At 66.6% G+C, this 222,627-nt stretch carries 222 protein-coding genes, 5 tRNA genes, 1 pseudogene and 1 riboswitch (2 of these 229 cut by a window edge); of the genes and pseudogenes, 120 read left to right on the top strand and 108 right to left on the bottom strand.

Features of this window, described 5'->3' with window-relative positions:
• From BXA00_RS14980 to BXA00_RS14885, 21 genes are all read right to left on the bottom strand, one after another.
• Positions 1-1,425: the 5' portion of a hypothetical protein gene (locus BXA00_RS14980; protein ID WP_076519207.1), read on the bottom strand. It extends 498 nt beyond the left edge of the window; the window shows 1,425 of its 1,923 coding nt (coding positions 1-1,425); the start codon lies at positions 1,423-1,425; its stop codon lies beyond the left edge, outside the window.
• Positions 1,412-3,409 (bottom strand): hypothetical protein, encoded by a 1,998-nt coding sequence (locus tag BXA00_RS14975; RefSeq protein ID WP_076519206.1) that lies wholly within the window; start codon positions 3,407-3,409, stop codon positions 1,412-1,414. Before BXA00_RS14975 ends, BXA00_RS14980 begins: the two co-directional genes overlap by 14 nt.
• Positions 3,406-3,867 carry a hypothetical protein gene (locus BXA00_RS14970; protein WP_076519205.1) on the bottom strand — a complete coding sequence of 154 codons (462 nt, stop codon included), beginning with the start codon at positions 3,865-3,867 and terminating at the stop codon, positions 3,406-3,408. Before BXA00_RS14970 ends, BXA00_RS14975 begins: the two co-directional genes overlap by 4 nt.
• On the bottom strand, positions 3,867-4,313 hold the full coding sequence (locus BXA00_RS14965) for a GNAT family N-acetyltransferase (RefSeq protein ID WP_076519204.1): 447 nt from the start codon (positions 4,311-4,313) through the stop codon (positions 3,867-3,869). Before BXA00_RS14965 ends, BXA00_RS14970 begins: the two co-directional genes overlap by 1 nt.
• The gene (locus BXA00_RS14960) at positions 4,310-6,478 is read right to left on the bottom strand and encodes a hypothetical protein (RefSeq protein ID WP_076519203.1); all 2,169 of its coding nucleotides are present in this window, start codon (positions 6,476-6,478) and stop codon (positions 4,310-4,312) included. The genes BXA00_RS14965 and BXA00_RS14960 overlap by 4 nt, the downstream gene beginning before the upstream one ends.
• Positions 6,478-7,059: a hypothetical protein gene (locus BXA00_RS14955; protein WP_076519202.1), complete on the bottom strand. Its 582-nt coding sequence runs from the start codon at positions 7,057-7,059 to the stop codon at positions 6,478-6,480. The genes BXA00_RS14960 and BXA00_RS14955 overlap by 1 nt, the downstream gene beginning before the upstream one ends.
• 84 nt (positions 7,060-7,143) lie before the next feature.
• Complete coding sequence (locus BXA00_RS14950; RefSeq protein ID WP_076519201.1) at positions 7,144-7,602, bottom strand: hypothetical protein; 459 nt, start codon at positions 7,600-7,602, stop codon at positions 7,144-7,146.
• Between the two features lie 36 nt (positions 7,603-7,638).
• Positions 7,639-8,505: a phage capsid protein gene (locus BXA00_RS14945; RefSeq protein WP_076519200.1), complete on the bottom strand. Its 867-nt coding sequence runs from the start codon at positions 8,503-8,505 to the stop codon at positions 7,639-7,641.
• A gap of 201 nt (positions 8,506-8,706) precedes the next feature.
• Positions 8,707-9,609, bottom strand: coding sequence for a hypothetical protein (locus tag BXA00_RS14940; protein ID WP_076519199.1), 903 nt, complete (start codon positions 9,607-9,609; stop codon positions 8,707-8,709).
• Positions 9,610-9,612: 3 nt separating this feature from the next.
• On the bottom strand, positions 9,613-9,849 hold the full coding sequence (locus BXA00_RS14935) for a hypothetical protein (protein ID WP_076519198.1): 237 nt from the start codon (positions 9,847-9,849) through the stop codon (positions 9,613-9,615).
• The gene (locus BXA00_RS14930; protein ID WP_076519197.1) at positions 9,846-11,474 is read right to left on the bottom strand and encodes a portal protein; all 1,629 of its coding nucleotides are present in this window, start codon (positions 11,472-11,474) and stop codon (positions 9,846-9,848) included. The genes BXA00_RS14935 and BXA00_RS14930 overlap by 4 nt, the downstream gene beginning before the upstream one ends.
• 6 nt (positions 11,475-11,480) lie before the next feature.
• Positions 11,481-11,825, bottom strand: coding sequence for a hypothetical protein (locus BXA00_RS14925; protein WP_076519196.1), 345 nt, complete (start codon positions 11,823-11,825; stop codon positions 11,481-11,483).
• A 2-nt stretch (positions 11,826-11,827) separates the two neighbouring features.
• A complete protein-coding gene (locus tag BXA00_RS14920) occupies positions 11,828-12,139 on the bottom strand; it encodes a hypothetical protein (protein ID WP_076519195.1) in 312 nt (103 codons plus the stop codon).
• Between the two features lie 68 nt (positions 12,140-12,207).
• Positions 12,208-12,477 (bottom strand): hypothetical protein, encoded by a 270-nt coding sequence (locus tag BXA00_RS14915; protein ID WP_076519194.1) that lies wholly within the window; start codon positions 12,475-12,477, stop codon positions 12,208-12,210.
• Positions 12,474-12,845 (bottom strand): hypothetical protein, encoded by a 372-nt coding sequence (locus tag BXA00_RS14910; protein ID WP_076519193.1) that lies wholly within the window; start codon positions 12,843-12,845, stop codon positions 12,474-12,476. Before BXA00_RS14910 ends, BXA00_RS14915 begins: the two co-directional genes overlap by 4 nt.
• Positions 12,829-12,963 (bottom strand): hypothetical protein, encoded by a 135-nt coding sequence (locus BXA00_RS29400; protein WP_255376704.1) that lies wholly within the window; start codon positions 12,961-12,963, stop codon positions 12,829-12,831. The genes BXA00_RS14910 and BXA00_RS29400 overlap by 17 nt, the downstream gene beginning before the upstream one ends.
• Positions 12,960-13,583 (bottom strand): crossover junction endodeoxyribonuclease RuvC, encoded by a 624-nt coding sequence (locus BXA00_RS14905; protein WP_076519192.1) that lies wholly within the window; start codon positions 13,581-13,583, stop codon positions 12,960-12,962. Before BXA00_RS14905 ends, BXA00_RS29400 begins: the two co-directional genes overlap by 4 nt.
• A complete protein-coding gene (locus BXA00_RS14900) occupies positions 13,580-14,293 on the bottom strand; it encodes a hypothetical protein (protein ID WP_076519191.1) in 714 nt (237 codons plus the stop codon). The genes BXA00_RS14905 and BXA00_RS14900 overlap by 4 nt, the downstream gene beginning before the upstream one ends.
• A complete protein-coding gene (locus BXA00_RS14895) occupies positions 14,271-15,245 on the bottom strand; it encodes a YdaU family protein (protein WP_076519190.1) in 975 nt (324 codons plus the stop codon). The genes BXA00_RS14900 and BXA00_RS14895 overlap by 23 nt, the downstream gene beginning before the upstream one ends.
• A complete protein-coding gene (locus BXA00_RS14890) occupies positions 15,242-15,478 on the bottom strand; it encodes a hypothetical protein (protein ID WP_076521962.1) in 237 nt (78 codons plus the stop codon). Before BXA00_RS14890 ends, BXA00_RS14895 begins: the two co-directional genes overlap by 4 nt.
• A gap of 2 nt (positions 15,479-15,480) precedes the next feature.
• A complete protein-coding gene (locus tag BXA00_RS14885; RefSeq protein WP_076521961.1) occupies positions 15,481-15,759 on the bottom strand; it encodes a DNA-binding protein in 279 nt (92 codons plus the stop codon).
• 95 nt (positions 15,760-15,854) lie between these two features.
• Here BXA00_RS14885 and BXA00_RS28865 point away from each other — a divergent pair, with 95 nt between their 5' ends.
• Complete coding sequence (locus tag BXA00_RS28865) at positions 15,855-16,028, top strand: hypothetical protein (RefSeq protein ID WP_156902807.1); 174 nt, start codon at positions 15,855-15,857, stop codon at positions 16,026-16,028.
• A 5-nt stretch (positions 16,029-16,033) separates the two neighbouring features.
• Here BXA00_RS28865 and BXA00_RS14880 read toward each other — a convergent pair whose 3' ends face one another.
• Positions 16,034-16,240, bottom strand: a complete 207-nt coding sequence (locus BXA00_RS14880; RefSeq protein WP_076519189.1) for a hypothetical protein — start codon at positions 16,238-16,240, stop codon at positions 16,034-16,036.
• A 70-nt stretch (positions 16,241-16,310) separates the two neighbouring features.
• Here BXA00_RS14880 and BXA00_RS14875 point away from each other — a divergent pair, with 70 nt between their 5' ends.
• The 21 genes and pseudogenes from BXA00_RS14875 to BXA00_RS14785 all read left to right on the top strand — a co-directional run bounded on the left by BXA00_RS14875 (position 16,311) and on the right by BXA00_RS14785 (position 26,538).
• Positions 16,311-16,682: a helix-turn-helix transcriptional regulator gene (locus BXA00_RS14875; RefSeq protein WP_172805876.1), complete on the top strand. Its 372-nt coding sequence runs from the start codon at positions 16,311-16,313 to the stop codon at positions 16,680-16,682.
• 47 nt (positions 16,683-16,729) lie between these two features.
• Positions 16,730-17,092, top strand: coding sequence for a Rap1a/Tai family immunity protein (locus BXA00_RS28860; RefSeq protein ID WP_156902806.1), 363 nt, complete (start codon positions 16,730-16,732; stop codon positions 17,090-17,092).
• The gene (locus BXA00_RS14870; protein WP_076519187.1) at positions 17,089-17,379 is read left to right on the top strand and encodes a hypothetical protein; all 291 of its coding nucleotides are present in this window, start codon (positions 17,089-17,091) and stop codon (positions 17,377-17,379) included. The genes BXA00_RS28860 and BXA00_RS14870 overlap by 4 nt, the downstream gene beginning before the upstream one ends.
• Before the next feature lie 128 nt (positions 17,380-17,507).
• Positions 17,508-17,900 (top strand): hypothetical protein, encoded by a 393-nt coding sequence (locus tag BXA00_RS14865; protein WP_076519186.1) that lies wholly within the window; start codon positions 17,508-17,510, stop codon positions 17,898-17,900.
• A 1-nt stretch (position 17,901) separates the two neighbouring features.
• Entirely contained in the window at positions 17,902-18,291 is a 390-nt protein-coding gene (locus BXA00_RS14860; RefSeq protein ID WP_076519185.1) for a hypothetical protein, read from the top strand.
• Positions 18,288-18,614, top strand: coding sequence for a hypothetical protein (locus BXA00_RS14855; protein WP_076519184.1), 327 nt, complete (start codon positions 18,288-18,290; stop codon positions 18,612-18,614). The genes BXA00_RS14860 and BXA00_RS14855 overlap by 4 nt, the downstream gene beginning before the upstream one ends.
• Positions 18,611-18,787, top strand: a complete 177-nt coding sequence (locus tag BXA00_RS28855; protein WP_156902805.1) for a hypothetical protein — start codon at positions 18,611-18,613, stop codon at positions 18,785-18,787. The genes BXA00_RS14855 and BXA00_RS28855 overlap by 4 nt, the downstream gene beginning before the upstream one ends.
• Positions 18,788-18,799: 12 nt before the next feature.
• On the top strand, positions 18,800-19,978 hold the full coding sequence (locus BXA00_RS14850) for a hypothetical protein (protein ID WP_076519183.1): 1,179 nt from the start codon (positions 18,800-18,802) through the stop codon (positions 19,976-19,978).
• A 43-nt stretch (positions 19,979-20,021) separates the two neighbouring features.
• A pseudogene (gene bet, locus BXA00_RS29250) lies at positions 20,022-20,576 on the top strand (phage recombination protein Bet); the annotation flags it as partial.
• A gap of 305 nt (positions 20,577-20,881) precedes the next feature.
• Complete coding sequence (locus BXA00_RS14840; protein WP_076519181.1) at positions 20,882-21,553, top strand: lambda exonuclease family protein; 672 nt, start codon at positions 20,882-20,884, stop codon at positions 21,551-21,553.
• A 79-nt stretch (positions 21,554-21,632) separates the two neighbouring features.
• Entirely contained in the window at positions 21,633-22,157 is a 525-nt protein-coding gene (locus BXA00_RS14835) for a hypothetical protein (RefSeq protein WP_076519180.1), read from the top strand.
• 88 nt (positions 22,158-22,245) lie between these two features.
• Positions 22,246-22,740 carry a hypothetical protein gene (locus BXA00_RS14830; protein WP_076519179.1) on the top strand — a complete coding sequence of 165 codons (495 nt, stop codon included), beginning with the start codon at positions 22,246-22,248 and terminating at the stop codon, positions 22,738-22,740.
• Positions 22,741-22,742: 2 nt separating this feature from the next.
• Positions 22,743-23,204 (top strand): hypothetical protein, encoded by a 462-nt coding sequence (locus tag BXA00_RS14825; RefSeq protein WP_076519178.1) that lies wholly within the window; start codon positions 22,743-22,745, stop codon positions 23,202-23,204.
• 4 nt (positions 23,205-23,208) lie between these two features.
• Positions 23,209-24,105, top strand: a complete 897-nt coding sequence (locus BXA00_RS29245) for a hypothetical protein (RefSeq protein ID WP_231952097.1) — start codon at positions 23,209-23,211, stop codon at positions 24,103-24,105.
• A gap of 2 nt (positions 24,106-24,107) precedes the next feature.
• Positions 24,108-24,440 carry a DUF3307 domain-containing protein gene (locus BXA00_RS14815; RefSeq protein WP_076519177.1) on the top strand — a complete coding sequence of 111 codons (333 nt, stop codon included), beginning with the start codon at positions 24,108-24,110 and terminating at the stop codon, positions 24,438-24,440.
• On the top strand, positions 24,433-25,185 hold the full coding sequence (locus tag BXA00_RS14810; protein ID WP_156902804.1) for a hypothetical protein: 753 nt from the start codon (positions 24,433-24,435) through the stop codon (positions 25,183-25,185). Before BXA00_RS14815 ends, BXA00_RS14810 begins: the two co-directional genes overlap by 8 nt.
• On the top strand, positions 25,175-25,522 hold the full coding sequence (locus BXA00_RS14805) for a hypothetical protein (protein ID WP_076519175.1): 348 nt from the start codon (positions 25,175-25,177) through the stop codon (positions 25,520-25,522). The genes BXA00_RS14810 and BXA00_RS14805 overlap by 11 nt, the downstream gene beginning before the upstream one ends.
• A complete protein-coding gene (locus BXA00_RS14800) occupies positions 25,515-25,763 on the top strand; it encodes a hypothetical protein (protein WP_076519174.1) in 249 nt (82 codons plus the stop codon). Before BXA00_RS14805 ends, BXA00_RS14800 begins: the two co-directional genes overlap by 8 nt.
• The gene (locus BXA00_RS14795) at positions 25,750-26,019 is read left to right on the top strand and encodes a hypothetical protein (RefSeq protein WP_076519173.1); all 270 of its coding nucleotides are present in this window, start codon (positions 25,750-25,752) and stop codon (positions 26,017-26,019) included. Before BXA00_RS14800 ends, BXA00_RS14795 begins: the two co-directional genes overlap by 14 nt.
• A 91-nt stretch (positions 26,020-26,110) precedes the next feature.
• Complete coding sequence (locus BXA00_RS14790) at positions 26,111-26,305, top strand: hypothetical protein (RefSeq protein ID WP_156902803.1); 195 nt, start codon at positions 26,111-26,113, stop codon at positions 26,303-26,305.
• Positions 26,302-26,538, top strand: a complete 237-nt coding sequence (locus tag BXA00_RS14785) for an AlpA family transcriptional regulator (RefSeq protein ID WP_076519171.1) — start codon at positions 26,302-26,304, stop codon at positions 26,536-26,538. The genes BXA00_RS14790 and BXA00_RS14785 overlap by 4 nt, the downstream gene beginning before the upstream one ends.
• Before the next feature lie 204 nt (positions 26,539-26,742).
• Here BXA00_RS14785 and BXA00_RS14780 read toward each other — a convergent pair whose 3' ends face one another.
• A complete protein-coding gene (locus BXA00_RS14780) occupies positions 26,743-27,027 on the bottom strand; it encodes a HigA family addiction module antitoxin (protein ID WP_076519170.1) in 285 nt (94 codons plus the stop codon).
• Positions 27,028-27,037: 10 nt separating this feature from the next.
• Positions 27,038-27,316, bottom strand: coding sequence for a type II toxin-antitoxin system RelE/ParE family toxin (locus tag BXA00_RS14775; RefSeq protein WP_076519169.1), 279 nt, complete (start codon positions 27,314-27,316; stop codon positions 27,038-27,040).
• 233 nt (positions 27,317-27,549) lie between these two features.
• On the opposite strand from BXA00_RS14775, the gene BXA00_RS14770 reads away from it, so the two are divergent.
• The gene (locus tag BXA00_RS14770; RefSeq protein WP_076519168.1) at positions 27,550-28,215 is read left to right on the top strand and encodes an SOS response-associated peptidase; all 666 of its coding nucleotides are present in this window, start codon (positions 27,550-27,552) and stop codon (positions 28,213-28,215) included.
• A 9-nt stretch (positions 28,216-28,224) separates the two neighbouring features.
• Here the strand turns inward: BXA00_RS14770 and tssM are convergent, their stop codons facing one another.
• The 5 genes from tssM to tssH are packed head-to-tail and all read right to left on the bottom strand — an operon-like array spanning position 28,225 to position 38,222.
• Positions 28,225-31,890: a type VI secretion system membrane subunit TssM gene (gene tssM / locus BXA00_RS14765; protein WP_076519167.1), complete on the bottom strand. Its 3,666-nt coding sequence runs from the start codon at positions 31,888-31,890 to the stop codon at positions 28,225-28,227.
• Between the two features lie 25 nt (positions 31,891-31,915).
• On the bottom strand, positions 31,916-33,358 hold the full coding sequence (gene tssA, locus BXA00_RS14760) for a type VI secretion system protein TssA (RefSeq protein WP_197685546.1): 1,443 nt from the start codon (positions 33,356-33,358) through the stop codon (positions 31,916-31,918).
• Positions 33,355-34,044, bottom strand: coding sequence for a type VI secretion system-associated protein VasI (gene vasI, locus BXA00_RS14755; protein WP_197685545.1), 690 nt, complete (start codon positions 34,042-34,044; stop codon positions 33,355-33,357). The genes tssA and vasI overlap by 4 nt, the downstream gene beginning before the upstream one ends.
• Positions 34,041-35,612: a sigma 54-interacting transcriptional regulator gene (locus BXA00_RS14750; protein ID WP_076519164.1), complete on the bottom strand. Its 1,572-nt coding sequence runs from the start codon at positions 35,610-35,612 to the stop codon at positions 34,041-34,043. Before BXA00_RS14750 ends, vasI begins: the two co-directional genes overlap by 4 nt.
• Positions 35,613-35,615: 3 nt before the next feature.
• Complete coding sequence (gene tssH, locus BXA00_RS14745; protein ID WP_076519163.1) at positions 35,616-38,222, bottom strand: type VI secretion system ATPase TssH; 2,607 nt, start codon at positions 38,220-38,222, stop codon at positions 35,616-35,618.
• Positions 38,223-38,592: 370 nt separating this feature from the next.
• Here tssH and tssB point away from each other — a divergent pair, with 370 nt between their 5' ends.
• The 10 genes from tssB to BXA00_RS14695 all read left to right on the top strand — a co-directional run bounded on the left by tssB (position 38,593) and on the right by BXA00_RS14695 (position 49,071).
• Positions 38,593-39,099, top strand: a complete 507-nt coding sequence (gene tssB / locus BXA00_RS14740) for a type VI secretion system contractile sheath small subunit (protein ID WP_076519162.1) — start codon at positions 38,593-38,595, stop codon at positions 39,097-39,099.
• Positions 39,100-39,149: 50 nt separating this feature from the next.
• Positions 39,150-40,622 carry a type VI secretion system contractile sheath large subunit gene (gene tssC / locus BXA00_RS14735; protein WP_076519161.1) on the top strand — a complete coding sequence of 491 codons (1,473 nt, stop codon included), beginning with the start codon at positions 39,150-39,152 and terminating at the stop codon, positions 40,620-40,622.
• 6 nt (positions 40,623-40,628) lie between these two features.
• On the top strand, positions 40,629-41,057 hold the full coding sequence (gene tssE / locus BXA00_RS14730) for a type VI secretion system baseplate subunit TssE (protein ID WP_076519160.1): 429 nt from the start codon (positions 40,629-40,631) through the stop codon (positions 41,055-41,057).
• Positions 41,058-41,113: 56 nt separating this feature from the next.
• Complete coding sequence (gene tssF, locus BXA00_RS14725; protein WP_197685544.1) at positions 41,114-42,850, top strand: type VI secretion system baseplate subunit TssF; 1,737 nt, start codon at positions 41,114-41,116, stop codon at positions 42,848-42,850.
• Positions 42,814-43,833 (top strand): type VI secretion system baseplate subunit TssG, encoded by a 1,020-nt coding sequence (gene tssG, locus BXA00_RS14720; protein ID WP_076519158.1) that lies wholly within the window; start codon positions 42,814-42,816, stop codon positions 43,831-43,833. The genes tssF and tssG overlap by 37 nt, the downstream gene beginning before the upstream one ends.
• On the top strand, positions 43,830-45,194 hold the full coding sequence (tagH, locus tag BXA00_RS14715) for a type VI secretion system-associated FHA domain protein TagH (RefSeq protein WP_076519157.1): 1,365 nt from the start codon (positions 43,830-43,832) through the stop codon (positions 45,192-45,194). Before tssG ends, tagH begins: the two co-directional genes overlap by 4 nt.
• Entirely contained in the window at positions 45,191-46,201 is a 1,011-nt protein-coding gene (gene tssJ, locus BXA00_RS14710) for a type VI secretion system lipoprotein TssJ (protein ID WP_076519156.1), read from the top strand. Before tagH ends, tssJ begins: the two co-directional genes overlap by 4 nt.
• Positions 46,198-47,535, top strand: a complete 1,338-nt coding sequence (gene tssK, locus BXA00_RS14705; protein ID WP_076519155.1) for a type VI secretion system baseplate subunit TssK — start codon at positions 46,198-46,200, stop codon at positions 47,533-47,535. The genes tssJ and tssK overlap by 4 nt, the downstream gene beginning before the upstream one ends.
• Before the next feature lies 1 nt (position 47,536).
• Positions 47,537-48,364, top strand: a complete 828-nt coding sequence (gene icmH, locus BXA00_RS14700) for a type IVB secretion system protein IcmH/DotU (protein ID WP_083714259.1) — start codon at positions 47,537-47,539, stop codon at positions 48,362-48,364.
• A gap of 110 nt (positions 48,365-48,474) precedes the next feature.
• Complete coding sequence (locus BXA00_RS14695) at positions 48,475-49,071, top strand: PIN domain-containing protein (RefSeq protein WP_076521959.1); 597 nt, start codon at positions 48,475-48,477, stop codon at positions 49,069-49,071.
• Positions 49,072-49,143: 72 nt separating this feature from the next.
• On the opposite strand, the gene BXA00_RS14690 is transcribed toward BXA00_RS14695, so the two are convergent.
• From BXA00_RS14690 to rpsO, 6 genes are all read right to left on the bottom strand, one after another.
• Entirely contained in the window at positions 49,144-50,649 is a 1,506-nt protein-coding gene (locus BXA00_RS14690) for a tripartite tricarboxylate transporter permease (RefSeq protein ID WP_076519154.1), read from the bottom strand.
• Between the two features lie 9 nt (positions 50,650-50,658).
• On the bottom strand, positions 50,659-51,081 hold the full coding sequence (locus BXA00_RS14685; protein ID WP_076519153.1) for a tripartite tricarboxylate transporter TctB family protein: 423 nt from the start codon (positions 51,079-51,081) through the stop codon (positions 50,659-50,661).
• Between the two features lie 568 nt (positions 51,082-51,649).
• Complete coding sequence (locus BXA00_RS14680) at positions 51,650-52,867, bottom strand: threonine ammonia-lyase (RefSeq protein WP_076519152.1); 1,218 nt, start codon at positions 52,865-52,867, stop codon at positions 51,650-51,652.
• A 13-nt stretch (positions 52,868-52,880) separates the two neighbouring features.
• Positions 52,881-53,603, bottom strand: a complete 723-nt coding sequence (locus tag BXA00_RS14675; protein ID WP_076519151.1) for a hypothetical protein — start codon at positions 53,601-53,603, stop codon at positions 52,881-52,883.
• A 206-nt stretch (positions 53,604-53,809) separates the two neighbouring features.
• The gene (gene pnp / locus BXA00_RS14670; protein WP_076519150.1) at positions 53,810-55,972 is read right to left on the bottom strand and encodes a polyribonucleotide nucleotidyltransferase; all 2,163 of its coding nucleotides are present in this window, start codon (positions 55,970-55,972) and stop codon (positions 53,810-53,812) included.
• A 90-nt stretch (positions 55,973-56,062) separates the two neighbouring features.
• On the bottom strand, positions 56,063-56,332 hold the full coding sequence (gene rpsO / locus BXA00_RS14665; RefSeq protein ID WP_006223612.1) for a 30S ribosomal protein S15: 270 nt from the start codon (positions 56,330-56,332) through the stop codon (positions 56,063-56,065).
• A 315-nt stretch (positions 56,333-56,647) separates the two neighbouring features.
• On the opposite strand from rpsO, the gene BXA00_RS14660 reads away from it, so the two are divergent.
• On the top strand, positions 56,648-57,166 hold the full coding sequence (locus BXA00_RS14660; protein WP_076519149.1) for a hypothetical protein: 519 nt from the start codon (positions 56,648-56,650) through the stop codon (positions 57,164-57,166).
• Positions 57,167-57,313: 147 nt separating this feature from the next.
• Here the strand turns inward: BXA00_RS14660 and pssA are convergent, their stop codons facing one another.
• From pssA to BXA00_RS14640, 4 genes are all read right to left on the bottom strand, one after another.
• Positions 57,314-58,087 carry a CDP-diacylglycerol--serine O-phosphatidyltransferase gene (pssA, locus tag BXA00_RS14655; RefSeq protein WP_076519148.1) on the bottom strand — a complete coding sequence of 258 codons (774 nt, stop codon included), beginning with the start codon at positions 58,085-58,087 and terminating at the stop codon, positions 57,314-57,316.
• A gap of 188 nt (positions 58,088-58,275) precedes the next feature.
• Complete coding sequence (gene ilvC / locus BXA00_RS14650) at positions 58,276-59,292, bottom strand: ketol-acid reductoisomerase (RefSeq protein WP_076519147.1); 1,017 nt, start codon at positions 59,290-59,292, stop codon at positions 58,276-58,278.
• A gap of 74 nt (positions 59,293-59,366) precedes the next feature.
• Entirely contained in the window at positions 59,367-59,858 is a 492-nt protein-coding gene (gene ilvN, locus BXA00_RS14645; RefSeq protein WP_076519146.1) for an acetolactate synthase small subunit, read from the bottom strand.
• A gap of 13 nt (positions 59,859-59,871) precedes the next feature.
• Complete coding sequence (locus BXA00_RS14640) at positions 59,872-61,641, bottom strand: acetolactate synthase 3 catalytic subunit (protein ID WP_255376803.1); 1,770 nt, start codon at positions 61,639-61,641, stop codon at positions 59,872-59,874.
• A gap of 146 nt (positions 61,642-61,787) precedes the next feature.
• Between BXA00_RS14640 and BXA00_RS28850 the strand changes: the two genes are divergently transcribed.
• Together BXA00_RS28850 and BXA00_RS14635 are read left to right on the top strand one after the other, a co-directional pair.
• On the top strand, positions 61,788-61,988 hold the full coding sequence (locus BXA00_RS28850; RefSeq protein WP_156902802.1) for a hypothetical protein: 201 nt from the start codon (positions 61,788-61,790) through the stop codon (positions 61,986-61,988).
• Between the two features lie 69 nt (positions 61,989-62,057).
• Positions 62,058-64,283, top strand: a complete 2,226-nt coding sequence (locus BXA00_RS14635) for an FUSC family membrane protein (RefSeq protein ID WP_076519144.1) — start codon at positions 62,058-62,060, stop codon at positions 64,281-64,283.
• Between the two features lie 82 nt (positions 64,284-64,365).
• Here the strand turns inward: BXA00_RS14635 and yaaA are convergent, their stop codons facing one another.
• The 3 genes from yaaA to BXA00_RS14620 all read right to left on the bottom strand — a co-directional run bounded on the left by yaaA (position 64,366) and on the right by BXA00_RS14620 (position 67,270).
• The gene (gene yaaA, locus BXA00_RS14630) at positions 64,366-65,139 is read right to left on the bottom strand and encodes a peroxide stress protein YaaA (RefSeq protein ID WP_076519143.1); all 774 of its coding nucleotides are present in this window, start codon (positions 65,137-65,139) and stop codon (positions 64,366-64,368) included.
• Positions 65,140-65,154: 15 nt separating this feature from the next.
• On the bottom strand, positions 65,155-65,937 hold the full coding sequence (locus BXA00_RS14625; RefSeq protein WP_076519142.1) for a 3-hydroxybutyrate dehydrogenase: 783 nt from the start codon (positions 65,935-65,937) through the stop codon (positions 65,155-65,157).
• 115 nt (positions 65,938-66,052) lie between these two features.
• Complete coding sequence (locus BXA00_RS14620) at positions 66,053-67,270, bottom strand: cation:proton antiporter (RefSeq protein WP_076519141.1); 1,218 nt, start codon at positions 67,268-67,270, stop codon at positions 66,053-66,055.
• 244 nt (positions 67,271-67,514) lie between these two features.
• Here BXA00_RS14620 and BXA00_RS14615 point away from each other — a divergent pair.
• Positions 67,515-67,605, top strand: a tRNA-Ser gene (locus BXA00_RS14615).
• Positions 67,606-67,769: 164 nt separating this feature from the next.
• Here the strand turns inward: BXA00_RS14615 and BXA00_RS14610 are convergent.
• From BXA00_RS14610 to BXA00_RS14595, 4 genes are all read right to left on the bottom strand, one after another.
• On the bottom strand, positions 67,770-69,386 hold the full coding sequence (locus BXA00_RS14610; protein ID WP_304528798.1) for a methyl-accepting chemotaxis protein: 1,617 nt from the start codon (positions 69,384-69,386) through the stop codon (positions 67,770-67,772).
• Positions 69,387-69,736: 350 nt separating this feature from the next.
• Positions 69,737-70,354 carry a flavin reductase family protein gene (locus BXA00_RS14605; protein WP_076519139.1) on the bottom strand — a complete coding sequence of 206 codons (618 nt, stop codon included), beginning with the start codon at positions 70,352-70,354 and terminating at the stop codon, positions 69,737-69,739.
• Between the two features lie 3 nt (positions 70,355-70,357).
• Positions 70,358-71,320 carry a carbon-nitrogen hydrolase family protein gene (locus tag BXA00_RS14600; RefSeq protein WP_076519138.1) on the bottom strand — a complete coding sequence of 321 codons (963 nt, stop codon included), beginning with the start codon at positions 71,318-71,320 and terminating at the stop codon, positions 70,358-70,360.
• A 37-nt stretch (positions 71,321-71,357) separates the two neighbouring features.
• Positions 71,358-73,010: an MFS transporter gene (locus tag BXA00_RS14595; RefSeq protein WP_076519137.1), complete on the bottom strand. Its 1,653-nt coding sequence runs from the start codon at positions 73,008-73,010 to the stop codon at positions 71,358-71,360.
• 173 nt (positions 73,011-73,183) lie between these two features.
• Between BXA00_RS14595 and BXA00_RS14590 the strand changes: the two genes are divergently transcribed.
• A complete protein-coding gene (locus BXA00_RS14590) occupies positions 73,184-74,032 on the top strand; it encodes an IclR family transcriptional regulator (protein WP_076519136.1) in 849 nt (282 codons plus the stop codon).
• 53 nt (positions 74,033-74,085) lie between these two features.
• Here the strand turns inward: BXA00_RS14590 and BXA00_RS14585 are convergent, their stop codons facing one another.
• Together BXA00_RS14585 and BXA00_RS14580 are read right to left on the bottom strand one after the other, a co-directional pair.
• On the bottom strand, positions 74,086-75,066 hold the full coding sequence (locus BXA00_RS14585) for a tripartite tricarboxylate transporter substrate binding protein (protein ID WP_076519135.1): 981 nt from the start codon (positions 75,064-75,066) through the stop codon (positions 74,086-74,088).
• A 150-nt stretch (positions 75,067-75,216) separates the two neighbouring features.
• Entirely contained in the window at positions 75,217-76,344 is a 1,128-nt protein-coding gene (locus BXA00_RS14580) for a mandelate racemase/muconate lactonizing enzyme family protein (RefSeq protein WP_076519134.1), read from the bottom strand.
• Positions 76,345-76,503: 159 nt separating this feature from the next.
• On the opposite strand from BXA00_RS14580, the gene BXA00_RS14575 reads away from it, so the two are divergent.
• Positions 76,504-77,382 (top strand): LysR family transcriptional regulator, encoded by an 879-nt coding sequence (locus tag BXA00_RS14575; RefSeq protein WP_076519133.1) that lies wholly within the window; start codon positions 76,504-76,506, stop codon positions 77,380-77,382.
• Positions 77,383-77,402: 20 nt separating this feature from the next.
• Here the strand turns inward: BXA00_RS14575 and BXA00_RS14570 are convergent, their stop codons facing one another.
• Complete coding sequence (locus BXA00_RS14570; protein WP_076519132.1) at positions 77,403-78,593, bottom strand: amidohydrolase family protein; 1,191 nt, start codon at positions 78,591-78,593, stop codon at positions 77,403-77,405.
• Positions 78,593-78,790 (bottom strand): hypothetical protein, encoded by a 198-nt coding sequence (locus BXA00_RS14565; RefSeq protein ID WP_076519131.1) that lies wholly within the window; start codon positions 78,788-78,790, stop codon positions 78,593-78,595. The genes BXA00_RS14570 and BXA00_RS14565 overlap by 1 nt, the downstream gene beginning before the upstream one ends.
• 195 nt (positions 78,791-78,985) lie before the next feature.
• On the opposite strand from BXA00_RS14565, the gene BXA00_RS14560 reads away from it, so the two are divergent.
• Together BXA00_RS14560 and BXA00_RS14555 are read left to right on the top strand one after the other, a co-directional pair.
• Positions 78,986-79,498 (top strand): ASCH domain-containing protein, encoded by a 513-nt coding sequence (locus BXA00_RS14560; RefSeq protein ID WP_076519130.1) that lies wholly within the window; start codon positions 78,986-78,988, stop codon positions 79,496-79,498.
• A gap of 296 nt (positions 79,499-79,794) precedes the next feature.
• Positions 79,795-80,121: a virulence factor gene (locus tag BXA00_RS14555; protein WP_076519129.1), complete on the top strand. Its 327-nt coding sequence runs from the start codon at positions 79,795-79,797 to the stop codon at positions 80,119-80,121.
• 237 nt (positions 80,122-80,358) lie between these two features.
• Here the strand turns inward: BXA00_RS14555 and BXA00_RS14550 are convergent, their stop codons facing one another.
• From BXA00_RS14550 to BXA00_RS14535, 4 genes are all read right to left on the bottom strand, one after another.
• The gene (locus BXA00_RS14550; protein WP_083714258.1) at positions 80,359-80,607 is read right to left on the bottom strand and encodes a hypothetical protein; all 249 of its coding nucleotides are present in this window, start codon (positions 80,605-80,607) and stop codon (positions 80,359-80,361) included.
• Positions 80,608-80,840: 233 nt separating this feature from the next.
• On the bottom strand, positions 80,841-82,187 hold the full coding sequence (gene serS, locus BXA00_RS14545) for a serine--tRNA ligase (RefSeq protein WP_076519127.1): 1,347 nt from the start codon (positions 82,185-82,187) through the stop codon (positions 80,841-80,843).
• Between the two features lie 42 nt (positions 82,188-82,229).
• Complete coding sequence (locus BXA00_RS14540; RefSeq protein ID WP_076519126.1) at positions 82,230-83,570, bottom strand: replication-associated recombination protein A; 1,341 nt, start codon at positions 83,568-83,570, stop codon at positions 82,230-82,232.
• A gap of 152 nt (positions 83,571-83,722) precedes the next feature.
• On the bottom strand, positions 83,723-84,514 hold the full coding sequence (locus BXA00_RS14535) for a deaminated glutathione amidase (protein WP_083714257.1): 792 nt from the start codon (positions 84,512-84,514) through the stop codon (positions 83,723-83,725).
• Positions 84,515-84,690: 176 nt separating this feature from the next.
• Here BXA00_RS14535 and BXA00_RS14530 point away from each other — a divergent pair, with 176 nt between their 5' ends.
• The 9 genes from BXA00_RS14530 (at position 84,691) to BXA00_RS14490 (ending at position 94,440) form a co-directional block, all read left to right on the top strand.
• Entirely contained in the window at positions 84,691-85,959 is a 1,269-nt protein-coding gene (locus tag BXA00_RS14530; protein WP_076519125.1) for an amino acid deaminase, read from the top strand.
• Between the two features lie 113 nt (positions 85,960-86,072).
• Positions 86,073-87,632 (top strand): ABC transporter substrate-binding protein, encoded by a 1,560-nt coding sequence (locus BXA00_RS14525; protein ID WP_076519124.1) that lies wholly within the window; start codon positions 86,073-86,075, stop codon positions 87,630-87,632.
• 90 nt (positions 87,633-87,722) lie between these two features.
• Entirely contained in the window at positions 87,723-88,664 is a 942-nt protein-coding gene (locus BXA00_RS14520; RefSeq protein ID WP_076519123.1) for an ABC transporter permease, read from the top strand.
• Between the two features lies 1 nt (position 88,665).
• The gene (locus BXA00_RS14515; RefSeq protein ID WP_076519122.1) at positions 88,666-89,541 is read left to right on the top strand and encodes an ABC transporter permease; all 876 of its coding nucleotides are present in this window, start codon (positions 88,666-88,668) and stop codon (positions 89,539-89,541) included.
• 2 nt (positions 89,542-89,543) lie between these two features.
• On the top strand, positions 89,544-90,551 hold the full coding sequence (locus tag BXA00_RS14510; protein WP_076519121.1) for an ABC transporter ATP-binding protein: 1,008 nt from the start codon (positions 89,544-89,546) through the stop codon (positions 90,549-90,551).
• Positions 90,548-91,546 (top strand): ABC transporter ATP-binding protein, encoded by a 999-nt coding sequence (locus BXA00_RS14505; protein ID WP_076519120.1) that lies wholly within the window; start codon positions 90,548-90,550, stop codon positions 91,544-91,546. Before BXA00_RS14510 ends, BXA00_RS14505 begins: the two co-directional genes overlap by 4 nt.
• 29 nt (positions 91,547-91,575) lie before the next feature.
• A complete protein-coding gene (locus BXA00_RS14500; RefSeq protein WP_076519119.1) occupies positions 91,576-92,448 on the top strand; it encodes a MurR/RpiR family transcriptional regulator in 873 nt (290 codons plus the stop codon).
• A 13-nt stretch (positions 92,449-92,461) separates the two neighbouring features.
• Positions 92,462-93,931 carry an amidohydrolase family protein gene (locus BXA00_RS14495; RefSeq protein ID WP_076519118.1) on the top strand — a complete coding sequence of 490 codons (1,470 nt, stop codon included), beginning with the start codon at positions 92,462-92,464 and terminating at the stop codon, positions 93,929-93,931.
• 71 nt (positions 93,932-94,002) lie between these two features.
• Positions 94,003-94,440, top strand: a complete 438-nt coding sequence (locus BXA00_RS14490) for a RidA family protein (RefSeq protein WP_076519117.1) — start codon at positions 94,003-94,005, stop codon at positions 94,438-94,440.
• 33 nt (positions 94,441-94,473) lie between these two features.
• On the opposite strand, the gene lolA is transcribed toward BXA00_RS14490, so the two are convergent.
• Together lolA and BXA00_RS14480 are read right to left on the bottom strand one after the other, a co-directional pair.
• Positions 94,474-95,097: an outer membrane lipoprotein chaperone LolA gene (gene lolA / locus BXA00_RS14485; protein WP_076519116.1), complete on the bottom strand. Its 624-nt coding sequence runs from the start codon at positions 95,095-95,097 to the stop codon at positions 94,474-94,476.
• Positions 95,097-97,481, bottom strand: coding sequence for a DNA translocase FtsK (locus tag BXA00_RS14480; RefSeq protein ID WP_092582383.1), 2,385 nt, complete (start codon positions 97,479-97,481; stop codon positions 95,097-95,099). The genes lolA and BXA00_RS14480 overlap by 1 nt, the downstream gene beginning before the upstream one ends.
• Before the next feature lie 42 nt (positions 97,482-97,523).
• On the opposite strand from BXA00_RS14480, the gene trxB reads away from it, so the two are divergent.
• From trxB to BXA00_RS14455, 5 genes are read left to right on the top strand one after another with little or no spacing between them, the layout of a single operon-like run.
• The gene (gene trxB, locus BXA00_RS14475) at positions 97,524-98,483 is read left to right on the top strand and encodes a thioredoxin-disulfide reductase (RefSeq protein ID WP_076519114.1); all 960 of its coding nucleotides are present in this window, start codon (positions 97,524-97,526) and stop codon (positions 98,481-98,483) included.
• The gene (locus tag BXA00_RS14470; RefSeq protein WP_076519113.1) at positions 98,470-99,144 is read left to right on the top strand and encodes a Smr/MutS family protein; all 675 of its coding nucleotides are present in this window, start codon (positions 98,470-98,472) and stop codon (positions 99,142-99,144) included. The genes trxB and BXA00_RS14470 overlap by 14 nt, the downstream gene beginning before the upstream one ends.
• Positions 99,141-99,470: a multidrug efflux SMR transporter gene (locus BXA00_RS14465; RefSeq protein WP_056321352.1), complete on the top strand. Its 330-nt coding sequence runs from the start codon at positions 99,141-99,143 to the stop codon at positions 99,468-99,470. Before BXA00_RS14470 ends, BXA00_RS14465 begins: the two co-directional genes overlap by 4 nt.
• Positions 99,470-100,120, top strand: a complete 651-nt coding sequence (locus BXA00_RS14460) for a hypothetical protein (RefSeq protein ID WP_076519112.1) — start codon at positions 99,470-99,472, stop codon at positions 100,118-100,120. Before BXA00_RS14465 ends, BXA00_RS14460 begins: the two co-directional genes overlap by 1 nt.
• Before the next feature lie 7 nt (positions 100,121-100,127).
• Positions 100,128-101,261 carry a hypothetical protein gene (locus BXA00_RS14455; RefSeq protein ID WP_231952095.1) on the top strand — a complete coding sequence of 378 codons (1,134 nt, stop codon included), beginning with the start codon at positions 100,128-100,130 and terminating at the stop codon, positions 101,259-101,261.
• Here the strand turns inward: BXA00_RS14455 and BXA00_RS14450 are convergent.
• Both BXA00_RS14450 and BXA00_RS14445 read right to left on the bottom strand, forming a co-directional pair.
• Entirely contained in the window at positions 101,255-103,345 is a 2,091-nt protein-coding gene (locus BXA00_RS14450) for a sodium:solute symporter family protein (protein ID WP_076519110.1), read from the bottom strand. The genes BXA00_RS14455 and BXA00_RS14450 overlap by 7 nt on opposite strands.
• Entirely contained in the window at positions 103,345-103,623 is a 279-nt protein-coding gene (locus BXA00_RS14445; protein ID WP_076519109.1) for a DUF4212 domain-containing protein, read from the bottom strand. The genes BXA00_RS14450 and BXA00_RS14445 overlap by 1 nt, the downstream gene beginning before the upstream one ends.
• 774 nt (positions 103,624-104,397) lie before the next feature.
• On the opposite strand from BXA00_RS14445, the gene kdpF reads away from it, so the two are divergent.
• From kdpF to BXA00_RS14400, 9 genes are all read left to right on the top strand, one after another.
• Complete coding sequence (gene kdpF / locus BXA00_RS14440; RefSeq protein WP_076519108.1) at positions 104,398-104,487, top strand: K(+)-transporting ATPase subunit F; 90 nt, start codon at positions 104,398-104,400, stop codon at positions 104,485-104,487.
• Positions 104,487-106,265, top strand: a complete 1,779-nt coding sequence (kdpA, locus tag BXA00_RS14435) for a potassium-transporting ATPase subunit KdpA (RefSeq protein ID WP_076519107.1) — start codon at positions 104,487-104,489, stop codon at positions 106,263-106,265. Before kdpF ends, kdpA begins: the two co-directional genes overlap by 1 nt.
• Before the next feature lie 150 nt (positions 106,266-106,415).
• Positions 106,416-108,488 (top strand): potassium-transporting ATPase subunit KdpB, encoded by a 2,073-nt coding sequence (gene kdpB, locus BXA00_RS14430; protein WP_231952281.1) that lies wholly within the window; start codon positions 106,416-106,418, stop codon positions 108,486-108,488.
• A gap of 28 nt (positions 108,489-108,516) precedes the next feature.
• Positions 108,517-109,128 (top strand): potassium-transporting ATPase subunit KdpC, encoded by a 612-nt coding sequence (gene kdpC, locus BXA00_RS14425; RefSeq protein WP_076519105.1) that lies wholly within the window; start codon positions 108,517-108,519, stop codon positions 109,126-109,128.
• A 48-nt stretch (positions 109,129-109,176) separates the two neighbouring features.
• Positions 109,177-111,963 carry a sensor histidine kinase KdpD gene (locus tag BXA00_RS14420; RefSeq protein WP_076519104.1) on the top strand — a complete coding sequence of 929 codons (2,787 nt, stop codon included), beginning with the start codon at positions 109,177-109,179 and terminating at the stop codon, positions 111,961-111,963.
• A 22-nt stretch (positions 111,964-111,985) separates the two neighbouring features.
• On the top strand, positions 111,986-112,678 hold the full coding sequence (kdpE, locus tag BXA00_RS14415) for a two-component system response regulator KdpE (protein WP_076519103.1): 693 nt from the start codon (positions 111,986-111,988) through the stop codon (positions 112,676-112,678).
• A gap of 151 nt (positions 112,679-112,829) precedes the next feature.
• Positions 112,830-113,591, top strand: a complete 762-nt coding sequence (locus BXA00_RS14410; RefSeq protein WP_076519102.1) for a TorF family putative porin — start codon at positions 112,830-112,832, stop codon at positions 113,589-113,591.
• 139 nt (positions 113,592-113,730) lie between these two features.
• Positions 113,731-114,054, top strand: a complete 324-nt coding sequence (locus BXA00_RS14405) for a hypothetical protein (RefSeq protein WP_231952094.1) — start codon at positions 113,731-113,733, stop codon at positions 114,052-114,054.
• A 3-nt stretch (positions 114,055-114,057) separates the two neighbouring features.
• Positions 114,058-114,957, top strand: coding sequence for a 4-hydroxy-tetrahydrodipicolinate synthase (locus tag BXA00_RS14400; RefSeq protein ID WP_076519101.1), 900 nt, complete (start codon positions 114,058-114,060; stop codon positions 114,955-114,957).
• Here the strand turns inward: BXA00_RS14400 and BXA00_RS14395 are convergent.
• From BXA00_RS14395 to icd, 3 genes are all read right to left on the bottom strand, one after another.
• Positions 114,935-116,476, bottom strand: coding sequence for a methyl-accepting chemotaxis protein (locus tag BXA00_RS14395; RefSeq protein WP_076519100.1), 1,542 nt, complete (start codon positions 116,474-116,476; stop codon positions 114,935-114,937). The two genes, BXA00_RS14400 and BXA00_RS14395, sit on opposite strands and share 23 nt — an antisense overlap.
• Positions 116,477-116,693: 217 nt before the next feature.
• Complete coding sequence (locus tag BXA00_RS14390; RefSeq protein WP_076519099.1) at positions 116,694-117,953, bottom strand: O-antigen ligase; 1,260 nt, start codon at positions 117,951-117,953, stop codon at positions 116,694-116,696.
• Between the two features lie 159 nt (positions 117,954-118,112).
• Positions 118,113-119,369, bottom strand: coding sequence for an NADP-dependent isocitrate dehydrogenase (icd, locus tag BXA00_RS14385; RefSeq protein WP_076519098.1), 1,257 nt, complete (start codon positions 119,367-119,369; stop codon positions 118,113-118,115).
• A 204-nt stretch (positions 119,370-119,573) separates the two neighbouring features.
• On the opposite strand from icd, the gene BXA00_RS14380 reads away from it, so the two are divergent.
• A complete protein-coding gene (locus tag BXA00_RS14380; RefSeq protein ID WP_076519097.1) occupies positions 119,574-119,999 on the top strand; it encodes a DUF1841 family protein in 426 nt (141 codons plus the stop codon).
• Between the two features lie 70 nt (positions 120,000-120,069).
• Here the strand turns inward: BXA00_RS14380 and BXA00_RS14375 are convergent, their stop codons facing one another.
• Entirely contained in the window at positions 120,070-120,432 is a 363-nt protein-coding gene (locus BXA00_RS14375; protein ID WP_076519096.1) for a c-type cytochrome, read from the bottom strand.
• A gap of 12 nt (positions 120,433-120,444) precedes the next feature.
• A complete protein-coding gene (locus BXA00_RS14370) occupies positions 120,445-120,798 on the bottom strand; it encodes a cytochrome c (protein WP_076519095.1) in 354 nt (117 codons plus the stop codon).
• Between the two features lie 175 nt (positions 120,799-120,973).
• On the opposite strand from BXA00_RS14370, the gene BXA00_RS14365 reads away from it, so the two are divergent.
• Together BXA00_RS14365 and BXA00_RS14360 are read left to right on the top strand one after the other, a co-directional pair.
• Entirely contained in the window at positions 120,974-121,855 is an 882-nt protein-coding gene (locus tag BXA00_RS14365; protein ID WP_076519094.1) for a MoxR family ATPase, read from the top strand.
• Positions 121,856-121,880: 25 nt separating this feature from the next.
• Positions 121,881-123,053, top strand: coding sequence for a VWA domain-containing protein (locus BXA00_RS14360; RefSeq protein ID WP_076519093.1), 1,173 nt, complete (start codon positions 121,881-121,883; stop codon positions 123,051-123,053).
• A gap of 28 nt (positions 123,054-123,081) precedes the next feature.
• On the opposite strand, the gene BXA00_RS14355 is transcribed toward BXA00_RS14360, so the two are convergent.
• The 3 genes from BXA00_RS14355 to BXA00_RS14345 form a co-directional block, all read right to left on the bottom strand.
• Positions 123,082-123,639 (bottom strand): GNAT family N-acetyltransferase, encoded by a 558-nt coding sequence (locus tag BXA00_RS14355; RefSeq protein ID WP_076519092.1) that lies wholly within the window; start codon positions 123,637-123,639, stop codon positions 123,082-123,084.
• Between the two features lie 128 nt (positions 123,640-123,767).
• Positions 123,768-124,148 carry a hypothetical protein gene (locus tag BXA00_RS14350; protein WP_076519091.1) on the bottom strand — a complete coding sequence of 127 codons (381 nt, stop codon included), beginning with the start codon at positions 124,146-124,148 and terminating at the stop codon, positions 123,768-123,770.
• Between the two features lie 340 nt (positions 124,149-124,488).
• Entirely contained in the window at positions 124,489-125,088 is a 600-nt protein-coding gene (locus BXA00_RS14345) for a GNAT family N-acetyltransferase (protein ID WP_076519090.1), read from the bottom strand.
• 124 nt (positions 125,089-125,212) lie between these two features.
• Here BXA00_RS14345 and BXA00_RS14340 point away from each other — a divergent pair, with 124 nt between their 5' ends.
• Together BXA00_RS14340 and BXA00_RS14335 are read left to right on the top strand one after the other, a co-directional pair.
• Positions 125,213-127,969, top strand: a complete 2,757-nt coding sequence (locus tag BXA00_RS14340) for a pitrilysin family protein (protein ID WP_076519089.1) — start codon at positions 125,213-125,215, stop codon at positions 127,967-127,969.
• Positions 127,970-128,261: 292 nt separating this feature from the next.
• Positions 128,262-128,651, top strand: a complete 390-nt coding sequence (locus BXA00_RS14335; protein ID WP_076519088.1) for a DUF4148 domain-containing protein — start codon at positions 128,262-128,264, stop codon at positions 128,649-128,651.
• Between the two features lie 35 nt (positions 128,652-128,686).
• On the opposite strand, the gene BXA00_RS28845 is transcribed toward BXA00_RS14335, so the two are convergent.
• On the bottom strand, positions 128,687-129,064 hold the full coding sequence (locus BXA00_RS28845; protein ID WP_156902801.1) for a hypothetical protein: 378 nt from the start codon (positions 129,062-129,064) through the stop codon (positions 128,687-128,689).
• A 533-nt stretch (positions 129,065-129,597) separates the two neighbouring features.
• Here BXA00_RS28845 and BXA00_RS14325 point away from each other — a divergent pair.
• Positions 129,598-129,879 (top strand): DUF4148 domain-containing protein, encoded by a 282-nt coding sequence (locus BXA00_RS14325; protein ID WP_076519086.1) that lies wholly within the window; start codon positions 129,598-129,600, stop codon positions 129,877-129,879.
• A 111-nt stretch (positions 129,880-129,990) separates the two neighbouring features.
• Here the strand turns inward: BXA00_RS14325 and dnaJ are convergent, their stop codons facing one another.
• The 7 genes from dnaJ to hrcA all read right to left on the bottom strand — a co-directional run bounded on the left by dnaJ (position 129,991) and on the right by hrcA (position 136,747).
• Positions 129,991-131,118: a molecular chaperone DnaJ gene (dnaJ, locus tag BXA00_RS14320; RefSeq protein ID WP_076519085.1), complete on the bottom strand. Its 1,128-nt coding sequence runs from the start codon at positions 131,116-131,118 to the stop codon at positions 129,991-129,993.
• Positions 131,119-131,228: 110 nt separating this feature from the next.
• Complete coding sequence (gene dnaK / locus BXA00_RS14315; protein WP_076519084.1) at positions 131,229-133,154, bottom strand: molecular chaperone DnaK; 1,926 nt, start codon at positions 133,152-133,154, stop codon at positions 131,229-131,231.
• 84 nt (positions 133,155-133,238) lie between these two features.
• Entirely contained in the window at positions 133,239-133,643 is a 405-nt protein-coding gene (locus BXA00_RS14310) for a thioredoxin family protein (RefSeq protein WP_076519083.1), read from the bottom strand.
• Between the two features lie 14 nt (positions 133,644-133,657).
• A complete protein-coding gene (gene grpE, locus BXA00_RS14305) occupies positions 133,658-134,215 on the bottom strand; it encodes a nucleotide exchange factor GrpE (RefSeq protein ID WP_076519082.1) in 558 nt (185 codons plus the stop codon).
• Positions 134,216-134,355: 140 nt separating this feature from the next.
• Complete coding sequence (locus BXA00_RS14300) at positions 134,356-134,592, bottom strand: hypothetical protein (protein WP_076519081.1); 237 nt, start codon at positions 134,590-134,592, stop codon at positions 134,356-134,358.
• Positions 134,582-135,697: a ferrochelatase gene (gene hemH, locus BXA00_RS14295; RefSeq protein ID WP_076519080.1), complete on the bottom strand. Its 1,116-nt coding sequence runs from the start codon at positions 135,695-135,697 to the stop codon at positions 134,582-134,584. Before hemH ends, BXA00_RS14300 begins: the two co-directional genes overlap by 11 nt.
• Positions 135,698-135,742: 45 nt before the next feature.
• Complete coding sequence (hrcA, locus tag BXA00_RS14290) at positions 135,743-136,747, bottom strand: heat-inducible transcriptional repressor HrcA (RefSeq protein WP_076519079.1); 1,005 nt, start codon at positions 136,745-136,747, stop codon at positions 135,743-135,745.
• A gap of 142 nt (positions 136,748-136,889) precedes the next feature.
• Between hrcA and BXA00_RS14285 the strand changes: the two genes are divergently transcribed.
• On the top strand, positions 136,890-137,789 hold the full coding sequence (locus BXA00_RS14285) for an NAD kinase (RefSeq protein ID WP_076519078.1): 900 nt from the start codon (positions 136,890-136,892) through the stop codon (positions 137,787-137,789).
• A 12-nt stretch (positions 137,790-137,801) separates the two neighbouring features.
• Entirely contained in the window at positions 137,802-139,463 is a 1,662-nt protein-coding gene (gene recN / locus BXA00_RS14280; protein ID WP_076521956.1) for a DNA repair protein RecN, read from the top strand.
• 138 nt (positions 139,464-139,601) lie between these two features.
• On the opposite strand, the gene fur is transcribed toward recN, so the two are convergent.
• Positions 139,602-140,021: a ferric iron uptake transcriptional regulator gene (gene fur, locus BXA00_RS14275; RefSeq protein ID WP_056321269.1), complete on the bottom strand. Its 420-nt coding sequence runs from the start codon at positions 140,019-140,021 to the stop codon at positions 139,602-139,604.
• Positions 140,022-140,175: 154 nt separating this feature from the next.
• On the opposite strand from fur, the gene BXA00_RS14270 reads away from it, so the two are divergent.
• Positions 140,176-140,712, top strand: a complete 537-nt coding sequence (locus tag BXA00_RS14270; protein ID WP_076519077.1) for an outer membrane protein assembly factor BamE — start codon at positions 140,176-140,178, stop codon at positions 140,710-140,712.
• A 15-nt stretch (positions 140,713-140,727) separates the two neighbouring features.
• The gene (dapB, locus tag BXA00_RS14265; protein ID WP_076519076.1) at positions 140,728-141,519 is read left to right on the top strand and encodes a 4-hydroxy-tetrahydrodipicolinate reductase; all 792 of its coding nucleotides are present in this window, start codon (positions 140,728-140,730) and stop codon (positions 141,517-141,519) included.
• A gap of 57 nt (positions 141,520-141,576) precedes the next feature.
• Here dapB and murB read toward each other — a convergent pair whose 3' ends face one another.
• On the bottom strand, positions 141,577-142,635 hold the full coding sequence (murB, locus tag BXA00_RS14260) for a UDP-N-acetylmuramate dehydrogenase (protein WP_076519075.1): 1,059 nt from the start codon (positions 142,633-142,635) through the stop codon (positions 141,577-141,579).
• A 205-nt stretch (positions 142,636-142,840) separates the two neighbouring features.
• Here murB and BXA00_RS14255 point away from each other — a divergent pair.
• The 6 genes from BXA00_RS14255 to BXA00_RS14230 all read left to right on the top strand — a co-directional run bounded on the left by BXA00_RS14255 (position 142,841) and on the right by BXA00_RS14230 (position 144,614).
• A tRNA-Gly gene (locus tag BXA00_RS14255) sits at positions 142,841-142,916 on the top strand.
• 246 nt (positions 142,917-143,162) lie between these two features.
• Positions 143,163-143,238: transfer RNA gene (locus tag BXA00_RS14250), tRNA-Gly, on the top strand.
• A gap of 127 nt (positions 143,239-143,365) precedes the next feature.
• A tRNA-Gly gene (locus BXA00_RS14245) sits at positions 143,366-143,441 on the top strand.
• Positions 143,442-143,496: 55 nt separating this feature from the next.
• Positions 143,497-143,570: transfer RNA gene (locus tag BXA00_RS14240), tRNA-Cys, on the top strand.
• Between the two features lie 103 nt (positions 143,571-143,673).
• Positions 143,674-144,012: a hypothetical protein gene (locus tag BXA00_RS14235; RefSeq protein WP_076519074.1), complete on the top strand. Its 339-nt coding sequence runs from the start codon at positions 143,674-143,676 to the stop codon at positions 144,010-144,012.
• Between the two features lie 2 nt (positions 144,013-144,014).
• A complete protein-coding gene (locus BXA00_RS14230) occupies positions 144,015-144,614 on the top strand; it encodes a DUF2946 family protein (protein WP_076519073.1) in 600 nt (199 codons plus the stop codon).
• Positions 144,615-144,696: 82 nt separating this feature from the next.
• On the opposite strand, the gene BXA00_RS14225 is transcribed toward BXA00_RS14230, so the two are convergent.
• Positions 144,697-145,098, bottom strand: a complete 402-nt coding sequence (locus tag BXA00_RS14225) for a DoxX family protein (RefSeq protein ID WP_076519072.1) — start codon at positions 145,096-145,098, stop codon at positions 144,697-144,699.
• 131 nt (positions 145,099-145,229) lie between these two features.
• On the opposite strand from BXA00_RS14225, the gene BXA00_RS14220 reads away from it, so the two are divergent.
• From BXA00_RS14220 to BXA00_RS14200, 5 genes are read left to right on the top strand one after another with little or no spacing between them, the layout of a single operon-like run.
• Positions 145,230-146,162, top strand: a complete 933-nt coding sequence (locus tag BXA00_RS14220; RefSeq protein WP_076519071.1) for a LysR family transcriptional regulator — start codon at positions 145,230-145,232, stop codon at positions 146,160-146,162.
• 10 nt (positions 146,163-146,172) lie between these two features.
• A complete protein-coding gene (locus BXA00_RS14215) occupies positions 146,173-146,754 on the top strand; it encodes an NUDIX hydrolase (RefSeq protein ID WP_076519070.1) in 582 nt (193 codons plus the stop codon).
• Complete coding sequence (gene aat / locus BXA00_RS14210) at positions 146,751-147,521, top strand: leucyl/phenylalanyl-tRNA--protein transferase (protein ID WP_076519069.1); 771 nt, start codon at positions 146,751-146,753, stop codon at positions 147,519-147,521. Before BXA00_RS14215 ends, aat begins: the two co-directional genes overlap by 4 nt.
• A gap of 55 nt (positions 147,522-147,576) precedes the next feature.
• The gene (locus BXA00_RS14205) at positions 147,577-148,314 is read left to right on the top strand and encodes an arginyltransferase (RefSeq protein ID WP_076519068.1); all 738 of its coding nucleotides are present in this window, start codon (positions 147,577-147,579) and stop codon (positions 148,312-148,314) included.
• A gap of 59 nt (positions 148,315-148,373) precedes the next feature.
• Positions 148,374-149,417, top strand: a complete 1,044-nt coding sequence (locus tag BXA00_RS14200; protein ID WP_076519067.1) for a quinone-dependent dihydroorotate dehydrogenase — start codon at positions 148,374-148,376, stop codon at positions 149,415-149,417.
• A gap of 182 nt (positions 149,418-149,599) precedes the next feature.
• Here BXA00_RS14200 and phaP read toward each other — a convergent pair whose 3' ends face one another.
• On the bottom strand, positions 149,600-150,178 hold the full coding sequence (gene phaP / locus BXA00_RS14195; RefSeq protein ID WP_076519066.1) for a TIGR01841 family phasin: 579 nt from the start codon (positions 150,176-150,178) through the stop codon (positions 149,600-149,602).
• Positions 150,179-150,557: 379 nt separating this feature from the next.
• On the opposite strand from phaP, the gene BXA00_RS14190 reads away from it, so the two are divergent.
• The gene (locus BXA00_RS14190; RefSeq protein WP_076519065.1) at positions 150,558-151,535 is read left to right on the top strand and encodes a tripartite tricarboxylate transporter substrate binding protein BugD; all 978 of its coding nucleotides are present in this window, start codon (positions 150,558-150,560) and stop codon (positions 151,533-151,535) included.
• 102 nt (positions 151,536-151,637) lie between these two features.
• Here BXA00_RS14190 and BXA00_RS14185 read toward each other — a convergent pair whose 3' ends face one another.
• From BXA00_RS14185 to BXA00_RS14175, 3 genes are all read right to left on the bottom strand, one after another.
• The gene (locus tag BXA00_RS14185) at positions 151,638-152,501 is read right to left on the bottom strand and encodes an IclR family transcriptional regulator (protein ID WP_076521955.1); all 864 of its coding nucleotides are present in this window, start codon (positions 152,499-152,501) and stop codon (positions 151,638-151,640) included.
• A 150-nt stretch (positions 152,502-152,651) separates the two neighbouring features.
• Entirely contained in the window at positions 152,652-153,467 is an 816-nt protein-coding gene (locus BXA00_RS14180) for a molybdopterin-binding protein (protein WP_076519064.1), read from the bottom strand.
• Between the two features lie 33 nt (positions 153,468-153,500).
• On the bottom strand, positions 153,501-154,310 hold the full coding sequence (locus tag BXA00_RS14175) for an EI24 domain-containing protein (RefSeq protein WP_076519063.1): 810 nt from the start codon (positions 154,308-154,310) through the stop codon (positions 153,501-153,503).
• 63 nt (positions 154,311-154,373) lie between these two features.
• On the opposite strand from BXA00_RS14175, the gene BXA00_RS14170 reads away from it, so the two are divergent.
• Positions 154,374-154,757, top strand: coding sequence for a thioredoxin family protein (locus BXA00_RS14170; RefSeq protein WP_076519062.1), 384 nt, complete (start codon positions 154,374-154,376; stop codon positions 154,755-154,757).
• A gap of 81 nt (positions 154,758-154,838) precedes the next feature.
• Here BXA00_RS14170 and BXA00_RS14165 read toward each other — a convergent pair whose 3' ends face one another.
• From BXA00_RS14165 to BXA00_RS14155, 3 genes are all read right to left on the bottom strand, one after another.
• Complete coding sequence (locus BXA00_RS14165; protein ID WP_156902800.1) at positions 154,839-156,341, bottom strand: DEAD/DEAH box helicase; 1,503 nt, start codon at positions 156,339-156,341, stop codon at positions 154,839-154,841.
• Positions 156,342-156,722: 381 nt separating this feature from the next.
• Positions 156,723-157,058 (bottom strand): AzlD domain-containing protein, encoded by a 336-nt coding sequence (locus BXA00_RS14160; protein WP_076519060.1) that lies wholly within the window; start codon positions 157,056-157,058, stop codon positions 156,723-156,725.
• Positions 157,055-157,804 carry an AzlC family ABC transporter permease gene (locus BXA00_RS14155; RefSeq protein ID WP_076519059.1) on the bottom strand — a complete coding sequence of 250 codons (750 nt, stop codon included), beginning with the start codon at positions 157,802-157,804 and terminating at the stop codon, positions 157,055-157,057. Before BXA00_RS14155 ends, BXA00_RS14160 begins: the two co-directional genes overlap by 4 nt.
• A 234-nt stretch (positions 157,805-158,038) precedes the next feature.
• On the opposite strand from BXA00_RS14155, the gene BXA00_RS14150 reads away from it, so the two are divergent.
• The 4 genes from BXA00_RS14150 (at position 158,039) to BXA00_RS14135 (ending at position 160,846) form a co-directional block, all read left to right on the top strand.
• The gene (locus BXA00_RS14150) at positions 158,039-158,959 is read left to right on the top strand and encodes a branched-chain amino acid transaminase (protein WP_076519058.1); all 921 of its coding nucleotides are present in this window, start codon (positions 158,039-158,041) and stop codon (positions 158,957-158,959) included.
• A gap of 85 nt (positions 158,960-159,044) precedes the next feature.
• Entirely contained in the window at positions 159,045-159,266 is a 222-nt protein-coding gene (locus BXA00_RS14145) for a zinc-finger domain-containing protein (RefSeq protein WP_076519057.1), read from the top strand.
• A 39-nt stretch (positions 159,267-159,305) separates the two neighbouring features.
• The gene (locus BXA00_RS14140; protein WP_076519056.1) at positions 159,306-159,728 is read left to right on the top strand and encodes a nuclear transport factor 2 family protein; all 423 of its coding nucleotides are present in this window, start codon (positions 159,306-159,308) and stop codon (positions 159,726-159,728) included.
• Between the two features lie 17 nt (positions 159,729-159,745).
• A complete protein-coding gene (locus BXA00_RS14135; RefSeq protein WP_076519055.1) occupies positions 159,746-160,846 on the top strand; it encodes a YheT family hydrolase in 1,101 nt (366 codons plus the stop codon).
• A 6-nt stretch (positions 160,847-160,852) separates the two neighbouring features.
• Here the strand turns inward: BXA00_RS14135 and BXA00_RS14130 are convergent, their stop codons facing one another.
• The gene (locus BXA00_RS14130) at positions 160,853-162,376 is read right to left on the bottom strand and encodes a M48 family metalloprotease (RefSeq protein WP_076519054.1); all 1,524 of its coding nucleotides are present in this window, start codon (positions 162,374-162,376) and stop codon (positions 160,853-160,855) included.
• Positions 162,377-162,432: 56 nt separating this feature from the next.
• On the opposite strand from BXA00_RS14130, the gene galU reads away from it, so the two are divergent.
• Positions 162,433-163,284: a UTP--glucose-1-phosphate uridylyltransferase GalU gene (gene galU / locus BXA00_RS14125; protein WP_076521954.1), complete on the top strand. Its 852-nt coding sequence runs from the start codon at positions 162,433-162,435 to the stop codon at positions 163,282-163,284.
• A 53-nt stretch (positions 163,285-163,337) separates the two neighbouring features.
• Here the strand turns inward: galU and BXA00_RS14120 are convergent, their stop codons facing one another.
• The 5 genes from BXA00_RS14120 to BXA00_RS14100 form a co-directional block, all read right to left on the bottom strand.
• Positions 163,338-164,210: a cytochrome c oxidase assembly protein gene (locus BXA00_RS14120; RefSeq protein WP_092581944.1), complete on the bottom strand. Its 873-nt coding sequence runs from the start codon at positions 164,208-164,210 to the stop codon at positions 163,338-163,340.
• Between the two features lie 107 nt (positions 164,211-164,317).
• Complete coding sequence (locus tag BXA00_RS14115; protein WP_076519053.1) at positions 164,318-165,421, bottom strand: porin; 1,104 nt, start codon at positions 165,419-165,421, stop codon at positions 164,318-164,320.
• Between the two features lie 52 nt (positions 165,422-165,473).
• Positions 165,474-168,272, bottom strand: coding sequence for a magnesium-translocating P-type ATPase (mgtA, locus tag BXA00_RS14110; RefSeq protein WP_076519052.1), 2,799 nt, complete (start codon positions 168,270-168,272; stop codon positions 165,474-165,476).
• Positions 168,273-168,700: 428 nt separating this feature from the next.
• Positions 168,701-169,033, bottom strand: a complete 333-nt coding sequence (locus BXA00_RS14105; RefSeq protein WP_076519051.1) for a hypothetical protein — start codon at positions 169,031-169,033, stop codon at positions 168,701-168,703.
• 437 nt (positions 169,034-169,470) lie between these two features.
• On the bottom strand, positions 169,471-170,478 hold the full coding sequence (locus tag BXA00_RS14100; RefSeq protein WP_076519050.1) for a sodium:calcium antiporter: 1,008 nt from the start codon (positions 170,476-170,478) through the stop codon (positions 169,471-169,473).
• 63 nt (positions 170,479-170,541) lie between these two features.
• A riboswitch (yybP-ykoY riboswitch) is annotated at positions 170,542-170,719 on the bottom strand.
• 136 nt (positions 170,720-170,855) lie between these two features.
• Between BXA00_RS14100 and BXA00_RS14095 the strand changes: the two genes are divergently transcribed.
• Positions 170,856-172,199 (top strand): aminopeptidase P N-terminal domain-containing protein, encoded by a 1,344-nt coding sequence (locus BXA00_RS14095; RefSeq protein ID WP_076519049.1) that lies wholly within the window; start codon positions 170,856-170,858, stop codon positions 172,197-172,199.
• A gap of 69 nt (positions 172,200-172,268) precedes the next feature.
• Here the strand turns inward: BXA00_RS14095 and BXA00_RS14090 are convergent, their stop codons facing one another.
• Positions 172,269-172,733 carry a hypothetical protein gene (locus tag BXA00_RS14090; RefSeq protein WP_076521952.1) on the bottom strand — a complete coding sequence of 155 codons (465 nt, stop codon included), beginning with the start codon at positions 172,731-172,733 and terminating at the stop codon, positions 172,269-172,271.
• 68 nt (positions 172,734-172,801) lie between these two features.
• Between BXA00_RS14090 and BXA00_RS14085 the strand changes: the two genes are divergently transcribed.
• The 6 genes from BXA00_RS14085 to ruvA all read left to right on the top strand — a co-directional run bounded on the left by BXA00_RS14085 (position 172,802) and on the right by ruvA (position 178,314).
• Positions 172,802-173,971, top strand: a complete 1,170-nt coding sequence (locus BXA00_RS14085) for a UbiH/UbiF/VisC/COQ6 family ubiquinone biosynthesis hydroxylase (RefSeq protein ID WP_076519048.1) — start codon at positions 172,802-172,804, stop codon at positions 173,969-173,971.
• A gap of 153 nt (positions 173,972-174,124) precedes the next feature.
• Positions 174,125-175,150, top strand: a complete 1,026-nt coding sequence (dusB, locus tag BXA00_RS14080) for a tRNA dihydrouridine synthase DusB (RefSeq protein ID WP_076519047.1) — start codon at positions 174,125-174,127, stop codon at positions 175,148-175,150.
• Between the two features lie 36 nt (positions 175,151-175,186).
• Entirely contained in the window at positions 175,187-175,426 is a 240-nt protein-coding gene (locus tag BXA00_RS14075) for a helix-turn-helix domain-containing protein (protein WP_006217670.1), read from the top strand.
• A gap of 100 nt (positions 175,427-175,526) precedes the next feature.
• On the top strand, positions 175,527-177,116 hold the full coding sequence (gene purH / locus BXA00_RS14070) for a bifunctional phosphoribosylaminoimidazolecarboxamide formyltransferase/IMP cyclohydrolase (protein WP_076519046.1): 1,590 nt from the start codon (positions 175,527-175,529) through the stop codon (positions 177,114-177,116).
• Positions 177,116-177,664, top strand: coding sequence for a crossover junction endodeoxyribonuclease RuvC (gene ruvC / locus BXA00_RS14065; RefSeq protein WP_076519045.1), 549 nt, complete (start codon positions 177,116-177,118; stop codon positions 177,662-177,664). Before purH ends, ruvC begins: the two co-directional genes overlap by 1 nt.
• Positions 177,665-177,741: 77 nt before the next feature.
• Positions 177,742-178,314 (top strand): Holliday junction branch migration protein RuvA, encoded by a 573-nt coding sequence (gene ruvA, locus BXA00_RS14060; protein ID WP_076521951.1) that lies wholly within the window; start codon positions 177,742-177,744, stop codon positions 178,312-178,314.
• Positions 178,315-178,340: 26 nt separating this feature from the next.
• Here ruvA and BXA00_RS14055 read toward each other — a convergent pair whose 3' ends face one another.
• The 5 genes from BXA00_RS14055 to BXA00_RS14035 all read right to left on the bottom strand — a co-directional run bounded on the left by BXA00_RS14055 (position 178,341) and on the right by BXA00_RS14035 (position 183,958).
• The gene (locus tag BXA00_RS14055; RefSeq protein ID WP_076519044.1) at positions 178,341-179,261 is read right to left on the bottom strand and encodes a complex I NDUFA9 subunit family protein; all 921 of its coding nucleotides are present in this window, start codon (positions 179,259-179,261) and stop codon (positions 178,341-178,343) included.
• A 114-nt stretch (positions 179,262-179,375) separates the two neighbouring features.
• Positions 179,376-180,341: a threo-3-hydroxy-L-aspartate ammonia-lyase gene (locus tag BXA00_RS14050; protein ID WP_076519043.1), complete on the bottom strand. Its 966-nt coding sequence runs from the start codon at positions 180,339-180,341 to the stop codon at positions 179,376-179,378.
• Positions 180,342-180,515: 174 nt separating this feature from the next.
• Positions 180,516-181,589, bottom strand: coding sequence for a Holliday junction branch migration DNA helicase RuvB (gene ruvB / locus BXA00_RS14045; protein WP_076521950.1), 1,074 nt, complete (start codon positions 181,587-181,589; stop codon positions 180,516-180,518).
• 72 nt (positions 181,590-181,661) lie between these two features.
• Positions 181,662-183,257: an ATP-binding protein gene (locus tag BXA00_RS14040; RefSeq protein WP_076519042.1), complete on the bottom strand. Its 1,596-nt coding sequence runs from the start codon at positions 183,255-183,257 to the stop codon at positions 181,662-181,664.
• Positions 183,257-183,958, bottom strand: coding sequence for a response regulator (locus BXA00_RS14035; RefSeq protein WP_076521949.1), 702 nt, complete (start codon positions 183,956-183,958; stop codon positions 183,257-183,259). The genes BXA00_RS14040 and BXA00_RS14035 overlap by 1 nt, the downstream gene beginning before the upstream one ends.
• 229 nt (positions 183,959-184,187) lie before the next feature.
• On the opposite strand from BXA00_RS14035, the gene BXA00_RS14030 reads away from it, so the two are divergent.
• Together BXA00_RS14030 and recQ are read left to right on the top strand one after the other, a co-directional pair.
• Positions 184,188-185,522 carry a fimbrial protein gene (locus tag BXA00_RS14030; protein WP_076519041.1) on the top strand — a complete coding sequence of 445 codons (1,335 nt, stop codon included), beginning with the start codon at positions 184,188-184,190 and terminating at the stop codon, positions 185,520-185,522.
• Between the two features lie 91 nt (positions 185,523-185,613).
• Positions 185,614-187,443 carry a DNA helicase RecQ gene (gene recQ / locus BXA00_RS14025; protein WP_076519040.1) on the top strand — a complete coding sequence of 610 codons (1,830 nt, stop codon included), beginning with the start codon at positions 185,614-185,616 and terminating at the stop codon, positions 187,441-187,443.
• Positions 187,444-187,466: 23 nt separating this feature from the next.
• Here the strand turns inward: recQ and BXA00_RS14020 are convergent, their stop codons facing one another.
• Together BXA00_RS14020 and BXA00_RS14015 are read right to left on the bottom strand one after the other, a co-directional pair.
• The gene (locus tag BXA00_RS14020; protein ID WP_076519039.1) at positions 187,467-188,522 is read right to left on the bottom strand and encodes a cytochrome d ubiquinol oxidase subunit II; all 1,056 of its coding nucleotides are present in this window, start codon (positions 188,520-188,522) and stop codon (positions 187,467-187,469) included.
• Complete coding sequence (locus BXA00_RS14015; protein ID WP_076519038.1) at positions 188,519-189,862, bottom strand: cytochrome ubiquinol oxidase subunit I; 1,344 nt, start codon at positions 189,860-189,862, stop codon at positions 188,519-188,521. Before BXA00_RS14015 ends, BXA00_RS14020 begins: the two co-directional genes overlap by 4 nt.
• Positions 189,863-189,998: 136 nt before the next feature.
• Between BXA00_RS14015 and BXA00_RS14010 the strand changes: the two genes are divergently transcribed.
• The 4 genes from BXA00_RS14010 to minE all read left to right on the top strand — a co-directional run bounded on the left by BXA00_RS14010 (position 189,999) and on the right by minE (position 194,062).
• Entirely contained in the window at positions 189,999-191,765 is a 1,767-nt protein-coding gene (locus tag BXA00_RS14010; protein WP_076519037.1) for a glutamine--tRNA ligase/YqeY domain fusion protein, read from the top strand.
• 159 nt (positions 191,766-191,924) lie between these two features.
• Positions 191,925-192,833 carry a septum site-determining protein MinC gene (minC, locus tag BXA00_RS14005; RefSeq protein WP_076519036.1) on the top strand — a complete coding sequence of 303 codons (909 nt, stop codon included), beginning with the start codon at positions 191,925-191,927 and terminating at the stop codon, positions 192,831-192,833.
• A gap of 152 nt (positions 192,834-192,985) precedes the next feature.
• Positions 192,986-193,801, top strand: a complete 816-nt coding sequence (gene minD, locus BXA00_RS14000; RefSeq protein WP_056569518.1) for a septum site-determining protein MinD — start codon at positions 192,986-192,988, stop codon at positions 193,799-193,801.
• 3 nt (positions 193,802-193,804) lie between these two features.
• The gene (gene minE, locus BXA00_RS13995) at positions 193,805-194,062 is read left to right on the top strand and encodes a cell division topological specificity factor MinE (RefSeq protein WP_006217654.1); all 258 of its coding nucleotides are present in this window, start codon (positions 193,805-193,807) and stop codon (positions 194,060-194,062) included.
• 87 nt (positions 194,063-194,149) lie between these two features.
• Here minE and BXA00_RS13990 read toward each other — a convergent pair whose 3' ends face one another.
• The 4 genes from BXA00_RS13990 to BXA00_RS13975 form a co-directional block, all read right to left on the bottom strand.
• Positions 194,150-194,374: a glycine zipper 2TM domain-containing protein gene (locus BXA00_RS13990; protein WP_056321146.1), complete on the bottom strand. Its 225-nt coding sequence runs from the start codon at positions 194,372-194,374 to the stop codon at positions 194,150-194,152.
• A 192-nt stretch (positions 194,375-194,566) separates the two neighbouring features.
• Positions 194,567-195,100 carry an isochorismatase family protein gene (locus BXA00_RS13985; RefSeq protein ID WP_076519035.1) on the bottom strand — a complete coding sequence of 178 codons (534 nt, stop codon included), beginning with the start codon at positions 195,098-195,100 and terminating at the stop codon, positions 194,567-194,569.
• Between the two features lie 176 nt (positions 195,101-195,276).
• Positions 195,277-196,950: an energy-dependent translational throttle protein EttA gene (gene ettA, locus BXA00_RS13980; protein WP_076519034.1), complete on the bottom strand. Its 1,674-nt coding sequence runs from the start codon at positions 196,948-196,950 to the stop codon at positions 195,277-195,279.
• 92 nt (positions 196,951-197,042) lie between these two features.
• Positions 197,043-197,966 carry a DMT family transporter gene (locus BXA00_RS13975; RefSeq protein WP_076519033.1) on the bottom strand — a complete coding sequence of 308 codons (924 nt, stop codon included), beginning with the start codon at positions 197,964-197,966 and terminating at the stop codon, positions 197,043-197,045.
• 99 nt (positions 197,967-198,065) lie between these two features.
• Between BXA00_RS13975 and BXA00_RS13970 the strand changes: the two genes are divergently transcribed.
• The gene (locus BXA00_RS13970) at positions 198,066-198,857 is read left to right on the top strand and encodes a helix-turn-helix transcriptional regulator (protein ID WP_076519032.1); all 792 of its coding nucleotides are present in this window, start codon (positions 198,066-198,068) and stop codon (positions 198,855-198,857) included.
• 134 nt (positions 198,858-198,991) lie between these two features.
• Positions 198,992-199,513 carry a hypothetical protein gene (locus tag BXA00_RS13965; RefSeq protein WP_076519031.1) on the top strand — a complete coding sequence of 174 codons (522 nt, stop codon included), beginning with the start codon at positions 198,992-198,994 and terminating at the stop codon, positions 199,511-199,513.
• Between the two features lie 51 nt (positions 199,514-199,564).
• Here the strand turns inward: BXA00_RS13965 and BXA00_RS13960 are convergent, their stop codons facing one another.
• From BXA00_RS13960 to BXA00_RS13935, 6 genes are all read right to left on the bottom strand, one after another.
• Positions 199,565-200,560, bottom strand: coding sequence for an ABC transporter ATP-binding protein (locus BXA00_RS13960; protein WP_076519030.1), 996 nt, complete (start codon positions 200,558-200,560; stop codon positions 199,565-199,567).
• On the bottom strand, positions 200,557-201,543 hold the full coding sequence (locus BXA00_RS13955; RefSeq protein ID WP_076519029.1) for an ABC transporter ATP-binding protein: 987 nt from the start codon (positions 201,541-201,543) through the stop codon (positions 200,557-200,559). The genes BXA00_RS13960 and BXA00_RS13955 overlap by 4 nt, the downstream gene beginning before the upstream one ends.
• Before the next feature lie 122 nt (positions 201,544-201,665).
• Entirely contained in the window at positions 201,666-202,580 is a 915-nt protein-coding gene (locus BXA00_RS13950) for an ABC transporter permease (protein ID WP_076519028.1), read from the bottom strand.
• Positions 202,580-203,569: an ABC transporter permease gene (locus tag BXA00_RS13945; protein WP_076519027.1), complete on the bottom strand. Its 990-nt coding sequence runs from the start codon at positions 203,567-203,569 to the stop codon at positions 202,580-202,582. Before BXA00_RS13945 ends, BXA00_RS13950 begins: the two co-directional genes overlap by 1 nt.
• Positions 203,570-203,627: 58 nt before the next feature.
• A complete protein-coding gene (locus BXA00_RS13940; protein WP_076519026.1) occupies positions 203,628-205,199 on the bottom strand; it encodes an ABC transporter substrate-binding protein in 1,572 nt (523 codons plus the stop codon).
• A gap of 183 nt (positions 205,200-205,382) precedes the next feature.
• Positions 205,383-205,880, bottom strand: coding sequence for a MarR family winged helix-turn-helix transcriptional regulator (locus BXA00_RS13935; protein WP_076519025.1), 498 nt, complete (start codon positions 205,878-205,880; stop codon positions 205,383-205,385).
• A 367-nt stretch (positions 205,881-206,247) separates the two neighbouring features.
• On the opposite strand from BXA00_RS13935, the gene BXA00_RS13930 reads away from it, so the two are divergent.
• From BXA00_RS13930 to BXA00_RS13870, 13 genes are all read left to right on the top strand, one after another.
• Positions 206,248-208,494, top strand: coding sequence for an indolepyruvate ferredoxin oxidoreductase subunit alpha (locus tag BXA00_RS13930; protein WP_076519024.1), 2,247 nt, complete (start codon positions 206,248-206,250; stop codon positions 208,492-208,494).
• A 12-nt stretch (positions 208,495-208,506) separates the two neighbouring features.
• Positions 208,507-210,051: an indolepyruvate oxidoreductase subunit beta family protein gene (locus BXA00_RS13925; RefSeq protein WP_076519023.1), complete on the top strand. Its 1,545-nt coding sequence runs from the start codon at positions 208,507-208,509 to the stop codon at positions 210,049-210,051.
• Between the two features lie 27 nt (positions 210,052-210,078).
• A complete protein-coding gene (locus BXA00_RS13920; protein WP_076519022.1) occupies positions 210,079-211,056 on the top strand; it encodes a PDR/VanB family oxidoreductase in 978 nt (325 codons plus the stop codon).
• A 21-nt stretch (positions 211,057-211,077) separates the two neighbouring features.
• Positions 211,078-212,397 (top strand): aromatic ring-hydroxylating dioxygenase subunit alpha, encoded by a 1,320-nt coding sequence (locus tag BXA00_RS13915; protein ID WP_076519021.1) that lies wholly within the window; start codon positions 211,078-211,080, stop codon positions 212,395-212,397.
• Positions 212,394-212,885 (top strand): aromatic-ring-hydroxylating dioxygenase subunit beta, encoded by a 492-nt coding sequence (locus BXA00_RS13910; RefSeq protein WP_076519020.1) that lies wholly within the window; start codon positions 212,394-212,396, stop codon positions 212,883-212,885. Before BXA00_RS13915 ends, BXA00_RS13910 begins: the two co-directional genes overlap by 4 nt.
• A 9-nt stretch (positions 212,886-212,894) precedes the next feature.
• The gene (locus BXA00_RS13905) at positions 212,895-214,535 is read left to right on the top strand and encodes an AMP-binding protein (RefSeq protein ID WP_076519019.1); all 1,641 of its coding nucleotides are present in this window, start codon (positions 212,895-212,897) and stop codon (positions 214,533-214,535) included.
• On the top strand, positions 214,532-215,701 hold the full coding sequence (locus tag BXA00_RS13900; RefSeq protein ID WP_076519018.1) for a thiolase family protein: 1,170 nt from the start codon (positions 214,532-214,534) through the stop codon (positions 215,699-215,701). The genes BXA00_RS13905 and BXA00_RS13900 overlap by 4 nt, the downstream gene beginning before the upstream one ends.
• Positions 215,698-216,948 (top strand): SDR family NAD(P)-dependent oxidoreductase, encoded by a 1,251-nt coding sequence (locus BXA00_RS13895; protein ID WP_076519017.1) that lies wholly within the window; start codon positions 215,698-215,700, stop codon positions 216,946-216,948. The genes BXA00_RS13900 and BXA00_RS13895 overlap by 4 nt, the downstream gene beginning before the upstream one ends.
• A 52-nt stretch (positions 216,949-217,000) precedes the next feature.
• Positions 217,001-217,786: a cyclase family protein gene (locus tag BXA00_RS13890; protein WP_056568924.1), complete on the top strand. Its 786-nt coding sequence runs from the start codon at positions 217,001-217,003 to the stop codon at positions 217,784-217,786.
• Between the two features lie 37 nt (positions 217,787-217,823).
• On the top strand, positions 217,824-218,552 hold the full coding sequence (locus BXA00_RS13885; RefSeq protein ID WP_076519016.1) for an SDR family NAD(P)-dependent oxidoreductase: 729 nt from the start codon (positions 217,824-217,826) through the stop codon (positions 218,550-218,552).
• A 177-nt stretch (positions 218,553-218,729) separates the two neighbouring features.
• A complete protein-coding gene (locus tag BXA00_RS13880; protein ID WP_076519015.1) occupies positions 218,730-219,881 on the top strand; it encodes an ABC transporter substrate-binding protein in 1,152 nt (383 codons plus the stop codon).
• Between the two features lie 162 nt (positions 219,882-220,043).
• Complete coding sequence (locus BXA00_RS13875; RefSeq protein ID WP_076519014.1) at positions 220,044-221,084, top strand: branched-chain amino acid ABC transporter permease; 1,041 nt, start codon at positions 220,044-220,046, stop codon at positions 221,082-221,084.
• Positions 221,081-222,627 carry the 5' portion of an ATP-binding cassette domain-containing protein gene (locus tag BXA00_RS13870; RefSeq protein WP_076519013.1) on the top strand. It continues 247 nt past the right edge of the window, so 1,547 of the gene's 1,794 nt are visible here — the first part of the coding sequence; it begins with the start codon at positions 221,081-221,083; its stop codon lies off the right edge, out of view. Before BXA00_RS13875 ends, BXA00_RS13870 begins: the two co-directional genes overlap by 4 nt.

The following is a 222,627-nucleotide window of genomic DNA, read 5'->3' as shown; positions in this document are numbered from 1 at the left end:
CAGCGCTTGGCGCGCGGCCATGGCCTCGGCGTTGCTTTCGATCTGGGCTTCCAGCGCGGCGATGCGCGCGTCTGTCTCCTGCGCACGCGCGTCCAGTTCCTGCCGCGCGCGGTTCAGCGCCGCCCGCGCCCCGGTGCGCGGCTCATTGGCGCGGATCTGGTCAGCCAGGGCCCGCAGCTCCACATCGTCGCCCGCAGAGCGCCGCGCCTGGGCCAGCTCCTGGATCTCGGTGCGCAGCGCCCGGATGGCGCCCGGGTCGGCCAGTGCCTCGGCCTGCGGCAGCAGTTCCGCCCGCGCGGCCTCCGACCGGGACACCATCGTTTCCAGAGCGCGCGCGGCGTAGGCATCCTTCATCGGGAACTGGTCTGCCACGTAGACCGACAGGCCGTCGGCCATCTGCGACGAGGCGCGCATGACCGACATCATTGCGTCATTGGCGGCGCGCACGTCGCTGGCATCGCCCAGGTTCCAGGAATCGACCACCTCACGCACGCGCTGCACGCGCGCGGCGTCGACCAGCTCCTGCTGCATCGGGCCGCGCGGCGCTTCTGCGCCTTCTGCCGCCTGCGCCGCCACGGGTGCCGGCTGGCCTTCCCGGGCCGCCGCGCGCGTCCTGCCGCGCAGCGCCCAGGCGCCGAACGCCGCCGGCACCAGGGTGGAAACCGCCAGGCCCACCGGGTCAAACGGGTCATACTGGTCGGCCAGGTTGCTGTAGTCGGCGTTGTTCAGGATGTCGCGCGTCATCTGCTGCTGGGCGATGAACAGGCCCGGGCCGCCACCCGCGGCATAGCCCAGCGTGCCCGCCAGCGTCTTGCCTGCCACGGGAAGCGCGACACCCACGCCGGTGGTCACGCCGGTGACGGCGCCCACGCTCGCGCGGGTGGCAAGGTCGACACCCTGTCGACGCAGTTCGTCCGAAGCGGTCACGCCTTCATCCGCGCCGGTCAGCATCGCCCCGGTCAGCGGGTTTCCGGTGGCCACCGTGTAGCCGACCGCCTTGGTGATGGTCTTGGCAAAGCCGAACATCATCTGTTCGGCGGTGCTGGCGGTCTGCGGGTTCGGGCCGAGCCAGCGGCTCGCATCGCGCAAGGTGTCGCCAGTGTCGCTGCTGAAAGCCGTACCCTCGTCCAGCGCCTTGCGCGCCGCACCGGCCCCCTGCTCGCGCCAGATGCGCTGTTCTTCCGTCTCGGCAAACGGAAGAACGCCCGTGGTGCCCGTGGACGCCATGGCCGAGCCGAACGCACCCACAGTGTCGGACAGGAAGGCGCCGGCCTCTACGGCGCCGGCCGCCGCGCCGGTGAATGGCGCCTTCGCCATGCCCCAAAAGCTAAAGCCCCGCTCGGGGCCTGGCGCTATCGGCGCGAGCTGCGCGCGGTTGCGCAGCGCTTCGTTTATCTCGCCCTGGTAGGCATCATCGAGTGCCATTGCTCACCCTCACGATGACCGGCTGGCCGGCCTGATTCAGCACGACGCCCGTACCGGACGACACGGTGTAGCGGCCCTGGCCGGCGTGGCGCAGTACCGCGTTGGGCAGACCCTTGACGAATTCGTCCACGGGCACCGCCTTGCCTGCGACAAAGACATTGCCGTCCGGCGCCTGGTCGGTGAAGCTGTCCGGGGTCAGCGCCACCAGCCCGCGTTCGAACTGGCTTTCGGTCATGCCCAGGGGAAGCGGGATCTTGCCGCCGTTGAAGTCGACAATGCCGCCGGCCACGGTTTCGATGGCGCTGCGGATGCTTCGGCCCTCGCGGCGCACATCTGCATCAGCCCGGACGCGCACGGCCGAGTCGATCACGGCGTTCTCCATCTCCGGCGTGGCGAAGACGCCCCGGACCTCCGCAGCAATTTCCGAACGCCAGCGGCTCACGTCCGCCTCGGCAATGCGCTTGTCCTTGATGGCCTGCTCGCCGCGCAGCACCTGTTCCGAAACCAGTCCGCCATTCGGGCGCTGCTGGTCGCCCAGCGCGGCCGCCAGGGCCAGGGTGCGGTCCTTGCTGTCCAGTTGCGCAGCAATGGCAGACATCGTGCGCGTGCCTACCGCCTTGGACAGGGCCGCGATGCTGGTGGCGCGCTGGTCGGGCGGCAGCGCATTGAACACGCTGGCGACCTGCATTGCCTCGTCCGACGTGAACGGCGACACCGGGCGCCCAGCGACAACCTCGACCTGCTGGGCCTGCTGAAGCCGCTCCTGCACTCCCTGCGTGATCCCGGCGATGCCGCCGCTCATGTCCAGCGGCGCCAGCTCGGGCAGCACGTTCCGGTCGACCGCGGCGCGCAGCGGGTCCTCTTTGTACTCGCGCTGGGACGCCTCGTAGGACTTTTGCGCCTTGTCGTAGAACTCCTGGCGCGTGGGGGTCCAGCCGACGCGGTTGCCTTCGGCCAGCAGCCCGTCCAGCATCTCGCGTTGATCGGACAGCGGCTGCATGGCGAATGCCGTGCCGGCCGGGGCTTGTTCCAGGGCAGAGGCAAGCGCGGGCTCGTAGGGGGTTCCCCGGACCGCCTCAGCAGCATCTGCCGCAAACCCCGGATCAATCTTTTTCCCCTGCGTGGTCAATTGCTGCACCTGGGCGAAGATCCCAGCGGCCTGGCGCTCGCGCTTGGCGGCATTGATCTCCGCCCGCTGCGCCGCGGCCACCGCGCGCTGCTCGAGCGCCGCCTTGTACCCGGCCGTGGTGTTCAGCAGCACCGCGCGGCGCTGCGGATCAAGGTCGTTGAATTCGTCCGACGTCAGCCGGCGTTCCACTTCATTGAGCGCTGCGCCGTTGTTCCTGGCCCCGTTCACCAGCTCGAAAGCAACGGTGTTGGCCGAGTTTTCCTTGAAGCGCAGCACGTCCTTTTCGATCTGCGCGGGCGTCATCCCGGCTTGCGGGCCCATGGCGCGGACGGTCTGCTCATATTTGGCGTTCGCGCCCGCCCGGTCCCGTACGGCCTCGCGCTCAAGTTGGCCGCCCAGGGCCACCAGCTCGCCGCCGATGTCCTGCTGGTTGCGCCTCACCACCGCATCGCCCACCCGCCGCCCCAGCGAAGCCGTGGTTTCCGCCAGTTGGGCATCCACGACGGCGCGGTGCGATCCGCTGATCCCCTTCAGGCTCTGCTCCAACTGCTTGGGCGCCAGCTCCTGCCAGCGCGCCGACGCTTCGGCCGCCGGGACCGTACCGTCAGCAATGCCCCGCGTCAGCTCGTCTTCCAGGTTGTAGAGGCCGTTCTTGGCCTCGGCCATGGTGCGGATGGCCTTCACACGGTTCAGCTCGTTCTGGGTGTCGGCGATCTGGTTGCCGAGGCCGGTAAGTGCCTGCCCCGTTTGAACCGCCGCCTGCGCTTCAGCCGCGCCGAATGCCGCCGCCGGCGCGTTGATGGCCTGGCCGGGCTGGGCCACCACGTTGCCAAGATTTCCAGTGGGGATCTTCATTGGTTCTTCTTCCAGGCTGAATAGGTGCTGCCCGCCGTGCTAAGGAGGCTGCCGGTTGCCCCGCGCTGGCCCGCCGTCGCCATCGACGATCCAGTCCGGCGGGAGATGGCGGCCTGTGCTTCCAGCGCATCAGCGCGCCGGTTTCCGGTCAGGATCGTGTTGTAGGCGTCCGACTCGGTGTCGTTCTGGATCTGCTCATTGATCAGGACCGGGGTGCCGGATCCGATCGAAACGCCCGAGGCGGAATACGCGGCCCTCGCTTCCGACGCCTGCGCGCGCCCGATGCGCCGGATCTTCTCGGCCTGCTCCCGATATGCCTGCCGCGTCTGCGCAGCCTCAATCTCGTCCTGCTCGGCATTGAAGTTGGCGGCCTCCTGCTGCGACCGCCCTGCATCCATCTGCCCTTTCGCTTGCATCACACCGCCCACGGCGGCCAGTACCAAAGGTGCCCAAGCCATTACAGCCCCCAAGAATAGAGATTGCCCACGTTCGTACCGCCGAAGCGCTCATACAGCGCGCCGGTGCGGTCGGTGGTGATGTCGGTGGTGATCGCCATATTCTTGTAGCGGGCGCCGCGTTCGTCGGACCATTCCAGGAATTCAGCCACCAGTCGCGGCCCGGCCATCGAGCCGCGGTAAGCCGGCGCCACATAGACGCCGTATTCGAACGAGAACCGGTCGTCGCCGAAGTAGTCCTCGCCGATGCCGCCGGCCAGAAACCCCACCAGCTCGCCGCCGACCTCGACCGCCAGCATGCAACCGTTCTCCTGTTCGACTAGGCCGGCGAACAGCACCACCACCTTGTCCAGGTTGAAATTCAATTCCCGGAAGCGGGATTCGGCGTGCATGTCGCGCGCCAGCTCGGCCAGGCGCTCGACGTCCGCAAGGGTTGCGTGTCTGATCATGAGTTGGTCGTCCAGTGGCGCACGATGGCCAGTACGTGAAAAGGTAGGGGCTGCTCCTGGGTGATCTCGACTTCCATCTCACCTTCCTGCCATCCGGTTTCGGCGACGCCTTTCCATCCGGAGAAAGGCTCGGGCGGCTTGTCCAGGATGTTCGCGCCGAACTGGCGGAACTGGATTTCTTTGCCGTTGATGGTGGCGCCGATGGTGTTCAGCACCAGAACGTTTAGCTTGTGCGCGCGCATCTGGCTGTTCTGCGCGGTGCCCGTCTGGGTCTGCACCTCGGGGCGCAGCAGCTTCACGCGCGGGCGCACGCGCAGCCCCGCCTGGATGGAATTGGCGAGCCGCGGCAAGGTGATCTGCCCGGCCACGACAGGGATCATTCCCTGGGGGGAACCGTCCGCCAGCACATCCACCTGCTTCCCCTCCAGGTGGTCAAGGCCGCCCCAGACCTGCGCGCCGGAGGGGTTCGTGCCCACGATGCCGCTGTGCACCATGTAGGAAGGGTTCAGACGCTCGACGTAGCGCACCGTATTCCCGTCGATAACGCGGCGCACCACCACCAGCACCTCATCGGTGGATCCGGCCGGCGCGGCCGATATCGACTCGTAGAAGCCATCGGTATCGTGCGGCGTCCAGGCGATCACGCCCTCGTCCCGGTCGATGGTCATGGCTGCCAGCTTTCCATTGGCCAGCACGCACCACAGGACCGAGCCCGGCTCCTGCTGATAGGCCATCTCGACCACGCCGGATTCCGTGATGTGCTCGGCCAGCGTCGTCAGGTTCGGCGCGCTGTATGCGTCAGACGCTGCCTGGTAGCTCATGGCCCGAACCTTGCGCCCGGCGCGCTGCACAAACAGCAGCTCGTCGCCCACGCGCACCGGGCGCGGGTTGCTGCAGCCATACACCGTCTGGTCCTTGGCGTTCACGTTCGTCGGCGTCAGCGGCTTTTCCACGCCGCCGACCATCGTCCATTCGGTCCCGGGCGTCAGGGCTATCAGCGCGCGCACGGATGCCAGATGCTCGATACCGTTGCTCTCGCCGTCCAGTGCGTAGAAGAAGCCGTCGGCATCGTTGACGCCCTGGCTGAAATCGAAGTATTCGCCGCTCCGGCTGCCCCATACCCCATTCGGGTAGCGCGTCGTGCCGGCGGCGACTAGGCGCTGCTGGTTGATCGTGACCGCCGTCGGGTAGCCCTCATTGGCGCCCCAGACCGGGCCCTGCAGCGTCCAGGCGCTGGCCTCGGCCGCCGTGTCGGCATCCATGTCGGCCTTGACCACGCCTGTCGCCACGGTGGCGCTGGAAACGCCCGTGATCAGCACCAGCCCGCGGTTGATCCCCACGTACTTGCCGACGTCTTCGGCGCGCCAGCCGTCGGCGGTCAGCGTCAGGGTGATCGCCAGTCCAACGGTTCCCTTCACGCTGGGCGTGCACGTCGTTTGCGGCGAGTCCTCCAACACCCACTGGAGGGCGGGAAGGCTCGTGCTGGGAAACTGGGAAGTGATCTCGGCCGTCACGCTGGTGGACGATCCGAATGCGGTGATGATGGCAATGCCCGTTTCGTAGGTGATCCGGCGCCCGACGTCCGATGCCATGAACGCGGCGCTGCCAGCCGTGATGGTGCGGCCGGTGCCCACCGTGGCAGCGCTCAGCGTCAGGGCCGTATTGAACCGGGCGCCGGTCTCAGCGAACGGCAGGACGGTGAACGGCACCGCAGACAGCACCCAGCTATCGTCGGCCAGGCGGCGCAGCATCTGCATCGGGAACGCCGGGTGGGCGAAGAACATGGCATTGGGAGCCTGAGCCCAGCGCAAGTCGGCGACCTGCTCCGCCGTGTATGGTGTGCCGATCTCGTACGGCACGCCAGCGGAAAGAACCTGGCCGGCGCCCGCCTTGAATACCCGCATGACGCCGAATCCGAACTCCAGGTGATACGCCGTGTCGCGGTTCAGCACGAAGGGGATGAGCCGGCTGGGGTTCACCGAGGATGCGTTCGGCGCCACATACTCCGTTCCCGGGGCGCGCGCCGCGCCACCGTAAATGTCGACCACCATGTTGTCCATGGCCTCGGCACCGTTCTGGTACCGCGCGATATCGGTGCGGCCGCGCACCTTCGGCGAGATTTCGCCCGCCGTGAAATTGGTCTGGATGGAATCGAGACGGGGCATTACCACCTCCCGCCGAATCGTGCCTCGATCAGATCAGACCCGCCCAGCACCTCGGGAGGCTCGTCTTGTCCGTCAACGGCCTTGGCCATCTTCTCGGCCATCGCCGCTTCCTGGAAGCAGGTATCGCGCAGGGTCGTCGACGCGGTGACCGGGTAGGCCAGAACCGCCATCATCTTGAGCTCGGCGACGTCAACCAGGGCGTCGTCCCAGGTGCCTGGGTTGTCGTTCAGCCAGATATAGACCAGCGGCAACTGCGTGACGTTGGCCAGGATGCGCCGGCCTTCCTGTCGGAACGGGATCGGGCAATCCTTCTTCCCGACCTGCAGCGTGCGCAGCCAGTCGCTCGGCAACTGGAATTGATACTGGAAGTCGAAGGCTGGCGCCGCTTCCATCGGCGCCAGGATCACGCGCTTGGTAGCGCAATTCCACGGGTAGGCCCGCAGAAGCTTGTTGCGCACGGTCGGCCACAGATTGGCGCACTGCCCGGCCTGCGTGCTGGGTTCTTCGAAGCTGGCGATTGCCTTGCCGCCCAGGCGCAGCAGCGCGTTGGAGCAGATGGAAACGGGATTGGCTGACGACATTTTCGGGCACCTGAAACAAAAAACCGGGGGACGAGCCCCCGGCGAATTCCACCTGGATGCCAGGGGAGATGACCAACCGTGTGATCAGTCCGTGACGTAGGGGATCTCGAAGCGCATCTGCTGGTTGGCGGCCAGCACAGCGCCCTTGACCGTGGCGTAGACGTCCACTTCGGTCGCCGTCAGCGCGTCAGCAGCGGCGGCGATGAGGGCCCCGGTATCGGCGGCGATCTTCCCCGCTGCCGAGATATCCACGCCAACGGCGATGCCGTCAGCGTCGACGACCGCCTGGGTGACCGTATTGCGCGTGCCGATATCCACCGTGGAGCTGGCCGTGCCGGCACCACCCACGCTGATCACCGCGCCGGTCAGAAAGCGCGTGTTGGCGGGCACGCGGCCCAGGAAGATGGTGTCGTTGATCGCATACGCGGCATGCGTCGCCGGAAGCGTTGCGATCAGAATGCGCTGGCGGCCGTGGGATTCGGCGGGCAGCAACTTCTGACCCGCGACGATCTTGGCGCCCTGCACGCTGTTAACTTCTGCCATGGTGTTCTCCTGAAGTCTTGAAAGAGGTGTCGGGGCTTAGAAGGTGAATTCGATGGCCACGACGCCGATTTCCCAGACGCGGACAGCGCCGTGGGATGCGGCCATGGACACCTGCATCAGGTCCTTCTTGTCGGCGCGGCGGGATGCCTTGCCCTCGACAAAGCCGGTGCCGAAGTGCACAGCCGACTTGGCCCAGGCGGCGGTCGTCGCGGTGCTGCCGTTGATCTTGAGGCGCTCGTAGGGCTCCCACTTGAAGCCCATCCACTTGCCCGACACGTCGCCGTCCTGCAGCATCTTCACGGCCAGGAAGTCCGCGCTGGTCAGCGTGGTGTCCGAAAGGATGTCTTCCAGCATGTCGGCGTTGTAGGCGATGTGCAGCTCTTCGCCGTTGTGCTCGTCGGCCTCGTTCTTGCGGAACATCTTGCGGGCTGCGATCAGCTTGGCCTTGGTGAAGCCGGTGGCGCTGGCCGTGATGATCTGCGAGGAAGGCAGCGCGATCAGGGCGCCATCCTTGGTCTGCGAGTTGCCCAGCAGCGCGTCGAACGTGATGCTGTCCTTGCGGCGGTTGTGGGCGGCCTGCAGCGATTCGTTGTAGCTGCCGCTCAGCGGGTTGGCCAACAGCTTGGGCTCGTCGTTGCGGTCGACCGGCAGCGCCTGGTAGAAGTCACGCATGATGGCCACGCGGGTCGAATGCTCGGCTTCCGACCAGGTGGTGTCGCCATGGCGCACGGTGTTCTCGGGGGTGTCTTCCAGCGGCGCCAGTCGGTTGGCCGTGAAGGACTCGCCGGTGATCGAGCCGCGGTCGAAGACGTTGCCGGCAATGCGGCTGGTCTTCTGCTGGGATTGCAGCCGGATCGAGGTGTCCCACTGCTTGACGAATGCTTGGGTGATGGTGTTCGACATGGATTGCTCCGAAGGTGAATTGATCTGCTCTATTCGCCTTGCGGGGTGTCCGCGAACGGGCCCGGAGTTCGCCCACTGGTACCGGCTACCGCACCACTGGGAGGGCTATTTCCGGGTATCCGCGCGCCAGTGCGGGCCGGTGAATTGCCCGCAATGGTCGCGCTGGGGGGGTGTCGGAATCCCGACTTTTTGAGGGGTGTACTACGCGGCGGCTTCGGTGCCGTAGCGTCGGTCGTAGAACTTCTTGACCGTGGCGCTGACGCGCTCATGGTCCTTGTGCTTCGGATCGCGGTAGGCCTCGGACATTTCCATGGTGCGGATGTCGTCTTCCGTGACCGCCTTGAAGCTGGCCGCGCCAGGCGTGCTGTCTTCCTGGAACTCGGGACCCAGGGCCGCCATCAAGCGCAGGAAGGTCGGGTTGTTGCCCAGCTCGGCGTAAGCCTGGTCCATCGAGATTCCGGCTTTCTCAGCGGCCGCGGCGGTGGCGACGTGCGCCAGGCCGGCATTGCGCTTGAAGTCGGCGTCGGTGGTCCAGACCTGCTTGAGCGCCGTTTCAGCGGCTTCGGCGGTGGCTTCAGCGCCAGCGCCAGCCAGCAACGGGGCCATCTTGAAGTAGCTGGCCAGCGCGACGTCGATCTGCTTCTGGCTGTACCCGGCCTTGTGGGCTTCGCTCAAGAACTCCTGCATCTCCGCGTCGTCGGTGAAGTCGATGTCCTTGAAGTCATCGGGCGGCGTGATCGCGTAATCGGTGTGGGCCTTGGGCGGCGCATCGCCGCTGCCCAGTCGCTTTTCCAGGCTGCCATGGGCCTCGGCCAGCTTGCGGGCGGAAGCCTCGATATCCAGCGTGCCGTCTTCCTTCGTGACGCGGTATTTCTCGGGGATGAATTCGGTGGCCGCGGGTTCTTCAACGCCCTGCTTCAGCAGGTTCGTCGGTTGCGCTGCAGGTGCGGCTTCGGCCGGCGGGGTGGTGCTGGCGGGGGCTGCATCGCCGACGGGGGGCTGGTCATTGACGGCGGAGCCACCGGCCCCGGGATCGCCACCACCGCTGCCACCAGCGTCCGCGGCGCCCGCTTCGTTCATGAGGGGGAAGCGCTTTTTCCACATTGGTCACTCTCCTTGGTCGGCGTTCGGGTCCGGGACGCCGTTAGCCCGGTTGATCTGGTTCGTGATGTGCTCGACCACGCTGCGCATACCGTCGCGCTGGTAGGTCTTCAGGATGGCGTCGATGCCGCCCGTGGTGACGGCGGGCCGCGCGAATCGCTGGATCAGGTCTTCCAGGATGGCGGCACCGCGCCGGTCGTCTTCGAAGATCGCCTTGTAGAGGGCGGGGGTGATTTCGCTCATGCTGCCTCGGCCATGCGGGTTGCAGCAGCCTCGCCGGCCACCTGGGCAATCTGTTGCTGCTGGGCCTGCTGCTGCTCTGCGGCCTGCTGTTCGGCGCGGCGCTGGCGGATGGCCGCTACTTCCTCGGCGGTGTTGCCGATCTTGGCCGGAGCGCCGCGGCCTTCCACGATGACGCGCACGGCCTCGTCGGAATTGATGTTGTCCCAGACGGACGGGTCCTGCTTTGCCTCGGCTACGGCGGCGACCGATGCCAGGGTGCTTTCCGTCGCGCTCACCTCTTCCAGCTTCTGGCTCTTGGCCATGGGCGACATGTAGGTGATCGTGTAGGTGCGGCCACCCAGGGACTCGGGCGGCGTATCGAACAGGCCGGCGCGGAAGGCCAGGCCGAAGCAGCGCTGGATCAGCGGCTTGAGGTATTCGGCTTGCAGGCGGCCGTAGACGGGCCCCAGCAGTTGGCGAATGAGCTGCACGCGGACATGCACCTCGGTCGCGGTCATGGCGGGGCCGTCCTGCGGCTGCAGCTGGTCGGCCATCAGGAGCTTGCGGATTGCGGCGGTCAGCTCGGCGCGCTTCGTGAACGAGTAGCTGAAGTCCGAGCCGGATTTCAGTTCCTTCATCGAATCCACGCTGTTCGCCACGATGATCTTGCGCGGGCCGACCTTGACCGTGCGCGGGTTCAACACGCCGTCGTCCTCGGCGATCCACATGCCGGCCGTGGCCAGGTCGCCATTGATCAGCTCGGTTTGGCTCATCTGGTTGAGCGTTCTGATATCGGGCAGCGCGTCGAACATGGGGCCGACCGCGTAGACCGACTTCGGGATGACCGTCCAGCGCGGCGCCGCGAAGGGCTTTTCGTGGTAGCCGGATTCGCGCAGCACCGCCTTGTCGTCGCAGTCGACGTGCACGGACGCATAGGGCAGGTTCTTGGCGCGCTTGGCATTGACCACCGACACGCGGCGCGGGTAGATGGCGTGCACGATGTTGATCATCTCGTCGTACTTGCCCTCGATGTATAGCCGGCGCACCTTCTCGCTGGCCTTGGCCAGGCCGAATTCGCTCACGCACTGCTCGACGGTCAGCTGGTACGGGCGGTAGATCGTGTCGATTTCGCCGCCAGGCTTGGACGCCGCGCAGTAACAGCCGGAGATAGGCCATTGCTCGAAGCGCAGGCCTGTCACCGACCCGTCGTCGTCCTTCTGGTTGTCGATGAACAGGACGAACCAGCCGGCGCCCACGATGTCCAGCTGGGATTCGAAGGCGTCCGCGTCGAAGTTGCTGGCGTGAATGCTTTCCCACAGCCGCTCGGCCGACTCGTCCAGCCAGCGGCGTTCCTCGTCCGTCTCATCCCAGACCGTCATGCCGAACCAGCGCGAGTTCGCCGGGGTCATGCCGCTCTGGATGCCGGACGCCAGGATGCGGCCCGCGTCGGTGGACGTGGAATCGAACAGGCGGGCCCGCTTGCCCGCCACGCTCTGGATGTCCTCGGTGTCCCCGTTGAAACCCTGGGACCGGATCGGGAACGACAGGTCGAAGCATTCCCGCCAGATGTCTTCGTGCGGTGCGCGCAGGCCCTTGAGGGTGCCAAGACGGCGGATGATGTCGCACGCGAGCTGATCTTCTGCCACGGTGGGCTACTCCCCGAAGGTGCGTTTGCCGTATGCGAGGACGGATGACGTCTGCGCGTTGCCGCCGTTCCCGCCAGACGCCAGCAGGCTGCCGGCGCGTCGCTGCTTGGCACGCTCGGCGGTGGCGCGGTTGGCCAGGGCGGCCGCTTCCTGCTCGTCCTTCAGGCGCTGTTCCTCGGCCGAGGCCGTGCCGGCGCCTGCTGTGGACTCCACCGGCTCAGCGCCGCCCAGCATGTCGCCCACGTCGCTGGCGGTTGGCAGGCCGGCCTTGTTGAGCTGCTTGTCCACTTGCCGGCCGATGGGGTCGATCTTGTTGACGACCTTTGCGACCTTCTTGATGACCTTGCCCATGATCAGGCCTTGGGCAGCGGGATCACCCAGCCGTCGCGGGACAGCACGGGCGCGGTAATCGCGGCGGGGTCGATGTCGGCGGCGGGCGTCGTGGCGTACTCGGCGCGCGTCTTGGGCGCCTTGCCGCGCGGCGCGGCCTTGGGCTGCTCGTCGTTGGGTGCCGGCGAGGCAGCGGCGGGTTCGGCGGGCGCGGTGGCCGCGGCGGGGGTTTGATCGTCGCCGGGCTGCGTGGCGCCGGTGGCGCTGGAATCGTCGTCCTGCGTGGTCGTGGGCACTTCGCCCGGGGTTTGAATGTTGTGGGTGCGCTTGGACATGCTCGGCTCCGTCTTGGGGAAGATCGGAGCCGATTGTGGTTCTGCGCGCTGGTCGGAATCCCGACTTTTTAAGTTCTGGCCTCGGCCAAGCGGCTGGCAAAAGCCACCGGGCTACGCTCCGGCAGCGCTTCGCGGGGCTGCTGGGTGGCCTCGGTCCAGAACTTGATGATCGTCTCGCCGTCCTGGTGGCGGGGCTCGGCGCCCTGCATCCACCCCATCATCGTGCCCCTGGGGATCCGGGTGTAGGCGGCCACGTCGTGCAGCGTGTAGCCCTCGCTGCGCAGGGTCAGGAACACGCGGTTCCAGTCGATGGGCGGGGCGGGCGTGATGGGCGTCATGCGTCGACCTCCAGGCGGCGCCAGTTGTCCACCGTGCTGACGGCGTGCACCAGGGGCCGCTGGGCCTGGGCGGCACGGGCAGCCGCGGCGCGCAGCCACCGGTCCAGGCGGTATGGCTCGGCGTGCAGCGGCTTGCGCTCACGGCTGGGCGCGGGCACGCCCTCGGGCATGCTGGCGAAGCGCTGCAGGTATTCGATGCTCGCGCCGCGCTCGGGCAGCGGCCAGCCGGTGATGCGGTGGATGGCGGCCACGGCTTCGGCCTCGGTCGCGGCCTTCTTGGCGAAGCGGTAGCCCATGCGGCGCAGCTTCGTCGCGGCCTGAGTGCGCGCTTTGCTGGCCGCGATGATTTCGTCAGGAGTTCTGGGCATCGTCGTCTCCGTACTCTTCGGCTTCGCGCCGGTATGCCGCTGCCTTCGCCCAGATCGCCAGGAACGCGCACAGGGCGATGAAAGCCAGAACGGCCAGGGTGATCTGCCACCAGGTCATGCTGCACGCTCCTGTGCGACTGCCCAGTCCAGCACGGCGAGGGCGTCGGCGTCGTTGTCGGTTTCGGGACGGAAGCCACGGGCGCGGGCCTGGGCGACCATGGCGGCCTTGTCCGCCCCACCCTTCCCCGTCCAGTGGCGTTTTACCGTCTGGACGTTCGTTCCGACAAGCTCGATGTTGCGGCGATCGGCGGCCATTTCCACCAGCGCGCGGAAGGCGCCGTAGCAGTGGGCATCCCGGACGCCGGCGTGAAAGCTGACGTGTTCGTAGGCGATGCGCTGGACGTGGTGCAGATCCAGCACCTCGGCCAGCCAAGACTGGAAGCGCAGCCACCGTTGGCCGTCCGTCCACGACTTGCGCGGCGCAAAGCTCTGCGTGCCGTGCACGACCTTGCCGTCGCGCTTGCGCACCGCGTAGCCCGTCTTCGTGCCCAGGTCCAGCGCCAGGATGCAGACGTTGACCGACGCGGCGGGCGTCTCAGGGGCGAACAGGCCGGCCTGCGCCACGTCCAGCCCGAGGGGCGGCGAAACGTGCGCGCGCGCGACGGTGGGCGACAGAGCGGTGCCCGCGAACGGCTCGTAGGCTTCCAGGTCGGGCTGGGAAAGGATCGTGTCGTTCATGCGTCCCTCGAGTAGGTCGGTTCGGCGATGGCGGCCTGCGCCATGCGGATGATGGTGGGAGTGAAGGTTCCGCCCTTCTCGGCGCACTCGATGATTCGGTGCGCCCATGCGCGGTGGTCGGTGATTGGGCCGAGAAGTCCCTTGCCGGTTTTTTCCTTGATTTCGCGCAGGAAGCTCTGCGCCTCTTCGCGGGTAGCCACGGTGCCGCCCGGTGCGACCAGCGCGAGGCTGGGAGCTGGCACGGGTTCCCAGCGGCCTTGGGCCATGATGTCGCGTAGGGCGTACTCCCAGCGGGTCTTGATCGCTTGCCAGCCCTGGTTCAGCAGGTCGTGCTGACTGATCCGCATGGCTGCCCAGTAGACGGCCGGGTGGGTCCATGTGCCGGGCTCACCACGCGCTCGGGCGGACATCCCGGCCACGGCTTCGTGATACGCCGCTTCCGGGTTCAGCGTCGGGCGGCATAGGCCCAGGAACTCGGGCAGCGTGGGCGGGAAGGTGCGGCCGCGGCAGGATGCCAGCCCGCGCTGGATTTCCTCGGCGCTGTAGCCGGCGATTTCCTCGGCCCAGACCTCGGCAAGCCTGGCGGGCGCGATGCCGTCCCACTGCTGGGCGAACTTCAGGCCGTACAGCGCCTGCATGCGCTCGATGAGCCGGGCGGCCCATGCCACGGGCAAGACGCGCGCGGCGTCAGTCGTGTGTGCCAGTTGCATCGATGACTCCCATGTCGATTTCTCGGGGTTGGCGGTTGTCGGCTTGGCCGATCACGGCTTGCAGCTCGGCGTTCCAAGCGGCGCGGCGTTCGGTGGTGGTGGCCGGACGTTCGGATCGTTCCGGTACGCCTTGCGCAGCGCGTTCGCGTTGCGTCTCCAGGACCCGGGCGAGATACGGCCAGGTCATCGGGCTGGGCGCGGTCTTCGATGTGCGGGCGGCTTCCAAGCCGGCCATCGCTTCGTCGGCGGTCAGGCCTTTGTCGACCCAGGCACGCAGGACCGGGTTGCCGGGGTTGGCATCGGCGAGACCCTGGGCCCGCAGCAGCTTGGCCATGGCGCCGTAGGGCGTCGGGGTGGTCAGGTATTCGCCGGGTTCTGCCCCGGACCTGTCACGCGATCCTGGTGGAGATGATGGGGGCTCCCCCCCTATTGGTTCTTGGTTATTGGTTATTGGCTTATGGATAGCCGTTGCGTCACGCGTGACAGGTGGCGTGACAGGTGCGTGACCGGCCTTGCTTTCTACGCGTGACAGTTCTTCCTGTAACTCTGCCGTTGCCGTGTCCCAGGCCGGCGTGATTCCGTGACCGCGCAGGGCTTCGAACAGGTCGGCGCGGCGTTGCCGGTGGCGGCGCTGGCGCTCCTTTTCGTTCTCGCGTTTGGTGTCTCCGCCCTCGGTCTTGCCACGGCTGCGGCTCAGTTCTTCCTCGCAGCGGCGGTGCATCCAGCCGTCTTCTCCGGGGCTGAAATACTCGTCCAGGATCGTGTCGATCGCCTTCTTTTCGGCCGGGCTCGATGCTCGGGCGAGGCGGTACACCTGGCGCTTTTCGACGGGCAACGGCTGCTCGTGCAGGTAGTACAGGTCGATCAGCCGACGGTAGGCGCCGTCCTCAATCATCGTAAGGTGCGCCGTGTCCTTCAGGTAGTCCCCGATGTGGTGCGGGTAGTAATTCATGCGGCCGTCCTATAGGCAAACGGCTTGCGCACCAGCTCGTGAAAGAGGTGGCACGCTTGCGGGTCGTGGTCCAGCTCGGCGCGCGATTCAACGTGGCACACGCGCCGGATGTAGTCGGCGGCTTCGTCCGGATTGCGGGCGCTGCAGAAGGCCAGGAACTCAGGATTGCGGCACAGGCTCCCGGCCAGGCGGGCAATGCGGCCGCCCTTCGCTTGCGGGTTGGCGGCTCTCATCTTCAGGGCCGCCCGCATTCGCCCATGCCAGCGCGCACGCAGTAGCAGGCCGTGCCCACCTGCGCGCCATAGGCCAGGAAGTCCAGGTACTTGCGCGTCGTTATCACCATGGACAGGCATTCGATCGCGGCATCGATCTTGTCGATCGTCAGGCCCATCTGGCCCGATAGAAAGCGGCTCACCTGGGAGTCATCCCAGCCGAGACGGTCACGCACAGCTGCTCGCACGCTCGGATCGGTCAACGCCTGACGAAAGGCGCGCTCCATCGAGGGCTTTTGCATCTGGAATTGCACCGGTGCAGGCGCGTTCATGGTGAAACATCCTTGTTCAAAAAGAGCTGCGTGCTGATGCACGCGGGGCCGCGCAACATGGCGGCATGGAAAAACTGACCGAAACCGAAAAGCTGCTGCGGCACGCCGAGCAGATCGCCCGCCGAACCTTCACGGAGCCCAGCGAACAGGCCGTGCTTGATGTGTTCGAAGCCCTGCTTGCCGAGCGCGACCGCATGACGTGGGCGACCGATGGGCGCGAAGGCGCCACGGTGCATTGATGCCTTCATGCGGCTTCCTTGTTCGTGGGCAGCGGGTCGCCGAGCAGCGCGCCGGGCAGCAGCTTCCGGGCGATTGCAGCGACAACGCGGTCCTGCAGGCGCGGCGGCAGATCCTCCGGCCACTGGTAATAGGCTTGCGGCGTGATGCCCATTGCTTGGGCGGCGGCCGCGGTAGTGCCGCCAAGCAGTCGGGTAGCGTCAGTTTTCTTCATGGGCCAATTAAAGCATTCTTTATTTATCGGAGCAACCATGCTTTGTCCGAATGAAAGTACGCTTGCGCCCATGAAAAGCACGTACGGGTCTCGATTGGCCGAAGCGCTGCGCCTAGCCGGGCGTGAGCGCCAAGAACTCGCGGCCGCCATTTCGGTGAGCGTCCAGGCCATCGGCCAGGTGATCATGGGAAAGACGAAGGCGCTGACCGCCGAGAATTCGGAGCGCGCCGCGCGGTATCTGGGGGTGAACCCCTACTGGCTCGCCACGGGCGAAGAACAGCCATATATGGCGCCGTCAGCGGGATGGCCGTTCACCGCCGTAACCGTGGAACAATGGAACGCGCTCAGCGATTCCCAAAAGGGTCGCGTGGAAGGTTTCGCAGAAGGCGTTCTGAAAGAATCCATAGGTGTCAAAAGCCCTGGCGCCCCGCGCGCGGCTTAGGCCTGAATGGATAAAGCTGGTCTGGTCCTGTGAGGAACAAGAAGCAAATGGGTAAAAAATCGCTCGTAGCAGCTTTTGCACTCTCGACGGTGTTTTGTCATCTTGGCGCCGTGGCTTCCGACTTTGATAACGGAAATGTTTGGCTCGAAAGGTGCAAATCCAAAGACCCCACGCATACCCTTTCCTGCATGTCATTTGTCGCCGGCTTCAGCAATGGAGTTACCGCCCAGGCAATAGGGAGTCACGCACCGAAGATTTATTGCCAGCCGGAAGGAGTGACGTACGGGCAGTCTGCGGACATCTGGGTGAAGTACATGCAGGAGAACCCTTCTCAAAGACATTCTTTGGGCGGCGTGCTATTCATGCTTTCACATATCCAGGCATTCCCTTGTCCTGCAGGGAAAAAATGAGCCTCGCCGAACTCATCGCGCCCTATGTGGCGCTTCCGTCTGCCGCCTTCATTCTGTGGCTTGCCTTCGGCGACCTGTTTTCCGCCAGCAAACGAGCGCTGCTATTCGCCGAGTGGAAACGCGCGCCGGTCGCCCAATCGCTCATCCTGCTGGCCGGCCTATCGCTGGCCATGTTCTTCGTCTGGATTGGCACGCACGGTAGCGTCGGCAGCGGGCACTTCGGCTGGGTCTCAGCCGTCGGCCTGATCGCTGGGTTGGCAATCCCGAGAAAGCCCCGAAGGGCATAAACGCCAACTGCACCGCCCTCCCGGGCGGTTTTTTTTGCGCTTTTGATAAAGCATGCTTGTTTTCTAAAAGAAAGAATGCTTTAATTTCTCCCATGCACTCACCACCCGGTGAGCAAACGGGAGAAACCATGAACCGCACTCGAATCGAACGCCGCGCCGCGCGTATCGGCGCTGTCGGCCGGGCATACCTGCTGAGCGTGTCGAAGCTGCGCGCCGTTGTGCGCGACTACTCGCGGGACCGCATCGCGGGCTACCGCATCAATCCGGCGAACCGCCCCAGCGCTCAGGACAAGGTGTTCCAGGCGCGCAAGTTCTGGTTTGGCGACCAGTTCAGTGAGCCGGCCAGCCCTGCCGATCGTGCTGCGCTGCGCGTGGCGTGCGACATGGGCTCGGATTTCCTGGCCTTCCGTGCCAAGTGGATGCCCGGCTATTTCCTGCGCCTGCTGGCGAGCCGCCGCGCTCCGACCGTGCCGCGCGCTGGTGTCTTGGCTGCTGCCTACGAAAACGAAGGGCGGAACTGACATGGCCAACCTCGCCTACCCCACTCCCTGCGGCACGGCCGCGATCATCCCGCCGCTGACGGAGACGCAGCGCCGCACGGCTGCCCTGCGCGAAATGGACGCCGACCTGCACCGCGTGCTGATTCAGGACCTGATGGTGGTCCGCCAGCACGAAGCCGACCAGCGCGCTGCCGAGGCGCTGTATGCGGCGACGGAGGCCCGGCCGGCTGCCGAGCTGGCGTTTGCGATGGCCGTGGCTTCGTCGGTGCGCGGCGACGAGCTCGCCGTTGTCGGCGCGCACTTCCGCCAGTGGGCGCTGCTGGCCCAGGGCCATCTGGTTTCGGATCTGGTCGACCTGTGCGACGACGGCCAGCGCGTGACGTTTGCCCGCCGTGGCTGGAGCAAAGCATGACGACGAAACACACGCCCGGAAACTGGACCGTCGGCAAGACGGGCGGCGCCGTGGTGTCCGACCAGCCGTTGCCCAACTACAGCATCAACGGCGGGCACGACCATGTCGACTACTACGGCGGCCACTTGATCGCCGAAAGCATCTGGCGCGCAGAGGACGCCCGCCTGATCTCCGCCGCGCCCGACCTGGTGGAGGCGCTTGAGGCCGAGGAAGAATGGCGCGGCCGAGAAGCCGCCGGCGAGCTCGACCCCGAATGGGACTACGACACGATGGTGGCGGCCAAGCGCCGCGCCGCCATCGCCAAGGCCCGAGGTGCCCAATGATCCGCCGCCTCCTGCGCGACCGCGACGCCCGCCTGTCCGCGTTCATCGTCGCCGCCGTCCTGACCGCCCTGCTCTTCGGCTACGGCGACCGCCAGCAGCGCGACGAGCAGGCCCAAACCCTTACCGCCCAGGACGGCGGCCGCAAGACTGCGGTTGCCGCCCGCCAACCCTGAGAGACCACCACCATGACCACAGTTGCAGACGAAGTGCTGGACGCGCCCGCCGCGCTCGCCGAATTCAACCCCGTGCATAAGGGCCTGGCCGAGCTGCGCAAGGAACTGGCCGGCGTGCAGTTCGACGTCACTACCACGGCCGGCGACAAGGCAGCGCGCGCGGCGCGCTCGCGCTGCGTCACCATTCGCACGTCGGCAGACGCCGCCTACGAGGGCTGGAACAAGCCGATGCTGGCGAAGCAGCGCGAAATGCGCGCCATCCTGGCCAAGATCAAGGATGAGGTGAAGGCCATCGAAGAGCCGATCGACGCCCAGATCAAGGCGGAAGAGGCGCGCAAGGCCGAAATCAAGGCGGCGAAGGAAGCGGCCGAGCTGGCGCGTCAGCAGGCGATCCAGGAGCGCCTGGACCATATCCGCGCATTCGCCACCAGCGCGGCCGGCCTGCCGTCGGCGGAGATCGCCGCCATGCGCGACACGCTGGCCGAGTTTCCGTTGACCACCGAACTGTACGAACACCGCGCCGGCGAGGCCATGCAGTTGCACGCCGAAGTCGTCGCTAAGCTGGACCAGATGCACGGGGCCGCGCTGGCACAGGAACAGGAAGCCGCCCGCCTGGCCGCTGAGCGCGCCGAGCTCGAGCGCCAGCGCCAGGAGCAGGAAGCGGCTGCCGCCGCCGCCCGCAAGGCAGAAGACGAGCGCCTGGCGAAGGAGCGCGCGGAGCTGGAAGAGCAGCAGCGCCGCCTGCAGGCCGAGCGCGAGGCCGAGAACGCCCGCCAGGAAGCCGCGCGCGCCGAGCAGGCCCGCAAGGATGCCGAAGCAGCCGCGGCGCTCAAGAGCCAGCAGGATGAGGCGGCGGCCGCGCTGCGCGCCCAGCAGGAAGAAATCGACCGCCAGCGCCGCGAGTTCGAAGAGCAGCAGGCCGCCGCGCGCCGCGTTGAGCAGGAAAAGGCGGAAGCCGCGGCCCGCGAGCAGCAGGAAAAGCAAGCCGCCGCGCGCGCCGAAGCCGAGCGGGCCGAACGTGCGCGCCAGGAAGAAGCCGCGCGCCGCGAGCGCGAGAACTTCGAGAAGGATGGCCCGGGCGCCACCGCCATCGCCCATGCCGTCGCCGAGCATTTCGGCGTCGACGTGCAGGTCGCCGTCGCCTGGCTCACGGAATTCGACGCCGCGAGCGTCGAGCAGATCACCGAATAACCACCCCTATACGCCCGGCCGAGTCTCGGGCAAGGAGAACCACATGGCAGCCGCCCTTACCGTCAGCAACTTCACTTCCTCCCTGGCCACGAAACTCGCCGAGCGCTTCGGCATGGACGCCAACCCGGAAATCATCGACGTCCTCAAGAAGACCGCCTTCAAGGGCGACGTGTCCGACGCGCAGATGGGCGCGCTGCTGGTCGTCGCCAACCAGTACGGCCTGAATCCCTGGGTCAAGGAAATCTACGCATTCCCGGACAAGGGCAGCATCGTGCCGGTGGTGGGCGTCGACGGCTGGGCGCGCATCGTGAACGACCATCCGCAGTTCAACGGAGCCGAGTTCGATATCGCCGACGACGGCAGCAAGGTGACGTGCACGATCTACCGCAAGGACCGCGAGCACCCGACGCGCGTCACCGAGTATCTGGCCGAGTGCAAGCGCGAGACGCAGCCCTGGAAGTCGCACCCGCGCCGCATGCTGCGCCACAAGGCGTTCATGCAGTGCGGCCGCTTGGCCTTTGGCTTCACGGGCATCTACGACCGCGACGAGGCCGAAGCCATTGTCGAGAAGGACATGGGCGCCGCGCAGCAGGTGCCGCGCACGGCGCAGCAGTTCGCCGAGCAGGCCAAGCCGCAGCCGGCCGCCGAGGTGGACCGCGAACAGGTTGTGCGCGACTTGGAAATGATCGCGCGCAGTGACGACCCAGCGGAGAAGCGCATCGCCGACCTTGAGAGCGCCTGGAAGGGGTTGACCAAGGACGAGCGCGCCGCTGTGGGAGCCGCAGAGATCAAGCGCCTCAAAGCCCTGGCTGCCGCCGAAGACGCCACGCCGGCGCCGGTGCAGCAGGACGGCGCGGCAGCCACGCAAGCCACCGACGACAACCCCTTCGATGGAGTTGACGAATGAATGCGCCCGCCGAACAACGAACCGAGGAATGGCGTCAGGAGCGCGCCGGCAAGATCACGGCCAGCAACTTCGGCGCCGCGATCTCCATCACCCCCGGCGAGGGCGTCTACAAGACCGGACCGCGAAAGGGCCAGGTGAAGGTTCCTGAACCGACCCTGGAGCGCACCCGCCTGATGCGCACGCTGGCATTCGAGCGACTGGCCGGCATCCCTAAGCGCGAGGTCGGCGCGAAATCCCTTTCCTGGGGCCGTGACCTGGAAGATGCCGCCAAGGAGGCCTACATGGTCGACACCGGCGCGCTGGTTGAGGATAGCGGCTTCGTGCTGCACCCCGTGCACACGTTCATCGGTGCCAGCCCGGACGGCCTCATCGGCACGGACGGCGGCATCGAAATGAAGTGCCCGCACGACGAACAGGTGCATATCCAGACCTGGCTGGAGGGAATGCCGAAAGACCACGTTGCCCAGGTGCAGGGAAACATGCTCGTGACCGGCCGCCAGTGGTGGGACTTCATCAGCTACGACCCGCGCATGACCGAACCCTGGCGCCTGTACGTGCAGCGCATCCCGCGGGACGACGCCTACATCAAGACCCTCCTGACCGGGCTGCTGCAGTTCGAAGCCGAGCTGCGCGCGATGGTCGACACCCTGCGCCGCAAGGCCGCCTGATCTCCCCAGGGCGGCGCCTCACCAACGGAGGCATCCCCGGCGCCGCCCGCCTTATTTCCCCACCTGGAGCAACCCGAGCATGCAAACGAACTTCCAGCTTGACCGCCAGAGCGTGACCTTCACCAACATGCGCATCCGCGCGGAACTGCAGGACGAGAACCCCTTGCCGGACATCGACCTGTTCTTCCAGGCCCGCATGGGCAACGACTCGCTGGCGCTGCTGGCGCCCGACATGCGCTCGCTGCTCTACAAGAAGGGCGACCAGCAGACCACGGACGGATCGGAACCGGGCCTGACCGTGCTGCGCTTTCCCGAGCTGGGCCGCCAGCGCATCAAGAAGGAAATCATCGGCGCCGAGGTCACCGTGCACTACGGCGTCGGCGAGTCGAACGGCAAGTCCACCGACATCGTGATCGCCGAGGCCATCGTTGATCGCTTCTTCGTGGATCCGATGGAAGGCGGCACGATCATCCTGGGCTGGCGCGTGCGCGGCAAGCCGACGGGCGAAGAAAACGGCCGGCTGACCCTGATACTGGGCCGCGAAACCACGCTGACGGTGGTACCGCCCGAGGAAAAGCAGGGCTCGCTGGGCCTGGACCAATAACCCCTTTCGGCCGGCCCGGCGGCGGGACTCCCTCCCCCACCCCCCCCGCACCGCTGCCGGTGCCCGGCCACCTGATAACGAGAAGACCATGAGCAAACGCTACGGACGGAACCAGAAACGGCGCGCGCGGGAACGCATCGCGCAGCTGGAGTCCGCTTACGCCAGGGAACAACAGCTGCTCGCGCACATCCGCGGCGATCTACGGTCTGCCGAAGACGTGATCGACCATGCGCGGTCCGTGCTGGGGCACGACGTGGCGCTGCCTCCCGTCATGCGCGGCAATCATCCGCATCCGCTGGGCGGCGACTTTGTGATGGCAGTGCCCTGCCGCATCGACGAGCCGATGCCGCTGACGCTCGACATGAAGGTCATCCAGATGCGTCAGCTCCTGGCCGGCCTGGAATATCAGGACTACCGTCCCGCCCTGCACTTCTACGTGAAGCTTGATGACGGCCACGCGGCGTATGTGATCGACGAGCGCGACTTCGCACAGATGCACCGCGATGAACTCGCCGCCACATTGCACGGGCCTATCGCTAAAGCCCTTGCGCGTCTGCTCGCTGACCATCTGAAAGGCCGTTGACCATGACCCACGCCCGCAAGCCCCGCCGCAAGCAGTACCGTCCGCGCGCCGTCCGCGCGCCCATGCTCGTCGCCACCGACCTGGTGCTGCGCCCTCTTGAAGCCATCATCGACCAGATCAACCGCGACGGCACGGTCCACACCGACGCCAAGGGCATCCCGCAATTCCGCGCGGGCGACGGCAAGTGGTACGAGTCCGCCGGCGCAATCGAGGGCGTTATCTGGCATTTCGAAATGTGGTGCACCCGGCACGGCCGCGCGCTGCCCCTGGAGCCGCTGCGCGAGCTGCACATCGCCCTGAAGTACCTGGTGCCGATCCGCGCCGAGACGATGGCAGGCCTGGCCACCACCATGCCCGCCCTGCGCCGCGCCATGGCCACCGCTGACCCGGACGACCAAACCGACCTTCTTCTGCAAACCCAGATCCGCGCCGAGCTCGACGCCGCGCGCGCCACCGGAGCGTGAACAAATGACACAACAATGGAAGTTGGTCCCGGTTGAGCCGACGCCCGAGATGTGGGCTGCCGTCAACAAGCTGGATGACGAAATGGCCGCTGGTGCCTACGATGGCAAGGGCGCGTCCATCGAGCAAGTCTGGAACTGCTTGGTGGATGCCGCCCCTGGTGCGCCGGCTATTGATGGCTGGCTAGATATCGCCTCTGCGCCGAAGACAGGGCGCACGCTGCTGCTCGGGTACTGGAACTCGCACGGAAAGTGGCGCACGGTTCGCGGACAGTGGATGTCTGCTGAATACATCGGCCGGGAATGGGAAGACCCGGATGGGGTCGAGGCAGGGTGGTTTGAAACAGCCGTCGAAGCAGATGACGAGCCAAATTGCTGGCCGGTCAACCCTTCTCACTGGCAACCCATGCCGGTGCCTCCCTGCCTTACCTGCAATGACCAGGGCGCGGTCGGCAACGTCTTGAACGCCCAGCCGTGCCCGGATTGCCCCCCTCCCGCCAGCGCACAGGACGATGCGAAGGACGAGCAGGTAGCGTTTGAAGCGTGGGGGATGGCTGGCTGCGAAATGGTCGATGACCCGCAAAGCGGCCGGTTCGACATCGCACGCCATTGCGCGTGGGAAGCCTGGAAAGCCCGCGCTTCCGTTGCCGACCCCGCTGCTGGCGATGCGCTGCGCCGGACGGAAATGTATCGCCTTGAGCGCGACTACGAGCGCGCCAAGAACGAGCGCCTAATCGCGATTCTGGTTGGCATCCACAACCTGACGCTTCCGGCACCGGTTGAGGTGGACGGCAAGACCTACGTCTTCACGCCGCCGGAAGCCGTCGAGATCCTGCGCGGGCTGTCTGATCGAATCCGCGCAATACCCGGCGAGATTGCAGCCTCTCAGCAGCAGGAGGGGTAGACATGGCCGAAATGATCTTCCTGCTCGTCGTCGCCCACGCGCTCTGCGACTACCCGCTGCAAGGCGATTTCCTGGCCCGCGCCAAGGACCGCAACACCAAGCTTGGCAAGATGTTCTGGCCGCACGCCCTCTTCGCCCATTCCATGATCCATGGCGGCGCGGTCCTGCTGATTACCGGACTTCTGCCCCTGGCTATTGCCGAGGTCATCATTCACGCCGTCACCGACTGGCTGAAATGCGAAAAGCGGATTGGCCTGAACACTGATCAGGCAATCCACCTGCTCTGCAAAATCGTCTGGGCGGCTGTTGCTGCCTTTGGAGTTCTCCATGTCTAACAACACCCCAGCCCCGGCGCATGAAGCTGTGCGTAACGAAGCGATCGAAGAGTATTTCTGGAACAGGATGTGGCTAAAGACCCCGGACAACGTAAAACTTTTCGAGGCCGGATTCGACCACGCCTACGCCCTGCTGTCCAAGCTGCGCGCCCCTGTAGCCGATGAGCGGGACCGTAACGCCACTATCAGCGAAGTGGTTGGCCTGTGCAACCGCATCCCCGGCGCTACCACATGGAACGCCGCTGAGTTCATGTACGACGAAATGCACCGCCGCGCCGCGCTGGCAAGCGCCCCTGTAGCCGGGGAGGCGCAGCCGGTGGCGTGGTTCCGCAAGACCGATATCACCGAGTGGACGGACACCGAGCCGGAAACCGATGGCTGGACGCCGCTGTATGAGCATGCCGCGCCCCAGGCCAGCGAGGCGGTGCGCCAGCAGCGCGCCGGGGACGTGGTCGCTGTCTTGGTCTACAGGAGCAAGGGCAGATCTGGTGTACACGGCCAAACCATCGGCGCCGACGGCGCGGGAGAATTTGCCGTGCTTTATCGCGGCGACGAATTTGCAGCGCTCGTGAAGGCCAACGAGGAAATCCGCGCGCTGGAAGCCGCCGGCCATCGTCTTGACTTTGCCGAGATCATCCACGGCGAAGGATATTCCGGCCCGATGCTTCGGCAGGAGTACGTGACCCGCGCTGCCCTGTCCGCGCAACCGGGCGCGCAGAAGAACGGAGGCAGCGATGCAGAGTGACCGCGAATTGCTGGAGCTGGCGGCCCGCGCAGCACTTGGACGAACCAGCATCCCCGACCAGCACATGGAAATGGTTCGCAGAGGCTGGAATCCCTTGGAAGACGACGCAGCTGCCATCCGCCTTGCTGTTCGCCTGTACATGACAGTTCAGCGTAAGACAGACCGGGCCATAGCCCACGCTGAACACCCCATGTGCACCAGCACTATAGAAGTGCCATTCCTGGCCGAAGACCAGGGCGAGTTCATCGGCGTGCGGAGAGCGATTGTGCTGGCGGCTGCGGAAATTGGAGCTGCCCAGGCCCACCCCGACCACAAGGACGGAGGCCGACATGGCTGACATGAACCAGAAGATCGAGCGACTGAAGGGGAAACTGTCGCTCGCCGTAGACCTTTTGCGCCCATTCGCTGCCGAGCTTGCCGAGTGGGAGGGCCTTGGCTGTCCCGACGACTTCCGCCCCACCTGGGCCGATTTCTATAGCGGCGGCGAGGCCAAGTTCACCTACGGCGACCTGATGCGGGCCGCGGCTTTTGTGGCTGCAAATGACCACAAGGACGGAGGCGCAAATGGCCAGGATTGAACAGACTTTCCGCACGGCATACCGAGCTCCCACGCGCGGCCGCACGTATCTCAATCCCCGGTCGGCGGCGAAAGCAGAAGCCGCCGCGATGATCCAGGACAGATACCCGACCGAGCACGCGGAATATGAAGACGGCCATTGCTACCACCCCGGCTTTCACTGGAGCAGCGACGAGCGCCTAATGCGCGTCCACAAGCGGCTGGCAAGGTTCATCCTTCGCGCTTTGCGGCGCGCCACCGACAACAAGGAGCAGTAATGGCACACGCAGCCCAACACCAAGCACCGGCCGCGGCGCCGAAGGAGCAATGATGCGACGGGAGAAAGTAGAACTCCAGCGCGGGATGCCCGTGCTGACCACCACTGAAGTCGGCGAGCGGCTGGGCCTGAGGCCGTCCGTGGACTCGCTGCTGGCGTTGGGTATCCAGCCTGTCCAGCGCACGCTGCTGGGCGTCTATTGGGCGCTCAGCGACATGCCCGCCATCCGCAACGCGGTCGCCGCGCGCGTCCTGCAAATCCAACCTGACGAGGTATCACGGTCATGACCGAACGCGACCTGATCGACACCAACAAGATCGCCGAACTGCTCGGCGGCATGAACCCGGCGCACGTGCGCGACCGGGTTTGCGAGCGTGCGGACTTCCCGCGGCCGTTTAGAATCGGGGGCAGAAAGCTCTACGATCGGGCCGAAATCCTCGAATGGATTGAATCTCGCCGGCAGGCACCCGACGGGCGGCGCACGCCACCATTACGCCAAACTCCCTCGCAGCCCGCATAAACACTGGGGTTCAGGTGTCCGGTCTCGGGCACCAAATTACCGTCTAGATTGATCTAGCACAGTACTTCAAACCCGCACCAGTCAACGCTGTGCGGGTTTTTTGTTGTCTGGGGTAATCTCTGTTCGTCTACCATGACGGCGCGGCCCTGTATTCGCTGCATGGGGGCGGGGCATGAGCGCCCCCATCAGATCGGACGAAGCCAGTCAGGCCGCTCTTTTCGAAAGTGGAGCGATCTTTGGGCGCGGCTGCTGCTCTGCCTGCCACAAGTCCCAATGCGCCTGCATTCCCATCCAGAAATCAGGCGTCGTGCCCAACCAAGCGGAAAGGCGCAGCGCCATATTGGCCGTCACGTTCGCCTTTCCGTTCAGCAGGTTGGACAGCGTGACGCGATTGACCTCAAGCGCTTGCGCCGCCTCCGTTACGGTCACATCGTCGGGGATCCAGTCGCGCAGCACCTCGCCGGGGTGCGCCGGATTGTGCATCTTCATCGATGGCTCCTTAGTGATAGTCCTGGTAATCGACCAGTTCGGCGTCCTGCCCAATGAAAGTGAAGGTCAAGCGCCAATTGCCGTTGACCCACACCGACCAATGTCCGGCCAAGCCGCCGCTCAAGGGGTGAAGCTTCCAATTCGGCGCGGCCATATCCTGCGGCCCCTTTGCATGGGTCAATGCGGTAAGCAAGATCGTCAGCTTGTTGGCGTGGTGGGCCTGGATACCCGCCTTGCTGCCCGTCAGATAGAACGCCTCAAGACCCTTATGCCGGAAGCTCTTAATCATCGGCAAATTGTAGCCTAGGGGGCTACACCGCACAATCCGATACGGTCTGCCGTTCTCTGTGGTTGTACTGCCTTTCGCGCCCCCGTGCCGAAATCTGGCAGGGCCTGCGAAGCGCGACGCTTTATTCCGGTCTCCCTCCCCGCCCCTCCCCCAGCTAGACAAACCGCGCGCCGCCGCGGCAAGCTTGGACGTCCAGGAGGCGCCCCTCGCCTCCCGCCGTCCGGGAGCCGTGCATGTGTTCGCACTATCAGACGCTTAAGGATGCCGAGCTGCTGCTGAAGAAATTCGGCGCGCGCCGCAGGCCCGCCGCCATCGGCAAGTACGACATGTGGCCCAGATACGAAGGCGTGTTCCTGCGCCGCCCGCCCGAACACGACGCCGGCGACGACGCCGTGCCCGAGCGCGAAGCCGTCGCTGGCCGCTGGGGCCTGATCAGCGCCATGACTCGGCCGGACGGTCTGGACCGCGCCGGCAAGCTGTCCACCTTCAATGCCCGCGCCGAAACGGCCGCCGCCTCGTACACCTTCGGCAACGCCTGGCGCCGCGCGCAGCATTGCGTCATTCCGGCCGATGCGATCTTCGAACCGGATTGGCGCTCCGGCAAGGCCGTCCCCACCCGCTTCACCCGCGCCAACGGCGAGCCGCTGGGCATCGCGGGCCTGTGGGACCGGTACCGCGATGCCGCCGGACAATGGCGCGAGAGCTACACCATGCTGACCATCAACGCGGACAAGGATCCCCTGTTCAGCCAGTACCACCAGGCGGGCAAGGAAAAGCGCATGGTCGTCATCCTGCCCGAGGGCGCCTGGAGCGACTGGATGACGGCCACGGCGCAACAGAGCCGCGAGTTTCTGGTCCCGTTCCCGGCAGACAAGCTGATGGCCACGCCGATGCCGTGAACCCGACCGTCAGCGTCGAGGCGCGCCCTTGCCCGCCGCCACCCTGGCGTCCGCCTTCGCCTTGCCCGGCCATTCCGCCAGCAGCGTGCGCGGCAGCGCGAAGCCATCGAACAACGGCTGCGTGAAGGGATTGTTGGCCTTCTCCGCCGACACCCGGTAGCGCATCGCGCCATCGCTGGCCGCGAAACTCAGGTCCACGCTGGTGGCCGTGGCGCTGTCCAGGCGGGCCTGGCTGAGCAGGCGGAACATGGACCAGGCCCCCCGGTACACCAGGCTGCTGCTCGTGCCGCCGCCCACCAGGGTGATGCGGCTTTCGGTGTTGGCACCCAGGCTGTTGGGCCAGATCAGTCCGACGCTGTTGGCCGCGCCGTGGCTGTAGGAGATCAACTGGCCTTCCACGCTCAGCACGCTGCTGCGCCGCGTGGGCGCCAGGCCCAGGGGCTCCACGCTGAACTGCACGCCCAGCGCGCCGCGGCTGTTGAAGAACGCGTCGCGGATGCGGTCGGCGGCCTCCAATTGCTTCAGCACATCCATGCGCACCAGATACCCGCCGCGACGCTCGGAATACAGCGCCTCCAGATTGTCTTCAAGGAACAGCTTTAGATACTGGTCCTTGAACTGGGCCAGCCGCCCCTGCGGACCGAACATGACCGTGAAGTCTTCCAGCGAGGCGTCGACCCGGCTGGCGGGGTTGAACGGATAGCGGTTGGCGAGCCGTTCGTCGTAGTAACGGTAGACCTCGGTGTTCCAGCGGCGCTCCAGCTCTTTCAGCGCCTCGATCACGAGGACCTGCGACGACTCGTCGGCCAGCTTCTTCACTTGCCGGTTGAGCGGTTCGGGCATGCCGGCGGCGATGCGCTGCAGGTTGCCGATCGGGTCCGTGCCTTTCAGCGCAAAGCGGTCGAGCACCACGCTCAATGCAGCCTTGCCCGGATCGGGACTGTCCTGCACGCTCTTGACCACGTCATGGACGCGGGCGACGGCCGCCATGCTTTCGTCCAGATACGAAGGCTTGTTCTCGGTGGCGACCAGCACATCGGTCAACGGCGCAAAAGGACGCGCGATGGCGGCCACCTGCTGGGCCTTCGCGACGCCCGCGGGGGTCGGCGCGGGGCCATCCGCCTTGGCCGACGCAACGCGCACGTCCAGGGGCTGCAGGCTGGTGTTGTCGCGCACCGTCTCCACCAGCCGGCGCAATGGCGCGGCCGGACTGGTGACGCTGCCCAGCACGCTGACCGCCTGCGCAATATCGTCGAAGTCGGCAACCTCCAGCCGGTTCAGGCTGCGCTGCCAGGTGTCGACGTAGTCGCGGTTGTAGATGGCGCGCACCCGGACCGCCAGCGCCTGCTTATCGGCCTCGGAATAATCGATGCGGTCGCGCTCGCCCAGCGTCCATTGGTCGATCAGGGCCAGATCGGTGAAATCCTGGCTGCGCGGCTCGAAGTAGGTCCGATAACCCCGCGCCGTGAGCAAGGCATCGATGCGCGTATCGCGTTCGGCGTGGCCTGCGCCCCCGTACACGATGTCGAAGGCCGGACCGACTTCGTTGCGCAGGTCCAGCGGCGCCTGCAGCGCCTTGCCGGCCTGTTCGCGCATGCTCATGTACACGCGCTGCGGCATCGGCACCTGCCGCAGGCGCCGCTGGATCTCTTCCACCCGCTCGCGGTACATGGGCAGGTCGGCGCGCGCGTACTTCATGGCATAGGAAAGATGCCGCATCAGGCCGCCCTGCACCGCGCCGTCGCCCGGAAACGCCGCCTGCCATTGGCGGCTCATCCAGTCCTGCACGATGGGCGCGCGGCGGTTGTCGATGTCTTCGATCATCCGGTAGACGCGCAGCGCGGCCAGTTGCTCGTCGCTATCCGCGGGCGCCGCGTTCACGGCCTGCATCACGCCGCCAGCCAGTTCGGGCAGGAAGCGCCGGGACAGCAACTTCAGATAGGCCTCGTCCACCTTCGGGCCGATCTTGCGGCCCTGGTACAGCCCCAGGTCCGCCACGACCGGCCAGGCGTCGCGGTAATCCCCGAATACCGCGACCGCGCTGCTGATCTGGTCCAGCGGCGCCAGCAGATTGCGGCCCGTCGGATCGGAACGGCCGTCGATCTGGAAGGCGCTGAAGTCCCGGCTTCGTTCGAGCACGCGCGTGGCCATGTCGCGATTGATGCCGTAGTAGCGGTACCAGCCGCCGATCAGCACCAGGCTGCCCAACGCCGCCACGGCGAACCCCACCCGCAGGACGCGCCGCTTGTCGGCCAGCACCTTCAGGTTGTCGCCCGCCAGGCCGGCCTCGGGATAAATGATGCGCTGGAACACGCGCTGGGCGAAATAGACGACCGCCCGCCCGGCGGGCTGCGTGTCGGCCAGCGGCTCGCTCAGGCCATACGACTGCGACGCGGCGTTGATGAAGGCGTTGCAGAGCAATCCCTGCTGATAGACCGACGAGAAGTACACGCCGCGCGGCAGCGCGGGCGTGATGTAGCGGTCGCTACCCAGGACGTCGGCCAGAAAACCCAGCAGCACGGGGCGCATGCCGGCCAGCTGGCCCACCAGCGAGAACAGCGCCTCCCGCGTTTCCAGCGCGTTCGCGTCGCTCAGGGCGTCGAACACCCGCTCGTTCAGCCGGGCGATGAAGCCGTCGTAGCGGCCGGCCAGCTCCGCCAGCCAGGCGTCGTAGTTCTTTACCGAATCCAGGGTGAACGTGAAGCCGAAGATCTCTTCGCGCACCGAGCGCGGCAGCCGCGCGAAGAACGGCTCAAATCCGGCCAGCAGGTCGAACTTGCTGAGCACCACGTAAAGCGGCGGGCGCGTGCCCAAATGCCGGCTCAGTTCGCTCAGGCGCGTGCGCAGCAGGATGGCAAGCGCCTTGCGGTCGCTGGCCTTCTGGTTCAGCAGCGTCACCAGGTCCACCATCAGCACCACGCCATTGAGGGGCCGCCGGCTGCGATTGCGGCCCAGCCAGTCGATCAGGCCTTCCCACAGGCGCCCGTGCAGGCCGGCGGGCAAGGCTTTTCCGGATGGCGCGGGCGGCGCGGCCGACGCGTCCTCCGATGCCGCGGCAGGCTCGGCGGCGGCGGGCTCAGTCTGGCTGATCAGCTCGCCGGGCGGATCGATCAGCACGGCCTCGTCGCCCATCCACCAGTCGATGCTGTAGGCGAGGTCCGGATCCACGAACACGCGCCTGCTGCCCGCCTTGATCTCTCCGGTCAACGAAAAACTCTGGCTCGACCGGTTGATGAAGCTGGTCTTGCCCGAGTTCTGCTGGCCCAGGACCAGATACCACGGCAGTTCGTACAGGGCGTTGCGGCTCTTCAGGTTCGCGCGCAGCGCGGCCAGGCTCGAATCGAGCGCGCGTTCCTGCGCCTGCACGTACCGCAGGGCCGGATCTTCCTTGCGCTGCGCCGCGTGTTCGCGCTCCGCCTCCAGCCGCCGGTTGCGGCGACGCAAGGCAAAGAGCCACATGAGCAGCGGCGCCATCAGCACCCCCAACGTCGCGAGCAGGCGCGCCGGCATGTCGGCCAGCGGCCGGCTCGCGTTCCAGTTCAGCTCGGGGCCCTGCCACCAAATGCCGATCAACAGGAACAGAACGCCCAACAGCAACAGCACCGGCATTGCGCTCTTGAACTGGCGCAGCACGGGCAAGCCAAAGCGCTTGAGATAAGCCCAGATCCTAGACATCGTATTTCCTTCTAAAAATTCCGCTCTAGCGTTGATCTTCGGCGCCCTGCCGGTCCGCCAGGTGCTGCCCCAGGAGGCCGAACAGCTCGGGCTCCCACAGGCTGGCCGGCATGTCCCGCATGACCCGGTCCACGCCGGCATACAGGTCCTCTGCCAGCCACGTCAGCCCGCGCGCCGCAAGCATGTCCGCCGCGATCACGCGGGCATGCCCGCGCCACCGCGGGGTCGCGTCGTCGCCCTGCATCTCCTGCAGGCGGCGCAACACCACCTCCACGCCCTCGCTCTCCAGCTGTGCCGCCAGCTCCTCGCGCAAGGCCCGGAATTCCAGGGGCGCCTGCCGCCCTTGCCCATCCGCGTCCGCGCCGCTCAGCCATCCCCGCGTCTCGCTGTCGACGAACGGGCGGCCGTCGTTGAACTGCAGGTCGACCAGGATGGGGATGCGGCGCACGAAGCGTTCGGTCGCCAGGCGGATGGCCACCGCGACCTCCTTCATTTCGAGGCGCTGCGCGATGCTCGCCGCCAGAAAGCTGCCGCGGATCCAGTAAGGCGAGGCCACCACGCTTTTCTCCACCCGCTGGAGCAGCGCGGGATTGACGATGTTGGCCGACAGGGCTTCGCGATAGCCTTCGACGATGTCGGCGGGCACGGCCATCAACTCGGTGCGCATCTCCTTGCGCACCGGCGGCGCCGCATGCAGATGGGCCCACAGCGCAAAGCGCCGCAGCTGGTAGCCCGTGGGGTCGTACGCGTCCTGCTGGTTGATGAACTCGGCCACGCTCAGCAGCGAGCGCCGGCTTTCGCGTTCGTCTCCCAGCTTCAGGGCCTCGTCGGGCGCACTGAAAAACGCTTCGCTGATCGCCGGCCCGCCCCGCCGGTCCAGCGTGGCCGGCGGCGGCGCGGGCTCTGGATAGCGAAGCTGTTCCACACGGCGCGCGAACTGCGCCTCCAGCCGCGTCAGCATGGCGACTTCCAGCTTCGCCATGGGGGCTTGCGCCTGCAGCGCATCCAGCGCCTTGCGCGCCGCTTCCTGATGCTCGCGGGCATCGTCCTGCGCCTCCAGGCCGGCCAATGCCGCGCCCAGGCGCTCGACCTGCAACGCCACGAACTTGCGCTTGCCCAGGTAGCCGGTCGGGCCCGGCTTGGGGTGGCCTGTTTCCCAATATCCTTCCACCATGCAGGCCAGCACGCCCGCAGCCTCGGCCCAGCCGCGCCAGGAGCCCGCACGCAGGCGCGCCGCGATCAGATGCCCGGCAACGCGGAAGTGCTTGCATTGCGAAGACAGGTACTGGCGCGAGGCCTCATCGACATAGGCCCAATCCATGCGCGGCTCGTGCAGACCGCCCAGCTTGACCATCTCGTGGTCGATGCCTTGGAAGGTCTCGTCTTCTTCATCGAAATAGCCCGCCGGGTCGATCGCATCCAGCGGCGCGGCCAGTTTTTCCAGGTCCAGGGGTGGGTAATCGATCACCAATGACACGCCTCCCGCTGTTGCGCGATCAGGCCGTGCAGGCCGGTCGCATCGAACATCAGTCCATGGATGGCGGCATCGTCGCTTTCGAGCCGCAGCCGTCCGCCCGACGAGAACTGCCGCAGCAGATCGACGGCCACCAGTCCGCGTCCGGCGTCGATCACATTGCCCGGCTCCATCGCCTGCCAGGTCCGGGGGGCCGACAGGGGCCGGTCATCGATATACAGCCGGATGCGAATCTGGTTGCGCTCGGACGGCCGGGGCAGGAGCAATTGCAGCCGGGAGATGTTCGCAATGCAGCTGATCGCGAGAAACGCCGACTCGGCAGCGCCATCCAGCGCCGGCGCCGAGATCAGGACCCGGGTCTGCCCGGGCAGCGCGTCTTCGACGCTGGAGATCAGAAACGAAAAGTCCCCGGCCGCGCGCCCCGCTTCGTTCTGGCGGACCAGATCGGCAATCTGCGGAGTGGACGGCGGATGGCCGGGCCTTGCCGATGGGGCGGCAGCGGGTCCGGCGCCGCCGGGAATGGGCGACGCCGGCGTGCCCGCGGCGCGGTCGAAACACGCCAGCCGCTCCAGATCGGACACGATCGCGCGGCAATCGTCTTTCGCGGCGCCGGGCGCCGGGCCGGCCTGGCAGATCGCTGCAGCCAGCATCGAAACAAGGAATGCGCTAGAAAATTTCATGAGTGGGAGTCCTCGCGGTCCAGATTCCACGCCTGGCATCGGCGCGCGAGCGTGCGCTTCGGTATGCCCAGGCTTTGCGCGGCGCGGCTGCGCGAGCCTTCCAGCGCCTGCAGGCGCGCCGTGACGAGCATCCGCTCGAACGTATCGAGGGCGTGCGGCAGGTTGTCGGTTTGAAAGAGGCCGTGCAGGTTGCGGTCCAGGCCGTTGGCCGCGCCGCGCTCCGCGCCGCCATCCTGCAGTTGCCCCAGGATCTGGCGGCAGATCGAGACGCCGGGGCCCGCCCGCTCCGCGGCAACCAGCAGCAGGCTGCGCAGCTCACGCACGTTCCCCGGGAAAGCCTGGCCTTCCAGGTACGACAGCGCGTCGGGCGCCAGGCCCCCGACGCGGGTGCGCCGCTCGCGGTTGTGCTGCAGGATGATGTGCGCAGCCAGGGGCGCAATGTCATCCGGACGGTCGCGCAGCGCGGGCAGGTGCAGCGTCTGCTGCCGGATTCGGAAGTACAGGTCTTCGCGGAACCGGCCCGCCTGGATCAGTTGCGCCAGCGGCTGGTGGGTGGCGCAGATAAGGCGGAAATCCGATGGGAATTCGCGCGTGCCGCCAAGCGGCCGGTACTTTTTTTCGTTGAGCAGGCGCAGCAAGGCGGCCTGCAGCGCCATCGGCATGTCGCCGATCTCGTCCAGGAACAGCGTGCCCCCGTCCGCTTCGGCCACCAGGCCCGCGCGCGCCTGCGTCGCGCCCGTGTAGGCGCCGCGGACATTGCCGAAGAGTTCCGCCTCGATCAGGTCCTTCGGAATGGCGGCGCAATTCACCGGCACGAACTTGCCGCCGCGCGGCGACGCCTGATGGATGAGCCAGGCGACATGGTCCTTGCCGGTGCCGGTTTCCCCCGTCAGCAGCACCGCCAGCGCGGACTCCGCAAAGCGCAGGATGTCTTCCCGCACGCGCTTTGCGTCCGCGCTGACCCCGATGAATTCAGCCGCCAGCAGCCGGGCCGCTCGCAGGCTGCGGCGCTCTTCCTGCGGCTGACGCAGGCTGCGCTGGTAGCGCGCGCTTTCCGATGCGCTCATCTGGTCGTAGAGACGGGCGGACAGGGTTTCGTAGACCTGCAGGAGCATCTGCCACAACGGATCGTCGCGCCAGGCGGCGAGGCTGCGCGCGTCGCCGGCCACGGCGACCACGGACGCCACCTGCTGGCGGCTGTCGCGCTGCGGCCAGGTCAGCAGCGCATGGCGTGGCCCCAGGCATTCGGCCAGCCGCTCGAAGCCGGCGCCCACGTCCACCATGCCGGACAGGCGCTCGACGAAACACGGCTGGCCCGTCGTCAGGCTGTAGACCAGCGGATCGTCCAGGGCCTCCATGTCGATCGCGGCAAGCCGTTCAAGCTCGAATGGCGCACAGGCCAGGGGAAGCAGCTGGTCGCCCGCCGCGTCGCGGCTGTACACGCAGGCGGCGCGCAGGCCGGCCTGGCGCGTCGCGGCGGAAAGAAAGGCAAGCGCGAGCCCGTGCGGACTGTCGGCCAGAATCAGGTCCCGCGCAATTGCTGCCACTTCCAGCGCATCCATCGGCATGCCCTAGTCCACGCTCGCCGTGAACGCGCCGGACTGCCACTGCAGCCGCGCGTTGCCGAACGGCGCGCCGCTGGCCAGGCGCTGCAACACCGCCAGGGACAAGGGCGGCAGCAGCTCGCCGTCGATGCTGGCATCGAGCAGGCGGGCGCCGTTCTCGTGACGGCTGCAGCGGCGGCGCAGCTCGTCGCGCGCTTGCGTGTCGATGTCCAGCACGGCCTCGTATCGCGCGCGGAACTGCTGCTGCAGGCGCAGCAGCCGGCCGTCGACGATCTCGCCCAGCACGGTCTCGTCCAGATACCGGTACGGAATCAGTTGCATGCGGGCGAGCAGCGCGGGCTTGAAGAACGCCAGGAGGCGCTGCCGCAAGGCTTCCTCGGACAGATCCGCCAGCGCGCCATCCTGCTGGTCGAAGCCCAGGTTGGACGTCAGGAAGAACAGCACATTCCTGCAATCGATCTGCCGCCCTTCCCCGTCGGCCAGTTCGCCTTTGTCGAAGGCCTGATAAAAGATGTTCAACACTTCGGGATGGGCTTTCTCGACCTCGTCCAGCAGCACCACCGAATACGGCTGCTTGCGAATGGCCTCGGTCAACACGCCGCCTTCGCCATAGCCCACATAGCCGGGCGGCGCGCCGAGCAGGCGGGACACCGTGTGTTTTTCCTGGAACTCCGACATGTTGATGACGGTCAGGAAATTCTTGCCGCCGAACATCGCATCGGCCAGCGCGAGCGCCGTCTCGGTCTTGCCCACCCCGCTGGGTCCCACCAGCAGAAAGGCGCCCAGCGGCGTGCCCGGCCGGCGCAGGTCCGCCATCGCGGTGAGCAGGTGTTTGTGCACGCGCTCGATCGCAATATCCTGCCCCTTGACCCGCTCATGCAGCAGCGCGGGCAGGTGCGCCAGACGCTCCATCTGGCTACGGTTGATGGTTGTGGCCGGGATGCCGGTCCAGTCCGCGATCACCTGCGCGATCTGTTCCCGGCCCACGTCGGCGTGCAGCAAGGCGCCGTCGCGCTGCAGTTCCGACAATTGCGCGACCTTGGCCACAAGATCACCCTCGTCGCCATCGTCGCCCGCCGTTTCGCCTTCGCCTTCGCCTTCGCCGTCGCCTTGGCGGCTACGCAGCACCCGAATCTCGTCGACGAGCTGCTTCTGAAGAGTCCAGGACGCGCGCAGCGCCTCGGTCTGACGTTGCACATCCTGCGCTGCCGTCTGCAGGGCCGCCAGGCGCCCATTCTGGGCCTTTCGGCCCGCGCGCGCGTCGCGCTGCAATACAGCCGTCTCCGCTTCAATCTGGCGTTGCTGCTGATCCAGGCGCGCCAGCCGGCGGGGCGGCTCCGCCAACGCGGTGGCAACGCGCGCGCATGCCGTGTCCAGGACGTCGATCGCCTTGTCCGGCAACTGGCGCCCGGACAGATAACGAGCGGAAAGCGCCACGGCCGCTTGCACCGCGTCATCGCTGACGTCGACGCCGTGCGCCTGCTCGTAGGTCTGGCGCAGCCCGCGCAGGATGTGGACGGCGCTTTCCTGGCTGGGCTCGTCCAGCTTCACAAGCTGGAAGCGCCGCGCCAACGCGGGGTCTCTTTCAAAGTACTTCTTGTACTCCGACCACGTCGTCGCGGCGATGGTGCGCAGTTCGCCACGCGCGAGCGCGGGCTTGAGCAGATTGGCGGCATCGCCGCCGCCGGCCGCGTTGCCCGCGCCAATCAGGGTGTGCGCCTCGTCGATGAAAAGAATGATCGGCCGGCTGGATGCCTTGACCTCGTCGATGACCGCCTTCAGACGCTTTTCGAACTCGCCTTTGACGGAAGCGCCGGCCTGCAGGGCGCCCAGGTCCAGCACCCACACCGCCACCTGGCGCAGCGGCTCGGGCACACGCTCCTGGACGATGCGCAGCGCCAGCCCCTCGATGACCGCGCTCTTGCCGACGCCGGCATCGCCGACCACGATGGGATTGTTCTTGCGGCGGCGAGACAGGATATCGATCATGAGATCGATCTCCGCGTCCCGGCACAGCACCGGATCGATGCGGCCGTCGCGCGCCTGGGCCGTCAAGTCGTGGCCAAACCGGGCAAGCGCGCTGTCGTCGCCGGCGGCGGCCAGCGCCGGCGACCTGCCGGACGCCGCATCGGCGGGCGCCTCCGAGGAATCGGCCAGCAGCGTGCCGAAGTTCTTGCGCAGCGCTTCGCGGTTGACGTTCTCAAAGAGCGACGCCGCCGCCAGAGGCAGGTAGCGCCCCGGGTTGAGCAGCGCCGCCAGCAGCAGGCTGCCTCCCCGGATATCCGTCAGGCCCAGTTCCAGCGAACCGATCAGCCAGGCTTCCTGTAACAGCTCGATCAACAGCGGGGAGAAGGTCGGGTACTGGTCCGGATTGTCGGCCTGAAACGAAGTGCCGCCCGAGACGGCACGCCGAACGTCGTCGACGTCCAGACCCGCATGCCGCAACAGGAGCCTCACGTCGCCCAGCGGCTGGTCCAACAGCTTTGATACCACCAGGGGAACGGTCACCTCCGTACCGCGCTGGCTGATGCACAGACTGGCCGCTTCCTCCAGCGCCTGCCGGCACGCTGGATTCAAACGCTGAATAACTGCCGGTAAATCAATTCTGATCATGGATTGCACTCATCCGACGTCGTGAGGGTTTTTATTCTTGATATTCCCTGAACCGTCCGGTTAATAAAAACTTAATCCCGGCGGTTATAGGAACAACCCGAAATACGCGGCAAGAATATGCGATCAAACACAAGATAAACAAGCATTTATTTTTCGAATTTCTATTATTTTTGGCGCACTCCAATACCTTTAGGATCGCCCCAATTCGTATTTCCAAATCCTGCATTAATAAAGCCGATTTTCCGTCCGCAACCCAAAACTGAACGGCGTCCGGCAAGCCTCAAATAATCTCCAAAAACTTCCAAAACACCGCCCTGTTTATTCAGGGCAAACCCCGTTGTTGTTTCCGCGTTATTAACCAGGAATTCACATGGCAAAAAAATCGGCCTCGGTCGCCCCGCAAGAACGGATCAACATCAAGTACGTGCCAGCGACTGGCGATCAGCAAACTGAAATGGAATTGCCGCTGAAGCTGCTCGTCACCGGCGATTTCAAGGGACATGGGGAAGAGGCCGCGCTCGAAGAGCGTCCGCTGGTCCGCGTCGACAAGGACAACTTCGACGAGGTGATGGCGGGTGCGGGGCTGCAGGTCGCGATGCAGGTGCCTTCGCGCCTGGGCGAAGGGCAGGATGAGGACACGCTGAGCGTCGCCCTGCAATTCAAGGGAATCAAGGACTTCTCGCCGGACTCCATTGCCCGCCAGGTGCCGGAACTGAACAAACTGCTCGAACTGCGGGAAGCACTGGTGGCGCTCAAGGGACCACTGGGCAACGTACCCGCATTCCGCAAGCAATTGCAGGCCCTGCTCGCCGACGACAAGGCGCGCAGCGCATTGGCCAAGGAACTGGACCTGGTCCTGGATTCGGCGGCTTCCTGAGCCTCCGCCCCTTTTCACTCCCCGCCCCCTCGGTATAAAAGGACAAGCGCATGAAGGCCCAAGCCAGCGTTGCACCGGACATGAAACAAAGCCAAGGACTGCTCGAGCAGATCATGGCGCAAACCCGAATCGAACCCACCCATGAGGGTTACGCGGTCGCCGAACGCGGCGTCGCGGCATTCATCGGCGAAATTCTCAAGAGCGAAGAACGCGAGCAACAGGTCAACAAGCAGCTGGTCGACCAGATGATCGCCGAGATCGACCGCAAGATCGGCCACCAGATGGATGCGATTCTTCACCAGAAGCCGCTGCAGGAGCTCGAATCCGCGTGGCGCGGCCTGAAGCTCCTGGTCGACCGCACCGATTTCCGCGAGAACATCAAGATCGAAATCCTGCACGTCACGAAAGACGAATTGCTGGATGACTTCGAAAGCTGCGGCGACATCACGCGCAGCGGCCTTTACAAACACGTATACACGGCCGAATACGGGCAGTTCGGCGGCGAGCCGATAGCCGCCATCATGGGCAACTACACGTTCGGCCCGTCCGCGCCCGACATCAAGCTGCTCAGCTACGCGGCCTCGGTCGGCGCAATGTCCCACGCCCCGTTCCTGGCGGCGGCGGGCGCCGAATTCCTGAACCTCAAGAGTTTCCAGGACCTGCCGAACCTGAAAGAGGTCAAGGACATCTTCGAAGGCCCGCGCTTTGCCAAGTGGCGCGGCCTGCGCGAATCCGAAGACGCGCGCTACCTGGGTCTGACCATGCCGCGTTTCCTACTGCGCCAGCCCTACGATCCCCTCGAAAACCCGACCCGCAGCTTCGTGTACCGCGAAACGATCGACGGCGACCACGAGAATTATCTGTGGGGCAACACGTCGTACCTGCTTGCCAGCCGCATCACCGACAGCTTCGCCAAGTACCGCTGGTGCCCGAACATCATCGGCCCGCAGTCGGGCGGCGCCGTCGACGACCTGCCGGTGCACCTGTACGAATCGCTGGGCCAGTTGCAGGCCAAGATCCCCACCGAAGTGCTGGTGTCGGACCGCAAGGAATTCGAATTGTCCGAAGAGGGGTTCATTCCCCTGACCATGCGCAAGGACAGCGACAACGCCGCGTTCTTCTCGGCCAATTCGGTGCAAAAGCCCAAGCTCTTCCAGAAGACGCCCGAAGGCCAGGCCGCGCAGACCAACTACAAGCTGGGCACGCAACTGCCCTACATGTTCATCATCAACCGCCTCGCCCACTACATCAAAGTGCTGCAGCGCGAGCAGATCGGCAGCTGGAAAGAGCGCCAGGACCTGGAGCGCGAGCTCAACGGATGGCTCAAGCAGTACATCGCCGACCAGGAAAGCCCGTCCTCCGACGTGCGCAGCCGCCGCCCGCTGCGCGCCGCCAAAGTGCAGGTGCAGGATGTCGCGGGCAATCCGGGCTGGTACCAGGTGGCGCTGGCCGTGCGGCCGCATTTCAAGTACATGGGCGCCAACTTCGAGTTGTCGCTAGTGGGTCGCCTGGACAAGGAGTAAGGCGGCATGCCCAGGTCATCGGGACAGGGCAGCCTGTTCGAGCGGCTGGAGCCGGACGCGCCGCCGCGGCGCGTCCGGTCCCGCCAGGACGCCGCGGCGGCGCGCATTCGCGCCATCAAGCGGCATCTCGAACTCATCCTCAACAGCCGGCGAGGCTGCTCGATAAGTTCGCCTGGCCTGGGCCTGCTGGACTTCAACGACGCCGCGACCGGAAGCGCCGACCTGTTGCTGCGCATCAGCCAGGACATCCGCCAGTCCGTGGCCGAGTTCGAACCCCGCGTCCGGGTGCTGGCGGTGCATGCGCGCCCGGACGGCGCGCGACCGCTGGACCTGACCTTCCGCCTGGACTGCCTGGTGCCGCTGGCCAACGCCGAGGAACAGGTGGAGATCGACCTCATCATCCACCGCCCGGACCGATACGCGCGGATCGTATAGCCAACGCCCAAGGAGGCGCATAGAACATGCCGTTGCGGGGAAAATTCCGCGAAGAAATGGATTACCTGCGCCGGCTCGGCCGCGAGTTCGCGCGCGACAATCCACAGCTCTCCCAGTTCCTGGGCGACGAGGCGGCCGATCCCGACGTGGAGCGGCTGCTGGAAGGCTTCGCGTTCCTCACCGCCAAGTTGCGCCTGAAGATCGAGGACGACCTTCCCGAACTGACGCATTCGCTGCTGCAGCTCTTGTGGCCGAATTACCTGCGTCCGTTGCCCAGCGTGACCATCATGCGCTTCGATCCGATCGACCGCGCCATCACGACGCGGCAGGTGATCCCCAAGGGCACGCAGGTCCTGTCCCGGCCCGTCGAGGGCATGCGCTGCGAATTCCGCACCTGCTCGGACGTCACGATCTATCCGCTGCGGATCCAGGACGTCAGCGATGCGCACACGCGCGAAAAGTCCATCGTGCGCGTCGACCTGGCGCCCATGGCGGGCAATGCGCTGGACAGCTTCGACTGCGACCAGTTGGATTTCCACCTGAGCGGAGACGACACGACCGCCCTCACCCTGTACCTGTGGCTGTCGCGCTACCTGGGCGAGATACGGGTCGAGGTCGACGGGCAGACGCGTCGGCTGTCGCCGCGCCAGGTCAGCTTTCCCGGCTTCTCCGCCGATGAAGCATTGCTGCCGTATCCCAAGAACGTCTTCGACGGGTATCGGATTCTGCAGGAATACTTCATCTTTCCGCGCCGCTTCCAATTCTTCAGCCTGACGGGGCTGCGTTCGCTGTGGCCGGCGCAGAGCACCAGCGCCGTCCGGATCGAATTCCATTTCAATCGCCCCATGCCGGCCGACATACGGCTGCGCAACGGCGACCTGATGCTGTATTGCACGCCGGCCGTGAACCTGTTCGCGCATGACGCCGAGCCCATCAACCTGAACGGACGCCTTGCCGAACAGCGGATCGTGCCAGGCGGACAGCGGCCCGACGCCTACGAGATCTTCAGCATCGACGACGTGAGCGGCTGGCATCGCAAGACCGATGGGCAACGCGGAAAATTCCTGCGCACCTTTCATCCCTTCGAATCCCTGCAGCACGAGATCGAGCACGCGCAGGGCCGCTCGGCGCTCTACTACCGCACGCGGATCGAGAAGGCGCTGGCCTCGGACGGGGTGCTGCATCGCGTGTCGTTCATCCGCAGCGACGAGACCGACTACATCGACGAGGACGAGACGGTCTCCCTGGCGCTGACGTGCACCAACAAGGATCTTCCGCTAGCCCTGGGCGTAGGCGACATCTGCCTGCAAACCCAGACCACGCCCACGTTTGCGAGCTACAGCAACGTCACGCGCCCGACGCCTTCCTATCGCCCTGTGCTGGACGGGGAACTGCAATGGACGCTCATTTCCAACCTGTCGCTCAACTACCTGTCGCTGCTGTCCACGGAACCGCTCAAGGCGGTCCTGCGCGGCTACGACTTCGCCGCGCTGCACGACATCCAGCGCGCGCGCGCCACCCGCAAGCGGCTGGACGGAATCGAGGACGCCGTCACCACGCCCACCGACCTGCTGATGAAGGGCCTGCCGATCCGCGGGCTGAAAACCCGCATCAGGCTGGACCCGCAGGCCTTCCTGTGTGAAGGCGACCTGTATCTCTTTGGCACCGTACTCAGCCACTTTCTTGCCCTGTACGCGAGCATCAATTCCTTTCATCTGCTGGAAGCGACCAACACCGGCAACAACGAGCACTACGAATGGCCACTGCAGACCGGCAAACAACCGTTGATCTAGCCGACCATCTGCTGGCCGACGCGAAGAACTACGACTTCTTCCGCCTGCTCGAGCAACTGCACGGCTTGCACGACGACAATCTGGAGGCGCCCGAGAGCGCGGAACCGGAGCGTCAGCGCGTCCGCCTGAGCAGCTATGCTGGACTGGGCTTTCCCGCTTCGGACGTCTCGCTGGCCGAACGGATGCCCGCATCGGCCAGCAGCGACTACCGCGTGCAGGCGACGTTCTTCGGCCTGCACGGGCCGGATTCTCCCTTGCCCGGCCACTACCTGGACCGCCTGGCCTACGAATACGGCCAGGGCGTCGGCATACGGCCGGCATTCCTGGACTTCTTTCACCACCGGCTGCTGACGCTGCTGCATCACGCGTGGCGCAAATACCGGTACTACGTGCGATTCCGGCGCGAGGCGCAGGACCGGTTCTCGCGCTATGTCTTTGCCATGGTGGGGCTGGGCGACGTCGAGTTGCGTGGCGTGACGCCCATCGCCTGGAGCCGGTTGCTGAGCTATGCGGGCGCGATTGCGGGCCGCAGCCGTTCCGCGCAGGTCGTCGCGGGCATCATCGCGCACTGCTTTGATTTGAAGACAGTGCATATCCGCGAATTTGAACCCCGGTACATGCACATCACGCCGGGACAGCGGCTCGCGCTGGGCGAACGCAACGGGGTGCTGGGCGACACCTTTGTCATCGGCAGCCGCGTGCGCACGCGCTACAGCAAGTTCACCATCGTCATTCCCGACCTCGACCAGCGGCGCTTTCGCGAATTCCTGCCCAGCGGCGAGAACTTCGAGCGTCTGCGCAAGCTGATCGACTTCCTGTTGCGCGACCCCGCCGCCTATGACCTGGACCTGGGCCTGCGTCAGGAAGAAGTGCCGCCGTTCAACCTGGGGCGCGCCAGCGGCGCCCATCTGGGCTGGACGAGCTTTGTCGCGCACACGGTCGTGCGCCGGTCCTCCCACGTCAGAATAAAGGCGCGCCTATGACACCCGCCCCCTCCGAGTGCGGCATCGCGCTCGTCGTCGCCAATCCCCAGGCGCTGCAGCATGGCAGCACGCCCCGGCACCGGTTCGGCATCGCCGGCGGCACCATCGGCAGCCACGGCGCGAGCTGGACGCTGGTCGACAAGGCCGGCCGCGTGCAGCCGGTCCACTGCGAAATCCGCCACAGCGACGGCGCCTTCTGCGTGATCGACCGTTCGGGCCTAACCCATGTCAACGGCGCGCGCGATCCGTTGGGCGCACAGGTCGGCGCACGCCTGAGCGACGGCGACATCCTGCACATCGGCCCCTATCAGGTTGCCGTGCACCTGCACGATGCGCAGCACGCGCTGCCGGACGCGTCCCGCCACCTTGCGCAGTACGAGGTGAGCGAAATCCTCAACGACCAGGGCGGCGGCATGGACGATTTGCCACGGGACCGCTACGTATTCGAGCGGGAAGGCGGCGCGCCTGCGCAGGACGCCGTCTTCCGGGCCCTGGCTGCGCCGCACGATCCCCACGCCGACCTGGACCCGTTGCGCGCCCTGGATGCCGCGGAACAGGCGGCGTCGGCCGCGCCGATGTCGCCCGACGCCGCTGACGCACTCAAGCCGTACGCGGCCCATGTGCCCACCCAACCGGACCTGGCCTCCACCCGCTATGCCGCGGTCGCCGGCTCGCCCAAGACCCCTACTGGAGATTTCCGCATGCCGCAGTCACGCGAACATTATCTTTCCGACCCGGCCTGGACGGCCGCATCGCCCGAGGCGGCCGGCGATACGCCGCAGGCGGCCGCGGCGCTGCTGCAGGGCATGGGCATTGCGCTCGACGATCTGGATACCCCGGCCAGCCGGACCCTGCTGCTCGAAGCCGGGCAGGCGCTGGGCGCGGCCATACGCGGCATTGCCGCGCTGTACGGCGCCGGGGCGGACCCGGCGCCGCGCATGGCGATGAACGCGCTGACCCTGCAGCCCATCGAAGACAATCCACTGCGCCTTGGCCAGAGCTATCCGGACACCCTGCGCGCCATGTTCTCCAGCAAGCGCAGCGTCGTGCATCTGTCGCCCATGGCCGCGGTCGAAGAAAGCATGACGCAACTGAAGCTGCACCAGGCGTCGGTGGTCAAGGGCATCGAGTCCGGGCTGGAAGCCCTGCTGCACGCCTTCTCGCCCGAGCACCTGCTGCAGCGTTTTCGCCGCTATCGTCCCGACCAGCCGGCGCAGGGCGACGACGGCGATTGGGCGTGGCGCATGTATGCCCATTACTACGATGAACTCAGCTCGGCGCGCCAACGCGGGTTCGAAAAGCTTTTCTGGGAAATCTTTGCGCAGGCCTATGACCGCGCACTGCGCGCGGAGGCCCAATGAGGCGCCTGGTTCCCCTCGGGCTGGCGTGCAGCCTGCTGGCCGGGTGCGGCTCGGTGGGCGAGGTCCTGACCAAGACCGGGCAGATCCTGATGGACCCATCGATCCCGGTGGGCGCGCCCGACGATCAGCCCAGCCAGATCGGCCTGAGCCTGTTCGCCGCCGAAGACGTCAACCCCAACCCCGAAAGCGCCCCCGCGCCGCAGCCGATCGACTCGCCCGCGGCTGCCGCGCTCGCGCGCGACAGTGGCGAGGGCCCCTTCGAGGTCAATCTCAAATCAGGCAGCCGGCGCGAGCTGATCGCCGGCCTGCGCGGCCTGCTGGACGAGCTGGAAGACACCGCGCCCGCGTCGCAGCCGCTCAGCCGCGTCGATCGGGGATCGTCTCGCATCGCGCAGCCCAAGGCCGCCGCGGCCCCCGCGCCGCTGCCCGAGGCGCTCGCCGCGTCGCCTCACTACCTGCCCAACCGCCGGTTCGGCGCTGGCCCGGCGCTGGCGAACCAGGGCGTGACGCGCGCGCCGTTGCCGCTGGCGCTCGAGAGCGGGGACGAGGCCGATGCGGACGCGCAGGGCCTGGAGCGCGGTCTGGGCCAGTACAGCCAGGGCACGAGCCACGCATTCACGGAGCCGGCCGCGCCGGCGCGCAGCATGGCCACGCCCATCGCATTCAAAGTGCTGCAGCTCAAGGATGATTCGCTCCTGCTGAACGCGGACCCGCTGCTGCTGGCGCGGGACCTGAAGAAGGCGCTGGGCACCACGTTCGTGACCGAGGACGACTATGTCCTGCAGCCAGGACAGTTCAAGTACATCGATTTCGCGCGCATCCAGGAGGACACGCGCTACGTCGCCATCGTGGCCGACTTCCATGAACAGAATGGCGCCGTGTGGAAGCAGGCCTTCCGGATCGAGCCAAAAGGGCGCAAATACGCCCTGCTGCTGACCCTGCGCGGTACCCGCGTCGCCATTACCGACGAAAGCCGCCGCCCCTCGCCTTCGAGTCCCCAACCATGACATCACGCAATCCCGTTATCTGGAGCGAGGGGCTTTTCGTCAAGCCCCAGCATTTCCAGCAGCACGCCCGCGCCGCCGAGCATCACGTCAACCAGCGCGTGAACGGCGTCAGCGAGCACCTCTATGGCTTCAGCGAGCTGGAGCTCAACCAGGAGTACCTGAGCTTCGGCAAGATCGCGATCGTGCGCGCGCGCGGCGTCATGCCGGACGGGAGCGTGTTCGACATCCCCAACGATCAGCCGCCGCCCGTGCCCCTGCCCATCACCGACGCGTCGGCCGTCAACCAGACGGTGTACCTGACCCTGCCGCTGCGCTCCGACGGCGTGCTGGAGGTGCAATGGCCCGACACCTACGCCAATGCCCGCTACGTGACGCGCAGCGAAGAGGTCCGCGACACGCACAGCCAGGAAGGCGACTACGTGCCCATGAACCTGGCCGCGTTGAACCTGCAATTGGCGCTGGAGCGCGACGACCGCAGCGCGTTTACCGGCATTGCCCTGTGCCGCCTGCTGGACCGGCGGCCCGACGGCAGCCTGTTGCTGGACGAGACGTTCTATCCCACCGGCATTTCGCTGAACGCGATTCCTCCGCTCAAGCGCTATCTCGGGGAAATTGCCGGGCTGATGCGAGAGCGCGCGAAGAACATCGCCGAGCGCATCGGCTCGCCCGGCCAGGCTGGCGTGGCCGATGTGACCGATTTCAATCTGCTGCTGGTGCTCAACCGCCTGCACCCCTTGTTCCTGCACCTGTCCCGATTAAGGCGCGTCCACCCGGAACAGCTTTACATCGCGTTCAGCCAGGCCTGCGGCGAGCTGGTCACGTTTACCGACGAAGGCCGCCTGCCCCAGGAGTATCCGGCCTACCAGCACGACGACCCGCGCGCCTCGTTCCGCGTGCTCGAAGAGACGCTGCGCCGCGCGCTGAGCACCGTGCTGCAGCCCCGCGCCGTATCGCTGCCCATCGAGCGCCAGCAGTACGGCGTGCTGACCGCGGCGGTGCACGACCGGCGCCTGTATGCCGAGGCCGATTTCATCCTGGCCGTGCGTGCGCGCATGCCGCTGGACAAGCTGCGGCAGCAGTTCGTGCAGCAGGCGAAGGTGACATCGATGGAAAGGCTGGGCGAACTGGTCAGCCTGCAGCTTCCCGGCATCCCCCTCTTGCCCCTGCCCGTCGCGCCCCGGCATCTGCCCTTTCATGCCGGATTCACGTACTTCCAGTTCGACCGCAGCCACCCGAGCTGGCAGATGATGCGCGAGACCGCCGGCTTTGGTTTCCACATTGCGGGGGACTATCCAGAAATGGAATTGCAGTTCTGGGCAATCAGGAGCCAATGACATGAAACCCATCAAGAATGCCCATTCCGGTCCTGGCGGATTTTTGCGCACCAGTCCCGTCGCGGTGATCGACCAGAAAGGAATAATCGCGTTCGACACCATCGAGAATATAGACCGCGACGCCGATCTGGGATTCCAGCTTCGCGGACACGGCTACAACCCCCTGGTGGACGGGGCGCTGCCGTTATTCGGACTGGTCATCCGCCTGCGCAAGCTTGACGCCTACGAAGGCATCGAACAGTTATACGGCGCCGTGCGCGACCAGATTTCCGCACTGGACGAAGAAATCCGCCAGCACGGCTATGACAGCGCCACGCAGCTCGCCTATCGCTATGCGCTGTGCACCTTCATCGACGAGGCGGTCATGGGCACGCCGTGGGGCGCGCATTCGCGCTGGGCCGAGCGGTCGCTGCTCAGCGTGAATCACAACGAAACCTGGGGCGGGGAAAAGTTCTTCACGGTGCTTTCGCGCATGATGATGGACCCGGCCAAATACCGCGACGTGCTGGAATTCAAATACCTGTGCCTGTGCCTGGGATTCAAAGGCAAATACGGCATGCAACATAATCAGGTCGAAGCGCTCCAGTCGATTATTACCAAACTGCACCGGGAACTGCGGGCGATGCGGGGAGAAACGCCGGAGGCCCTGACCGACGCACAGGAAAACATCGTGTCCAGCCGTTATCGGGTGGGCCGGCTGTGGCCGTGGTGGACGCCATGGGTGGGCGCGCTGGCGCTGTTGGTGGTCGTCTATGCGGTTTTCGCGACCAGCCTGCACGGCACGAGCGAGCTGGTGCTGAAGGCGCTGGACGAAATACTCAAAAAGTGACGGCCGCGGCGGCAAGGCGCCGAAAAAAACACTATTCTTCTGCCTTGCCCTCAATTCAAGCCCGGCCCGGCCGCCCACGCGTCTTGCCCAAGCCGGTGACAGATCACATCTTGACCTCCCCCCCGTCCTCCCCGCCGTTCATCGTCCTGGACGCCTGCGTCCTCATGTCTGGAATCCTGCGCCGGCTGTTGCTGCGGCTGGCCGAGGCCGGGGTGTTCCAGCCGGTCTGGACCGAACGCATCGGCGAGGAATGGCGCCGCAATGCCTGCCGCATCTGGGACATCCCGCCGGAGGTGATGGCCGAATTCTGGGTCGACATGAATGCGCGGTTTCCGGGGGCCATGGAAACCGACACGCAGGTCTATGAGGCGTCGCTGCGCTACAGCGACCCCAAGGACTTCCATGTCATCGCGGCGGGACTGGCGCGGCGCGCCCGTTGCGGGCTGCCTCAGACGCCGACGGTGCAGGTCCTGACCTGGAACCTGAAGGATTTCAACCGGTCGGAGCTGCGCCGCCAGGGTTTGGACGTCTACAACCCGGACCGGATGCTGGTGCAGTGGTGGCACGCGGGGTCCGCGAACATGCAGGACGCCATCGCCATGATCCCGGCCGATTATGTGGCGCTGGGCCGCGAGCCCGAGCCCTTGACCGCCACCCTGCACCGCGAGCGCCTGTACGGCCTGAAGAACCTGGTGGCCCGGCAGTAAAAAAAGGGGCCTGGCCAGCTTGCGCCAAACCAGACCCGGAGCCAACCAATAGCCGGAAAGTCAGTCAGTCGGTCAGTCGACCTCGACGAAGGCTTCCTCGCGTTTCTTGCGCAGCGCGGGCAGCGCGACCAGGACCAGCAGAATGACGGCCAAGCCAAGCAGCGTGGCCGACAGCGGCCGCGTGACGAAGGTGGAGAATTCGCCGCGCGACAGCAGCAGCGCCCGGCGGAAGTTCTCTTCCATCATCGGACCCAGCACCAGGCCAAGCAGCAGCGGCGCGCCTTCGCAGCCCAGCTTGCTCCAGACGTAGCCCACGATGCCGAAGATGGCGAACATGAAGATGTCGAACGCGTTGTAGTTCAGTGAATACACGCCGATCGTGCAGAACACCAGGATCGCGGGGAACAGCATGCGGTAAGGCACGCGCAGCAGTTTCACCCAGATGCCGATCAGGGGCAGGTTCAGCACCACCAGCATCAGGTTGCCGATCCACATCGAGGCGATCAGGCCCCAGAAGAGCTCGGGGTGGCTGGACATGACCTGCGGCCCCGGCTGGATGTTGTGGATGGTCATCGCGCCCACCATCAGCGCCATCACCGCATTGCCCGGGATGCCCAGGGTCAGCAGCGGGATGAACGAGGTCTGCGCGCCCGCGTTGTTGGCGGACTCGGGACCCGCCAGCCCGGCGGGATGGCCCTTGCCGAAACGCTCCGGTTCCTTCGAGAGCTTCTTTTCCATCGTGTAGGACGCGAAGGCCGACAGCACCGACCCGCCGCCGGGCAGGATGCCCAGGGCCGAGCCCAGCGCGGTGCCGCGCACGATGGCCGGCGCGGCCTCGCGGAATTCCTGGCGGCTGGGATACAGCGACCCGACCTTGTCGGTGATCTCGACCCGGTTCTCCTTGAGCTCTAGATTGCTCATGATTTCCGACAGGCCGAACACGCCCATGGCCACGATGGCAAAGTCGATGCCGTCCTGCAGTTCCGGGATGCTGAAGTCATAGCGCGCGACGCCCGAGTTGACGTCGGTGCCCACCATGCCCAGCAAGAGGCCCAGCAGGATCATGCAGATGGCCTTGGGCAGCGAGCCCGAGGCCAACACCACGGCGCCGATCAGGCCCAGGGCCATCAGCGAGAAGTACTCGGCCGGGCCGAACGCGAACGCCACTTCGGCCAGCGGCGGCGCGAAGGCGGCGATCAGCACGGTGGCCACGCTGCCCGCAAAGAACGAACCGATGGCGGCCAGCGATAACGCGGCGCCGGCGCGGCCGTTGCGGGCCATCTGGTGCCCGTCCAGCACGGTCACCACCGCCGAGGTCTCGCCCGGCAGGTTCACCAGGATGGCCGTGGTCGAGCCGCCGTATTGGGTGCCGTAATAGATGCCGGCCAGCATGATGAGGCCCGCGGTGGGCGGCAGCACATAGGTGATGGGCAGCAGCATGGCGATGGTGGGCACCGGGCCCAGGCCCGGCAGGACGCCGACCAGCGTGCCCAGCAGGCAGCCGATGAAGGCGTAAGTCAGGTTTTCCGGCGTGAAAGCCACCGAAAACCCCAGCATCAGGTTCTGAAGCAGTTCCATGTCCGGTCCTTAATTGGTGAGCACGCTGGGCCACAGCGGAAAGATCAGTCCCAACCCGCGAATGAACGCAAGGTAGGAAAACGCCACGAGGAACAGGCCGTTGGCGACGGCGACCTTCCAGTTGAATTCGTGGCTGGCGACGCTGCTGATGACGACCAGCATGAAGACCGAGAGATACAGCCCCAGATAGCGCAGCGCAAAGCCATAGAGAAAGACCGAGCCGACCACCAGGAAGAGGATGCGGAAGTCGTAGCGGCTGACCGTGGTGGTCTCGGCACGCGGCGACAAGGCGCTCATCAGCACCGTCGCGCCCATCAGCGCCAGCACGATGCCCAGCCAGAACGGAAAGTAGCCCGGCCCCATGCGGGCGGCGCTGCCCATGGAGTACTGGGTAGCCTGCACGGCAAAGGCTCCCCCCAAAACAATGAACATCACACCGGACCAGAAATCCTGTCGGTTTTTTATCAAGCTGCTGTCTCCCTAAACTGCCGCGCGGGGCGGATCGATGCCTGCCAAGGCGCGTATTTCTCATCCAACGCAACCGCCCGGAAGCGGCGGCAACGTCATGAACGCCGGATGGTAAATCGTGGAACGACACAGTTCCTATCCGTACCAACCATGATTTTGTTGGGGATATTCCCGTGACCATGGACCGGACGCCCGGGGGGCGAATGGTGCTTGCGCAAGGGTGGTTTCACACCAGAACCGGCCGGGAGAGCGCGCGGATGCTACGGGTTTCGCAAATTCAGGAAAGTTCCCGGTTTCGCAAAAATAATTTTTACTGAAACATTAAGATGCATTTTCCCTTTCCACGGCCGCCTGCCCGAGCGGTCTTGCCAAGCGCAGGCATCGCGCGCGGACAAGCCGCAATGGGGATGTCGACGCGCAAAAAAATTCAGCCGGCAGGCGCATGATTGCGCATGCCGGCTGGCGGACAAGTTGACAGGCAGGTTAAAGCAATTTGAAAGCTTCATGCCGGCGCCCGGCGCCGGCGGACCGATCAATGATCGTGATTGCTGGCGGCAAAGCCCGCCGCATTCAGGATGTCGATCACTTCCTGGATGTGCTCGGGACCGCGCGTCTGGAGCACGAAGTCGACCTCGACATTGCGCACCGGCAAGGAGGTAAACGCGCGCTGGTGATGGACCTCGGTGATGTTGGCCTGGGCATCGGCGATGAGCTTGGTGGCATGGGCCAACGCCCCCGGCAGATCGCGCAGGTCGACGCGAATGCGGGCCAGGCGGCCGGCGCGCACCATGCCCCGCTCGATGAGTTCGCCCAGCATCAGCGGATCGATATTGCCGCCGGTCAGGACCAGCCCGATGCGCTTGCCCTTGTAGCGGTCGCTGCCTTCTTCCTGGGCGCGCAGCAGCGCCGCCAGGCCGGCGGCCCCCGCCCCTTCGACGACGGTCTTTTCGATTTCCAGCAGCACCACGATGGCGTGTTCGATGTCCGCCTCGCTGACCAGTTCGATGCGGTCGACCAGCCGCTGCACGATGGGCAGCGTCAGGTCGCCGGGCGACTTGACGGCGATGCCCTCGGCGATGGTGTACTGCCCGGGCGGCATGGTCGTCCCCTTGACCGCCGCGTACATGGCGGGAAAGCGCTCGGTCTGGACGCCGACGATCTCGATGCCGGGCTTGACCGCCTTGGCAGCCGTGGCGATGCCCGAAATCAGGCCGCCCCCGCCGATGGCGATGACGAGCGTGTCGAGCGCCGGCTGGTCTTCCAGCATTTCCAGCGCGACCGTTCCCTGCCCCGCGATCACGGCTTCGTCGTCGTAGGGATGGATCATGATGAGGCCGCGTTCGCGCGCCAGCTCGTAGCCGCGCGCCTTGGCGTCGTCAAAGGTGTCGCCCGCCAGGACGACTTCCGCACCGAACCGCCGCGTGTTGGCGACCTTGACGGTCGGCGTGAAGCGCGGCATCACGATCACGGCGGGCACGCCCATGCGCTGCGCATGATAGGCCACGCCCTGCGCGTGGTTGCCGGCCGACACGGCGATCACGCCCTTGGCGCGCTCCTCGTCCGAGAGCGTGAGCATGCGGTTCAGCGCGCCCCGTTCCTTGAAAGAGGCGGTGAACTGCAGATTCTCGAACTTCAGCCAGATTTCGGCACCGAAGATGTCGGACAGCGTGCGCGACAGGGTAAATGGGGTCTTCAGCACCTGGCCGCGCAGGTTGTCGCGGGCGGTCTGGATGGAGGCGATATCGATCACGATGGAAATCCTGTTAACGCACAGGCAGGAAGTTGAATAGCAAGAGGCCCTGGGCGTAGTTGATGCCGATGCGCCGGGAGTTTTCGCCCAGCAGGTTGGCGATCAGGTCCAGCCGGCCGATGATGGCGCCGAACTCGCGCTCGAAGCTGAGATTGGTGGCGTCCGGGGAAATTTCATTGGCGAGCAGCAGCAATTCGCCCTGGTTGTTGCGGCGCGTGGCCAGGAGCCAGGCCGCCGCCTCGACGTTCCGTGCGGCATTGTAGACCCGCTGGCCGTCCAGGGCGTCGGTGGCGTAGAGGCGCGTCTTGCCGTTGTGGGCGGCGATGATGGTGTCCGCCAGGCCGTAGATGAAGGCGCCGACCCGGTCGCCCGAATAGTTGGGATCCAGCGCCACCGCCAGGATCTGGATATCGCGCAGCCCGGCGAGGTCGCTGGGCGGGACGCGGACTTCGATGGAATGCTTGACGCGGTTGACCGCGGCGGCCAGGTCCGGCACGCCGGTCTTGCGCCATTCGCGCGGATTGCGCCGGTACAGCTTGTCGAGCAGCGCATACAGGCTGGCAAGGTTGTCGCGCACTTCCAGGGTGACGGTGCGGTTGAAGTCCGTCTGCGCAAACTGGTCGGCGGACATGTCTTCGCCCTTGGGGCCGCGCTGGCCCGCCGTGGGCGTCATGCACCCGGTCAGCAGCGCTGCCAGCAGCGCCGCCGTGGCTGCGGTTATCGGCCACGCCGTCATGCCTTGCTCATCCGAATGCCCCCTTTTCGATGATGCGTCGAGCGCGCGCCTGCGGCAAACGGGCGGCGCCTCTCTCGCGCAAGACTTTACCGTAAGCCAGGCGGACAGGGGAACCACGGCGCCGGGGACGCGCCCGCCTGGACGAGGGCAAAAAAAAACGGCGCCCGATCGTCGCGGCGCCGTTCTTCAATCAGGATGCTGCAGGCTTATTCGGCTTGCGGTTCCGATTGGGGGGCAGCTTCGGGAGCGGCAGCGGGCTGCTGCTGCTCGATGCCGCCGATCGCCTTGATGGACAGGCGCAGGCGGCCCTTGTCGTCGGCCTCGATGACCTTGACGCGGACTTGCTGGCCGACCTTCAGCACATCGTTGATGTTCGCGATGCGGTAGTTGGCGATTTCGGAGATGTGCAGCAGGCCGTCGCGGCCCGGCAGCACTTGCACGATGGCGCCGAAGTCCAGCAGGCGCAGGACCGAGCCTTCGTAGATCTGGCCCACTTCGACGTCGGCGGTCAGTTCGACGATGCGGCGTTGGGCTTCCTTGGCCTGCGTTTCGTCGACGCTGGCGATCACGATCGTGCCGTCGTCGGAGATGTCGATCTGCGTGCCGGTCTCTTCGGTCAGCGCGCGGATGGTGGCGCCGCCCTTGCCGATCACGTCACGGATCTTCTCGGGGTTGATCTTGATGGTCAGCATGCGCGGCGCGAAAGCCGACAGCTCGCCGCGCGAACCGTCCAGGGCTTCCTTCATCTTGCCGAGGATGTGCAGACGGCCTTCGCGGGCCTGGTCCAGCGCAACCTGCATGATTTCCTTGGTGATGCCCTGGATCTTGATGTCCATCTGCAGTGCGGTGACGCCGTTTTCGGTGCCCGCAACCTTGAAGTCCATGTCGCCCAGGTGATCTTCGTCGCCCAGGATGTCCGTCAGCACGGCGAACTTGCCGCCGTCCAGGATCAGGCCCATGGCCACGCCGGCCACGTGATCCTTGACCGGCACGCCGGCGTCCATCATGGCGAGCGAGCCGCCGCAGACCGAGGCCATCGACGAGGAGCCGTTGGATTCGGTGATTTCCGACACGAGGCGGATCGTGTACTGGAAGTCTTCGGGCGCCGGCAGCAGCGGCACCAGCGAGCGCTTGGCGAGGCGGCCGTGGCCGATTTCACGGCGCTTGGGCACACCGATGCGGCCCGTTTCGCCGGTGGCGAACGGAGGCATGTTGTAGTGCATCATGAAGCGGTCACGGTATTCGCCCATGAGCGCGTCGATGATCTGCTCGTCCTGCTTGGTGCCCAGCGTGGCCACGACCAGCGCCTGGGTTTCACCGCGGGTGAACAGGGCGCTGCCGTGCGCGCGGGGCAGCACGCCCAGGCGCACGCTGATCGGGCGCACCGTGCGGGTGTCGCGGCCGTCGATGCGCGGCTCGCCGTTCAGGATCTGGCCGCGGACGATGGCCGATTCCAGCGAGAACAGGATGTTGTCGACCGTGACGGCGTCCGGGGCGGATTCGCCCTTTTCGGCGGCAGCGGCGGCCAGCTTGGCCGACACGTCCGAGTAGACTTCGCGCAGCTTGGTGGTGCGAGCCTGCTTTTCGCGGATCTGGTAGGCGGCGTTCAGGCCTTCCTGGGCAGCGGCGGTGACCGCGGCGATCAGGGCCTCGTCCTTGGCGGGAGCTTGCCATTCCCAATCGGGCTTGCCAGCGTCCTTCACCAATTCGTGAATGGCGTTGATGACGGTCTGCATTTGCTGGTGGCCGTAGACCACGCCGCCCAGCATGACTTCTTCGGACAGCTGGTCAGCTTCCGATTCCACCATCAGCACGGCGTTTTCGGTACCGGCGACAACCAGGTTCAGCTTGGACGACTTCAGGTCCGAGGCGGTCGGGTTGATGGTGTACTGACCATCGATGTAACCCACGCGCGCGGCGCCGATCGGGCCGTTGAACGGGATGCCCGAGATGGCCAGCGCGGCGGAGGCGCCGATCATGGCGGGGATGTCGGGATCGATTTCAGGATTGACCGACAGCGTGTGCAGGACCACCTGGACTTCGTTGTAGAAGTCTTCGGGGAACAGCGGACGCAGGGGACGGTCGATCAGGCGCGAGGTCAGCGTTTCCTTTTCGGACGGCTTGCCTTCGCGCTTGAAGAACCCACCCGGGATGCGGCCGGCGGCGTAGGTCTTTTCGATGTAGTCGACGGTCAGCGGGAAGAACGTCTGGCCCGGCTTGGCCTTCTTGGAAGCCACGACAGTGGCCAGGACGACGGTGTCCTCGATCGACACCACCACGGCGCCGGAGGCCTGGCGAGCGATCTCGCCAGTTTCCAGGACGACCGTGTGCTGGCCGTACTGGAACGATTTAGTCACTTTATTGAACATGACGATTATTCCTTACAAATGAAAAACCGTGGCCGCTGCGACATGCGTCGCACCGACCACGGTTGCGTCATGGGGAGCCAGCCCCGTCGATCACTTGCGCAGACCGAGTTTTTCGATCAGTGCGCGGTACGAATCGGGATTGCGGCCCTTGAGATAGTCGAGCAGCTTGCGGCGACGGCTGACCATACGCAGCAGACCGCGGCGCGAGTGATGGTCCTTCATGTGTTCTTTGAAGTGACCAGTCAGTTCGTTGATACGGGCGGTGAGCAGAGCCACCTGGACTTCGGGGGAGCCGGTATCGCCTTGAGCGCGTTGGAATTGCGCAACGATATCGGATTTCTTGATGTCAGCTACAGACATTGATGACCTCTTCGGACATGCGACAGGGCCGAGGCGCCCTGACGTGGTTTGGAAAAAATTTGCGCGAGCCAGGCTTGAATTCGCTTTCTCACTGCTGCCGTTGGCGGGATCGGGCGGCGCCTGTACATGGGGCTGTGCGCCATGTTGAGGGCGTCTGCGCTATCCCCCTGCGGCTGGCGCAAAGGATCTTGCAGAATCAATACATTTGATAAAGCTCGATGATTATAGCCGATTCGCTAGAATTACCCCAGCAAGGACACCGGCCCCGGCCCAGGGCCAACCCCGGGGCCAGGCGCACCCGACAGGAGCATGGACATGACTAGCTTTTACCGAACGGCCCGCGTGGCCCTGGCGTCGATCTCTCTGGCCGGGCTGGCCGCCTGCGCAAACATGGCCCAGGTTCCGCCCGGCACGCCGCTCTCGCAGGTGCAGGCGCAATTCGGCGCGCCCAACTTCGAATGTCCGCAGGCGGGCGGCGGACGGCGGGTGATCTGGACGCAGCAACCGATGGGCCAATACGCCTGGGGCGCAAACGTCGCCCCGGACGGGCGCGTTGACCGCGTGCTGCCGCTTTTGACCGACGCGCACTTCAAGGTGCTGGAAACGGGCGATTGGGGGCCGGAACGGGTCCGATGCGAATTCGGGCCGCCGGCCCGCATCGACCTGGTGGGCCTGGGCGAAAAGCGCGAGGTCGTCTGGTCGTACCGCTATAAAGAAAACAGCGTGTGGAATTCGCTGATGTACGTGTACATGAGCCGCGACGGCAGCAAGGTGACGCACTTTCACCCCGGCCCCGATCCCATGTACGACGCCGACCGCTTCAACTGGTGGTAAACGCCGGCAGGCCCTGCGGCCTGCCCGGCCCGCCCGCCACGCAAACGAAAAACAATACGGAAATTGGCGGGTTTTGCTTTGGGCTTGCCCATCACCTCATCTGGCAATCAGGCAATCACGCAACGGCGCGACTACGCGATTACGCAATCAGGACGAGTGGCCCCGGCGCTCCTGCTGCAGGCGGCGCACCTTGTTCCAGCGCCATGCCCACGTGACCCAGCCCGACAGGCCATAGAGCACGAACAGGCCGAAGAGGACCACCGGAGGATCGCTGGACACGAACACGAACACCGCGACGACGAGCAGGATGCCCCAGAACGGCACGCTGCGGCCCAGCGCGAAGCTCTTGCCGCTGAAGAACGGCGCGTTCGACACCATGGTGATGCCCGCGTACATGGTGAGCGTAAAGGCCACCCAGGCCATCAGGCTGTCATGGATGGGCAACTTGTTGTCGACGGCCAGCCAGACGAAACCCGCCACCAGCGCCGCGGCGGCCGGGCTGGGCAGCCCCTGGAAGAATCGCTTGTCGACCACGGCGATATTGGTGTTGAAGCGCGCCAGGCGCAGCGCGGCGCCGGAGACGTAGACAAACGCCGCCAACCAGCCCCAGCGGCCCAGGTCGTTCAGGATCCATTCGTACATGACGAGCGCGGGCGCCACGCCAAAGGACGTCATGTCCGACAGCGAGTCGTATTGCTCGCCGAACGCGGACTGCGTATTGGTCAGGCGGGCCACCCGGCCGTCCATGCCATCCAGGACCATGGCAACGAAAATGGCGATGGCGGCGACTTCGAAGCGGTCGTTCATGGCCTGCACAACGGCATAGAACCCGGCGAACAAAGCGGCGGTGGTGAACGCGTTCGGGAGCAAGTAGATGCTCCGGTGGCGGTTCTCGGAATCGCGCATGGAAAAATTGGGCATGGTCTCAATAACTTACAACGGACTTTGAAAGGTTAACCTATCTGGCACGGCTTGCGGGACCGCAGCAAGCATCGTGCCTGCCCCAAATGGGGCCCTGCGACGCAAACGACCAAAAAAAACGGCATGCCCGTGCAGGCATGCCGCTTCGGTCCAGACCGGCGGGGCCGCGCCCCGCCCGCCCAGGCGGATCAGTTCTTGGACTTGTCCACCAGCTTGTTGGCGGCGATCCAGGGCATCATGGCGCGCAGCTTGCCACCCACCTGCTCGATCTGCGATTCCGCGTTGATGCGGCGGCGCGAGGTCAGCGTCGGGGCGCCGGCGGCGTTTTCCAGGATGAACTTCTTGGCGTATTCGCCGGTCTGGATGTCCGTCAGGCACTGGCGCATGGCCTTGCGGGTTTCTTCCGTGACGATCTTGGGGCCCGTTTCGTATTCGCCGAATTCGGCGTTGTTCGAAATCGAGTAGTTCATGTTGGCGATGCCGCCTTCATAGATCAGGTCGACGATCAGCTTCAGTTCGTGCAGGCACTCGAAGTAAGCCATTTCGGGCGCGTAGCCGGCTTCCACCAGCGTGTCGAAACCGGCCTTGATCAGTTCGACGGTACCGCCGCACAGCACGGCCTGTTCGCCGAACAGGTCGGTTTCGGTTTCTTCGCGGAAGTTGGTTTCGATGATGCCGGCACGGCCGCCGCCGTTGGCGCTGGCGTACGACAGGGCCACGTCGCGCGCGGCGCCCGACTTGTCCTGGTACACGGCCACCAGGTGGGGCACGCCGCCGCCCTGCTTGTACGTGTTGCGCACCGTGTGGCCCGGGGCCTTGGGGGCGATCATGATGACGTCGATGTCTTCACGCGGCACGACCTGGCCGTAGTGGACGTTGAAGCCGTGGGCGAACGCCAGGGCGGCGCCGGCCTTGATGTTGCCGTGGACTTCCTTGTTGTAGACCGAGGCGATGTTTTCGTCGGGCAGCAGCATCATGACGATGTCGGCCGACTTGACGGCGTCCGCGACTTCCTTGACTTCCAGGCCGGCGTTGGCGGCCTTGTTCCACGAGGCGCCGCCCTTGCGCAGGCCGACGACGACCTTCACGCCCGACTCATGCAGGTTCAGCGCGTGCGCGTGGCCTTGCGAGCCGTAGCCGATGATGGCGACGGTCTTGCCTTTGATGAGGGACAGATCGCAGTCTTTGTCGTAGAAAACTTTCATGGTGTGCTCCAGATTCCAGTATTTGGATATTCGTTTGATTCAGATGTAGGGGGTGGCCGCGCCTGGCAGGCCGGTCAAATCTTCAAGATCCGTTCACCGCGTCCGATGCCGGACACGCCGGTGCGCACGGTTTCAAGGATGGCACTGCGGTCCAGGGCCTCGAGGAAGGCCTGTACTTTTTCCTGCACCCCGGTCAATTCGATGGTGTAGGACTTGTCGGTGACGTCGATGATGCGGCCGCGGAAGATATCCGCCATGCGCTTCATTTCCTCGCGTTCCTTGCCCACGGCGCGCACCTTCACGAGCATCAGCTCGCGCTCGATGTGGGCGCCTTCGGTCAGGTCCACCACCTTCACGACATCGACCAGGCGGTTCAGGTGCTTGGTGATCTGTTCGATGACCTCGTCCGAACCGGTCGTGACGATGGTCATGCGCGACAGCGTGGGATCCTCGGTGGGCGCCACGGTCAGGGTTTCGATGTTGTAGCCCCGTGCCGAAAACAGGCCCACCACGCGCGACAGCGCGCCGGGTTCGTTTTCGAGGAGGACGGAAATCACGTGCTTCATTGTCGGAGCCTCCTTACAGGTCTTCAGAGCCGAGCAGCATTTCAGTCAGCCCACGGCCGGCCTTGACCATCGGCCACACGTTTTCGGTGCGGTCGGTGATGAAGTCCAGGAAGACCAGGCGCTCCTTGTGCTTGCCGAACGCTTCACGCAGCGCCGGCTCGACGTCGGCCGGACGCTCGATGCGCAGGCCCACGTGGCCGTAGGCTTCGGCGACCTTGACGAAGTCGGGCAGCGAATCCATGTACGACTCGGAATAGCGCGAGCCGTAGTCGATCTGCTGCCATTGGCGCACCATGCCCAGAAACCGGTTGTTCAGGCAGACGATCTTGGGCGTCAGGCGGTACTGGTGACAGGTCGACAGTTCCTGGATGTTCATCTGGATCGAGGCTTCGCCGGTGATGACGGCGACGTCCTTGCCCGGATTGGCCATCTGCACGCCCATGGCGTACGGCAGGCCCACCCCCATGGTGCCCAGGCCGCCGGAGTTGATCCAGCGGCGCGGCTTGTCGAACTTGTAGTACTGCGCGGCCCACATCTGGTGCTGGCCGACGTCGGAGGTGACGAAGGCGTCGCCGCCGGTCACTTCCCAGAGCTTTTCCACCACGTACTGCGGCTTGATGACTTCGTTCGAGTTGGCGAACTTCAGGCATTCCTTGCCGCGCCAGGTCTCGACCTGATCCCACCACTTGGCGATGGAGGCCGGCTTGTGCTCGGCGGCGGCGATCTCGAATTGCGCGCTGAGATCGGCCAGGACGTCCTTGACGTTGCCCACGATCGGGACATCCACGCGCACGCGCTTGGAAATCGACGAGGGATCGATGTCGATGTGGATGATCTTGCGGGCGTTCTGCGCGAAGTGCTTGGGGTTGCCGATCACGCGGTCATCGAAGCGGGCGCCGATGGCCAGCAGCACGTCGCAGTGCTGCATGGCCATGTTGGCCTCGTACGTGCCGTGCATGCCGGGCATGCCCAGGAACTGGCCGCTGCTGGCCGGGAAGCCGCCCAGGCCCATCAGGGTGCTGGTGCAGGGCGCGCCCAGCTGCGTCACGAGCTTGTTGAGCTCGGGCGCGGCATTCGACAGGATGACGCCGCCGCCGGTGTAGATCATGGGCCGCTCGGCGGCCAGCAGCATCTGCACGGCTTTCTTGATCTGCCCCTGGTGGCCCTTGTTGACGGGCGCGTAGGAACGCATCGAGATCTCGCCCTTGGGCGGCACGTACTTGCACTGCGCGACGGTGATGTCCTTGGGGATATCCACCAGCACCGGACCGGGACGGCCCGTGCGCGCGATGTAGAACGCGCGGCGCATGGTTTCGGCCAGGTCCTTGACGTCGCGCACCAGGAAGTTGTGCTTGACGCAGGGCCGCGTGATGCCGACGGTGTCGCATTCCTGGAAGGCGTCTTCGCCGATGGCCGCAGTGGGCACCTGCCCGCTGATGATGACCATCGGGATGGAGTCCATGTAGGCGGTGGCGATGCCGGTCACGGCATTGGTCACGCCCGGGCCGCTGGTCACGATGCAGACGCCGACCTTCTGCGACGAGCGCGAATAGGCATCGGCCGCGTGCACGGCAGCTTGCTCGTGACGAACCAGGATATGCTGGAATTTGTCTTGCTTGAAGATTGCGTCGTAGATGTAAAGCACCGCGCCGCCGGGGTAGCCGAAAACGTGTTCCACGCCTTCATCGGCCAGGCAGCGCACGACGATATCGGCGCCATTCATTTCCATGTTGTAGTTCCTTTCAAAACCGGCCCTGCAACCCTGACTGCTGCGCGCCCGGATACGGCGGCAACTGAACCCATACCGGTTACGACAACATATCCGGCGCTTAGCGGCTCACGGAGCCACGCCACCCGGACACCTTGCCGACCCGGCACACGCTCGACAGAACGCAGTGCAAACGCCCCTTGGGGACGCTGGAGGTCGAAATGGAAGCCTTGGCAACACACGCTTGTGGCGCGGCCAACGGCAAATATGACTTGCTGCAGGACGGCTGGGATGTGACCCTGGCCGTTCGCATCAACGCTCCGGTTTCGGATAGGCAGACCGAAGCAAGTGGAGCAATTTACCGCGTTGCGTCAACGGTGGCAAATCGGCTTTTGCCGACCGTTGCGCGGATGGTTCGGTAACCATCCGACCCCAAAACCCACGGCGGCCTCTCTATACTTGTTCCGTCGTCCAGAACCGAGCCGCCGCCCATGGATTTGCGCATTGCCAGCATTCGCCGCTTTCTCTATAGCCACTACTTCTTCGGAGGCGTGCGCCAGGGAGTCGGCATGCTGTTGCCCGTGCTGGTGCTGGGAGGCATATTCGGCAATTACACGACCGGCCTGGTCGCGACGTTCGGCGCGCAGTGCCTGGCCATCATCGACCAGCCGGGCGGCCCGCAGCGGCACCGCACCAACGAAATGCTGGGCGGCGCGGCGCTGGGCACCATCACGGTCATCATCACCGGGCTGGCGTCCACGCACCCCGTGCTGATCTGGCTGGCGGTCATCGTCCAGTGCTTCGTCTATTCGATGTTCACCGTCTTCGGCAAGCGCGGCGGCCTGATCGGCTTTGCCGGCCTGCTGCTGATGACGCTGACCATGCATTCGCCGCTGGAACCGCACCAGGTCCTGGCCCACGCCGCCGCCACGCTGGGCGGCGCGCTGTTCTACGTTGTGTTCAGCCTGGGATTCTCAAGGCTGTTCTGGCTGCGCGAAGAGCAGCAGGCCATGTCGGTGGCGCTCTTTGCGACCGCCGATTACGTGGCGGCGCGGGCGTCCTTCTACGATGAGACCTCCGACCTGGACGAAGCCTACCGCACGCTGATCCAACGCCAGTCCGTGATGACGGAGAAGCACCAGGCCGCGCGCGACATGGTGCTGCGCGCCCTGCCTCGCGGCAAGGGGCTGGGCGACCGCCAGCGCGTGATGATCTGGAACATGTTCGTGGACATGCTGCAGCTGCTGGACACGCTGGTCGCCACGCATACCGACTACGCGGCCCTGCGCCGCACGCTGGCCGGCAACGACTGCCTGATGTTCATGCGCGATGCGCTGGTGAAGATGTCGCTGGAGCTGAACCGTATCGCGCTGGACGTGTCGCGCGGCCGCAAGGTGCAGTACCGCAGCAGCGCCAAGGCCGAGCTGCGCGCCATCGAATACGAGATCGAACAGCTCAAGCAACAGGGCCTGGGCGAACGCGACCCGGAAATGCTGGCGCTCATCATCCAGGTGCTGCGGCGCCTGCGCAATTCGGCGCGCATCGTGGACCGGCTGGCCGACCACACCGCGGCGTCGCCCGACGCCAAGCCCACCGACGTGCTGCGCATCAACAAATCGCTGACGCGGTTCATTTCACGCCAGGAGTTCCGCTTCGGCCTCCTGACCAGCAACCTGAGGCTGGACTCGCCGCATTTCCGCTACGCGCTGCGGGTGACGGCGGCGGCAGCCATCGCCATGACGCTGGCCAGCCGCTGGCTGTCGCCCGCGTTCTCGGCGCACAACTACTGGATCATGCTGACCATCGTCATCATCATGAAGCCGGGGTTTGCGCTGACGCGCCAACGCAACGGCTGGCGGCTGATGGGAACGCTGATCGGCTGCATCGCCGCGCTGCTGCTCTTTAGCCTGACCGACGAGCCCAGCATCCTGTTCGCCGTCCTGCTGGGCGCGTGCATCATGGGCAACAGCCTGGTGCAGCTGAACTACATGGCCAGCGCGATCTTCAACACCCTGTTCGTGGTGCTGGTCTTTCACTTCGTGTCGCCGGGCACCGTATCCATGTCGGTGATCGGTGAACGCGCCATCGACACGCTGCTGGGCTGCGCGCTGGCGCTGGTCTGCAGCTACATCCTGCCGTGGTGGGAAGCGCGCTACCTCAAGCCGCTGGCCTCGGCCGCGACGCGCGCCAACCGCGAATACCTGCTGGCGGGGCTGCGCTATGTCGACGCGATGCAGGCGCACGGCGCGCCCATGGGCGCGGCCGCCGCCGAGACGCCCGCGGTGACGGACGCCGACCTCGCGTGGCGCCTGGCCCGCAAGAACGTGCACATCGCGTTCAGCAATTTCGCGGAAGCGTTCTACCGGATGATGAGCGAACCCAAGTCGCACCAGGTGGACGTGCCCGAGCTCAACAATCTGCTGATCCAGAACCATGTGCTGGCGTCGCAGATCACCGCGGCGATTCCGATCCTGGCGGCGCTGCCCGCCACGCCCGAGCCGATACGGCAGGCGCTGGACGGCATGGCGGTCCTGCTCGATGAAAACAGCCCGCGCGCGCCGCTGGACCTGCCCACGCAATTCGACACCTCGGGCGACCAGGCCGCGCTGGCCTATCCGCTCAAGCAGATGCTCAAGGCCGCGCACATGATCCGCCAGGAATTGCAGGCGCTGGCCGATCCGCTGCATGCGCCGCCGGTGGCTGCGGCGGCGTCCTAGGTTCCGCGCGTCGACCCGCGACGAAAAAAATTCCGGCCCGGGAATCCCGGGCCGGCATTGGATGAGTGCCTGACGACAGCAATCAATCCAGCTTGCGGCGGAACACCAGCTTGTCGTCCGACGAGGCCGACGCGTCGTACGCATAGCCTTCCAGGTCAAAGCCCTGCAAGCCTTCCGGCTTGGCGACCTTGTGCTGGATGGCGTAGCGGGCCATCAGGCCCCGCGCGCGCTTGGCATGGAAGCTGATGACCTTCCAGGCGCCGTTTTTCCAGTCCTGGAACACGCACTGCACCACCCGCGCCTTCAAGACCTTCTGGTCGACCGACTTGAAATACTCTTCGGACGCCAGGTTGATGATGACCGGCGACTTCTGGCCGGCCTGGCGCTCGTTCAGGTAGTCGGCGATGGTGCTGCCCCAGTACTCGTACAGGTTCTTGCCCTTGGGGTTTTCCAGGCGCGTGCCCATTTCGAGGCGGTAAGGCTGCATCAGGTCGAGCGGGCGCAGCACGCCGTAGAGACCACTGAGGATCGCGACGTGCTCTTGCGCCCAGTCGAGCTGCTTGGCCGACAGGGTGGCGGCGTCCAGGCCTTCGTAGACGTCGCCGTTGAAGGCCAGCACCGCCTGGCGCGAGTTGGCCTGCGTGAAGCTGCGCTTCCAGTGCGCGTAGCGCTGGACGTTCAGCTCGGACAGGGCCGGGCTCAGGCTCATGAGTGCCGAGATGTCCTCGGCGGTCTTGGTCTTCAGGACCTTGATCAGGCCGGCAGCCTGATCCACGAACAGCGGCTGGGTGTGCGTCTCGATGTGCAGCGGCGAGTCGTAGTCCAGCTTCTTGGCGGGGGAAAGCAACAACAGCATTCAGGGTTTCCTTGTTTAGCGCGCCGTCCAGCCGCCATCGACGGAGACGGTGGTGCCGGTGATTTGCGCGGCGGCGTCCGAGGCCAGGAACACGGCGGTGCCGCCCAGCTGTTCCGGCGTCACGAATTGCAGCGACGGCTGCTTTTCGCTGAGCAGGTCACGGGCGGCGGTTTCCTGGTCCACGCCGTTCTTTTCCGCCAGCGCGGTGATCTGCTTTTCCACGAGCGGCGTGCGGACCCAGCCCGGGCAGATGGCGTTGGCCGTGATGCCCTGCCCCGCGGTTTCCAGCGCGGTGACCTTGGTGAAGCCCACCACGCCGTGCTTGGCGGCCACGTAGGCCGACTTGCTGGCCGAGGCCACCAGGCCATGCGCCGATGCGATATTGATGATGCGGCCGGAGCCTTGCTTCTTCATGTGCGGCAAGGCGGCGGCGGTGCCGTGGAACACCGCGGACAGGTTCAGCGCCAGGATGGCGTCCCATTTCTCGGCCGGAAAGTCCTCGATCAGCGCGGTGTGCTGGATGCCGGCGTTGTTGACCAGGATGTCGATGCGGCCCAGTTGGCGGACGGTGCTTTCGACCAGTTCGCGCACGGCCGCGCCCTTGGACAGGTCCGCGCCGTCATAGATGACTTTTACGCCATGCTTGTCCGCCAGTTCCGCGCGCAGCTTTTCGATTTCAGCCGCATCGCCAAAACCGTTCAGGACGATGTCGGCGCCCTGCTGGGCAAATGCCGTGGCGATACCCAGGCCGATACCGCTGGTGGAACCGGTGACGAGCGCTACTTTTCCTTTGAGCATGAGCTTTCTCCTGTGAGCGGGCGCATAAATGGGGAAACGGAACGGGAAGCGAATGGGCTTCAAGTGTAGCCGCCCGGCAAGGCGGTCATCATGCCATGCCCTGGCCTGACGCGGCTCAACCGGCGGGGGGCTTGTCCGCGCCGGAGGACGGGCCGGCGTCCACGGCCGGGGCGGCGTCCGCCACGGGCAGGCCCGCCATGCCGCCGTACTTTTCCGGCACCCGTTCCAGCAGCTTGATCAGCACCGGGACGACGCCCATCGAGATGGCCACGATCACCGACAGCACGTCGCGCTGCTCCAGGTTGACCAGATGGTTGTCCCACGCTTCGTTGAAGATGGCAAAGCTGAACTCGCCGCCCTGCGCCAGCACCAGCGCGAACAGCAGCCGATGGTAGCGGGGCAAGCCCAGGAATCGCGCAAAGCCATAGAGGATGATGGCCTTGACCGCCAGCAGCGCCGCCACGCCGGCGCCGATGAACATCCAGTGATGCGCCACCACCTTGAGGTTGATCGACATGCCGATGGCCACGAAGAACAGCCCCAGCAGCAATCCCTTGAAGGGGTCGATCGCCTTTTCCAGATCGTGCCGGTAGCGCGACTCGGCCATCATCACGCCCACCAGGAACCCGCCCAGGCCGGCCGACAGGCCCGCATAGTCGAAGAGCTGCGCGGCGCCCACCACCATCAGCAGCGCCGCGGCGGTGAACAGCTCGTTCAATTCGGCCTTGGCCGCCCAGCCGAGCAGCCGCAGCCGGTAGGCCAGCGCCACGACCGCCACGGCCACCAGCGCCTCCTTGAAGGACGGGGCCGACGTCCCGTCCGACCCCAGCAGGCCCGCGGCCACCAGCATGGGGATGGCGGCCATGTCCTGGAACAGCAGCACCCCCAGCGCCGAGCGCCCGAGTGGCGTGCGGGTCAGTTGGCGTTCATCGAGCAGGCGCAGCGCCACCGCCGTGGACGACAGCGCCAGCGACAGGCCGCACAGCACCGCCGCCTGCCATTCCATGCCCGCCAGGTGCCGCAAGGCCGCGCCGAACACCAGCCCGAGCAGCAGGCCGCAAACCAGCATCTGCAGGGTGCCCAGGATGAAGACCTCGCTGCGCATCGCCCACAGGCGCTTGGGCGACAGTTCCAGCCCGATGATGAATAGCATCATCACGACGCCCCACTGCGACACGCCGATCATCGTGTCCACGTTCGTGACCAGCTTCAGGCACGAGGGCCCGACCAGCACGCCGGCCGCCAGATAGCCGGGAATGGCGCCCAGCCCGAGCATTTGGGTGATGGGCACGCACAGCACGGCCGCGAGCAGAAGGATGAGGATGAGGTCCATGGAGGGGCCGTTATGCGGAATGGGGAGAATTCTGTCCAAACTTCGGCCGGCCTGGAAGCCGGATGAAACCCGCTGTGTACGTTTTACCCCTGCTTGTTGGCTACCGCTTTACACAAACAAAAAAAATCATGTAGAATTGCGGGCTTCGCTGCTCCGACAACGAAGATCCTTCCGACCAGGGATCTCTTGTGAAAGACCCGTTATTAAAAACAACGGCGATTTCAACGTTACGGAATCCAGCCACGGAGAGGTGGCAGAGTGGTCGAATGTACCTGACTCGAAATCAGGCGTACGGTATCCCCGTACCGTGGGTTCGAATCCCACCCTCTCCGCCAGTATTCAAGAACGAAGCCCCTGAGAAATCAGGGGCTTTTTTCTTTGTCTTCGGATTGGTGCTGAACTTATTTGGACGAAACTGCGGGTACGAACCTGCGGGCACGAACCCGTCGGCGCTCAAATGCGGCGGGCCGGAATGCATCGGCCCGCCCCTTCATAAAACTCAATACGCAGCAAGCCGCAGCGAGGTGGGCGCGCCGGCCGCCCCCACAGCCCCAACCGTCTCCACCGCAATCGCCCCCTGCCCCGCCCCCGGCAGCCTGAACGCGCTGACCGCCCGCGTCAGTTCCGCCGATTGATCCTGCATCGAACCCGCCGCGGCGGCGGCTTCTTCCACCAGCGCCGCGTTCTGCTGCGTGACCTCGTCCATCTGCGAGACGGCGCGGTTGACCTGTTCGATGCCGTCGGCCTGTTCGGCCGAGGCGGCGGCGATCTCGCCCATGATGTCGGTCACACGCTGCACCGAACTGACGATTTCCTGCATGGTCGCGCCGGCGCGTTCGGCGCTGCCCGAACCCTGGCCGATCTTCTGGACGGTGTCTTCGATCAGGATCTTGATTTCCTTGGCCGCCTGCGCGCTGCGCTGTGCGAGCGTGCGCACCTCGGCCGCCACGACGGCGAAGCCCTTGCCCTGCTCGCCGGCCCGCGCGGCTTCCACGGCGGCGTTCAATGCCAGGATGTTGGTCTGGAACGCGATGCCGTCGATGACGGACACGATGTCGGAAATCTTCACCGAGCTGGCGGAAATGGCGTTCATGGTGCTCACGACCTCCGACACGGTGGCGCCGCCGCGCGAGGCGGTTTCGGAGGCCGCCGCGGCGAGCTGGTTGGCCTGCTTGGCGCTGTCGGCATTCTGCTTGACGGTGGACGACAACTGCTCCATGGAGGCGGCCGTTTCTTCCAGCGAGGCGGCTTGCTGCTCCGTGCGGGTGGACAGGTCGGTATTGCCGGCCGCGATCTCGCTGGAGGCGGACGCGATGCTGTCCACGCCCGTGCGGATCCGGGCGACGGTGCCCGCCAGATTGGCGTTCATGGTTTCCAGCGCCCGCAGCAACTGCCCGATTTCGTCGCGGGACGTCACGACGATGGTGCTGGTCAGGTCGTTGGCGGCCACGGTGCGCGCCACGCGCACGGCGTCGGACAGCGGACGGGTGATGCTGCGCGTCAGCAGCACGGCCAGCAGCAGGCCGCTCACGACGGCAATCGAACCGATGACGATCATCCAGAGGTTCGCGGCGCCGTACGAGGCTTCGATCTCCGTGGCCCGGGCGTCGATGTCGGCGCGCTGCAGATCAGACAGGCGCGTGATCTGGTCGAGGAACTGGCGCGTCGCCGGCAGGAATTCCTGCGTGAAGATCTTGTTGGCGGCGTCCACGTTGCCTTCCTGCTTGGCCTTGAAGATGCCGTCGCGGGTGCGCAGGTAGTCGCCGCGCGCCTTGCTTATGCCTTGCCACAGCGCCTTTTCCTCGTCGGTTTCGATCAGCGGCTCGATGCTTTTCTGCAAGGCCGACGAATTGCGGGTCGACGCCGCCGCTTCCTCGGCGAAAAAGCCCGCCAGGCTGGCGTCGGCGCTCTTGGCGATCGCGGTGGTGCGGGTGACGCCCGCCTGGATATTGCGCGCCCAGTCGTTGATCAGGCGTTCCTTGGTCAGGGAGCGCTGCGTCAGCGTTTCGACCGAGTCGTTGATGTTGGCCAGGCTGACCAGCCCGACGATGCTCATGACCATGATCATGGCCAGCAGGATCGCGAAACCACCCGCCAGGCGGGTTCCAAGCTTCATGTTTTTCATACTGCCTCCGGCGACTTCCAGGGCGAGTGTGAATGCGTGCTCGGGCGGATGCCTCGGCGGCGGGATTGCGCCGCCGCCAATTCAAGCCAGATGCTCGCAAGCCCCTGGTTATCCGCCCCCAATAAAGGTGTCCGTTGTGTCTGAGAAATGCCGTCGGGGAATTCGATTTCGAGGGTTCCCGCGACGGTCCAACGGATGCTAGCAGCCCGGATTTAGGGGACATCTGGCGAAGTGGGGACCTTATTGACGCAAGCTCTACGCATTGCGCCCGGCACGCCGGCAACGTTGTAAAAAAGCCGCTGCCGGCGGCAGAAAATGGCGGCCCGCAGGCCGCCGACCGCCTACGTCGGCGAGGTTGGCCGCGCGAGCTGGAACGTGTCCGTGCTGCGCGCATACCAGCCACCGCCGTGCATGCGGGCGATCAAACCCAGCGCCGGCGTGTCCACGTGGCCGCGTTCGGCGTCGCGCACGCAGGCGTCGTCCACGTGCGCGCCCAGCACCCGTCCGATGACGACGATCTGCCGCGGACCGGTCACGACCGTTGCCTGGCTGACACACTCCAGCGACACGGGACTGCCCTGGATGCGGGGCGGGCGCACGTGCGTGGCCGGCAGCGCCGTCAGGCCCGCCGCCGCCAACTCGTCGACGTCGGCCGGATAGTCGGCGCAGGTCTGGTTCATTTCGCGCACCAGCGACTCGGGCACGAGGTTCACCACGAATTCGCCGTTCTCGATGATGTTGGCGCCGGTGTCCTTGAAATCTCCGTCGGGATGGCGCATCAGGCCGATGGCGACGGTGGGCGGCTGGTGCCCCATCACGTTGAAGAAGCTGAACGGCGCCGCGTTGACGACGCCTTTGTCCGACAGCGTGGTGACCCAGGCGATCGGACGCGGCGTGACGGTCGAGGTGAGGATGTTGTAGACCGTCTGCGCCGGCAAGGCGCTGAAATCAAAATGCATCGATCAGGCCTCCTGCTGCGGCGCGGCGGCGCCGACCGCCGACACCGCGCGTTTTTCGCGGGTGTCGACCTGGAGCTGGAAGACGTCGGGGCGGGCATAGTGCCCGGCGACGTCGAAATCGTATTTGCCGCGCAGGATCTGGTGGGGGTCGATGTCGGCGTACAGGATGGTCTCGTCCGAGAAATCCGGGCCGGCCAGCACCTCGCCCAGCGGGCCGATGATGGCGCTGCCGCCGCGCATCAGCACCGTGTCCGGCGCGTCGCCCAGCGCGCATTCGAAGTCCTCGGGGTAGGCGCTGCGGCGCAGGTGCTGGCAGGCCGTCAGCACGTAGCAGCGGCCTTCCAGCGCGATGTGGCGCATGCTGGGCAGCCAGGTGTCGCGATCGTCGGCCGTGGGCGCGCAGTACAGCGCCACCCCCTGGCTGTACATGTACATGCGCAGCATGGGCATGTAGTTTTCCCAGCAGATGACGGCGCCGATCTTGCCGTAGGGCGTGTCGATGACGGGCAGGGTCGAGCCGTCGCCAAAGCCCCAGATCAGGCGTTCGCCGGCGGTGGGCATCAGCTTGCGGTGCTTGCCGGCCAGGCCTTCCTGGCCGTTGAAGTACAGCACGGTGCAATACAGCGTGCCGCCGTCGACCTCGATGCAGCCCATGACGACGACGCTGCCGGTGTCGGCCGCGGCCTGCGCCACCAGCGCGACCTCTTCGCCGTCCAGCCGGATGGCCTGCTGGTGGTAGCTGGCGAACGCGTCGCGGCCCTCAGGCTTGCGCATGCCGATGGGCGCGCCGAAGGAATTGCCCTTGGGATAGCCGCCCAGGAACGCCTCCGGGAACACCTGCACGCGGGCGCCCTGCTCGGCCGCCTGGCGGATCAGCGAAGCCGCCTTGCGGGCGCAGGCCACGCTGTCGGTGGGAATGGACGCCGCCTGGATGACGGCGGCCTTGAAGGTTTTTTGCTCGGACATGTGTCTGCTCGCTTGTCTCGGGATTCTGCTTTTTTCGTTAATGGGCCGGGTCTTCGTCGATGGCCTGGGCGCGCGTGTTGGGCAGCAGCAGGCTGCCGATGATGCCCACGATCACCATCACCGTCACCGGATACATCAGGCCGCCGAAGATATTGCCGCTGGCCTGCGCCAGGTACGTGGCGGTAAAGGGGACGATACCGCCAAATATGCCGGCGCCGATGTGATACGGAAACGACAGCGCGGTGTAGCGGATGCGCGCGGGGAACAATTCGACCAGATAGGACGCGACCGGTCCATACACCATGGCGACGACGGCGGTCATGAGCACCAGGATCAGGATGATGGTGGCGCGGTCGATGCGCGCGGGGTCCGCCTTGTCGGGGTAGCCCGCCGCGGCCAGCGCCTTGGCATAGCCGGCCCGGTCAAAGCCGTTGACGGTAACGCCGCCCACGCTCATCGCGATCTCCTGCCCCGGAATCGGCGCGGCGTATTCGAAGTTGATGCCCTTGCCGACCAGGAATTTCTTGGCCTGCACGCAGACCTTCTTGTGGTCGGCGTGGCTGCCGATCATGGCCGCCTGCAGCCCGAAGTCGCACGCGCCGCCACGGGTGTCGGCATGCACACGGACGGGCGTTGTCTGCATGGCCTGCGCCAGCGCCGGGTTGCCGGCGCTGAGCAGCACGTCGAACATGGCGTGGTAGCCCACGGCGCCGATGAACAGGCCCGCCATCATGATCCACTTGCGGCCGATCTTGTCGGACAGCCAGCCGAACAGCACGAAGGTCGGCGCGCCGATGATGAAGCCGATCAGGATCAGCGTGTAGACAGTGGTCTGGTCCAGCTGCGCGGCCTGCTGCAGGAAGATCATGACGTAGAACTGGCCGGTGAAGTAGGTCGCGCCCTGCCCGGCGGTGACGCCGATCAGCGCCAGCAGCACGAGGCGCAGGCTGGGCCATTGGCCGAACGTTTCCTTGACCGGGTTCTTGGACAGGCGGTTCTGCTGCTTCATGCGCGTGAAGACCGGCGACTCGTGCAGCTTGGCGCGCACGTAGATCGAAATGGCCAGCATGACGATGGACAGGATGAACGGCAGGCGCCATCCCCACTGGCGGAAGTCCTCGGCGCTCATCGACGCCTGCACGCACAGGATCACCACCAGCGACAGGATCAGGCCGGCCGACGAGGTGATCTGGATCCAGCCGGTCAACAGCCCCCGGCGCCTGGGCTCGCAGTGCTCGGCGACGTAGATCACGGCGCCGCCGTATTCGCCGCCCACGGCCAGGCCCTGCACCACGCGCAGCGTCAGCAGCAGAATCCACGACAGGTGGCCCGCCGACTGGTAGGTGGGCAGGCATCCGATCAGCACCGTGGCCCCGCCCATCATCACGACCGTGATGAGGAACGTGTATTTACGTCCCAGCTTGTCGCCCAGGTAGCCGAACATCACCGCGCCCAGCGGCCGGATGATGAAGCCCACCGCCAGCGCGCCCAGGGCGGCCAGCAGCGCGACCGTCGGGTTGTCCTGCGGGAAGAGAACCTGGCTCATGAAGACGGCCAGCGTTCCGTAGATGAAAAAGTCATACCACTCGAACAGCGTGCCCAGGGTCGAGGCGACCACGACCTGGCGTTCTTCCTTGCGGCTCAGCGTAGGCCCGGCGTCGAGCCTGGGCAGTGCGACATTTGCTTCCATGCTTGCTTTCCCCTGTCGTTTTAGATTGATACTGCTGTATGCATTAACTATTATCAAACTTAAAACGGGGCTGGAAAAAGCTAGGGGAAACCCGGCGCGGCGCGGGGGCGCGGCACGGCAAGGCCGGCAAAAGCCGCTGCTACACTGCCGCCACAAACACAGTGGAGGCAGCAATGGCAAGGCCCGCCGGCAAGGCTGAAAAGAATTCGGAACAGGCGCCGGCCACGGCGCGCAGGGGCATCCAATCGATCGAGGTGGGGTTCCGGATCCTGGACGTGATCCGCAAGGCCGGCCGCCCGCTGCCCCTGAAGGAAATCGCCGACGCCTGTGAACTGACGGTCCCCAACGTCCACTATTACCTCGTGAGTTTCCAGAAGGTGGGCGTGGTGCAGCAGCATGCCGACACCGGCCACTATGGCCTGGGGCCCTATGCCTTGCGGCTGGGGCTGGCGGCCCTGGAACAGTTCGACGTGTTCACGACGGCCCGGCCCATCATGGCCGAGGTGGCCGCGGCCACCGGGCATACCGTGTTCCTGGGGGTGTGGGGCAACAAGGGGCCGACCATCGTCTATCGCGTCGAAGGCAGCCGCAGCCGGCCCTTGCTGGAGTTGCGCGTGGGCACGGTGATGCCCCTGCTGTCGTCGGCGCTGGGCCGCAACTTCCTCGCGCACCTGCCGGATGCGCTGACCCGTGAATTGCTGGAACAGGAAATGGCCTCGTCGGTGCCGGAAAGCCACGGCGGCACGGCGGGCAACGCCTACACGATGGCGGACGTGCAGGCCATCCGCGACGAAGTGCGCAAGCACCACATCAGCCGCTGCCGCCACGCGCTGCTGCCTCACTTCACGTCGCTGTCAGCGCCCATCTTCGACATGCTCGGCGAAATGAAGGCGGCCATTACGCTGATGGGGCCGGTGGGCGCCGTGGACGACGACCTGGAGTCCGACACCGCGCGGCTGCTCAGCGAAAAGGCCCGCTCGATCTCGGCCACGGCGGGCTGGGTGGACCCGGAGGCCCGCTGAGGGAGGCGCGCTGAGGAAGGCCCGCTTTCCCGGTGCCAGACACCGGGAACGCATCACCCCTGCGCGACGATCTTCGCGTCCTGGATCGTCTTTGCGTACTTCTTCTGCTCGCTCTTCATGAAGTCGGCAAAGCGCTGCGCGCCCCCGCCGCCGTCTTCCGCGCCCACCTGCGCCAGCTTCTGCTGCACGTCGGCCATCGCCAGGACCTGGTCGATGTCGCGGCTCATGCGCTGGACCATGCCGGGGGGCATTCCGCCAGGGCCGACCATGCCGAACCAGATGCTGGCCTCGAAACCCGGATAGCCCTGCTCGGCCACCGTCGGCACGTTGGGGTGGCTCTTGGAGCGCTGCTGCAGCGTCTGCGCCAGGGCGACGACCTTGCCGGACTGGATCAGCGGCGTGGCGGTCGTCATGCCCTCGAAGCAGTACTGCACATGCCCGCCCAGCAGATCGTTCATCAGCGGCGCCGATCCCTTGTACGGCACGTGCAGCACGTCGATGCCCGCGCGCGCCTTGAAGATTTCCAGCGCAAGGTGCTGCGCCGATCCGCTGCCCGCGGAGCCGAACACGATCTTGCCGGGCTGCGCGCGGCAAAGCTGGACGAGTTCGGGCAGGGTCTTTGCCGGCTGGCCAGCGCCCCCGATCAGGATGGTGGGCGTCTTGCCGACCAGGGCGATCGGCGTGAAGTCCCTGTCCACCGAATACCCCAGATTGGGCTGCAGCCCCGGCGCGATGCCGTGGCTGTTCACGTGCGCCATCAGCAAGGTATTGCCGTCGTTGGGCTGGCGGGCGACCTGCTCGGCCGCGATGACGCCGGCCGCGCCCGCGCGGTTTTCCACGATGACGGGCAGGTTCCACAACACCCCCAGCTTCTGGCCCAGCAGCCGGGCCAGCACATCGGTGCCGCCGCCCGCGGGAAAGCCGACCACGATCTTCACCGGCCCGGCCGGCATGTCCTGCGCCCGCGCCGCCGCCGGCAGCACGAGCGCCGCCCCCAGCGCCGCGGCGCCGGTCATGAATTGCCTACGTTGCATTGTTGTCTCCTCGCGCGCCGGTCCAAGGGCCGGCATCGGGTTATGTGGACACTGCCTCCTTCGGATGCATCCGGCCGTCTGTCGCGGCCTGGATGCGGGACTGCTGCACGACACCTGCGGGCACGCGCGATGCGCGTGCCTTGCTCCCGGTCAGCGGGCGACGCGCGTCCACTTGCCGTAGCGGTCGACCATGCGCTCATCAAAGCCGAAGCCCAGGCCCGGTTCCTGGTGCAGGATCACGCGGCCCTGCTTGTGGGACAGCTGGCGGTCGACCAGCTTGCGGAAGTTCAGCACCTGGTCGTCCCAGAAGAATTCGACATAGCGCGCGTTGGGCGTGGCCGCGACCAGGGGCGCGTGCACGTCGTGGAACCAGTGCGGGCACACCACCACGCCGTAACTGGCCGCGGTGGCGGCGATGCGCTTCCATTCGGTGATGCCGCCGCAGACCGCGGCGTCCGTCTGCAGGATGCCGGCGGCGCCCTTGTCCAGCAGCTCCTTGTGATACCAGCGGCCGTAGCCGATCTCGGCGGTGGCGATGGGCAGGTGCGTTAGTCGCGCCAGCTTGGCGTGGCTGTCGATGTCGTCGGGGCCGAAGGGCTCTTCGATGAAATACGGTTCGTACTGTTCGAAGCGGCGGATGTATTGCATGGCCTGCGTCACGTCCTGCCAGGCGTTATTGCAGTCCATCATCAGTTCGACGTCCGGCCCCACGGCCTCGCGCGCGGCCTTCAGGCGCGCTTCTTCTTCGCGCGGCGTGAGGCGGCCGGTTTTCATCTTGACGGCGCCAAAGCCCTTTTCCACATAACTGGCCATTTCCTCGCCCAGGTGCTGCGGGGTCTTGCCATCGAGGTAATAGCCGCCGCTGGCATAGGCCGGCACGGATTCAAGCTCGACCGCGCCCAGGAACTTGTGCAGCGGCAAGCCCGCCGTCTTGGCGTTCAGGTCCCACAGTGCGATGTCCAGCGCGCTCAGCGCGCGCATCACCGTGCCCTGGCGGCCCTGCAGCAACGCCTCCTGGTACATGGCCTGCCACAGTCCTTCGACCGCGTGCGAGTCCTTGCCGAGCAGCACCGGGCCCAGCAGGCTCTGAACAGCCGCCTCGAAGATGGCGCCGCCGGCGCTGCCGACGTAGCAAAAGCCGATGCCCTCGACGCCGTCGGTCGAGCGCACCTTGACCAGGCCGTAGTGGCGCGTGGACACGGTGCGGTTGGAAAACGAGGTGACCTTATCCAGAGGCACCGCCGCGGCGCATACGTCTATGGATTCAATGATGGGCACGGGGGGCTCCTTGGTAGCAGTGAAGTCGACAGGGCCGACCGGCGCGCCGTGCGCTGCCTGATCGCCTGGACGTATTCTTCCCGCCGCCAAAGAAAACAACAATTATCTTCATGCATCTTTAGAATATGGAAAAAACATCTTTCAAGGAGACAGCCCGCCGTGGACTCGCGCTTTCTGCAAACGTATGTGCACGTGGTGGAGCTGGGTTCGATCGCCCAGGCGGCCAGGCACCAGGGACTGACGCCGGCCACCGTGCAGCAGCGGCTGCGCGCGCTGGAGGCGGACGTGGGCAGTGCGCTGATCGCGCGCTCGGGGCGCACGGTCAAGCCCACGCCGGCCGGCGTGCGCATCCTGGAACGCGCGCGGGCCATCCTGCGCGACGTGCGCGACCTGCGGTCCGCCGCCTCGGAGACCGATCTGCCGGCCGGCCCGTTGCGGCTAGGCGCCACGCCCACCGCGCTGACCGGCATCATGCCGCCCGTGCTGCGCACCTGGGCGGCGCGCCACCCGGGCATCGAAATTTATATCGAGCCCGCGCCGACCACGCTGCTCTACAGCAAGGTGCTGTCGGGCGAACTGGACGGCGCGCTGCTGGTGCATCCGCTGTTTGCCATTCCCAAGACCTGCGCCTGGCGCGATCTGCGGCACGAACCGCTGGTGCTCGTCACCCCGGTCGACATGAAGGTGGATGATCCGCTGGCCGTCATCGCGCGCGAACCCTACATCTGCTATGACCGCAGCGTGGTGGGCGGCAAGATGGCCGATGACTACCTGCGCGCGCGCAGCCTGCGGCCCCGGGTCCGGTTTGAACTGGACGGCATCGAATCCATTGCCAAGCTGGTGTCCGAGGGGCTGGGCGTGGCGTTGCTGCCCGATTGGGCCAGCACCGGCACGCCGCCGGCGCACGTAAAGCGCTGGCCGCTGCCCGCGCCCTGCCCGGTGCGCACGGTGGGCGCCATCTGGCTCCGGTCGGGGGTGCGGTCGGAATTGATGCGGGCGTTCGTGGAATTGGCCGAGTCGCAGCTCGGCCTGGGATGAGCGGGCAGGAAGCAGAACCGCTAGGCGATGGCGTCTTCGCCGTTGCGCGCCACGACCTTGCCGCCTGACACCACAAGGCGCCGGGGCGGGCGCTGCACCACGGCCTGCGCGATGCAGCCGGCATCGACCAGCACGAGGTCGGCGCGCGCGCCGGGCGCCAGGCCATAGTCCGCAAACCCGCAGGCGCGGGCGGCGGCGCCGGTCACGCAATCGAACGCCCATTCGATTTCATCGTCGCGGCGCAGGTCGTTGCGCAGGCCGATCAAGGCCGCGCGCTCCAGCATGTCGGGACTGCCATACGGTGTCCAGGTATCCCGGATGCCGTCATTGCCGCCGAAAATCGTCACCCCCGCCTCGCGGCAGGCGCGCACCGCCGGCACCGGCCGGGACGCCGGCGCGGTGGTCAGCAACGCCACATCCAGCAGCGCAAGCCGGCGCAGCAGGCCATCCAGCCGCCGGGCATCGACCCCGCCCAGGCAAAAGGCATGGCTGATGACGACCTTGCCCTTCATGTCCAACGCCTGGATGCGATCCAGAATCAATTCAAGGGTGAAGGCGCCCAGTTCGCCGGGCTCGTGCAGATGGATGTCCAGCGGCTTGCCGTGCCTGTCGGCCAGCCCGAAGAGGACGTCCAGGGATTTGACGGGATCGCGGTCGATGGCGCACGGGTCCAGCCCGCCGAGCCCATCGGCCCCTTCCGCGAGCGCCCTGTCCAGCAACTCCGCCGTGCCCGGGCGCGCCAACAGGCCGGACTGCGGAAAGGCCACGGTCTGGATCTCTACGCGGCCAGCCAGTTCCTGGCGCGTGGCATGCACGCCGTCCAGGTGTTTCAGGCCGGCCTCGGTGTCGATGTCGACGTGGGTGCGGATGCGGGTGGCGCCCGCCCGCAGGAAGGCCAGGGCCAGGGCGCGAGAATGGCTCGCGGCATCGTGGCCGGTGTCGGCACGCCACTTGCGCTCGTTGTCGATGCGGTCGGTGAGCGACGGTCCGACCTTGTTGACGTACCAGGCCGAGCCCCAGGTCGTCTTGTCCAGGTGGGTGTGCCCTTCGATGAAAGCCGGCAGCAGCAATGCGCCGCCGCCGTCTTCCCGCGGGACGGCAGAGTCGGCATCGAGTCCCGGGCCCACTTGCAGGATGCGGCCGCCGCGCACCAGAACGTCGACGGCCTCGCCTTGCGGGGTGCGGACGTTCGTCAGGAGCAGATCCGCCATCAGACTTGGGGCGGCTCGATCCAGAAGAAGCGTTCGCCTTGCCGGACCATGTCGGCCACGCCTTCGGCGCCGATGCGATAGTCGGTGCCCATGAGCGTGGCGCCGCCATCCTCATGAATATGGATGACGGCCAACGGGTCATTGGCCATGGTGTACCAGTAGTAACCGGGCTTGAGATCGTGCAGGTCAGTAGTCATGCGTCGAGTATACAAATAACGCCTCGCCGTTTTCAAAAAGACAACACTCCGAAGGCCGCATCCTGACAGTCAGGTCGTGACACGTCATACTCCTTCTGCAGAGCTTGATTAAACCTCTGGCAGATTGCAGGTGCCGGCCCCGGCCACAACAGCAAGAGGCGCGCAAGCGTTGATCGCGAGGGAAACAGCTAGCACATGAAACGGCAGTCACTTCAGTTTAGCGAACCGCTTAAAAAGGCCGTCCTGGATGGCGCCAAGGTGCAGAGCCGGCGCATCCTGAAGCCGCAGCCGTCCAAGTTCACCACGGTCTGGTATGCGGACGCCGCGGATTCGGGCAGGTGGGTAGCCATGGGCCCCTCGCCCGATAATCCTTCCGAATTGCGCAAGACCTCCAGCTGGGTGCGCTGCCCCTACGGAAAATCCGGGGAAACCATCATCCTCACCGATGAAGCTGGCACCCCGTTTGCCACCGCCGTCGTGGTGGGCGTGCGCATCCAGCGCCTGCAGCACCTGACCGAAGCCGACGCGCGTGCCGAAGGCACGCACGCCCTCTATCAGAGTTCGGCGCTATTGCCCGGCGTGCCGCTGCAGACCGCATTTGCCCTGATGTGGTGTGAGCGCTACGGAGCCCACGCCTGGGCCGCGAATCCGTGGGTATGGGTGGTCGAATATCGCCAATCCGTGCCCTACGAATCCGCGGACGCGTGACCCGCCGGGGCGCGGCCGCAACATGCGTTACCCGTGACGCTCCGCACATAGTGACGACATGTAACCCGGGCGCCCCGCTTCAGCACATTCCAGGCTATTTCAATCGACTTCAATACCGGATCCGCCAGAGCGGGCGCCCGCTGCCGCAGTGCAGCAACTGCTTGCATTTGAAATGGGGTGCGGTTGCGGATTGTCGCCATTGCGCCCGCGTTGCTTACGAATAGCTGGCGCAAACCGCCGAAAATAGCGTCAACGAATACTCAACTTTGCTGCGTCAGGCAGTAGGCAGGTGCAAGATGAAAAAATGGCTTATCGCAAGTGTGGGTGCCGCGGGTCTGCTGATCTCCAGCGTCGCCATGGCGCGCGTGGACGTCGGCATCTCCATCGGCATCCCGGGCGTCGTCTACCCGGCGCCCGTCTATGTCGCGCCGCAGCCGGTCTACGTGCCGCCGCCGCCCGTCTATTACCGGCCCGCGCCGGTCTACGTGGCGCCGCCCGTGGTTTATCCGGCGCCGGTGTATTACCGCGGCGGCCGCTATTATGACCGCGGGCATTATCACGGGCCCAAGCATGGTCACGGCCATTACCGCGGCCGCGGTCATGGACACGGACGCGACGACTGAACCCGCGCAATCCCGCACGAACAAAAAAAGGCCACTCGATGAGTGGCCTTATTTTCGTGGGGGCAATGTCCGGTGCCCCGGCGCTTGACCTGTCAGGCTGCGGGAGCCTGGACGGGTTTGACGGCCAGCGGAGCCGGTTGCTGCGGCACCTGCTTGACCTTGTCGTCGGCCCAGCGCGGTGATTCCTGAACGAGATCGATCCATCGACGGGGCGCACTCGACGCCCGCCACCAGCCATTATGCGGACGCATGAGCAAACTCCGGTTCACCGTTGAAACGCACACCATTGATACCCTGGAACAAGTGACGGCTTTCCTGTTCTGCTTCGTGCAAGTCTGCGAACGGCGCCTGTCCCGGCACGGTCCAGCATTTTTCCGGTGCGGTTCCGCCGATACGGCGCGTCCATATTTGCACGCGGTAGCCTTGCTCGTCTTCCTTGGCCACAGAGCATCTCACACGAAAATCTCCAATCATTCTTGAAGTCATGGACAACTCCTTGTTATATAAGTGAATGAAGCGTGTAGAACGCCGGTGTATTGTGCCGTAACTATCCGGCCCTTTTATGGCAAATACACAATTGCTCACATCAAAAATCAAGCACTCACGCGAGCAGAATAGCGTTCCAAAGCGACAGGATTATGTCGCAATGATAAAAAAAAACGGAGCCCGAAGGCTCCGTCTTTTTATCGGCCATATGGCCGATGGACACGGCGCGGTTATCAGGGTTTGAGCACCGTCAGACCGCCCATATAAGGCTGCAGCGCTTCGGGAATCAGCACGCTGCCGTCGGCCTGCTGGTGGTTTTCCAGCACGGCGACCAGCGCGCGGCCCACGGCCAATCCCGACCCGTTCAACGTGTGCACGTATTCCGGCTTGCCCTGCGCGTTGCGGAAACGGGCCTGCATGCGGCGGGCCTGGAAGGTTTCGCAATTGGAGACCGACGAGATTTCGCGCCACGTGTTCTGGGCCGGCAGCCACACTTCCAGGTCATAGGTCTTGGCGGAACCGAAACCCATGTCGCCCGTGCACAGCAGCACCACGCGGTAAGGCAGGTTCAGCAATTGCAGCACGCGCTCGGCGTGGCCGACCATTTCCTCGAGGGCCTCGTACGACTGGTCCGGCTGCGTGATCTGCACCATTTCGACCTTGTCGAATTGGTGCTGGCGGATCATGCCGCGCGTGTCGCGGCCGCCGCTGCCGGCTTCGGAGCGGAAGCACGGGGTGTGGGCCGTCAGCTTGAGCGGCAGGTCGGCGGCAGCCTGGATGGCGCCGCTGGCCACGCTGGTCAGCGTGATTTCGGACGTGGAGATCAGGTACTGGTCTTCGCGCACATACGGCTTGCCCTGGTCGTCGACCTTGGGATCGTCATCGCCGCCGCCCTTGGAGACCGCGAACATGTCGTCCTTGAACTTGGGGAGCTGGCCCGTGCCGAACAGCGTCGAGGCGTTGACGATATACGGGGTGTAGCACTCGGTATAGCCGTGCGTGCCGGTCTGCAGGTCCAGCATGAACTGGGCCAGCGCGCGGTGCAGCCGGGCGATGGGACCCCGCATGAACGAGAAGCGCGCGCCCGACAGCTTGGCAGCCATGTCGAAATCCAGGCCCAGCGGCTCGCCCAGCGCGACGTGATCGCGCGGCTCGAAGCCCAGCGCGGGCGGATTGCCGTCGGGACCGGCCTCGGCGGGCAGCCAGCGGCGGACCTCGACGTTGTCGTCCGCGGATTCGCCCAGCGGCACGCTGGCGTGCGGCAGGTTCGGCACCGACATGAGCAGGTCATTGAGGGGCTGCTGCAGGGCAGCCAGCTCTTCCTCGAGCTGCTTCAGGCGCTCGGGCACGGCCTGGGATTCCGCCATGACGGCGCTGGCGTCCTCGCCCTTGGCCTTCAATTGGCCGATCTGCTTGGCCAGCGCATTGCGGCGGGCTTGCAGGGATTCGGTCTCGGTCTGGACGGCCTTGCGGCGAGACTCCAGGTCGTTGAACCGTTCCGTGTCGAAGGCGACGCCGCGGGTCTTGAGGCGGTCCACGACGGTTTGCAGGTCTTTGCGCAGCAGTATCGGGTCTAGCATGGTGAGGTCGGTGAGGTTGCGAGAGGCGACGGGGCTTGCCCGTCACCGGTTCTTGGCACGTTCCTGCGCGTCCAGCTCGCGCAGGAATGCCAGCTTCTGCTGGATTTTAGCCTCCAGGCCGCGATCGGTCGGCCGATAGAAGGAAGGCTTGAGTCCATCCGGGAAATATTGCTCGCCCGCGGCGTAGCCGTGGGGCTCGTCGTGCGCGTAGCGATAGGCCTTGCCGTGGCCCAGTTGCTTCATCAATTTGGTCGGCGCGTTGCGCAGGTGGATGGGCACCGGCGCGCTGCCATGTTCGGCCGCGAATTTGCGGGCCTGGTTGTACGCGTTGTAGACGGCGTTGGATTTGGCCGCGCACGCCATGTAGACCACCGCCTGCGCCAGCGCGAGCTCGCCTTCGGGCGAGCCGAGGCGTTCGTAGATGTCGGCGCCGTTCACCGCCAGGTCGGTGGCGCGCGGGTCGGCCAGGCCGATGTCTTCCACCGCCATCCGCACCAGGCGGCGCGACAGGTATTTGGGATCGGCGCCGCCGTCGATCATGCGGCAGAACCAGTAGAGCGCGGCATCGGGGTTGGAGCCGCGCACCGATTTGTGCAGCGCGCTGATCTGGTCGTAGAAGGCGTCGCCGCCCTTGTCGAAGCGGCGCAGGTTCTGCGACAGCGAGATCTCCAGCCAGGCGGCGTCCACGGTGTCGCGGCCCGCGGCCTGCGCCGATTCGGCCACGACTTCCACCGCGCTGATCAGGCGGCGCGCATCGCCGTCGGCCCAGGCAGCAAGCTGCTCGCGGGCGTCGGGCTCGATGCGGATGGCCTCGCCGGCCTCCAGCCCTTCGTTGAGCGCCTGCACGGCGCGGTCGACGAGCAGCTGCAGTTCCTCGGCGGTCAGCGATTGCAGGACATAGACGCGCGCCCGCGACAACAACGCGGAGTTGACCTCGAACGACGGATTTTCGGTGGTGGCGCCGATGAACGTGAACAGGCCGCTTTCCACATAGGGCAGGAAGGCATCCTGCTGGGCCTTGTTGAAACGATGGACCTCGTCGACGAAGAGGATCGTGCGGCGGCCCTGCCCTTGCGCCACCTGCGCCACGGTCACGGCGTCGCGGATGTCCTTCACGCCGCCCAGCACGGCCGAAATGGCGATGAACTGCGCATCGAAGCCGTCGGCCATCAGGCGCGCGAGCGTGGTCTTGCCCACGCCGGGCGGCCCCCAGAAGATCATGGAGTGCGGACGGCCGGACTCGAAGGCGACGCGCAGGGGCTTGTCGGCGCCCAGCAGATGCGACTGGCCGACCACGTCGGACAGGGTGCGCGGGCGCAGGCGTTCGGCCAGGGGCACGTAGGGCCGATGCGCAGGATCGGCCGCGAAGAGATCGTTGCTCATTGGCAGCAGATGAAGGGAGACAGCAAGGATTTCAAGTCCGCATTACACCATGCCGGACGCCGGCGACCCTGCCGCCCGCCCCCACGGGAAGGCGCCGCGCGTCGCGCACCGTTCCCCCCGTGACCGCGCGGGGACGGCGGACTGGGGCGGACCTACGCCAATTCCGGCGGCGCGAAACGCCGGTTGGCCAGCACGGGCAACACCTTGCGGGCATGGGCCAGCCGCTCGGGGTCGATGTCGGCAAACACCAGGGCGGGCGCTTCGCCGGCCCGGGCCGTGACCACGCCCAGGGGGTCCACCACCATGCTGCAGCCGATGTTGCGTTCGCCGCATTCGCCGGTGGCCGCCACGTAGCAGGTGTTCTCCAGCGCACGCGCCGTGACCAGCACCTCCCAGTGCATTTCCTTGAGCGGGCCGCGCACCCAGGCGGCGGGCAGCACCAGCAGGTCCGCGCCGTCCAGCGCCAGCCGGCGGGCCAGCTCGGGAAAGCGCACGTCATAGCAGGTCATGAGACCCACGCGCAGCCCGGCGATGTCCAGCAGCGGCGGAATCTCGGTGCCGGGGGTGACGTTGGTGGATTCCTTCATGGTGAAGGCGTCGTACAGATGCAGCTTGCGGTACTGCGACAGGATCTGGCCGTCGCGGATCGTGACCAGCGTGTTCCACACGCGGCCGTCGCCCGCCGGGACGTGGACGCACATCATGGTCGCCAGGTCCGAGCCGCGGCTGGCCTCCACGAGGCGGGTGATGAACGGGCCATCCAGCGGCTGCGCCGCCTTCAGCACGATCTGCGGATCGGTGATGTCGCGGGCCAGGATGCCTTCGGGCAGGACCAGCAGGCCGGCGCCGCCGGCGCGAGCGCGTTCCATCAGGTCGACGCAGACCTGCGCATTCTCTTCCCAGACGCGGCTGACGGCGAACTGGCCCAGGGCGACTTTCAGCATGGCTTTTCCTTGGTTGGGGCACGGGCGCGCCTGGGCGGCGCGCGGCATGGACCTATTTTCCCATCGTCGGCGCGGCGCCGGCTACGGGAAACTCCTAGCTCCCGCTTGAAAATTTCTTTCACGATAATTAAAAAAATCATCTGACACGTAAATAATTTCCAAATCGGGCGACCGCCATGACCAACTCCTCCTCCCCCGCAGCGCTTCTGGATGTGAACGGCAAAGGCCTGGGCGCGTTTCCCGAGTCCTGTACCACCGCCGACGTGGCGGCGCTGAACTGGAATCTGCTGGCCGAGGACGTGAGCCTGCCCGTGGCCGTGCTGTACGAAACCCGCATGCGCCATAACCTGCAGTGGATGCAGCAGTTCATGGAGGCCTATCACGTCAGGCTGGCGCCCCACGGCAAGACGACGATGAGCCCGGCGCTCTTCAAGCGCCAGATCGACAACGGCGCGTGGGGCATCACCCTGGCGACCGCGCCGCAGGTCCTGGCGGCCTACCAGCACGGCGTGCGCCGGGTGCTGATGGCCAACCAGCTGGTGGGCCGCGCCAACATGGCCATCATCGCCCGCCTCCTGCAGGACCCGGCCTTCACGTTCTTCTGCATCGTGGATTCGGCCGTCAATGCCGCGCAGCTTGGCCGTTTTTTTGGCGAACAGGGGCTGGTGCTGCCGGTCCTGATCGAACTGGGCCCGGCGGGCGGGCGCACCGGCGTGCGCGACGAGGCGCAGTTGCAGGCGGTGGCCGACGAGATCGCCCGCTGGCCCGGCCTGGCGCTGGCCGGCATTGAAGTCTACGAGGGTGTGCTGCAGGAAGAAGGCGCCATCCGCGCGTTCCTGCGCCGCGCCACCGACGCGCTGCGCGGGCTGGCTGCGGCCGGCCGGCTGCGCAAGCACGGCCCGGCCCTGATCTCCGGCGCGGGCTCGGCGTGGTTCGACGTCGTGGCCGAGGAATTCTCGCAATTGGACATCGGCGGACCGCTGGAAGTGGTGCTGCGTCCGGGCTGCTACCTGTCGCACGACGTGGGCATCTACCGCACGGCGGCCGAACGCATCAACGCGCAGAACCCGGTGGCGCGCAAGATGGAGCCCGGCCTGCAACCCGCCCTGCAGGTCTGGGCCTACGTGCAGTCCCTGCCCGAACCGGGACGCGCCATCATCGCCCTGGGCAAGCGCGACGCCGCCTTCGACGCGGGCCTGCCCACGCCCGCCCTCGTGTACCGGCCCGGCCAGCCGCAGCCCGGTGCCGCGCCCGGCCACTGGAAGCTGTCCGCCATGATGGACCAGCACGCCTTCATGCAGATCGGCGAGTCCGACGACATCCAGGTGGGCGACATGATCGCCTTCGACATCTCCCATCCCTGCCTGACGTTCGACAAGTGGCGTCAGATCCTGCTGGTGGACGAGCAATACGGCGTCACCGGCGTGGCCGAAACCTTTTTCTAGTCCCCCTGCCCGCGGCACCGCGCCTGGCCCCAAGGGGACCCGCAGCACCAGGGCACCCGGCGCTCAACCCATACCACGCGACAACCTGTTTCTGACCCTCTGGAGAGAGAATCATGAACTTCCGACCCTCCCGGCGAGGCGGCGGGCTGAAAAGCCTGCTCGCGGCCGGCGCAATTGGCTTGACCGCTTTGTCGACCCCCGCCCTCTGTGCCACGCCGGTCAAGGGAGGCACGATCTCCGTCGCCACCATCGGCGAGCCGCCCACGCTGGATCCGATGACCAGCACCGCGGACCTGGTGGGCATCCTGACCCAGCACTTCTTCGAAACGCTGTACACCTTTGACGCCAAGTGGAACCTGACGCCGCTGCTGGCCGACAAGATGCCGGAAGTCAGCGCCGACGGACTGGTCTACACGATCCCGCTGCGCCAGGGCATCACGTTCCATGACGGCTCGAAGATGGATTCGTCGGACGTGCTGGCGTCGCTCAAGCGCTGGACCGAGACCGCCACGCGCGGCAAGATGGCCGCCAAGATCATCGCGAACATCGAAGCCCCGGACGCGAACACGATCCGCATCACGCTCAAGCAGCCCTATGCGCCGCTGACCGCGCTGCTGGCCATGAACAATAGCGCCGCGGTGGTCATGCCCAAGGGCAAGATCGCGCCAGCCCTGACCGAATTCATCGGCACCGGCCCCTATCAGCTCAAGGCCCGCGTGCCCGACCAGTACGTGCAGCTGGTGCGCTTTGACGGCTACAAGCAGCGCGAAGGCGAACCCGATGGCTACGGCGGCGCGCGCAAGCAATACCTGGACGAGATCCGCTTCGTGCCGGTCAGCAATGCCAACACCCGCGTGGAAAGCGCCGTGGCCGGCCAGTTCGATTACGTCGACTCGCTGCCCGTGGAGTCCCTGGCCAAGCTCAAGAACGGCCGCTCGGACCCCGTGATGCTCAAGCCCTTCGGCTGGCCCCGCCTGGTGCTCAACACCAAACAGGGCATCATGTCGAATCAGGCCGTGCGCCAGGCGGTGCAGCTTGCCCTGAACGAAGAGGACATGCTGTTCGCGGCCTTTGGCGACAAGAACTTCTACAAGCTCAATGGCGACCTGTATCCGGAAGGCTATCCGTGGGCGACGTCGCTGGGCGGCAAGGTCTACAACAAGGGCGACGCGGCGGCGGCCAAGAAACTGGTGGACGGCGCCAACGTGCAGGACCGCAAGATCCGCATCCTGACCAGCCAGCAGTACGAGTTCCACTACAAGATGGCGCTGGTCGCCGCCGAATACCTGAAGGCCGCGGGCTTCACGGTGGACATGCAGGTCGTGGACTGGGCCACGCTGACGCAGCGCCGCCAGGACCCGGCCGTGTGGGACATCTTCATCACGCACAGCCCCTTCCTGCCCGAGCCGGCGCTGATCGACTTCCCGTCCAAGGACGCGCCGGGCTGGTGGGACACGCCGCGCCGCAACCAGGTGCTGGACGCCTTCAACCAGGCCGGTTCGCAGGAAGAGCGCGTCAAGCGCTGGGCCGACGTGCAGCAGGCCGTGTATGACGAGGTGCCGTTTATCAAGGTCGGCGACTTCAATGCGCAGGCCGCGCGCTCGCCCGCGCTGCAAGGCACGCGGGCGGTGCCGTGGCCGTACTTCTGGAACGCCTGGAAGGCGCCCAAGTAAGCGCCGGCCCGGCGGGCGGCCCCTGCCGCCCGCCGCCGGCACCCGCACGCGATCCGTTCGCGCCCGCGCAATGACTTCTAGGACTCCACCGTGTTGCGTTATCTCTTGAACCGGCTGGTCGGCCTGGTGGCCGTGATGTTCATCGTCGCGACCATCGTGTTCGTGATCATCCGTCTCACGCCCGGCGACCCGGCCGCCGTGATGCTGGGGCCGCAGGCCAGCCAGCAGGACATCGCCGCGCTGCGCACGCAGCTCGGGCTGGACCAGCCCGTGGCGGTGCAGTATGTGTCCTGGCTAGGCAAGCTGCTGCAAGGCGACCTGGGCCAGTCCATCTTCATGAACAAGCCGGTGCTGTCGGCGCTGGCCGACCGCGCCGAGCCGACGATCCTGCTGACGCTGATGTCGCTGCTGATCGCCAGCGCCATCGCCCTGCCGGTGGGTATTCTGTCCGCGGTCAAGCGGGGCACCGCGCTGGACCAGTCGGTGCTGTCGTTCTCGATGTTCACGTCCAGCGTGCCCAGCTTCTGGCTGGGGCTGCTGCTGATGCAGGTGTTTTCGGTGAAGCTGGGCTGGCTGCCGGTGGCCGGGTATGGCGGGCCGGACGCCTCCCTGGCCACGCGCCTGTCGCACCTGATACTGCCCGCCGTGGTGCTGGGCCTGGTGAACTCGGCGCTGATCACCCGCTTCATCCGCGCCAGCATGCTGGATGTGCTGCGCGACGACTACGTGCGCACGGCGCGGGCCAAGGGGCTGCCCGAACGCCGCGTCATCCTGAAGCATGCGGTGCGCAACGCGCTGATCCCGATCCTGACGGTGCTGGGCCTGACCACGGCGCTGCTGATCAGCGGCGCGGTCGTGACCGAAACCGTGTTCGGCCTGCCCGGCGTGGGCAGCCTGGTGGTCTCTGCCGTGCTGCGCCGGGACTATCCCGTCATCCAGGGCGCGCTGCTCATCATTGCGGCGATCTACGTTTTGATCAATCTGTTCATCGACCTGCTGTACCTGGTGGTCGATCCCCGGGTGCGCTACTAGAATGGCTATCGCAACTTCCACTCATAACGGCGCCGGCGCCGACCGCTGGCAAGTCCTGCGCCTGCTCGTAGCGCGCAAGACAGTGCTGATCAGCCTGATCGTGATCGTCGTGCTCACGGTCGCCGCGCTGCTGGCGCCGTGGATCAGTCCGTACGATCCCTTCAAGCTGTCCATCATGAACCGGCTGAAGGCGCCCGGCGCCGCGCACTGGTTCGGCACCGACGACTTCGGGCGCGACGTGTTCAGCCGCGTGATCCACGGCGGCCGACTGTCGCTGATGGTGGGCTTTTCCGTCGTCATTCTGTCCAGCGTGCTGGGCATCGCGCTGGGGCTGGTCGCGGGGTTTTTCCGCACCGCCGACAAGTTCGTGTCGCGGCTGATCGACGCGATGATGGCGTTCCCCGACATCCTGCTGGCCATCTCGCTGGTGGCGGCGCTGGGACCGTCGCTGGTCAATGTGGTGATCGCGCTGGGCATCGTCTACACGCCGCGCCTGGCGCGCATCGTGCGGGCCTCGACGCTGGTGATCCGCGAACTGCCCTTCGTGGAGGCCGCCCGCGCGCTGGGGGTGCCCACCTGGCGCATCGTCACCGTGCACGTGCTGCGCAACCTGGTGTCGCCGATTCTGGTGCAGGGCACGTTCATCTTCGCCTACGCGATCCTGGCCGAGGCGGGCCTGTCGTTCCTGGGCGTGGGCGTGTCGCCCGACATCCCGACCTGGGGCACCATGATCAACGCCGGCCAGCAGTACATGGGCTCGGCGGACTGGATCATGATCTTTCCCGGCATCGCCATCGTGCTGTCCGTGCTGTCGCTGCAACTGGTGGGCGACGGCCTGCGCGACGTCCTCGATCCGCGCCTGCGCAAGGAGCTGTAAACATGACGGCAAGCACCCGAGACATCGTGCTGTCCGTGCAAGGGCTGAAGACCTGGTTCCACAGCCGCGACGGCATCGCCAAATCCGTGGACGGCGTCACCTTCGACCTGGCCCGCGGCGAAACCCTGGCCATCGTCGGCGAGTCCGGTTCGGGCAAGTCGGTGACCAGCCTGTCCATCATGGGCCTCTTGCCCAAGCCGGCCGGCCGCATCGAGGCGGGCCGGATCCTGTTCCGCGACCGCCAGGGCACGCAGCACGACCTGGCCCGCGCGACGCCCGCCACCTTGCAGCGGATCCGCGGGGCCGAGATCGCCATGATCTTCCAGGAGCCCATGACCAGCCTGAACCCGCTGTACACGGTGGGCGACCAGATCGCCGAGGCCGTGCTGCAGCACGAGGGCGGCTCGCGCGCCGCGGCGCTCAAGCGCGCCCGCGAGATGCTGGAGCGCGTGGAGATTCCCGCGGCCGACCGGCGCGTCAACGAATACCCACACCAGATGTCGGGCGGCATGCGCCAGCGCGTGATGATCGCGCTGGCGCTGGCCTGCAACCCGGCCGTGCTGATCGCCGACGAGCCCACCACGGCGCTGGACGTGACGGTGCAGGCGCAGATCCTGGACCTCTTGCGCCGCCTGCAGGCCGAGATGAACATGAGCATCCTGTTCATCACGCACAACCTGGGCGTGGTGGCCGAGATCGCGCATCGCGTGGCCGTCATGTACGCCGGCCGCGTGGTGGAAGACGCCGGGGTCTACGACCTCTTTGAAAAGCCCACGCATCCGTACACGCGCGGCCTGCTGTCCTGCCTGCCGACCGCCGCGCTGCTGGCCTCGGGCGAGCGCCTGCGCGCCATCCCCGGCAACGTGCCCAGCGTGCTGTCCCTGCCTGCGGGCTGTACCTTCGCGCCGCGCTGCCCGCTGGCCGCGGACGACTGCCGCGCCGCCGTGCCCGAACTGGTGACCGTGCAGGCCGAACACCGCGCGCGCTGCATCAAGGTGAATCCGATATGACGAGCAACCCGACTCCGCGCGCCGGCGATCCGCTGGTGCGCATCGAGGACCTGAAGGTCCACTTCCCCACCTCGCAGTCGCGCCACGCACCCGTGGTCCGGGCGGTGGACGGGGTGAGCTTCGAGGTGCCCCGCAACACCATCGTCGGCCTGGTCGGCGAATCCGGGTCCGGCAAGACCACGACCGGCCGCGCCTTGCTGCGCCTGTTCGCGCCCACCGCCGGCCGCATCGTGTTCGACGGGCACGACATCACGACCCTCAATGAAAAGCAGATGCTGCCGTGGCGCCGCCGCATGCAGATCGTGTTCCAGGACCCGTACGCCAGCCTCAACCCGCGCATGACGGTGGCCGAGATCCTGGGCGAGGCGCTGGACACCCACAAACTGGCGCGCGAGCGCCGCGCCGAGCGGATCGGCGAACTCCTGGAACGCGTCGGCCTGAACGCCGACCATCGTCGCCGCTATCCGCATGAATTTTCCGGCGGCCAACGCCAGCGCATCGGCATCGCGCGCGCCCTGGCGGTGGAACCGGATTTCATCGTGGCCGACGAGCCGGTGTCCGCGCTGGACGTCTCGGTGCAGGCGCAGGTGCTGAACCTGCTGCAGGACCTGCAGCGCGACCTGGGGCTGACCATGCTGTTCGTGGCCCACGACCTGGCGGTGGTGGACTACCTGTGCGACGACGTGGTGGTGATGTACCTGGGCCGCGTCATGGAGCGCGGCCCGACCCGCGAGGTCTATGCCCGCCCCCGCCACCCCTACACGCGCGCCCTGCTGTCCGCCGCGCCCGTGCCGGATCCGCGCGCCCCGCGTTCGCGTATCCTCCTGAAAGGCGACATCCCCAGCCCGGTGAACCCGCCTTCCGGCTGCGTGTTCCGCACGCGATGCCCGCACGCCATCGAGGCCTGCGCGGCCGCCGTGCCGCCGGCCGTGGGCGTGAGCGCGGACCATTTCGTGTCCTGCATCCGCCTCGACGATCCCGCGCTCGCGGCCTAGGCCCGCCCGATTTGATCCAGGAAACCCACATGAACATCATCCGCGACATCGTCTTCCAGATACGCAGTCGGCGGGACGCATTGAGCGTGACCGAACGCAAGGTGGCCGACGCCATCCTGGACGACATCATCTGGAGCGCCAGCGCCACCGTCGACCAGTTGGCGGCCAAGGCGGGCGTCAGCATCGCCACGATCTCGCGCTTCGCGCGCACGGTCGGCTGCGACGACACGCGCGACCTGAAAATGAAGCTGGCGCAGGCCAGCACGGTGGGCAGCCGCTTCCTGGATCCCAGCGCGCCGGCCGAGGAAAGCACGTTCTACGCGCGCATCTACGCCGACATCGAAAGCACGCTGCGCGCGCACCTGCCGACCTTCACCGAGCCGCTCTTCGAAGCGGCCGCGTCCATCGTGGATGGCGCGCGCATGATCTACGTCTTCGGCATGGGCGGCGCGTCGGCCGTCCTGGCGCAGGAAGTCCAGTCGCGCCTGGTGCGGCTGGGCTATCCCATCGCCGTGTACAGCGACGCCGTGCTGCTGCGCATGGTGGCGGCCACGCTGGACGAGCGCGATGCGGTGCTGGTGCTGTCGGCGTCGGGCCTCACGCCCGAAATCGTCGGCGCGGCGCGCATCGTCAAGCAATACAACGCGCGCATCGTCGCCATCACCGACGCGTCCTCGGAGCTGGCCGGGCTGGCCGACGTGGTGCTGCCGATCCGCACCGACGAGACCGACTTCATCTACAAGCCGTCCGCCTCGCGCTACGCGATGATGCTGGCCATCGATCTGCTGTCGACCGAACTGGCCATGCTGAACCAGGAAGAAAACCGCGAACGCCTGCGCCGCATCAAGCTGGCGCTGGACGAGCACCGCGGCGGCCCGAACCGCCTGCCGCTGGGCGATTGATCTGGAACCCAAGATGTACGACACCCTCATAGGCAACGTCCGGATCCTGGACGGCTCCGGCGGCCCGGAAATCCGCGCCAGCGTGGCGCTGGCCGACGGCCGCATTGCCGCCATCGGCGACCTGCCCGGCGCCCCGGCCCGCCAGATCGTCGACGGCACCGACCTGGCGCTGGCGCCCGGCTTCATCGACGTGCACACCCACGACGACACCAACGTCATCCGCACGCCGGACATGCTGCCCAAGCTGTCGCAGGGCGTGACGACCGTGGTGGTGGGCAATTGCGGCATCAGCGCGTCGCCCGTCACGCTGCGGGCCGACCCGCCGGACCCGATGAACCTGCTGGGCAAGCGGGAAGATTTCCAATACCCCACCTTTGCCGACTACACCCGCGCGATCGACGCCGCGCGCCCCGCGGTGAACGTGGCCGCGCTGGTGGGCCACACGGCCTTGCGCAACAACCACATGGACCGGCTGGACCGGTCCGCGACGCACGACGAAGTGATGGCGATGCGCGCCCAGTTGCGCGACGCCCTGGCGCACGGCGCGATCGGCCTGAGCACCGGCCTGGCGTATGCCTCGGCGTTCGACGCCGACACGGCCGAGGTCAAGCTGTTGGCCGAGACGCTGGACGAGTTCGGTGCGCTGTACACCACGCACCTGCGGTCGGAGTTCGCGGCCATCCTGGAGGCGATGCAGGAGGCGTTCGACATCGCGCTGCATGCCCGCGTGCCGGTGGTCGTGTCGCACCTGAAGTGCGCCGGCGCGGGCAACTGGGGCCGCACGAAGGAGGTGCTGTTCAAGCTGGAGAACGCGGGCCGCATGCAGCACGTGGGCTGCGACTGCTATCCCTATTCCGCCAGCTCGTCCACGCTGGACCTCAAGCAGGTCACGGACGAGTTCGACATCGACATCACCTGGTCCGAGCCGCATCCGGAACAGGCCCGCCGCAAGCTGGCGGCCATCGCGGCCGACTGGGGCGTCACGTTGCTTGAGGCGGCGCAACGCCTGCAGCCGGCGGGCGCCGTCTATCACAACATGCACGAGGACGACGTGCGCAGCGTGCTGTCGCACCGGCTCACGATGGTGGGCTCGGACGGCCTGCCGAACGACCCCATGCCGCATCCGCGCCTGTGGGGCGCCTTTCCCCGCGTGCTGGGCCATTACAGCCGCGACGTGGGACTGTTCCCGCTGGCGCAGGCGGTGCACAAGATGACGGGTCTGTCGGCCGCGCGCTTCGGCCTGGCCGAGCGCGGGCTGGTGCGCGAGGGTTACCACGCGGACCTGGTGCTGTTCAACCCAGACACCGTCATCGACCGCGCCACCTTTGCCGCGCCGGTGCAGACCGCCGCAGGCATCGAAGGCGTCTGGGTCAACGGCGTCCTGTCGTATCGCAAGGGCCAGGCCACCGGCGAGCGCGCCGGCCGCTGGCTGCCGCGCAATGGCGACCTGCGCGCGTCGTATCCCGAGTTACCGGCGGCCTAGCCACGGCCGCCATTGATTACCAGCGGCGTCGCCACGGCCGCCTTTGGACATCCCTACCAGGAGAACCTCCCATGAGCGCTACCCCCACCCCCGACAACAACGGCATCACCCGCTACGGCGTGGCAGGCGGCACCGGCCAGGGCGGCTCGCACATGCCCTTCGCCCGCGCCGTCGCGGCCGACGGCTGGCTGTACGTTTCCGGCCAGGTGCCGATGGACAACGGCGAAGTGATCGAAGGCGGGATCGTGGCGCAAAGCCACAAGGCCATCCAGCAGGTGCTCGCCATCCTGAAGGAAGCCGGCTACGGCCCCGAACACGTCGTGCGCTGCGGCGTCTGGCTGGACGACGCCCGCGACTTCGCGTCGTTCAACAAGGTCTTCAAGGAATACTTCGGCGAAAACCCGCCCGCGCGGGCGTGCGTGCAGTCGAGCCTGGTAGTGGATGCAAAGGTGGAAGTGGATTGTGTGGCGTATAAGGGCCCCCACGCCGCGCCCACTAACGTGGGCTAGCTGCCCCCCGAGGGGGCTGCCCCCACGCCGCCCCTACATCTTCACCACATCCACACCCTTGGGCGCGGTGAACTGGAATTCCTTGGCGGGCAATTGCGGATTGGCCTGGATGCCCGACAGGTCCACGCGGGTGGTCTGGCCGAATGAGTCCAGCAGTTCCACGCGCACGGGCAGGTTGTCTTTCATGCCGATGTCGACGCGGGAAAAGCCGGCGTCTGCCGTGCGCGGCTTGGCGCGCAGCCAGTCCACGCCGTCCTTGGCCGGCAGCGCGGAGACATCGAAGGATTGTTCGAGCGAGCCGGACCCAAAGAGGATCGCGGCCGGCGAGGTGCCGATGGCGGCGTCGACCTTGCGCTCGGTGACCTGGGCCAGGTCAGGGTCATACTGGAACACCTGGCGGCCGTCGGAGATGACCAGCTGTTCGTAGGGCTTTTGCACGGCCCACTTGAACTTGCCGGGACGCTGGAACGAAAACACCCCGGTCTGCGCGGGCTGCGTGCGGCCCTGGTTGTTCACGGTGTACTGCGAGAACGAACCGGTGGCCGACGTGACCGTGGACACGAAGGCGCGCAACTGTTCCTGCGCGCTGGCGGCAAGCGCCAGGGCCGGCGACAGGCCCAGCAGCGCGACGGCGGCCAGGCGGGTAAACGTCTTCATCATGCTTCCTCTCGGGCGGCGGCAGCGGCGGGAACGAGGATCTCGCGGTTGCCATTGGACTGCATCGCCGACACCATACCCGATTGCTCCATCTGCTCAAGTAACCGGGCCGCACGGTTGTAACCAATCCGCAGATGCCGCTGCACCAGCGAGATGGACGCGCGGCGGTGCTTGAGCACGACCTCGCAGGCCTGGTCGTACATGGGGTCCGATTCCGCATCGCCGCCGATGCCGGTGACGCTGCTGGCGCCCTCGGCCCCGTCGCCTTCCAGCCCGCCTTCGAGCAGGCCTTCCACGTAGTTCGGTTCGCCCTGCGCCTTCAGGCTTTCGACGACGCGGTGGACCTCGTCATCGCTGCAGAAGGCGCCGTGCACGCGCACCGGCAGGCCGGTGCCCGGCGGCATGTACAGCATGTCGCCCTGGCCCAGCAGGGTTTCCGCGCCCATCTGGTCAAGAATGGTGCGCGAGTCGATCTTGGACGACACCTGGAACGCGATGCGCGTCGGGATGTTGGCCTTGATCAGGCCGGTGATCACGTCCACGCTGGGACGCTGCGTGGCCAGAATGAGATGGATGCCGGCCGCGCGCGCCTTCTGGGCCAGGCGGGCGATGAGTTCTTCGATTTTCTTGCCGACCACCATCATCAGGTCGGCCAGCTCGTCGATGACGACCACGATGGTGGGCAGCGGCGCCAGGGGCTCGGGCTGGTCCGGAGTCAGCGAGAACGGATTGGGGATCGGCTCCTCGCGCTTGATGGCGTCGCGGATCTTGGTGTTGTAGCCCGCCAGGTTGCGCACGCCCATCTTGCTCATGAGGCGATAGCGCTTTTCCATTTCGCCGACGCACCAGTTCAGCGCGTTGGACGCCTGGCGCATGTCGGTGACGACGGGCGCCAGCAGATGCGGAATGCCTTCGTAGACGCTCATTTCGAGCATCTTCGGATCGATCAGGATCAGGCGCGTGTGCGAGGCGTCGGCCTTGTAGAGCAGCGACAGGATCATGGCGTTGATCCCGACGGACTTGCCCGAACCGGTGGTGCCCGCCACCAGCAGGTGAGGCATCTTGGCCAGGTCGGCGACCACCGGATTGCCGGCGATGTCCTTGCCCAGCGCCATGGTCACCACCGAATGGCTGGCATGGTAGGTCTGCGAGCCCAGGATTTCGGACAGACGCACCATCTGGCGGCGCGGATTGGGCAATTCCAGGCCCATCAGGTTCTTGCCCGGAATGGTTTCCACGACCCGGATGCTGACCAGGCTGAGCGCGCGCGCCAGGTCCTTGGCCAGGTTGACGATCTGGCTGCCCTTGACGCCGGTGGCCGGCTCGATTTCGTAGCGGGTGATGACCGGGCCGGCCTGCGCGGCCACCACGGTGACCGAAACGCCGAAGTCGGCGAGCTTCTTTTCGATCAGGCGCGAGGTGAACTCGATGGTCTCGGCCGAGACGGTTTCCTGGTTGTTCAGGGGCGGATCCAGCAGGCTGATGGCCGGCAGGTCGCCTTCGGCGCCAGGCGCGGGCGCGAAAAACAGCGACTGCTGCTTTTCCTTTTCGACGCGCTCGGACTTGGGCACCACGGTGATGGCCGGCTCGATGCGGACCGGCTGCTCGTGCACCAGCTTTTCCTGCTTGGCGACGACCTGCTCATTGCGCACGGTCTTGGCGACTTCGCCGACCTTGCGGTCCTGGCGGGCGGTATAGGAATTGCGCACCTTGCGGACCAGGCCTTCCAGCCAGGCCCCCACGCGCTCGGCGACCGCGAGCCAGGAGAACGAGAAAAACAGACTGAGTCCGATCGCGAGCATGACCAGGAACGCCAGCGTCGCGCCCGTGAAGCCGATGCTGTTGCCGATCAGGTCGGACAGCATCTGTCCGATGACCCCGCCCGCGCCGCTGGCGGTTTCGGATGCGCCGGGCAGATGGGTGCCGCGGCTGGCCAGCCGCAGGGCTTCCATGCCCAGCGATCCGACCATCAGCAGGAAAAAGCCGATGCCTTCTTCCCAGTGGACGCGCGGCAGCACTTCGGGCTGCTTGCTGTTGGCCACGCGCAACTGCGCCGCCAGACGGCGGTAGCCGGCGCGCACGCGGTGCAGCAGCAGGACGACCCACCACCAGGCCGAAAAACCGAACAAATAAAGGAGGATGTCCGCCAGATAGGCGCCCAGCCGGCCGCCCTGGTTGCGCACCACGTCGCCCGGCACCGAGTGCGACCAACCGGGGTCGGACGCGCTCCAGGTGGCGAGCACCAGGGTAAGCCAGGCCGCCAGGGCGGCAAACAGGATCCAGCGGGCTTCGCGCAGCAACGCGGAAATGCGCGTTTGCAGCGGCGAGGGTCCGTTGCGGGTGTTGCGCGAGGCGCGCGGAGAAGCAGTGGAGATACGCGGCATGCGGCTCATTATAATTGGGCGTTACCCTAAAGATACCCGCCCATGTCCACGCCTACGCACGCTAAAGTTTTGATACTCGGTTCCGGCCCCGCCGGTTACACGGCGGCCGTCTATGCGGCACGCGCCAATTTGAACCCTGTTCTTGTTACAGGTCTGGCCCAAGGCGGCCAGCTCATGACCACCACCGACGTCGACAACTGGCCGGCCGACGCGGACGGCGTGCAGGGTCCGGACCTGATGCAGCGCTTCCAGAAGCACGCCGAACGCTTCAACACGGAAATGCTGTTCGACCACATCGCCAAGGTCGACCTCTCCAAGCGCCCCTTCACCCTGACCGGCGACACCGGCAAGATCTACACCTGCGACGCGCTGATCATCGCGACGGGCGCCTCGGCCAAGTACCTGGGCCTGCCGTCCGAGCAGTCCTTCATGGGCCGCGGCGTGTCGGGCTGCGCCACCTGCGACGGCTTTTTCTACCGTAACCAGGACGTGGTGGTGGTCGGCGGCGGCAATACGGCCGTCGAGGAAGCCCTCTACCTGTCCAACATCTGCCGCAAGGTCACCCTGATCCACCGCCGCGACAAGTTCCGCGCCGAACCCATCCTGGTCGACAAGCTCATGAGCAAGGTCGAAAACGGCAACATGGAACTCAAGCTGTTCCACACGCTGGAAGAAGTGCTGGGCGACGACAGCGGCGTGACTGGCGTGCGTGTCCGTCACGTGGACACTGGCGCCACCGAAGACATGGCCGTCACGGGCGCGTTCATCGCCATCGGCCACCAGCCCAACACGGAAATCTTCCAGGGCCAGCTCGAGATGAAGGACGGCTACATCGTCACCAAGAGCGGCCTGTCCGGCATGGCCACCATGACCTCGGTGCCCGGCGTGTTCGCCGCCGGCGACGTGCAGGACCACGTCTACCGCCAGGCCATCACCAGCGCCGGCACCGGCTGCATGGCCGCCCTGGATGCTCAGCGGTGGTTGGAGAATGCGGGGCAGTAAGGTCGGCCTGGCCGACCTGAAACGCCTGAAGAAGGAACTGCAGGACGAGCGCGAGCGCGCCGCCCTCGCCCCGGCGCGGGCGGTGGTGGCTAAGGCCCCGAAGGAATCGCCCCCCGAGGACGATCTGGCGGCGTTCAAGCGCTCGATGAAGTCCGTCACGCCGATCCGTCACGCGGCTCGCGTCGCGCACAAGCCCGTCGCGGAGCCCGCGCCCGCCTTGCGCCGCGCCAATGCGCTGGGCGAAACGCCCAATCGGGCCGATGCGGGCGTGTCCGATGGCGGCGAGATCACGCACCTGCTGTCGGAAGGCGGCACGGCCTTCGTGCGCAGCGATGTCGCGCCCGACACCGCGCGCAACCTGCGCCGCGGCCAGTGGCGCGCGGGCGCGGAGCTGGACCTGCACGGGCTGCGGGTCGAACAGGCCCGCCATGCCCTGCTGTCGTTCCTGGACGAATGCCAGGAACATGGCATCCGCTGCGTGCGCATCGTGCACGGCAAGGGCTACAACTCCGAAGGCCTGGAGCCGGTGCTCAAGGACAAGGCGCGCACCTGGCTGGTCCAGAAAGCCGAGGTGATGGCGTTCTCCGAGGCGCCCGAACGCGAAGGCGGCGGCGGCGCCCTGCTGGTGCTGCTGCGGCAGTCCGAGGGACCGCGCAAATGAAGTGGCTGTACCTTGCCGTGGCGATCGTCGCCGAGATCTTCGCCACCAGCGCGCTCAAGGGCTCCGAGGGCTTCACGCGCCTCGTGCCCTCGGTGATCACCGTCTTCGGCTACCTCATCTCCTTCTATTTCCTGTCGCTGACGCTGCGCGAGATTCCCGTGGGCATTGCCTACGCCATCTGGTCCGGCGTCGGCATCGTGCTGATTTCCATCGTGGGCGCGGTGCTGTTCAAGCAGCACCTGGATACGCCCGCGCTCATCGGCATCGGCCTCATCATCGCCGGCGTGGTGGTGATGAACGTCTTCTCCAAGTCCGTTTCGCATTGATGGCGGGCGCGGCGATCCTCGCGCAGTGCCTGCGGGCGCCGGGCTTCCTGCGGCGTGTGCTGACGGCTTGCCTGTTCCTGGCCTGGCTGCTGGCGGGCAACGCCATGGCCCAGGAATTCGACCGCGCCGCCGAACTCAAACGCTATCGCGCCTGGCTGAGTGTCTTCACGCAGGACATGGACCGGCTGGCGGCCACCCGCGGCCCCCTGACCGACGCGCAACTGGACGCCCTGTTCGAGCGGTCCGTGGTGCCCGGTTCGCGCGGGGCGGGTTTCATCCGCGGGGCCTTCGCCCGCCAGACCGGCGACGGCGCGTATCGGTCGCACTACGGACCGCGTCCGGTCTTCATGGGCGTGCTAGAGAGCGGCATCCCCGCCGGCCAGGGCGGCCGCTATCCCGAAACGGACGACACGCTCGCCAGCACGGACCTGACCGTCTGGTACCTGCACGTGGACGTGGGCGACATGACCAACACCTACCTGCTGTCATCCGGCGAGTTCACCCCGTACCGGCTGCCGCCCGCGGGCACGTTCGAACGCAAGGCCTACCCCTTCCTGCTGATGGAGTCCCGCGAAGGGGCCCTGCGGCTGGGCGGCGTCAGCGCCGAGCTGTGGGGCCTGGTCACCTGGCTGCACAATGCCGCGCACTGATCCAGCCTTGCGCCTGCTTACCGCGGCCACGCTGGCCGCGCTGTCCGCGCTCCCGGGCCTGAGCTGGGCGCTGTGCGCGCCAATGGCCGCCGGCGACCGCCAGACGATCGTCGCGGATATCCGGCTGGACGACACGAACACCCTGCTGGGCCTGGACGGCTCCCGCATCCGGACCTGGCTGCCGCCGGTGCAGGTGGAGGTGCAGGAGCAGCCCGGGCCGCGCGCCACGCCCGTGATCTGGGCCGAAAGCGTGGACTGGTCCGTCTACGCCGCCGACCCCGGCGCCCGCATCGGCGTCACGGTGCTGCGCTTCGAGCGCGGCGCCGACGGCATCCGGCATCTTTGCGGCATCGCCCAATACAGTCCGCGTCGCGTGGACGAGGCGCGCGCCTCGCCCGGCACGGCCCTGCCGCCGCCGGACAACGAAACGCGCTTTCGTTATGACCCGTCCGGCCGGCTGACCGGCTACGAATTGCGCTCGCGCACCTGGGACGGCCGCGCAAATCCCGCCGTCCGCCAATGCCTGCGCTATGACGACAACGGCTGGCTGGCGCAACTGGCCGACGGCGACTGCAAGGGCACATCGCGGCCAGTGGCAAGCTATGTGCATGACGCGTCCGGCCGCCTCCTGCGCACCATCCGCCATGCGCCGGAAAACGGCGACGCGAGCGAGGTCATCGTCCATGACGCCACGGGCCAGCCCGTGCAGCGCTACCTGCGTCCGGTCCGCGAAGGCGCGGACGGAAAAGTCGTGACGTCCGCACTGCCGTACCGCGACGTGCAGACCGAACACCGGGTGCTGGTGTTGCCGGGACCGGCCTGGCAGCCCCCCGCCCTGGGGTCCTACCACTACAACTGGGCCATCGTGCAGCGGCGCCCCGGCGCCGACGTCTACGACGCCAGGCGCGATCCGTCCTCCGTGCTGGCCAGCGGCAACAGCGGCGACGGCGGGCGATTCGACATGAGCGCCGACGCACGCCAGCGCGTCTGGGCGGCCGCGGGCCGCCATCCGGGCCGGGTGCAGTGGCTCTGGGCCCCCGGCCAGGTGCTGACCCTGTTGCAGGCCATGCCCGACGCCGCCTGGGCCTCGTGCGCCGATCCGAGCAACCACGGTCCGGCCGCCTGCCCCGCCCCCTACTGACTCTTGGGAGGCGGGTTGCCCGGGCCCGGATTGCGCAGGTAGTCCACCAGCGCCAGCGTCGCCCGGTCGGGCGGCGGCGTCAGCAGCGACACCACCACGATCGTCAGGAACGCCACCGGCGCGCCGAAGACGCCCGCCGCGATGGGCTGGATGCCCCACCACAGGTCCACCGGCTGCGTGCGCGCAATGCCAAGCACCGATTCCCGCAGCCACGGATGCGTGTGCGTCATGTAGGCAAACGTCACCGCCAGGCCGGCCGCCATGCCCAGCGTGGCGCCCCACTTGTTGGCGCGCCGCCAGAAGACGCCCATGACCAGCGCCGGAAAGAACGACGAGGCCGCGAACGAGAATGCCGCCGAGACCATGAACAGGATGTCCGCGGGCTTGCGCGCCGCCACCCACGCCGCGCCGAAGGCCACCACCAGCAGCAGGATCTTGGACACCATCACCCGGCGCGCGGCCGACATGCGGGGCGAGACGACGCGATACCACATGTCGTGCGACAGGGAGTTGGACAGGGTCAGCAGCAGCCCGTCGGCCGTGGACAGCGCCGCGGCCAGCCCACCCGCCGCCACCAGCCCCGAAATCACATAGGGCAGGCCGCCGATCTCGGGCATGGCCAGCACCACCACGTCCGCCCCCATGCTGATCTCGCTGAGCTGCACGACGCCGTCGCGGTTGATGTCGGAGACGTCGAGCAGGTTCGTGTCGACCGCGCTCCAGGCATGCACCCAGTTCGGCAGGCTGAGGAAATTCGATCCCACGACCTGGGTGTAGATCTCGAATTTCACCAGCAGCGCCAGCGCGGGCGCCATGAAATACAGCAGCAGGATAAAGAGCAGCGACCAGCACACCGACTTGCGGGCCTCGATCACGGACGGCGTCGTATAGGACCGCATCAGGATGTGCGGCATGCCCGCGGTGCCCAGCATCAGGCACAGCACCATCGCCAGGAAATTGATGCGCGTGTTGCTGCGCTCTTGGGGATCCTCCGCCGGGAAAGGTTCGGCGTGCGGCGTGGGCGGCGCGGCGCGGGCCTCGAAGGTCGCCTTGGCCTGCGACCAGGTGACGCGCGCGTCCTCGATCGTGGGCGGGTAGGCGGCCAGCTCGCGCTCGGCCGACCGGATCTCGACCATGGGCGCGTCGCCGGCGTTCAACTGCGCCAGCCGGCTGCGCAGCTTGTCCTTTTCCAGCGTCCAGGAGTCGGGCAGCGCCTCCAGGCGGCGCGACATCTGATCGGCGCGCTCCTGCCAGATCCGGCGCACCTCGATCTCGGACGGGTCGTTGCGCAGGTAGACCTCTTTCTCGGTGACCTGCTGCAGCACCGCGCCGCCCGACAGTTGCGGCAGCGGCATGTTGGTGTGCTTGACCGACAGCCAGATCACCGGCACCAGATAGGCGATGACCAGGATGATGTACTGCCCGACCTGCGTCCAGGTGACCGCGCGCATGCCGCCCAGGAACGAGCAGACCAGCATGCCCCCCAGCGCCACGAAGATGCCCAGCTCGAAGGAAATGCCGGTCATGCGCGTGGTGATGATGCCCACGCCGTAGATCTGGGCGACCAGGTAGGTGAACGAACAAAGGATGGCGCAGGCGACCCCGGCCAGGCGCGGCAGGTTGCCGCCGTAGCGCGCGCCCATGAAATCGGGAAGGGTGTATTGGCCGAAGCGCCGCAGGTAGGGCGCCAGCAGCATGGCCACCAGCACGTAGCCGCCGGTCCAGCCCATGATGTAGGCCAGTCCGCCGTAGCCGGTCAGGTAGAGGGTGCCCGCAACCCCGATGAAGGACGCCACCGACATCCAGTCCGCGGCCGTGGCCATGCCGTTGTAGATGGCAGGCACCCGGCGCCCCGCCACGTAATACTCCACCTGGTCGGAGGTGCGGCAGACGATGCCGATGCCGGCGTACAGGCTGACGGTGACCAGCAGGAACACATATCCGATCCAATTGCGCGGCATGCCCAGGATCTCGGCCAGCGCCATCAGCAGGATCATCAGCGCGAAGCCCGCCGTGTACAGCACATAGATGCGCCGCAGGCGGATGCGGAACTGGTGCGGCGTGTCTCCGCTGAAAAACGGCATCAGCGCGGCTCCCCGGCTTCTTCGGCGCGCTCATCGGCGCGATTCATGACCCGGGCGTAGACGGCGATGATGATCAGGTAGGCCAGCGGGGCGCCATAGGCGGCCATCCAGAAGGCGAAGGGCCAGCCGATGAAATCGAAGCTCAGGCTGCGCGCAAGATAGGAAGGAACGAAGGTCAGCGCCGCCCAGGCGATAAGCAGCAGCAGGATCAGCCGCCGGTTGCGGCGCCAATAGGGCGTGACGGATGTCGGGGTTGGAGTCAGGCGCGTTTGCGGCATAGCTTGGATGAGCAGATCCCATCTGAATATCGCGAAACGCAGCGCTTGAAAAGCCCTGAATCGAGAAATGCCGGCTTTTTATGCGACAACGGCTGGCACTTCCTGGTGCCAGCCGTTGTGCGTTTGCTTTTTTTGAGTACTGCTTTACTTTTTTTATGTACCGGTGCCGCCGGTATTTGCCCATGCAGGGCTTTGTCTCCTCACCTGCATGGGAAGAGATTCTGCACCAGATGCGGGAATGTCACACTAGGGGAATGCCCTAAGACGGAGCATTCATTTACATATTCCCTGCACCATATAAGTGCAATTTCGGCCTCCCGTACTAAATATTGGGATTTTTCCCGGATTTTCCCCCGGCTTTCGGCCTAGATCTTGAGCGTTGCTCAGTTAGTGAGCATGCCCGATGGCGGCGCGCCACAAGCCGGTGCCGCGCCCGATGCCCGAATCCGGGCACGGCGCACCGCGCCGTCCGCGGGCCCTATTTATATCCTGTTTACACCCCGCCTCCGAAGCTATACCCCGTTTTTATCCCCCGCTCCGTAACCTGCCCGTGTCCTGATTGGCGACCGCTGACTGCTGGCCGCCGTCTGCTGACGGGTTACTTCGCCTGCCCGGCGCGCATCCACCCTTGCCGCGCAGGCTGTCATTCGAAGGGAGCACGCCTCCCGGGGAGAAAAACGTGGATCTCATCTATATCGCCCTCTTCGCCGCGATGGCCGGGCTGACCTGGGGGCTGCTGCGCTTCTGCGCCGCCTTGTCCACCGGAGCCCAGCCATGAATGGTCTCTATTGGTTGAGCGGCCTGACGGCCGCGTTCCTCTTTGTGTACCTGCTGGTCGCGCTGTTCAAACCGGAGAAATTCTGATGACTCCCGAATACCTCGGGCTGCTGGGCCTGTACCTTGCGGTCCTGCTTGCGATCGCGCCCCTGCTCGGGCGCTACATCCGCATCGCCATGGAAGATGGCCGCTCCCGCCTGACCGCCTGGGGCCGGCCGATCGAGCGCGGCATCTACCGGCTGGCGGGCGTCGATCCCCAGGCCGAAATGGGATGGAAGCGCTACGCCCTGGCCGTGCTGGCCTTCAATATCATCGGCGTCGCGGCCGTCTACGCGCTGCAGCGCCTGCAGGGTGTCCTGCCGCTGAATCCCGCCGCCATGGGCGCCGTGACGCCGGACTCCGCGCTGAACACGGCGATCAGCTTCGTCACCAACACCAACTGGCAGGGCTATGGCGGCGAGTCGACCATGAGCTACCTGACCCAGATGCTGGCGCTCACGGTGCAGAACTTCGTGTCGGCCGCGACCGGCATCACCGTGCTGTTCGCGCTGATCCGCGGGCTCGCCCGGCACTGTTCCGCCACGGTGGGCAACTTCTGGACCGACATGGTCCGCTGCACGCTCTACGTGCTGCTGCCGCTCTCGCTCGTGCTGGCGCTGGCGCTGGTCAGCCAGGGCGTGATCCAGAACGTCAGCCCGTACCAGGAGGTCCAGACGGTCGAAGCCGTGCGCTACGACGCGCCGCGCCTGGACGCGCAGGGCCAGCCGGTCCTGGATGCGGCCGGCAAAGCGGTCACCGACCCGGTCACGGCCAATACGCAACTGATCGCCATGGGACCGGTCGCGTCGCAGGAAGCGATCAAGATGCTGGGCACCAACGGCGGCGGCTTCTTCAACGCCAATTCGGCGCACCCGTTCGAAAATCCCACGCCCCTGTCCAACTTCCTGCAGATGCTGGCCATTCTGTCGATACCCGCCGCGCTGTGCTTTACGTTCGGCGAAATGGTGGGCAGCCGGCGCCAGGGGATCGCGGTCCTGGCGGCGATGACGGCGCTGTTCGTGGCATTCGCCCTGTCCACCGCGTGGTTCGAGCAGCAGGCCAATCCCATGGCCGTCCAGGCCGGCGTCACCACGCCCGGCGGCAACATGGAAGGCAAGGAAACCCGCTTCGGCATCGGCGCGACCTCGTTGTTTGCCACGATCACCACCGCGGCCTCCTGCGGCGCGGTGAACGGCATGCACGACTCGCTGACGGCGATGGGCGGGCTGTCCCCCATGCTGCTGATGCAGTTGGGCGAGGTGGTGTACGGCGGCGTCGGCTCGGGCCTGTACGGCATGCTGGCCTTTGCGATCCTGGGCGTCTTCATCGCCGGGTTGATGATCGGACGCACGCCGGAATACCTGGGCAAGAAGATCGAGGCCTTCGACATGAAGATGGTTTCCATCGTCATCCTGGCCACGCCGGTGCTGGTGCTGGGCGGGACGGCCCTGGCCGTCTCCCTGTCGGCCGGCCAGGCCGGCGTGCTGAACCCCGGCATCCACGGCTTCTCGGAAATCCTCTACGGGCTCTCGTCGGCGGCTAACAACAACGGCAGCGCCTTTGCCGGACTGTCGGCCAACACCCCGTTCTACAACGTGCTGCTGGGCATCGCGATGTGGTTCGGCCGGTTCGCCGTGATCGTGGCCGTGCTGGCCATGGCCGGCTCCCTGGCCGCCAAGCGCCGCTTGCCCGCCGGCCCCGGCAGCATGCCGACCACGGGCCCGCTTTTCGTGACGCTCCTGATCGGCGCCGTGCTGCTGGTCGGCGCGCTCACCTATGTGCCCGCGCTGGCCCTGGGCCCGGTCGCGGAACACCTGCAACCCTGATGCAACAGGCTAGGAAAGAACATGGCCAAGATTGAAATGCAAACTACCGGCACGGGCGGCGCCGCCGCCCAAAAGGTCCGGCCCGACACGGCCCGGCCTCACGCCGCCCGACCTGACGCGGCCCCGCCTAACGCGGCCCGTCCCTTCGGAATGTGGTCGCGGGCGCTGGTCGGGCCCGCCCTGGTCGACAGCCTGCGCAAGCTGTCGCCGGCCGCCCAGCTCAAGAACCCCGTGATGTTCGTGGTCTATGTGGGCAGCCTGCTCACCACCGTGCTGTGGATCATGGCGCTGCGCGGCCAGGCCGAGGCGCCCGCGGGATTCATCCTGGGCATCACCGTGTGGCTGTGGTTCACCGTGCTGTTCGCCAACTTCGCCGAAGCGCTGGCCGAAGGCCGCGGCAAACAGCAGGCGGCCACGCTGCGCGGCCTGCGCACCACCATCGACGCGCGCCTGCTCAAAGGCTTTCGCGACGCGGACGTGCATGACGCGGATCCCGCGCAATGGCGTGCGCAGGCCACCCGCCAGCCCTCGGGCCTGCTGCGCCGCGGCGACGTCGTGCTGGTCGAAGCCGGCGACACCGTGCCGGGCGATGGGCAGGTGATCGCGGGCGTGGCCTCGGTGGACGAAAGCGCCATCACCGGCGAATCGGCGCCCGTCATCCGCGAATCCGGTGGCGACTTCTCGTCCGTCACCGGCGGCACGCGGGTGCTGTCCGACTGGATCTTCGTGCGCATCGCGGCCGATCCCGGCGAAAGCTTCCTGGACCGCATGATCTCGATGGTCGAGGGCGCCAAGCGCCAGAAGACGCCCAACGAACTGGCGCTGACCATCCTGCTGGTGGGCCTGACGGTGGTGTTCCTGCTGGTCGTCGTCACCCTGATGCCGTTCTCGCTTTACGCGGTTTCCGCGGCGGGCGGCGGCGCCGTGGTCACCGTGACCGTGCTGGTGGCGCTGCTGGTCTGCCTGATCCCCACCACCATCGGCGGCCTCCTGTCGGCCATCGGCGTGGCCGGCATGAGCCGCATGATGAGCGCCAACGTGATCGCCACGTCCGGCCGCGCGGTCGAAGCCGCCGGCGACGTCGACGTGCTGCTGCTGGACAAGACCGGCACCATCACCTTCGGCAACCGACAGGCGTCGACCTTCCTGCCCGCGCCCGGCGTGTCGCCGCTGGAGCTTGCGCAGGCCGCACGCCTGGCCTCGCTGGCCGACGAGACGCCCGAAGGCCGCAGCATCGTGGCGCTGGCGGACAAGAGCATCCAGGCGCCCGCGCCGACCCTGACCGGCCTGGAATTCGTGCCGTTCACCGCGCAGTCCCGCATGAGCGGCGTCGACCACGGCGAGCGCAGGATCCGCAAAGGCGCGGTCGACGCGATCCAGGCCTGGCTCGCCGCGCAGGACGCCACGGTGCCCGACGAGGCGCTGCGCCTGGCCGAAGACGTGGCGCGACGCGGCAGCACGCCGCTCATGGTCAGCGACGGCAACCGCGCGCTGGGCGTGGTCGAGCTCAAGGACATCGTCAAGCCCGGCATCCAGTCGCGCTTTGCCGAACTGCGCCGCATGGGCATCAAGACCGTGATGATCACCGGCGACAACAAGCTGACCGCCGCGTCCATCGCGGCTGAAGCCGGCGTCGACGACTTCCTGGCCGAAGCCACGCCCGAGGCCAAGCTCAAGCTCATCCGCAACTACCAGGCGGAAGGCCGGCTGGTGGCGATGACGGGCGACGGCACCAACGACGCGCCCGCGCTGGCGCAGGCCGACGTGGCCGTCGCGATGAACTCGGGCACCCAGGCCGCCAAGGAAGCGGGCAACATGGTGGACCTGGACTCCAATCCCACGAAGCTCATCGAGATCGTCGAGATCGGCAAGCAGATGCTGATGACGCGCGGCGCGCTGACCACGTTCAGCGTGGCCAACGACGTGGCCAAGTACTTCGCCATCATCCCGGCCGCCTTCGCCACGGTCTACCCGCAGCTTGGCGTGCTCAACATCATGGGCCTGGCGACGCCGTCCTCGGCCATTCTGTCGGCCGTAATCTTCAACGCGCTCATCATCGTGGTGCTGATCCCGCTGGCGCTCAAGGGCGTGCGCTACCGCCCGCTGGGCGCATCGGTGCTGCTGCGCCGCAACCTCCTCATCTATGGCCTGGGCGGACTGCTCGTGCCCTTCGCCGGCATCAAGCTGGTCGACATGGTGCTGGCCGCGCTGGGCTGGGCGTAACGCCCGCCGCCACCAAAAGGAAATCGTCATGAACGCCACTACCCCCACGCCGCGCCAGGGCGGCATCCTGCGCCCCGCCCTGACCATCTTTGCCGCGCTCTCGCTCGTCACAGGCCTGGCCTACCCCTTGCTCACCACGGGCATCGCCTCCGCCGTCTTTCCGCACCAGGCGGGCGGCTCGCTCATCGAGCGGGACGGCAAGGTCGTCGGCTCGGAATGGATCGGCCAGTCATTCACCTCGCCGCAGTACTTCTGGGGCCGCCCGTCGGCCACCGCCCCCATGCCGTACAACGCTGCGGCCTCGGGCGGCTCCAATCTCGGCCCGAGCAATCCGGCGCTGGCCGAGGCCATCCGGGCGCGGGTCGACGCCCTGAAGGCGGTCGACCCGGACAATGCCGCGCCGGTCCCGGTCGACCTCGTCACCGCGTCCGGCAGCGGACTGGATCCCCACATCAGCCCCGCCGCCGCGGCCTACCAGGCCGCCCGCGTGGCGCGCGTCCGGGGCCTGCCGCGCGCCGAGGTCGACGCGCTGATCCAGGCCCACACGGCCAAGCCCGCGCTGAGCGTGCTGGGCGAACCCTCGGTCAACGTGCTGACGCTGAATCTGGCGCTGGACAAGCAGCGCGCGGCACGACAATGACGCGGCGTATAGTATTGCCAGCCGTTCCCTCCCCTCACCTGCGCGTTCATGGCTGACATTGCTGACGAGCGTCCCGACCCGGACGCGCTCTTGAAAACCCTGGACGCCGCCGAGCGGCAGGCCGTGCGCGGCAAGCTGCGCGTGTACTTCGGGGCGTCGGCCGGGGTGGGCAAGACCTACGCCATGCTGGCGGCCGCGCGCGCCCAGGCCGCGCAGGGCGTGGACGTGCTGGCCGGCATCGTTGAAACGCACGGCCGCCGCGAGACCGCGACGCTGCTGGAAGGCCTGCCGGTCCTGCCGCTCAAGGACGTGGCCTACCGGGGCCACGTGCTCAAGGAATTCGACCTGGACGGCGCCCTGCGGCGCCGCCCCGCCCTCGTGCTGGTGGACGAACTGGCCCACTCCAATGCGCCGGGCTCGCGCCACGCCAAGCGCTGGCAGGACATCCAGGAACTGCTCGCGGCCGGGATCGACGTCTGGACGACGCTGAATGTGCAGCACCTGGACAGCCTGAACGAAGCCGTCGGCAGCATTACCGGCGTCCGGGTCTGGGAAACCGTGCCCGACGACGTGTTCGACGCGGCCGACGAGGTCATGCTGGTCGACCTGTCGGCCGATGAACTGCTGCGCCGCCTGAAGGAAGGCAAGGTCTACCTGCCCGAACAGGCCCGCCACGCCGCCAGCAATTTCTTCCGCAAGGGCAACCTGATCGCGCTGCGCGAACTGGCGCTGCGGCGCACGGCCGAACACGTGGACGATGACGTGCAGGCCTACCGCCGCGACCGCGCCATCGAGCCGGTGTGGCGCACGCGCGAGGCCATCGTGGCCTGCATCGGGCCAGACGCCGACGCCGAATACGTGATCCGCAGCGCCCATCGCATGAGCCAGCAGCTCGATTGCGATCTGCACGTCGTCACCATCGACACGCCACGCGCCGCGCCGCCCGCGCCGGCCGAAATCGAGCGGCTGCAGCACAGCCTGGCGCTGGCCGATTCCCTGGGCGCGCGCTCCGAGACGCTGGCCGGCGGCGACATGGTCGACGCGGTGGTCCGCTATGTCCGCCGCCACAACATCACCAAAGCGATCGTCGGCCGCACGCGCGCGGGCGGGCTGCAGCGCCTGCGGCCGTCGCTGTCGGCGTTGCTGACCGCCGTCATGTCCCCCGGCTGGCTGTGGCGGCGCCACAGCTTTGCCGACATGCTGGCCGCGGGCTGCCCGGAAATCGACATCATCCGGCTGGGCGCGCCCCCCATTCCCGCGCGTGCGCCCGCCGGCCGCGATCCGCTCGCAGGCGGCCGCCGCGCCGGGCCGGCCGACGACGAGCGCGGGACGCGTCCGCTGGCGGGCTATGCCTGGGCGCTCAGCTATTGCGTCGCGGCCACGGCCCTGTCCGCACTGGCGTTTCCGGCCCTGCACCAGACGAACATCGTCATGCTCTTTCTGCTGGCGGTGGTGGCGGTCGCGCTGCGCCATGGCCGGGGGCCGGCCGCGCTTGCCTCCGTCGTCAGCGTGGGCCTGTTCGACTTTTTCTTCGTGCAGCCCCTGTCGTCATTCGCCGTGTCCGACGTGCAATACCTGCTGACCTTCGCCGTGCTGCTGGGCGTGGGGCTGCTGATCGGCCAGCTTACCGCCGGCCTGCGGCTGCAGGCGCAGGCCTCGGTCAAGCGCGAGGCCGATGCGCGCAGCCTGTACGAATTTGCGCGCGAACTCTCGTCCGCCCTGCTGCCCGAGCAGATCGTGGCGCTGGCCGGCTCCTTCGTGCATGCCACGTTCGGCTCGCGCTGCGCGCTCTACATCCTGGGCCTGGACGACCGCCTGCGGCTGGCGCCGCCCGTCGATGGCGAGATGCCGGCGCCGGCGTCCGCGCTGGCGCAGTGGGTCCACGACCACGGCCAGCCGGCGGGCGCGGGCACCACCACGCTGTCCAACACCGACCTGCTGTACATGCCGCTCAAGGCGCCCATGCGCACACGGGGCGTGCTGGTGCTGGCCGCGCCGCGCCGCAGCCTCTATACGCACCCCGACACGCGCCGGCAGATCGAGGCCTACGCCACCCTCATCGCCATCGCGCTCGAACGCCTGCACTACGTCGAGGTGGCGCAGCAGGCCCTGGTCAGCATGGAGTCCGAAAAACTGCGCAATTCGCTGCTGGCCGCGGTGTCGCACGACCTGCGCACGCCGCTGACCAGCCTGGTGGGCATGACCGATACGCTGATGCGCCAGCAAGCCGAACTGCCCGCGGGCGTGCTGGACACGGTGCGCGCCATGCGCGACCAGGCCCAGCGCATGCACGCGCTGGTGGCCAACCTGCTGGACATGGCGCGGCTGCAAAGCCGCGACGCGCCGCTGCGCCTGGAATGGCAGTCCATCGAAGAACTGGTCGGCGCCGCGCTGGCCGCCATGCGCGAACCGCTGGCGGGCCACCGGATCGAGGTCGACACCCTGTCGGCACTGCCGCTGGTGGAGTGCGACGGCGTCCTGATCGAGCGCGTGCTGTGCAATCTGCTGGAGAACGCGGCCAAATACACCCCCGCCGGCAGCACCCTGCGCATCCACGCGTCGGTCCACGAAGCCGAGATGCACGTCGCCATCGCCGACAACGGCCCCGGCGTCGCGCCGGGCGCCGAGCGCCGCATCTTCGAGAAATTCACCCGCGGAGAACGCGAATCCGCCACGCCCGGCGTCGGACTGGGACTGGCCGTGTGCGAAGCCATCGTCGCCGCCCATCACGGCCGTATCTGGGTGGAGCACGCGCCGGGGCAAGCCAGCGGCGCGCAGTTCGTCTTCAGCCTGCCGCTGGGCACGCCGCCCGACATCAAACCCGAAACCGCCTGATTCAACCTGCTTGAGCCATTCCATGTTCGATTTCCAGCCCGTGGTCCTGATCATCGAAGACGACGCCAACATCCGCCGGTTCGTCCGCCAGGCCCTGGAGAGCGAGGGTTGCGTCGTGCACGAGGCCGACACCGTCAAACGCGGCCTGATCGAGGCCGGGACCCGGCAGCCCGACGCCATCGTGCTGGACCTGGGGCTGCCCGACGAAGACGGCATGACGCTGATCCGCGAGCTGCGCGGCTGGACCGAGGTGCCGGTGCTGGTGCTGTCGGCGCGCAGCGCCGAGGCGGACAAGGTGGCGGCGTTGGACGCGGGCGCCGACGACTATCTGGCCAAGCCCTTCGGCTTGAGCGAGCTGCTGGCGCGCCTGCGCGTCCTGCTGCGCCGCCACGCCCGCGGCGGCGCGGGCAATGCCGCCGAGATCGCGTTTGGCGACGTGCGCGTGGACTTCTCGCGGCGCACCGTCGAGCGCGCGGGCCAGCACGTTCACCTGACCGCCATGGAGTACCGCCTGCTCGCGGCGCTGCTCGCCCATCGCGGCAAGGTCATGACCCATCGCGAGCTGTTGCGGCAGGTCTGGGGGCCGTCCCATGTCGAAAGCAACCACTACCTGCGGATCTACATGGGCCACCTGCGCCAGAAGCTCGAAGCCGACCCCGCGCAGCCGGTGTTCCTGCTGACCGAGATCGGGGTGGGCTACCGCTTCGCGGGCTGATCGCGGCCGCGATACGCTGCTTTGGCGAGAACTCTGAACCGGCCATTGACGCGGACATTGACGCGCCATTTACGCGCAGGGCGCGTGTCTTGACTCGCGCTTTATGCCGATCCTCCTATTGTTGCGGTCCGTTCAACAGCTGGAGGCTTCCATGTCCCGCAACACCCTCGCCGCGCTGGCGCTGCTTGCCATCGTTCCCACAGTCCACGCCAGCGACGCCCCGCCGGCCGTCGACACCGCATCGCGCTACACGCTGTCGGCCAACGTCACGCTCGCCAGCCAGTACCGCTATCGCGGCCTCATGCAGACCAACAACCAGCCCGCCATCCAGGGGGGCTTCGATCTCGCGCACGCCAGCGGGTTTTACATCGGCAACTGGAACTCCAGCATCAGCTGGCTGGACGACAGCAACAGCGACGTGTCCGCCCCCGTGGAAATGGATTTCTACGGCGGCTACAAGGGCAACCTCGTCGAGGGCGTGCCCGTGGACCTGGGTGTGCTGCAGTACTACTACCCGGGCGACTTTCCGTCCGGCTACACCAACCCCGACACGACCGAACTCTATGCCGGCATCGGCTATGGTCCGATGTCCTTCAAGTACTCCATCGCGCTGACCAACCTGTTCGGCTTTGCCGACAGCAAGTACAGCCAGTATTTCGACCTGTCGGGCAACTTCGACACCGGGCTCTGGGGCCTGACCGTCAATGCCCACGTGGGCCGCCAGATCGTGCGCAACGTGGACAACGGCTCCTACACCGACTGGAAGCTGGGCCTCACGAAGGACTTCGGCGATGGGCTGTCGGTGTCGCTCGCCTATCTGGACACCAATGCCGACCGCGCCGTCTACACCAACACCCGCGGCCGCGACATGGGCCGCGCGACAGGCCTGCTGTCGGTGACCAAGACGTTCTGAGGGGCCCCGCGCGTTGACGCGTTTTTTACGCGACGCGCACGCTTTTATCGGCAGGTTTTACGGCGCGATTCCTATAGTGGAATCGTCGCCAACCACCGGACCCTCGGGTCGCCTGCCAAGGCCCCCGCCCCCGACCGCCATGATTCCCCGACCGCTACGCCATGATCGCAAGTCCCAATCCCCCGCGGCAGCCTCCACGCCGCAGCCCCGATGCAGCCTGGTCGCGCTGACCGTGCGCATCGATACGCTGGACGCCCTGAATGTGCGCCTGGCGCTGCATCGCGAGCTGGGCGACCGCATCGGCGTGTACCTGCTGTCCGTGGACCACGCTCATGCGCGTAGCACGCTCCAATTGCAATGCGAACGGGACGAACTGGACACGCTGATGCGTGCCGTCATGCGCGGCCTGCCCCGGGCGGAATTCGGCCAGCTGCGGCCCGCCGCCGCCCTGACGGAGCGTTGAACCATGGACATGCCCGCCAAACCCGTGTTCGAGGGCATCTGGCTGCCCATGGTGACGCCGATGCGCGGCGGCCATGTGGACCTGGACGCCGCGCAGGCGCTGGCCCGCTACTACCGCAATGCCGGCATGGCCGGCCTCGTCCTCTTCGGTTCCACCGGCGAGGGCAACCTGGTCGGCACGCCGGAAAAGATCGACATGATCGAAGCCATTGCCAGCGACGCGCATGCGCTGCCCCTGGTCCTGGGCGTGGGCGGCGTCGACACGCGCGGCGTGGCGGCGGCGGTGCGCCGGCTGGACCGGTACGCGCCCGCCGGCTACCTGGTGCCGCCGCCGTATTACCTGGGACCCTCGCAAGCCGGCATCGCATGGCATTACCGCCAGATCGCCTGGGCCACCGAGCGCCCCATCATTCTCTACAACATTCCCAAGCGCGCGGGCGTCGCCATGACGGTCGAGACCATGGAGGCGCTGGCCGCGATGCCGAACTTCGGCGCCGTGAAGGAATGCAACCCGTCGGTGCTGGCCGCGCTGAACGCGCGCGGCAGGCTGGATGCGCTGTGCGGCGAAGACCTGGCCCTGCTGGACCACTTCCTGGCGGGCGGCCGGGGCGCCATACCGGCGGCCGCGCATCTGTATCCCGAGCGCTTCGTCGAGATCATGCACCTTGCGCGCGATGGCCAGGCCCACGCCGCGCGGGAACGGTTCGAACCGCTGGTTCCCCTGATCCGCCTGCTGTTCAGCGAACCCAACCCCGCGCCGATCAAGCGCGCGCTCGCCATGCAGGGCCTCATCGCCGACGAATTGCGCATGCCCATGACGCCCGCCAGCCGCGAGCTGGGCTCGCGGCTGCAACGCGCGATGAAGCGGATGCCGGATCCGGTCAGCCGGCTGCAGACAGCCTGAAGATCGACACGGCGCGCGCCAGGTCTCCCGCCTGGTCGTGCAGCGTGGCCGCCGAGGCGGCAAACTCCTGCACCAGCGCCGCGTTCTGCTGGGTCGCGCCGTCCAGGTGCGTCACGGTGAGGTTGATCTGCTCGATCCCCACGCTCTGTTCGCCGGACGCCGTGGCGATCTCGCGCATCAGCGGCGCGCTGGTGGCGGCCGATTCCAGCACGCTGCCCATCGTGGCGCTCGCCTGCTCCACCCGCTGGCTGCCCCGCGTCACGGAGTCGGACGACGCTTCGATCAGCGTCTTGATCTCCTTGGCCGCCGTGGCCGAACGCTGCGCCAGCGCCCGCACCTCGCCCGCCACCACCGCAAACCCGCGCCCCTGCTCGCCGGCCCGCGCCGCTTCGACGGCGGCGTTCAGCGCCAGGATATTCGTCTGGAATGCGATCTCATCGATCAACCGGATGATCTCGTCGATACGCTGCGAACTGCGCGATATCTCGCGCATGGCATCGATGGCGTGCTGCGTCTCGTCGCTGCCCTGTTGCGCCAGCCGGGCCGCCTCGCCGGCCAGCGCACTGACCTCGCGCACGTGCTCGGCGCTCTGCCGCGCGGTCGCGGTGATTTCTTCCACGCTGGCCGCCGTCTGTTCCAGGGCGGCCGCCTGCTTTTCCGTGCGATCGGACAAGTCCATGCTGCCTGCGGCGATCTGGCGGGAAGCGGCCGCGATCGACGCGGTGGAATGCACGATGCTGCGCACCGCCGTGTCCAGGCGTTGCTGCATGCGCGCCATCGCGTCGAACAACTGGCCGATCTCGCCCCGGTGATGGCGCGAGATGGCGCTGGACAGATCGCCGTTGGCCACGCGCTCGCACACCGCCACCGCTTCGTCCAGCGGCCGCAGGATGTGCGTGCTGAAAAAGCGCAGCGCCGCCGCCAGCACCAGCGCCAGCAGGCCCAGCGTCACGCTGCCCTGCCGCCAGAGCGTGCCGTAGAAGGCCGCGTCGACGTCGTCCACATACAGGCCCGTGAACATCAGCCAGCCCCAGTCCGGGTCGTAGGCCGCGTAGGTGATCTTGGGCAGCGCGTCGTCGGCGCCGGGGCGCGGGAACAGGTAGCGCACGTAGCCCCCGCCCGCCTTGCCCTGCGCATACAGGTTTTCGAAGAGCGGCTGGCCTTCGCCGTCCCGGATTCCCCGCACGTTGGTGCCTACCAGTTTGGCGTCGGGATGGATCAGCAGCGCGTAGTCGTCGCCAAAGGCGCCCACGTACCCGTCCTCGCCATATCGCATCTGCGACAGCTGGCGCGCGGCATCGCGCTTGGCCTCGGTCAGGGGCACGCCCTCCCGCACCCGCTGCTTGCCGTCGCGCACGATGCCCGCCGCCAGATCCAGCACGTGGCGCAACGCCGCCTTGCGGTCATCCACCATCTCGGCGCGGCGCTGCCAGGCGTCCCATACGCCCAGCGCCAGGACGGCGGCGCCGATGGCAAACACGAACCACAACAATTCCCTACGCAAGCTGGAACGACTCATCGACTCTCTTCTGCATTCCACAGTCGAAACAAATCACTGCGAAATATGACGGTTTATTTACTAAAGGTCGGCCAGCATACCGTTTCAAACGTTGTTTTGATAAGAATTAACTAGTCACTTTGATCTAGCTCAAATCCAATGCCAATAAGAAAAACGCAAGGCGGGTCGCGCCTTGCGTTGTCGGGAAGCCGGACGGCGGGCCTTGCGCCCGCGCCGCCTACGGCCCGGGGCGGCCGGCACGTTGCGTACGCGCCGTGGTCAATGCAATCAGCGTCACCGTGATCAGCGCGTAGGTCGGCACGCTGCGCATGTTGCGGAACATCATCTCGGTCAGGCTGAAGGCGCAATAACCCAGGCAGAAAAGCAGCCCCATCTGCGCCCCCACACGGATCACCCGGTCGTCGCTGGCCAGGCGCCGGAAGAAGATGGCCGCCGGCAGCAGGTACAGCGTCAGCATGCTCAGCAGGCCCAGCAGGCCGTAACCGGCCAGGGCCGCCAGCAGATCATTGTGGGGCTCGCCGAATCCATCCACGACCTCCTGCGTCACGATGCCCTGCCCCTGCAGCACGCGCAGCTCTTCGCGGAACTTGCTGGGGCCGATGCCGACGATCGGGCTCTTTTCGAACATCAGGATCGAGGCATGCCACAGTTGCAGCCGGATGCCGAACGAGGTGTCGCGATTGGCCGACGTGGCAAAGCCTTGCACGTCGTGGGTGATCTCCTGCATGCGGCTGCTGTAGTTCCAGATGGCGGCCGCGCTGGCCACCAGCGCCACGCACACGGCCAGCGCGCAGTACACCTTGTGGCGCCGCCGCCAATTGCGCAGGCCCAGCAGGAACACCAGTCCCAGGATGGGCAGCAGCATCCAGCTGCTGCGAGTTTCGGACATCCATGTGGCGCACACGGCCAGGGCCGCGGCCAGCAGCTTCAGGCCGGTCTCGAGGCGCGGCCATCGCGATCCGGGCCCCCAGCCGAGCGACAGCAGGGTCATGCTGCCGAACAGTAGCACCATGTTGGCAAAGGCCACGGCGTTGTAGCGTCCGCCAACCTCGACCACCGCCCCGCGGCCGCCGGTCATCATCGTGAAAATCAGAAGCCCGGACCCCGCCAGCGCCCCCGCGAGCAGGGTCCATTCGACGTGGCGCAGCAGCCGTTGCGGCGCGCGCAGCAGCAGCCACAGCACGGGCAGCGCCAGCGCAAAGCGCAGCAGTTTTTCGAGTTCGGAATTGCTCCACACGCCCAGCACCGAGGACGTGATCAGCATACAGGCAAGGGGCGACAGCAACGCCAACGCCATGGGCCATAGCGCCCGCAAGTCCATGGGCTCATAGCGCTTGACCGCATTCGCGGCGATGGCGAAAAGCGCGATCAGCGCGCTCAGGTACAGCACGGCGGGGCCGCCCACCGGACTGGTCAACGCCAGGGCGGGCATCAGAAGCACCAGCCAGGCGGCCAGGGTTACATACATTCGGGGCACAACAATCAACCTGGAAAAAACTGAGCACGCGCGTCGCGCGTCATGCCGGTCGGTTAGACAAAACCCGCCCGCCATGACGGCGGGCGGGTTTTGCGGAACATGCGGGTCCAGGGCCGGTGCGCGGGGCGGACAGCCTCGCGCGACGGCCCTGGCCGCGGATTACATGTTTTCGATCATCACCTGGCCAAAGCCCGAGCACGACACCTGCGTCGCGCCTTCGAGCAGGCGGGCAAAGTCGTACGTGACCTTCTTGGACTGGATGGACTTTTCCATGCTGGAGATGATGAGGTCGGCGGCTTCGGTCCAGCCCATGTGGCGCAGCATCATTTCGGCGGACAGGATCTCGGAACCGGGGTTCACGTAGTCCTTGCCGGCGTACTTGGGCGCTGTGCCGTGGGTGGCTTCGAACATGGCCACGGAATCGGACAGGTTAGCACCCGGGGCGATGCCGATGCCCCCCACCTGCGCGGCCAGCGCGTCAGAGATGTAGTCGCCGTTCAGGTTCAGGGTGGCGATGACGTCGTATTCGGCCGGGCGCAGCAGGATCTGCTGCAGGAAGGCGTCCGCAATCACGTCCTTGACGATGACCTCGCGGCCGGTCTTCGGATTCTTGAATTTGCACCACGGGCCGCCGTCGATCAGTTGCGCGCCGAATTCCTTCTGCAGGAGCTCATAGCCCCAGTCGCGGAAGCCCCCTTCGGTGAACTTCATGATGTTGCCCTTGTGCACCAGCGTCAGCGACGAGCGGTCGTTGTCGATGACGTACTGGGCGGCCTTGCGCACCAGGCGCTCGGTGCCTTCGCGCGACACGGGCTTGATGCCGATGGACGAGGTGTTGGGGAAACGGATCTTCTTGACGCCGAGCTTGGTCTGCAGGAACTGGATCAGCTCCTTGGCCTGCTCGCTTTCGGCCATGTATTCGATGCCGGCATAGATGTCTTCCGAGTTCTCGCGGAAGATCACCATGTTGGTCTTTTCGGGCTCGCGCACCGGGGACGGCACGCCCTTGAAGTACGCCACCGGACGCAGGCACACGTACAGGTCGAGTTGCTGGCGCAGGGCCACGTTCAGCGACCGGATGCCGCCGCCGACCGGCGTGGTCAGCGGCCCCTTGATGGAAACCACGTAGTCTTTGACGACTTCCAGGGTTTCGTCGGGCAGCCACACGTCCGGACCGTAGACCTTGGTGGCCTTTTCGCCGGCGTAGACCTCCATCCAATGGATCTTGCGCTTGCCGCCGTAGGCCTTCTGCACGGCCGCGTCGACGACCTTGATCATCACGGGGGTGATGTCGGCGCCCGTGCCATCGCCTTCGATGAAGGGGACGATGGGCTGGTCAGGCACGTTCAGCGAGAAATCGGCGTTGACCGTGATTTTCTGGCCGCCGGCGGGAACCTTGATATGTTGGTAGGACATGAATGCTCCATTTGCTCCGGGTGGTTTTTCTGCACGCGCCAGAATCGGACAGCGTCCGATTCCGCGGGTCGTACCGCCTCCTGCGAACCGCACACCGGATGGCGGATAGCAACCCATTCTATATCGCAAAGCGGCGGGCGAAACCGGCGGTCCCCATGGGGCGGTAAAATAATGCGACCACATCCTGCTTTTGGCCCCCTCCCGATGTTCAATCCCTCCCGCGACCAAGTCCGCGAATTCTTTATCGAAACCTGGCGCAAGCATCGCGCCAGCGAGGTGCTGACCCCGCTCGAGGCCATCGCGCTGGACTGGATCATCGAACACCCGGAATACCACGCCGACCTCGAAAGCCCGGAAGCCATGGCCACCGAATACGCCGTGGAAAAAGGCCGGACCAATCCTTTCCTGCACCTGTCCATGCACCTGGCCATCGCGGAACAGTTGTCGATCGACCATCCGCCCGGCATCCGCCAGGCCTACCAGCAGCTCACCGCGCGCTCGGACGCGCACCACGCCGCCCATGAAATCATGGAATGCCTGGGGCAGGTGGTCTGGGAGGCGCAACGCCTGGGCACGCCGCTGGACAGCGACACCTACATCGATCTGATTCGCCGCCGCGCCAGTCTCTGAAAGCCCTTCGGGCAAAGAAAAACCCTCGTTTCCGAGGGTTCTCGTCGTCTGCTGACGCCTTGCGTATGCCTTAGCGGCGCACGCCCAGGTCGCTGGGCAGCGATGCCAGCCAGGCCGACACGTTGGAGATGTCCTGGTCGGACAGTTGCGTGGCGAAGGCGCCCATGATGGGGTTCTTGCGCACATTGGCCGTGGCCGCGCTGCCGGAGGCGCCGCGCTTGTAGGCCTTCAAGGCATGGGCCAGATAGTCGGCATGCTGGCCGGCCAGCGTGGGATACGCGGGATCCACCGCGGTCTTGGCATCGGCGCCGTGGCAGGATGCGCAATTGAATTTTTCGAAGACGGCCTTGCCGGCCGCCAGGTCCTGCGCCTGGGCGGCTGCGCCCGAGATGGCCAGGGTCGCGCCCGCAAGGGCAAGCATGGTGCGATTCATGGTGTTGCCCCCTTATTTGAGATTCGAGTAGTACGCGGCCAGGTCGGCGATGTCCTGGTCGGACAGGCTGCCGGCAATGGCGTCCATCGTGGGATGGCTGCGCGCGCCTTTCTTGTACTCGTTGAGGGCGGTTTCGATGTACTTGGCGTTCTGGCCAGCAATCATCGGAACATGGTACAGCTCGGGAAACGTCGCCTTGTAGCCCGGAATGCCATGGCAACCGATGCACATGGAGACCTTGTCGCGGGCGTTCTGGGCATTACCGACCGGCGCTGCGTCTGCAGCAACAGCCTGGCCGGCGATCGCACAGGATGCCATCGTGGCCAACACGGAAACCGTGTACTTCAGAGAGGTTCGCAACTTCATTGGAATGACTCTTCTTGGTATGGCTAAGGACTAGGGCCTGCTCACACGAAAAGGCCCTCTGCAAACACGTTGCGGGTGGAACCCAAAGCAAAACCGCCTGATTGTACGATAATTGCTCAGGATTAATACCTTGCGTTAGTGTTGATCCCCATCAAACCACAGAAGCCATCAGACCATGCCCGCAGCCCAGACCGCCTCATCCGCCAAGCCAGTCCGCTTCGATGGCACCGACACCTACGTCGCCACCGATGACCTCAAGCTCGCCGTCAACGCCGCCCTGACCCTGCAACGCCCGCTCCTGATCAAGGGCGAGCCCGGCACCGGCAAGACGATGCTGGCCGAAGAAGTCGCCCGCGCGCTGGGACGGCCGCTGCTGCAATGGCACATCAAATCCACCACCAAGGCGCACCAGGGCCTGTACGAATACGACGCGGTGTCGCGCCTGCGCGATTCGCAGCTTGGCGACGAAAAGGTCCGCGACATCCGCAACTACATCGTGCAGGGCACGCTGTGGCAGGCGTTCCAGTCGCATGAGCCGGTGGTGCTGCTGATCGACGAAATCGACAAGGCCGACATCGAATTCCCCAATGACCTGCTGCGCGAGCTGGACCGCATGGAGTTCCACGTGTACGAAACGCGCGAGACCATCGCCGCGCGCCACCGTCCGCTGGTCATCATCACGTCCAACAACGAAAAAGACCTGCCCGACGCCTTCCTGCGCCGCTGCTTTTTCCACTACATCCGCTTCCCGGACCGCGACACGATGCGCGACATCGTGGCCGTCCACTACCCAGACCTGAAGCAGGACGTGCTGCGTGCCGCGCTGGACACGTTCTTCGCGCTGCGCGATGCGCCCGGCCTGAAGAAAAAGCCCTCCACCTCCGAATTGCTGGACTGGCTGCGCCTCTTGCTGGCCGAGGACGTCTCGGCCGCGCAGATCGACGCCCACGCCGCCACGGCAGTGCCCATGATGGCCGGCGCGCTGCTCAAGAACGAGCAGGACGTGCATCTGCTCGAACGCCTGGCTGCCATGACGCGCGGCGGCCAGCGCCGCTGATCCGGCATCCACGGGCGGCCCGCACATGCTGATCGACTTCTTCTACCATCTCAGGGCGCACAAGCTGCCCGTCTCGGTCAAGGAATACCTGACGCTGGTCGATGCCCTGCGCCAGGACCTGATGTCGCCCACGCTGGACGAGTTCTACTTTCTTGCGCGCGCCACGCTGGTCAAGGACGAGTCGCTCTACGACCGCTATGACAAGGCGTTTGGCGCCTATTACCGGGGCATCGAGGCCGCGCTGCCGGCGGGCAAGGAGATCCCGCTCGACTGGCTGATCAAGCAGTTCGAAAAAAGCCTGTCGCCCGAAGACAAGGCCGCCATCGAAAAGCACGGCTGGGACAAGCTCATGGAGCTCTTCAAAGAGCGCCTGGACGAGCAGAAGGAACGCCACGCGGGCGGCAGCAAATGGATCGGCACCGGGGGCACCTCGCCCTTCGGCAACGGCGGCTACCACCCGGAAGGCATCCGCGTGGGCGGCGCGTCGGCCGGCAACCGCACGGCGGTCAAGGTCTGGGACATGCGCCAGTTCAAGGACTACGACGACCAGGTGGAACTGGGCACGCGCAACTTCAAGGTAGCCCTGCGGCGGCTGCGCCGCTTCGCGCGCGAAGGCGCCGACATGGAATTGGACCTGGACGACACCATCGCCAGCACCGCGCGCAATGCCGGCCACCTGGACCTGCGCATGGTCCCGGAGCGCCACAACACGGTCAAGGTGCTGATGCTGCTGGACGTGGGCGGCAGCATGGACGACCACATCGGCCGCGTCGAAGAACTGTTCTCCGCGGCCCGCAGCGAGTTCCGCAACCTGGAGGTGTACTACTTCCACAACTGCCCGTACGAAAGCCTGTGGCAAAGCAACCGCCGCCGCCAGACCGAACGCTTCGACACCTGGGACGTGCTGCGCAAGTACAACCCCGACTGGCGCCTGATCATCGTGGGCGACGCCACCATGAGCCCCTACGAAATCCTGCAGCCCGGGGGGTCCGTCGAGCACTACAACAAGGAGCCCGGCGCTGAATGGATGCGCCGGCTGCTGGACGCCTGGCCCAAATCGGTCTGGCTGAATCCCGAGCCCACGGCCTCGTGGCAGTACCGCCAGTCCATCGCGCTGATGCGCGACATCATGCAGGACCGCATGTATCCCGTGACGGTCGCCGGCCTGGAGCAGGCGATGCGGATGCTGTCCAAGTAAAGGCGGGGCCCTGCGCGGATTCGGCCGATCAGCCGTCCACCGGGTTTTCCGGCGTGTCCAGCGTGAGCTGATAGAACGCCAGGTCAAGCCAGCGCCCGAACTTGAAGCCCGCCTCGCGAATGGTGCCGGCGTGCACGAAGCCCAGTTTTTCGTGCAGCCGGATGCTCCCCTGATTGGACGCGTCGATGCCGCCGATCAGGACATGCACCCCATTGGCGCGCGCCCGTTCGATCAGCACGCGCATCAGCGCTTCGCCCAGCCCGCGCCCCCGAAAGCGCGCATCCACGTACACCGAGTGCTCGACGGAATACTTGTAGGCGGGCCACGCGCGGAACGTGCCGTAGCTGGCGAACGCCATCAGTTCGCCGGCCTCGTTCTCCAGTCCCACGACCGGAAAGCCGCCCTGCTGCTTGGCCTGGAACCACCCCTGCATGGCCTCGCGGGGCCGCGGCTTGTAGTCGTAGAGCGCGGTGGACGTGGCAATGGCGTCATTGAAGATGGCCAGGATCTGGTCGGCATGGCGCGCGTGCGTGCAGTCGACCAGTGCGGCGCCTTGCGGGGCGTGAAGTTCGGCGGGCGTGTTCATGCCCGGGATTTTAGCCAGTGCGGCGGACGGTGCGCCCGGCTCAGGGCAAAAATGCGGCGCGGCCGCCACAGGCAAAAAAAACCGGCGAGGACGCCGGTTCAGTGAGGTGTTGCCGCTTCTGGCCACTCTCAGGCGGCGCGGCTCTCCACAGATCGTTGGACGTTTTGCGCCGTATGGCGCAACCCTGGGCATTGCCGCCAGGCCAGTTCATCGGCGTCCATATCCAGGTCGAACAAATCCTGCGCGGCGGGCCACGGATGGGTGCGCGCGGAGGCGCCCTCCATTTCAAGCACATGGCCGGCAAATCCGCGGGGCGATCCCCCACACTCCGCGAAATACCGCTGCGTATTCAAGTCCACCACGTACGTGGTCAGGTCATGGGTCAATATGGCCACGTATTGGCCGTCATCACTGGCATATGCGTATTGAAACTGTCCTTTGATGCCATCGCCGCTGAGGGCGTTGCCGGTCAATTGGGACAAGGCACGCGTGACGAGCTCGGTCAGCATGGGTCGTTCCTCCGTAGAATGCGCCGGCAGGATGCCGGCGGCGAAGGCGCGAACGACAAGCACCGGCGCCGCGCTGCGGCGGCGTCTGGCGTTGGACGGGAAGCCGGTAAGACGGCCGTCGCGCATCCCGTCAACAACAGCAAAATCGTCCTTAAGAGCTTACACCCGTGCCCCGGACGGGTTCAAATCCCCAGGGAAAACGGGTCTGCTGCATCGCAGCATGACAGTTGGCGCGGCTTGGCGCGGCTTGGCGCGGCTTGGCGCGGCTTGGCGCCGCCCGGTGCCCCTTACGCCCCTTACGCCCCTCACGCCCCTTACCCCCTTATGCCCCTTACGCCCCTTACGCGGCCGGGAATATCTCGCCGTCGCGGGCGCCGTTGCCGTCCTGCTGGCGGCGCCAGCTGGCTCGGGCAATGCGGTACAGGACATGCGGGCGCAGCGGATGTCCGGCCGGGACGGCGGGATGGTCGAAGCTGCCGGCGTCGGCCGTCATGCCCAGGCGGTCCATCACCGCACGGGACCGCTGGTTGCCGGTGGCCGTGAACGCGACGATTTCATCGGCCCCGACCTGTTCGAAGCCCACCCGCAGCGCCGCGTCGGCCGCCTCGCTGGCGTAGCCCCGTCCCCAAAATGGCTGGGCGAGACGCCAGCCGATCTCCACGCCCGGCCCGAACGGCAGGCTGCTCGCCAGGGGCTTGATGCCCACGAAGCCGATGAAGGGAGCTACACCCGGCGCTTCCACCGCCCAGAACCCCCAGCCGTGCTCGTCGATGCCCGCCGCCAGCCGGTCGGCCAGGGCATCGCTCTCCTGCGCGGTGAGAGGCAGCAGAAACTGCGTCACCTGCGGATCGCCGTTGAGCGCGGCAAACGGTTTGCGGTCGGCGGCCCGCCATTGCCGCAGCACGAGGCGCGACGTTTCGACTTCCACGGTCAGGGACATAGGGGCTTCCTCAGATTGCGGCCGGCGCCGGCGCGCCGCGGCCAGGGCGGCCGGCATGCCCGCCTGAACCATTGCCAACGTATACACTCCAACGGATTCTGCCATGCCAAAGGAATGATCCGCCATGCGCTTGTCCCTGTCGAAGCTGCCGCGCCCATTGGGCGTGCTGCTGTTTTCCTCCTTCCTGGCCTTCCAGGCCGGGGCCGCCAGCCTGCCGGCGGGCGTCACGGAGGCCGCCTCGATCGAAGGCATTACCGAATATCGGCTGGCCAATGGCCTGCGGGTGCTGCTGGTGCCCGACGAATCCAAGCCGTCCACCACGGTCAACATGACGTACCTGGTGGGCTCGCGCAATGAGAACTACGGCCAGACCGGCATGGCGCACCTGCTGGAACACATGCTGTTCAAAGGCACGTCCACCACCCGCAACGCCATGGGCGAGTTCTCGCGCCGCGGCCTGCAGGCCAATGGCTCGACCTCCAGCGACCGCACCAATTATTTCGCCAGCTTCGCGGCCAATCCCGAGACGCTGAAGTGGTATCTGGGCTGGCAGGCCGACGCGATGGTCAATTCGCTGATCGCCAAGGAAGACCTGGACTCGGAAATGACGGTCGTCCGCAACGAAATGGAAAGCGGCGAGAACAATCCGTTCCGCATCCTGATGCAGAAGATGCAGGCGGCGGCGTTCCAGTGGCACAGCTACGGCAAGAACACGATCGGCGCGCGTTCCGACGTCGAGAACGTGGACATCGGCCAGCTCCGCGCCTTCTATCACGAGTACTACCAGCCCGATAACGCCGTGCTGATCGTGGCGGGCAAGTTCGATCCGCAGACGACGCTGGCGGACATCGAGGCCACGCTGGGCAAGCTGCCCAAGCCCGACCGCAAGCTGCCGCCCGAGTACACGGTGGAACCGGTGCAGGACGGCGAGCGCTCGGTGACGCTGCGCCGCACGGGCGGCACGCCGCTGGTGGCGGCGATGTACCACATCCCGGCGGGCGCCAGCCCTGATTTCGTGCCGTTCGACCTGGCCACCACGATCCTGTCCGACACGCCGTCGGGCCGCCTTTACCATGCGCTGGTCCCGACCAAGCTGGCCTCGGGCGTGTTCGGTTTCACGATGGAAAACCTGGACCCGGGGCTGGCGATGTTCGCCGCCCAACTGACACCAGGCAAGGACCTGGACGCGGCAATGAAGGCGCTGACGGGCACGCTGGAGTCCCTGGACAAGAAGCCCTTCACGCAGCAGGAGCTGGACCGCGCGCGCAGCAAGTGGCTGACCGCCTGGGAGCAGACGTACAGCGATCCCGAACAGGTGGGCGTGGCGCTGTCCGAGGCCATCGCCGCGGGCGACTGGCGCCTCTTCTTCCTGCAGCGCGACCGCGCGCGCCAGGCGACGCTGGCCGAGGTGCAAAAGGCCGCGACGACCTATCTGGTGCAGAGCAACCGCGTCGAAGGCCGCTATATCCCCACGGAAAAGCCGGAGCGCGCGCCGCAGACGCAGCGCGTGGACCTGACCGCGGTGTTCAAGGACTACAAGGGCGATCCGGATTTCAAGGCCGCTTCGGCGTTCGACCCCTCGCCTGAAAACATCGACAAGCTCACCCAGCGCAAGACGCTGGAACTGCCCAATGGCCCGGTGAAGCTGGCGCTGCTGCCCAAGGCGACGCGCGGCAGCCGCGTGCAGGCGCAGATGCTGATCCAGTTCGGCAACGAGAAGGACCTGCTGGGCCAGCGCGTGAATTCGAGCGCGGCGGCCGATCTGCTGCTGCGCGGCACGGACAAGCTGTCGCGCCAGGACATCCAGGACCGGCTGGACAAGCTGCAGGCCGAGCTGGGGTTCAGCGGCGGCGGCACGACGCTGAAGGTGGCGATGTCGACCAAGGGCGAGAACCTGCCGGAACTGACGGCGCTGGCGCTGGAGATCATCCGCAACGCCAGCTTCCCGAAGGAACAAGTCGAGGAATACCAGCGCCAGCTTGAAACGTCGATCCAGAACGCCATGACCGAACCCTCGGCCCTGGCTGGCCGCACCCTGGCCCGCCACGACAATCCGTGGCCTGCGGACGACCTGCGCTATGTGCCCACCTTCGAGGAGTCGCTGGCGGGCGTGCGCGCGCTGAACCGCGAGGCGCTGGCCAAGTTCCATGCCCAGTTCTATGGCGCGGGGGACATCGAGTTTTCCGCCGTGGGCGATTTCGAGCCGCAGGCCGTCGAAAAGGCCCTCAGCACGGGCCTTGCCGGCTGGAAGAAGGCGCCGGCCTACACCCGTGTGCCCAATCCGTACCGCGACGTGCCGCCCAAGCAGTTCGACATCAATACGCCGGACAAGGCCAATGCGTTCTATCTGTCGCGCCTGCCGCTGAAGCTGCAGGACACGGACGCGGATTACGCGGCGCTGTATCTGGCCAATTACCTGTTCGGCGCCTCGGAGACGTCACGCCTGTGGAACCGGGTGCGCGAGACGGAAGGCCTGTCCTACAACGTGCGCAGTTCGCTGTCGGTGTCGTCGTTCGAGCCGTCGGCCAGCTGGAGCATCTATGCCATCTATGCGCCGCAGAATCGTGAACGCCTGGAGAAGGCGGTCAACGAGGAACTGGCGCGGGTGCTGAAGGACGGCTTTTCGGACAAGGAAATCACGGAAGGCATCACGGCGCTGCTGAACTATCGCAATCTGGCGCGCGCCCAGGACGATGTGCTGGCGAGCACGTGGGTGGACTATCTGGACCGGGGCCGCACGTTTGCCTGGTCCGCGGAGATGGACAAGAAGATTGCCGCCTTGACGCCGGAATCCGTGAATGCGGCGCTGCGCAAGTATCTGCGTCCGGAAGGATTCAGCACGGCGCTGGCGGGCGACTTCAAGAAGCCTGCCAAGCCCTGATACGGGCTGGCTTTGCTGCTGGATAAACCCCTGCTTCGGCAGGGTTTTTTTTGCATGATGAGGGGTGGGGAAAGCGCCTGTCATGGGCGGCAGGGGCCATGACCATGCCAATAATGGGTGAATTTAGGCATCCAAATCCGATTACTCGGTTATTTGGAAAGATGTTTTCACGGAATCAGGGTTTATCCCAGGTTGGATGACGCGCACAATTCAGTCATCGGGAACAGCAAACGAACCACGACGGAGTACCGCCGGATTCGGTCCCACTTAATGACGAATTGGAGGTCTCACCATGAAAACCCTAGCCACTACCCTTTTCCTATCCCTGGCCCTGGCCGGAGCCGGCGCGCAAGCCGCAGGCGTCGAACAAGCGAAGAGCCGCGCCCAGGTGGCGACCGAGTTGCAACAAGCGAAGGCGAACGGCCAGTACACGTTCGGCGAGCTGGACTATCCGCCCGCCCTGCCCCAGACGACCAGCCTGAGCGCGCAGGAAGTGCAGGCTCAGTTGCAGCAAGCCAAGGTCAGCGGCCAATACACCTTCGGTGAACTGGAATACCCCCCCGTCGCCGCGGCGACCGGCAGCGCCAAGTCGCGCGCCGATGTCCAGGCGGAACTGGCGCAAGCGAAGGCCAGCGGTCAATACACGTTCGGCGAGCTCGAGTACCCGCCGATCAGCCGGTGAGCTGCTTGCTGTAGCCCGACCGGCCTCGGGTGGCATCATGGCCTGAGGCCGGTATTTTCGGCGGTACAGCGGCGGTTGAAGTAGTAGTAGTAGTAGTAGTAGTAGTAGTAGTAGTAGTAGTAGTAGTAGTAGTAGTAGTAGTAGTAGTAGTAGTAGTAGTAGTAGTAGTAGTAGTAGTTGAAGTTGCTGTGATGCAGTTGGTAGTTGTAGTCAGCAGTTGCAGTGCGCAGTAGCAGTAGCAGTAGCAGTAGCAGTAGCGAAGGGACCGGGGCGCGAGCCGCGGTCCCTTTTTTGTGTGCATGAGTGGGTCGGGCGGTCGCGGGTTCTTTAGCCGCCCGGCGCGGCCGCGCCCCCCAGCGCGCGGGGCCACGATTGCGGTCCGGAGCCTTCGCTCCGGACTTCCCCTGCCTCATCCTCGTCATCGCCTGCGGCGATTCCTTCGGATTCCGTTGGGCTTATCGACGCCCCGCACGCTGGGGGGCACGGCCACACCAGGCTTGCGTTGTTGAATGGCCTCGAGCGCTGGGACGGGTGGTTTTCTTGGCGTTCTTCTTGGCGTTTTGAGCTGATAGGAAGATCTTGCGGGGCCCGCGCTGCGTCGGCCGCGCGGGCGGCCTGGCAGCGCTTACGCAATGAGTCGCGTCAGGGGGAGGCCGCTGCGCGCTTGGTGGAGAGCCTGCGTCAAGGGTGGGCACTGCGTGCTGATTTAGCGCCCGCTTCGGGATTGAGCGACGCTTTGCTGGTGGAGGGCGTCTTGGCTTCGTAATTCTGCATTGCAAATTTTCGAAACCCTTCGATTTTTCGCAAACGTGGGAGGTGATTTCATCCCGTGCGGGTCTTTGCCGAGATTTTGGCGTCCAGCGCCTGGCCATCGGAATCAACAGATGGACCACGACAGAAGGCCGCCGGGCTCGGTCTCATTTAAAACAATCTGGAGGTCTCACTTATGAAAATACTGGCCACGACGCTGTTTTTTTCCCTGGCCCTGGCAAGTGCCGGCGCTCACGCCGCTGGCGATGAACAATCCAAATCCCGCGCCCAGGTCGCAGCCGAACTGCAAGAAGCCAAGCTCAGCGGCCAATACGCTTTCGGCGAGCTGGATTATCCCGCGGCGCAGCCTCACACCTCCAGCCTGACCGAACAGGACGTGCGCGCCCAGCTTCAACAAGCCAAAGTCAACGGCGAATACACCTTCGGCGAGCTCGACTACCCGCCCGCCACCCGCTAAGCGGCTCGCCGTTCTACGGGATCCCGCAATCCCATCGGTAGCGCGCCAGGCACGCCCGAAAAAAAAGCCGCGACGAACGTCGCGGCTTTTTTGCGCTGATCGGCAGCGCAATCAGCTGAAGAATTCCTTCACCCGATCCGTCCACGACTTGCTCTGCGGCGAGTGGCGGTCGCCGCCGTCGTTCAGCGAGGCCTCGAACTGGCGCAGGATGCTCTTCTGGTCGTCGCTCAGGCGCACGGGCGTTTCGACCACGACATGGCAGTACAGGTCGCCCGGGTAACTGCCGCGCACGCCGCGGATGCCTTTGCCGCGCAGGCGGAAGGTTTTGCCGGATTGCGTGCCTTCAGGGATGGAGATTTCGGCCTTGCCGCCCAGCGTGGGGACCTGGAGCTCGCCGCCCAGCGCCGCCGTGGTGAACGGGATGGTCAGTTCGCAGTGCAGGTCGTCGCCGTCGCGCTGGAAGATCTTGTGCTGCTTGATGTGGATTTCCACATACAGGTCGCCCGGAGGACCGCCATTGATGCCGGGTTCGCCGTTGCCGCTGGAGCGGATGCGCATGCCGTCGTCGATGCCGGCCGGGATCTTGACCTGCAGGGTCTTGTTGCGGCGGATGCGGCCGACGCCGTCGCAGGCCTGGCACGGATCGGTGATTTCCTTGCCGTTGCCGTGGCAGGTGGGGCAGGTCTGCTGGACGCTGAAAAAGCCCTGCTGCATGCGCACGGCGCCGGAACCGCCGCAGGTGCGGCAGGTCTTGGGCGAGGTGCCGGGCTTGGCGCCGGAACCGTGGCAGGTGTCGCAGTTTTCCCAGCTGGGAACGCGGATCTCGGTGTCGAAGCCGGCTGCGGCCTGTTCCAGGGAGATTTCCAGCGCGTATTTGAGGTCGGCGCCGCGGTAGACCTGCGGGCCGCCGCCGCGACGTCCGCCGCCGCCGCCGAAAATTTCGCCGAAGATGTCGCCGAAGGCGTCGGCGAAGCCGCCGCCCATGCCCGCGCCGCCCATGCCGGCGGCGTTGGGGTCCACGCCCGCATGACCGTAGCGGTCGTATGCGGCGCGTTTTTGTTCATCGCCCAGGACCTCGTAGGCTTCCTTGGCTTCCTTGAACTTCTCTTCGGCTTCTTTGCTGTCCGGATTGCGGTCCGGATGGTATTTCATGGCCAGCTTTCGATAGGCCTTCTTGAGATCGTCGTCCGAGGCATTCTTTGCCACACCCAGGACGTCGTAATAGTCGCGTTTTGCCATGATCCGTGGGCTCAAAAATCGAGCCTTCTTTTCAGTGCTACAGAATGAGTTCGCCCGGTAGACGGATTTCTCCGACTACCGGGCGGCAGAGGCAGGTCAGCGCCCGGCCATTATTGGTCGCGCTTGACTTCCTTGAAGTCGGCGTCGACGACGTTGTCGTCCACCGGCTTCGCGTTGTCGGCGGCCTGCTGCTGGCCAGCGGCCTGTTGCGCCTGCATGTCGGCGTACATCTTCTCGCCCAGCTTCTGCGATGCCGTGGACAGCGCTTCGACCTTGGCGTCGATCGCGGCCTTGTCGCCTTCCTTCAGCGTGTCTTCCAGGTCCTTGATCGCGGCTTCGATGCTTTCCTTCTCGGACGCTTCGAGCTTGTCGCCGTACTCGGTCAACGACTTGCGGGTGGCGTGCACCAGCGCGTCGGCCTGGTTGCGCGACTGGGCCAGTTCGGCAATGCGGTGATCTTCCTCGGCGTTGGCCTCGGCATCCTTGACCATGCGCTGGATCTCGTCTTCCGACAGACCCGAGTTGGCCTTGATGGTGATCTTGTTTTCCTTGCCGGTACCCTTGTCCTTGGCGGACACGTGCAGGATGCCGTTGGCGTCGATGTCGAACGTGACTTCGATCTGCGGCATGCCGCGCGGCGACGGCGGAATGCCTTCGAGGTTGAACTCGCCCAGGGCCTTGTTGCCCGCGGCGATTTCGCGTTCGCCCTGGAACACCTTGATGGTCACGGCCGGCTGGTTGTCGTCGGCGGTCGAGAACGTCTGCGAGAACCGGGTCGGGATCGTGGTGTTCTTCTGGATCATCTTGGTCATCACGCCGCCCAGGGTTTCGATACCCAGCGACAGCGGCGTCACGTCCAGCAGCAGCACGTCCTTGCGGTCGCCCGACAGCACGGAGCCCTGGATGGCGGCGCCAGCGGCGACGGCTTCATCGGGGTTCACGTCCTTGCGCGGATCCTTGCCGAAGAATTCCTTCACCTTTTCCTGGACCTTGGGCATGCGGGTCATGCCGCCGACCAGGATCACGTCGTCGATGTCGGAAACCTTCACGCCGGCGTCCTTGATGGCGACGCGGCAGGGCTCGATCGTGCGTTCGATCAGTTCTTCGACCAGCGCTTCCAGCTTGGCGCGCGTGATCTTCAGGTTCAGGTGCTTGGGACCGGAGGCATCCGCCGTGATGTACGGCAGGTTGATTTCGGTCTGCTGCGCGGAGGACAGCTCGATCTTGGCCTTTTCGGCGGCTTCCTTCAGGCGCTGCAGGGCCAGCACGTCCTTGGACAGGTCGACGCCTTGTTCCTTCTTGAACTCGGCGATGATGTAGTCGATGATGCGCTGGTCGAAGTCTTCGCCGCCCAGGAAGGTGTCGCCGTTGGTCGACAGCACTTCGAACTGCTTTTCACCGTCCACGTCGGCGATTTCGATGATGGACACGTCGAACGTGCCGCCGCCCAGGTCATAGACGGCGATCTTGCGGTCGCCCTTTTCGGTCTTGTCCAGGCCGAACGCCAGCGCCGCAGCGGTGGGTTCGTTGATGATGCGCTTGACTTCCAGGCCCGCGATGCGGCCGGCGTCCTTGGTGGCCTGGCGCTGGCTGTCGTTGAAGTAGGCGGGCACGGTGATGACGGCCTCGGTCACTTCTTCGCCCAGGTAGTCCTCGGCGGTCTTCTTCATCTTGCGCAGCACGTCGGCCGACACTTGGGGAGGCGCCATCTTCTTGCCGCGCACTTCCACCCAGGCGTCGCCGTTGTCGGCCTTGACGATGGCGTAGGGCATCAGGTTGATGTCCTTCTGCACCGCCTTTTCTTCGAACTTGCGGCCGATCAGGCGCTTCACCGCGTACAGGGTGTTGCGCGGGTTGGTCACGGCCTGGCGCTTGGCCGGCGCGCCGACCAGGGTCTCGCCGTCATCCATGTAGGCAACGATGGAGGGAGTGGTGCGAGCGCCTTCCGCGTTTTCGATGATCTTGACCTGCCCGCCGTCCATGACAGCCACGCAGCTGTTGGTCGTTCCCAGGTCAATGCCAATAATCTTGCTCATGGTGGGTTACCTTGATTATTAAATCTATGAAAATTTGGGGAAAACTGCTTGTCCCCCCATAACTGGGGCTGCCCGAGGGGTTTTTCAAGACGCCGGGCGGGAAATTTCCGCACCCGGTTCCTGCAGGCGGTGGATCGCCGCCGTGAACTGGGGCAATCCGGGCCAGCCGGTGATGCGCCCCAGCCGTTTCCCGGACCGGTAAAGCACAAAAGTGGGGACGCCATGCAACGAAAAGCGCCGGCCCAGCGGTTCGTCCGCATAGACGTCGGCCTCGAACCAGGTCAGGCCCAGGCCCAGCAGCGTTTCCTGGTGCAGCAGCGCGGCCTGCTTGAACAGGTTGCAGTTGTAGCAGTCCTGCCCCCACAGGAACACGCAGCGCAGGTCCGAGCCGGGCGCCTGCACGACCGCCGCATCGAATCCGGCCGTGTCGACATGACGCATGCCGAACACCTGGAATACCTGCGCCGGATCGAAGCGGGGGTCCGTCATGGCGGAGAAACCAATCAGCCCTGGCCGGCCGACACGACCACCAGCGCCGGGCGCAGGGTACGGTCGGCAATCACGTAGCCCTTCTGCAGCAATTGCACCACCGTGTTGGCGGGCTGCTCGTTGGGAATGGACGAAATGGCCTGGTGCTGGTGCGGATCGAACTTGTCGCCCTGCGCCGGCGCGATTTCCTTGAGCAGGTTGCGCTCGAAGGCGGCGGCAAGCTGCTTGAGGGTGACTTCGACGCCTTCGCGCAGCGTGTCGACCGTCTGGTCAGGCTGGGCCAGCGCGGCTTCCAGGCTGTCCTTGACCGGAACCAGGCTTTCGGCGAACGATTCGATGCCGAACTTGCGCGCCTTGGACACTTCTTCCTGGGCGCGGCGGCGCACGTTCTCGGCCTCGGCGTGCACACGCAGAAGCTGGTCGTGCTGCTCGTTGACGGTAGCCTGGGCGGCGTCCAGTTGGGCGCGCAACTCGTTCAGCTCGGCCTGCGTAGCGTCCTGGGCGGCGGGTGCCGCGTCGGCGCTCTGGCCGACTTCGGGCGCCTGCTCAGCAGGCTCGTGGGGTGCCGTCATGGGGAATCCTCCAAAAAGAATGGCTTTCTCAGACATGAATGGGGGCCAATACCCCTATTTCAAGCCCGGGTAAGTGAAAAATTCCCTCACGGCGGCGGCCAGGGCGCCGCGTGAACGGACCGCCCTGGATTTCGAACCGCTTACTTCTTGCTGGGCTGCGCCGGCGCGACGGGGTCGCTGGCCGGAAAACTTTCCTTCAATGCGCGGTCGACACGCTTGTCATCCGCATCCGGATTGGAGGGAATGGCGACCGGGTCGCTGGCCGGAAAGGTGTCGGCCAGGGCTTCGTCCAGCTCGTGTTCGACGTGGTCTTCTTCGGCCGGGGTGCTTACCTTTCCCTTCTTTTCCGACTTGCCAGTCTTGGGATCATGCTGCATGCGCCTTCTCCTTCAAGTCAGTGGTGCCTGGAACCCATCCCTGCAAGTGCCGTGCCACCAAGCCGGACAGGCCGGCGATCCAGGCCTCGTCGTCGTTGATGGCCGGGATGTAACGGAACTGCCTGCCCCCCGCCTCGAGGAAGGCGTCGCGGCATTCCAGGCTGATTTCTTCCAGGGTTTCAAGACAGTCTGCCACAAATCCCGGGCACACCACATCGACCTCGGTGACGCCCGAGGCGGCCAGCGCCTTGAGCGTCGGCTCGGTGTAGGGCTCCAGCCAGCGGGCGGTGCCGAACCGGCTCTGGAACGTCACTTCGATCTGGTCGCGCGGCAGGGACAGGCGCTGCGTCAAGAGCCGGGCCGTCTCCAGGCAATCGCGGTAGTAGGGGTCGCCAAGCTCGATCGAATAGCGCGGCAGGCCGTGAAAACTCATGACCAGCTTCTGGGGCTTGCCGTGCTCCAGCCAGTACCGCTCGATGCGCGCGGCCAGCGGGTCCAGGTAGGCCGGATCGTCGTGGAAGCGCTTGATGAAGCGCATCTCGGGCTGGTCGCGCAGCCTGCCCGCATGGCGGGTGACCGCATCGACCACCGTGGCGGTGGTGCTGGCGGCGTACTGCGGATACAGCGGCACGGTGAGGATGCTCTCGCAGCCCTGCTTGCGCAGGGCCGAGATGGCATCGGGGATGGAGGGATTGCCGTAGCGCATGCCCAGTTCGACCACGGCGTCCACGCCCGCGGCGTGCAAAGCGGCGCGCACGCCGTCCGCCTGCCGCTTGCTGTAGACCATCAGGGGCGAGCCCTCCTGCATCCAGATGCCGGCATAGCGCGGCTCCAGCCGCTTGGGACGGCGGACCAGCACGATGCCGTGCAGGATGGGCTTCCAGAGGTAGCGCGGGATCTCGATGACGCGGGGATCGGAAAGAAATTCACCGAGGTACTTGCGGATGTCCTTGGCCGTCGGGGTGTCCGGCGTGCCCAGGTTCACCAGCAGCACGCCGACCTTGCCCGGCACGCGCGGCGGCGGATCTTCGTTGAAGGGGTCTTCTTGCTGGGGTTCAGGAAGGTAGCGCTCAGGCCAGAGATACTTGAACAGGCGAAGAAACACAAAAACTCCCGTTCCTCCGCAAGGAGGATGTAGCTTTGAATGGAACTACTGATTGTGGCTGAGGGCGTTGGACAGCAAGCGCGCCGTGATGTCCACGATGGGAATGACGCGTTCGTAGGCCATGCGGGTCGGCCCGATCACGCCCAGGGTGCCCACCACCTTGCCATCCACGCCGTAGGGCGCGGTGATGACGGAGACGTCCTCCATGGGCACGAGCTGCGAATCGCCGCCAATGTAGATCTGCACGCCCTGCGCCCGGCTGGACACGTCCAGCAACTGCAGCAGATCGGTCTTTTTCTCGAACAGCGAGAACATCTTGCGCAACCGGTCCATGTCGGACGCGATGTCGGTCACGTCCAGCAGCTTGCGTTCGCCCGAAATGACCACGGCATCGCCGTCTTCGGCGGCTTCGGCGCTGGCCTCGACGGCGGCCTGCATCAGGCGGGAGATGTCTTCGCGCAGTTGGGCCAGTTCGGTCGACAGCGTCTGCCGGACGGCATTGAAGGACTTGCCGGCGAAATGCATGTTGAAGAAGTTGCCGGCCTCGAGCAGCTCGGATTCGGAGTAATCGCGCTGCACGAAAAGAATGCGGTTCTGGACGTCGCCGTCGGGCGTCACGATGATGAGCAGGACGCGCTTGTCCGACAGGCGAATGAATTCGATCTGGCGAAAGACCTGCGCGCGCTTGGGCGTGAGCACCACGCCCGCGAACTGGGTCAGGTTCGACAGCAGCGCCGCGGCCGCGTTGACGGCGCGGGTGGGCTCGGCCGCCGAGAGCATTTCGCCCATGTTGTGCGGCTGCAGCTGGTACGACTGCACCGACAGCAGCGAATCGACGAACATGCGGTAGCCGCGCGGCGTGGGTACGCGGCCCGCCGAGGTGTGCGGACTATGGATCAGCCCCAGCTCTTCCAGGTCCGCCATGACGTTGCGGATGGTGGCCGGGGACAAATCGAAGACTTTAGATAGCGTCCGCGAGCCGACTGGCTGCCCATCGGCGATGTAGCGTTCTATCAACGCTTTCAGTAATGCGCGTGCGCGGTCATCCATAACGGCTATTTTAGGGAATCTTTTCCAATTGAGGCGATTTTTGTCCCGCAACCCGATATACGGCCCCATATAATCGGCTAACCGGCTCATTTCGGGCTGGATTCGGCTTTCCGGTTTCGCCCTTCTCACTTTTGACGCAGCCATGCATTTTCCTATCGTCGCCCTGATCGGCAGATACCAGGACACCGGCCTGGATACACCGCTGAGAGCGCTTGCGCACGCGCTCACGCAGGCGGGCCGGCAGGTGCTGATCGACGCGGACACGGCGCGCAACACCGGGCTGACCGAATACCCCATCGCCACGCTCGAAGAAATCGGCAAGACCGCCTCGCTCGCCGTCGTGATGGGCGGCGACGGCACGGTGCTGGGCGCCAGCCGCCACCTCGCGCCTTACGGCATGCCGCTGGTGGGCATCAACCACGGGCGGCTGGGCTTCATCACCGACATCGCCCTGCAGGACGCGCACGCCGCGCTTGCCCGCGTGCTGGAAGGCAGCTTCCAGATCGAAGACCGCATGCTGCTCGAAGGCAGCGTCTGGCGCGGCGACCAGAAAATGTATTCCGCGTCGGCCCTGAACGACGTGGTCCTGAATCGCGCGGGACGCGGGGGCATGATCGAGGTGCGGGTCGAGCTGGACGGCGCCTTCATGTACACGCAGCGCGCCGACGGCCTGATCATCGCCACCCCCACCGGGTCCACCGCCTATGCGCTGTCGGCCAACGGGCCCATCCTGCACCCCGGCATGAACGCCCTGGTGCTGGTGCCGGTGGCGCCGCAAACACTGTCGAACCGCCCCATCGTCATTCCGGACACGGGCGTGCTGAACATGACCCTCACGGCCATGGGCCGCGTCGAAGTCGGCGCCAGCGTGCACTTCGACATGCAGACCTGGTCCGACCTGCAACCGGGCGACCGCATCGTCGTGCAGCGCGCGCCCTATACCATCCGCTTCGTGCATCCCGAAGGCTACAGCTTCTTCTCCACCCTGCGCCGCAAGCTGCACTGGAACCTGATGCCCGAAGCCTCCGACAACGTAGAGTAGTTGGCGCCCCCCATGCTGCGCACCCTGCACATCCGAGACTTCGTCATCGTCGAACAGACCGAGATCCACTTCGGTCCCGGCTTCACCGTCTTTTCCGGCGAAACCGGCGCGGGCAAATCCATCCTGGTGGATGCGCTGGCGCTCACGCTGGGCGAACGCGGCGACGCCAGCATGCTGCGCGAAGGCGCGGCCCGTGCCGACATCACCGCGGTGTTCGACACGCCCAAGGCGCTGCATGCCTGGCTGGCCGAGCGTGAAATCGACGCCGACGAAGAACTCTCGCTGCGGCGCGTCATCGACGCGCAGGGCCGCAGCCGCGCCTATATCAACGGCACCCCCGCCACCGTCGCGCAATTGCGCGAACTCGGCGACAGCCTGGTCGACATCCACGGACAGCACGCGCACCAGAGCCTGATGCGCCCCGACGCCCAACGCGACCTGCTGGACGCCCACGGCGGCCATGCCGAGCTTCGCCACGCCGTGGGTCAGGCCTGGAAGCAGTGGCGCGCCCTGGCGCGGCAACTGGAGTCCGCCGAAAAAGACGCCGAGAGCCTGGCCTCCGACCGCGAGCGCCTGCAATGGCAGGTCGATGAACTCGACCAACTGAACCTCGGGCCGGACGAATGGGAAGCCCTGCAATCCGAACACACGCGGCTTTCCCACTCGCAGTCGCTGCTCGACGGCGCTTCGCAGATCCTCGAAGCGCTCGATGGCGAAGGCGACTCCGCCCATCACCGCCTGACGGCGGCCAACCAGCGCATCCAGCAGATGTTGCGGCACGATCCGGGCCTGAAGGGCGTCCAGGACGAACTTGAATCGGCCCGCATCGCCATCAGCGAAGCCGTGTCGGACCTGAACAACTACGTCAGCCGCGTCGAACTGGACCCCAAGCGGCTCGCCGACGTGGAAGCGCGGCTGGGACTCGTCTTCGAAACCGCCCGCAAGTTCCGCGTCGAACCCGACGCGCTGTGCGACCTGCGCGAATCGCTGCATTCGGAGCTTGCCGCCCTGCAGGCCGCCGGGGACATCGACGCCCTGCGCGCCCAGGCGGCCGCGGCACAGGCGCAGTACGACACGGCCGCCGCCAAGCTCAGCACGGCGCGCCGCAAGATCGCCAAGGACCTCGCCAAGCAGGTCACGCAGGCCATGCAGACGCTGGCGATGCAGGGTGGCCGCTTCGAGCCCACCCTTGCGCCTTCCGCCCCTTCCGCGCATGGCAGCGAACAGGTTGAATTCCTGGTGGCCGGCCATGCCGGCACCACGCCGCGCCCGCTGGCCAAGGTGGCGTCAGGCGGCGAACTGTCGCGGATTTCGCTCGCGTTGTCGGTCATCGCCAGCCGTGCGGCGCGCGTCCCGACGCTGATCTTCGACGAAGTCGACAGCGGCGTGGGCGGCGCGGTCGCCGAAGCCGTCGGCAAGCTGCTGCGTGAACTGGGCGAGCGCCATCAGGTGCTGTGCGTCACCCACCTGCCCCAGGTCGCGGCTTGCGCCAACAACCAGTTCCTGGTCAGCAAGACCGAATCGCGCGGCACCACGCGTTCCAGCATCGAAGAACTGGACCCGTCCGCCCGCGTCGAAGAGATCGCGCGGATGCTGGGCGGCATGACGCTCACCGCCACCACGCGCGAACATGCGCGCGAAATGCTGGAAGGTTTCGGACAGGCGGCGTCTTAAGCCGCGCCCGCCCAGGAAGCTGCGCGCGCCCGATCCCCCCTGTCTGCGGACAACAAAAAGCCCCTTCTCTATGAAGGGGCTTTTGCGCTTGGCGGGGCCGTGGTCCAAGGGCCCGGCCTTCCGCTTGCCGATCCGGGTTCAACGACCCTTCAGGCAGCTTCCGCAAATGCCATACAGCACCATTGCGTGGCTTTCCAGCGCAAAGGCGTTGTCCTTGGCAATCTTCTGCTGGCGCTTTTCGATCTCGGGATCCGAGAACTCGACGACCTTGCCGCAGTTGGTGCAGATCAGGTGATCATGGTGGTCGCCGTCGTTCAGTTCGAAAACGGCCTTGCCGCTGTCGAACTGGCTGCGCGCCAGGATGCCGGCCTGCTCGAACTGCGTCAGCACGCGGTAAACGGTTGCCAGGCCGATTTCGACGTTTTCGCCGATCAGGGCGCGATAGACGTCTTCGGCGCTCAGGTGACGCTCACCGGATTTGCGGAAAATATCAAGAATCTTCAGGCGAGGAAAAGTCGCCTTCAAACCCATGTTTTTCAGTTCGCTTTGGTCGCTCATGGTGTAATCGCTCTCCGTCCGCGTTGGCATGGGCAAGGACAGGGGTCACCGCAAGACGGCTCGCCGAATTCATGCCGCCACGCGGAACTATCCTTATGAAACCTTTATGATAACGGTTTTGCTTGCTTCCAAATAATAGGGGCGCGTAGTGTCCATGTTTGCACGTATTCCCTCCCGCACGCTGAAGACCAGTTTGGCCATCGCCGCCCTGGCCGTTGCCCTGGCCGGCTGCACCTCGACCAAATGGGGCTTCCCGTACAAGGCCCCCGTCCAGCAGGGCAACTGGATCACGCAGGAGCAGGTTGCGCTGCTTCAGCCCGGCATGACCCGCGAGCAAGTCCGCTTCGCCCTTGGCAGTCCCACGCTCACCAGCGTGCTGCACGCCAACCGCTGGGACTACCCGTACTACTTCAAGCCCGGCTACGGCGACGCGCAGGAGCGCAAGTTCACCGTCTGGTTCGAAAACGACCGGCTCGTGCGATGGGAAGGCGACAAGCAGCCCGACCTGCAGCCCTACCAGATCAACACCCCGGACGCCGTCGCCGACGAAAAGACCGACCTGCGCCTGGACCAGGACGAAGCCCGCATGAAGCAAGAGCAGGACGAGCAAAAGCGGGACGCCGATGCGCCCGTCAGTCCGATCAACCAATACCCCGGCCAGCCCGGCAATGCGCCCGAGCCGCTGCTCTGACACCAAGGATTTCTTATGCGTATTGCTATTGCCGGCGCCAACGGCCGCATGGGCCAGATGTTGATCGAAGCCGTCCTGAAGGCCGACGGCCTGGAACTGGCCGTCGCGCTGGACGTCCCGGGCTCCAGCGCGGTCGGGCGCGATGCCGGCGCCACGCTGGGCAAGCAGACGGGCGTGGCCATCACCGACGACCTGGATGCGCTGGCGGGCGCCGATTGCCTGATCGATTTCACCCGTCCCGAGGGCACGCTCAAGCATCTGCAGGCCTGCGTCAAGCACGGCGTGAAGGCCGTCATCGGCACCACCGGCTTTGACGACAATGGCCGCGCCGCGATCGAAGTGGCCGCCCAGAAGACGGCCATCGTGTTTGCCCCGAACATGAGCGTGGGCGTCAACGCCACGCTCAAGCTGCTGGACATGGCGGCCCGCATCCTGAACTCGGGCTACGACGTCGAAGTCTTCGAAGCCCACCACCGCAACAAGGTGGATGCGCCTTCGGGCACCGCGCTGAAGATGGGTGAAACCATCGCGTCCGCATGGGAAGTCGCGCTGCCTGACGTGGCCACCTGGAGCCGCCATGGCGACACCGGCGTGCGCAAGCCCGGCACCATCGGCTTTTCGGTGCTGCGCGGCGGCGATATCGTCGGCGACCACACCGTCTCGTTCTGCGGCATCGGCGAGCGCATCGAGATCACGCACAAGTCGTCCAGCCGCGCGACCTACGCGGAAGGCGCGCTGCGCGCGGCGCGCTTCCTCGAAGGCAAGCACAACGGGCTCTACGACATGCAGTCCGTGCTGGGACTCTGATCCTGGCGCAAAAAAAACAGGACCCACGCAGGGTCCTGTTTTTTTTGGGCCGGCGAATCAGACCACTACGGGTTCCGGTTCGAGTTTCACGCCGTAGCGCTCGGCCACGGCACCCTGCACGGCGCGCGCCAGCCCCATGATGTCGACAGCGGTCGCGCCGCCCCGATTGACCAGCACCAGCGCCTGGCGGTCATGCACGCCCGCCGCGCCCAACGCCCGGCCCTTCCAGCCGCACTGGTCGATCAGCCAGCCCGCCGCCAGCTTATAGCGGCCGTCTGGCTGCGCGTACGACACCAGACCCGGAAAACGCCCCGCCAGCGCATCGCGTTGCGCGGCCGGGACGATGGGATTCTTGAAGAAGCTGCCCGCGTTGCCGGTGACTGCCGGGTCCGGCAGCTTGGCGCGACGGATCTCGCAGACCGCGTCGAACACGTCGCGGGCGGTTGGCGATGCGCCCGACAGCCGCGCATGGCGCTGCAGGTCGGGATACGCCAGCATGGGACGCCATGGCCGCGGCAGGGAAAAACGCACGCGCACGATGACCCAACGCCCGGGCTCGTCATGCTTGAACGCGCTATCCCGATAAGCGAAACGGCAATCGGCCGCCTGCATGTCGACATAGCGCCCTTCGCGCACATCCCAAGCCGTCAGGCTGTGAAAGCGCTCCTGCAGTTCGACGCCATAGGCGCCGATGTTCTGCACGGGCGCGGCGCCCACGGTGCCGGGAATCAAGGCCAGGTTTTCCAGGCCATCCCACCCTTGCGCCACGCACGCCGACACGAAGCCATGCCAGCTCTCCCCGCCCGCGGCTTCGACCAGCCACGCTTGCGGTCCGGCCTCCAACAGGCGCACGCCCTGGAACGCCACGCGCGCAACCAGGCCCGGCACGCGCTCGGGCAACACCAGATTGCTGCCGCCGCCCAGCACCAGCAGCGAACGCGCCTGGCTTGCCAACGCGGACAGGGCAGGCAGTTGCGCGGGGTCGCGCAGCGTGACGAATGCGTCGGCCCGGGATGCCAGCCCCAGCGTATTCAGCCCGGTGAGGTCCTGCACGGCCGGTGACAAAGCCTCGGGCGCGTCGGAATCGGGCGCGAGCCCCGCGAAGGAATTTGACATGGATGCTACGAGGTGTGCTATAGTTGCGGTCTTCGCTCAGTTTACTTGATTGAGTGCTTGACCCGAACCAAAGCCGGCAAGACAGGCTTTAAATCAAGCTCAGGACAAGCTCAAAAAATCGTGCTAGACTGCGCGCCTTCTGATCGATAACCAAGTTGATCAGAGTGAATAAGAAATGCGGTTCTGAGCAGTTTACGGAACCAATGCGGGAGTAGCTCAGTTGGTAGAGCGCAACCTTGCCAAGGTTGAGGTCGCGAGTTCGAGACTCGTCTCCCGCTCCAAATTCAGCGCTGCAGCGTTTTTTGATTCTGCAGTGCATTGAGACAAGGGCCGAAAGGCCCTTTTTTCATGTGTGAATTTCATGCCAGAAAGCCAGCCAGGTCCGCGCAAGCGCCCGGCTTGATGGATGAAAAAAGTAATGTATACTCTCGCCTCGCTGATTGGGCAGCCGCCCGAATCGACGACGAATCCGCAAGGCATTCGCCAGATTCAACGGTCAATCAGCAATGCGGGACGCGGTGCAAATCGCGGGAGTAGCTCAGTTGGTAGAGCGCAACCTTGCCAAGGTTGAGGTCGCGAGTTCGAGACTCGTCTCCCGCTCCAATTTCGGTCTGAATGCGTTCGGTCTGAATGCGAAGCCCCGAAAAGCATGTATAATCGCTGTCTTTGGTGAACAGCCCTGTTGGCAAAACAGGTTTTCATCAACGGTACAGCAGATAGCAGTACCTCCGCGGGAGTAGCTCAGTTGGTAGAGCGCAACCTTGCCAAGGTTGAGGTCGCGAGTTCGAGACTCGTCTCCCGCTCCAAATACAAAGAGGAAGCAACGGCCAACACCGCGCTTCCTTTTTTCTTGCAAGTGCTGGCGCAATGGCAGAGTGGTTATGCAGCGGATTGCAAATCCGTGTACGTCGGTTCGATTCCGGCTTGCGCCTCCAGCATCTTTTCTTCCCCCTCCCCCAGCATCTCGTTACCCATCACTACGCCCGGTCAGCCGGATGATTGCTATGGTGACCCCGTTTTCATTTGAACGATGAGTCCATGCATAACATCCCGGTTTCGCAGCCGCGCGCGAGCCATCGCGCCTCTTTCCTGACCCTGTCCGCCGCCGCGCTGATTGCATTGGCGCCGGTTGCCGCCGAGGCGGGCGACCGGCACCATCATCACCATCGCCATAAAGGCGGGGAGTACAAGGAAAAGTACTGGGATGGCGCCTGTAAGGTCGAGCGCAAATGGAAGCGCAACGGCGACTACAGCGAAAAGCGCAAGTGCCGCGACGGCTATGCTTATGGTTACGCGCCGCAGCCCGTGGCGGTGCCCGTGATGCCGGCAGCGCCCGCCATCGTCATCAACCCGCCCCCGATCATCATTCGCCCCTGACCATGGACCAATCGGTGAAAGACGCCCTCGCCCGCTGGCCGAACGTGCCGGCGGTGTACGGCTGGCTGTCGCTCGATGCGCGCGGACGCTGGCGCCTGCATCCGCAGGGCCTGGCAAACGAAGGCGCGCCGGGCGAACCGATCACCAACACGCAGATCCTGGATTTCATCAGCCGCAATTACGACCACGATGATTCAGGCCGCTGGTTTTTCCAGAACGGCCCGCAACGGGTCTACGTACGGCTGGACGCGGCGCCTTATGTGCTGCGCCTTGCGGACGACGGCCGCGGACTGGTCACGCATACGAACGCGCGCGTCGCATCGGTCAGCGGCTGGTGGCTTGATGATGAGGGCCGGCTCTACGCGACGACGCCCCTGGGCGCAGGCATCGTGCTGGACCGCGACCTGCAACCGCTGCTGGACAAGATGCGGACGGCAGACGGGGCGCCCCTGCTGGACGCCCTGGCGGCCATGGCGCCTGGCCAGTCGGTCCCTGCGGCGTACGACGATGTCTACGCGGCCGCGCCGCTGGAATCGATCGCGCAGGCGGATATTGCCGGACGGCTGGGCTTTGAGCCGCGCCCGCAGGCCGATCCGACCTGACTGCGTCAGGGCTGCCTGCGAAAGTCCCGATGAGAGATGGCGCATCCGGGCCGCATGCGGCCCGGCGGGCTGATCGTTGCGATCAGCGGCGGCCGCTTTTGACCAGCGCGAACTTGCCGTCGCCCAGCAGCGCCAGCACAGCCGCCGCCACGGTCAGGAAAATGGGGTATTCCCAGCCACCGCCCGGGTTGCCGAAGCCCCAGCCATTGCCGAAGTGGACGGTCGAGGCGACGAAAAGCTGGATCACCGCCACAGCGGCCACCCAGCGTGGCACGACGCCCAGGATCAGCAGGATGCCCGCGGCCACTTCGAAGAACGTGACGGGATAGGCCAGCCATCCGGCAAAGCCGATCTTGCCGAAGAACTGCGCGGTGCCGGGCAGCGTGAAAACGAGCAGCTTGGTCAGGCCATGGGCCAGGAACATCACGCCAAGCGCCACGCGCAGCAGCAGCGCAGCGTAGGGCGCGGTACGGGTATCGATCATTGCAGTCATCCTTGTGCGGAAAAGCGAAGCTCCCGGTACGGGAGAATTCTTCTGGGGCGTATTCTTGCGATTCCAAAAACAAAGATAAACATGCAGAATTGCAAATTATTGTTCCCCGAAAGGAAACAATCTTGGATACCCATACTGCCATGCAGACCTATGCCAAGGTCGTCGAACTGGGCTCATTCGCGGCGGCGGCCGACAAGATGGGCCAGGCGCGTTCCGTGGTCACCCGGCAGATCGCCTACCTGGAACAGAAGTACGGCGTGCGGCTGCTCAACCGCACCACGCGCAAGCTCAGCATGACCGATGCCGGCCGGGCATTCTACGAGCGCGTGCGCCCCATCCTGGCCGAAGTCGCCGACCTGGAGCTGTCGCTGCAGGCCGAGGGCCAGCGGCCCAGCGGCCGGCTGCGGATCAGCGCGCCCGTGTCTTTCGGCATCCTGCACCTGGGCCCGGCCATTGCCGAGTACCTCCTGCGCTATCCCGACGTGGTGATCGACCTGGACCTGAACGACCGCGTGGTCGACCTGGTGGAAGACGGCTACGACGTCGCCGTGCGCATCGGGCCGCTGGTGGATTCGTCGCTCGTGGCCCGTCCCCTGGCACCGCAGCAGTTGCTGGTCTGCGCCGCGCCGTCCTACCTGAAGCAGCACGGCGCGCCCCGCGTGCCCGAAGACCTGAAGCAGCACCGCTGCCTGCACTATGCCTACGCCAGCACGGGCAACGAATGGCACTTCGAAAAAGACGGCGTAACCCACCTGGTGCGCGTGAATGCCGCGCTTCGCGCCAATAACGGCGACGTGCTGCGCACGGCGGCGCTGGCGGGCCACGGCATCATCCTGCAGCCGGAATTCCTGGTGGGCGAGGACATCCGCGCGGGACGCCTCACGGCGCTCCTGACGGACTATGCCCACACGCCCATCTCGATGGTGGCCGTCTACCCGCACCGGCGATTCCTGTCGCCGAAAGTGAGATCCTTCGTCGAACACCTGGAAGCGCGCTTCGGCAGCCCCGCCGCCACGCCGCCCGGCCGGCGCGCCACGCCCCGCCGCAGCCGTTAGAATCGTACCCATGACCGCCAAACCGCCCCTCGAATACTTCCCCGCCCCGCGCCGTTCCCATTTCTGCAGCCAATGCGGCTCGCCGGTAAACCGCCGGGTGCCGGAAGGCGACAACCGCGAGCGCGACATCTGCGATCACTGCGGTGCGATCCATTACCAGAATCCCCGGCTGGTGGTCGGCACCGTACCCGTCTGGGACAACCGCGTGCTGCTTTGCCGCCGCGCGATCGAGCCGCGCTACAACACCTGGACGCTGCCCGCGGGGTTCATGGAGCTGGGCGAGAGCACCGCACAGGGCGCGGCGCGCGAAACGCTGGAGGAATCCGGCGCAAAGATCCAGCTGGGAGAGATCTACACCATCATCGACGTGCCGCAGATCGAACAGGTGCATGTGTTCTACCTGGCGCAGGCGTTGGGTCCCGAGCTGGATCCCGGGCCCGAAAGCCTGGAGGCCCGCTACTACGACGAGGCCGACATTCCCTGGGACGACCTGGCCTTTCGCACCGTCGCGAGCACCCTGCGCCTCTTTTTCGAGGACCGCAAGCGCGGCACCTTCGGTCCTCACCACTACACCCTAGAATCGCACCGTTGAAACTGCCCTGGCTTGCCGCCGACACCCCGTTCCCTCCTGCGGAATTCGCGCTGACGGATCCGGACGGCCTGCTGGCCGCCGGGGCGGACCTGTCCACGGCCCGGCTGACCCAGGCGTACTCCAACGGCATCTTCCCCTGGTACTCGGAAGGCGAGCCCCTCCTGTGGTGGAGCCCGGATCCGCGCATGGTGCTGGCCGTCAAGGATTTCGCGCCGTCCCACTCGTTGCGCAAGCTGCTGCGGCAGATCGCCGCCCGGGAACACGACGCCACCCCGCGCGTGCAGGTGCGGGTCGACACCGCCTTTGCGCGGGTCATGGCCGCCTGCGCCGCGCCGCGCGATGGCCAGCCCGGCACCTGGATCACCGCGGCCATGCAGGAGGCCTACCGGGACTGGCATGCCGCCGGGGTCGTGCACAGCATCGAAACCTGGATCGACGGCGAACTGGCGGGCGGGCTGTATGGAATCAGCCTGGGACGCATGTTCTTCGGCGAATCCATGTTCACGCGCGTGCCCAATGCGTCCAAGCTGGCGCTGGCTTACCTGGTGCGCTACCTGGACGCCCAGGGGGTCGAATGGATCGATTGCCAGCAGCAGACGCGCCACCTGGCCAGCATGGGCGCCCGCCCGCTGCCGCGCGAACGCTTTCTGCGGCACGTGCGCACCGCCACGGCGCAACTGGGCATCCCGTGGTTCCGCGGCACCCTGGACAGCCAGGGCCAGTTGCATCCGGACGCAGCCGGGGACGCGGATTGCAATGCGGGTTAGGCGTTAATATTAGCCATTCCCGTCACGGGCTTGCCGCCGTCATGCGGGATTTCCAATGAGCCAGCTCAAAGAACTTCCCTTCTCCACGCTGCAGTTCTATGCAACCGCCCCCTACCCCTGCAGCTATCTGCCGGGGCGGCAGGCCCGGTCGCAGGTCGCCGCGCCCGGCCATCTGATCAATGCGGGCACGTATTCCCAGTTGGTCGAACAGGGCTTTCGCCGCAGCGGTCTCTTTACCTACCGCCCCCATTGCGACAACTGCCAGGCGTGCATTCCGGTGCGCGTGGATACGGCGGGCTTTGCGCCCAATCGCAGCCAGCGCCGCGCGTGGCGCAACCACCAGCACTTGCAGTCGTTCGTGGCGGAACTGGCCTGGTCTCCCGAGCACTACCGACTGTACACGCGCTACCAGCAGGGACGCCATCCGGGCGGCGGCATGGACGAAGACAGCCGCACGCAATACGCCCAGTTCCTGCTGACCAGCCGCGTCAACACCCGGCTGGTGGAATTCCGCGACCCCGAGGGCGTGCTGGTGATGGTCTCCATCATCGACGTGCTGGACGACGGCCTTTCCTCGGTCTACACGTTCTATGACCCCGATATCGCCGACGGCCTGGGCACCTACAGCATCCTGTGGCAGGTCGAACAATGCCGCGCGCTGAACCTGCCGTGGCTCTACTTGGGCTACTGGATCGCGGAAAGCCGCAAGATGTCCTATAAATCCGCCTTCCGGCCCGCCCAGTTCCTGGTCGACGGCGAATGGCGCGACAACGCGGAGCGCGCGCCCGCCTGATTTCCCCGGCAGCCATGCCGCCGCCAGGGACGGATCAATTCCCTCTACAATTCCGCCCCATGTCTATCCTCTTCCACGCCTATCCCCTGGCCCGCCCGGCGCTGTTCGCCATGGACGCGGAAACCGCCCACGACGTCACTTTGTCCGGCCTGCAGCGCGCCTATGACTGCGGCGCCACGCGCAAGCTCCTGCACGCGCAACCCAAGGCGCCCTGCACGCTGATGGGGATGCAGATGGCCAATCCGATCGGGCTGGCGGCCGGCCTGGACAAGAACGGCGCCTATATCGACGCGCTGGGCAACCTGGGCTTCGGCTTCATCGAAGTCGGCACGGTCACCCCGCGCGCGCAGCCCGGCAATCCGAAACCCCGCATGTTCCGCCTGCCGCGCGCCAATGCGCTGATCAATCGCCTGGGCTTCAACAACCAGGGCCTGGACGCCTTCCTGGCCAACGTGCAGCGCAGTTCATGGCGCCAGCAAGGCGGGATCCTGGGCCTGAACATCGGCAAGAACGCCGATACGCCCATCGAGCGGGCGGCCGACGACTACCTCATCGGCCTGGAAGGGGTGTATCCGCATGCCGACTACGTCACCGTGAACATCTCGTCGCCCAACACCAAGAACCTGCGCGCGCTGCAAAGCGGCGACGAGCTCTCCGCGCTGCTGGGCCAACTGGCCGACAAGCGGCGCGCCCTGGAAGACCGGCACCAGCGCCGCGTCCCCATGGCCGTGAAGATCGCGCCCGACCTGACGCACGAGCAGATCGACGCCATCGCCGAAATCCTGCCGCGGCACGGCATCGACGCGGTCATTGCCACCAACACCACGCTGTCGCGCGATGCGGTGCAGGGGCAGGCCCATGCGGAAGAGGCCGGCGGCCTGTCCGGCGCGCCCGTGCATGAGCTTTCGCTGGCGGTCATTCGCCGCCTGAAGGAAAAGCTGGGAGGCAGCCTTGCCATCATCGGCGTGGGCGGCGTGCTGTCGGGCCGCCAGGCCCGCGAAAAAATGGACGCCGGCGCCGACGCGGTCCAGCTCTACACGGGCCTGATCTACCGCGGGCCCGCGCTGGTGGGCGAGTGCGTGCGCGCCGTGGCGCGCCGCTGACCGGCAGGGGCGCACCGGCGAAACGTCCGGCGCAAGCGCCGGCAAAGGCTCCGGCAGCAGTTCAGGCAAAAGGCTTGGACAAAAAAAAGGGGCCACCCTGTGGGTGGCCCTAATTCCAGCTCTGCTCTGTCACTCAACAGTACTACATTACTGCGATTTGCGCATCACTGCGCGCCAAATACTTAGGCGCTGCGGCGGGTGCGGCTGGCGACCTTGGTGGCGGCATCGGCAGCGTCCGTTGCAGCCTTGAAGGTCGCGTTGGCGGCGGCATTCAGGTTCGACTCGGCGACTTCAGCGGCCTGCTTGGCGGCCTTGGTCATCGAATCGTAGGCGCTGGTCGCGGTGGCCAGCGAGGACTTGATCAGGGCGACGGCGCTTTCGGAGCCGGTCGGGGCGTTCTTGGAGAACTGGTCGACGGCTTCGCTCAACTGCTGCTGGCTTTCGGCGATCTGTTCTTCGGTCAGCTTGACCAGGCTGCCTTGCACACCGGCGACGATGTCGTACACGTGCTTGGTGTAGGCCAGGGCCTTTTCGGCGCCCGGTTGCAGCAGGCCCGTGGCGAACGCGGCGGCTTCCTGCGGATCCTTCACTTCAGCCGCTTGCTGCGACTTCTGGGCGACTTCGTCCAGCGTGGCCTTGACGACCTTCAGGTTCAGCTCGACCAGCTTTTCGAAGCCGGCGAACACGGCCGTCTGGGCGGCCACGATGGTGTTGATGCTGGCCTTTTGACGGTCAAGGACTTGTTGCGGAATAGCGCTCATAGAATGCTCCTCTTAGGGTAGCCGGAGGCTGTCCGGCGAGTAAGGATGGTTGTCTGCGACGAAATAAACGTGCGCGGAAACTGGTACTACAAGCTACCGCCGGCCCGTTTGATGCACTGCACAATTGCCATTCTAGGCCGAGCAAAAAACTTGTCAAGCAGTTTTTGTGCAGCGCAACAACTGTTTGCACTTTTCCGGTGCGCCCGCCCCCCGCGCTTGATCCTGCTCAACGAATTCCCATGACTCGGGAAATACCGGACATGACGCGGTATCAATTCTTTTCTACACTGCTTTCACGCTGATGACAGACAAATACCAATGACATGTCAGCGGTTGATAACTACATCGCAGCAAGCATAAACCTGCAATCGGAGACTTCATGACCCTGATCCCCCGCACGCTTTCGGCCCTGCTCGCGGCCGGCGCCCTGCTCGCGGCCGGCACCGCACACGCGGAATTCCCGGAGCGCCCCATCAACATGGTGGTGCCGTTTGCGGCAGGCGGCCCGACCGACAACGTCGCCCGCTCCCTTGCGGAAGCCATGCGCGCCAGCCTGGGCCAGACGGTCGTGGTCGAAAACAAAGGCGGTGCCGGCGGCACCATCGGCACCACCCAGGTCGCGCGCTCGCAACCGGACGGCTATTCCATCCTTCTGATGCATGCGGGCTTCTCCACCGCGCCCTCGCTCTATAAGAATCCGGGGTACGACCCCTACACCAGCTTCCAGCCGATCGGCCTTGTGGTGGACGTGCCGATGACCATCGTCGCACGCTCCGATTTTCCGCCCAACAACATCGGCGAGCTGGCGGACTACCTCAAAAAGAACAAGGACAAGGTTTCCCTCGCCAACGCCGGCATCGGCGCCGCCAGCCACCTGTGCGGCACCATGCTGGTCGAAGCCCTGGGCGTGCAACTGCTGACGATCCCGTACAAGGGCACGGCGCCCGCCATGAACGACCTGCTCGGCAAGCAGGTGGACCTGATGTGCGACCAGACCACCAACACGACGCAGCAGATCGAAGCCGGCAAGGTGAAGGCCTACGCCGTGACCAGCCTGAAGCGCGTTCCCACGCTGCCCAACCTGCCGACCATGGACGAGTCCGGCTACAAGGGCTTTGAAGTCGGTATCTGGCATGGCATGTGGGTGCCGAAGGGCACGCCCCAGCCCGTCGTGGACAAGCTGGTCAAGAGCCTGCAGGCCGGCCTGGCCGATCCCAAGTTCCAGGATCGCATGAAGCAGCTGGGCGCCACCGTGCTGACCTCCGAAGCCAACCCGCAGGCGCTGGAAGCCAAGGTCAAGCAGCAGGTTCCGCAGTGGGCCGAGCTCTTCAAGAAGGCCGGCATCGAAAAGCAATAAGCGCGGCCTCGGGGCCGTCCGCCACGCGGGCGGCCTCTTGCGACGATCGCCCCAAAGCAGAAGCCCCCTTGCGGGGGCTTCGTTTTTTGGGCTTGCCGTGGACTACGTCCGCATGGCTTCGGCCGCCATGCCCAGGCCGTTGAACCCGGTGGAGACCGAGGGCTCGTAGCCGAGGGCTTCGGAAATGCTGGCGGCCGTGTCGACCAGGGCCTTGATCCAGTCATCCTGCAGGCGTTCGGCGGGAGCCGAGATGGAAAGGCCTGCCACCAGCTTGCCCGTATCGTCGAAGATGCCGGCCGCGATACAGCGCACCCCGAGTTCCAGCTCTTCATTGTCGCGGGCGTAGCCATGACGCCGCACCAGGGCCAGTTCGCGTTCGAGCTTGTCCAGGTCGGTCAGGCTGTTGCGCGTATGGCCGGCAAGGCCCGTGCGCAGCGCGTAGGCGCGCACCTGGCGGGTGTCGCCGGTGGACAGGAACAACTTGCCCGTGGAGGTGAGGTGCAGCGGCGCCCGCCCGCCGATGGCGCGCACCACCTGCATGCCCGAGCGTTCGCTCCAGGCGCGGTCGATGTAGACGATCTCGTCGCCCTGCTGGACCGAAAGATTGATGGTCTGCCCGGTGAGCTTGTGGAGCGAACGCATGGCGGGAATGGCGGCTTCGCGCACATTGAGCCGCCCCTTGACCAGCGAACCCAGTTCCAGCAGACGCATGCCCAGCTGGTAAAGGCCGTTGTCGACCCGTTCGACATAGCGCCCCACCACCAGGTCATTCAAGATGCGATGGGCCGTCGACGCATGCAGGCCGGTGGTCGCGGAGAGTTCCTTGAGCGTGACCGGATCAGGCTGCGCGGCCAGGGCGTCGAGCAGGCGCATTGCGCGTTCGATGACCTGGATGGCGATGGGATGCGCGGAAGCGCCTTCGGTCTCGGCGTCCAGCGGATTACGGGGAGTAGGAAGGCGGGCCATGGAAAATTTGGGCTGGCGCCGCAGCGCCCGGGGTGCGCGTTGCGGCATCGCAGCAAACAGTTCTTTCCCGTATTGTGAAATTTAGCGCGGCGTTTGGCAATCAGAATTTGATTAAAAGGCGCAACCGGCGGTGTCCTGCAAAAACACGGGTCAGGCCGCCGCGGGCGGGGCCAGCTTGCCACCCAGGCGCAACACTTCGGCGCGCAGAAACTCGAGCGCCTCGGCCGCCGCTTCGGGTTCGCCCTTAACGCCGAGCTCGATGTGAGGCATGCCGCCGGCCTCGCCGACGCTGGGCAGGCTGAAGGCCCGCACGCCGGACCAACGGCTTTCCACGCTGACCATCGACGGGGTGATGCGCGATTCGGGCATGCTGAAAACCAGGAACGAATGCTCGACGTGGGCACGTACATGCTGCAGCGCACGATAGCGCGTATCCAGCGTCCATTCCAGCATTGGCCAGGCCATCACGGGAAAGCCCGGCACGAAGGTATGGTCCTTGATGAAAAAGCCGGGGATCCGGTTGTACGGATTGGGGACGATCTCGCAGCCTTCGGGAAACATGCCCATCTGCAGCCGCTGCTGGTTTTCGGGCGCGCTCATGTCGGCGGTGCCCTGCCCCTTGGCGGCCATTTCCTGGGTGCGCAGCGCGATGGCCGCTTCGGCCTCCGGATGCAGCGCCAGCGGCAGGCCCAGCGCGGCCGCCGCGGCCTGACGGGTATGGTCATCCGGCGTGCCGCCGATGCCGCCGCAGGAAAACACCACGTCGCCACTGGCGAAGCTGCGCTTGTAGGCGTCCACCAGGCGGTCGCGCTCGTCCGGGAGGAATTCGGCCCAGCTCAGGTGCATGCCCCGCGCGCTCAGCATCTCGACGATCTTGGAAAAATGCTTGTCCTGGCGCCGGCCCGAGAGGATTTCATCCCCGACGATGATGAGGCCGATGCGGCGGGCGTTGGATTCTGCAGCCATGTCCGATTCCATAGGTTAGAAAAAAGACGCCGGTCAGACGTCGATGACGCGGTCCTGGCGCAGGCGCTTGAGGGCTTCCAGGCCGTAATGCGCGTATACCAGCGCGGAAAACACGGGCAGGATAATCCAGGCGGGCGGCAGCAGGTTCAGCAGGGAACAGATCAGGCCGATGGTCCAGAAGCCGCCATTGTTTCGTTCGAGGATCAGCTTGCGCTCGTCCGGGCTGGCGTGTTCGACGATGGCGTCGACCCGCATCATGCGCGAGAACGCGAACGCCCACCAGAAGATCGACAGCACCACGGCCATGGGCGGCACCAGCCACAGCGGCAGCGTCAGAATCCAGCCGGCGGCGAACGCCGCCGAGACCCAGACGGCATTCCACACGCTGACCGCCGTGGAAAACTTGCCGCGTCGGCCCACGGTCGCGTACTCGCGCTGGCCCACATGGCGCAGCACCAGCGGCATGACGAAGACCGCGGCGATCGCCAGGCCGAGTATCCCGGATACCGGCAGCAGGATGGCTGCGGCGATCACGGGAATCAGGTAGATCTTGAGCGAGAACAGGCCCACCGCGACCAGCCATTCGTCGACGCGGTTGACGAACTCCCAGTGCGACACCTCGGCGCGCAGCCATTCGGTCAGGGGCGTCCAGAACAGCCACAGCAGCAGGAAGGCGCCGATCAGCGCGATCAGGAAGGGCAGCAACACCGCGAACAGCATCGTCGGGTGGCATTGCGACACCAAGGCGCGCTTGAACGCCTGCCCCACGCCGGCTGCGCCCGCCCCCGCGCCGGACAAGCGGCCGTTTCCAGGCGTGGGAGGATCTGTGCGCAAGGCGGTCATGGCAGTCGGAATGAGGGGTGGACAACCCGGGTATGATAGTCAAACACGTCCCGATCTGCTCACATGCCCCTGCTTACACCCGGTACCGACCTTGCCGCTTTGCGCGCGCGGCTGGGCGCCACTTCCGACGCCTGGCTCATTGCCTGCTTCTGCGCGGCCTGGTGCGACACCTGCGAAGAGTACAAGCCCAAGCTCGAGTCCCTGGCTGCGGCATTGCCGCAGCACGTCTTCGCCTGGATCGACATCGAAGACCATGCCGAGCTGCTGGGCGACGAAGACATCGAAAACTTCCCCACGCTGCTGGTGCAGATCGGCGATCGCGTGGTGTTCTACGGTCCCATGCTGCCGCATATCGGCCACCTGGAGCGCCTGCTGGCAAGCCTGAACGCGGACAGCGCCCCGGTGAAGACCGCCCTGCCCGACCTGCCGCGGATGCTCGCCGCCTGAGATTGCGCCGTCCCGCAGGCGAAAAAAAACCCGCAACGCCAATCGGCCTTGCGGGTTTTTTTTCGTCGACGCCGGACGCGATCAGGGCTTGCGGCTGCCGCCGAGCAGGACGGCGAGCTGGCGCTTGGGCGTCGCCGCCGGCGAGGCGCTGCTGCGCGATTCCTGTTCTTCGGCGCGGTCGGACGGCGCGGAGGGCTCGTACGGCTTGAAGAAAAAGTCGTCGACCGGCTGGCGCGAGCCGCCCGAATGATGACTGGAACGGCGGTCGGACGAGCGGCCACGATCGCCCCGGCCTTCGCGGCCGGAATCGCGGCCGGAATCGCGGCCTGATTCACGGCCTTCGCGCGAATGCGACGGGCCGTCGCTGCGGCGATGGCTGCGCGCGATCAGGTCTGCCGGCACGTCGAGCGTGCCGCGCGGCACCTCGCGCTTGATGAGCTTTTCGATGTCGAGCAGGAAGCGCTCTTCGTCTGCGGTGAACAGGGCGATGGCTTCGCCCGACGCGCCCGCGCGGCCGGTGCGGCCAATGCGGTGCACGTAGTCTTCGGCGTTGTACGGCAGGTCGTAGTTGATGACGCAGGGCACGCCGGCGACGTCCAGGCCGCGCGCGGCCACGTCGGTCGCGACCAGCACTTCCAGTTCGCCGGCCTTGAAGGCTTCGAGCGCCTTCATGCGGTCGGCCTGGGTCTTGTCGCCGTGGATCGATTCGGCCTTGACGCCGTCACGCTCCAGGTCGCGCGCCAGGCGCGCGGTGCCGATCTTGGTGTTCGAGAAAACGATGACCTGCTTGAGCCCGCGCGACTTCACCAGGTGGACGACGGCGGCGCGCTTGGCATCGCTGGTCATCTTGTAGGCGATCTGCGTGATCGTCGTCGCGGTCGCATTGCGCGCGGCGACTTCGATCTCGACGGGGTGGTTCAGGTACGAGCGGCCCAGCTTGCGGATTTCATTGCTGAACGTGGCCGAGAACAGCAGGCCCTGGCGCTGTGCCGGCAGCAGGCGGACGATGCGATCGAGATCGGGCAGGAACCCCATGTCGAGCATGCGGTCCGCTTCGTCCAGCACCAGGATGCCGACCTGGCTGAGGTTCACGTTCTTTTGCTCGACGTGGTCGAGCAGGCGGCCCGGCGTGGCGACCAGCACTTCGCAGCCGCGGCGCAGCGCCTCTTTCTGCGGGCCGATGTCCACGCCGCCGAACACGACGGCCGAACGCAGCGGCGTCTGCTTGCTGTAGCGCTTGACGCTCTCAAAGACCTGGTCCGCGAGTTCGCGCGTGGGCGCGAGGATGAGCGCGCGGACCGGATGCCGTGCGGGCGATGCGCTGGTGTTGGCCAGCGGCATGAGGCGGTGCAGGATGGGCACCGTGAACGCCGCCGTCTTGCCGGTGCCGGTCTGGGCGGCGCCCATGACGTCACGACCCGCCACCACGACGGGAATGGCCTGCGCCTGGATGGGCGTCGGGATGGTGTAGCCGGTTTCGGCGATGGACTGCAGCAACAGGGGGTGCAGCCCGAAATCGTCGAACGTCGGCGCGGGCGCGTCAGCGTCAGCAGTGGGTGCTACGGTTTGATTGGATTCAGTCATCAGGGTTAGGCAGATACCGGGACCAGTGAAAAAGAACAAAACGAGAGTGCTACATGCACTGCTCTACATATGCATCGGGGCAACCCGAAACGCGCGATCGCATCGCGATGGCACGCAAATCGCCGCGGGTCGCCAGCACGCTACGCGGGCAATCCGCACCTTGCCTTGCAGGCCAAGAGGCGCATTTTGGATTCGATACTTATGTGGGCAGTACCAGGCCCGGATTGCTGTGGATTGATGAATTTTAGCGCAGCCGCCTTAACACACGCGCAAAAGGTCCTGGGCCGGCCCCCGTCGACCGCCCTTCGCAGGGGCTGGCGAGGCGAAAAAAGCCGCTGCAACGTCCATCTGATGGACACATTGCCAGATACTTCCTGGCCATCAGCCGGCCAGCCAGCGCAGGCCCCAGAGCACCAGCATGCCAACGACGATCACCAAGACGGCGCTGCGCGTGCGCAGAAACACCAATATGGCGACCAGGCCGGCGACCAGCTTGTAATCGAAGACCGGACCCAGGCCTGCCTTCCAGGGCAGGAGATCGGGCACCACGATGGCGGTCAGCGCCGCGGCGGGCGCATAGCGCAAGGCGCGGCGCACGTTGTCGGGCAACGGAATGTAGTCGCCGAACAGCATGAAGCCCGCCCGCGTGAGCACGCTGCACAGGGCGAGCAGCAGGATGGCGGAATAGACGTAGATTTCAGAGGGCCAGAGCGTCATGGGCGCGCCTTGAAGAAGCGTTCGGCCCAGATGCCGGCCACGACGCCGGCGATGACCGCCGCGGCCAGGCCCAGGCGCAAGGGCAGCGCCTGCCCGACCCAGGCCACGACGCCTGCCGCCAGCATGGACACGAGCATGGGCTTGGAACTGGCGAGCGGCACCGTGATGGCCAGCAGCGCCAGCACCGCGGCAAAATCCAGCGACCAGTTGGTGGGCACCATGGCGCCCAGGTATATACCGACGATCGACGACGACTGCCACACCAGCCAGCCCGGCACGATCGTGCCCATGAAGAACCAAAGCTGCTCGCGGGTGCCGCGCTCGGCGGAATCGCCGAAGCGCGGCATGAACAGGACGAAGCCCATGTCGGTCGTGAAATAGCCCAGCCCCAGGCGCTTGGGCCAGGACAGATGGCGGAAGTACGGCTGCAGCGCCGCGCCGAAGATGATGAACCGCAGGTTCACGACGCAGCCGGCCGCGAAGACCAGCCACAGGGGCGCGCCGGCGGCGATCAGGGGCAGCGAGGTGAGTTGGGCCGATCCCGCGTACAGCAGCAGGGTCATGGCGAGCGCCATGGATTCGGTGAGCCCGGACTTGACCATGGCCACGCCGGTGACCAATCCCCAGGTCGCGGTGGCGATCAGGGCGGGCACGATGGCATGGACGCCCGCGCGAAAGGCGGTCAGGCGTTCCTGGCGGACCTGGCCTGGGTTTTCGGATTCAGGCAACGCGGATTCAGAGGACAACGGCTGGCCCCTGGCGATTCAGACAGGACGACATGAAAACTCGATGGGAAGAAACACGCGGCAGCCCGTTCGCCCACCAGAATCAGCCTTCGCGGGGCGGACCGCCCCACTCCGGTGCGCGAATAGGCCCGTATTGTAACCTCGCTGCTTGATACAATAGCGGCCTCAAGATTCTTGACCCCTTGGGGCCTGGCGCGCGGCGGCAGGTCTGGCGCGCACTGTGTGGAGAAGACCATGTCGATGGCTGACCGCGACGGTTTCATCTGGTATGACGGCAAGCTCGTTCCATGGCGAGACGCCACGACGCATGTCCTGACGCATTCCCTGCACTACGGGCTGTCCGTCTTCGAGGGCGTGCGCGCCTACCGCTCCACCCTGGGCACCGCGATCTTCCGCCTCGAAGACCACACCCGGCGCCTCTTCAATTCGGCGCATATCTATCAGATCCCCATGCCGTTCGATCGCGACACGATCAACGAAGCCCAGCGGACGGTCGTGCGCGAGAACCAGCTTGAAGCCGGCTACATCCGCCCCCTGGTGTTCTACGGTCCCGAAAAGATGGGCGTGTCGCCCAAGGGCGCCCGAGTGCACGTGGCCATCGCCGCGTGGCCCTGGGGCGCCTACCTGGGCGAAGATGCCCTGGCCAACGGCATCCGCGTCAAGGTGTCGTCATTCGCGCGCCAGCACGTGAACGTCACGATGCCGCGCGCCAAGGTCGCCACCACGTACGCCAATTCCATCCTGGCCAACACCGAGGCCCTGCAGGACGGCTACGACGAGGCGCTGCTGCTGGATACCGACGGCTTCGTGGCCGAGGGTTCGGGAGAAAACCTGTTCCTCGTCAAGGGCGGCGTGCTCTGCGAGCCCGAGATCGCCTCCGCGCTGACGGGCATCACGCGCTCCACCATCCACGCCCTGGCGGCCGACCTCGGCCTGCCCGTGGTGACGCGGCGGCTGACGCGCGACGACGTCTATATCGCGGACGAGGCATTCTTCACCGGCACGGCCGCCGAAGTCACGCCCATCCGCGAGGTCGACAACCGCCAGATCGGCTCGGGCCGGCGCGGCCCGGTCACCGAACGCTTGCAGAACGCGTTTTTTGACGTGGTGAATGGCCGCAACCCGAAGTACCATCACTGGCTAAGTAAAGTCTGATCCGTCTGATTCGCGCGGTTCTGCGAAGCAAGACCGCATCATTGTTTCAACCTGCCGTATATCGGTTCTTTTTTCAGGAATATCCATGACCGCTGCTGCCCCGGCCGCCGTCTCCCGCGCTCACGAAGTCATCGAGGTCGGCGCCGAAGACCTGCCCGTGTTCTGTCCAGGCCCCAAGGCCCCGCTCTGGAGCATGCATCCCCGCGTCTTCCTGGATGTGGCCCGCACCGGGTCGGCCCGTTGCGCCTACTGTGGCGCCGAGTACCGTCTGAAGGCCGGCACCGTGCTGCACGGCCACGGGCACTGAGCCCACTGCCCCATAACACGCTTATCCGTTTCAGCAGCCATGTTTGCCACGCCCGAAGAAGCAGAACACGCGTTCTACGAAGCCCTAGAGCAGGCGGACACTGTCCGTCTGATGCAGGTCTGGGCCGACGACGAGGAAGTCGTTTGCATCCATCCGGGCGGCCTGCGCATCGTCGGCCACTCCGCGGTGCACGAGTCCTGGCAACAGGTGCTGTCCAACGGTCCACTGCATGTGCGGCCGCTGCGCCCGCTCGTCATGCTCAGCATGATGTGCGCGGTGCATGTGCTGGTCGAACAGGTGGCGGTGCGTACGCGGGAAGGCACGCAGTTCGCCAACTGCTACGCCACCAACATCTACCACAAGGGCCCCACCGGCTGGCGCATGGTCATGCACCATGCCTCGCCGGCGCCCACGGAAGCCGGGGTGCTCGACCTGCACGACGTGCCCGACATGCTTCATTGAACCGGGTGGATTCCCAGTTGGCCGCTGCTCGTCTTGATACAACGCCCTGCCCCGTCCCTCCCTGGCTACCCGGGGGCGACAGCCAGACGGTGTACGCCGCCCTGTTCGCGCAGTATCACCGCATCGCGTTCGTGCGCGACCGCGTCGACACGCCCGATACGGATTTCGTGGATTTCGACTGGACCGGCCCCGGGCTGTTCCCCCACAAGGCCGCCGACGGCGCGCCGGTGAGCGGACAGCGCCCGGTCGCCAACGGCAAGACGGCCGCCGCGCGCTGGATGACGGACGCCGACTGGACGTCCCTGCCCCAGACCCCTGACACCCCTGCCCTCATCCTGTTCCACGGCCTGGAAGGCGGCAGCACCAGCCGCTACGCGCAGTCCATCGCCCATTACTTCCGGGCGCGCGGCTGGATCGTCGTGATCGCGCACTTCCGGGGTTGCTCGGGCGTGCCCAACCGGCTGGCGCGGGCCTATTACTCCGGCGACTCGGCCGAGGTCGGCTTTTTGCTGGAGACCGTGCGCCGGCGCATTCCCCATGCCCGCTGGCACGCGGTGGGCGTGTCGCTGGGCGGCAATGCGCTGCTGAAGTACCTGGGCGAACACCAGGAGGACACCACCTGGCTGACGGCCTGCGCCGGCGTGTCGGCGCCGCTGGACCTGGTCGCCTGCGGCAAGACGCTGTCCACGGGCATCTTCAACCGCCGCGTGTACACCGCGCACTTCCTGAAGACGCTCAAGCACAAGGTGCTGGAAAAGGCGCATCGCTTTCCGGGCTCGATCGACGTCATGCGGATCGCGCATGCGCACGACCTGCGAGAATTCGACGACACCTATACCGCGCCGATGCATGGCTTTCGAAATGCCCTGGATTACTGGACGCGAGCGTCCAGCAAGCCGTGGCTGCCCAAGATTTCCGTGCCGACGCTGGTGCTCAACGCGCGCAACGATCCCTTCATCCCGTCCGCATCGCTGCCCAAGCCCGAAGACTGCGCCCCCGGCATCCTGCTGCACCAGCCTTCGGATGGCGGACACGCGGGCTTTCCCACCGGCGCCTTTCCGGGCCACCTGAACTGGCTGCCCCAGCGGCTGGGCCGATTCTTCGAAACCGGCCTCTGAGGCCGCTCAGCCGGACTTGAACCGCTCGAGCAGCTGGCGCTCTTCGGCCAGCTTGTCCTTGACTTCCTTGATCTGCACGTCGATCTGCGACTGCTCGTAGAAATCCTTGGACAAGCCCCGCGCCTGTTGGAGCTGCGACTCGGCGGCCGCGTAAGCGCCCGTCATGACGTAGTAGCGCGCCAGGTCGCGGCGCGCCTGCACCGGCCTGCCGTTGCGCTCTTCGCTTTGCGCCAGCATCTGGTAGAGGCTGGGTTCGTCGCTGCCCCACTGCTTGATCCTGGCCCGCAGATAATCCTGGGCTTCGGCATGACGGCCGTTGCCTTGCAGCGCCTGGGCATAGGCGATGCCCAGCGCGCGATGGTCGGGATAGCGCTTGGTGCCCGCCTGGGCGAGCGACAGCGCCTGCGGATAATCCTTGCGCGCGAGCGCGATGTCGACGGCCAGCTTGTCCAGTTGGGGCGAGCTGCGGCCATTGGCCGACGCTAGCTTCCAATAGCGGTCGGCTTCGGAAAGGTTGTTGCGCTGATAGTTCTGCAGGGCCAGCCCGTAGTAGGCGGCGGACTGCCGCACGCCCGACAGGGCCTGGGCCTCGTCCTGCAGCTGCTGGCCCGCCGTGCGCAGGCTGACGGCGTCGCGGCCCTGCACCACGCGCATCTTGGCGCGGATGTACCAGAAGTCGTCGCTATCCAGATGGCGCGACGTCGGCAGCGCGCGCGCACGGTTCTGCACATCGGACATGCGTTCGATCGACAGCGGGTGGGTGCTGGCCCACGAGCCGCCGCCCGCGCCTTCGTTCAGGCGCGACGCGTTCATCAGGCGGGCGAACATCTGGCTCATGCCATCGGCGTCATAGCCCGCCTTGGTCAGCATTTGCAGGCCGGCGCGATCGGCCTCGCGCTCCGCGTCGCGCGAAAAGCCGAGCTGGCGGTTGATGGCCGCGGCCTGGCCGAACGCGGCCACGCCCATGGAAAGATTGCCGCCCCCGCCCGCCAGCGCCGCAAGCAACGCGCCTGCCAGGCTGGCCAGCATCAGCATGCCGTTCTGGTTCTGCTGCGTCATGCCGCGCGCGATGTGCCGCTGCACGACGTGGCCGATTTCGTGGGCCAGCACCGCCGCCAGTTCGGACTCGCTGGCCGACGACACGATCAGGCCGGTGTTCACGCCGATGAAGCCGCCCGGCATGGCGAACGCATTGATCTCGGGATCCCGCACGCCGAACATTTCGACATCGGGCACACCGCCCGGGGCGAACGCCGCCAGCTTGCGGCCCATGGTGGTGAGGTACTGGCTGAGTTCGGAATCGTCCACATACGTGGGGTCTCGCCGCCCCTGGGACATGATGGCTTCGCCCAGGCTGCGTTCCAGCATGGGGGACAGGTCGGCCGACGACGCGGCGCCCATGGAGGGCAGCCCGACCGGCTGCGCCCACGCCACGATCGGCGCCGCGGGCATGGCGAGGGCCGCGCAAAGGCTCGCGATCGCGCCCCGTTTCGCAATCGAGCAAATGGATGGCATTTTCCTGCGGTTCATAAGCCTATGATAGCGATGAGCTTAAAATGTTTCATCGAATCCTCAACGAGGTGTCAATGCGTCCCGTCCGTAAAGCCGTTTTCCCTGTCGCCGGCATGGGCACGCGCTTCCTGCCCGCCACCAAGGCGATGCCCAAGGAAATGCTGCCCGTGGTCGACAAGCCCCTCATACAGTACGCGGTGGAAGAAGCCGTGGCCGCCGGGATTACCGATCTGATTTTTGTGACCGGCCGCAACAAGCGGGCCATCGAAGACCATTTCGATTCCGCGCCCGAGCTGGAATCCGACCTGGAGAGCAAGGGCAAGCATGAGCTGCTGGCGATGGTGCGGGGCATTCTACCCGCGCACGTCAATTGCCTCTATATCCGCCAATCGGCGCCGCTGGGCCTGGGCCACGCCGTGCTGTCGGCCGCGCCCGCGGTGGGCGACGAGCCCTTTGCGGTGCTGCTGGCCGACGACCTGATCGACGCGGATGTGCCCGCCATGAAGCAACTGGTGGACGTGGCCGTGGCCCGCAATGCCAGCGTCCTGGGCGTGCAGGACGTGCCGCGCGCCGACACCCGCAAGTACGGGATCGTGGCGACCCATCGCGGCGAGACAGCCCAGGATGGACGCACCGAACGCGTCACGCACATCGTGGAAAAACCCGAGCCCGAGGCCGCGCCGTCAACGCTGGCCGTCGTGGGCCGCTATGTGCTGGAAGCCGCGATCTTCGACCACCTGCGTTCGACCAAGATGGGCGCGGGCAACGAGATCCAGCTGACCGACGGCATCGCCTCGCTGATGCGCGAACGCGAGGTCTACGCGCACCGTTTCGAAGGCGTGCGCTACGACTGCGGCAACAAGGCCGGGATGTTCCAGGCCACCGTGGCGCTGGGCAGGAAGTATCACGGACTGCAGCCGGAGTAACCGGCGCGATCCGGCGGGGGCGGGCCAAATCTGCGCCGCGTCTGCGGCCGGATTCAGGACGATAGCGCCGCGCCCGACTTGGCGCGCGCGCGCGCATCGCGGTCCGCCTTGCGCAGGCGGCCCTTGGCCGACAGGCGCATCAAGGTGCCCAGGGCCACCATCAGGCCGATCACCTCCACCAGCGCGGCGGGTATCCACATGGTCAGCCCGCCGATGGTCTGGTCGGTCTGGGCCGACATGGCGATGGCCCGGCCGCACAGTTCGAAGAGCGGATAGATGTCGCTTTCGGTGAAGGCGATGACGGCGCCGGCCACCATCTGCGGCAGCATCGTCGCCACCGGCGAGATCACGCGGCCGCCCGGCGACATGGCCGCGGGCGGCGCGGGACGGCGGTCCAGGATCAGGTTCCAGTACATGAAACCGCTGATCACGACCGACCAGTTCATGAGCCGGTACAGGCGCCAGTCGAGCATCGAATAGAACTGCACCGACGGGATCAGCCAGACCAGCACCAGGAAGACGAAGAGCGCCGGCACGAAGACCTTGTGGGTCAGCACGGCCACCGTGGCGCGGCCCGCGCCGCCGCGCAGGAAATCGCGCAGCCGGATGCGCCAGGCCATCGGCAGGCCCGCGCGCATCACCTGGCCGGGAAAGGCGGCCATCACAAGCAACGGCCCGAGATGGTGCAGGACCAGATGCTGGATGCGATGGATGAAGAACATGCGCTCGGCGTAGTAGTCGAGCCGGGTATGCAGGGACAGGTACAGCAGCACCATCCCCGTCCAGAACAGGATGCGGCGCGCGACCGTCACGTGGTGCACCCGCTGGCCGCGCACGAACAGCGCGATGGCAACCAGGAAGGAAGCCACCAGCGTGGGAGAGAACTCCCAGGGTACGAGCCATTCGAGACTATCCATGCGGGCCATCCGAGAAACGACGCGAAGACAAGGACCGGCGCCAGGCGCAGATCTCCGACGATTGTAGTAGACCCCGGCGTTACCCGCTGCCGGGCGCCGGCCCGGCGCGCAAGCGGTCAGAAGCGGTGCGTCACCCCGGCGCCAATGCGCGTGGTGTGGGCGTTGGCGGGGTCGAACTGGTCGTCCAGGCTGTAGTTCGACGCGTAGCCGGCAAAGGCGTAAAGGGTGCTGCGGGGAGACAGGTCATAGGTATAGCCCAGGGTCGCTACCTGCGCCTTGCGCGCCGTCATGCCATTGGCCCAATGCCAGTCGGGGCGAGCCAGCGACCATTGCACCAGGACGGCGCCCGGCCCGGCCGGCACGCTGACCCCGACCAGCCAGGCATCGACCGTTCCGCCCTGCACGAAGGCCGCGGGCCCCAGCCCGACGCCCAGGCCGTCGGGATCCCCGCCATCCAGCCCCACGTAGCCATTGCGCTGGCGCGACCACGCGAGCGACAGCTTGAGCACGTCGAAGTCGTACGACGCCCCCACCTGCACCGCCTGGGGACGTCCGCCGGCGTCCGCGGGCGGATTGGCGAGGCGAAGCTGCTCCCAGGTCGCCACGGCCAGCAACGGGCCGTCCTCGTACTTCAGGCCGACACTGATTGCACGAGTGTTCTGGCCGGTACGAAAGCGCTCCTGCCCGTCCGCGTCGAACGCATACCCCACGCCCGCCTGAAACCCGCGCCACTGCGGCGAATACCAGTTCACCATATTGCTGAACTGGTAGTTGTCGGAGGCCTTGAAGGTGGCGCCCATGCCCATGTCTTTCCACGACGCGATCTCCAGCGCGCTGCCGTAGGTCTGGCCGACGGTGGTCTGGCGGCCCAGCCGCAGGTCGCCATAGTGCTCGTGGGCCAACCCGACCCAGGCGCCGTAGTTGAAGAGGCTGGCGTCATCGGCCGCGTTGCCGCTGGAAGGATCGAAGCCGCTTTCGAGCTGGAAGCGGGCAGACCAGCCGCTGCCAAGATCTTCCGCGCCCTGCAGCCCCCAAAGCGAGTCCGTCAGGCCGCCGTCCAGCAGACCGCTGCGGCTGCCCTGCCCCGAGGTCTTCGTCACCGCCAGACCGGCATCGACGATGCCGTAGAACTGGAGCCCGGGGCCCGGCTCCGCGGCCCGGGCCTGCCAAGGCTGGACCAGGCCGGCCGCCGCGAAGGCGGCCAACACTGCGATTCTCATGATGGTTTTTCCGCGTTGGCGGCGGGCCGCGCCCGCCGCGAGATGAATCTGCCTACTGCCAGCCGTAGCGGCGGACCCAGATGCGCTTGAGCATCTGCGTCAGCACGCAGTAGCCTAGCAGGATGCCCACCAGCCAGGGGAAGTAGCTCCAGGGCAGCGGCTGCAACTGGAAGTACGCCGCCAACGGCGAAAACGGCAGCAGCAGGCCCAGCGCGACCACCATCAGCGTCATCCCCATCAGCGGCCACGACGCGCGGCTTTGCAGGAAGGGAATCCGGCGCGTGCGGATCATATGCACGATCAGCGTCTGCGACAACAGGCCCTCGACGAACCAGCCGGATTGGAACAGCGTCTGGTGCTCGGGCGCATTGGCCTGGAAGACAAACCACATGACGGCGTACGTGGCAATGTCGAAGAGCGAACTGATCGGACCGAAGAACACCATGAAGCGGCCCAAGCCGTCAGGGTCCCAGCGTTGCGGCTGCTTCAGCAATTCCTCGTCGACGTTGTCGAACGGGATGGCCGTCTGGGAAATGTCGTACATCAGGTTCTGCAGCAGCAGATGGATGGGCAGCATCGGCAGGAATGGCAGGAAGGCGCTCGCCACCAGCACCGAGAAGACATTGCCGAAGTTCGAGCTGGCCGTCATCTTCAGGTACTTGAGCATGTTGCAGAAGGTCTTGCGGCCTTCGATCACGCCGTCCTCCAGCACCATCAGGCTTTTTTCGAGCAGGATGATGTCGGCGGCCTCTTTGGAAATGTCCACCGCCGAATCGACCGAAATGCCCACGTCGGCCGCCCGCAGCGCCGGCGCGTCGTTGATGCCGTCGCCCATGAAGCCCACGGTGTCGCCCTGCGCGCGCAGGCTGCGCACGATCCGCTCCTTGTGAATGGGAGCCAGGCGGGCGAACACGTTGGCCTCGCGCACGGCGACGGCAAGCTGCGCGTCGTCCATCGCTTCGATCTCGGCGCCCAGCATCACCTTGCGCACGTCCAGGCCCACTTCGCGGCAGACCTTGCGCGTGACGAGTTCCACGTCGCCGGTCAGCACCTTGACCTCGATGCCCGACGCCTTCAGCGCGGCCAGCGCGGGGCCGGTCGACGCCTTGGGCGGATCCAGGAATGCGATGTATCCCACCAGCACCAGGTCGGATTCGTCCGCCACGCCGTAGGCCTGCTGCGTGGGCGGCAACTCCTTGACGGCCACCGCGATGACGCGCAGGCCGTCGCGGTTCAACCCGGCCGCCACACGGCGGATGTCGGCCCGGCGCGCCTCGGTCAGCGGATGGACCTGGCTGCCCACGCGCAGCCGGGTGCACGCCGACAGCATTTCCTCCAGCGCGCCCTTGCAGATCAGCTCATGATGGTCGCGCCCATTCTCGGTCTCATTCACCACGACGGACATGCGGCGGCGGGAAAAGTCGAACGGAATCTCGTCGATCTTGCGGTAGTGGCCCGCCAGATCCAGGCTGCGCGCCACTTCGGCATGCTCCAGCACCGCCACGTCCAGCAGGTTCTTCAGGCCCGTCTGGTAGTAGCTGTTCAGGTAGGCATAGGCCAGCACGTCGTCGCTGGGCGCGCCGTAGACGTCGGTATGGCGCTCCAGCACGATGCGGTCCTGCGTCAGCGTGCCGGTCTTGTCGGTGCACAGCACATTCATCGCGCCCAGGTTCTGGATGGCATCCAGGCGCTTGACCACCACCTTGCGCCGGGACATGCGCACCGCCCCCTTGGCCAGCGTGGCCGTCACGATCATCGGCAGCATTTCGGGCGTCAGGCCCACCGCGATGGCCAGCGCGAACAGCAGCGCTTCCAGCCAGTCTCCCTTGGTGAATCCGTTGATCAGCATCACGACGGGCGCCATGACGAGCATGAAGCGGATCAGGATCCAGCTCACGCGGTTGATGCCCTGCTGGAATTGCGTGGGCGCGCGCGAGGTCTGCGTGACGCGGCCAGCCAGTTGGCCGAAAACCGTGTCGGCGCCCGTGGCCACCACCAGCGCGCTGCCCGCCCCGCTGACGACGTTGGTGCCCATGAACGCCATGTTCTCCAGTTCCAGCGGATTGCCCGTGTTCATGCGCGGGGTCATGTGCTTTTCCACCGGCAGGGATTCCCCCGTCAGCGCCGCCTGCGCGACGAAGAGGTCTTTGGCGTTCAGGACGCGGCAGTCGGCGGGGACCATATCGCCCGCGGAAAGCAGCACGACGTCGCCGGGCACGAGGTCGGCCAGCGGCACTTCGCGCTGGCGTGATCCCGTGGCGTGCAAGGCGGCGCCGAAGAAGCAGCGGCCATCGCCCGCGTCGGGCGATCCGGCGTCGCTACGCAGCACCGTCGCGGTGTTGCGCACCATCGCCTTCAAGGCTTCGGCCGCACGGTTCGAGCGCTGCTCCTGCACGAAGCGCAGGATGGTCGAAATCGCCACCATCGCGCCGATGATCACGACCGCCGTCCAGGACTGGTCTTCCGGCACGGCCATGCGCACATCGGTCAGCCAGGACAACACGGCAAGCGCGGTCAGCAGCAGGTTGAAGGGATTGCGGTAGGACAGCCACAGATGGGCCGGCCAGGAGAGCGGCTTTTCGTGGTCGACCTCATTGGCGCCGTGGCGTTCGCGCGCGGCCAGCGCCTGCGCTTCGGACAAGCCGCCCCAGCCGCTGCCGAACCGCGCGAACAGCGAGTCAAAGCCCAGGCGGGACGTTTCCACCATGCGCAGGCTGGCACGGCGGGACGCCTCGGACGAGGCGGCGGCGACGTCGCCGCCCTGCTCCAGGATCGGCGCGCGGCGGAAGTGCCTGCCCGTGCGGCGCAGACGGGCGGCGGACGAAAAAAACGATTTGAGGAAAGCAAACATGGGAGTGCTCCGCATTTATTGATGTTGTTGCGGGAGACACGGACGACCCTGCCGACGGCGGCCGCGCGCGGGCAGCAGCGGTCCGCGGCGCTTCAAGGGAAACGTCGTCGGGCCGCCGCGTGCGCGCGTGCGCAGGCGCCGGAGCAATGTTGCCGGTGTCCGGATCGCGTCTATGGCGCGCCGGGTGCGGAGAACGGAGGGAAAGTCAGCGGGGGAACCGGGACCGGGCACTGCATCGCGCAAGGCGCGGATCAGGCCGGGGATTCGTGGCTGCGGGTTCCGTACGGACCGGGATGTCTATCCGGCCAGTCGGCTCGCAGTGAGAGGACGGGTCAGATAAGCATGCCGGAGCCGCGCACAGGGCGCAATCGAGGCTCTGGGTCTAAGGCGCTAGGCATGATTTCTCCTGGGAGGGATGGGACGGGTGTTCAGGCCATCGCGGCCTGCGCGCCGAAATGCACGCGGCGCACGACGGGATTGGCGCTCAGGCGGCGCGCTTGCGACATCAATTCCGCCCGCAGTTCCGGGGGGCAATTGACGGTGATGCAAGCCGACGCGAGATCGGGGTCTTTGCCCTGGTCGATCTGCACTTGCGAGACATCCAGGCCGGCGGCGCTGAAGTCCAGGCAGATCTGCTTGCGCAGTGCGCCCAGTTCACCGCGCGGACAGATCACCGTCAGCCGGGACGTGCCGCGACGGCGGCCCAGGGCGGTGGCACGGTCCACGCCGGCGCGGCGCAGGAACAAGTCGAAGAAACGCATAACGACCTCCATGGCAAGAAGGCGGAGCGTGATCGCGAACACGAGCGCAGCCCGGCGGCGCCTGACGGACGGACACGACGAACGTGCGCGAACGCTGGCGCTGCGACTAGCGGCGGTTCTGGCGGTTTGTGTTGGGGAGGGTCCCGGCAGGCCGAGGGCCTGCGCTATTGCGCCGGGTTAAGCCTGGCGCCTGGGAAACACCGCAACCTGAATGACAGGATGCGGCAGACGGAGTTCTGCGTGGATCCTGTCAGACAGCGACGTCGATGCAAGATCGACAACTTTCGCCGGAATCGGTATTCACGAAGACTGCTCCTGGGATGGAAAACAGAAGGATTTTACGCGGGTTTGTACTGATGGACAAGGGTTAGGCGAACTTTCGGCCCACAAATGCGGCGAAAGTCGGACAAGCGCGCGGGCGCTTGTCGGTCCCGGCATCAGTACGCGTGGAAATGCCAGCCCAGGTAGCCGGCAAACAGGGCGTACAGGCCGGCCACCGCCGACAGGGCCGGCACGCTCATTGCCGCGCGGCGGAAGCGCAGCCACAGCAGACCGATCGACAGCATGGTGAACAGGCCCGCGGCAAGCAGCGGCGCGTCCAGCAGCCACGGCGTCATGAAGATGCCCAGCGCGCTCGGGATGGTGGCCTGGATCATCATGGCGCCCGAAATGTTGGCGAGCGCGAGACGCTCCTTGCCCTGGCGCACCCAGATCAGCGCATTCATGATTTCGGGCAACTCGGTGGCCACGGGCGCCAGCAGCAAGGCCGCGACGTGCGGCGAGGCGCCCATGGCGATGCCCAGCGCCTCGATCTGGTTCACGAACACGTGCGAGGCGCCGGCGATCACCACCAGCGCCAGGATCGTCTGCGTGGCGGCCCAGAACATGGTGGGGTTTTCGTCGCGCGGGCGCAGCTTGAGCGGCTCCAGGTCTTCGCCGTCCATGCACTCCTCGTCGTTGCTGAGTTCGCGCTTGATGTAGAGGGCGTAGGTGATCAGGAACACGAAGCCCAGCCACGGCTTCCACGCGAAGGCCAGCAGGCCCAGGCCCACCTTGAAGACAAAGATGCCCATGAACCAGGCCTGATCGCGGGCCAGCCGGCGCTGGTCCGCGTTGATACAGTCCGCCTGCTCGGTCTGGCCGCGGCGGGCGCGCCACAGCGCCAGGCCGACCACCGCGTAGGCCAGGGTGGCGAGCACGAGCGGACCGCCCATCGCGGCGCCGACGCCGATGTCCTTTTGCTCGGGGGTGTTGCCGAAGACGACGGCCATGAAGGTGACGGCGCTTTCCGGCAGCGCGGTGCCGAAGGCCGCCAGCACGGTGCCGGTGGCCGTGGCGCCCAGCTGGAATCGATGACCGACCCATTCGACGCCATTGACGAAGAACTCGCACGCGACGTAGATCACTGCCGCGGACAGGAAGAACAGAAACAGGGTGAGCAACATGGGAACGCGGCCGGACGAGCATATACCATTGGCGCGACGCAGCGGCTCGCCCGGCCAAGGGTGAACGCTACGCGGCCAAAGGTCTCGCCTGGCTGACCCACGCGGCGGCATGCCGGACGTGGGCGCCGTCAGCGCCATGGGGTTCTAGCGGCTGCTCCGCAGCACTGAACCGCCAAGTCTGTTGACGCTGACTCCTTTGGGGGCAAAGGATGGCTACTCCCCAATGACAGAGCCGCGATTGTAGCAGCGGATTCCAGGCCGCGCAGCCATACCCGCCCCGCCCTCGCGGATTCGTCCTCGGGGTGTCGCATTCGCGGGTTGGCAGGTAAAGTAAGCCCCATCTTCCGCCTTTGCGGGGCTGCCCGCCCCGGCCCGCCATGAGTCTGCCTCCCGACGACATCGCCCCTTTCGCCGCGCGGCGCCAGCGCCTGATGGAACGCATGCGCGCGGAAGGAGGCGGTATCGCCATCCTGGCGACCGCGCCCGAGGCCATCCGCAACCGCGACGCGGAATACCCCTACCGCCACGACAGCGACTTTTTCTACCTGACGGGCTTTACCGAGCCGGACGCCTGGGTGGTGCTGGTCGCGGGCGCGACGGACCGGGCGGTGCTGTTCTGCCGCGCCCGCCATGTGGAGCATGAACTCTGGGAAGGCAAGCGCTTCGGTCCCGAGGCCGCCGCTGCCCATTTCGGCTTCGACGACGCCCATCCCATCGATGCGCTGGACGAGCTGATGCCCGGCCTGATGCTGGACCACCCGACCCTGTATGCGCCGCTGGCCGGCGACAAGCGCACCGATGGCCGCCTGCACCGCTGGCTGGCCGCGGCGCGCGAGGCGAGCCGCGGCGGACATGCCCCGCCCACGCGCCAGCAGGACCTGCGCCCGCTGCTGGCGGAAATGCGGCTCATCAAGGACGCCACCGAAATCGCGGCGATGCGCCGCGCGGCCAAGATTTCGGCGGGCGCGCATGCGCGCGCCATGCGCGTCGCGCGGCCCGGCATGCACGAATACGAGATCGAGGCCGAACTGCTCTATGAATTCCGGCGCCACGGCGCCCAGTCCGTGGCGTACAACAGCATCGTCGCGGCGGGCGCGAACGCCTGCGTCCTGCACTACCCCGCCGGCGAGGCGGTGCTGCGTGACGGGGACCTAGTGCTGGTCGATGCGGGCTGCGAAGTGGACAGCTACGCCAGCGACATCACCCGCACTTTTCCAGTGAATGGCCGCTACAGCGGCCCGCAGCGCGCGCTGTACGACCTGACCGTGGCGGCCCAGGACGCGGCGGCCCAGGCCACGGCGCCGGGCCGCGCCTTCAACGACGCGCACGAAGCCGCCTTGCGCGTCCTGGCGCAGGGCATGCTGGACCTGAAACTCCTGAAGGGCTCATTGGACGGTGTGCTGGAATCCGGCGACTACAGCCGCTTCTACATGCACCGGACCGGCCACTGGCTGGGCCTGGACGTCCACGACGTCGGCGACTATCGCGAGCAGGGCGCCGCGCGCGGCGCCGAACGCCCGTGGCGCAGGCTGGAGCCCGGGATGATGCTGACCATCGAACCGGGGATCTACGTGCGCCCCGCGGACGACGTGCCCGAGGCCTACTGGAACATCGGCATCCGCACCGAGGACGATGCGCTCGTCACCGACGAGGGTTGCGAGCTCATCACGCGCGGCGTGCCGGTGCAGGCCACCGAGATCGAGGCGCTGATGCGCGAATAGCGCGGCCGGACGGGCCGCCGGCACACGTCGCCAGGGCAGGCCCCCGGAACACCTCGCCGAAACCCGTCGCTACAGCACGTAGCCGTCCAGCCAGCCCATGGCCACCCACACGTAGACCACCACCATCGCGATGGCGAACATGGTGACGATGGCCCCGACCAGGCACGCCAGGATGGCGACCAGCACCGGCCCCCATCCGGTGGACGACACCTTGCCCAGGCCCGGGTTGTAGATCCGGTCGAATTTCTCGTCGGGCATCAGCGAAAACACCGCGCTTTCGATGAATCCGTCGATCATCGGCACGAACAGCAGGAAAAAAGCGGGGTTGTCGTACCAGACCGGGTAAAAGCGGATCGCGCAGAACAGGCAGGCCAGCGCGAACGCGGTCACCAGCCAGGCGTGGCGGCGGCCCAGATACCACCAGTGCGCGCCGAGCGCGCCGAACAGGCAGGCCAGCAGCCCGACCGCGACCTTGCCGCGGGGGCGGCGCGCGGAAACGGCGGAAAGCGAAGAGGAAGCCTGGGCCTGCGTCATGTCGATCAACCGGTAGGGGAGCCGCGGAGCCGGCTGCCGCGATTGTAGTGGACGGTTAAAATCCGGACATGACTGCATCCGCCTTCGACATCGCGATTCTTGGCGCCGGCCCCGTGGGCCGCGTATTGGCCCTGATGCTGGCGCGCGTGGCGCCGGACCCGGCGCGCATCGCCCTGCTGGCCGCCAGCGCGCCGGCCCCGGTTACGCCGGCCGCGGCGGTGCCCGCGGCGGATCCCCGTGTCCTGGCCATGAACCACGGCAGCCGCGTGCTGCTGGAGTCGCTGCATGCCTGGCCCGAGCGCTCGGCCGACATCCGCAACATCCATGTGTCGCAGCGTGGCCGGCTGGGCCGCACGCTGATCCAGCACACCGACTTCGGCGTGCCCCAGTTGGGCAGCGTGGTGGCCTACTCCGGGTTGTACGCCAGGCTGGACGAGTGCGTGGCCGCCTGCGGCGTCACGGTGCTTGCCGGCCCGGCGGCGCAGATCGGGCTGCAGGACGCCGACGGCGTGCGTATCCAACGCGGCGACGCCGAGCTGCGCTGCCAGGTGGCCGTGCAGTCCGATGGCGCCGGCGCCACCGACGTGCGGCGCGACTACGACCAGCACGCCGTGCTGACCACCGCGCACGCCACCTTGCCGCGGCGCGGCTGGGCATGGGAGCGATTTACCTCCGAGGGGCCGCTGGCGCTGCTGCCGCACCCGCTGACCCCGGACGCCTATTCCGTCGTCTGGTGCAGCGCCCCCGAGCGCGCGGCCGAACTGGCGGCGCTGGATAATGCCGCGTTTTCCCATGCGCTGACGCAAGCCTTCGGCGACCGCCTCGGCCGCCTGTCCAGCCATGCCCCGCGCCACGTCTTTCCGCTGGCGCTGGCCGCCCGCCGCGCCCAGGTGCATGGCCGCGTGGCGGCCATCGGCAACGCCGCCCAGACGCTGCATCCGGTGGCGGGCCAGGGCCTGAACCTGGGCCTGCGCGACGCGGCCAGGCTGGCCCAGACGCTGACCGGCTGGCTCGCCCGTCCGTCCACCAACCCCGGGCCCGCCCTGGCCGAGTTCGCCGGCGCGCGCCACCTGGACCGTTTCATCACGGCCGGGCTCACGGACCTCATGCCGCGCATCTTCGCCACCGGCCTGGCGCCGGTCGAGCATGCCTGCGGCGCCGCGTTATTGGGGATGGACCTGGCTTCCCCCCTGCGCGCGCCCCTGGCGCAACACCTGCTGCAGGGATTCCGCTCCTGATTCCGGGCACGGATCCGGCCCCGCGGATCCGGCCCCGTAAAGGGGCTGGGTTCCCGTTTTTCGCCTCTCTTCTCCCCCTTTTTCTTCCCTGTTTGCTAACAAGCCGTCGCACCCCGAAAACGGGGGTGCGATCGAGCCGGTTAAAATGTGAGCATGCGCATAGGCCAGTGGACCCTTCCCAACAACGTTCTTGTCGCGCCCATGGCGGGCGTGACGGACCGTCCTTTCCGCCAGCTTTGCAAGAAGCTGGGGGCGGGTTACGCGGTGTCGGAAATGGCCGCCAGCAACCCGAAGCTCTGGGACAGCGTCAAGACCTCGCGCCGGCTGAACCACGACGGCGAGATCGCCCCCATTTCGGTGCAGATCGCCGGCGCCGACCCCGCCATGATGGCCGAGGCCGCCGCGTTCAACGCCAGCAAGGGGGCCCGGATCATCGACATCAACATGGGATGTCCGGTCAAGAAGGTGTGCAACGTGGCGTCCGGCTCGGCGCTCTTGCGCCACGAAGACCTGATCGTCCGCATCCTGGACGCCGTGGTGGCCGCCTGCGCGCCGCTGGGCGTGCCGGTCACCCTGAAGACCCGCACCGGCTGGGACCGCAACAGCCGCAACGCGGTGCGCGTGGCCAAGCTGGCCGAAAACGCTGGCATCGCCGCCCTCACCCTGCATGGCCGGACCCGGGCGGACCTCTATACGGGCGAGGCGGAATATGACACCATCCGCGCCGTCAAGGCCGAACTCTCCATTCCCGTGATCGCGAACGGAGATATCGACTCGCCCGCCAAGGCGAGGCACGTCCTGGATTACACTGGCGCCGACGCGGTCATGATCGGCCGGGCGGCCCAGGGCCGTCCGTGGATCTTCCGCGAAATCGACCACTACCTGCGCACGGGCGAAACACTGGCCCCTCCCACCCATGGGGAAATGCGCGAGCTGCTGCTCGAACATCTCGACGACCACTACCGCTTCTATGGCGAGCACACCGGCGTACGCACGGCGCGCAAGCACATCGGCTGGTATGTGGACGGCCTGCCGGGCGCGGATTCGTTCTGCGCCCGCATGAACCTGATCGACAACACCCGCGACCAGTGGCGGGCGGTGGCGGACTGGTTCGACTCTCTCTCACGCGACGGCAGCCCCACCCCGGCGCCGGTCGCAGAAGCCCTGCTGGCGGCATGACCGCCTGAACACCAACATAAAAATATTTGTACTCAAATGAGCAAGAAAGATGTCCTGGAAGAATGCGTGCGCGCCAGCCTGGAGCGCTATTTCGAAGACTTGGGCGAGTCCGAGCCCCACGATATGTGGGACATGGTCATGCGCTGCGTGGAGCGCCCGGTGCTTGAAGTAGCGCTGGAGCGGTCGGGCGGCAACCAGTCCCGGGCGTCCGAGATGCTGGGCATCACCCGCAACACCCTGCGCAAGAAGTTGCTGGCGCACAATATCCAGGTATAGCTTTCCCTGCGCGGGCGGCGGCTGCATCGCCCGCCCCTCCTTCCAGATTTCCCATCCGACCAGAACGAGAAAGGCGTCCCCGCCCCACTCCCGTCCCATCATGAAAATCGAAACCGCCCTGCTTTCGGTGTCCGACAAGACCGGCATCGTTGAATTTGCCCGCGCCCTGGCCGCGCGCGGCGTGCGCCTGCTGTCGACCGGCGGCACCGCCAAGCTGCTGGCCGAATCCGGCCTGACCGTCACCGAAGTGGCCGCTCACACCGGCTCGCCCGAGATCCTGGACGGCCGCGTCAAGACGCTGCACCCGAAGATCCACGGCGGCCTGCTGGCCCGCCGCGACAGCGCCGAGCACATGGACACCATCAAGGCGGCTGGCATCGATCGCATCGACATGCTGGTGGTCAACCTGTACCCGTTCCGTGAAACCGTCGCCAAGCCGGACTGCTCGTTCGCCGACGCCGTCGAAAACATCGACATCGGCGGTCCGGCCATGCTGCGCGCCGCCGCCAAGAACCACGGCACCGAAGCCGGTGGCGTCACGGTCGTGATCGACCCCGTCGACTATTCGCGCGTCCTGGCCGAAATGGACAAGGGCGGCAGCACCTCCTATGGCCTGCGCCTGGCGCTGGCCTCCAAGGTCTATGCGCACACGGCCGCCTATGACGGCGCCATCGCCGCCTACCTGACCAGCCTGTCCGACGCCGAGCCGGCCCAGGACGCCGTGCCCGCGCGCAACGAATGGCCCGGCACGCTGACGCTGCAGGTCAAGCAGGAACAGGCGCTGCGCTACGGCGAAAACCCCCACCAGAGCGCCGCCTTCTATGTGGACGCGCAGCGTCCGGCCGGGCTGCTGGGCAATTACCGCCAGCTCCAGGGCAAGGAACTGTCCTACAACAACATCGCCGACGCGGATGCCGCATGGGAATGCGCGCGCAGCTTCGAGGCGCCCGCCTGCGTCATCGTCAAGCACGCGAACCCCTGCGGCGTGGCCGTGGCGGCCGATACGCTGGGCGCGTACCAGCAGGCTTTCAAGACCGACCCGACGTCGGCCTTCGGCGGCATCATCGCCTTCAACCGTCCGGTGGACGCCGCCACGGCCGAAGCCGTGAGCGCGCAATTCCTGGAAGTGCTGCTCGCCCCGGCGTATGACGGCGCCGCGCTGGCCATCCTGGCCGCCAAGAAGAACGTGCGCGTGCTGGAAGTGCCCATGGGCACGGGCCAGAACGCCTTCGACGTCAAGCGCGTGGGCGGCGGCTGGCTGGTGCAGACGCCGGACGCCTACAACGTGCCGCGCGACGCCCTGAAGGTCGTCACCAAGCGCCAGCCCACCGAACAGGAAATGAACGACCTGTCGTTCGCCTGGAAGGTCGCCAAGTACGTCAAGTCCAACGCCATCGTGTTCGTCGGCGGCGGCATGACGCTGGGCGTGGGCGCCGGCCAGATGAGCCGCATCGACTCGGCCCGCATTGCGTCGATCAAGGCTGAAAACGCCGGCCTGACGCTCAAGGGCTCGGCCGTGGCGTCCGATGCCTTCTTCCCGTTCCGCGACGGCCTGGACGTAGTCGTTGCCGCGGGCGCGACCTGCGTGATCCAGCCGGGCGGCAGCGTGCGCGACGATGAAGTCATCGCCGCGGCCGACGAGCATGGCATCGCCATGGTGCTGACCGGCACCCGCCACTTCCGTCACTGATGCGCGTCCTCGGCATCGATCCCGGCCTGCGCCGCACCGGCTTCGGTGTGATCGATGCCGAAGGTTCGCGGTTGCGCTATGTGGCCAGCGGGACCATCGTGGTCCCGCCGGCGCTGACGCTGTCCGAACGCCTGAAGGTCATCCTGGACAACCTGCGCCAGGTGGCCCGCGACACGCGGCCCGACGTGGCCGCGCTGGAAATCGTCTTCCTGAACACCAATCCCGCGTCCACCCTGCTGCTGGGCCAGGCGCGCGGGGCCGCGCTGTGCGCGCTGGCGGACAGTTCGCTGGACGTGCACGAGTACACCGCGCTGCAGATCAAGAAGGCCGTCGTCGGCACCGGTCGCGCCGCCAAGGAGCAGGTGCAGATGATGGTGCAGCACCTGCTGGCGCTGGACGGCATGCCCGCGCCCGACTCGGCCGACGCGCTGGCCTGCGCCATCTGCCATGCGCACGTGGGCCCGTTGCAGGACAAGCTGGAACGCCTGGGCAGCGCCCTGCGCATGGGCGGCAAGACCCGCCTGCGCAACGGCCGCCTGATCGGCTGACGCCCGCGCGACAGCGCGCGTATAGAATCCCCGCATTTGCCGCGCGCCGCGCGGCCCCACCCTTGCAGGCCTACACCATGATCGGACGCATCACCGGAACCCTGATCGAGAAACTGCCCCCCACGATCTGCGTGGACGTCGGCGGTCTGGGGTATGACATCGACGTGCCCATGAGCACGCTGTATTCCCTGCCCGAGACGGGCGCGCGCGTCACGCTCTACACGCACCTGACCGTGCGCGAAGACGCCCACATCCTGTACGGTTTCGCGTCCGCCGGCGAACGCAGCGCGTTCCGCGAACTCATCAAGGTCAGCGGCATCGGCGCGCGCACGGCGCTATCCGTGCTGTCGGGCCTGTCGGTCGCCGACCTGGCCCAGGCCATCACGCTGCAGGAATCGGGGCGCCTGACCCGCGTGCCGGGCATTGGCAAGAAGACCGCCGAACGCCTGCTGCTGGAAATGCGCGGCAAGCTGGGCGCGGACATCGGCGCCTCGCCGCACGCCACGCCCGACAACCAGTCCGACATCCTGAACGCGCTGCTGGCGCTGGGCTACTCCGAGAAGGAGTCGCTGTCGGCGCTCAAGACCCTGCCCGAGGGCGTGGGCGTGTCCGACGGCATCAAGCAGGCGCTGAAGGCGCTGGTGCGCTAGGGAGCGCGGGCGGGTTCACCGCCCGCTCAGGCCTTGCCGTGCAGGTAGCGCGGCGCCACGGCCTCCAGGCCGGTCGGCACCACATGCAGTTCCGGCGCGATGGGACCGCTGCAGATGTTGTCGCGGCGCAGCGAATCCAGGTTGTCCCGCGACATCAGGGGCGTGCCCGGCATGCATTCGAACAGCCGGGCCTGCATGCGCCCCACGCCCATCGGCATGCCGATGACCGGACGGGGATGGCCGCTCCAGGCGGCGCACAGCCGCGCGATCTCGCCCAGCGTGTAGACCTGCGGCCCGCCCAGTTCGTAGGTCTTGCCACAGGTATGCGTGTCGGCCAGCGCCGACACCATGGCGGTCACCACATCGCCCACGTAGACCGGCTGCATGCGCGCATCCGCGCCCGCCAGCGGCAGCACCGGCAGCCAGCGCGCCAGCGACGCGAACATATTGGTGAAGTTGTCGTCGGGTCCGAACAGGACCGACGGGCGGAAGATCGTCCAGCCGATGTCCCGACGGTCCTGGTAGGCCTGTTTGATGGCGGCCTCGCCGTCGCCCTTGGAGCGCTGGTACATGCTGTCGCCGCTGGAATCGGCGCCCAGCGCGCTGACGTGCAGCAGGCGGTGCACGCCGTGGCGCACGCAGGCCTGCGCGATGCGCTGCGGCAGCAGCACATGGGCGCGCGCGAAATCCGAGCCATAGGGCCGGCCCGTGTTGCCGTGCAGGATGCCAACCAGGTTGATGACGGCATCGCAGCCCCGCACCATGCCGTCCAGCGCGGCGTCGTCGTGGACGTCGGCCTGCATGAGGGTGACGGTGGGAAGTAATTGCAGGTCGCGTCCGCGGGCGACAAGCCGCGTGGGAACGACGATCTGATGCTGGTCCGCGCAAAGCCGTGCTACCAAGTGGCGGCCAATGAAGCCCGTGCCGCCAATGACAAGGATACGCATGGCGTCGCCTCCGGTTTGTCAGGATCGAGATTCGATTCTGCCCTGCCAGGTCGGCAGGCGCAAGCGCGCGCAGGCGGTCTGCCCCGCGCGCCGCTTGATTCGCCTTGATTCGCGTCAGCCCGCCAGAAGCCGGGCGTAGGCCGGCAGGTCGACGTTGCCGCCGCTGATGATGACGCCTACCCGGGCCCCACCCACCGGTACGACGTTCTGCATGACGGCGGCCGCGGCCAGGCAGCCCGTGGGTTCCACGACCATCTTCATGCGCTCGGCGAAGAATTTCATGGTGGTGACGAGCTGTTCATCCGTCACCGTGACGATGTCGCGGACGTACTTTTGGATGAGCGGGAAGGTGAGATTGCCCAGGTGCGTCGTCGCGGCGCCGTCGGCCAGGGTCTTGGGCGCGGGAATTCGGACAATTTCGCCCTTGCGCAAGGACTGCTGGCCGTCGTTGCCGGCCTCGGGCTCCACGCCGTAGACCAGGCAGCGCGGGCTGAGCGCGAAGGCGGACAGGGCCGAGCCCGACAGCAGGCCGCCGCCCCCCAGGCACACGAACAGGTAATCGAGTTCGCCGACCTCCTCGAACAATTCCTTGGCCGCGGTGCCCTGCCCCGCGATCACGTCTTCGTGGTCGTAAGGCGGGATCAGCGTCGCGCCGGTCTCGGCCTGGATGCGGCGGGCGATGGTTTCGCGATCTTCGGTGTAGCGGTCATACGTGACGATCTTGCCGCCGTAGCCCTCGGTGGCCGCGCGTTTGGCCGCAGGGGCGTCCAGCGGCATGATGATGGTGGCCGTTACGCCCTGCAGCCGGGAGGCCAGCGCAATGGCCTGCGCGTGGTTGCCCGACGAAAACGTCACGACGCCGGCGGCACGCTGTTCGGGCGTGAGGCGCGCGATCGCGTTGTACCCGCCCCGGAACTTGAAGGCGCCCATGCGCTGGAAGTTCTCGCACTTGAAGAACAGCGACGCGCCGGCGATGGCGTCGGCGGTCGTCGAGGTCAGGACGGGCGTGCGGTGTGCGTTGCCGGCCAGGCGCTCGCTGGCGCGCGCGACATCATCATAGGAGGGCAATTCGGGCAGCATGGAATGGGGTCCTTTGATCGCAAGGGGGAACGAAAACCCTGGGATCATAAACCCGCCGGCACGATTTGCACGCCGCCCGGACGCACGATGGTGCATGCAGCGGGCGGAGGGCGCCGCTCGCCGGCCGCGCCTCGCCGGCCGCGCCTCGCCGGCCGCGCCTAGCCGGCCGCGCGCCTACTTCCCGAACAGGTCGCCGCTGCCGCCGGTGGTGCCGGCGGGCGGGGCGAGGCCCAGGTGGCGCCAGGTGGTCAGCGTGGCCGTGCGGCCGCGCGGGGTGCGCTGCAGGTAGCCGTGCTGGATCAGATAGGGCTCGATGACGTCCTCGATCGTGTCGCGCTCTTCGCCGATGGCCGCGGCCAGACTGTCCACGCCCACGGGACCGCCGTCGAACTTGTGGACGATGGCTTCGAGCAATTTGCGGTCCATCAGGTCCAGGCCCTGCGGGTCGACCTCCAGCATGGCGAGCGCGCGGCCCGCGACGTCGGCGTCGATGGTGCCGCCGGCCTTGACCTCGGCGTAGTCGCGCACGCGCCGCAGCAGGCGGTTGGCGATACGCGGCGTGCCGCGGGCGCGGCGCGCCACTTCGGCCGCGCCGTCCGGCGTGATGACGGCGTTGAGCAAACCCGCACTGCGGGTCACGATGCGGCCCAGGTCTTCGGCGTTGTAGAACTCGAGCCGCGAGACGATGCCGAAGCGGTCGCGCAGCGGGTTGGTCAGCATGCCGGCGCGCGTGGTGGCGCCCACCAGCGTGAACGGCTGCAGGTCCAGCTTCACGCTGCGCGCGGCCGGGCCTTCGCCGATCAGGATGTCGATCTGGAAGTCTTCCAGCGCCGGATAGAGGATTTCCTCGACCACGGGCGACAGGCGATGGATTTCGTCAATGAAAAGGACGTCGTTCTTTTCCAGGTTGGTCAGCAGCGCGGCCAGGTCGCCCGGGCGTTCCAGGACCGGGCCGGACGTCTGGCGCAACTGCACGCCCATTTCATGCGCAATGATGTGGGCCAGCGTGGTCTTGCCCAGGCCCGGGGGGCCGAAGAGCAGGACGTGGTCCAGGGCCTCGCCGCGCTTTCTGGCCGCGGCGATGAAGATTTCGAGCTGTTCACGGGCGCGCTGCTGGCCGACGTACTCTTCCAGCGCCTTGGGCCGCAGTGCGCGTTCGATCGACTCCTCGTTGGGCGACACCGGCTGCGGCGCCACGATACGTGGCGCGTCGGGACGGGAGGAAAGCGAATCGGACTGGATGGCCATGGTGCGGAAAACGTGCAAAGGACGAAGCAGGATGCATCGTACCGTAGCGCGGGCCGCGCCGGGGCGCCCCCGTCAGGCGGCCGGGGCCAACGGCAGCCTGACGCGCACGCACAGGCCGCCGGCGTCGGCCTGGCGCAGCTCCAGCGAACCGCCGTGCGCCCGCGCGATGGCCTCGGCCAGCGCCAGGCCCAGGCCCACGCTACCGGTGCGCGTGCGCGCGTCGTCGAGCCGGCTGAACGGGCGCAGCGCCTCCAGGCGGCGCTCCGGCACGATGCCCGGCCCGTGGTCGGCGACATCCAGCACCGCCATTGCGTCCTCGCGGCGCAACGCGATCTCGACCGGCGGCGCGCCGTGGTTCAGCGCGTTGCCGATCAGGTTGTCCAGGAGGCGGCCCAGCGCGACGGCGTCGGCCTGCACCACCAGCCCGCTGGCCTCGGCCGCGGCATCCAGGCCGATGTCGGTGCCCGCGCCCTGCCAGGCGCCCACGCGTTCGGTCAGCCATTCGGACAGCACGATGGGCGCGTAGCGGTAGGCGGCCGGATCGGTGCCGCGCACGAAGCCGATGAACTGGTCCACCATGTGCTGCATGTCGCGCAGATCGGTGCGCAGCCCTTCCTTCAGCGTGGAGTCGTCCGCCATTTCGACGCGCAACCACATGCGCGACAGCGGCCCTTTCAGGTCATGCGGCAGGCCGGACAGCAGCGTGCGCCGCACCGAATCGGATTCGGACAGGGCGTCCAGCATGGCGTTGAAGCGTTCGCCCAGCACGCGCGTTTCGTGCGGACCCGAGGGTTCCACGCGCTGGGGCTGGCCGGCGGCAAGCTGGTCGGCGGCGTCGGCCAACCGCGTGATCGGCCGCGTGATGTGCCACGAAAAGCCCACGGCCAGCAAGAGCAGGAGCCCCAGGCCGCCCAGCCAGGCGGCGATGAACGGCGTGGCGACGGGCGGATCCAGCCGGTCCAGCGGAATGACCAGCCATTCGCGCAGGCGCGGCGCGTCCTCGGTGGCGGGATTGGGGGCCAGGGAAATGAAGATCTCCGGCGTGGGGCCGCGCGACAGCGCGACGCGGGTGCCGTCGTTCAGGCGTTCGTTGAGCTGCTGGACCAGCACGCGCAGGTCGCGGCGGATATCGTCGGGCTCGGGCTTGTAGCGGCGATTGTGCTCTTCGCGTTCGCGCGCGCGATCGGCCTCGCGCTGTTCGTCGCTGCGATCGTCCGCCCGCGCGGCGCCCGACTCGCCCTCATCGCCCCGGACCTCGGGCGGCGGAGGCGGCGGGGGGCCGTGCATCTGGGCATCCTGGGAAGACGGCGCGGGCGGCGGAGGCGGCGGCGGACGGGGCGCCGAACGGGGCGGTGGCGGGCGGCGGCCGTTGAATCGCTGCAGCTTGGCTTCGGCCGGCAGCACGCGCGACCACAGCCGCCATTGGTTCTGGGACGCGGCGCGCACGAAATCGGCGCGGTCTTCCGCCGGCACCTGGGATACGGCCGCGCGCAGCGTGCGGATCGTGGTGACGATGTAGCCGATGGCCACATCTTCCATGAACTTGTGCCGGAAGTACGACACCGTCACCAGGGTGGCAGCCTGCGTCAGCAGGACCGATCCCAGGATCAGCAGGATCAGCCGCGCCCGCAGCGAACGGGGCACCAGAAAGCCGGGGGAAAAGCGCATCAGGGGGAAAACCGGTAGCCGATGCCCCAGACGGTCTGGATCCAGCGCGGCTGCTTGGGATCGTCTTCGATCACGCGGCGCAGGCGCAGGATGGCGATGTCGATGGCGCGATCGTTGCGCTCGCCGGCGTCGTCATCGCGGGCCAGCGCCAGCAGGCGCTCGCGCGAGAGCGGCTTGCCCGCATTGCGGACCAGGGCTTCGAGCAGGTTGATTTCGCCGCCGGTCAGCTTGACGACCGTGCCTTCGCGCGAAAGCTGGCGCGTGGAAGGGTCGAAGACGAATGGGCCGAAGGAGACCGGCGCATCCTTGGTGAGCGCGGACGGGCCGCGCTTGCGGCGCAGCACCGCCTCGATGCGGGCCAGCAGTTCGCGCGGGTCAAAGGGCTTGCCGACGTAGTCGTCGGCGCCGGCTTCCAGGCCGATGATGCGGTCGACGGCTTCGTCGCGCGCGGTCAGCAGGATGACGGGAATGTCTTCGCCCTGCTCGCGCAGGCGGCGGCAGGCGTCGGCGCCGTCGCCGCCGGGCAGCATGCGGTCCAGCACCAGCAGGTCGGGTGCGTAGCGGGTGATGCGCGACGAGAGATCGGTCGCGTCGGGCGCCAGCAGCGTGTCGTAGCCGTGCCGATTCAGGTAGTCGGCCAGCAGTTGGCGCAAGGCCGGGTCGTCGTCGACGACCAGCAGCTTGGTGTGGGAATTGTCCATGGGCGTCATAGTGCGGCGCGCCGCCTTCGCCCGCAAGAGGCGAGAAATCATCTGAAATATACCCGTTGCACGATGTAGGGCGGATGTTTCGGGCATTTGACGGGTGGTTCCGGCGGGCCTGCCCGCCACGGTCATCTGGACCTAAAATGTCGCCTCCCCTGCCGCCGCTCGTGGGGTTTTCTAAAGATCGTTTACAGATGCGGGGCGGGACGTTCTCTACACTGTCCCCATGGTCGCCACTATCACCTGGCGCAGAGGGCTGTTGCACGCGGCGTTGACGGCAGGCCTGGCCTGGCCGCTGGCGCCTGCTTCCGGTGCCGAGCCTGATGCGACCCCATTTATCCTGACGCCGCCGCCGGCAGGTGAGGTCACGCACGTTGCGCGCGGCATCGGGGTGCTGTCTCCGGTCCAGTCCATCCCGGTGCGCCCCGCCCCGTCGCTGGACGATCGCGCCGTCCCGCTGGATCCCACGCCGTGCGACCTGCACGCGACGGAACCCGGCATGGACACGACGGTGCAAGGCGGCGCCCAGGAACCGCAGGAGGGATACGTCCCCGGCACGGGACTGGGCCTGGCGGGCGACGCGTTGCCGGTCCCGCTGTCCTGCGACCCGCTCGCCGCGCCCGCCTCGGCGGCCGACATCCCTCCCGATTACTCGTTCGCGCTCGAAGACGGCGACATTCCCAGCGTGCCGGTGGTGGTGATCTCGGGCGTGTCCCGCCCCAGCCGGCCCTGGTTCGCGTCCGTCAGCGGACAGGACGGCCTGCGCTACGGCGGCAGCCGCAACTGGGTCTACCGCAATACGTCGGGCCCCTCGCTCACGGTCGGCAACGTCAGCCCCAACGCGCCCGCCTGGGGCAGCGCCGCGCCGGTGGGCGGGCTGCAGATCGCCAACTGGGGCGGCACCGGCGCCACCCTGCCGGAGGGCAGCTTCGGCTATTCGTCCTCGCTGGGCAGGCTCAACCTCATGGACCCCGCCGCCCTGTCAGGGCCCGTCGACTACGGCGCCTCGGTGGGCAGCGGCAGCGTCCGTTACGGGCTTACGCCGGAAATGACGCTGGAGGGCCAGGTGCAGAGCGCGCCGTCGCTGACCACGCGCGGCGTGGGCACCACGTATTCCGCCGGCGAGTTCGGCACGTTCCAGGCCGGCGCCACCCAGAGCACGTTCGACGCGGCCAACGGTTACCGCTACCGCTTCGGCTACAGCGTGGACCTGGCCGACACCGTGACCCTGGGCTACACCAATGAACAGATCGGCGCGGGCTACGGCGATCTGTCGACCTATTCCGATGGCGTGGCGTCCGCCGCGCAGACACGCAATACGGTGTCGGCGGGGGTGCCGCTGTCGGGCTGGGGCACGTTGAGCGGCACGTATTCCGGCCTGCGCGAGGGCTCGGTGCTGGCCGAGCAGCGTGTGGGGCTATCCCACAGCATGTTCGTCGCGCCCAAGGTCAAGCTGGCCGTGGGCGCCGACCGGGACATCGTCACGGGCGACTACGGCTGGCGCGCCAACCTGAGCATGCCCGTCGACACCTTCATGCGCGGCACCTGGCTCAGCTGGTAGGCGCCTGGCAGGCGGACGAAAATATCCCGCCGGCGGGGCCTGCCGGAATTGGGGCTTAAAATCCCTGCCATGATGCTCCCGGCCTACCCCCATGTCTGACGCGCGCGCCCTCGGCGTGTTGCAGCGCGTTTTCGGTTACGAATCCTTCCGCGGCGACCAGCAAGCCATTGTCGAACAGGTGATCGGCGGCGGTGATGCGCTCGTCCTCATGCCCACCGGCGGCGGCAAGTCGCTCTGTTATCAGATCCCCTCGCTGGTGCGCGAAGGCACCGGCATCGTCGTGTCGCCCCTGATCGCGCTGATGCAGGACCAGGTGGACGCCCTGACCGAACTGGGCGTGCGCGCGGCCTTCCTCAATTCCACGCAGGAATGGCGGGTGGCCCGAGACGTGGAACAGGCCTTCCTGGACGGTGAGCTCGACCTGCTGTACGTGGCCCCCGAACGCCTCTTGACCGACCGCTGCCTGCAATTGCTGGACCGCGGCCGCATTGCGCTGTTCGCCATCGACGAAGCCCACTGCGTGTCCCAATGGGGCCACGACTTCCGGCCCGAATACCTGGGCCTGTCCATGCTGCACGAGCGCTGGCCGGACGTGCCGCGCATCGCGCTCACGGCCACGGCCACGGCGGTCACTCGCACCGAAATCGCCCAGCGCCTGTCCCTGGACGAAGCGCGCCATTTCGTCTCCAGCTTCGACCGCCCCAACATCCGCTACCGCATCGTCGAAAAGAACGAAGTGCGCAAGCAGCTGCTGGACATGATCCGCACCGAACACGACGGCGAATCCGGCGTGGTGTACTGCCTGTCGCGCGCCCGCGTCGAGGAAACGGCGGAGTTCCTCTGCAACCAGGGCATCGATGCGATGCCCTACCACGCGGGCCTCAGTCCGCAGGTGCGGGCGGCCAACCAGGCCCGTTTCCTGCGCGAGGACGGCGTGGTCATGGTCGCCACCATCGCGTTCGGCATGGGGATCGACAAGCCCGACGTGCGCTTCGTGGCGCACATCGACCTGCCCAAGTCGGTCGAAGGCTACTACCAGGAAACCGGCCGCGCCGGCCGCGACGGCCTGCCCGCGACCGCCTGGCTGGCCTATGGCCTGCAGGACGTGGTGCAGCAGCGCCGCATGATCGACGAATCCCCCGGCGACGAATCCTATCGCCGGCGCCTGGGCCAACAGCTCGACGCCATGCTCGGCCTGTGCGAAACGGTGGAATGCCGTCGCGTGCGGCTGCTGGCCTACTTTGGCCAGCACATCACCGCCTGCGGCAATTGCGACGTCTGCCTCGATCCGCCGCAGGCCTGGGACGGCACCGTCGCGGCGCAGAAGGTGCTGTCGGCGGTATACCGGCTCTGGAAAGAACGCGGCCAGCGCTACGGCGCGGGCCACATCATCGACATCCTGCGCGGCAAGGTCACCGACCGCACCCGGCAACACGGCCACGAGACCCTCAGCGTGTTCGGCGTGGGCGCGGACCTGAGCGACACCGCGTGGCGCGGCGTGCTGCGCCAGCTGCTGGCGCAGGGCCTGCTCACGGTGGACAACGAAGGCTTCGGCACGTTGGCCCTGACCGAAGGCAGCCGCGCCGTGCTCAAGGGCGAACGCCAACTGATGCTGCGGCGCGAGTCCGAGAAGAAGGCGCGCGCCGGCAAGACCGGCAGCGGGCGTCCCAAGGCCGCGGCGATCGACCTGCCGCCCGAGCTGCAGCCCGTGTTCGAGGCATTGCGGGCGTGGCGCGGCGAGGTCGCCAAGAGCCATGGCGTGCCGGCCTATGTGATCTTCCACGACGCCACGCTGCGGGAAATCGCGCTGGCCCGGCCGGCGTCCATGGACGATCTGAGCCACATCAACGGCGTGGGCGCCCGCAAGCTGGAAGCCTACGGCGAAGAAATCCTGCAGCGCGTGGCCAGACCCGTCCTGTAGCCGCCGGTTCCGGCGCGCCCCGCTCAGTACGAAGGCGGCGGCAGCAGCGGCACCGGGCGGCGCTCCTTGCCGAACACGGACCGGTAGGCCAGGATGTTGAAGACCAGCACCACCGGTATCCCCACGACCGCGCCCGCCATCACCAGCCGCATCGATCCCAGCGCGCCCGCGCCGTCCCACAGCGTCATGTCGTCCAGGATCAGGTACGGGAACAGGCTGTAGGCCAGCCCGCTCAGCATCAGGAGAAACAGCGCCACCGTCAGCACGAACGGCAGCCAGCTGAAGCGGTCGGCCCTGCCGGGCAGCCGCGCCAGCAGCATTTCCGCGGCCACGAAGCCGGCCAGCATCAGCACCCACACCGACGCCGCAAGGCTCAGGTGCGCGATGTTGCTCCACTTGTAGAAGATGCCGGCGTTGGCCAGGCCCAGCGTGACCGCGATCGCCACCATGCCCACCGCCGTCCAGCGGATCGCATGGCGCGCCCAGTTGGCGGCGCGGCGCTGGAGGTCGCCGTCCACGCGCATGACCAGCCACGACGCGCCCAGCAGCACGTATGCCGCCACCGCGCACAGGCCCACGAACATCGCGAACCAACCGTAGCCGGCGTCGGACTGGTATCCGGTGGCGATCCGGCCCAGCAGCATGCCCTGGCCGAACGCCGTGATGATGGAGCCGGCCCAGAACGCGAAGATCCAGCGCGGCTTGAGTTCCGTGCGGGCGCGGATGCGGAATTCGAAGGCGACGCTGCGCAGCACCACGCCGAGCACCATGAAGGTCAGCGGCCCGTAGAGCTTGCCCAGCACGGCGCCCCACGCGAACGGGAACGCGGCCGCGAACAGCCCCATGCCCAGCAGCAGCCAGAATTCGTTGGCGTCGCGCCAGGGGCTCAGCAGGCTCATCATGCGTCCGCGCTCGTGCTCGGGCGCGATCTGCAGCAGGATGCCGACGCCAAGATCGAAGCCGTCCAGGACCATGCCCGCGGCGATGACGACGAACAGCAGGGCCATGAAGGCGAGCGGCATCCAGAACGAGGGGTCGTCGGGACTCAGGCCCTGCGAGGCAGCCAGCATCGCGATCATGGCGCACCTCCGATCAGCTTGCGCACCGGCACCACGCCGTAGCGCGCGGCATGGAACAGCATGCCGGCGAACGCGGCCAACAGCAGCGCGTACAACAGCACGTAGCCGGCCAGGCCATACAGCACGGTGCTGGCGGGCATGGACCCGAGGACCTCGGATTGCGTGACGGTGCCGTTCACGACGAAGGGCTGCAGCCCGATGATCGACACCCACCAGCCCGCCACGACGGCGATGCCGCCGGAAAACATCATGCCGCACAGGACTCGCTGCCACCACGTCGGCAAGGACGAGGGATCCATCCCGCGCCGGAACGTCCACAGGAACGTCACACACGCGACCACCAGCATGAGCAGGCCCAGCCCCGCCGCCACGCGCAGCGACCAGAAGGTCAGCGCGACCGGGGGCAACATGCCCGAATACTTGTCCAATCCCTGGTAGGTGCCATCCGGATTGCGGTGCAGCCACATCCCGCCGGCATTGTTCAGCGTCAGGTCGGCCACGTTGGTGTGGGCGCGGGCGTCGGGCCAGCCGAACAACACCAGTTGCGGCACGGGCCCGCTTTCCCAGAACCCCGCCGCGGCGGCGGCCTTGGCCGGCTGAAGCTGGGCCATCATCTGCCCCGCGCCGGTCGCGACCGGCAATTGCAGGAAGGCGCCCACCACGGCCACGACCAGGGCAGTCTTGAACGCGCTGCGCTCGCCCTCGCCCAGCGGTCGGCGCAAGGCCTGCAACGCGGTCACGCCCATGATGAGGAACGAGGCGGCCAGGGCGGCGCCGACCATCACCACGGCCATGCGCCAGCCGATGGACGGATTCAGCACGACCTTCACCCAGTCATAGACCTGATAGCGGCCATCCACCAGCAGCGCGCCGTCCGGCGTCTGCATCCACGATTGCAGGGCCAGGACCCAGAACACGGCAACCAGCTGCCCCACCGCCACCATCAGCACGGCCAGCGTGTGCGCGGCGTCCGACACGCGGCGCTGGCCGAACAGCATGACCCCCAGGAAGCAGGACTTGAGGATGAATACCGACAGGATGCCGTAGCCCAGCAGCGGACCGGCCACATTGCCGATCTTGTCCATCAGGCCCGCCCACAGGCTGCCGATCTGGATCAGGACGGGCACGCTGGCCGCCAGCGTCAGCACAAAGGCCAGCGCGAAAATGCGCACCCAGAAGCGGTAGGCCGCCGTCCAGCCGCCATGGCGGGACCACCGGGCCCGGATCTTGAAGAACAGCAGCACCCAGGCCAGCGCCAGGGAAACGGCGAGAAAAATTGCCAGGAAGCTTAGACTGGCCACGAACTGCGCCCGGGCCAGGGATAGGGTCGAGATATCCATAATGGCCCGTAGTGTAGAGCCAGTTACATGACGATGGGGGCGGATTGAAACCGGTTGCAGGCGTGACGAAAAGGGGCGCGCGGCGGAACGTGGCAAAATTGACGCTTTGTCGCTGCTTTTTCCTATTCTTTCAAGAATGACCTCCGCCACGACGCCGACCCCCGCCGCATCAAACTTCCTGCTCAACATCGTCCAAGACGACCTCGAAGCCAATCGCTTCCAGGGCAAGCGCTGGGCGGGCAAGCCTGGCCCGGCGGCCTTGCAGCAGCAGGGAGACGCGGACCCGGCCCGCATCCGCACGCGCTTTCCGCCGGAGCCCAACGGCTACCTGCACATCGGCCACGCCAAGAGCATCTGCGTGAACTTCGGCCTGGCGCGCGACTTCGGCGGCGTCTGCCACCTGCGCTTTGACGACACCAACCCCGAGAAAGAAGACCAGGAATACGTCGACGCCATCATCGAGGCCGTCCACTGGCTGGGCTTTGACTGGAAGGCCGACGGCCGCGAGAACCTGTACTTCGCCAGCGACTATTTCGGCTATATGTACGAGTTCGCCGAAGCCCTGATCGAAGCGGGCCACGCCTATGTCGACGCGCAGAGCGCGGACGAGATCCGCGCCAACCGCGGCACCCTGACCGAACCCGGCACGGATTCGCCCTGGCGCAACCGCCCGGCGGCCGAATCCATCGCGCTGCTGCGCGAAATGCGCGACGGCAAGCATCCGGACGGCAGCCTGGTGCTGCGCGCGAAGATCAACATGGCGTCGCCCAACATCAACCTGCGCGACCCGGTCATGTACCGCGTGCGCCACGCCACCCACCACCGCACCGGCGACCAGTGGTGCATCTACCCGATGTACAGCTGGGCGCATCCGGTGGAAGACGCGCTGGAAGGCATCACGCACAGCGTCTGCACGCTTGAATTCGAAGACCAGCGCCCGTTCTACGACTGGATCCTGGCGCGCCTGGCCGAACTCGGCAAGCTGGCCCAGCCGCTGCCGCGCCAGTACGAGTTCGCCCGCCTGAACCTCAGCTACGTCGTCACCAGCAAGCGCAAGCTGCTGCAACTGGTGAAGGAAGGCCACGTGGACGGCTGGGACGATCCGCGCATGCCCACCATCTTCGGCCTGCGCCGCCGCGGCTACACCCCCGCCTCGATCCGCCTTTTCTGCGACCGCACCGCCGTGTCCAAGTCCGATTCGCGCATCGACTACAGCCTGCTGGAGCAGGCCGTGCGCGACGACCTGGACCCCATCGCCCCGCGTTCGGTGGCCGTGCTGGATCCGATCAAGCTGGTCATCACCAACTACCCCGAAGGGCAGACCGAGACCTGCACCGCGCCGCGCAACCCGCACGATCCGGACGCCGGCGTGCGCGAATTCCCGCTGTCGCGCGAATTGTGGATCGAACGCGACGACTTCCGCGAAGAAGCGCCCAAGAAGTATTTCCGCCTCTTCCCCGGCAACACCGTGCGCCTGAAGTACGGCTATGTCGTGCGCTGCACCGGCTTCACCAAGAACGAGGCCGGCGAGGTCGTCGAAGTGCAGGCCGAATACCTGCCGGACACCAAGAGCGGTACGCCGGGGGCCGACAGCGTCAAGGTCAAGGGCAACATCACCTGGGTCAGCGCGGCGCACGCGGTGCCCGCGCAGATCCACCTGTACGACCGCCTCTTCGCCGATCCGCGTCCGGACGGCGGCGACAAGGACTTCCTGGCCTGCCTGAACCCCAATTCCAAAGAGACCGTCACGGCCTGGCTGGAGCCGGGCACGGTCGCCACGCCGGGCGCCACCTGGCAGTTCGAGCGCCTGGGTTACTTCACGGCCGACCTCAAGGACTCGACGCCGCAGACGCCGGTGCTGAACCGCATCGTGACCTTGCGCGATTCCTGGGCCCAGGGCTGACCTCCCGCGCGCGCAATACGGGGAAAAGGCGTCTTGCGACGCCTTTTTCTTTCGCTGTGCGGCCGGCTCAGCCCGCCCTGGGCGGGTTATCATCCCCGACATCCCGCAGCCGGTTGAGCGCGCCGTTTTTCGGCGCCCGGACCGCCAGCCACAATCAAGATGAACACTGAATCCCTAGCCCTGGACTTCAAGAGCGCCACCCTTTATGCCATCCGGGTGGTTTTGCATAGCGCCGACCCCGAACGCCTGAACGCAGCGCTCACCAAGCGCATGGCGGATGCCGGCAGCTTCTTTGAAAACGAGCCCGTCGTCATCGACGCCAGCCGGGTCGAGGAAAAGATCGACTGGCCGGCGCTGGTGGAATCGCTGCGCGGCCACAACCTGCCCCCGATCGGCGTCGTGGCCGAAGGCGTGAACCTGCAGGCCGCGCGCGACGCGGGCCTGACGCCGGTCGAACTGTCCACGCCTGCCGCCCGCCCCGCCCCCGTGGTCGACACCGCGCCGCCCAACGATGTCGCGACGCCGGTGCCGTCCGTGCCGGCCGCCGCCGTCGAAATCGCCCCCGCGCCCACCGACACCTCGGCCAATGCGGCGGAAACGCCCGCGGCCCATGCCGACGCGCAGGACAAGCCCGCTGCGGCCGACGCCGCGCCCGCGGCAGACCCGCTGCCGGCGCGCGCCGCCAGCAGCACGACGTCTGCCGCCAGTCCCACGCCGTCGGCGCCGCACTCGTCCTCGGCGCTGGTGGTCACGCGGCCGCTGCGCTCGGGGCAACGCATCTATGCGCGCCACACGGACCTGGTGGTGATCGGCATGGTCAGCCAGGGCGCGGAAGTCATCGCCGACGGCAACGTCCACGTGTACGGTCCGCTGCGCGGCAAAGCCATGGCCGGCGCGCGCGGCGACACGTCGGCGCGCATCTTCACGACGCATCTGGATGCGGAACTGCTGGCCGTGGCGGGCGTGTACCGCGTGGTCGAAGACAAGCTCGACGGCGCGCTGCAGAACCAGCCCGCGCTGGTCCGCCTGGACGGCGACACCTTGCGCATCGAGGCCCTCAAGGCGTGATGCCCGCCCCCGGACGCCTCGGTTTGCGTCCGGTTGCGCGGCGGCGGCGCGGCCGCTGCCCGCTCAAATCTCAACACATCCTGTAAGAAGCCTTACATGGGCTTTTTGCTTTACGATAACGCGATTTATTCGAACATAAGGGTTTGATCGTCATGACACGCATTGTTGTGGTGACTTCCGGCAAAGGCGGCGTGGGCAAGACCACGACGAGCGCCAGTTTTTCCGCGGGCCTCGCGATGCGGGGCCACAAGACGGCTGTCATCGACTTTGACGTCGGCCTGCGCAATCTCGACCTCATCATGGGTTGCGAGCGTCGCGTGGTGTACGACTTCGTCAATGTGATCCAGGGCGAGGCCACCCTCAAGCAGGCGCTGATCAAGGACAAGCAGCTCGAGAACCTGTTCATCCTGCCCGCCTCGCAAACGCGCGACAAAGACGCGCTGACGCAGGAAGGCGTGGAAAAGGTCATCAACGACCTGAAGGAAATGGGCTTTGACTACATCGTCTGCGACTCGCCCGCCGGCATCGAGACCGGCGCGCTGATGGCGGCCTACTTCGCCGACGACGCGCTGGTGGTCACGAACCCCGAGGTGTCCTCGGTGCGCGACTCTGACCGCATCCTGGGCATCCTGGCGGCCAAGTCCAAGCGCGCCGTCGATGGCGACGAACCGGTCAAGGAATACCTGCTGTTGACGCGCTACAACCCCAAGCGCGTGTCCGACGGCGAGATGCTGTCGCTGACCGACATCGAAGACATCCTGCGCATCAAGCTGATCGGCGTGATCCCCGAGTCCGAAGCCGTGCTGCAGGCGTCGAACCAGGGCCTGCCCGCCATTCACCTGAAAGACACCGACGTCTCGGAAGCCTACAAGGACGTCGTCAGCCGCTACCTGGGCGAAGACAAGGCGCTGCGCTTTACCGACTACGAAAAGCCCGGTTTCCTGAAGCGCCTGTTCGGAGGAAAGTAAGCGATGTCCTTCCTGTCGTTTCTGCTCGGTCAAAAGAAGACCTCCGCGTCCGTCGCCAAAGAACGGTTGCAGATCATCCTGGCCCACGAGCGTGGCCGCGGGGATTCGCCCGATTACCTGCCCCAGTTGCAGCAGGAACTGATCGCGGTCATCTCCAAGTACGTGAAGATCAATCCTGAAGACATCAAGGTGCACCTGGAACGCCAGGACACGCTGGAAGTGTTGGAAGTAAAGATCGAGATGCCGCAGAACGAGACCTGATGCCTCGTCGCGCGCGCGGCCTGGCCGCGCGCACCGCGCAAAAAAACGCCCGGCATTGCCGGGCGTTGCTTTTGGGGCGTGGAAAGATCAGCGCTTGCCGACCTGATCGCCAATCACCCCGCCGATGGCAGCGCCGCCCACGGTGCCGAGCACGCCGCCGTTCGTGATCACGGCGCCGGCAACGCCGCCCAGCGCGGCGCCCCCCACCGTGCTCTTCTGGCGATGGCTCATGCCATCCCACGATGAACAACCCGCCATGGTGGCGGCCAAGGCCACGGCGGCACAGATCTTGGAAAGCGATGCGATTTTCATGATGAAGCTCCTGTTCTTGTACCCGGGGGCCGCACCGGTGAACCGTGACGCGAGCGCGCGGACCTTTTGGGATTCAGAGCCTTCAGGATCGCAAAATATCCGGGGACACACTGTTAGGTTTGCCCAGGAATTGTGTCAAAGGGAGAGTGGATCTTTGCACTCCCCTGGGAACCATGTTGCAGGGGCGTCCCGCTATTTGACCAGACGTAACACGTCGCGGAAGCGCGGATGCTCGCAGGTCTCCATCCATTCGAAAATCGCCATCTCGGTGGTGACGATCTCGGCGCCGTGGGCGCGCGCGCGTCGCAGGGCCGCGTGATGGTCCGAGGGTTTGCGCGAGCCGGCGGCGTCCGCCACCAGCACCGCCTTGTAGCCCAGCTCGGTCAGGCCGATCACGGTCTGCAGGACGCAGATGTGCGCCTCGCAGCCGGCCACCAGCACCGTCCGGCGCGAGGCCGGCAGCCAGCCATCGAACCCGGGCTCGCGGGCCGAGGAAAAGTGCATCTTCTGGAACGTGGCCTGCACCTGTTCGCGCAACGGGTCCACCGTGACGCCCAGCATCTTGCCGTGATGCTCGGTGGCCACCACGGGCACGTCGAGGAGGCGAGCGGCCTGCGCCAGCTTGTGCGCGGCGTTGAGCACGGCGTCGCCGTCGTGAATGGCGGGCATCAGGCGGCCCTGCATGTCGACGATCAGCAGGGTGGAATCGGAGGCGGACAGCAGCATGATGAAAGGCTCCCAGGACAATGCCCCAGGATAACCCCGCGCGGCGGGCGGTGTCTGGCGCCCGGGAGGCCGCGTTGCGAACTGAATGCCCATGCCTGCAGGGCGCCAGACACAAAAAAATCCCGGCGCGCAGGCCGGGATTCGTGGTGCCGATCAGCGATCAGCCGCGAGGCGGCTTACTTCAGCGCCTTATAGCGCAGGCGCTTGGGCTTGGCGCCCTCTTCGCCCAGGCGGCGCTTCTTGTCGGCTTCGTATTCCTGGTAGTTGCCGTCGAAGAACACGACCTGCGAGTCGCCTTCGAAAGCCAGGATGTGCGTGGCGATACGGTCCAGGAACCAGCGATCGTGGCTGATCACCATGACGCTGCCCGGGAACTCCAGCAGCGCGTCTTCGAGCGCGCGCAGGGTTTCGACGTCGAGGTCGTTGGACGGTTCGTCGAGCAGCAGCACGTTGCCGCCGGCGATCAGCGTCTTGGCCATGTGCAGGCGGCCGCGTTCGCCGCCCGAGAGCTGGCCCACGACCTTGTTCTGGTCGCCGCCCTTGAAGTTGAAGCGGCCCAGGTAGGCGCGCGACGACATTTCGAACTTGCCCACGGTCAGGATGTCGGCGCCGTCCGACACCGCGTCGAACACGGTCTTCTTGTCTTCCAGCGCATCGCGCGACTGGTCGACGTAGGCGAGCTTGACGGTCTGGCCGATCTTGACTTCGCCCGAATCCGGCTGCTCGCGGCCCGAGATCATGCGGAACAGCGTCGACTTACCGGCGCCGTTGGCGCCGATGATGCCCACAATGGCGCCGGGCGGCACCTTGAAGCTGAGGTTGTCGATCAGCAGGCGGTCGCCATAGGCCTTGCTGACGTTGTTGAATTCGATGACCTCGTTGCCCAGGCGCTCGCCCACCGGAATGAAGATTTCCTGGGTTTCGTTGCGCTTCTGGTATTCGTAGGACGACAGTTCCTCGAAACGCGCCAGGCGCGCCTTGGCCTTGGCCTGGCGTCCCTTGGGGTTCTGGCGCACCCACTCCAGTTCCTTCTTGATGGTCTTCTGGCGTGCCGATTCCGAGGATTCTTCCTGCTTGAGGCGGTCTTCCTTCTGTTCCAGCCACGAGCTGTAGTTGCCCTTCCAGGGAATGCCGTAGCCGCGGTCCAGTTCGAGGATCCACTCGGCGGCGTTGTCCAGGAAGTAGCGATCGTGGGTCACGCCCACGACAGTGCCGGGGAACTTGTGCAGGAATTGTTCCAGCCACTCGACGCTTTCGGCATCCAGGTGGTTGGTGGGTTCGTCCAGCAGCAGCATGTCGGGCTTGGACAGCAGCAGGCGGCACAGGGCCACGCGGCGCTTTTCACCGCCGGACAGGTTGCCGACGATGGCGTCCCAGGGCGGCAGGCGCAGCGCGTCGGCGGCGATCTCCATCTGGTGCTCGATATCGTCCGAACCGCTGGAGGCGGCCGCGGCGATGATGGCTTCCAGTTCGGCCTGTTCGGCGGCCAGCGCGTCGAAGTCCGCATCGGGTTCGGCGTAGGCGGCGTAGACCTCGTCCAGGCGCTTCTTGGCGGTGACGACCGCGCCCAGGCCTTCTTCGACGGCCTGGCGGACCGTGTGCTCGGGGTTGAGCTGCGGTTCCTGCGGCAGGTAGCCGATGTTCAGGCCCGGCATGGGGATGGCTTCGCCTTCGATCTCGCGGTCAACGCCCGCCATGATCTTGAGCAGCGTCGACTTGCCCGAGCCGTTCAGGCCCAGCACGCCGATCTTGGCGCCAGGAAAAAACGAAAGCGAGATATCGCGCAGGATCTGCCGCTTGGGCGGCACGATCTTGCCGACGCGGTTCATGGTGTAGACGTATTGGGCCATGGGCTCGTAGAAGAGATATAGCTGAGAAACCGTTGATTGTAGGCCGGAACCCCGGCCGGCGTGCGGCGGCGGCGATCCGCCCCCGTCTTGCGTCAGCCGGCTTTGGGGGCGCGCCGGGGCAGGCCCGGCGTGCGCATCTGCGCCAGCATCACGCCGGCCACCGCCAGGGCGCCGCCCGCGATGTGGAAGAGATGCGGTTTCTCGTCCAGGAACAGCGCCGCGATGGCGACGGTGAACACGGGCATGACGTTCAGGAAGATGCTGGCGCGGTTGGGTCCCAGGTGCCGCACGCCCTGCATCCACAGGTACGGCGCGAACAGCGACGGGAAGACCGCCGCGTAGAGCACCAGCGGCACGTTGGCGGCGTTCAGCGGCGACGGCGGCGCCAGCAGGAAGGCAGGCAACTGGAACAGGATGCCGAAGGCGACCTGCACGTACAGCGATTGCCACGGTCCGACCGGCAAGGCCCAGCGCCGCAGCAGCACGCCATACAGGGCGTAGGCCAGCGCGCCCAGCCCCATCAGCACGTCGCCGCGATTGGCGCCCAGGGACAGCAGCCGGGCCGGATCGCCCTCGCCGATCAGGAGCGCCAGGCCGGCCAGCGACACGAGACCGCCCAGCACCGCCATGGCCGACGGCCGTTCGCGCATCACCACCGCCATGACCGCGACCGTCAGCAGCGGAATCATCGCGGTGATGAAGCCCATGTTGGTGGCGGTGGTGGAGGACGCGGCCACGTACGCAAGCCCCTGGTACAGCGCCATGCCCAGTCCGCCCAGCACGGCGAACTTGGGCCAATGCGCCAGCACCAGGCGGCGCTGGGCCCATACGCCCGGCAGCGCAAACGGGGTCAGCACCGCGCCCGCCAGCGCCCAGCGGTAAAAGCCGATGGCGGCCGGCGCGATCACCCCGGCCGCCATCTTGGTCACGATCATGTTGATCGACCAGATCAGGGCCGCCAGGAGCGGGAAAAGGAAGAATCGGAACGGGGTGTGCGGGGCGTCGGAGCGCGTCATCGAAACTGACCAGCGGGGATACGAAAGGCAGGCCAGTGTAGGCCGCGTCCGACATGATGTATATACTGAAAAACAGACAAAACCACGCGAACATCCGACATGGCGCCTGCCGTCGACTTCCCGATCCTGGCCGAACACCTGCCCTACCCGCTGGCCTGCCGCATCCTGCACTTCACGCCCAATTCGCGCATGAAGCGTCACACCTCGCCCTGGGCCGAGCTGAATTTCGCCATCTCCGGCATCATGGAAATCGGCATCCGCGGCGTGACCTATCTGTCGCCGCCGCAGTACGCCATCTGGATACCTCCCGGGGTGGAGCACTGCTGCCAGAACGCAGGCGAAGTGCACTACGCCTGCATCGACATCCCGGCCGGGGCCTGCGCGGGCCTGCCCGATGCGCCTTGCACGCTGGAGATCAGCCCCGTCATGCGGGCGATCCTGGCGGACTTCGAACGGCGCGGCATCTGCCATCCGGTGACGCCGGAAGACCGGAGAATGGCGCAGATCGTCATCGACCAGGCCCGCCAGGCGCGCGCCTACGCCAGCTATCTGCCCTCCACCAGCGATCCCATCCTGGCGCCGGTCCTGTCCGCGTTGCAGCGCACCCCCGGCGACCGGCGCGGCGCGGCCTACTGGGCCGGCACCGCGGGGATCACCGAGCGCACGCTGCTGCGCCATTGCCAGCAGCACCTGGGCATGTCGTTCAACGACTGGCGACAGCGGCTGCGCGTGGTCAGCGCGCTGGGCCTGCTGGACGAAGGCCGTCCGGTGCAGGCGGTGGCGCGCGAGCTGGGCTACAGCAGTCCCTCCGCCTTCATCGCCATGTTCCAGCGGCTGACCGGCGAATCGCCGGACAGCGCCCGCAAGCGCGGCCTGCCCGCGGGCGCCTGACGTGCCGCGTTTACCTGCCGTGCCCGCGTTTGTTCGTAATCCAAGCGTCCGATGCACCGCAGCGCAGTTCGCGCGACAATAGCGGCTGACGTATCTGCCGTGCCGTCGCGGCTTCATCGCGCCCAGGAATCTTCATGTCCGCTTCTGCCACTCCCCCCGCCTCCTTGACCCATTTCAGCGCACCCGAACTGGACATGCTGGCCAAGACCGCGGACGCGCTCAGCGCCTACCTGGGCAAGCCCGTGCTGGCCGAAGTGGTGCTGGGCGACGAAGGCACCGAATGGGTGACCTTCGGCGTCCCGATGGACGAGAAAGCCGAAACCGACGAGGAACAGACGCACGTGCAGATGGGCGGCCCGGGCGCGCGGCTGCTGGGCAACCGCGGCGGCCTGCCCCAGTCCGACGACGACACCTACGACTGCCTGTACCTCTGGGCGATCCAGATCTCGCTGAACGACGGCGAACGCTTCATCAAGCTGGACCACGACGGCGAAGAGTCCGCCTGGTCCGACAGCCTCGAAGACGTGCTGCCCTTTGCGCTGAGCGAAGAACCGCAGCCGGACCCGGACGAGGAAGAAGAGGACGACGATGAGGAGGCGGACGACGCGGACGACGACGGCATTCCGTACGACGACGTCCACAATCACCGCCATTGAGCGGCGCGCGCCGCGGCCCGGGCGGTCGCCCCGGCCACGGCGCTTGCCGCATCACGCCGTGATCCGGCCTTCCTGCACCGCGTGGCACGCCACGATCGACACGCCGGCCAGCATTGCCGCCGGCGCCTCCGCCCGGCACCGGTCATTGGCGTGCGGGCAGCGCGGATGGAAGGTGCATCCGGACGGCGGATTCAACGGGTTGGGCACCTCTCCGGCCACCGCCGTGCGCGGCTTGCCCGCGCCATTGATGTCGGGGATCGCTTCCAGCAGCATCCGCGTGTAGGGATGCCGCGGCCGCGCGAAGAGTTCATCGCGCGGCGCCACTTCCACCATGCGGCCCAGGTACATCACCCCCACGCGATCGGCAACGTGGTGCACCACGGCCAGGTTGTGGGAAATGAACAGGTACGTGAGCCCAAGCTTGCGCTGCAGGTCCTTCATCAGGTTCAGCACCTGCGCCTGCACGGACACGTCCAGCGCCGAGGTGGGCTCGTCGCACACCAGGAACTCCGGATTGACCGCCAGCGCGCGCGCGATCGAGATGCGCTGGCGCTGGCCGCCCGAGAACTGGTGCGGGTAGCGCCCCTGGTCGGCCGGGTCCAGGCCCACCTGCCGCAGCAGGTCGCTGACGCGCGCCACGCGCTCGTCGGGCGTCATCTGCGTATGGGTCAGCATCGGCTCGGCGATGATGCGGCCCACGCGCCAGCGCGGGTTCAGGCTGGCATAGGGGTCCTGGAAAATCATCTGCAGGCGCTTGCGCAGGGCGCGGCCGCCCGGTTCCGACATGCGCGACAGCGGCTGGCCGTCGAAGCGGATGTCGCCCCGGGTCAGGCCATACAGCCCGACCAGCATGCGCGCCACCGTGGACTTTCCACAGCCCGATTCGCCCACCAGGGCCAGCGTTTCGCCGCGGGCGATGTCGAATGACACGCCATCGACCGCGCGCAGCATCACTTTCGGCTTGCGCGCCAGCGTGCGCTCCAGCCAGGGGGGCGACACATCGAACCAGCGCGCCGCGTCCTTTACTTCCACCAAGGGCGTGCTCATGCGGCCACCTCCAACGTATTGCCCGTGTCATGCAGCCAACAGGCCGCGCGCGACGTGCCCGCGGGCATCAGCTCGGGCCGTTCGTGCGCGCAGCGCGGCAGCCGCTGGCCGCAACGCGGATTGAATGCGCATCCCGGCGGAATGGCGTTCAGACGCGGCATGCTGCCGTCGATCTGCACCAGCCTTTCGGCGTGGCCTTCCAGCGTAGGGATGGACCCCATCAGCCCCGCCGTATAGGGGTGGCGCGGATGGTGGATCACGTCGGCCACCGGGCCGATCTCGGCCACGCGGCCCGCGTACATCACCGCCACGCGGTCGGCGGTCTCGGCGATCACGCCCATGTCGTGGGTGATCAGCATGACCGCCGTGCCGTTCTCGCGGCACAGGCGCTTGAGCAGCTCGATGATCTGCGCCTGGATCGACACGTCCAGCGCGGTCGTGGGTTCGTCGGCCACCACCAGCTTCGGTTCCGCGGCCAGGGCCAGCGCGATCACCACGCGCTGGCGCATGCCGCCGGAAAACTGATGCGGGTAGTGGTCGATGCGCTCGCGCGCGGCGGGAATGCCCGTGGCCGCCAGCAACTCGACCGCGCGGTTGCGCGCCTGCGACCACGACATGTCCAGGTGGGTCACGATGGTTTCGGCGAGCTGCCTGCCCACCGTGTACAGCGGGTTCAGCGACGTCAGCGGGTCCTGGAACACCGCCCCGATCTCGCGGCCGCGCACGCGGCGCATTTGCTCGTCGGGCAGGTTGTCGATGCGCCGGCCCGCCAGCAGGATTTCACCGCCCGCGATGCGGCCGGGCGGTTCGAGCAGGCCGATGATGGCGGCGCCGGTCAGCGATTTGCCGGCGCCGGATTCGCCCACCACGCCCAGGACTTCGCCCGCCTGGATGGAAAAGGACACGTCGTCCAGGGCGCGTAGCGTGCCGCGGCGCGTGGGGAATTCCACGCGCAGGTTGCGGACCTCTAGTAATACGCTCATGCGCGATACCTCTATTCAAATACCTGTTGCACACGCCAGCGGGGCCGCAGCGGATCCGGGTCTCCCGGTCCGCTCGCGGCGCCCCCTTGAGGGGGAAGCGCCGCAGGCGCTTCGGGGGTGGGTCAATTCAGGCGGGGGTTGAGCGCATCGCGCAGCCAGTCGCCCAGCAGGTTGACCGACAGCACCAGCAGCACCAGCGCCGCGCCCGGGAAAATGGTGATCCACCACTCTCCGGAAAACAGGAAATCGTTGCCGATGCGGATCAGCGTGCCCAGCGACGGCGCGGTCGGCGGCACGCCCACCCCCAGGAACGACAGCGTCGCCTCGGTGATGATGGCGGTGGCCAGGTGCACCGTCGCCAGCACCAGCACCGGCCCCAGCACGTTGGGCAGCACGTGGCGGAACATGATGACGGGCGAGGCCACGCCGATCACGCGCGCCGCCTGCACGTATTCGCGGTTCTTCTCGACCAGCGTCGAGCCGCGCACCGTGCGGGCATACTGCGGCCAGCCGGCCAGCGCGATGGCGCCGATCAGGACGGGAAAGGCGATCAGCTCGTGCATCTCTCGGGGCACCGCCGCCCGCGCCACGCCGTCGATGAGCAGCGCGATCAGGATGGCGGGAAACGAAAGCTGCACGTCGGCCACGCGCATGATGAAGGCATCGATGCGCCCGCCCGCATAGCCCGACACCAGGCCGAGCACGATGCCGATCAGCATCGACAAAAACACCGACGCCAGCCCGATCAGCAGCGACACGCGCGTGCCGTAGAGGATGGCCGAGTACAGGTCGCGGCCCTGGCTGTCGGTGCCCAGCAGGTACGTGGCCTGTCCATTGGGCTCCCAGGCCGGCGGCAGCAGCGCGTCCAGCAGTTCCACCTTGGTCAGGTCGAACGGATTGTGCGGCGCGACCCAGCCGGCCCCGAAGGAGCCGATCAGCAGGGCCGCCAGCAGCAGCGTGGCCGCGATGGCCACGGGCGCCCGGCGCCAGGCCCAGGCGATGTCGCTGTCCCACCAGCGTTTGAGTACGGCGCGCATCAGTGAGCCCCCCCGCCGCGAGTCAGCCCGGAACGCAGCCGCGGGTCCACGACGAAATACAGAAGATCGACGATCAGGTTGATCACCACGAACACCAGCGCGATGAGGCACAGGTACGCGGCCATCACCGGCACGTCGGCGAATTGCACGGCCTGGATGAAGAGCAGGCCCATGCCCGGCCACTGGAACACGGTCTCCGTCACGATGGCGAAGGCGATGATGCCGCCCAATTGAAGGCCGGTGATGGTGATGACCGGCACCATCGTGTTCTTGAGCGCATGGCCGAAGTGGATGGCGCGGCGCTTCAATCCCCGGGCCCGTGCGAACTTGATGTAGTCCGAGCGGAGGACCTCCAGCATTTCGGAGCGCACCAGGCGCAGCACCAGCGTCATCTGAAAGAGCGACAGCGTGATGGACGGCAGGATGAGATGCTTCCAGCCCGTCGCGGTGAACAGTCCCGACGTCCACCAGCCCAGGCTGACCGTCTCGCCGCGCCCGTAGCTGGGCAGCCAGCCCAGCTGCACCGAAAACACCAGGATCAGCAGGATGCCGATCAGGAAGGTGGGCAGCGACACCCCCAGCAGCGAGCCGGCCAGCAGCAGTTGCGAAAACAGGCTGTTGCGCTTGAGGGCCGTGTACACGCCCAGCGGCACGCCCACGACCAGCGCCAGCAGCGCGGCCACCATGGACAGCTCCAGCGTGGCCGGCAGGCGGGATTTCAGCAGGGAGGAAACGGGTTCGCTCTGGCGCAGGGAAATGCCGAAATTGCCCTGCATGGCGTTGACCACGAAGTGGCCGAATTGCACGATGGCGGGGTCGTTCAGGCCCAGGCGTTCTCGAAGTTCGATGCGCTCGGCATCGGTGGCGTCCTGCCCCAGCATGATGGTGACAGGGTCGCCCACGTATTGGAAAAGCACGAAGGCCAGTAGCGCGACGGTGAGCATCACCGCTACGGCCTGCAACAGGCGACGCAGTATGAAAGCGAACATAGGCGGAAAAAAGCAAGACGGCGGAACCGGGCAGGTCCCGCCGTCTGGTTAGCCTGGATCAGTCGATCTTGACCCAATCGGCAACGAGGCGATTGTCGGCGCGGTGGACGACCGTGACGTTCTTGCGCATCGCCCAGGGGATGACCTGGTCATGCAGCGGGATGTGCCCGAAGTCCTTGGCGTGCCCTTCCAGCACCGCGACGATATCGGCGTCGCGCTTCTTCGGATCGGTCTCGGTCTTGATCCGGTCGATGATGACGTCCAGTTCCTTGTTGCTGTAGTTGCCCAGGTTGTACATGCCGTCCGCGCCCTCGCCCTTGGTGCGGATCAGGTTCTGCAGCGTGTACATGGCGTCGAAGGTGGGCACGCCCCAGCCGAACAGGTAGGCGCTGGTGTCGAACGACTGCACCTTCGGGAAGTAGGTGGAGCGCGGCATCGCGTTCATGGTCGCCTTCACGCCGACCTTGGCCCACATGCCCACCACGGCCTGGCAGATGGCTTCGTCGTTGATGTAGCGATTGTTCGGGCAGTCCAGCGTGAAGTTCAGCGTGCCGTCGTAGCCGGCTTCCTTGAGCAGGGCGCGGGCCTTTTCGGGATCGTACGGCACGCGCTTGTGCAGGGATTCCGTCCAGCCATGCACCTGCGGCGCGATCATCGTGCCGGTGGGCGCGGACAGGCCGCGCATCACGGCGCGCTTGATGGCGTCGACGTCGATGGCGCGGTACAGCGCCTCGCGCACGCGGATGTCCTGGAACGGGTTCTTGCCCTTGATGTTCGAGTACTGCAGCTCGGGACGCTTCTGGTCCAGGCCCAGGTAGATGGTGCGGTATTCGTTGCCCTCGACCACCTTCTGCGACTGGCGCAGGCGGTCCAGGTCCTGCGCGGCGGGGTCGAGCACGAAGTCGATCTCGCCCGACAGCAGCGCGGCGGTGCGCGTGGCGTTCTGCTTGATCGGCGTGAACACGACTTCGGTCACGTTGCCGACCTTGCCGGCCTTGTTCCACCAGTCCTTGTTTTCCTCGAAGACCGTGCGCACGTCGACTTCGCGGCTCTTGAGCTTGTAGGGACCGGTGCCGTTGGTGTTGCGCGCGCCGAACGTGTCTTCCTTGTTGACGAAGTCCTGCGGCTTGGCGATGTTGTTCTTCTCGGACCAGGCCTTGTTCATGATGAACACGTTGGTCAACTGGCGCAGCAGCACGGGGTTGGGCGCCGAGGTCTCGATCTCGACGGTCAGGTCATCGACCTTGCGCGCTTCCTTGATGCCGGTGGTGTAGGCCTTGTAGTTCGACGTCGGCGCCATGGCGCGATGGATCGAGAACACCACGTCGTCCGCGGTGAACGCGGCGCCGTCATGGAATTTCACATTGGGCCGCAGCTTGAAGCGGTACAGCGTGGGCGACACCTGTTCCCATTCGGTGGCCAGGCGCGGGGAAAGCTTGAAAGACTTGTCGTAGTCGACCAGGGGCTCGTAGATGTAGCTGTTGGCGGCGATCGTCATGCCTTCATTCTGCGAGTGCGGGTCGAAGGTGAGGATGTCGCCTTGAGCGGCCCAGCGGAAGGTCTTGGCTTGCCCGATCGAGGGCACTGCCACGGCGGCGGCGATCGCGATAGCAATCAAAGTGCGGCGCATAAGTATCAACTCCTGACAGTAGTCTGAATACCGGCGCGAGTGTGCCTACCCGCGAGAACCGCGTCAATTCAGGGTTTATGCGTACCGGAGGGGGTTTTCACAGAGGAAACACAATCAGGGACATATAAGCTTGTAACAAAACAATTGAACCGAACAATGTTCGATTGCCCGCAAGCATCGGCCCTAGTCGTCCGCGTCCAGCGGAAGCTCCAGAGGGACGTGCTCGGTCATCAGCACATCCAGCATTTCGATCAGGAGCGCGGCCTTCTCTTCGCCGAAAGGCGCCAGCACGGCCTTCTGGTGCTGCAACGCCTGCTCGCACAGGCCGCCGATGAGGTTCGAACCCTTGGCCGTGATGCACACCCGCGTCTGGCGCCGGTCGGCGCGCACGCCGGTGCGGGCCACCAGCCCGTCGGCCTCCATGCGCTGCACCACCTTGCTCAGCGTGGGCTGCTTGGTGATGGCCAGCACCGCCAGGCTGCCGATGGTTTCGCCCGCGCTGCCCTGCAGGCTGGCCAGCACCCGCCATTCGGTCACCGACAAGCCGGCGGCCTTTACCTGCTGGTGGAATTCCGCCGAGATGCGCTGGCTGGCCTGCGCCAGCAGATAGGCCAGGTAGCCGTCGACGAACCGGGGGCCCGCGACGGCCGCGCGCGCGCCGCGTGGCTTATCTGGCCGCATGTTGCTTTGCTCCCACGCACTGGTTTCCAAGGCCCGCCCCTTTGCCGAAAAGCGCATTGCACCACGACGGCGCAGCCACGCGCCATGATGTACCGCAATGCTGTTGCGCAGCACAGGGTATACCCCGAATCGCAACCCGTTTTTGCACCATGTCAGCGCCCCGCCCCGACCAAAAACCTAGAGAACAACCAGTATATACACCCTTGTTTTAGCGTGATATTTTTTAATTTCCATGAAATTTCATCTTTTTTATTGACAGCTAAAACGTTGACTCCTAAAGTATTTTTCAAGCGATGTTTTCGTGGCAATGCGATGCTGCGGGGCAGCACGGATTAAGGACCCGGCAGGGTCCGCGAAAGGGATCCAGATGGCAGAAAGGTCTTTCAAGAAAGAAGTCCAGCAACTGCGTATAGGCGCGGGCGAGGAATTCCGCGGCGAAGGGATTCTTGCGGTCACGAAGGCGCTGCTGCAATCGGGCGTGGGCTACGTCGCCGGGTATCAGGGATCGCCGATCTCGCACCTGATGGACGTGCTGGCCGACGCCAACGACATCCTGCAGGAACTGGGCGTGCACTTCGAGGCCAGCGCCTCGGAAGCCACCGCCGCCGCCACGCTGGCCGCTTCGGTCATGTACCCCATCCGCGGCGCCGTCACCTGGAAGTCCACCGTGGGCACCAACGTCGCCTCCGACGCGCTGGCCAACCTGGCCTCGGGCGGCGTCACGGGCGGCGCGCTGGTCATCGTGGGCGAAGACTACGGCGAGGGCTCGTCCATCATGCAGGAACGCTCGCACGCGTTCGCCATGAAGTCGCAGATCTGGCTGCTGGACCCGCGTCCCAACCTGGAAAGCATGGTCAAGGCCGTGGAAGACGGCTTCTCGCTGTCGGAAGCCAGCAAGACGCCCGTGATGCTGCAATTGCGCATCCGCGGCTGCCATGTGCACGGACGCTTCATCGCCAAGGAAAACAAGCGGCCCGCCTTCTCGCTGGCCGAGGCGCTGGAAAGCCCGGCGCGCGACACCAGCCGCATCGTGCTGCCGCCCGCGTCGTTCCTGCACGAACAGGAAAAGATCAAGGAGCGCTGGCCCGCCGCCATCCGCTACATCAAGGAACACCAGCTCAACGAGCACTTCGACGGCGACCAGGACGACATCGGCCTGATCCTGCAGGGCGGCCTGTACAACGGCGTCATCCGCGCGCTGCAGCTCCTGGGCCTGGCCGACAACTTCGGCAACAGCCGCATCCCGCTGTACGTCATGAACGTGACCTACCCCGTCATCGAGGACGAGGTCATCGATTTCTGCCGCGGCAAGCGCGCGGTGCTGCTGCTGGAAGAAGGCCAGCCCGACTACATCGAGCAGAACCTGCATGCGGTGCTGCGCCGCGCGGGCGTGGGCACGCGCCTGTCCGGCAAAGACGTGCTGCCGATGGCCGGCGAATACACCACCCAGGTCATGCGCGACGGCCTGCGCGAATTCCTCAAGCGCAACCGGCCCGAATCGTTGCAGACGCATCCGGCCGTGGCGGCGGACGCGCAGGCGCAGGCAACGGGCCAGACACAGGACGACGCGCGCCAGCTCACCATCACGGAAGTGTCGCGCCCCAAGCCCGCGCGTCCCGCCGAACAGCCGATCACCTTCCACAAGCACGTCGAGAACCTGGCCGCCGTGGTGCCGCCGCGTCCCGCGGGCTTCTGTACGGGCTGTCCGGAACGGCCCATCTTTTCCGCGTTGACGCTGGCGCAGGAAACGCTGGGCCAGCATCACATTTCCTGCGACATCGGCTGCCACCTGTTCTCCATCCTGCCGCCCTTCAACCTGGGCGCCACCACGATGGGCTATGGACTGGGCGCCTCCAGCGCGGCGGCCTTCAACGTGCCCGCCGCCAAGCGGCCCATCTCCATCATGGGCGACGGCGGCTTCTGGCATAACGGGCTGGCGTCCGGCATCGGCAACGCGGTCTTCAACAAGTACGACGGCGTCATCGTCATCGTCGACAACTTCTACGCGTCGGCCACCGGCGGACAGGACATCCTGTCGTCGCGCGCCGACAATCCCGACCGCTCGACCAACAACCCCATCGACGCCGCCGTGCGCGGCGTGGGCGTGAAGTGGGTGCGCACGCTGGACCGCACCTACGACGTGGCCAAGGTGCGCGCCACCCTCGAAGAGGCGCTAACCACCGACATCAAGGGTCCCAAGGTCATCATCGCGCAATCCGAATGCATGCTGAACAAGCAGCGGCGCGTGAAGCCGCTCTTCAACAAGGCGGTCAAGGAAGGCAAGCGCGTGGTGAAGGAACGCTTCGGCGTGGACCCCGACGTCTGCACCGGCGACCACGCCTGTATCCGGCTGTCCGGCTGCCCGTCGCTGACGGTGAAGGACAGCGGCGATCCGCTCAAGGAAGACCCCGTCGCGCACGTGGAAAGCAGCTGCGTGGGCTGTGGCAATTGCGGTGAGGTCGCCCATGCCGCCGTGCTGTGCCCGTCGTTCTACCGCGCCGACATCATCCACAACCCGACCGGCGCCGACCGTTTCCTGGCGCGCATGCGCGGCGCGGTGATCGGTTTTCTGCAGCGCCGCCGCGCGGCGCGCCTGGCCCAGAACGCCCTTTAAGGAAGCAGCCCCATGAACGCGGCGGTGATGCAGCAAGGCAACCCCATCAAGATCGCCATCCTGGCCATGGGCGGCCAGGGCGGCGGCGTGCTGGCCGACTGGATCGTCGACATGGCCGAGCATGCCGGCTGGTGGGCGCAGACCACCTCGGTGCCGGGCGTGGCCCAGCGCACGGGCGCGACGATCTACTACCTGGAATTGCTGCCGGAGGCCGATGTCCAGCGTGCCGGCCGCCAGCCCGCGCTGGCCCTGATGCCCACCCCGGGCGACGTGGACCTGGTGGTCGCCGCCGAACTGATGGAAGGCGGCCGCGCCATCCAGCGCGGCCTGGTGACGCCCGAACGCACGGTGCTGATCACGTCCTCGCACCGCAGCTACGCGGTCAGCGAAAAATCCGCGCCCGGCAACGGCATCGCCGATCCGAACAAGGTGCTGGAGGCCGGGCGCGCCGCGGCCCGGCGCTTCCTCTGTTTCGACCTGCAGGACCTGGCCGATCGCGCCGGCAGCGTGATCAGCGCCAGCCTGTTCGGCGCGGTGGCCGGCAGCGGCGCCCTGCCCTTCGCCCGTGAGGACTTCGAGGCCACCGTGCGCCGCGCCGGCCTGGGCGTGGAGGCGAGCCTGCGCGCCTTTGCGCTGGGCTTCGAGTCGGCCGACAAGGCGCCGGGGCAGCCCGCCGCCATCGATCAGGCGCGGCCCGTGCCGCCCGTGCCCGAACGCGCAGCCAGCCCCCGCGCGCAGGCCTTGCTGGACACGATACGCCGCGACTTCCCCGCCTGTGCGCAGCCCATGCTGACCGCGGGCGTGCGCCGCCAGATCGAGTTCCAGGACCTGGCCTACGCCGAAGACTACCTGCGCCGCATGAAGGCGATCCGCGACCTGGACGCCCAGCACGGCGGCGACGCCCGGCAATGGGCGCTGACCTGTGCGGCGGCGCGCTACGTGGCCACGGCCATGGCCTATGACGACGTGATCCGTGTGGCGGACCTGAAAACGCGCGGCACGCGCTTTGACCGCGTGCGCACCGAAGTGGGCGCGCGCCCCGGCCAGCTCGTCGACACGACCGAGTTCATGCACCCCCGGCTGGAAGAAATCTGCGGCACCCTGCCCACGCGGCTGGGCCGCTGGCTCGAAGGATCCAAGGCGTTCGGCGGCTTCGTGGAGCGCCGCCTCGGCAAGGGCCGCCGCCTGCGCAGCGGCACGCTCGGCGGATTCCTGATGCTGTACGCGCTTGCGGGCATGCGCCGCTTCCGGCGCAGCACGCTGCGCCACCAGATCGAGACCGAATCCCTTGAAACCTGGCTGGCGCTGGTCGCCCGGCTGGCGCCGCGCGACTACGCGCTGGCGGTCGAGACCGTCAACTGCCGCCGCCTGGTCAAGGGCTATAGCGATACCCATGCGCGCGGCGGCGGCAAGTACCGCCAGCTCATTGCCGCGGCAGACCAGCTTGCCGGCCGTCCCGACGCCGCCGAGGCATTGCGCGCGCTGCGCGACACCGCGCTCGCCAACGTGAAATGCGAGCCGATGGAACGCCAGATCGCCGAAAAACTGGCCGCCTGAGGCCGACACCAGAAAGAGACAGACATCGTGCAGACACTCAAACTGATCGTCCGGGAAGTCCGGCAGGAATCACCGTTGATCCGCTCGTTCCGGCTGGCGCGCGAAGACGGCGGCGCGCTGCCCGCCTTCGGCCCCGGCGCGCACCTGAAGGTGACGGTGCCGGGCCTGCGCGACCCGCGCTGCTATTCCCTGGTGCAGCTGGCGCCCGAGGCGGGACGCTTTGCCGAGCCCGCCGAATACCGCCTGGGCGTGCGGCTGGAAGAGACCAGCCAGGGCGGATCGCGCCACATGCACGCGCTGGCCGAGGGCGACACGCTGAGCGTCGAAGGCCCCAAGAACGATTTCCCGCTGCATGAATCGCCCGCGGGCGACGAGCCCGTCGTGCTGATCGCGGGCGGCATCGGCATCACGCCCATCGCGTCCATGGCCGCCGCGCTCAAGGCCGCCGGCCGCGCCTTCCACCTGCATTACTGCGGCCGCAGCAAGGACCAGCTTGCGTTCCTGCCCGAACTGCAGGCGCTGGCGGGCGGCGACCTGACGCTGCACGCCGACGACGATCCGTCCAGCCGCTTCGACCTGCAGGCGCTGCTGGAATCGGCCACGCCGCGCCAGCATCTGTACGTCTGCGGACCGAAGGGCCTGATCGACGCCGTCATCCAGGGCGCGCACGCGCGGCACTGGCCCGACGCCCACATCCATTTCGAACTCTTCGCGACGGCGGCGCCGCAGGCCGGCGACCAGCCCTTCGAGGTCGAACTGCGCCAGTCCGGCCGCACGCTGACGATTCCCGCCGACAAGACCATCGTCGAAGTCATGGAAGAAGAAGGCTGCGATCCGATGTTCGACTGCAAGCGCGGCGAATGCGGCGTCTGCCAGGCCACCGTGCTGGAAGGCGAACCCGACCACCGGGACTACTACCTTTCCGACACCGAAAAGGCCAGCGGCAAGATCATCCAGATCTGCATCTCGCGCGCCAAGTCCGCGCGCCTGGTGCTGGATCTGTAGGCCCCCGACAAGGAAGCGACCATGGCCAAGTACCGCGACAATCCCGACGCCATCCGCGCCCTGTTGCGCGACACCGAGGTGCACAAGGATCTCTTCATCGACCAGGAGCTGTTCGACCTGGAAATGGAGCGCCTGTACGCCAACACCTGGGTCTACGTCGGCCACGACAGCCAGGTGCCCAATCCGGGTGACTACATCACCACCACCGTGGGCAACCAGCCCGTGGTGATGGTGCGCCACAGCGACAAGAGCGTGCGCGTGCTGCACAACCGCTGCCCGCACAAGGGCACGATGGTGGCGGGGGACGCCTGCGGCAACACCGGCAAGTTCTTCCGCTGCCCCTACCACGCCTGGACCTTCAAGACCGACGGCAGCCTGCTGTCGATTCCCCTGAAGAAGGGCTATGAGAACACCGGCCTGGAAAACTGCGAAGCCAGCCAGGGCATGGCCGCCGTCAAGGACGTGCGCAACCATCGCGGCTTCGTGTTCTGCCGGTTGAATCCCGAAGGCCAGTCGTTCGAGGAATTCTTCGGCGACTCGCTGTCCACGCTGGACAACATGGTCGACCGCTCGCCGGAAGGCCGCCTCGAAGTCGCCGGCGGCGTGCTGCGCTACATGCACCGCTGCAACTGGAAGATGCTGGTCGACAACCAGACCGACACCTGCCATCCGATGGTTGCCCACGAATCCTCCGCGGGCACGGCGGTCAAGGTCTGGGAGCAGGCGCCCGCAGGCACGCCAAAGCCCATGGCGGTGGAGCTCTTTGCGCCGTTCATCTCGCCCTACGAGTTCTTCGAGAACATGGGCATCCGTGTCTGGGAGAACGGACATGGCCACACCGGCGTGTCGGATTCGATCCACGCCTCGTACTCGGGGATTCCCGGCTACTGGGAATCGATGGTGCACGCCTATGGCGAGGACCGCGCCAAGGCGATCCTGGGCGACGTGCGCCACAACACGGTGTACTTCCCCAACATCATGGTCAAGGGCCCGATCCAGACGCTGCGCATCTTCAAGCCCATCGCCGCCGACCGCACGCTGGTGGAGTCCTGGACCTTCCGCCTGGTGGGCGCGCCGGACCTGCTGCTGGAGCGCACGCTCATGTACAACCGGCTCATCAACGCGCCCACCTCGGTGGTGGGCCACGACGACCTGGAAATGTACGAGCGCGCGCAGGACGGGCTGCATTCGCGCGCGCGCGACTGGGTGAACGTGGGGCGGCTCTTCACGCCCGGCGAGGAAGGCCAGAAGAACGTCGTCACCAATGGCACCAACGAATGGCAGATGCGCAACCAGTACCGCGCATGGGGCCGCTACATGACCGGACCGGAGTCGGTATGAGCGCAAGCGACCGCGAGTTGATCGATTTTGTCTATGCCGAAGCGCGCATGCTGGACGAGCTGCGCTTCGAGGACTGGCTGGACCTCTACACCGACGACGGCTACTACTGGATGCCGCTGGCCCACGGCCAGACGGACCCGAAGCTGCACGCCTCGCTGATGTACGAGGACAAGCTGCTGCTGCGCGTGCGCGTGGAGCGGCTGGCGGGCCAGCGCACGTTCTCGCAGCAGCCCAAGAGCCGCTGCCATCATCTGCTGCAGGCGCCGGCCATCGAGCACGGCCATCCGGAATCCGCGCCGGCCGAGGGCCGCCACGTGGTGCGCACCGCGTTCCATTACGTCGAAACCCGGCTGGATGTGCAGACGCTGTACGCGGGCTGGGCGACGCACCATCTGGTGGAGCAGGACGGCGCGCTGCGCATCCGCTTGAAGCGCGTGGACCTCGTCAACTGCGACGCGGCCTTCGGCAACATCCAATTGTTCATGTAGGAGCGGAGCGTGAACGCCACCGTCCACCAGGCTTTTGCCGACACCGCCGCCCGCCATGGCGGCCAGCCCTTCCTGTGCATCCTGCCGGAAACGGCCGCCGCCTATGGCATCGAAGCGGGCGAACTGACGTACGGCAAGGCGGCCGACGCCATCGAGACCCTGCGCGCCGCGTACGCCCAGGCCGGCTACGGCCATGGCCACCGCGCCGGCCTGCTGCTGGAAAACCGGCCCGCCTTCTTCCTGCACTGGTTCGCGCTGAACGCGCTGGGCGTGTCGGTGGTGCCGATCAACCCGGACCTGCGCGCCGCCGAACTCGAATACCTGGCCGGCCACTCCGAGATCGCGCTGGCGGTGGCGCTGCCCGGCCGCCACGCGGACCTGCTGGCCGCCGCGCAACGCGCCGGGCGCGAACTGCGCGTGATGGGGCCGGACGATGCGCCGCCCGCCGCGCCCTTTCCCGCGCCGCGGCAAGGCACGGCGCCTTCCGAACTGACCGAGTGCGCGCTGCTGTACACGTCGGGCACCACCGGCCGCCCCAAGGGCTGCATCCTGCCCAACCGCTATTTCCTGCATGCGGGCGGCTGGTACGCGCGCATCGGCGGCCTGGCCGCGCTGCGGCCCGGGCAGGAACGCATGCTGACGCCGCTGCCGCTGGTGCACATGAACGCCATGGCGTATTCGGCGATGGCGATGGTAGTGACGGGCGGCTGCCTGATCCCGCTGGACCGCTTCCATCCCCGTTCCTGGTGGGACAGCGTGCGCGAATCGCGCGCCACCGTGCTGCACTACCTGGGCGTCATGCCCGCGATCCTGATGAAGGCCGAGCCGTCCGACCGCGACCGGCAGCCAGCCATCCGCTTCGGCTTCGGCGCGGGCGTGGACCGCAAGCTGCATGCGCCCTTCGAGGCGCGCTTCGGCTTTCCGCTGCTGGAGGCCTGGGCCATGACCGAGACCGGCGCGGGCGCCGTCATCATCGCCAACCAGGAGCCGCGCCACGTAGGCACCAGCAGCTTCGGCAGCGAGGAAGACGACGTGGAAGTGCGCATCGTGACCGACGCGGGCGAGCCCGCGGCCATCGGCGAACCCGGCGAGCTGCTGGTGCGCCACGCCGGGGACGATCCGCGCTACGGCTTTTTCGCCGGCTACCTGAAGGACGAGGCGGCCACCAACGAGGCCTGGGAAGGCGGCTGGTTCCACACCGGCGACATCGTGCGCCGCGAGGCCGACGGCGCCCTGCGTTTCGTGGACCGCAAGAAAAACGTCATCCGCCGCAGCGGCGAGAACATCTCCGCGGTGGAAGTGGAAAGCGTGCTGATGCAGCACCCGCTGGTCAAGGCGGTGGCGGTGGCCGCCGTGCCGGACCCGGTGCGCGGCGACGAGGTGCTGGCCTGCGTGGTGCCCGAGACCGCGCCCGCCGACGCGGCCGCGATGGCCGAGGCCGCGCGCGCCATCGTGGCATGGAGCCTGGAGCAACTGGCCTATTACAAGGCGCCCGGCTATGTCGCGTTCGTGGACAGCCTGCCGCTGACCACCACCAACAAGATCCAGCGTGGCGAGATGAAGGCGCTGGCGCCCACCCTGCCGGGCACGACCCGCTGCGTGGACACCTGCCACATGAAGAAGCGCCCGGCCGAGGGGACCCACCGATGAGCCGCCTGGGCTACGACGGCGTCGTGGCGGCCCTGCCCGTCACGATTCCGTACGAACGCTACTCCACGCATGCCGCGCACTGGTGGCTGGGACGCGCGCTGGGCGCGCTGATCCGGCAGTCCGGCCTGGCCAAGACCGACGTCGACGGCCTGTGCGTGTCCAGCTTCACGCTCGCGCCCGACACCGCGGTCGGCCTGGTCCAGCACCTGGGGATGACGCCGCGCTGGCTCGACCACATTCCGATGGGCGGCGCGAGCGGCGTGGCCGCGCTGCGCCGCGCGGCGCGCGCCGTGCAGGCGGGCGACGCCGAGGTCGTGGCCTGCCTGGCCGGCGACACCAACCACGTGGACTCGTTCCGCAACACGGTCAGCCAGTTTTCGCGCTTTGCGCAGGACGCCGTCTACCCCTATGGCGCGGGCGGCCCGAACGCCAGCTTCGCGCTGCTGACGGCCAACTACATGCGCCAGACCGGCGCCACCCGCGAGGATTTCGGCAAGCTGTGCGTGGCGCAGCGCGACAACGCCCTGCGCTATCCGCACGCCCTCATGAAGAAGCCGCTGACGCTGGCGCAGTATCTGGACGCGCGCGTCATCACCGAGCCGATCCACCTGTTCGACTGCGTCATGCCCTGCGCCGGCGCCGACGCCTTCCTGGTCATGAGCGAGGACCGCGCACGGGCGCTGAAGCTGCCTTACGCGCGCATCCTGTCCACCATCGAACGCCACAACGCCTGGATCGACGACCCGGTCCAGACCCGAGGCGGCTGGACCCTGGACGTAGACGAACTGTACGGACAGGCTGGGGCCGCCCCCGCCGACATGGATTTCCTGCAGGCCTACGACGACTACCCGGTCATCAACCTGATGCAGATCGAAGACCTGGGCTTCTGCGACAAAGGCGCGGCCCCGCAGTTCGTGCGGGACAACACCTTCACCGTGGACGGCAGCTTCCCGTTCAACACCAACGGCGGCCAGTTGTCGGTGGGCCAGGCGGGCGCGGCCGGGGGGTATCTCGGCCTGGTCGAGGCGCTGCGCCAGTTGACCGGCACCGCGGGCGGCACCCAGGTGGCCGATGCGCGCCTGGGGCTGGTCAGCGGCTTCGGCATGATCAATTACGACCGCGGGCTGTGCACGGCCGCGGCCATCCTGGCAAGGAGCGACGCATGACCGAGCCGCTGGCCAAGCCGCCCCGCAAGAATCCCGTCGCGCGGACCCGGCAGCCCACGCTGCCGCCCGGCTCGCGCAGCCGCAGCGCGCTGGGCCTGACCGCCGCCGCCGCCGAAGGGCGTTTCGATCTGCAGACCTGCGCCGACTGCGGCACGGTGCAGTATCCGCCGCGCGAGGTCTGCGGCCATTGCCTGTCCGAACATCTGCCCTGGCGCCCTGCCGACCCGAACGGCGTGCTGCTCGTCAGCACGACCCTGCATCACAGCAACGACCTGTACTTCCGCGAACGCCTGCCCTGGCGCGTGGGCACGGTGCGGATGGACGCCGGGCCGTCCGTCGTGGCGCACGTCCACCAGGACTGCATCGACGGCGGCCGCGTGCGCCTGGCCCTGAAACTGGACCGCAGCGGCCAGGCCGTGATGATCGCCCTGCCCGAAAGGAATACCCCGAACATGGAAGACGACAAGACGCTGCGCGAAACCTCGTGCGACCCGAAATTCCGCCGCGCGCTGGTCACCGACGGCAAATCGGCCGTTGGCCAGGCGGTGGCGCGCGCGCTGCTGGACGCGGGCAGCCCGCTGGTCTTCCTGGGCGATCCGCAGGCCTGGAAGCGCGATGCCGCCTTCGACGCGCTGGCGGCCGATCCGCGCGTGCAGGCCGTGACGCTAGACGTGACCGATACCGATTCCGTCGAACGCGTGGCCGCCTCGATTGGCGGCAAAGTCGAGATCCTGGTGAACACGGCGGACCTGGAGCGCGAAGGCGGCCTGTTGAACCGCAAGGACGTAAACACCGCGCGCGACGCCATGGACGTGAACGTGCTGGGCCTGATGCGGCTGGCGCAAAGCTTCGGCCCCGCGCTCTGCGGCCGGGCGGCAGATGGCGTGAACAGCGCCGCGGCGTGGGTCAACGTGCTGTCGATCTACGCGCACATGAACCTGCCGTCCCGCGGCATGTGGTCGGCATCCAAGGCCGCGGCACTCTCCCTGGCGCAATGCCTGCGCGCGGAGATGCGTGCGGCAGGGGTGCGGGTCGTGAACGTGTTCCCCGGCCCGGTCGACCACGAATGGGAGCAGCGCACGCCGCCGCCGCGCGTGGCGCCGGCCGCGATCGCGGCGGCCATCGTGCGCGCGCTGAAGGACGGCACCGAGGACGTGTATGTCGGCGACGTGGCGCAGGAATTCCGCGCAAGACTGGCCGAGAACCCGAAGGGACTGGAAAGAGAGCTGGGCGCGGGCGGTGTCTGACACCCCGCCAACCCGGTGTCTGACACCTAAAGAACCAACAGGAGAGCGCATCGTGAGTCAACCCATTCTTGCCCAATTCATGACCGAACTGGTCTCCGGACGCATCCGCCTGGTGGACCTGACCGAAACCCTGACGCCGGAATTCCCGACCATCGTGCTGCCGCCGGAATTCGGCCAGGCCTGGCCGTTCCGGATCGAGGAAATCTCGCGCTACGACGAGCGCGGGCCGGCCTGGTACTGGAACAACTTCTCTTGCTCGGAACACACCGGCACGCACTTCGACGCGCCCGCGCACTGGGTCACGGGCAAGGACCAGCCGGACAACACGGTGGACACGATTCCCATCGACGCCTTCATCGCCAGCGCCTGCGTGATCGACTGTTCGGCGGAAGCGGCCGGCAATCCGGACTTTCTGCTGACCATCGATTTCGTCAAGAAATGGGAAGAACAGCACGGGCGCATCCCGGCGCGGTCCTGGGTGCTGATGCGCACCGACTGGTCCAAGCGCGCCAAGCCCGCCGAATACCTGAACATGCAGGCCGACGGCGCGCATTCGCCGGGCCCGGACGCGGAGGTCGTGCCCTGGCTCATCAAAGAGCGCGACGTGCATGGCTTTGGCACCGAGTCGGTGGGCACCGACGCCGGCCAGGCCCAGCACCTGGATCCGCCCTACCCCTGCCACTACTACATGCACGGCAACAACCGCTACGGCCTGCAGTGCCTGACCAACCTGGACCAGCTGCCGGCCACGGGCGCGGTGATCTTCTCGGCGCCGCTCAAGATCCGCAGCGGCTCGGGCAGTCCGCTGCGCGTGCTGGCGCTGGCGCCCACGGCCTGATCCGTTTCGGCCCAGACCAATAAATCAAGGGGAAAACATGACGCAAACCCATGTGGCCATCGTGACCGGCGGCAGCGCCGGCATCGGGGCGGAAATCTGCCGCAGCATGCTGGACGCGGGCTACGAGGTGATCTCGATGGCGCGCCGCGCGGCGGACTTCTCGCATCCGCGCCTGCATAACGTGCAGGTGGACCTGCTGGACGCGGCGGCCACTGCGCAGGCCGGCGCCGAGGTGGCGGCGAAATTCCCCGTCAGCCACGTTATCCACAACGCAGGGGTGATCTGGCCCAACCTGCTGCCGCAGGTCACGCAGGAGGAACTGCACGGCCTCACGCAGATCCACCTGGGCGCGGCCATCAGCCTGGTGCAGGCGGCCCTGCCGGGCATGCAGGAACGCAGGTTCGGCCGCATCGTCATGATGTCGTCGCGCGGCGCGCTGGGGCTGCCCACGCGCACCGCCTATTCCGCCACCAAGGCCGGCATGGTGGGCATGGCCCGCACCTGGTCGCTGGAACTGGCGCCGTACGGCATCACGGTCAACGTCGTGGCGCCGGGCCCCATCCAGACCGACATGTTCTACGAGGTGATCGAGGCCGGCAGCGAGCGCGAAAAGAAGCTGGCCGAAGGCATCCCGGTCAAGCGCCTGGGCCGTTCGGACGACGTGGCGCGCGCCGTCATGTTCTTCGCCGATCCCGCCAACAGCTTCGTCACCGGCCAGACGCTGTTCGTCTGCGGCGGCGCCAGCGTCAGCGCCATCACCATCTGATTGCCCGTCGCGCGCGTCGCGCTTCGGGTTTTGACGGATAGGTAAGCACCGGGACCCGGGTCTACAGTGCTGATCCTTGATGGTAAGAAATTTTAAGCAACAAGTATTCCCGCAGTTCCCGCTCTTCTCCGCTTTCCAGCCGCACTCCCACTCTGCTCCCTATCCGGAGGTTTTGCCATGCTGTCGAAGAAACTCCCCCTGGCCGCTGCCGCCGCCGTCGCCGCCCTGTTCGCCCTGCCCGCCCTGGCGCAGGTCAAGGTCGGCGTGGTCACCTCGTCCACCGGTCCCACCGCGCTGGTCGGGATTCCGCAGAAGAACACGGTGCCGCTGCTGCCCAAGAAGATCGGCGACCTGACCGTGGAATACATCTCGCTGGATGACGCCAGCGATTCCACCAACTCGGTCACGGCCTTCAAGAAGCTGATCTCGGAGCAGAACGTGGACGCGCTGATCGGCCCGTCGGGCTCGCCCAACGCCATGGGCGTGATCCAGTTCGCGGCCGAGGCCGGCGTGCCGATGCTGGCGCCGGTGGGCACCGCCGCGGTGGTGCTGCCGATGAACGACCAGAAGAAGTGGGTGTTCAAGACCACGCAGAACGACGACATCATTGCGCGCGCGCTGGTGGACCACATGGCCAAGACCGGCATCAAGACGGTCGGCTTCATCGGCCTGAACGATCCCTATGGCGAGAACTGGTACAAGGTCTTCTCCGCCATGGCCACCGAAAAGGGCATCAAGGTCACCGCCAACGAGCGCTATCTGCGCTTTGACAGCTCGGTCACGGGCCAGGCGCTGAAGATCCTGGCCGCCAAGCCGGACGCCGTGCTGGTGGCCGCCCCCGGCGCCGCCAGCGTGCTGCCGCAGACGACGCTGTTCGATCAGGGCTACAAGGGCAAGTTCTACCAGACGCACGGCGCCGCGCTGCCCGACTTCCTGAAGCTGGGCGGCAAGAAGGTGGAAGGCACGGTGCTGGCCGCCAGCCTGATGCTGGTGCTGCCCGAAATGCCGGACAGCAACCCGTCCAAGAAGGTCGCCACCGACTACATCGCCGCCTACGAAAAGCTCAACGGCTCCAAGCCCGCCACCTTCGGCGCCAACGTCTACGACGCCGGCCTGCTGCTGGAAAAGGCCGTGCCGCTGGCCGAAAAGGCCGGCAAGCCGGGCACCAAGGAGTTCCGCAGCGCGCTGCGCGATGCCCTGGAACAGACCAAGGAGCTGGTCGGCACGCAAGGCGTCTACAACATGAGCGCCGCCGACCACAGCGGCTTTGACGAACGCGGCCGCGAGCTCATCACCGTCAAGGACGGCAACTGGACGCTGGTTAAGTAAAAGGGTTTCCACCCACGCTCAGATGCGCTGCGGGGCGTCGCCAGGAAGCAGTCTCTGCGCGTCCCATCGGGATGCCGCGGATCCGGCTCCGCCGGTCCGCAGGCATGCCCCTGGGGGGAGCGCGCAGCGCTTCGGGGGGAAATCCGTTTTCCGGAATTTCGCATGAATGCACAGATTGCCTTGATACTCGGGCAGGACGGCATCACCAACGGCGCCATCTACGCGCTCCTGGCGTTGTCCATCCTGCTGGTCTTTACCGTCACCCGCGTGCTGTTCATCCCGCAGGGCGAGTTCGTCGCCTTCGGCGCGCTCACCATGGCGGCCATGCAGGCCGGCAAGCCGGTGCTGCTGGTGTGGCTGCTGGCGGCCTTCGCGCTGGCCGAGGTCCTCGCCGACCTCATGGCGCGCCGCAAGCGCCCCGGCCGCGGCCGCGCGCACTGGCGCATGGCGGCCAAGGTGATCTACCCGCTGGCGCTGGCGCTGCTGCTGTACCGGTTGCCGCTGGCGCAATTGCCGATGGCGGTGCAGGCGCTGCTGACGCTGCTGCTGCTGGTGCCGATGGGACCGCAGCTCTATCGCCTGTTCTACCAGCCGATCGCGTCGGCCTCGACGCTGGTGCTGCTGATCGTGTCCATCGCGGTCCACCTGGCGCTGGTCGGGCTGGGACTGCTGGCGTTCGGCGCGGAAGGCGCGCGCACTGCGCCGTTCAGCGACGCCAGCCTGGCGCTGGGCCCCGTCAATGTGAACAGCCAGGCGCTGTGGGTGGTGGCGGTGTCGGTGGTGCTTATCGTCGTGCTGTACCAGTTCTTTGAACGCTCGATGTACGGCAAGGCGCTGCGGGCCGCGGCGTTCAACCGGATCGGCGCGCGCCTGATGGGCATTTCGCCGGTATTCGCGGGCAAGGCCACGTTCTTTCTGGCCGCGCTGATCGGCACCGTCTCGGGCATCCTCATCGCGCCGATCACCACCATGTATTTCGATTCGGGCTTCATGGTCAGCCTGAAGGGCTTCGTGGGCGCGATCATCGGCGGCCTGGTGAGCTATCCGCTGGCCGCGGCGGGCGCCGTGCTGGTCGGCCTGATCGAGGCGTTCTCGTCGTTCTGGGCCAGCGCCTACAAAGAAATCATCGTGTTCACGCTGATCATCCCCGTGCTGCTCTGGCGTTCACTCAAAAGCCATCACGTCGAGGAAGAAGACGAATGACCCCGCGCCACATCCTCCTCGCCTTCCTGGCCCTGCTGGCGCTCGGCCCCCTGGTGCTGCCGCCGTTCTACGTCACGCTGCTGAACTACATCGGCCTGTACGCCCTGGTGGCGCTGGGCCTGGTGCTGCTGACCGGCGTCGGCGGCCTCACCAGCTTCGGGCAGGCCGCCTTCGTGGGCGTGGGCGCCTACACCACGGCCCTGCTCACCACCCGGGCCGACACCCTGCCGTCCTGGCTTGCCTGGCTGGGCGCGTCGCCCTGGCTCACGCTCCTGGCCGGGCTGGCCCTGACGCTGGCGCTGGCCTACCTGCTGGGCGCCATCACGCTGAAGCTGTCGGGCCACTTCCTGCCGCTGGGCACCATCGCCTGGGGCCTGTCGCTGTATTTCGTCTTCGGGTCCGTCGAGGGCCTGGGCGGGCACACCGGCATCCCGGACATCCCGGCCATCAACCTGTTCGGCTGGCCGCTCACGCAGGGCGGCAGCATCTACTACCTGATCTGGGCCTTTCTGCTGGTCGCGGTATGGTCCACGCAAAACCTGCTGGATTCGCGGGAAGGCCGCGCGATCCGGGCGCTCAAGGGCGGGCGCGTGATGGCCGAATCGATGGGCGTGGACACGGCGCGCTCGCGCATGGTGATCTTCGTCATCGCGGCGCTGCAGGCCTGCGCCTCGGGCTGGCTGTACGCGCACATGCAGCGCTTCGTGAATCCCAACCCCTTCGGCCTGCAGATGGGCATCGAATACCTGTTCATGACCGTCATCGGCGGCGCCGGACAGGTCTGGGGCGCGCTGGTCGGCGCGGGCGTCTTCACGGTGCTCAAGCAATGGCTGCAGGACCTCTTGCCCAAGGTGCTGGGCCAGTCCGGCAACTTCGAGGTGATCGTCTTCGGCTTCGGCATGGTGCTGCTGCTGCACCGCGCGCGCAGCGGCCTGTGGCCCGTGCTGACGCGCTGGGTGCCGGTCAAGCGGCAGCCGCGCCGTGTCGACATGACGGCCGAGCCGCTGCCCCGGCGCGCCATGCCGCCGCGCGGCGAAGTGGTGCTCAAGGCCGTGGACGTGACGCGCAAGTTCGGCGGCCTGGTGGCGAACAACGCCATGAACCTGGAGATCCGGGCCGGCGAGGTGCTGGCGCTGATCGGTCCCAACGGCGCGGGCAAGAGCACGATGTTCAACCAGATCTCGGGCGTGGACACGCCGACCTCGGGCCAGGTCACGCTGCTGGGCCAGCCCGTGGCCGGCGTGGGCGCCCGCAAGATCGCGCGGCTGGGCCTGTCGCGCACGTTCCAGCACGTGCGCCTGCTGGGCCGCATGAGCGTGCTGGAGAACGTCGCCATCGGCGCGCACCTGCGCGGCCATCGCGGCGTGCTGCCCGCGGCGTGGCGCCTGGACCGGCCGGAAGAGGCGCGCCTGCTGGCCGAGGCCGCGCGCCAGGTCGAGCGCGTGGGCCTGGGCAAGCATCTGCACGACGAGGCCGGCTCGCTGGCCCTGGGACAGCAGCGCATCCTGGAGATCGCGCGCGCCCTGGCCTCGGATCCCTGCAT

This window comes from Achromobacter sp. MFA1 R4, assembly GCF_900156745.1.
Classification (GTDB): Bacteria; Pseudomonadota; Gammaproteobacteria; order Burkholderiales; family Burkholderiaceae_B; genus Achromobacter.
The sequence above is the reverse complement of the archived record's forward strand: the minus strand, read 5'-3'. Positions and strand labels throughout refer to the sequence as shown.

Excerpts from the sequence above, each read along its gene's own strand:
- BXA00_RS14975 (WP_076519206.1), bottom strand. The coding sequence starts at position 3,409 with ATGAAGATCCCCACTGGAAATCTTGGCAACGTGGTGGCCCAGCCCGGC.
- BXA00_RS14970 (WP_076519205.1), bottom strand. The coding sequence starts at position 3,867 with ATGGCTTGGGCACCTTTGGTACTGGCCGCCGTGGGCGGTGTGATGCAA.
- BXA00_RS14965 (WP_076519204.1), bottom strand. The coding sequence starts at position 4,313 with ATGATCAGACACGCAACCCTTGCGGACGTCGAGCGCCTGGCCGAGCTG.
- BXA00_RS14960 (WP_076519203.1), bottom strand. The coding sequence starts at position 6,478 with ATGCCCCGTCTCGATTCCATCCAGACCAATTTCACGGCGGGCGAAATC.
- BXA00_RS14955 (WP_076519202.1), bottom strand. The coding sequence starts at position 7,059 with ATGTCGTCAGCCAATCCCGTTTCCATCTGCTCCAACGCGCTGCTGCGC.
- BXA00_RS14950 (WP_076519201.1), bottom strand. The coding sequence starts at position 7,602 with ATGGCAGAAGTTAACAGCGTGCAGGGCGCCAAGATCGTCGCGGGTCAG.
- BXA00_RS14945 (WP_076519200.1), bottom strand. The coding sequence starts at position 8,505 with ATGTCGAACACCATCACCCAAGCATTCGTCAAGCAGTGGGACACCTCG.
- BXA00_RS14940 (WP_076519199.1), bottom strand. The coding sequence starts at position 9,609 with ATGTGGAAAAAGCGCTTCCCCCTCATGAACGAAGCGGGCGCCGCGGAC.
- BXA00_RS14935 (WP_076519198.1), bottom strand. The coding sequence starts at position 9,849 with ATGAGCGAAATCACCCCCGCCCTCTACAAGGCGATCTTCGAAGACGAC.
- BXA00_RS14925 (WP_076519196.1), bottom strand. The coding sequence starts at position 11,825 with ATGGGCAAGGTCATCAAGAAGGTCGCAAAGGTCGTCAACAAGATCGAC.
- BXA00_RS14920 (WP_076519195.1), bottom strand. The coding sequence starts at position 12,139 with ATGTCCAAGCGCACCCACAACATTCAAACCCCGGGCGAAGTGCCCACG.
- BXA00_RS14915 (WP_076519194.1), bottom strand. The coding sequence starts at position 12,477 with ATGACGCCCATCACGCCCGCCCCGCCCATCGACTGGAACCGCGTGTTC.
- BXA00_RS14910 (WP_076519193.1), bottom strand. The coding sequence starts at position 12,845 with ATGCCCAGAACTCCTGACGAAATCATCGCGGCCAGCAAAGCGCGCACT.
- BXA00_RS29400 (WP_255376704.1), bottom strand. The coding sequence starts at position 12,963 with ATGACCTGGTGGCAGATCACCCTGGCCGTTCTGGCTTTCATCGCCCTG.
- BXA00_RS14905 (WP_076519192.1), bottom strand. The coding sequence starts at position 13,583 with ATGAACGACACGATCCTTTCCCAGCCCGACCTGGAAGCCTACGAGCCG.
- BXA00_RS14900 (WP_076519191.1), bottom strand. The coding sequence starts at position 14,293 with ATGCAACTGGCACACACGACTGACGCCGCGCGCGTCTTGCCCGTGGCA.
- BXA00_RS14895 (WP_076519190.1), bottom strand. The coding sequence starts at position 15,245 with ATGAATTACTACCCGCACCACATCGGGGACTACCTGAAGGACACGGCG.
- BXA00_RS14890 (WP_076521962.1), bottom strand. The coding sequence starts at position 15,478 with ATGAGAGCCGCCAACCCGCAAGCGAAGGGCGGCCGCATTGCCCGCCTG.
- BXA00_RS14885 (WP_076521961.1), bottom strand. The coding sequence starts at position 15,759 with ATGCAAAAGCCCTCGATGGAGCGCGCCTTTCGTCAGGCGTTGACCGAT.
- BXA00_RS28865 (WP_156902807.1), top strand. The coding sequence starts at position 15,855 with ATGGAAAAACTGACCGAAACCGAAAAGCTGCTGCGGCACGCCGAGCAG.
- BXA00_RS14880 (WP_076519189.1), bottom strand. The coding sequence starts at position 16,240 with ATGAAGAAAACTGACGCTACCCGACTGCTTGGCGGCACTACCGCGGCC.
- BXA00_RS14875 (WP_172805876.1), top strand. The coding sequence starts at position 16,311 with ATGAAAAGCACGTACGGGTCTCGATTGGCCGAAGCGCTGCGCCTAGCC.
- BXA00_RS28860 (WP_156902806.1), top strand. The coding sequence starts at position 16,730 with ATGGGTAAAAAATCGCTCGTAGCAGCTTTTGCACTCTCGACGGTGTTT.
- BXA00_RS14870 (WP_076519187.1), top strand. The coding sequence starts at position 17,089 with ATGAGCCTCGCCGAACTCATCGCGCCCTATGTGGCGCTTCCGTCTGCC.
- BXA00_RS14865 (WP_076519186.1), top strand. The coding sequence starts at position 17,508 with ATGAACCGCACTCGAATCGAACGCCGCGCCGCGCGTATCGGCGCTGTC.
- BXA00_RS14860 (WP_076519185.1), top strand. The coding sequence starts at position 17,902 with ATGGCCAACCTCGCCTACCCCACTCCCTGCGGCACGGCCGCGATCATC.
- BXA00_RS14855 (WP_076519184.1), top strand. The coding sequence starts at position 18,288 with ATGACGACGAAACACACGCCCGGAAACTGGACCGTCGGCAAGACGGGC.
- BXA00_RS28855 (WP_156902805.1), top strand. The coding sequence starts at position 18,611 with ATGATCCGCCGCCTCCTGCGCGACCGCGACGCCCGCCTGTCCGCGTTC.
- BXA00_RS14850 (WP_076519183.1), top strand. The coding sequence starts at position 18,800 with ATGACCACAGTTGCAGACGAAGTGCTGGACGCGCCCGCCGCGCTCGCC.
- BXA00_RS14840 (WP_076519181.1), top strand. The coding sequence starts at position 20,882 with ATGAATGCGCCCGCCGAACAACGAACCGAGGAATGGCGTCAGGAGCGC.
- BXA00_RS14835 (WP_076519180.1), top strand. The coding sequence starts at position 21,633 with ATGCAAACGAACTTCCAGCTTGACCGCCAGAGCGTGACCTTCACCAAC.
- BXA00_RS14830 (WP_076519179.1), top strand. The coding sequence starts at position 22,246 with ATGAGCAAACGCTACGGACGGAACCAGAAACGGCGCGCGCGGGAACGC.
- BXA00_RS14825 (WP_076519178.1), top strand. The coding sequence starts at position 22,743 with ATGACCCACGCCCGCAAGCCCCGCCGCAAGCAGTACCGTCCGCGCGCC.
- BXA00_RS29245 (WP_231952097.1), top strand. The coding sequence starts at position 23,209 with ATGACACAACAATGGAAGTTGGTCCCGGTTGAGCCGACGCCCGAGATG.
- BXA00_RS14815 (WP_076519177.1), top strand. The coding sequence starts at position 24,108 with ATGGCCGAAATGATCTTCCTGCTCGTCGTCGCCCACGCGCTCTGCGAC.
- BXA00_RS14810 (WP_156902804.1), top strand. The coding sequence starts at position 24,433 with ATGTCTAACAACACCCCAGCCCCGGCGCATGAAGCTGTGCGTAACGAA.
- BXA00_RS14805 (WP_076519175.1), top strand. The coding sequence starts at position 25,175 with ATGCAGAGTGACCGCGAATTGCTGGAGCTGGCGGCCCGCGCAGCACTT.
- BXA00_RS14800 (WP_076519174.1), top strand. The coding sequence starts at position 25,515 with ATGGCTGACATGAACCAGAAGATCGAGCGACTGAAGGGGAAACTGTCG.
- BXA00_RS14795 (WP_076519173.1), top strand. The coding sequence starts at position 25,750 with ATGGCCAGGATTGAACAGACTTTCCGCACGGCATACCGAGCTCCCACG.
- BXA00_RS14785 (WP_076519171.1), top strand. The coding sequence starts at position 26,302 with ATGACCGAACGCGACCTGATCGACACCAACAAGATCGCCGAACTGCTC.
- BXA00_RS14780 (WP_076519170.1), bottom strand. The coding sequence starts at position 27,027 with ATGAAGATGCACAATCCGGCGCACCCCGGCGAGGTGCTGCGCGACTGG.
- BXA00_RS14775 (WP_076519169.1), bottom strand. The coding sequence starts at position 27,316 with ATGATTAAGAGCTTCCGGCATAAGGGTCTTGAGGCGTTCTATCTGACG.
- BXA00_RS14770 (WP_076519168.1), top strand. The coding sequence starts at position 27,550 with ATGTGTTCGCACTATCAGACGCTTAAGGATGCCGAGCTGCTGCTGAAG.
- tssM (WP_076519167.1), bottom strand. The coding sequence starts at position 31,890 with ATGTCTAGGATCTGGGCTTATCTCAAGCGCTTTGGCTTGCCCGTGCTG.
- vasI (WP_197685545.1), bottom strand. The coding sequence starts at position 34,044 with ATGAAATTTTCTAGCGCATTCCTTGTTTCGATGCTGGCTGCAGCGATC.
- BXA00_RS14750 (WP_076519164.1), bottom strand. The coding sequence starts at position 35,612 with ATGCCGATGGATGCGCTGGAAGTGGCAGCAATTGCGCGGGACCTGATT.
- tssH (WP_076519163.1), bottom strand. The coding sequence starts at position 38,222 with ATGATCAGAATTGATTTACCGGCAGTTATTCAGCGTTTGAATCCAGCG.
- tssB (WP_076519162.1), top strand. The coding sequence starts at position 38,593 with ATGGCAAAAAAATCGGCCTCGGTCGCCCCGCAAGAACGGATCAACATC.
- tssC (WP_076519161.1), top strand. The coding sequence starts at position 39,150 with ATGAAGGCCCAAGCCAGCGTTGCACCGGACATGAAACAAAGCCAAGGA.
- tssE (WP_076519160.1), top strand. The coding sequence starts at position 40,629 with ATGCCCAGGTCATCGGGACAGGGCAGCCTGTTCGAGCGGCTGGAGCCG.
- tssF (WP_197685544.1), top strand. The coding sequence starts at position 41,114 with ATGGATTACCTGCGCCGGCTCGGCCGCGAGTTCGCGCGCGACAATCCA.
- tssG (WP_076519158.1), top strand. The coding sequence starts at position 42,814 with ATGGCCACTGCAGACCGGCAAACAACCGTTGATCTAGCCGACCATCTG.
- tagH (WP_076519157.1), top strand. The coding sequence starts at position 43,830 with ATGACACCCGCCCCCTCCGAGTGCGGCATCGCGCTCGTCGTCGCCAAT.
- tssJ (WP_076519156.1), top strand. The coding sequence starts at position 45,191 with ATGAGGCGCCTGGTTCCCCTCGGGCTGGCGTGCAGCCTGCTGGCCGGG.
- tssK (WP_076519155.1), top strand. The coding sequence starts at position 46,198 with ATGACATCACGCAATCCCGTTATCTGGAGCGAGGGGCTTTTCGTCAAG.
- icmH (WP_083714259.1), top strand. The coding sequence starts at position 47,537 with ATGAAACCCATCAAGAATGCCCATTCCGGTCCTGGCGGATTTTTGCGC.
- BXA00_RS14690 (WP_076519154.1), bottom strand. The coding sequence starts at position 50,649 with ATGGAACTGCTTCAGAACCTGATGCTGGGGTTTTCGGTGGCTTTCACG.
- BXA00_RS14685 (WP_076519153.1), bottom strand. The coding sequence starts at position 51,081 with ATGTTCATTGTTTTGGGGGGAGCCTTTGCCGTGCAGGCTACCCAGTAC.
- BXA00_RS14675 (WP_076519151.1), bottom strand. The coding sequence starts at position 53,603 with ATGACGGCGTGGCCGATAACCGCAGCCACGGCGGCGCTGCTGGCAGCG.
- pnp (WP_076519150.1), bottom strand. The coding sequence starts at position 55,972 with ATGTTCAATAAAGTGACTAAATCGTTCCAGTACGGCCAGCACACGGTC.
- rpsO (WP_006223612.1), bottom strand. The coding sequence starts at position 56,332 with ATGTCTGTAGCTGACATCAAGAAATCCGATATCGTTGCGCAATTCCAA.
- BXA00_RS14660 (WP_076519149.1), top strand. The coding sequence starts at position 56,648 with ATGACTAGCTTTTACCGAACGGCCCGCGTGGCCCTGGCGTCGATCTCT.
- pssA (WP_076519148.1), bottom strand. The coding sequence starts at position 58,087 with ATGCCCAATTTTTCCATGCGCGATTCCGAGAACCGCCACCGGAGCATC.
- ilvC (WP_076519147.1), bottom strand. The coding sequence starts at position 59,292 with ATGAAAGTTTTCTACGACAAAGACTGCGATCTGTCCCTCATCAAAGGC.
- ilvN (WP_076519146.1), bottom strand. The coding sequence starts at position 59,858 with ATGAAGCACGTGATTTCCGTCCTCCTCGAAAACGAACCCGGCGCGCTG.
- BXA00_RS28850 (WP_156902802.1), top strand. The coding sequence starts at position 61,788 with ATGGAAGCCTTGGCAACACACGCTTGTGGCGCGGCCAACGGCAAATAT.
- BXA00_RS14635 (WP_076519144.1), top strand. The coding sequence starts at position 62,058 with ATGGATTTGCGCATTGCCAGCATTCGCCGCTTTCTCTATAGCCACTAC.
- yaaA (WP_076519143.1), bottom strand. The coding sequence starts at position 65,139 with ATGCTGTTGTTGCTTTCCCCCGCCAAGAAGCTGGACTACGACTCGCCG.
- BXA00_RS14625 (WP_076519142.1), bottom strand. The coding sequence starts at position 65,937 with ATGCTCAAAGGAAAAGTAGCGCTCGTCACCGGTTCCACCAGCGGTATC.
- BXA00_RS14620 (WP_076519141.1), bottom strand. The coding sequence starts at position 67,270 with ATGGACCTCATCCTCATCCTTCTGCTCGCGGCCGTGCTGTGCGTGCCC.
- BXA00_RS14610 (WP_304528798.1), bottom strand. The coding sequence starts at position 69,386 with ATGAAGCTTGGAACCCGCCTGGCGGGTGGTTTCGCGATCCTGCTGGCC.
- BXA00_RS14605 (WP_076519139.1), bottom strand. The coding sequence starts at position 70,354 with ATGCATTTTGATTTCAGCGCCTTGCCGGCGCAGACGGTCTACAACATC.
- BXA00_RS14600 (WP_076519138.1), bottom strand. The coding sequence starts at position 71,320 with ATGTCCGAGCAAAAAACCTTCAAGGCCGCCGTCATCCAGGCGGCGTCC.
- BXA00_RS14595 (WP_076519137.1), bottom strand. The coding sequence starts at position 73,010 with ATGGAAGCAAATGTCGCACTGCCCAGGCTCGACGCCGGGCCTACGCTG.
- BXA00_RS14590 (WP_076519136.1), top strand. The coding sequence starts at position 73,184 with ATGGCAAGGCCCGCCGGCAAGGCTGAAAAGAATTCGGAACAGGCGCCG.
- BXA00_RS14585 (WP_076519135.1), bottom strand. The coding sequence starts at position 75,066 with ATGCAACGTAGGCAATTCATGACCGGCGCCGCGGCGCTGGGGGCGGCG.
- BXA00_RS14570 (WP_076519132.1), bottom strand. The coding sequence starts at position 78,593 with ATGGCGGATCTGCTCCTGACGAACGTCCGCACCCCGCAAGGCGAGGCC.
- BXA00_RS14565 (WP_076519131.1), bottom strand. The coding sequence starts at position 78,790 with ATGACTACTGACCTGCACGATCTCAAGCCCGGTTACTACTGGTACACC.
- BXA00_RS14560 (WP_076519130.1), top strand. The coding sequence starts at position 78,986 with ATGAAACGGCAGTCACTTCAGTTTAGCGAACCGCTTAAAAAGGCCGTC.
- BXA00_RS14555 (WP_076519129.1), top strand. The coding sequence starts at position 79,795 with ATGAAAAAATGGCTTATCGCAAGTGTGGGTGCCGCGGGTCTGCTGATC.
- BXA00_RS14550 (WP_083714258.1), bottom strand. The coding sequence starts at position 80,607 with ATGACTTCAAGAATGATTGGAGATTTTCGTGTGAGATGCTCTGTGGCC.
- serS (WP_076519127.1), bottom strand. The coding sequence starts at position 82,187 with ATGCTAGACCCGATACTGCTGCGCAAAGACCTGCAAACCGTCGTGGAC.
- BXA00_RS14540 (WP_076519126.1), bottom strand. The coding sequence starts at position 83,570 with ATGAGCAACGATCTCTTCGCGGCCGATCCTGCGCATCGGCCCTACGTG.
- BXA00_RS14535 (WP_083714257.1), bottom strand. The coding sequence starts at position 84,514 with ATGCTGAAAGTCGCCCTGGGCCAGTTCGCCGTCAGCCGCGTCTGGGAA.
- BXA00_RS14530 (WP_076519125.1), top strand. The coding sequence starts at position 84,691 with ATGACCAACTCCTCCTCCCCCGCAGCGCTTCTGGATGTGAACGGCAAA.
- BXA00_RS14525 (WP_076519124.1), top strand. The coding sequence starts at position 86,073 with ATGAACTTCCGACCCTCCCGGCGAGGCGGCGGGCTGAAAAGCCTGCTC.
- BXA00_RS14515 (WP_076519122.1), top strand. The coding sequence starts at position 88,666 with ATGGCTATCGCAACTTCCACTCATAACGGCGCCGGCGCCGACCGCTGG.
- BXA00_RS14510 (WP_076519121.1), top strand. The coding sequence starts at position 89,544 with ATGACGGCAAGCACCCGAGACATCGTGCTGTCCGTGCAAGGGCTGAAG.
- BXA00_RS14505 (WP_076519120.1), top strand. The coding sequence starts at position 90,548 with ATGACGAGCAACCCGACTCCGCGCGCCGGCGATCCGCTGGTGCGCATC.
- BXA00_RS14500 (WP_076519119.1), top strand. The coding sequence starts at position 91,576 with ATGAACATCATCCGCGACATCGTCTTCCAGATACGCAGTCGGCGGGAC.
- BXA00_RS14495 (WP_076519118.1), top strand. The coding sequence starts at position 92,462 with ATGTACGACACCCTCATAGGCAACGTCCGGATCCTGGACGGCTCCGGC.
- BXA00_RS14490 (WP_076519117.1), top strand. The coding sequence starts at position 94,003 with ATGAGCGCTACCCCCACCCCCGACAACAACGGCATCACCCGCTACGGC.
- lolA (WP_076519116.1), bottom strand. The coding sequence starts at position 95,097 with ATGAAGACGTTTACCCGCCTGGCCGCCGTCGCGCTGCTGGGCCTGTCG.
- BXA00_RS14480 (WP_092582383.1), bottom strand. The coding sequence starts at position 97,481 with ATGCCGCGTATCTCCACTGCTTCTCCGCGCGCCTCGCGCAACACCCGC.
- trxB (WP_076519114.1), top strand. The coding sequence starts at position 97,524 with ATGTCCACGCCTACGCACGCTAAAGTTTTGATACTCGGTTCCGGCCCC.
- BXA00_RS14470 (WP_076519113.1), top strand. The coding sequence starts at position 98,470 with ATGCGGGGCAGTAAGGTCGGCCTGGCCGACCTGAAACGCCTGAAGAAG.
- BXA00_RS14465 (WP_056321352.1), top strand. The coding sequence starts at position 99,141 with ATGAAGTGGCTGTACCTTGCCGTGGCGATCGTCGCCGAGATCTTCGCC.
- BXA00_RS14460 (WP_076519112.1), top strand. The coding sequence starts at position 99,470 with ATGGCGGGCGCGGCGATCCTCGCGCAGTGCCTGCGGGCGCCGGGCTTC.
- BXA00_RS14450 (WP_076519110.1), bottom strand. The coding sequence starts at position 103,345 with ATGCCGTTTTTCAGCGGAGACACGCCGCACCAGTTCCGCATCCGCCTG.
- BXA00_RS14445 (WP_076519109.1), bottom strand. The coding sequence starts at position 103,623 with ATGCCGCAAACGCGCCTGACTCCAACCCCGACATCCGTCACGCCCTAT.
- kdpF (WP_076519108.1), top strand. The coding sequence starts at position 104,398 with ATGAATGGTCTCTATTGGTTGAGCGGCCTGACGGCCGCGTTCCTCTTT.
- kdpA (WP_076519107.1), top strand. The coding sequence starts at position 104,487 with ATGACTCCCGAATACCTCGGGCTGCTGGGCCTGTACCTTGCGGTCCTG.
- kdpB (WP_231952281.1), top strand. The coding sequence starts at position 106,416 with ATGTGGTCGCGGGCGCTGGTCGGGCCCGCCCTGGTCGACAGCCTGCGC.
- kdpC (WP_076519105.1), top strand. The coding sequence starts at position 108,517 with ATGAACGCCACTACCCCCACGCCGCGCCAGGGCGGCATCCTGCGCCCC.
- BXA00_RS14420 (WP_076519104.1), top strand. The coding sequence starts at position 109,177 with ATGGCTGACATTGCTGACGAGCGTCCCGACCCGGACGCGCTCTTGAAA.
- kdpE (WP_076519103.1), top strand. The coding sequence starts at position 111,986 with ATGTTCGATTTCCAGCCCGTGGTCCTGATCATCGAAGACGACGCCAAC.
- BXA00_RS14410 (WP_076519102.1), top strand. The coding sequence starts at position 112,830 with ATGTCCCGCAACACCCTCGCCGCGCTGGCGCTGCTTGCCATCGTTCCC.
- BXA00_RS14405 (WP_231952094.1), top strand. The coding sequence starts at position 113,731 with ATGATTCCCCGACCGCTACGCCATGATCGCAAGTCCCAATCCCCCGCG.
- BXA00_RS14400 (WP_076519101.1), top strand. The coding sequence starts at position 114,058 with ATGGACATGCCCGCCAAACCCGTGTTCGAGGGCATCTGGCTGCCCATG.
- BXA00_RS14395 (WP_076519100.1), bottom strand. The coding sequence starts at position 116,476 with ATGAGTCGTTCCAGCTTGCGTAGGGAATTGTTGTGGTTCGTGTTTGCC.
- icd (WP_076519098.1), bottom strand. The coding sequence starts at position 119,369 with ATGTCCTACCAACATATCAAGGTTCCCGCCGGCGGCCAGAAAATCACG.
- BXA00_RS14380 (WP_076519097.1), top strand. The coding sequence starts at position 119,574 with ATGTTCAATCCCTCCCGCGACCAAGTCCGCGAATTCTTTATCGAAACC.
- BXA00_RS14375 (WP_076519096.1), bottom strand. The coding sequence starts at position 120,432 with ATGAATCGCACCATGCTTGCCCTTGCGGGCGCGACCCTGGCCATCTCG.
- BXA00_RS14370 (WP_076519095.1), bottom strand. The coding sequence starts at position 120,798 with ATGAAGTTGCGAACCTCTCTGAAGTACACGGTTTCCGTGTTGGCCACG.
- BXA00_RS14365 (WP_076519094.1), top strand. The coding sequence starts at position 120,974 with ATGCCCGCAGCCCAGACCGCCTCATCCGCCAAGCCAGTCCGCTTCGAT.
- BXA00_RS14360 (WP_076519093.1), top strand. The coding sequence starts at position 121,881 with ATGCTGATCGACTTCTTCTACCATCTCAGGGCGCACAAGCTGCCCGTC.
- BXA00_RS14355 (WP_076519092.1), bottom strand. The coding sequence starts at position 123,639 with ATGAACACGCCCGCCGAACTTCACGCCCCGCAAGGCGCCGCACTGGTC.
- BXA00_RS14350 (WP_076519091.1), bottom strand. The coding sequence starts at position 124,148 with ATGCTGACCGAGCTCGTCACGCGTGCCTTGTCCCAATTGACCGGCAAC.
- BXA00_RS14345 (WP_076519090.1), bottom strand. The coding sequence starts at position 125,088 with ATGTCCCTGACCGTGGAAGTCGAAACGTCGCGCCTCGTGCTGCGGCAA.
- BXA00_RS14340 (WP_076519089.1), top strand. The coding sequence starts at position 125,213 with ATGCGCTTGTCCCTGTCGAAGCTGCCGCGCCCATTGGGCGTGCTGCTG.
- BXA00_RS14335 (WP_076519088.1), top strand. The coding sequence starts at position 128,262 with ATGAAAACCCTAGCCACTACCCTTTTCCTATCCCTGGCCCTGGCCGGA.
- BXA00_RS28845 (WP_156902801.1), bottom strand. The coding sequence starts at position 129,064 with ATGAGGCAGGGGAAGTCCGGAGCGAAGGCTCCGGACCGCAATCGTGGC.
- BXA00_RS14325 (WP_076519086.1), top strand. The coding sequence starts at position 129,598 with ATGAAAATACTGGCCACGACGCTGTTTTTTTCCCTGGCCCTGGCAAGT.
- dnaJ (WP_076519085.1), bottom strand. The coding sequence starts at position 131,118 with ATGGCAAAACGCGACTATTACGACGTCCTGGGTGTGGCAAAGAATGCC.
- dnaK (WP_076519084.1), bottom strand. The coding sequence starts at position 133,154 with ATGAGCAAGATTATTGGCATTGACCTGGGAACGACCAACAGCTGCGTG.
- BXA00_RS14310 (WP_076519083.1), bottom strand. The coding sequence starts at position 133,643 with ATGACGGACCCCCGCTTCGATCCGGCGCAGGTATTCCAGGTGTTCGGC.
- grpE (WP_076519082.1), bottom strand. The coding sequence starts at position 134,215 with ATGACGGCACCCCACGAGCCTGCTGAGCAGGCGCCCGAAGTCGGCCAG.
- BXA00_RS14300 (WP_076519081.1), bottom strand. The coding sequence starts at position 134,592 with ATGCAGCATGATCCCAAGACTGGCAAGTCGGAAAAGAAGGGAAAGGTA.
- hrcA (WP_076519079.1), bottom strand. The coding sequence starts at position 136,747 with ATGGATGACCGCGCACGCGCATTACTGAAAGCGTTGATAGAACGCTAC.
- BXA00_RS14285 (WP_076519078.1), top strand. The coding sequence starts at position 136,890 with ATGCATTTTCCTATCGTCGCCCTGATCGGCAGATACCAGGACACCGGC.
- recN (WP_076521956.1), top strand. The coding sequence starts at position 137,802 with ATGCTGCGCACCCTGCACATCCGAGACTTCGTCATCGTCGAACAGACC.
- fur (WP_056321269.1), bottom strand. The coding sequence starts at position 140,021 with ATGAGCGACCAAAGCGAACTGAAAAACATGGGTTTGAAGGCGACTTTT.
- BXA00_RS14270 (WP_076519077.1), top strand. The coding sequence starts at position 140,176 with ATGTTTGCACGTATTCCCTCCCGCACGCTGAAGACCAGTTTGGCCATC.
- dapB (WP_076519076.1), top strand. The coding sequence starts at position 140,728 with ATGCGTATTGCTATTGCCGGCGCCAACGGCCGCATGGGCCAGATGTTG.
- murB (WP_076519075.1), bottom strand. The coding sequence starts at position 142,635 with ATGTCAAATTCCTTCGCGGGGCTCGCGCCCGATTCCGACGCGCCCGAG.
- BXA00_RS14235 (WP_076519074.1), top strand. The coding sequence starts at position 143,674 with ATGCATAACATCCCGGTTTCGCAGCCGCGCGCGAGCCATCGCGCCTCT.
- BXA00_RS14230 (WP_076519073.1), top strand. The coding sequence starts at position 144,015 with ATGGACCAATCGGTGAAAGACGCCCTCGCCCGCTGGCCGAACGTGCCG.
- BXA00_RS14225 (WP_076519072.1), bottom strand. The coding sequence starts at position 145,098 with ATGATCGATACCCGTACCGCGCCCTACGCTGCGCTGCTGCTGCGCGTG.
- BXA00_RS14215 (WP_076519070.1), top strand. The coding sequence starts at position 146,173 with ATGACCGCCAAACCGCCCCTCGAATACTTCCCCGCCCCGCGCCGTTCC.
- BXA00_RS14205 (WP_076519068.1), top strand. The coding sequence starts at position 147,577 with ATGAGCCAGCTCAAAGAACTTCCCTTCTCCACGCTGCAGTTCTATGCA.
- BXA00_RS14200 (WP_076519067.1), top strand. The coding sequence starts at position 148,374 with ATGTCTATCCTCTTCCACGCCTATCCCCTGGCCCGCCCGGCGCTGTTC.
- phaP (WP_076519066.1), bottom strand. The coding sequence starts at position 150,178 with ATGAGCGCTATTCCGCAACAAGTCCTTGACCGTCAAAAGGCCAGCATC.
- BXA00_RS14190 (WP_076519065.1), top strand. The coding sequence starts at position 150,558 with ATGACCCTGATCCCCCGCACGCTTTCGGCCCTGCTCGCGGCCGGCGCC.
- BXA00_RS14185 (WP_076521955.1), bottom strand. The coding sequence starts at position 152,501 with ATGGCCCGCCTTCCTACTCCCCGTAATCCGCTGGACGCCGAGACCGAA.
- BXA00_RS14180 (WP_076519064.1), bottom strand. The coding sequence starts at position 153,467 with ATGGCTGCAGAATCCAACGCCCGCCGCATCGGCCTCATCATCGTCGGG.
- BXA00_RS14175 (WP_076519063.1), bottom strand. The coding sequence starts at position 154,310 with ATGACCGCCTTGCGCACAGATCCTCCCACGCCTGGAAACGGCCGCTTG.
- BXA00_RS14170 (WP_076519062.1), top strand. The coding sequence starts at position 154,374 with ATGCCCCTGCTTACACCCGGTACCGACCTTGCCGCTTTGCGCGCGCGG.
- BXA00_RS14165 (WP_156902800.1), bottom strand. The coding sequence starts at position 156,341 with ATGACTGAATCCAATCAAACCGTAGCACCCACTGCTGACGCTGACGCG.
- BXA00_RS14160 (WP_076519060.1), bottom strand. The coding sequence starts at position 157,058 with ATGACGCTCTGGCCCTCTGAAATCTACGTCTATTCCGCCATCCTGCTG.
- BXA00_RS14150 (WP_076519058.1), top strand. The coding sequence starts at position 158,039 with ATGTCGATGGCTGACCGCGACGGTTTCATCTGGTATGACGGCAAGCTC.
- BXA00_RS14145 (WP_076519057.1), top strand. The coding sequence starts at position 159,045 with ATGACCGCTGCTGCCCCGGCCGCCGTCTCCCGCGCTCACGAAGTCATC.
- BXA00_RS14140 (WP_076519056.1), top strand. The coding sequence starts at position 159,306 with ATGTTTGCCACGCCCGAAGAAGCAGAACACGCGTTCTACGAAGCCCTA.
- BXA00_RS14130 (WP_076519054.1), bottom strand. The coding sequence starts at position 162,376 with ATGAACCGCAGGAAAATGCCATCCATTTGCTCGATTGCGAAACGGGGC.
- galU (WP_076521954.1), top strand. The coding sequence starts at position 162,433 with ATGCGTCCCGTCCGTAAAGCCGTTTTCCCTGTCGCCGGCATGGGCACG.
- BXA00_RS14120 (WP_092581944.1), bottom strand. The coding sequence starts at position 164,210 with ATGGCCCGCATGGATAGTCTCGAATGGCTCGTACCCTGGGAGTTCTCT.
- BXA00_RS14115 (WP_076519053.1), bottom strand. The coding sequence starts at position 165,421 with ATGAGAATCGCAGTGTTGGCCGCCTTCGCGGCGGCCGGCCTGGTCCAG.
- mgtA (WP_076519052.1), bottom strand. The coding sequence starts at position 168,272 with ATGTTTGCTTTCCTCAAATCGTTTTTTTCGTCCGCCGCCCGTCTGCGC.
- BXA00_RS14105 (WP_076519051.1), bottom strand. The coding sequence starts at position 169,033 with ATGCGTTTCTTCGACTTGTTCCTGCGCCGCGCCGGCGTGGACCGTGCC.
- BXA00_RS14100 (WP_076519050.1), bottom strand. The coding sequence starts at position 170,478 with ATGTTGCTCACCCTGTTTCTGTTCTTCCTGTCCGCGGCAGTGATCTAC.
- BXA00_RS14095 (WP_076519049.1), top strand. The coding sequence starts at position 170,856 with ATGAGTCTGCCTCCCGACGACATCGCCCCTTTCGCCGCGCGGCGCCAG.
- BXA00_RS14090 (WP_076521952.1), bottom strand. The coding sequence starts at position 172,733 with ATGACGCAGGCCCAGGCTTCCTCTTCGCTTTCCGCCGTTTCCGCGCGC.
- BXA00_RS14085 (WP_076519048.1), top strand. The coding sequence starts at position 172,802 with ATGACTGCATCCGCCTTCGACATCGCGATTCTTGGCGCCGGCCCCGTG.
- dusB (WP_076519047.1), top strand. The coding sequence starts at position 174,125 with ATGCGCATAGGCCAGTGGACCCTTCCCAACAACGTTCTTGTCGCGCCC.
- BXA00_RS14075 (WP_006217670.1), top strand. The coding sequence starts at position 175,187 with ATGAGCAAGAAAGATGTCCTGGAAGAATGCGTGCGCGCCAGCCTGGAG.
- purH (WP_076519046.1), top strand. The coding sequence starts at position 175,527 with ATGAAAATCGAAACCGCCCTGCTTTCGGTGTCCGACAAGACCGGCATC.
- ruvC (WP_076519045.1), top strand. The coding sequence starts at position 177,116 with ATGCGCGTCCTCGGCATCGATCCCGGCCTGCGCCGCACCGGCTTCGGT.
- ruvA (WP_076521951.1), top strand. The coding sequence starts at position 177,742 with ATGATCGGACGCATCACCGGAACCCTGATCGAGAAACTGCCCCCCACG.
- BXA00_RS14055 (WP_076519044.1), bottom strand. The coding sequence starts at position 179,261 with ATGCGTATCCTTGTCATTGGCGGCACGGGCTTCATTGGCCGCCACTTG.
- BXA00_RS14050 (WP_076519043.1), bottom strand. The coding sequence starts at position 180,341 with ATGCTGCCCGAATTGCCCTCCTATGATGATGTCGCGCGCGCCAGCGAG.
- ruvB (WP_076521950.1), bottom strand. The coding sequence starts at position 181,589 with ATGGCCATCCAGTCCGATTCGCTTTCCTCCCGTCCCGACGCGCCACGT.
- BXA00_RS14040 (WP_076519042.1), bottom strand. The coding sequence starts at position 183,257 with ATGCGCTTTTCCCCCGGCTTTCTGGTGCCCCGTTCGCTGCGGGCGCGG.
- BXA00_RS14035 (WP_076521949.1), bottom strand. The coding sequence starts at position 183,958 with ATGGACAATTCCCACACCAAGCTGCTGGTCGTCGACGACGACCCGGCC.
- BXA00_RS14030 (WP_076519041.1), top strand. The coding sequence starts at position 184,188 with ATGGTCGCCACTATCACCTGGCGCAGAGGGCTGTTGCACGCGGCGTTG.
- recQ (WP_076519040.1), top strand. The coding sequence starts at position 185,614 with ATGTCTGACGCGCGCGCCCTCGGCGTGTTGCAGCGCGTTTTCGGTTAC.
- BXA00_RS14020 (WP_076519039.1), bottom strand. The coding sequence starts at position 188,522 with ATGATCGCGATGCTGGCTGCCTCGCAGGGCCTGAGTCCCGACGACCCC.
- BXA00_RS14015 (WP_076519038.1), bottom strand. The coding sequence starts at position 189,862 with ATGGATATCTCGACCCTATCCCTGGCCCGGGCGCAGTTCGTGGCCAGT.
- BXA00_RS14010 (WP_076519037.1), top strand. The coding sequence starts at position 189,999 with ATGACCTCCGCCACGACGCCGACCCCCGCCGCATCAAACTTCCTGCTC.
- minC (WP_076519036.1), top strand. The coding sequence starts at position 191,925 with ATGAACACTGAATCCCTAGCCCTGGACTTCAAGAGCGCCACCCTTTAT.
- minD (WP_056569518.1), top strand. The coding sequence starts at position 192,986 with ATGACACGCATTGTTGTGGTGACTTCCGGCAAAGGCGGCGTGGGCAAG.
- minE (WP_006217654.1), top strand. The coding sequence starts at position 193,805 with ATGTCCTTCCTGTCGTTTCTGCTCGGTCAAAAGAAGACCTCCGCGTCC.
- BXA00_RS13990 (WP_056321146.1), bottom strand. The coding sequence starts at position 194,374 with ATGAAAATCGCATCGCTTTCCAAGATCTGTGCCGCCGTGGCCTTGGCC.
- BXA00_RS13985 (WP_076519035.1), bottom strand. The coding sequence starts at position 195,100 with ATGCTGCTGTCCGCCTCCGATTCCACCCTGCTGATCGTCGACATGCAG.
- ettA (WP_076519034.1), bottom strand. The coding sequence starts at position 196,950 with ATGGCCCAATACGTCTACACCATGAACCGCGTCGGCAAGATCGTGCCG.
- BXA00_RS13975 (WP_076519033.1), bottom strand. The coding sequence starts at position 197,966 with ATGACGCGCTCCGACGCCCCGCACACCCCGTTCCGATTCTTCCTTTTC.
- BXA00_RS13970 (WP_076519032.1), top strand. The coding sequence starts at position 198,066 with ATGGCGCCTGCCGTCGACTTCCCGATCCTGGCCGAACACCTGCCCTAC.
- BXA00_RS13965 (WP_076519031.1), top strand. The coding sequence starts at position 198,992 with ATGTCCGCTTCTGCCACTCCCCCCGCCTCCTTGACCCATTTCAGCGCA.
- BXA00_RS13960 (WP_076519030.1), bottom strand. The coding sequence starts at position 200,560 with ATGAGCACGCCCTTGGTGGAAGTAAAGGACGCGGCGCGCTGGTTCGAT.
- BXA00_RS13955 (WP_076519029.1), bottom strand. The coding sequence starts at position 201,543 with ATGAGCGTATTACTAGAGGTCCGCAACCTGCGCGTGGAATTCCCCACG.
- BXA00_RS13950 (WP_076519028.1), bottom strand. The coding sequence starts at position 202,580 with ATGCGCGCCGTACTCAAACGCTGGTGGGACAGCGACATCGCCTGGGCC.
- BXA00_RS13945 (WP_076519027.1), bottom strand. The coding sequence starts at position 203,569 with ATGTTCGCTTTCATACTGCGTCGCCTGTTGCAGGCCGTAGCGGTGATG.
- BXA00_RS13940 (WP_076519026.1), bottom strand. The coding sequence starts at position 205,199 with ATGCGCCGCACTTTGATTGCTATCGCGATCGCCGCCGCCGTGGCAGTG.
- BXA00_RS13935 (WP_076519025.1), bottom strand. The coding sequence starts at position 205,880 with ATGCGGCCAGATAAGCCACGCGGCGCGCGCGCGGCCGTCGCGGGCCCC.
- BXA00_RS13930 (WP_076519024.1), top strand. The coding sequence starts at position 206,248 with ATGGCAGAAAGGTCTTTCAAGAAAGAAGTCCAGCAACTGCGTATAGGC.
- BXA00_RS13925 (WP_076519023.1), top strand. The coding sequence starts at position 208,507 with ATGAACGCGGCGGTGATGCAGCAAGGCAACCCCATCAAGATCGCCATC.
- BXA00_RS13915 (WP_076519021.1), top strand. The coding sequence starts at position 211,078 with ATGGCCAAGTACCGCGACAATCCCGACGCCATCCGCGCCCTGTTGCGC.
- BXA00_RS13910 (WP_076519020.1), top strand. The coding sequence starts at position 212,394 with ATGAGCGCAAGCGACCGCGAGTTGATCGATTTTGTCTATGCCGAAGCG.
- BXA00_RS13900 (WP_076519018.1), top strand. The coding sequence starts at position 214,532 with ATGAGCCGCCTGGGCTACGACGGCGTCGTGGCGGCCCTGCCCGTCACG.
- BXA00_RS13895 (WP_076519017.1), top strand. The coding sequence starts at position 215,698 with ATGACCGAGCCGCTGGCCAAGCCGCCCCGCAAGAATCCCGTCGCGCGG.
- BXA00_RS13885 (WP_076519016.1), top strand. The coding sequence starts at position 217,824 with ATGACGCAAACCCATGTGGCCATCGTGACCGGCGGCAGCGCCGGCATC.
- BXA00_RS13880 (WP_076519015.1), top strand. The coding sequence starts at position 218,730 with ATGCTGTCGAAGAAACTCCCCCTGGCCGCTGCCGCCGCCGTCGCCGCC.
- BXA00_RS13875 (WP_076519014.1), top strand. The coding sequence starts at position 220,044 with ATGAATGCACAGATTGCCTTGATACTCGGGCAGGACGGCATCACCAAC.